The 162430-nt window shown below is 41.5% G+C and carries 144 protein-coding genes, 1 tRNA gene, 1 pseudogene, 2 riboswitches and 2 other annotated features; of the genes and pseudogenes, 115 read left to right on the plus strand and 31 right to left on the minus strand.

Going from position 1 to position 162430, the window contains the following annotated elements:
* Positions 1-66 precede the first annotated feature (66 nt).
* Entirely contained in the window at positions 67-381 is a 315-nt protein-coding gene (locus H2672_RS05290; protein WP_186669959.1) for a hypothetical protein, read from the minus strand.
* Positions 382-557: 176 nt separating this feature from the next.
* Between H2672_RS05290 and H2672_RS05295 the strand changes: the two genes are divergently transcribed.
* The 9 genes from H2672_RS05295 (at position 558) to H2672_RS05335 (ending at position 9985) form a co-directional block, all read left to right on the plus strand.
* Entirely contained in the window at positions 558-1631 is a 1074-nt protein-coding gene (locus H2672_RS05295) for a M42 family metallopeptidase (protein ID WP_186669961.1), read from the plus strand.
* Between the two features lie 74 nt (positions 1632-1705).
* Positions 1706-2227, plus strand: a complete 522-nt coding sequence (locus H2672_RS05300; RefSeq protein WP_186669963.1) for a DUF84 family protein — start codon at positions 1706-1708, stop codon at positions 2225-2227.
* Positions 2228-2326: 99 nt separating this feature from the next.
* Positions 2327-2842: a hypothetical protein gene (locus tag H2672_RS05305; protein WP_186669965.1), complete on the plus strand. Its 516-nt coding sequence runs from the start codon at positions 2327-2329 to the stop codon at positions 2840-2842.
* 148 nt (positions 2843-2990) lie between these two features.
* Positions 2991-3809: a DUF1444 domain-containing protein gene (locus tag H2672_RS05310; protein ID WP_186669967.1), complete on the plus strand. Its 819-nt coding sequence runs from the start codon at positions 2991-2993 to the stop codon at positions 3807-3809.
* Positions 3806-4411 (plus strand): YtpR family tRNA-binding protein, encoded by a 606-nt coding sequence (gene ytpR / locus H2672_RS05315; RefSeq protein ID WP_186669969.1) that lies wholly within the window; start codon positions 3806-3808, stop codon positions 4409-4411. Before H2672_RS05310 ends, ytpR begins: the two co-directional genes overlap by 4 nt.
* Positions 4412-4506: 95 nt before the next feature.
* Entirely contained in the window at positions 4507-7122 is a 2616-nt protein-coding gene (locus tag H2672_RS19815) for a DNA translocase FtsK (RefSeq protein WP_186669971.1), read from the plus strand.
* 110 nt (positions 7123-7232) lie between these two features.
* Positions 7233-8546 carry a UDP-N-acetylmuramate--L-alanine ligase gene (murC, locus tag H2672_RS05325; protein ID WP_186669973.1) on the plus strand — a complete coding sequence of 438 codons (1314 nt, stop codon included), beginning with the start codon at positions 7233-7235 and terminating at the stop codon, positions 8544-8546.
* A 245-nt stretch (positions 8547-8791) separates the two neighbouring features.
* Positions 8792-9286, plus strand: a complete 495-nt coding sequence (locus H2672_RS05330; RefSeq protein ID WP_186669975.1) for a DUF948 domain-containing protein — start codon at positions 8792-8794, stop codon at positions 9284-9286.
* 54 nt (positions 9287-9340) lie between these two features.
* Entirely contained in the window at positions 9341-9985 is a 645-nt protein-coding gene (locus H2672_RS05335) for a YtxH domain-containing protein (RefSeq protein ID WP_186669977.1), read from the plus strand.
* A 125-nt stretch (positions 9986-10110) separates the two neighbouring features.
* On the opposite strand, the gene H2672_RS05340 is transcribed toward H2672_RS05335, so the two are convergent.
* Positions 10111-12123 (minus strand): cell division protein FtsA, encoded by a 2013-nt coding sequence (locus H2672_RS05340; RefSeq protein WP_255485373.1) that lies wholly within the window; start codon positions 12121-12123, stop codon positions 10111-10113.
* Between the two features lie 288 nt (positions 12124-12411).
* On the opposite strand from H2672_RS05340, the gene H2672_RS05345 reads away from it, so the two are divergent.
* Together H2672_RS05345 and ccpA are read left to right on the plus strand one after the other, a co-directional pair.
* Positions 12412-13497, plus strand: coding sequence for a bifunctional 3-deoxy-7-phosphoheptulonate synthase/chorismate mutase (locus H2672_RS05345; RefSeq protein WP_186669986.1), 1086 nt, complete (start codon positions 12412-12414; stop codon positions 13495-13497).
* Between the two features lie 82 nt (positions 13498-13579).
* The gene (gene ccpA, locus H2672_RS05350; RefSeq protein ID WP_186669993.1) at positions 13580-14578 is read left to right on the plus strand and encodes a catabolite control protein A; all 999 of its coding nucleotides are present in this window, start codon (positions 13580-13582) and stop codon (positions 14576-14578) included.
* Between the two features lie 1090 nt (positions 14579-15668).
* Here ccpA and H2672_RS05355 read toward each other — a convergent pair.
* The 3 genes from H2672_RS05355 to H2672_RS05365 are packed head-to-tail and all read right to left on the minus strand — an operon-like array spanning position 15669 to position 18128.
* Positions 15669-16835, minus strand: coding sequence for an acetoin utilization protein AcuC (locus tag H2672_RS05355; RefSeq protein WP_186669995.1), 1167 nt, complete (start codon positions 16833-16835; stop codon positions 15669-15671).
* Positions 16832-17479, minus strand: a complete 648-nt coding sequence (locus H2672_RS05360) for an acetoin utilization AcuB family protein (RefSeq protein ID WP_186670002.1) — start codon at positions 17477-17479, stop codon at positions 16832-16834. The genes H2672_RS05355 and H2672_RS05360 overlap by 4 nt, the downstream gene beginning before the upstream one ends.
* A 16-nt stretch (positions 17480-17495) precedes the next feature.
* Positions 17496-18128 carry a GNAT family N-acetyltransferase gene (locus H2672_RS05365; protein ID WP_186670004.1) on the minus strand — a complete coding sequence of 211 codons (633 nt, stop codon included), beginning with the start codon at positions 18126-18128 and terminating at the stop codon, positions 17496-17498.
* Positions 18129-18312: 184 nt separating this feature from the next.
* On the opposite strand from H2672_RS05365, the gene acsA reads away from it, so the two are divergent.
* On the plus strand, positions 18313-20025 hold the full coding sequence (acsA, locus tag H2672_RS05370; protein WP_186670263.1) for an acetate--CoA ligase: 1713 nt from the start codon (positions 18313-18315) through the stop codon (positions 20023-20025).
* Between the two features lie 127 nt (positions 20026-20152).
* Here the strand turns inward: acsA and H2672_RS05375 are convergent, their stop codons facing one another.
* On the minus strand, positions 20153-23053 hold the full coding sequence (locus H2672_RS05375; protein WP_370569609.1) for a transglycosylase domain-containing protein: 2901 nt from the start codon (positions 23051-23053) through the stop codon (positions 20153-20155).
* Between the two features lie 107 nt (positions 23054-23160).
* Positions 23161-23357 (plus strand) — a binding site (T-box leader).
* 104 nt (positions 23358-23461) lie between these two features.
* Here H2672_RS05375 and tyrS point away from each other — a divergent pair.
* Positions 23462-24727 carry a tyrosine--tRNA ligase gene (tyrS, locus tag H2672_RS05380; RefSeq protein WP_186670006.1) on the plus strand — a complete coding sequence of 422 codons (1266 nt, stop codon included), beginning with the start codon at positions 23462-23464 and terminating at the stop codon, positions 24725-24727.
* Between the two features lie 281 nt (positions 24728-25008).
* Here tyrS and H2672_RS05385 read toward each other — a convergent pair whose 3' ends face one another.
* Together H2672_RS05385 and rpsD are read right to left on the minus strand one after the other, a co-directional pair.
* Complete coding sequence (locus tag H2672_RS05385) at positions 25009-25821, minus strand: cobalamin-binding protein (RefSeq protein ID WP_186670008.1); 813 nt, start codon at positions 25819-25821, stop codon at positions 25009-25011.
* Between the two features lie 82 nt (positions 25822-25903).
* Positions 25904-26506, minus strand: coding sequence for a 30S ribosomal protein S4 (gene rpsD, locus H2672_RS05390; protein ID WP_186670016.1), 603 nt, complete (start codon positions 26504-26506; stop codon positions 25904-25906).
* Between the two features lie 348 nt (positions 26507-26854).
* Between rpsD and H2672_RS19900 the strand changes: the two genes are divergently transcribed.
* Both H2672_RS19900 and megL read left to right on the plus strand, forming a co-directional pair.
* Positions 26855-28723: a sensor domain-containing diguanylate cyclase gene (locus tag H2672_RS19900; RefSeq protein WP_186670018.1), complete on the plus strand. Its 1869-nt coding sequence runs from the start codon at positions 26855-26857 to the stop codon at positions 28721-28723.
* Between the two features lie 69 nt (positions 28724-28792).
* Positions 28793-30004: a methionine gamma-lyase gene (megL, locus tag H2672_RS05400; RefSeq protein WP_186670020.1), complete on the plus strand. Its 1212-nt coding sequence runs from the start codon at positions 28793-28795 to the stop codon at positions 30002-30004.
* A gap of 56 nt (positions 30005-30060) precedes the next feature.
* Here megL and H2672_RS05405 read toward each other — a convergent pair whose 3' ends face one another.
* Positions 30061-30540, minus strand: a complete 480-nt coding sequence (locus H2672_RS05405) for a GAF domain-containing protein (RefSeq protein ID WP_304626071.1) — start codon at positions 30538-30540, stop codon at positions 30061-30063.
* Between the two features lie 195 nt (positions 30541-30735).
* Here H2672_RS05405 and ezrA point away from each other — a divergent pair, with 195 nt between their 5' ends.
* The 9 genes from ezrA (at position 30736) to H2672_RS05450 (ending at position 39418) form a co-directional block, all read left to right on the plus strand.
* Positions 30736-32427 carry a septation ring formation regulator EzrA gene (ezrA, locus tag H2672_RS05410; RefSeq protein ID WP_186670022.1) on the plus strand — a complete coding sequence of 564 codons (1692 nt, stop codon included), beginning with the start codon at positions 30736-30738 and terminating at the stop codon, positions 32425-32427.
* A 155-nt stretch (positions 32428-32582) separates the two neighbouring features.
* Complete coding sequence (locus H2672_RS05415; protein ID WP_186670024.1) at positions 32583-33716, plus strand: cysteine desulfurase family protein; 1134 nt, start codon at positions 32583-32585, stop codon at positions 33714-33716.
* Entirely contained in the window at positions 33716-34918 is a 1203-nt protein-coding gene (gene thiI, locus H2672_RS05420; RefSeq protein WP_186670026.1) for a tRNA uracil 4-sulfurtransferase ThiI, read from the plus strand. The genes H2672_RS05415 and thiI overlap by 1 nt, the downstream gene beginning before the upstream one ends.
* Positions 34919-35215: 297 nt before the next feature.
* Positions 35216-35422, plus strand: a complete 207-nt coding sequence (locus H2672_RS05425; RefSeq protein ID WP_067207561.1) for an alpha/beta-type small acid-soluble spore protein — start codon at positions 35216-35218, stop codon at positions 35420-35422.
* 169 nt (positions 35423-35591) lie between these two features.
* Entirely contained in the window at positions 35592-35801 is a 210-nt protein-coding gene (locus H2672_RS05430) for an alpha/beta-type small acid-soluble spore protein (protein ID WP_186670028.1), read from the plus strand.
* A gap of 176 nt (positions 35802-35977) precedes the next feature.
* Positions 35978-36181: an alpha/beta-type small acid-soluble spore protein gene (locus H2672_RS05435; protein WP_186670030.1), complete on the plus strand. Its 204-nt coding sequence runs from the start codon at positions 35978-35980 to the stop codon at positions 36179-36181.
* Positions 36182-36360: 179 nt separating this feature from the next.
* Complete coding sequence (mbcS, locus tag H2672_RS05440) at positions 36361-37932, plus strand: acyl-CoA synthetase MbcS (protein ID WP_186670032.1); 1572 nt, start codon at positions 36361-36363, stop codon at positions 37930-37932.
* 176 nt (positions 37933-38108) lie between these two features.
* Positions 38109-39020: an EamA family transporter RarD gene (rarD, locus tag H2672_RS05445; RefSeq protein ID WP_186670034.1), complete on the plus strand. Its 912-nt coding sequence runs from the start codon at positions 38109-38111 to the stop codon at positions 39018-39020.
* Between the two features lie 95 nt (positions 39021-39115).
* A complete protein-coding gene (locus H2672_RS05450) occupies positions 39116-39418 on the plus strand; it encodes a hypothetical protein (RefSeq protein WP_186670036.1) in 303 nt (100 codons plus the stop codon).
* On the opposite strand, the gene H2672_RS05455 is transcribed toward H2672_RS05450, so the two are convergent.
* Positions 39413-40213 carry an NAD kinase gene (locus H2672_RS05455; protein WP_186670038.1) on the minus strand — a complete coding sequence of 267 codons (801 nt, stop codon included), beginning with the start codon at positions 40211-40213 and terminating at the stop codon, positions 39413-39415. The genes H2672_RS05450 and H2672_RS05455 overlap by 6 nt on opposite strands.
* A 107-nt stretch (positions 40214-40320) precedes the next feature.
* Here H2672_RS05455 and sppA point away from each other — a divergent pair, with 107 nt between their 5' ends.
* The 5 genes from sppA to H2672_RS05480 all read left to right on the plus strand — a co-directional run bounded on the left by sppA (position 40321) and on the right by H2672_RS05480 (position 44837).
* Complete coding sequence (gene sppA, locus H2672_RS05460; RefSeq protein WP_186670040.1) at positions 40321-41334, plus strand: signal peptide peptidase SppA; 1014 nt, start codon at positions 40321-40323, stop codon at positions 41332-41334.
* Positions 41335-41347: 13 nt separating this feature from the next.
* Positions 41348-41938 (plus strand): RDD family protein, encoded by a 591-nt coding sequence (locus H2672_RS05465; protein ID WP_186670042.1) that lies wholly within the window; start codon positions 41348-41350, stop codon positions 41936-41938.
* Positions 41939-41968: 30 nt separating this feature from the next.
* A complete protein-coding gene (gene tpx, locus H2672_RS05470; protein ID WP_186670044.1) occupies positions 41969-42475 on the plus strand; it encodes a thiol peroxidase in 507 nt (168 codons plus the stop codon).
* Positions 42476-42539: 64 nt separating this feature from the next.
* The gene (locus H2672_RS05475; protein WP_186670046.1) at positions 42540-43451 is read left to right on the plus strand and encodes a class I SAM-dependent methyltransferase; all 912 of its coding nucleotides are present in this window, start codon (positions 42540-42542) and stop codon (positions 43449-43451) included.
* A 195-nt stretch (positions 43452-43646) separates the two neighbouring features.
* A complete protein-coding gene (locus H2672_RS05480; RefSeq protein WP_186670048.1) occupies positions 43647-44837 on the plus strand; it encodes an acetate kinase in 1191 nt (396 codons plus the stop codon).
* 221 nt (positions 44838-45058) lie between these two features.
* Here H2672_RS05480 and H2672_RS05485 read toward each other — a convergent pair whose 3' ends face one another.
* On the minus strand, positions 45059-45508 hold the full coding sequence (locus H2672_RS05485; RefSeq protein WP_186670050.1) for a universal stress protein: 450 nt from the start codon (positions 45506-45508) through the stop codon (positions 45059-45061).
* Positions 45509-45805: 297 nt separating this feature from the next.
* Between H2672_RS05485 and ald the strand changes: the two genes are divergently transcribed.
* A complete protein-coding gene (gene ald / locus H2672_RS05490; protein WP_186670052.1) occupies positions 45806-46924 on the plus strand; it encodes an alanine dehydrogenase in 1119 nt (372 codons plus the stop codon).
* Positions 46925-47028: 104 nt separating this feature from the next.
* Here the strand turns inward: ald and H2672_RS05495 are convergent, their stop codons facing one another.
* Positions 47029-48126 (minus strand): M24 family metallopeptidase, encoded by a 1098-nt coding sequence (locus H2672_RS05495; protein WP_255485382.1) that lies wholly within the window; start codon positions 48124-48126, stop codon positions 47029-47031.
* 107 nt (positions 48127-48233) lie between these two features.
* On the opposite strand from H2672_RS05495, the gene H2672_RS05500 reads away from it, so the two are divergent.
* Together H2672_RS05500 and H2672_RS05505 are read left to right on the plus strand one after the other, a co-directional pair.
* Positions 48234-48914, plus strand: a complete 681-nt coding sequence (locus tag H2672_RS05500; RefSeq protein ID WP_186670056.1) for a metal-dependent hydrolase — start codon at positions 48234-48236, stop codon at positions 48912-48914.
* A gap of 123 nt (positions 48915-49037) precedes the next feature.
* Complete coding sequence (locus H2672_RS05505; protein ID WP_186670064.1) at positions 49038-50345, plus strand: DRTGG domain-containing protein; 1308 nt, start codon at positions 49038-49040, stop codon at positions 50343-50345.
* A gap of 74 nt (positions 50346-50419) precedes the next feature.
* On the opposite strand, the gene H2672_RS05510 is transcribed toward H2672_RS05505, so the two are convergent.
* Entirely contained in the window at positions 50420-50740 is a 321-nt protein-coding gene (locus H2672_RS05510) for a YtpI family protein (protein WP_186670066.1), read from the minus strand.
* Between the two features lie 92 nt (positions 50741-50832).
* Between H2672_RS05510 and H2672_RS05515 the strand changes: the two genes are divergently transcribed.
* The gene (locus tag H2672_RS05515) at positions 50833-51768 is read left to right on the plus strand and encodes a DHH family phosphoesterase (RefSeq protein ID WP_186670068.1); all 936 of its coding nucleotides are present in this window, start codon (positions 50833-50835) and stop codon (positions 51766-51768) included.
* A 21-nt stretch (positions 51769-51789) separates the two neighbouring features.
* On the plus strand, positions 51790-54873 hold the full coding sequence (gene dnaE, locus H2672_RS05520) for a DNA polymerase III subunit alpha (protein WP_186670070.1): 3084 nt from the start codon (positions 51790-51792) through the stop codon (positions 54871-54873).
* Here dnaE and H2672_RS05525 read toward each other — a convergent pair.
* The gene (locus tag H2672_RS05525; protein WP_186670072.1) at positions 54852-55142 is read right to left on the minus strand and encodes a hypothetical protein; all 291 of its coding nucleotides are present in this window, start codon (positions 55140-55142) and stop codon (positions 54852-54854) included. The two genes, dnaE and H2672_RS05525, sit on opposite strands and share 22 nt — an antisense overlap.
* Before the next feature lie 465 nt (positions 55143-55607).
* Between H2672_RS05525 and H2672_RS05530 the strand changes: the two genes are divergently transcribed.
* From H2672_RS05530 to H2672_RS05555, 6 genes are all read left to right on the plus strand, one after another.
* Positions 55608-56267, plus strand: a complete 660-nt coding sequence (locus tag H2672_RS05530) for a FadR/GntR family transcriptional regulator (protein WP_186670074.1) — start codon at positions 55608-55610, stop codon at positions 56265-56267.
* Positions 56264-57124: an acetyl-CoA carboxylase, carboxyltransferase subunit beta gene (gene accD, locus H2672_RS05535; protein WP_186670076.1), complete on the plus strand. Its 861-nt coding sequence runs from the start codon at positions 56264-56266 to the stop codon at positions 57122-57124. Before H2672_RS05530 ends, accD begins: the two co-directional genes overlap by 4 nt.
* 1 nt (position 57125) lies before the next feature.
* On the plus strand, positions 57126-58079 hold the full coding sequence (locus H2672_RS05540) for an acetyl-CoA carboxylase carboxyltransferase subunit alpha (RefSeq protein WP_186670078.1): 954 nt from the start codon (positions 57126-57128) through the stop codon (positions 58077-58079).
* Positions 58080-58148: 69 nt separating this feature from the next.
* Positions 58149-59108 (plus strand): 6-phosphofructokinase, encoded by a 960-nt coding sequence (pfkA, locus tag H2672_RS05545; RefSeq protein WP_186670080.1) that lies wholly within the window; start codon positions 58149-58151, stop codon positions 59106-59108.
* 162 nt (positions 59109-59270) lie between these two features.
* Positions 59271-61031 (plus strand): pyruvate kinase, encoded by a 1761-nt coding sequence (pyk, locus tag H2672_RS05550; RefSeq protein WP_186670082.1) that lies wholly within the window; start codon positions 59271-59273, stop codon positions 61029-61031.
* Positions 61032-61196: 165 nt separating this feature from the next.
* Complete coding sequence (locus H2672_RS05555) at positions 61197-61580, plus strand: FxsA family protein (protein WP_186670084.1); 384 nt, start codon at positions 61197-61199, stop codon at positions 61578-61580.
* On the opposite strand, the gene H2672_RS05560 is transcribed toward H2672_RS05555, so the two are convergent.
* Entirely contained in the window at positions 61570-62544 is a 975-nt protein-coding gene (locus H2672_RS05560; protein ID WP_186670086.1) for an AI-2E family transporter, read from the minus strand. The genes H2672_RS05555 and H2672_RS05560 overlap by 11 nt on opposite strands.
* 182 nt (positions 62545-62726) lie before the next feature.
* Between H2672_RS05560 and citZ the strand changes: the two genes are divergently transcribed.
* The 13 genes from citZ (at position 62727) to dnaI (ending at position 78042) form a co-directional block, all read left to right on the plus strand.
* Positions 62727-63842: a citrate synthase gene (gene citZ, locus H2672_RS05565; protein WP_186670088.1), complete on the plus strand. Its 1116-nt coding sequence runs from the start codon at positions 62727-62729 to the stop codon at positions 63840-63842.
* 70 nt (positions 63843-63912) lie between these two features.
* Positions 63913-65181: an NADP-dependent isocitrate dehydrogenase gene (gene icd, locus H2672_RS05570; protein ID WP_186670090.1), complete on the plus strand. Its 1269-nt coding sequence runs from the start codon at positions 63913-63915 to the stop codon at positions 65179-65181.
* A 163-nt stretch (positions 65182-65344) separates the two neighbouring features.
* The gene (gene mdh / locus H2672_RS05575) at positions 65345-66283 is read left to right on the plus strand and encodes a malate dehydrogenase (RefSeq protein ID WP_186670092.1); all 939 of its coding nucleotides are present in this window, start codon (positions 65345-65347) and stop codon (positions 66281-66283) included.
* A gap of 92 nt (positions 66284-66375) precedes the next feature.
* Positions 66376-66852 carry a MaoC/PaaZ C-terminal domain-containing protein gene (locus H2672_RS05580; protein WP_186670094.1) on the plus strand — a complete coding sequence of 159 codons (477 nt, stop codon included), beginning with the start codon at positions 66376-66378 and terminating at the stop codon, positions 66850-66852.
* A 17-nt stretch (positions 66853-66869) separates the two neighbouring features.
* Positions 66870-67580 (plus strand): response regulator transcription factor, encoded by a 711-nt coding sequence (locus H2672_RS05585; RefSeq protein ID WP_186670096.1) that lies wholly within the window; start codon positions 66870-66872, stop codon positions 67578-67580.
* Positions 67580-68995, plus strand: coding sequence for a two-component system histidine kinase PnpS (pnpS, locus tag H2672_RS05590; RefSeq protein WP_186670269.1), 1416 nt, complete (start codon positions 67580-67582; stop codon positions 68993-68995). The genes H2672_RS05585 and pnpS overlap by 1 nt, the downstream gene beginning before the upstream one ends.
* Positions 68996-69797: 802 nt before the next feature.
* A complete protein-coding gene (gene polA, locus H2672_RS05595; RefSeq protein WP_186670098.1) occupies positions 69798-72422 on the plus strand; it encodes a DNA polymerase I in 2625 nt (874 codons plus the stop codon).
* 9 nt (positions 72423-72431) lie between these two features.
* The gene (gene mutM / locus H2672_RS05600; RefSeq protein ID WP_186670099.1) at positions 72432-73304 is read left to right on the plus strand and encodes a bifunctional DNA-formamidopyrimidine glycosylase/DNA-(apurinic or apyrimidinic site) lyase; all 873 of its coding nucleotides are present in this window, start codon (positions 72432-72434) and stop codon (positions 73302-73304) included.
* Between the two features lie 22 nt (positions 73305-73326).
* Entirely contained in the window at positions 73327-73923 is a 597-nt protein-coding gene (gene coaE, locus H2672_RS05605; protein WP_186670101.1) for a dephospho-CoA kinase, read from the plus strand.
* Positions 73924-74046: 123 nt separating this feature from the next.
* Positions 74047-75069, plus strand: coding sequence for a glyceraldehyde-3-phosphate dehydrogenase (locus H2672_RS05610; protein WP_186670103.1), 1023 nt, complete (start codon positions 74047-74049; stop codon positions 75067-75069).
* Positions 75070-75223: 154 nt separating this feature from the next.
* On the plus strand, positions 75224-75685 hold the full coding sequence (gene nrdR, locus H2672_RS05615) for a transcriptional regulator NrdR (protein WP_186670105.1): 462 nt from the start codon (positions 75224-75226) through the stop codon (positions 75683-75685).
* A 31-nt stretch (positions 75686-75716) separates the two neighbouring features.
* A complete protein-coding gene (locus H2672_RS05620) occupies positions 75717-77096 on the plus strand; it encodes a replication initiation and membrane attachment family protein (protein WP_186670107.1) in 1380 nt (459 codons plus the stop codon).
* A gap of 1 nt (position 77097) precedes the next feature.
* Complete coding sequence (dnaI, locus tag H2672_RS05625; RefSeq protein WP_186670109.1) at positions 77098-78042, plus strand: primosomal protein DnaI; 945 nt, start codon at positions 77098-77100, stop codon at positions 78040-78042.
* Positions 78043-78103: 61 nt separating this feature from the next.
* Here dnaI and H2672_RS05630 read toward each other — a convergent pair whose 3' ends face one another.
* Positions 78104-78292: a hypothetical protein gene (locus H2672_RS05630; protein WP_186670111.1), complete on the minus strand. Its 189-nt coding sequence runs from the start codon at positions 78290-78292 to the stop codon at positions 78104-78106.
* 320 nt (positions 78293-78612) lie between these two features.
* On the opposite strand from H2672_RS05630, the gene H2672_RS05635 reads away from it, so the two are divergent.
* Positions 78613-79215, plus strand: coding sequence for a dienelactone hydrolase family protein (locus H2672_RS05635; protein WP_186670113.1), 603 nt, complete (start codon positions 78613-78615; stop codon positions 79213-79215).
* Here the strand turns inward: H2672_RS05635 and H2672_RS05640 are convergent.
* Both H2672_RS05640 and H2672_RS05645 read right to left on the minus strand, forming a co-directional pair.
* Positions 79184-79897, minus strand: a complete 714-nt coding sequence (locus H2672_RS05640; protein ID WP_186670115.1) for an endonuclease V — start codon at positions 79895-79897, stop codon at positions 79184-79186. The genes H2672_RS05635 and H2672_RS05640 overlap by 32 nt on opposite strands.
* A 51-nt stretch (positions 79898-79948) precedes the next feature.
* Positions 79949-80911: a polysaccharide deacetylase family protein gene (locus H2672_RS05645; RefSeq protein WP_186670117.1), complete on the minus strand. Its 963-nt coding sequence runs from the start codon at positions 80909-80911 to the stop codon at positions 79949-79951.
* Positions 80912-81175: 264 nt separating this feature from the next.
* Between H2672_RS05645 and H2672_RS05650 the strand changes: the two genes are divergently transcribed.
* The 9 genes from H2672_RS05650 to H2672_RS05690 all read left to right on the plus strand — a co-directional run bounded on the left by H2672_RS05650 (position 81176) and on the right by H2672_RS05690 (position 90269).
* Entirely contained in the window at positions 81176-81949 is a 774-nt protein-coding gene (locus tag H2672_RS05650; protein WP_186670119.1) for a DUF2935 domain-containing protein, read from the plus strand.
* 243 nt (positions 81950-82192) lie between these two features.
* On the plus strand, positions 82193-83263 hold the full coding sequence (locus tag H2672_RS05655) for a Fe(3+) ABC transporter substrate-binding protein (RefSeq protein WP_186670121.1): 1071 nt from the start codon (positions 82193-82195) through the stop codon (positions 83261-83263).
* 68 nt (positions 83264-83331) lie between these two features.
* Positions 83332-84963, plus strand: coding sequence for an ABC transporter permease (locus H2672_RS05660; RefSeq protein WP_186670123.1), 1632 nt, complete (start codon positions 83332-83334; stop codon positions 84961-84963).
* A 1-nt stretch (position 84964) separates the two neighbouring features.
* Complete coding sequence (locus tag H2672_RS05665; protein ID WP_186670125.1) at positions 84965-85705, plus strand: ABC transporter ATP-binding protein; 741 nt, start codon at positions 84965-84967, stop codon at positions 85703-85705.
* A gap of 541 nt (positions 85706-86246) precedes the next feature.
* Complete coding sequence (thrS, locus tag H2672_RS05670) at positions 86247-88181, plus strand: threonine--tRNA ligase (protein WP_186670127.1); 1935 nt, start codon at positions 86247-86249, stop codon at positions 88179-88181.
* A gap of 355 nt (positions 88182-88536) precedes the next feature.
* The gene (gene infC, locus H2672_RS05675) at positions 88537-89043 is read left to right on the plus strand and encodes a translation initiation factor IF-3 (RefSeq protein ID WP_067207698.1); all 507 of its coding nucleotides are present in this window, start codon (positions 88537-88539) and stop codon (positions 89041-89043) included.
* Positions 89044-89070: 27 nt separating this feature from the next.
* Positions 89071-89271 (plus strand): 50S ribosomal protein L35, encoded by a 201-nt coding sequence (gene rpmI / locus H2672_RS05680; protein ID WP_067207701.1) that lies wholly within the window; start codon positions 89071-89073, stop codon positions 89269-89271.
* Positions 89272-89312: 41 nt separating this feature from the next.
* Positions 89313-89672: a 50S ribosomal protein L20 gene (rplT, locus tag H2672_RS05685; protein WP_067207704.1), complete on the plus strand. Its 360-nt coding sequence runs from the start codon at positions 89313-89315 to the stop codon at positions 89670-89672.
* 306 nt (positions 89673-89978) lie between these two features.
* Complete coding sequence (locus H2672_RS05690; RefSeq protein WP_255485397.1) at positions 89979-90269, plus strand: DUF1294 domain-containing protein; 291 nt, start codon at positions 89979-89981, stop codon at positions 90267-90269.
* 26 nt (positions 90270-90295) lie between these two features.
* Here the strand turns inward: H2672_RS05690 and H2672_RS05695 are convergent, their stop codons facing one another.
* Entirely contained in the window at positions 90296-90676 is a 381-nt protein-coding gene (locus tag H2672_RS05695) for a sigma-w pathway protein ysdB (RefSeq protein WP_186670129.1), read from the minus strand.
* Between the two features lie 92 nt (positions 90677-90768).
* Between H2672_RS05695 and H2672_RS05700 the strand changes: the two genes are divergently transcribed.
* From H2672_RS05700 to H2672_RS05725, 7 genes are all read left to right on the plus strand, one after another.
* On the plus strand, positions 90769-91254 hold the full coding sequence (locus tag H2672_RS05700) for a dUTP diphosphatase (protein ID WP_186670131.1): 486 nt from the start codon (positions 90769-90771) through the stop codon (positions 91252-91254).
* A gap of 91 nt (positions 91255-91345) precedes the next feature.
* Positions 91346-91846, plus strand: coding sequence for a helix-turn-helix domain-containing protein (locus H2672_RS05705; RefSeq protein WP_186670133.1), 501 nt, complete (start codon positions 91346-91348; stop codon positions 91844-91846).
* Positions 91846-92724 (plus strand): metallophosphoesterase, encoded by an 879-nt coding sequence (locus tag H2672_RS05710; RefSeq protein WP_255485403.1) that lies wholly within the window; start codon positions 91846-91848, stop codon positions 92722-92724. The genes H2672_RS05705 and H2672_RS05710 overlap by 1 nt, the downstream gene beginning before the upstream one ends.
* 195 nt (positions 92725-92919) lie before the next feature.
* The gene (locus H2672_RS19560; RefSeq protein ID WP_255485406.1) at positions 92920-93048 is read left to right on the plus strand and encodes a hypothetical protein; all 129 of its coding nucleotides are present in this window, start codon (positions 92920-92922) and stop codon (positions 93046-93048) included.
* Positions 93049-93659: 611 nt separating this feature from the next.
* The gene (locus H2672_RS05715; protein WP_255485475.1) at positions 93660-95096 is read left to right on the plus strand and encodes an alanine/glycine:cation symporter family protein; all 1437 of its coding nucleotides are present in this window, start codon (positions 93660-93662) and stop codon (positions 95094-95096) included.
* Positions 95097-95251: 155 nt separating this feature from the next.
* Positions 95252-96235, plus strand: a complete 984-nt coding sequence (locus H2672_RS05720) for a zinc-binding dehydrogenase (protein ID WP_186670134.1) — start codon at positions 95252-95254, stop codon at positions 96233-96235.
* Positions 96236-96337: 102 nt separating this feature from the next.
* Positions 96338-98017 (plus strand): formate--tetrahydrofolate ligase, encoded by a 1680-nt coding sequence (locus H2672_RS05725; protein ID WP_186670135.1) that lies wholly within the window; start codon positions 96338-96340, stop codon positions 98015-98017.
* Between the two features lie 72 nt (positions 98018-98089).
* On the opposite strand, the gene H2672_RS05730 is transcribed toward H2672_RS05725, so the two are convergent.
* Complete coding sequence (locus H2672_RS05730; protein ID WP_186670136.1) at positions 98090-99787, minus strand: M3 family oligoendopeptidase; 1698 nt, start codon at positions 99785-99787, stop codon at positions 98090-98092.
* A 223-nt stretch (positions 99788-100010) separates the two neighbouring features.
* On the opposite strand from H2672_RS05730, the gene H2672_RS05735 reads away from it, so the two are divergent.
* The 3 genes from H2672_RS05735 (at position 100011) to H2672_RS05745 (ending at position 104213) form a co-directional block, all read left to right on the plus strand.
* Positions 100011-102647 (plus strand): cation-translocating P-type ATPase, encoded by a 2637-nt coding sequence (locus H2672_RS05735; protein WP_186670137.1) that lies wholly within the window; start codon positions 100011-100013, stop codon positions 102645-102647.
* 105 nt (positions 102648-102752) lie between these two features.
* On the plus strand, positions 102753-103034 hold the full coding sequence (locus H2672_RS05740; RefSeq protein ID WP_186670138.1) for a DUF6509 family protein: 282 nt from the start codon (positions 102753-102755) through the stop codon (positions 103032-103034).
* 195 nt (positions 103035-103229) lie between these two features.
* Positions 103230-104213 (plus strand): NAD(P)/FAD-dependent oxidoreductase, encoded by a 984-nt coding sequence (locus tag H2672_RS05745; RefSeq protein ID WP_186670139.1) that lies wholly within the window; start codon positions 103230-103232, stop codon positions 104211-104213.
* Between the two features lie 57 nt (positions 104214-104270).
* Here H2672_RS05745 and H2672_RS05750 read toward each other — a convergent pair whose 3' ends face one another.
* The 3 genes from H2672_RS05750 to H2672_RS05760 form a co-directional block, all read right to left on the minus strand.
* A complete protein-coding gene (locus H2672_RS05750; RefSeq protein ID WP_186670140.1) occupies positions 104271-105377 on the minus strand; it encodes a DUF1648 domain-containing protein in 1107 nt (368 codons plus the stop codon).
* Positions 105378-105380: 3 nt separating this feature from the next.
* Positions 105381-105764, minus strand: a complete 384-nt coding sequence (locus H2672_RS05755; protein ID WP_186670142.1) for a GntR family transcriptional regulator — start codon at positions 105762-105764, stop codon at positions 105381-105383.
* A gap of 929 nt (positions 105765-106693) precedes the next feature.
* Positions 106694-108199, minus strand: a complete 1506-nt coding sequence (locus H2672_RS05760; RefSeq protein WP_186670144.1) for a polysaccharide deacetylase family protein — start codon at positions 108197-108199, stop codon at positions 106694-106696.
* A 524-nt stretch (positions 108200-108723) separates the two neighbouring features.
* Between H2672_RS05760 and trhO the strand changes: the two genes are divergently transcribed.
* Positions 108724-109698, plus strand: coding sequence for an oxygen-dependent tRNA uridine(34) hydroxylase TrhO (trhO, locus tag H2672_RS05765; protein WP_186670146.1), 975 nt, complete (start codon positions 108724-108726; stop codon positions 109696-109698).
* Between the two features lie 75 nt (positions 109699-109773).
* Here the strand turns inward: trhO and H2672_RS05770 are convergent, their stop codons facing one another.
* Positions 109774-110022: a hypothetical protein gene (locus tag H2672_RS05770; RefSeq protein WP_186670148.1), complete on the minus strand. Its 249-nt coding sequence runs from the start codon at positions 110020-110022 to the stop codon at positions 109774-109776.
* 712 nt (positions 110023-110734) lie between these two features.
* Positions 110735-110941 (minus strand): helix-turn-helix transcriptional regulator, encoded by a 207-nt coding sequence (locus H2672_RS05775; RefSeq protein WP_370569610.1) that lies wholly within the window; start codon positions 110939-110941, stop codon positions 110735-110737.
* Positions 110942-111129: 188 nt separating this feature from the next.
* Between H2672_RS05775 and H2672_RS05780 the strand changes: the two genes are divergently transcribed.
* The 6 genes from H2672_RS05780 to recQ all read left to right on the plus strand — a co-directional run bounded on the left by H2672_RS05780 (position 111130) and on the right by recQ (position 120725).
* Entirely contained in the window at positions 111130-111957 is an 828-nt protein-coding gene (locus H2672_RS05780) for a DUF368 domain-containing protein (protein WP_186670151.1), read from the plus strand.
* 125 nt (positions 111958-112082) lie between these two features.
* Complete coding sequence (locus H2672_RS05785) at positions 112083-113978, plus strand: PrkA family serine protein kinase (RefSeq protein ID WP_186670153.1); 1896 nt, start codon at positions 112083-112085, stop codon at positions 113976-113978.
* Positions 113979-114075: 97 nt separating this feature from the next.
* The gene (gene yhbH / locus H2672_RS05790; protein WP_186670277.1) at positions 114076-115242 is read left to right on the plus strand and encodes a sporulation protein YhbH; all 1167 of its coding nucleotides are present in this window, start codon (positions 114076-114078) and stop codon (positions 115240-115242) included.
* Complete coding sequence (locus tag H2672_RS05795) at positions 115239-116648, plus strand: SpoVR family protein (RefSeq protein WP_222439311.1); 1410 nt, start codon at positions 115239-115241, stop codon at positions 116646-116648. Before yhbH ends, H2672_RS05795 begins: the two co-directional genes overlap by 4 nt.
* Positions 116649-116939: 291 nt before the next feature.
* The gene (locus H2672_RS05800; RefSeq protein WP_186670155.1) at positions 116940-118766 is read left to right on the plus strand and encodes an ATP-binding protein; all 1827 of its coding nucleotides are present in this window, start codon (positions 116940-116942) and stop codon (positions 118764-118766) included.
* 180 nt (positions 118767-118946) lie between these two features.
* Positions 118947-120725: a DNA helicase RecQ gene (gene recQ / locus H2672_RS05805; protein WP_186670157.1), complete on the plus strand. Its 1779-nt coding sequence runs from the start codon at positions 118947-118949 to the stop codon at positions 120723-120725.
* 85 nt (positions 120726-120810) lie between these two features.
* Here the strand turns inward: recQ and H2672_RS05810 are convergent, their stop codons facing one another.
* From H2672_RS05810 to H2672_RS05820, 3 genes are all read right to left on the minus strand, one after another.
* Complete coding sequence (locus tag H2672_RS05810; RefSeq protein WP_186670159.1) at positions 120811-121452, minus strand: queuosine precursor transporter; 642 nt, start codon at positions 121450-121452, stop codon at positions 120811-120813.
* A gap of 17 nt (positions 121453-121469) precedes the next feature.
* Positions 121470-121967, minus strand: coding sequence for a preQ(1) synthase (queF, locus tag H2672_RS05815; protein WP_186670161.1), 498 nt, complete (start codon positions 121965-121967; stop codon positions 121470-121472).
* A gap of 86 nt (positions 121968-122053) precedes the next feature.
* Positions 122054-122097: riboswitch (PreQ1 riboswitch) on the minus strand.
* A gap of 26 nt (positions 122098-122123) precedes the next feature.
* Positions 122124-123290, minus strand: coding sequence for an MFS transporter (locus H2672_RS05820; RefSeq protein ID WP_186670163.1), 1167 nt, complete (start codon positions 123288-123290; stop codon positions 122124-122126).
* A 169-nt stretch (positions 123291-123459) separates the two neighbouring features.
* On the opposite strand from H2672_RS05820, the gene H2672_RS05825 reads away from it, so the two are divergent.
* From H2672_RS05825 to H2672_RS05845, 5 genes are all read left to right on the plus strand, one after another.
* Entirely contained in the window at positions 123460-124569 is a 1110-nt protein-coding gene (locus H2672_RS05825) for a hypothetical protein (RefSeq protein ID WP_186670165.1), read from the plus strand.
* 16 nt (positions 124570-124585) lie between these two features.
* Positions 124586-125566 (plus strand): diaminopimelate dehydrogenase, encoded by a 981-nt coding sequence (locus H2672_RS05830; RefSeq protein WP_186670166.1) that lies wholly within the window; start codon positions 124586-124588, stop codon positions 125564-125566.
* Positions 125567-125763: 197 nt separating this feature from the next.
* Positions 125764-126852 (plus strand): M42 family metallopeptidase, encoded by a 1089-nt coding sequence (locus H2672_RS05835; RefSeq protein WP_186670168.1) that lies wholly within the window; start codon positions 125764-125766, stop codon positions 126850-126852.
* 144 nt (positions 126853-126996) lie between these two features.
* On the plus strand, positions 126997-127959 hold the full coding sequence (gene argF / locus H2672_RS05840; protein WP_186670170.1) for an ornithine carbamoyltransferase: 963 nt from the start codon (positions 126997-126999) through the stop codon (positions 127957-127959).
* Between the two features lie 130 nt (positions 127960-128089).
* Positions 128090-128536, plus strand: coding sequence for a small multi-drug export protein (locus H2672_RS05845; protein ID WP_186670172.1), 447 nt, complete (start codon positions 128090-128092; stop codon positions 128534-128536).
* A 109-nt stretch (positions 128537-128645) separates the two neighbouring features.
* Here the strand turns inward: H2672_RS05845 and sspI are convergent, their stop codons facing one another.
* Positions 128646-128858: a small acid-soluble spore protein SspI gene (gene sspI, locus H2672_RS05850; RefSeq protein WP_186670174.1), complete on the minus strand. Its 213-nt coding sequence runs from the start codon at positions 128856-128858 to the stop codon at positions 128646-128648.
* 91 nt (positions 128859-128949) lie between these two features.
* On the opposite strand from sspI, the gene H2672_RS05855 reads away from it, so the two are divergent.
* From H2672_RS05855 to pheT, 3 genes are all read left to right on the plus strand, one after another.
* The gene (locus H2672_RS05855; RefSeq protein WP_186670176.1) at positions 128950-129714 is read left to right on the plus strand and encodes a TrmH family RNA methyltransferase; all 765 of its coding nucleotides are present in this window, start codon (positions 128950-128952) and stop codon (positions 129712-129714) included.
* A gap of 61 nt (positions 129715-129775) precedes the next feature.
* Positions 129776-130006, plus strand: a binding site (T-box leader).
* Positions 130007-130084: 78 nt separating this feature from the next.
* Positions 130085-131122 carry a phenylalanine--tRNA ligase subunit alpha gene (gene pheS, locus H2672_RS05860; RefSeq protein WP_186670177.1) on the plus strand — a complete coding sequence of 346 codons (1038 nt, stop codon included), beginning with the start codon at positions 130085-130087 and terminating at the stop codon, positions 131120-131122.
* A gap of 12 nt (positions 131123-131134) precedes the next feature.
* Positions 131135-133546, plus strand: coding sequence for a phenylalanine--tRNA ligase subunit beta (gene pheT, locus H2672_RS05865; protein ID WP_186670179.1), 2412 nt, complete (start codon positions 131135-131137; stop codon positions 133544-133546).
* 569 nt (positions 133547-134115) lie between these two features.
* Here pheT and rnhC read toward each other — a convergent pair.
* The gene (rnhC, locus tag H2672_RS05870) at positions 134116-135051 is read right to left on the minus strand and encodes a ribonuclease HIII (RefSeq protein ID WP_186670181.1); all 936 of its coding nucleotides are present in this window, start codon (positions 135049-135051) and stop codon (positions 134116-134118) included.
* Between the two features lie 73 nt (positions 135052-135124).
* On the opposite strand from rnhC, the gene zapA reads away from it, so the two are divergent.
* The 13 genes from zapA (at position 135125) to H2672_RS05935 (ending at position 150024) form a co-directional block, all read left to right on the plus strand.
* The gene (gene zapA / locus H2672_RS05875) at positions 135125-135403 is read left to right on the plus strand and encodes a cell division protein ZapA (RefSeq protein ID WP_370569611.1); all 279 of its coding nucleotides are present in this window, start codon (positions 135125-135127) and stop codon (positions 135401-135403) included.
* A 9-nt stretch (positions 135404-135412) separates the two neighbouring features.
* Entirely contained in the window at positions 135413-135952 is a 540-nt protein-coding gene (locus H2672_RS05880) for a CvpA family protein (protein WP_186670185.1), read from the plus strand.
* Between the two features lie 102 nt (positions 135953-136054).
* The gene (gene polX / locus H2672_RS05885) at positions 136055-137761 is read left to right on the plus strand and encodes a DNA polymerase/3'-5' exonuclease PolX (protein ID WP_186670187.1); all 1707 of its coding nucleotides are present in this window, start codon (positions 136055-136057) and stop codon (positions 137759-137761) included.
* Positions 137762-137825: 64 nt separating this feature from the next.
* Complete coding sequence (locus tag H2672_RS05890; protein ID WP_370569612.1) at positions 137826-140135, plus strand: endonuclease MutS2; 2310 nt, start codon at positions 137826-137828, stop codon at positions 140133-140135.
* Between the two features lie 288 nt (positions 140136-140423).
* Positions 140424-140837, plus strand: coding sequence for a DUF350 domain-containing protein (locus tag H2672_RS05895; RefSeq protein ID WP_186670191.1), 414 nt, complete (start codon positions 140424-140426; stop codon positions 140835-140837).
* A gap of 226 nt (positions 140838-141063) precedes the next feature.
* Entirely contained in the window at positions 141064-142761 is a 1698-nt protein-coding gene (locus H2672_RS05900; protein WP_186670193.1) for an AMP-binding protein, read from the plus strand.
* A gap of 92 nt (positions 142762-142853) precedes the next feature.
* A complete protein-coding gene (locus H2672_RS05905) occupies positions 142854-143435 on the plus strand; it encodes a fatty acid metabolism transcriptional regulator FadR (protein ID WP_186670195.1) in 582 nt (193 codons plus the stop codon).
* A gap of 180 nt (positions 143436-143615) precedes the next feature.
* The gene (locus H2672_RS05910; protein ID WP_186670197.1) at positions 143616-144389 is read left to right on the plus strand and encodes an enoyl-CoA hydratase; all 774 of its coding nucleotides are present in this window, start codon (positions 143616-143618) and stop codon (positions 144387-144389) included.
* Between the two features lie 25 nt (positions 144390-144414).
* Positions 144415-145188: an electron transfer flavoprotein subunit beta/FixA family protein gene (locus tag H2672_RS05915; RefSeq protein ID WP_186670199.1), complete on the plus strand. Its 774-nt coding sequence runs from the start codon at positions 144415-144417 to the stop codon at positions 145186-145188.
* A 32-nt stretch (positions 145189-145220) separates the two neighbouring features.
* Complete coding sequence (locus H2672_RS05920) at positions 145221-146195, plus strand: electron transfer flavoprotein subunit alpha/FixB family protein (protein WP_186670201.1); 975 nt, start codon at positions 145221-145223, stop codon at positions 146193-146195.
* Positions 146196-146320: 125 nt separating this feature from the next.
* Positions 146321-146635, plus strand: coding sequence for a thioredoxin (gene trxA / locus H2672_RS05925; protein ID WP_186670203.1), 315 nt, complete (start codon positions 146321-146323; stop codon positions 146633-146635).
* Positions 146636-146695: 60 nt separating this feature from the next.
* Positions 146696-148489 carry an excinuclease ABC subunit UvrC gene (uvrC, locus tag H2672_RS05930; protein ID WP_186670205.1) on the plus strand — a complete coding sequence of 598 codons (1794 nt, stop codon included), beginning with the start codon at positions 146696-146698 and terminating at the stop codon, positions 148487-148489.
* Positions 148490-148537: 48 nt separating this feature from the next.
* Positions 148538-148717, plus strand: a riboswitch (Lysine riboswitch).
* Positions 148718-148806: 89 nt separating this feature from the next.
* Positions 148807-150024 carry an aspartate kinase gene (locus H2672_RS05935; RefSeq protein WP_186670207.1) on the plus strand — a complete coding sequence of 406 codons (1218 nt, stop codon included), beginning with the start codon at positions 148807-148809 and terminating at the stop codon, positions 150022-150024.
* 384 nt (positions 150025-150408) lie between these two features.
* On the opposite strand, the gene H2672_RS05940 is transcribed toward H2672_RS05935, so the two are convergent.
* A complete protein-coding gene (locus tag H2672_RS05940; RefSeq protein ID WP_186670209.1) occupies positions 150409-150825 on the minus strand; it encodes a DUF2507 domain-containing protein in 417 nt (138 codons plus the stop codon).
* A 237-nt stretch (positions 150826-151062) separates the two neighbouring features.
* On the opposite strand from H2672_RS05940, the gene H2672_RS05945 reads away from it, so the two are divergent.
* From H2672_RS05945 to H2672_RS19565, 14 genes and pseudogenes are all read left to right on the plus strand, one after another.
* Entirely contained in the window at positions 151063-151674 is a 612-nt protein-coding gene (locus H2672_RS05945; RefSeq protein WP_186670211.1) for a succinate dehydrogenase cytochrome b558 subunit, read from the plus strand.
* A 45-nt stretch (positions 151675-151719) separates the two neighbouring features.
* Positions 151720-153474, plus strand: a complete 1755-nt coding sequence (gene sdhA / locus H2672_RS05950) for a succinate dehydrogenase flavoprotein subunit (RefSeq protein ID WP_186670213.1) — start codon at positions 151720-151722, stop codon at positions 153472-153474.
* Positions 153475-153479: 5 nt separating this feature from the next.
* Positions 153480-154286 carry a succinate dehydrogenase iron-sulfur subunit gene (gene sdhB, locus H2672_RS05955; RefSeq protein WP_186670215.1) on the plus strand — a complete coding sequence of 269 codons (807 nt, stop codon included), beginning with the start codon at positions 153480-153482 and terminating at the stop codon, positions 154284-154286.
* Positions 154287-154413: 127 nt separating this feature from the next.
* On the plus strand, positions 154414-154857 hold the full coding sequence (locus H2672_RS05960) for an acyl-CoA thioesterase (protein WP_186670217.1): 444 nt from the start codon (positions 154414-154416) through the stop codon (positions 154855-154857).
* Positions 154858-154929: 72 nt separating this feature from the next.
* Positions 154930-155154 (plus strand): helix-turn-helix domain-containing protein, encoded by a 225-nt coding sequence (locus H2672_RS05965; RefSeq protein ID WP_067207867.1) that lies wholly within the window; start codon positions 154930-154932, stop codon positions 155152-155154.
* 209 nt (positions 155155-155363) lie between these two features.
* Positions 155364-155819 carry a MarR family winged helix-turn-helix transcriptional regulator gene (locus H2672_RS05970; RefSeq protein ID WP_067207869.1) on the plus strand — a complete coding sequence of 152 codons (456 nt, stop codon included), beginning with the start codon at positions 155364-155366 and terminating at the stop codon, positions 155817-155819.
* A 9-nt stretch (positions 155820-155828) separates the two neighbouring features.
* Complete coding sequence (gene racE, locus H2672_RS05975; RefSeq protein WP_186670219.1) at positions 155829-156623, plus strand: glutamate racemase; 795 nt, start codon at positions 155829-155831, stop codon at positions 156621-156623.
* Positions 156624-156722: 99 nt separating this feature from the next.
* A complete protein-coding gene (gene rph, locus H2672_RS05980) occupies positions 156723-157481 on the plus strand; it encodes a ribonuclease PH (protein ID WP_186670221.1) in 759 nt (252 codons plus the stop codon).
* Complete coding sequence (locus H2672_RS05985; protein ID WP_186670223.1) at positions 157478-158092, plus strand: XTP/dITP diphosphatase; 615 nt, start codon at positions 157478-157480, stop codon at positions 158090-158092. The genes rph and H2672_RS05985 overlap by 4 nt, the downstream gene beginning before the upstream one ends.
* Positions 158089-158583, plus strand: coding sequence for a metallophosphoesterase (locus H2672_RS05990; RefSeq protein WP_186670225.1), 495 nt, complete (start codon positions 158089-158091; stop codon positions 158581-158583). The genes H2672_RS05985 and H2672_RS05990 overlap by 4 nt, the downstream gene beginning before the upstream one ends.
* 77 nt (positions 158584-158660) lie before the next feature.
* Positions 158661-158734: transfer RNA gene (locus H2672_RS05995), tRNA-Arg, on the plus strand.
* Positions 158735-158902: 168 nt separating this feature from the next.
* On the plus strand, positions 158903-159883 hold the full coding sequence (locus H2672_RS06000) for a tyrosine-type recombinase/integrase (protein ID WP_186670226.1): 981 nt from the start codon (positions 158903-158905) through the stop codon (positions 159881-159883).
* A gap of 942 nt (positions 159884-160825) precedes the next feature.
* On the plus strand, positions 160826-161803 hold the full coding sequence (locus H2672_RS06005) for a hypothetical protein (protein WP_186670227.1): 978 nt from the start codon (positions 160826-160828) through the stop codon (positions 161801-161803).
* Positions 161804-162056: 253 nt separating this feature from the next.
* Positions 162057-162173, plus strand: a pseudogene (locus H2672_RS19565) (hypothetical protein); the annotation flags it as partial.
* Positions 162174-162430: the final 257 nt, after the last annotated feature.

Genomic DNA, 162430 nt, shown 5'->3' on the forward strand with positions numbered 1-162430 from the left:
AGAGCGCCACGTCGCTGGATCGACATATGCCTGTCGCGTCTAGAGGGCGCCTTGCGCTTTTCTTAGTTATGCTTTTATCAGTTCAACGACTGTACCCGTTTTTGCATCTGCTGCAAATTCGAATTGTTCCAGTTCGCCTTCTTTAATACGTGATATGCCACCGCGGTAAACATCCATAGTAATGACGTTGTTCTTGAATGGTTCAGTTTTCATGACGATCCATGAACCATCTATCGGACCTTCATTTTTAAAAGCATCTTTAATTGTGTTTAGAACAGAGTCTGCCGAAACGTTTTGATTTACTCGGTCGATAGTTTCACTGACTACAATACCAGCCGCAACACCAGTTACTACACCTGCTAGGAAATCTGTTAATTTCATTCTCATTACCCCCTATATCGGTATTTCAAACAGTGTACCACAATTTTAGTTAGCTTTGCGAAGCTAGTCTATTGAAATGATAATTCGTAATCCGAATTAAATGATGGAAAGTTTCTGAATAATCGACTACACTAATTACAGTAGGTACATACATAAAAAGTGGGAGGAACTATTCAATGCAAAAAGATACGCTTGAAATGTTTAGGACGTTGACAGAACTTCCGGGTGCTCCGGGTAATGAACACGCGGTACGTAGATATATGCGTGGAGAACTTGGAAAGTACTCTGATGAATTGATCCAAGATAACCTAGGTGGTATTTTTGGCGTTAGAAAAGGGCCTGAAGATGGCCCACGTATAATGGTTGCGGGTCATATGGATGAAGTTGGATTTATGGTTAGTCAAATTACGGATAACGGAATGATTCGTTTCCAACCACTTGGCGGATGGTGGAGCCAAGTACTACTAGCGCAGCGCGTTGAAATTATTACGGATAGCGGTCCAATTATCGGTGTCATTGGTTCGATTCCACCACATCTACTAAGCGATGGAGTGCGCAATAAACCAATGGATATAAAAAACATGCTTATCGATATTGGTGCAGACGATAAAGAAGATGCTAAGAAAATCGGCATTCGTCCGGGTCAGCAAATTGTTCCAGTTAGCCCGTTCACTCCAATGGCGAATGACAAAAAAATACTTGCTAAAGCTTGGGATAATCGCTACGGCTGCGGACTTGCAATCGAATTATTAAAAGAAGTGCATGGCGAAAAATTGCCGAATAACTTGTACTCCGGGGCAAATGTTCTCGAGGAAGTCGGACTTCGTGGTGCTGCGGCAGCTGCAACGATGATCAATCCGGATTTATTCTTTGCGCTTGATGCAAGTCCAGCAAATGATGCCACAGGTGACAAAAATGAATTCGGTCAACTTGGAAAAGGGACATTACTCCGGATTTTTGACCGTTCGATGATAACTCACCGCGGTATGCGCGAATTTATCCTTGATATGGCAGAAACACATAATATTCCTTATCAGTACTTCATCTCACAGGGGGGGACAGATGCAGGACGGGTCCATACGTCGAATGAAGGCGTTCCTAGTGCGGTCATTGGTATTTGTTCACGATACATTCATACATCGGGATCTATCATCCACACGGACGACTACGCAGCAGCGAAAGAGCTTCTTGTGAAGCTTGTTAAGGCATGTGATAAGACAACAGTAGAAACGATTAAAAGTAACGTATAATCTGAAATCCGTCCTTACGCTGTTAAATGGCGTAAAGGACGGTTTTCTATTTGGAGGAATGGAGGAGAATACGAATGGAATTTATGATAGGATCTACGAACCGCGCAAAAGTGAAAGCAGTCAAAGAAGTTTTGGCAATTCATTTTCCGCAGGCACTTCTTGTTGAGACCGAAGTAGGGTCAGGTGTTTCAGACCAACCTTTTGGTGATGATGAAACTAGGCTTGGTGCTATTAATCGTGCATTACGCGCAGCGGAATCGAAAGCGGGTGCAATCGGAATCGGACTAGAAGGCGGCGTCCGAATTCTTGAGGGACAAATGTTTCTATGTAACTGGGGTGCGTTGACACTGCCTGACGGGACAAGGTTCACGGCGGGGGGCGCACAGATTCCATTACCGAAAGAAATTGCAGATGAGTTGATGGCGGGGAAAGAACTGGGACCAGTTGTTGATACTTATTTCAAATCGAGTGGTATCCGGATGAAAGAAGGGGCTATCGGTATGCTGACTGCGAACGCGGTGAAACGTGATGAGTTATTCGTACATATTTTACAGCTCTTGATAGGACAATATAAATACTATCTGCAATCTCAGTAAATCTCGACGTGCTTGGTTACAACGTGTTTTGGTTGCAACTAATCCGTAACAACATTAAAATGATAAACAGTGTTTAAATTAATGATTGGGGGAAATCGAATGTTCCGAAAATGGAAATTCATATTCCTGATGACGATATCTGTATTAGCGCTTGTAGCATGTGGAAAATCGCTAGACGAAAAAGCAACTTCGGGAGTCGAAGCGGCTAGAGAAGCATTTCATTCGAACGATAAAAATCGAACAGAAGAAATTGACGGCATTAAACTATATCTACCTGCTGGATTTAAGGTGAATGATAAGTCAGATGCACAAAATATCGTCTTTACAAAAAACGGAGAAACATTCATCCTCTTTGTCAATCCCAATGAAACAAGTGACAGTAAACTGTTTTATGATTTGCTTCTTACTGATAAAAGTAAAGAAATTGTCGAGCAAGCAACATTTACGGATGAAGGCACATTCGGTTTTGTGGCGGTAGTCAAAAGCGGCAATGATGATGTTGAGCTAATTACGAGTGTTGGTGGATCAAAAATGACGACTATGACGAAAAAAGGAAACATCGAAGAAAACCTAGCAAGAATGATGGAAATCGTGCGTTCTATTAATCAAGAGTAGAAGCGCTTTTCTGGAAAACGATAAAAAGGTATAAGTTTTTCGACACGCAATGGTGTCTAGGCTCAAGGCGCCAGCCCCTCAAGTCTGAAGCGCTTTTTAGGGCTAAACGGCGCCTTAAGTAATTCATATGAATGGAGGAAATAAGTAGATGAATTCTGCACAGCTTGTTGAACTATTAAAAGAGCATCTTCCATCTGAACATTTCACTTGGCGGTTTGACCGGAAAACGGATAAGGTTCGTCTAGAGCATTCGGTTCTAAAAAAAGGGATGGATATTTCGCTTCCTGAAATTCTTGTGAAATACGAGCAGAAAAAAGAGGCAGCCATAAAAGAAATAGTTTATACAATCGGTGAGACGTTTAAAGCAATGGAAAAAGAACAATTGATAGGTTTCTCTGATAGTACGATTATATATCCTGTAATCAGGTCTTCATCATTTCCGAAAGAATCTGCAGTAGGACATCGTTTTCTTATGAAAGAACATACGGCTGAAACGTGTATCTATTATGCACTTGACCTTGGAACGACCTATCGGTTAATTGATGAAAGTATGCTGGAGTCCCTCCGCATGACTGAAGCGGAGATAACAGAGTCTGCATTATTCCGTTTAAGGGCATTACCGACTGCGATGAAGAAGGATGAAGTCTCGGGTAATATCTATTACTTTATCAATAATAATGACGGTTATGATGCTAGCAGAATATTGAACAGTGCTTTTCTAAAAGAGATGGAAGCGAAAGTTGAAGGTCATATGACTGTTTCTGTTCCACACCAAGATGTACTAATTATTGGTGATATCCGGAACGATACAGGGTACGATGTGCTTGCGCAAATGGCTATGCACTTCTTTACTACTGGCACTGTACCGGTTACATCTTTGTCATTCATCTACGAAGATGGAAATCTTGAACCAATCTTCATCATGGCTAAAAATCGTTTGGCAAGAAGGGAAGGAAAGAAAAAATGAATATATTTTATAACTTAAATGGTGTTGGAGATGTGTTGCTTGTGCAGCTTGCACTTACACGTCCGGAAGCTATTGCAACGAAGTCGCAAGGGGATGTTACGTTAATCCATGACGAGGCTACTGGAGAATTAGCTGCATTTAATCTATTTAACGCATCATCTTACGTGGAAAATGAAGCGGTCGGGGAAGTTGAGTTGACTGAGGCTGTGGCGAGTCAATTGCAAGATGCACTTCTGAAGAATGGCGTAGAGATTAAACTTGATGTAGATTTCACACCGAAGTTTGTTGTAGGACATATTTTGACAAAAGAAAAACACCCGAACGCTGATAAGTTAAGTGTTTGTACAGTAGATGTCGGCAGTGAAACAGTCCAAATTGTCTGTGGTGCACCGAACGTGGATGCGGGACAAAAGGTTGTTGTTGCAAAAGTTGGAGCTGTTATGCCATCTGGAATGATCATTCGCGATGCAGAACTACGTGGGGTTCCATCGGCTGGAATGATTTGCTCAGCTAAAGAACTAGGTTTGCCTGACGCGCCTGAAGAAAAAGGGATTTTAGTACTAGATAACAATGCCGTAACTGGTGAAATTTTCACTAAGTAAGAGCGTAAAAAAACGTACCGATAAGGTACGTTTTTTTGATTTCATAAATTGATTTGATTTTGTCGTGTCAGTACTGTTAAAATAGAGTGATTGACATGGAAAGAGTGATAGTCTTGAGTTGGTTTAAAACAATAGTAGACCGGTTATTTGGACCGGATGAAGACAATAATAAAGTGGAACCGAAATATGTAGAAACAGAAATTGATGAATCATTAAATAAAATTGAAACAAAGAACAGTACATCATTTCGCTTTCCGATTATCTCAGATGCAGAAATATATGGTTGGGATGATGAATCTGTTATTGAAGTTGATTATCCAAAAGTCCCGTCCAAAAATGACGATATGGACGATAATTATGAAACGAAACCGCTTTCTGAAAATGCTAAATGGCCTAGTGATAAGAGAACTGTCAATATCTTCAGGGCTGAATCTTTACTGAAATATGGCGTGGAAGAGAAAGAGAAAGAGAAAGAGAAAAGAAGTTCTTTATCCTCCACAAAAAAGGCTCTTCGGGAGGAACTTCCACCGAAAGTGAATGTAACGATACAAAAGCGTTCTAGTAAACCATTTACACCGACCGCAGTACCTTCGCCGGTTCATGGATTTATTAATCCGAAGAGAGAAGCAGCGACACCTTTGAAAGTGGAAGAAGTGAAGTTGCAACCATTGGAAGAAAAGGAAGTTGTCACAAAAAGACAGCTTACACAGCCAGGTGATTCTTCTCCTGAAAACGAGAAGGCGATTAGTATACCAATTTTAAACGCGGAATTTGTGGTTGGAAATGACAGCAGTAAAGTCACTTCTAGTGAGATAGAGCCGCTAAACATTGAAGATTACGAAATCGAATCGACAGTAATTGAGGACGCAGAGACAGTAGTCGTGCCTCATCCTTTAGAGCCTTCTAAGGATGAAGTTTTTGCAATTGAATCGGTAGTGGTTGAAGAGGATTTCAAGGGAATTATTTTGGATGAAATGGAACATACTAAGGATGCGTTACCTGATGCTGAGAAAGGTGTAGAGCCTTCTCCTGCGATACCTGAATTGGTAGAAGAACAAATTTCAGAAACAAGAAAAGAACGGACTGTACCATTTAATGTATTGATGTTAAAGTCCGATAAAGAGAAACTTAAAGCAGTAGTGTCTTCAATCCCCCAAGTACCAATTGAAAACACAAAAGTTAGTATATCTAAGCCGATAAGTACGAAACCTTTGGTCGACGTTTTAGAAGAAGTTTTCGTAGAGTCGAAAGAAATAGTTGATGAAATCTTAGAAGAAGATGAAGAACCCTATTATGCTTTCCCGTCACTGGATTATCTAATTCCACCTGAATCGCAAATCGAAGATACAGAGTGGCTGGAATCGCAATCTGAAAAACTTGAAGAAGCATTGTCGCACTTCGCGGTTAAAGCGACCGTTATCGAAGCGATGCAAGGTCCGACAGTCACTCGTTTTGAACTGACTGTCGGAGTAGGAACTAAAGTGAGTAAAGTACGAAATTTAACAGATGACTTGAAATTGGCACTGGCAGCCGAAGATATTCGTATCCAAGCACCCATTCCTGGAAAAAGTTCCATTGGAATTGAAATTCCCAATCGGAAGACGAGACCTGTTCGGATATCCGAAGTTATTGCAACGGAGCAGTTCAGGGCTTCTACGTCCCCGCTTGAAGCTGTGCTTGGATTAAGCCTGACTGGAACACCAGTAACCTTAGATCTTCGCAAGATGCCACATGGTATGATTGCTGGGGCTACGGGTTCGGGTAAATCCGTCTGCATTAACTCGATTTTGGTCAGCTTGCTTTACAAAGCTGCACCAACCGATTTGAAAATGATGCTGATTGACCCTAAAATGGTTGAACTTGCACCATTCAACGGCATACCACATCTAATCAGTCCTGTGATTACGGACGTCAAAGCTGCAACTGCTGCATTAAAATGGGCAGTGGCGGAAATGGAGAGACGTTACGAGCTGCTTGCTCATGCAGGTGTGAGGGATATCGAGCGTTACAATAAAGCGGTTGTAGAAAGTCGTCGCTTCTCTTTGAAGATGCCTTATCTTCTAATAGTCATTGACGAACTTGCTGATTTAATGATGATGGCGCCTGCGGATGTCGAAGTGTCAATTAGTCGAATTGCACAAAAAGCACGTGCTTGCGGTATTCACTTGATCATCGCGACACAGCGTCCTTCTGTCGATGTTATTACAGGTACAATCAAAGCGAATATCCCAACACGAATCGCATTTTCAGTTTCATCACAAATCGATTCTAGAACAATAATCGATTCCCCTGGAGCAGAAAGGCTACTTGGGAAAGGTGACATGCTTTACATTGGAAATGGACAATCTTCTGGCGTCAGACTACAAGGTACATTTGTCACGGATGAGGAAATAGAGCGTATAATAGAACACGTTCGGAATGAGGCAACACCAAATTATTTATTTGGCCAAGAAGACCTTCTTGCAAGTAGTATTGAAGAAGAAGGAGCCGATCCACTTTATGAAGAAGCTTGTCTCTTTATCCATGAAACAGGCAGTGCATCAACGTCTCTGTTACAACGTAATTTTAGTATCGGATACAATCGAGCCGCCAAACTAATGGACCGAATGGAGAAAAGTGGATTCATCTCAGGGCCGCGGGGGAGTAAGGCACGTGATGTCTTTTTAACGGAAAGTGATCTCGATCGACTTGCAGATCGTATGGAATACTAACTAGCCTAGCAATGCAAAGTGTAAATCAAAATGCTTAAATAACAAATGTAGTGAGAAAAAATTAATGATATTTATTAAGGGGAACAGAAATGATCCCGGGAGGTTGCATTATGACGTTGTTCCATTTTACTGGCATTAAGGGCGCTGGAATGAGTTCGCTCGCCCAAATACTTCACGATTCTGAGAATGAAGTACAAGGTTCAGATGTGGAGAAATGGTTCTTCACTGAAGATCCGCTCCATGAAAGAAAAATAACTGTTTTGAAATTTGATGAAAACAATATTAAATCAGATATGACAGTTATCGCAGGAAATGCTTTTCCTGACAGTCATCCAGAACTTATAAGGGCTAAGGAACTTGGCCTCGAAATTATTCGATACCATGACTTTTTAGGAAAGTATATGGAGAAATTCATATCTGTCGGAGTGACGGGCTCACATGGTAAAACGTCGACTACTGGCTTGCTTGCTCATGTGTTATCTGGACATTCACCAACTTCATATTTAATTGGAGATGGTACGGGTAGTGGTCCTGCAGATAGCGAGTACTTCGTATTCGAAGCTTGCGAATATAAACGACATTTCCTGGCATACGAACCCGACTATGCGATTATGACGAATATCGATTTTGATCATCCTGATTATTTTAAGGATCTAGCGGATGTGATGGACGCATTTGGTGAAATGGCACTCCGAGTGAAGAAAGCCTTAATTGCCTGCGGTGATGATAGACACTTGCAAAAGATTCAGGCTAACGTTCCAGTACTCTATTATGGATTTGAAGAATCGAATGATTTTGCTGCGAAAAACATCATCAAAACTGTGGAAGGTTCGACCTTCGATGTTTTTGTAAGGAACGAATTTTATCATAAATTTACAATACCGCTGGCTGGGGATCATGCAATCTTGAATTCCTTAGGTGTGATTGTACTCTGTCATTATGAAGGAGTAATAGCATCCACTATCCAAGAAAGACTGTCCACTTTTCATGGTGTTAAAAGAAGGTTCACAGTACTAGAAATCGCGGATCGAATTATTGTGGATGATTATGCCCATCACCCTACTGAAATTCAGGCGACATTGCAATCAGCGCAACAGAAATATCCTGAACGTGAAATTGTTGCGATATTTCAACCGCATACATTTACGCGGACCGCTGCTCTTCTAGATGAATTTGCAGAAAGTCTTTCAACTGCCGACCATGTCTATTTATGCGATATATTCGGGTCGGCACGCGAAAAGGTAGGTAATTTAACCATTAATGACCTGGTTGATAAAATTCCGGGTGCAAAACATCTGGATCTTGATGATAATAAATCACTTGAATCTCATGGAAACGCAGTCTACCTCTTCATGGGTGCAGGCGATGTTCAGAAATACATGAGCGCATTCAAGTCTTATCTTGATAGAGAAGAAACAGTTTAACAGTACACAGTTTTTTCCCTATTGCAATTAAAAAACAGCTTGACCCTGGATCGGGTAAAAGTAACATGATCCAGAGTTAGCTGTTTTTGTTTTGGGAATGAAAAAATCACGAAAAAATAAAATGTTTTCTAATTTTGTGAAGGGAATTGAGGATTGATGTCGAAGAGGTAATAAGAGGAATAACGTTTATTTTACTCTTGAAAAGGGTAGACAATATTATATGAGTATTTGAAGGAGGCAGTACCGTGGTAAATTTACTGTACATAGCGGCAATTGTCGCTGCAATCGCATTTTTGATTTTATGCATTAGTTTGGCGAAGACCCTATCTTCATTGAAGAAGACATTACAAAGTGTATCTGGAACAATGGAGGGGCTGACGACTCAACTTGAAGGGGTAACAACGGAAACAACAGAACTTCTTCATAAAACAAATCAACTTGCCGAAGACATTCAGCAGAAAGCCGAAAAATTGAACACTGTTGTCGATGCAGTTAAAGGCGTCGGGGAGTCTGTCACAGTACTCAATTCCTCTGTTCGAAGGGTTTCCAGCAATATCGCTACAGAAGCAGAACGAAATAGTGACAAGATTGCGCAAATCATTCAATGGAGCAATGTGGTTATCGACATTATGAGCAAAGTAAAGGAACGGAAGACGGGTAAGACGAGCACGAAAGGGTGGACTGCTTACAAGCCAGTACCAGGCCAAAAGAGATTGCCTAGCCCGAATAAAGGCTTATAAATAGGACCCAAATTTCAATATATATATAGTTTGAAAAAATAGGAGGAATCGGATATGAGTGAAGAAAAAAAAGTGAAATCAACTAATAATGACCCACAATACAATCAAGGTGGCCAAGGTTATGAAAATGCGTATGGTCAACCATCATACCTACCGGCAAATTATGATTATAACAAGGACTATACAGATTCTTTCTATGATGAAAATGAAGGTTCAGGAGCGGGAAGCTTCTTAATGGGTGCACTTGTCGGAGGAGTTATCGGAGCAGCTGCAGCACTATTCTTGGCACCAAAAACGGGTAGTGAAATGCGAGGGAATCTTACGACTCAAGCAACTCAACTGAAAGATAAGAGTATTGAAATCAGTTCTGTTGCGAAGGGAAAAGCAACAGAGTTAACTTCGGTCGCAAAAGAAAAAACGGGTGAATTATCGAAAACAATCCAAGAACAATCTGGACAATTTGTCGATAAAGTGAAATCGATGAAATCGAAAACATCTATGCCGATGGATGATGGAACAGCATCTTCAGAAGGTGAAGAGTCTATTGATTTCGTTGATACAGCAAATTCCAAAATTGAAAATGCTATCGAAGCTGGAGAAGAAAGTATGACAGCTACTGCTGAAGCATTAAAATCGGCAGTTGTGGGAAAGACTAATAATGCTGGGGAAGCTACAACTGGCAATAGTGATGTGTCTTAAGGTGACGGTGAGAACCTTGGTAAAGATAAAATAACGATTCAAAACTACGTGTCAGACATTCTTGAGAAGTGAGAAAATGATATGTTAAAAGTCCATCTACTCAAATTCGAGTAGATGGACTTTTTTTAAGTAAAACTGATTTCAAGTCTATCGCCGCCAAAAATAGCATCGTTGAATCCGATTGCTGTCCCGTTTCGAAGTAATTTATAATTACTAGATGGGTTTTCGGGCAAACTATAATCTGTAAATGCGAAGATGTCGCCAAAAATAATAGGGCTTTCACTTAGTGTTACAAAATTGAGGCGGTCACCAGGTTTAACAATGGCAGACACTTCCGTATCATGACCGTTCAGCGTAAAAGTAAGTCGTGGTTTTCGAATTGTGACGGCTTCATTGTTAAATAGTACCGATAGTATATCGAACGCCTTTTTACCCATCTCAGCTATAACTTCATCTATGGTAGGGCTGGGCGGTTTTTTAGTTGTAATCCGGTCTCCATCTTTGATTACGTGCGTAGGCTGCACCGCAGTACCCATAATGAAGAACTCGATGTTCTTTTTTTTCAAGGTGACCTTTTTTTGATTGATGGATACTGTGTAAGTATTGTCAATTAACTGGCCATTTTGATGTGTTTTTTCAAACGCTGCTGCGACTGTTCTGGTATGTGTAACTGTAATTTTATCACGGTCTTGGATGGATGTATGGATGCTTTTGAGAACTCCATTAATGTGAATAAGGGGTTCCAATAGCACTGCAACTCCGTCCATGGTGGCACTGATGGCCATCATATCCTCGACAAGGTCATGTACAGTTGCGATTGCGTTAGTTCCATCACTGCCTGGAAGTAAGTCGATAGTATCCCCGTTTTTAATGTAGTCTTTCGTGCTCGCTTTTACCCCATTCAATAGGATTGTTGAGGGTGTACCATGTTCGCCGGGTATAATGATATCCTTGTCATTTACTGTTATTGTCATTCCAAGTCCAGGCATGCCGTATAGTTGGCGGGCTTTAATATTTGCGGCAAGAAGTGCATCGCTAACGGTCATTTCTTTTAATTCGAATAGGCGTAGCACCTTGTCATTTACAGATACGGACATATAGTGAATCGGTGCTCTTCTTGCTGCGATAGCGATACCGATTGGTGTGACGAGTTCTGGTGATGAAATAATTCCAGGTTCTAATGTAACTCCCGTGAGAGCATCCAATCCCCGAATACCTACCCTGTTTTCAGGAAGTCCTAAGCATACACTAATTTCTTTTGTCAGCCCGGGAGTTAAACTTCCACCACCAACAACCATGACCGCTTTAGGGGGAACTCCATTGTTCAAGCGCTTGATTTCATCTGAAATTGACTTTGCCAGTCGGTCTACAGCAGGTTTAATAATAACGGTTACATCCCTTGATGCAACATTTTCTTCAAAGCCTAGAATGTCCGTCATGACAATTGTATCTTCTGTTGTAATACTTCTTTTGGCAGTTTCAGCAAGCGGGAAATCAAGGAGATAATGGTTGCTGAGTGCTTCTGTAATTTCATCACCTGCAAGTGGTACCATGCCGTAAGCCACAACGGTGTTGTTATCGGTAATAGCTATATCCGATGTCCCTGCACCTATATCGACAAGCGCGACGTTTAGGCGTCTCATGGATGGTGGGATTAGGACATTGATAGCTGCAATCGGTTCCAGTGTCAGGGCTTCCATTTCGAGTCCTGCACGTTTGAGCGCCGAAAGAAGTGATTCGACAACGACTCGAGGAAGGAATGTCGCGATGACGTCAACAGAAGCAGATCGTCCTGCCTGTTCTATTAAGCTGCCTATTTCATCACCTTCAAGTTTGTAGTAAAGAACGGAATAACCAACACAATAATAATAATCGTCTTTTGTAACCGTATCGGAGGACAGCAGTTTTTGCTGGGCTTGTTGGACTGCTGCAAGTTCTAAATGATTGACGTCTTCAACAGAAATGAGGGACCTTTCTGAAATGTCGATAGCCATTGAACCTTCTGATGTTTTTAGGGCACGGCCCGCGGCAGCAACGCTGACTCGTTTCAAGGGACCATGCTTTTCCTCAAGTATTTCTTTGATTTCTGAAATAACGCTTGCAACACTTAAAATATTATGTATTTGTCCGTCAATCATTGAACGTTCTTTATGTTCAATCGAAACAAGATCTGCAACGTGAAAAATACCGTTGTCTTCAATCAGGATGATTCCGACGACCGAACGCGTCCCGATGTCGAGTGCAAATAGTGTAGTAGGCAGAATTATTCATCCTTTCTGTCGATAAATGTCCAGTATTAAAAAGAATAAGTAGAAATAACGTGACTTTTCAAATAGTCTTCTTTATACTTAGGTCTATTATCAAAAATGTAACATATATTCTTCTCTACTGAAAGAGAATTATATATACGGGGAGGAGACGGACAGATGAGACAAAATGATTTAGATGAATTGCGCGGCCGTGTAAACGAGCTGAATGTTAAAGTTTTGGATCTTATTAACGAAAGAACAACTGTAGTCCAAGAAATTGGTAAAGTAAAAGAGAAGCAGGGTGTTAATCGGTATGATCCGATTCGCGAACGTGAAATGCTTAATTTCCTAAAAGAATCTAACAATGGTCCGTTACCTAACGGCGTTCTTGAACAGATTTTTAAAGGAATATTCATGTCTGCACTTGAAATACAAGAAGACGATCAACGCAATGCTTTGCTTGTATCCCGTAAGAGAAAAGCCGAAGATACAATTGTGGACATTAATGGCCATAAAATTGGGGACGGAACTCCGTCATTCATTTATGGTCCATGTGCAGTCGAATCGTATGAGCAGGTTTTAGCTGTTGCATTGTCCATCAAAGCAAAAGGGTTAACGATGATAAGAGGCGGAGCTTACAAACCACGTACATCACCGTATGATTTCCAAGGTCTTGGCCTTGAAGGGTTGAAAATTCTTAAACGTGTTGCTGATGAAACGGGTCTTTCAGTTGTTACGGAGATCATTACGCCGTCACATCTTGAAGAAGCGCTTGAGTATATCGACGTTGTTCAAATCGGTGCACGTAACATGCAAAACTTTGAATTGCTGAAAGAGGCTGGAATGATTAATAAACCAGTTCTTCTAAAACGTGGACTTGCAGCGACAATCGATGAATTCATTCATGCAGCTGAATATATACTTTCTAAAGGTAATAGCCAGATCATCCTTTGTGAACGTGGTATCCGTACATATGAACGGGCAACTCGCAACACATTAGATATCTCTGCCGTTCCAATCTTGAAGCAGGAGACGCATCTTCCGGTCTTCGTTGACGTAACTCACTCTACAGGTAGAAAAGATTTGTTACTGCCTACAGCGAAAGCTGCGATAGCAGTTGGTGCAGATGGCGTAATGGCTGAAGTGCACCCAGATCCAGCTGTTGCATTATCCGATTCTGCACAACAGATGGATCTGCAACAATTTGATGAATTTTATGAAGCCATTAACCAATTCATGAACACACATACAACAATCTCATGAGTAGACGCCGGGCCTATAATGGTTCCGGCGTTTTGATTACATAGGGTATAATGAGTATATATATATAGAAGGAGGGATTTTAATGGCTATAACGATTTATGACGTAGCCAGGGAGGCCAATGTTTCAATGGCAACGGTCTCCCGTGTCGTTAACGGCAATCAAAATGTAAAACCTGCAACGAGAAAGAAAGTTCTCGACTGCATTGAACGACTTGGCTATAGACCAAATGCTGTTGCAAGGGGTCTCGCTAGTAAGAAGACGACAACAATCGGAGTCATCGTTCCTGATATCTCGAAAAGTTTCTACTCTGAGCTTTCCCGTGGAATAGCGGACGTTGCAACGATGTACGAATACAATATGATTCTGTCGAACTCCGATGAGAGCACGGATCGAGAAGTAGAATTGATAGAAGACCATCTTGGTAAACAAGTGGACGGGCTTATTTTTATGAGTGATTCAATTTCTGATGAAGTGCGTGCCGAAATGTCGACAGCGAATGTACCAATCGTTTTGGCTGGAACGTTGGATGTGGAAAAACAGTTAGCAACGGTGAATATTGATTATGAAGAAGCTGCTTATGTAGCGGTCAATAAATTAATTCAAAATGGTCATACGAAAATCGTTTTTGTTTCGGGGCCATTTACAAGAGATATCAACCGTATCGGTAAAAAAGCGGGTTATATGAGAGCCCTCCAGGATGCGGATATTCCAGTTGATGAGCAGTTCGTCATTGAAATGGAAGATACGTACGATGGTGCATATGAAGGTTGGAAACAAATTCGTGGATTGCAGGGGCAACCAACTGCCGTTATTGCAGGAAGCGATGCGATTGCTGTCGGTCTGTTAAATGCAATTCGGGATGGCGGATTATCTGTACCTGAAGATTACGAACTCATCTGTTTTGAACATTCCATATTGGCAAGGGTAGTAAGACCGCAACTTACTTCGATTGTCGTTCCGCTTTATGATTTAGGCGCAGTGTCAATGCGTTTGTTGACGAAGTTGATGAACGGGGAAGAGGTTGAAGAACAACAAGTCATTTTACCTTTCCGACTTGAAGACCGTAATTCTATGAAATAAGAAAAGAGAAAGGCGCCGTTTAGACGCGGCAGGCATAAGTCGATCCAGCGACGTGGTGCCCTTTGCCACATAGCTGGATTGCTTATGACCCGAGCGGCTGGCGCCTGTAGCTAGACAATAAGAAAAGCGGAAGGCGCCGTTTAGACGCGGTAGGCATAAGTCGATCCAGCGACGTGGTGCCCTTTGCCACATAGCTGGATTGCTTATGACCCGAGCGGCTGGCGCCTGTAGCTAGACACTATTATAAGTTAAAAAACGTATACTTTCTGATCATTTGAAAAAAGAGCAATCCTATCAAGCGGTTATCCGGCTGAAGGGGATTGCTCTTTTTGAGGAATAATATTGCTATTTGTCACGTCTGTTGAATAATCAAAAGTAACCAGCAAATAACTTGATCACACACTGGGGGTTACGTGTCTAGTTGCATTTGAATTGCTTTGGATTGAATGACCTCTATTACGATTTCCGAGATGTATGGATGCGTAGTGATGCGACAAAGTCGCATCACTATGCATTCTTTTCGGTAATCGTATGGTAGTCCTTCATCCGTCGTTCTCCAAATGCATAAGTACACGTAGTCCATTTGGAGCTTTTTTGGACGAAAGAATAGCTGGCTTCTTAACTAGAGAAAAGCCGCCAAAGATGCAATTTTGGCGGCTGAAACTTTCTCTATGGTTTTCTCTTTTTTTATTAAAGAAGTGTCACTTTCTAGTACGCATCACATGATTACATGCCTACTCTTTGCTAGGAGTAAGCAAGGAACGCATTATACAATGTGCAAGGGTGCCCGAAATTGTATCTTCGGGCGCTTACTCTCACTAAAGAATGTCATCTATTCTTTTCTTTCAAAGCAACTGCATTATTCACTTGAATAGTGTAGGTACGCGACAGGCAACTATTCGCAACAGGATTACTGAAAAAAGTTTGGCTAGAAGTGACGGAGTCACTTCTAGCCAAACTAGGCCCCCTCAGTAAATCTGTCATGAATAGTTAGCCGTAAGCGGGCCGAAAATAGTCCAGTGAAAATGAAGGATATCAAGCCCTTCTCACCGGTATTTTATTCAAACAAATGGTTAATCAGCAGACGTGGTTATTTGTCGATTTTTTCGTTGCGGATCATATGTAAGGCCCGACTAAGCATTTGCGCATTTTTCTCGGTAATTTCATCTTTTCGTGGAATAGGTTCATAGAGTGGTACAGGATCTTCCCAAGTAGGAATGAGTGTAACGGGAGACTGCTCCTGCCACGTCGATAGCCAGTCCGCGGGTAGAGGACCGGTAGGTGGAGGGACATTTTTCATCGCAAGCCAAATGTGAGCCCAAGCCCTTGGGACAACGCGCCAGATATCATATCCGCCACCACCGACGGCTATCCAGCGGCCTTCGCAATATTCTTCTGCAATTTCGCGTGCAACACGAGGAATTTCTTTATAAATATCCATTGTTCCATAAAGATGGGTCAAGGGATCGAAATAATGTGCATCTGCCCCATTTTGTGTCAAGATGACATCTGGTTTGAAAAATTCAGTCACTTCTTTCATGGCTGTTTTATAAATTGAAAGGAATGACTCATCCTCTGTGAAAGCATCTATAGGGAAATTGAAGGAAGTCCCATAGCCGGCACCATTGCCGCGTTCGGTTATACCTCCGGTTCCAGGAAACAGGTAGCGCCCAGTTTCATGGATGGATAGTGTACAGACTGTTGGATCATCATAGAAGCTCCATTGAACGCCATCTCCGTGATGGGCGTCTGTATCGATATAAAGAACGCGTGCTCCGTATTTTTCTTGTAAGTATTTTATGGCAACTGAGCTGTCATTATAGACGCAAAAACCGGAAGCACGTCCATGGAATCCGTGATGCAGACCCCCACCCAGGTTTAATGCATACTTAGAGCGTCCTTGCATCACTTCATCTACTGCAGTCAATGTACCGCCGACTAGCATGGCACTAGCTTCATGCATATTTGGAAAAATTGGCGTATCCTCTGTGCCGATACCGTAAATACTGCCAACATCCTCAGTTAGTTCACCTTTACCAGCCTTTTTTACGATATCAATAAACTTTTTGTCGTGGGCGAGAAGTAATTCCTCGTCTGTCGCCATACGAGGTGCGATGATATCGCTGTCTTGAATGGCTCCAGATTTCTTTAAAAGGTCGAGAGTTAAGAGAATTCTTTTTTGGTTGAATGGATGCGAATCTGAAAAAGAGTAGCCAAGTTGCTCTTCTGAAAAGATGAAAACGGCATCTTTTTTCATACGTCAATTCCTGGAACATTTGGCCATAGGACCTCAAATCCGCTACCCTTCAGTCCCTCAATAATTTTGAGAGGATTCATTGAATTAATCCGGATAACAAGAATCTTGTTTGCTTTGTTCTCTTTATCAGGATAGACGAGCACACTCAAAACGTTTAATTTCTGCTCGTGAAATACTTTGGATACTTCGAAAAGGATCCCGGGTGTATTCGGAACCCGTACTTCTATTTGTGAACCAGGTTGATGTGCGCCAGTCAATTCAATATATTTGTAAAGCAAATCTGTTTCGGTGATAATACCAACTAGTTTTTTGTTGGATACAATTGGCAGTGAACCTATTTTATTATCATAAAATAGTACCGCCGCTTCTTCAACAAAGTCCATTGGATGTCCGAGAATCGGATTTTTCGTCATCACGTCGGAAAGTAAAGTATCATACGGACTGTTGTCTTTTATTTCGGAAACGGAAGAGGGAACAACTTCTTTCAAGTCTCGATCCGTCACGATGCCGACTACCGTGCCATCCGCAGAAAGAATTGGCAAGTGGCGAACTTTTTTATCCCGCATGGCGTCAAGTGCATCTTTTACAGTGTTTTCTGGTGAAAGAGTTAGAACATCTTTTATCATTATTTCTTCAATTAGCATTTGATTTATCCTCCCTTCAATACATGAATCGGTTCATGAACCGTAGATTGTCAAATTGCTGGATGGTTTCTTGATTAATCCTTTTGCCAATCCGTGCCATTAGGCAATTGGCTGGATGAGAACTTATTTCAGGATCGTCAGTTGCGTAGTATTCCAAACCACCGGCATTCATCATCTTCTCCATTACTTTTCTGTACTCCCAGACGTTAAGCTTTGTACCCTTCAAATCCCAGTGCCAGTAATATTCAGTCGTAAGAATAATATAATCTTCCATTGCATCATCCATCATGGAAACGCGTAAAAGTGATTTACCAACTCCGCCGGCCCTGAACTTTGGAATAACTTCAATTGCCCCGAGTTCGATTAATTTTTCTATATTCCCTTGCGACCATCGCTCCAGAGGATCGGGATACAAATAAGTTACGTAGCCCACAATTTCATTCGAATCGCGAACGATTAAAATACGACCTTCTGGGAGTCCTGCAATTTCAATGAGTGCCTTGTGTTGTTGTGCAGGAGGTCTGAATGCAATAAGATCCTCGTGGAAGTCAAGGCTAGCAAGGTAATCTGCAGTAATGGGCCCCTCGATAACAATGTCTCCATTCTTATGTTTTATCTCCATCGCGTTATATGTTTTTATATGTTCCAATATGATCACCTCCGTATTTGATATAAACCTACTATCTAGTATACAACAATATCAATAAATAAAAGCTAGTTGATTTCTACAAATTTAAAACTGTTGGAAAAATAAAATTAATTAGACAACTAGGTTTGGATTGAGGTAGAATGATATTTATATTGTAATAATGAAAGGGTGAAGTAAATTGGTAATGAAAACGTTGCCCGCAGTTAAGGGGGATTATCAGTTAGCAGATTATGATCGTATGGCCGCAGAATTCAAATGGGCAGATGCAGAGAAAGAATTCAGCTGGTTTGAAAGTGGACTCATAAATATTGCCCATGAAGCGGTAGACCGCCATGCGGATTCCTATCGAAAAAACAAGGTTGCACTTTATTATAAAGATGCGAATCGCAAAGAAACCTATACGTATAACGAAATGAAAAAGATGTCTAATAAAGCTGCAAACGTATTGCGCAATCAGTCGCCGCTAGAAAAAGGTGACCGGATTTTCATCTTTATGCCACGCTCACCGGAATTGTATTTTGCACTCCTCGGCGCGTTGAAGCTGGGTGCTATCGTCGGACCGTTGTTCGAAGCATTTATGGAAGGTGCTGTCTATGACAGACTGTCTGATAGTGAAGCGACTTCAATCATCACGACACCTGAACTTCTTGAACGGGTACCTGTCGATAAATTACCACACCTGAAGACAATCTTTATTGTAGGAGAAAATGTAGTAGAAGAAGGTCTTATCGTCGACTTTAACAAGCATATGAAAGATGCTTCGCAGTACTTTCAAGTTGAATGGATGGACAGAGAAGACCCAACTCTTCTGCATTACACTTCAGGTTCAACTGGAAAACCTAAAGGCGTCGTCCATGTACAGGAAGCGATGGTGCAGCAACTGCAGACAACGCGGTGGGTACTGGATCTAAAAGACGAGGACATCTTCTGGTGTACCGCGGATCCAGGTTGGGTGACAGGCACGGCTTATGGTATTTTCGGACCGATGCTTGCCGGGGCGACTAGCCTGATTCTTGGCGGCAGATTTTCGGCAGATGCCTGGTATGGGGCGATTGAGGAATATGGTGTCACGGTTTGGTATAGTGCGCCAACTGCATTCCGAATGCTTATGGGAGTTGGAGAAGGACCATTAAGCAATTTTGATCTTTCATCACTGCGTCATATTCTTTCCGTGGGTGAACCACTAAATCCAGAAGTAATCCGGTGGGGATCTGAAGCGTTTAAATTGCGTATCCATGACACATGGTGGATGACCGAAACAGGTGCGCAAACAATTTGTAATTTCGGATGTCTGCCAATTAAACCGGGATCGATGGGCAAACCAGTTCCGGGAATTGAAGCGGCCATAGTTGATGATCAAGGGAATGTATTGCCTCCAAATCATATGGGTAACTTGGCTATTAAAAAAGGCTGCCCTGCGATGATGCGACAAATTTGGAATAATCCAGAAAAATATGCATCTACCTTTATCAATGATGAGTGGTATGTTTCGGGTGACTCAGCATACATCGACGAGGACGGATATTTCTTTTTCCAAGGCCGTGTCGATGATGTGATTATGACAAGTGGAGAACGGGTAGGACCATTCGAAGTGGAAAGTAAACTTCTTGAGCATCCCGCGGTTGTTGAAGCTGGGGTTATCGGTAAACCCGATCCGGTTCGCGGCGAGATAATTAAAGCATTTGTGGCACTTCATGAAGGAATTGAGCCAACGGATGAATTAAAAGAAGATATTCGACAATTTGTTAAAAAAGGGCTGGCGGCACATGCTGCTCCGCGTGAAATTGAATTCAAAGATAAATTACCGAAAACACGAAGCGGAAAAATTATGCGTCGTGTGTTAAAGGCTTGGGAACTGAATTTGCCGACAGGTGATCTGTCTACAATGGATGACTAACGTCAAGCAACCAAGAAAAGCGGCTGGCACCTGTAGCTAGACACTATTCTAAGTCGAAAAACCTTATGCTATCTTATCTTTCAAAAAAAGAGCTTGTCCGCTATTAACAGCGGACAAGCTCTTTTTCCTATTCATCACCAGTTCCGTTATCTCCACTTGCAGGAGGGGTGGTACCACTGTTATTCCCGTCCTCGCTTGCAGGAGGTGGAGTAACAGGCGGTACGTTTTCCGTAGGAGGCGTTTCAATAACTTCCTTTTCTGGTTCCGGCGCCGCAATGGTGACTGCATTGGAGCCGTTTGAAAGTCTTCCGGTAATGTCGACAGCCTTGACTGTGTATGAGCCGGCCCCGACTGTAAAGGCGTTTGAAGAACCGTCTTTTATTGTTCCAATTTTAACATCGTTTGCATAAATGTAGTACCCAATAACATCATTGGAAGGTGAATTTCCCCAGGTAATTGTCGTTCCATTCAAAATAATAGTTATTGGTGCAGGAGCGACATCATCAGCATTAAATATAGCTCCAGACACGACATGAGATGCGAAAGCCGAGTTTGCTGGGAACAGTTTTGAAGGATCGCCTCTCCAAGGTCCGAGCATTCGGTCGATGAACACTTGGTTAACGCCTGTGCCGCCTGATGACACGAATTCGCTAGGTGTAGATGGAAGTGCAAGATACCTCGACCCTTTAACAGACACATAAGAAGAAGAGGTAATGCTATCATCCGGTTTTGTAGGTAACATCACTTTTGCGTTGAATAAATCTGTTTTAACGAGCCCTGCAGATGAACATGCAGCAGAGGGAGCGAGCCCAGAAATACCGCAGAATGATTTTTCAACGACACCGTCAGGACGACTGAATTTTGCAGAGGCTCCGACTATTTCTGGTGTTACTTCGTTCGCGGCATTCATGATACGGGCGAAAAGCATGCTTGTCCTTGTGGTAGGATGCAATGTTTGCTTTTCCAGTCCGTAATAGAGACTCCGTGTTCGGTCTTTGTATCCGAGCCAAACTCCAAGAGAAACATTTGGGTTGTATCCAACAAGCCATGCGTCACCGTAACCTTGTGTTGTTCCCGTTTTGGCAGCAAGATCTGTAGTGAATTTCATGTTTTGTGTTACTTGCGAGCCTGTACCGCCAGGTTTCAGAACATCACGTAACATATCGGTAACGATATAACTTGTTTCGGGGCTAAAGACATCAACGGGTTCAATTTCATGCTGATAGACGACATTACCATCCATATCTTCGATTTTTTCGACGATGTATGAGTCAATGAACTGCCCACCGTTTGCAAATGTTGCAAATGCATTCGTATTTTCCTCGACACTCATCCCGACCGTCATGCCTCCGTATGAAGTAGAGGGATTTACATAGTCCCCAGGAAGAAGTTTCGAGATGCCCATCTTATCGAGGAATTCGGCAGGGCGTCGATCAAGGATGTCGCGATATAATCTTGCCGTTGCCAAGTTCAATGACTTGGAGAGTGCTTCCCTTGCAGGAATGATTCCATACTCCATCGATTTAGTATAGTTGCTCGGTGACCACATAGAACCATCCGATTGTTTAATATTAAACTTAACATCAACGACGGGACTACCAGCCCCGATGACACCATACTCAATAGCTGGTGCATAAACGAGAAGTGGTTTCATAGCAGATCCGTTCTGTCTGTATGCTTGTGTAGCATGGTTAAGCGCTTCGTGTTCATGTCCACGGCCGCCGATGAAGGATAAGATTTTACCGGTGCTATTTTCAATCATAATTGCACCGACCTGGACCGGATCCTCCGCCAATTGGACCTCGCCGGAATCAGAATCTTTTACTTCGCGCGTATAGGTGAATCCGTAGTTTTTGAAATCATTACCGACTTCATTCATCTTGTCGTATAGATCTTTATTAACGGTAGAGTAAATTCTAAAGCCATCATTTTTCATTGAACGCGTCGCAAGTATCGAATACTTTTCTTTTAATTTCTCCTCTTGCTTAAGGCGTTCAGCATCGATTCCATCTTTTTCTGCGATAATTTTAGCCAGTATTTCTATCGTACGATTCTGAATTTCTTGCGTCAAATAAGGATATCTTTCATTCGCGCGCATGACGGGATCACGGAAATCTTTTGTAATATCATAGACGATTGCTTCATTGTATTGCTGTTCTGTTATATAGCCAGTTTCCTTCATCCTGAAAAGAACTGTTTTCATCCGATTAATTCCCGGCTGTAAGAATTCTTTTTCCTTCAATCCGCCACCGCTTTTAAAAGGGGTATAAGCGAAAGGGGCCTGAGGAAGTCCTGCGATAAAGGCGGCCTGCGGTAAATTCAATTTCGCCGCTTTTAAAGCGAAAATACCACCAGCTGCAGTTTCAATACCTGCGATATTTTGCCCATTTGAATTACGGCCGTATGGAATAATGTTCAAGTAGGCTTCAAGAATTTCATCTTTTGTCATGAAATGCTCGATTCTCATTGCCAGTAGCATTTCTTTCGCTTTTCGTTCATATGACACTTCGTTGGTTAAAATTTGGTTTTTAATGAGCTGTTGTGTCAGAGTCGAACCGCCAGTTTGGTTATCAGAGTTCGTTACATCCTGTAATAGTCCGCGGAAAATTGCTTTAGGAACAATGCCCTCATGTTGTTCGAAATACTCATCCTCTGTGGCGAATACCGCATCAATAACGAATGGGGATACACTTTCCAGTTTCGTCTCCTTACGTTCTAAATCAGAGTTAACTTTACCGATATAGACATTGCCAGCGAGATAAAGTTCGGACGTTTCTTCGTAGGTGAAGATTGCTTCCCGCATTTCTTGCTTAGAGCGAAGTGGTTCTTTGGCTACCAATGAAGCGAAATAGCCTGCTCCGACTGAACCGGCAAATACTACTAGTGTCAAACCTACTACGAAGAATAGAAGTAAAAGGTTCCAGGTGACGCCTGATGTGATACGCATCCCTTTAGCCCATTTCGTTTTAGTCATCGTTTCAAGTTTCTCTTCTATTAGATCAATACGATTCTTTTGATGTTTACTCACTTAAATCAACCTCCTGAAATCTTACCTATTATAGCACATTTCCATAAAATCCAATCGATAATGTTTGACAACTTTTGAATTTCGGTTAGAATTATTGATACATATACTTTCACATGTTGAATGAGTCGAAGTAGTGGTTGTGGAACCGTTTAGAGAGACAGCGGCTGGTGAAAGCTGTCCGGTAAGCCAATCATGAATTACAGCTCTGGAGTGTGACGCGTGCGCAGTGTTATTGCGTTTTGAGTGGAGAATTTTTTCTCAAGCCGGGTGGTACCGCGTTAATACGATAATTAGCGTCCTTGCATGATTTTTTTAAATCGTGTAAGGGCTTTTTTGTTGTCTAGTTATAGGCGCTATATGGCCCACTTGACGCGGTGCGTTAGTACTTAAATTACAGGAGGGGTTAGGATGAAAGAGAAATTAATGGAAGACTTAAAGTGGAGAGGGTTACTTTACCAACAGACGGATGAGGCAGGTCTTGAAGATTTGCTGAGTAAGGAGAAAATTTCTCTGTACTGCGGCGTCGATCCTACTGCTGATAGCATGCATATTGGACATATCGTTCCACTGCTTACGCTTCGCCGTTTCCAAATGCATGGACATCGTCCGATTCTACTTGTTGGCGGAGCTACGGGTATGATTGGGGATCCATCAGGTCGCGCGGAGGAAAGACAGCTACAAACGACTGAACAGATTGATAAAAACGTGGCTGGGATTAAGAAGCAGATGGAGCGGATTTTCGATTTTAGTTCTGAAAATGGCGCGCAAATGGTGAATAATAATGACTGGGTCGGTTCGATGAGTGTCATCCAGTTTTTACGTGATTACGGTAAATTGTTAGGTGTGAACTACATGCTTGCAAAAGACAATGTTGCATCACGTCTAGATAGCGGAATTTCCTTCACGGAGTTTTCGTATATGCTTATTCAAGGAATTGATTTCAACCATTTATTCAATAATTATGGTTGTAGAGTCCAAATTGGCGGATCGGATCAGTGGGGCAATATTACGACGGGACTAGAAGTGATTCGTAAAACGCATGAAGAAGAAGTAAAAGCATTCGGCATCACAATTCCACTTGTCACAAAGGCAGATGGTACGAAATTCGGTAAAAGTGCAGGCGGCTCAGTGTGGCTCGATGCAGAAAAAACATCTCCATATGAATTTTACCAATTCTGGATTAATACAGCGGATTCAGATGCCGTTAAATATATGAAAATATTCACGTTCATAGAGCGTGAAGAAATCGAAGCGTTTGAAATTACGATACAAGAAGAACCACATTTACGGAAAGCGCAACTCAGACTGGCAGAAGAAATGACACGCCTGATTCACGGCCAGGAAGCGCTTGACCAAGCAATACGTATTTCTAAAGCATTATTCAGTGGTGATTTGAAAACACTTACTGCGAATGAAATGAAAGACGCATTCAAAGACGTCCCTTCGTTTGAAATGGCGAAAGAAGTTAAAAATATCGTTGACTTTATCGTCGATTCTGGCGTGTCACCGTCAAGACGACAAGCTCGTGAAGATGTGACGAATGGTGCGATTTCATTGAACGGTGAACGGGTGACAGATACAGCATACGAGGTCAGCGCAGCAGATCGTCTGGATGATGCGTTTGCGATTGTTCGTCGCGGTAAGAAAAATTACAAAATGGTGAAATTCGTTTAATTATGGACATGAATGAAAAAGGATTCGTAGTCTGATCATCTGGCGAGAGAAAGAGATAATTGGGGAGAAAAAACAGTAGGCTGGAAAATGACATTCCATCAAGGGACCCTTGTTCCGCTGGATTGAAGAAGATTTAAAGCTAATCTGCCAGACTGTCATGGCAATACACGAAACTGTCGCGTCAAATGGCAAAACCTTCATCGAAAATTCTCGGTATAACAATAACTTCTAATAGAAAAGGCTGTTTTCCCAATCAAAAAGGGGAAAACAGCCTTTTCATTTTATACGTTTATAACCCATTCAGGTAACTGCAAATCTGCATATTCTTCTGGATGAATCATTTTTGCTAATTTTAAAGCCCCTTCAAGGAGTCTTGGGGAAGGGCGGCAATACAGTTCTTCTTCCATTACTGATAAGCGGTCACTTTTCACTGCGGCAAGGTCTCTCCAACCTGGACGTTTCAGAACGACTTCTTTTTTCACTTTATTGATTCGCACGCCGACCCATGCAAGAAGAATATAATCAGGTTCTCTATTTAGCACGTCTTCCCAGTCAGTCTGCACACTCGCGAGTTCAACATCCCGAAATTCATTCAACCCGCCGGCAATCGAGCTGATTTCTGTCAACCAGTTGATGCTACCCGGTGTGAATACCGGTTTCGGCCACCATTCCCAATATAGCCGGGGAGTTTCTTCAACGGTGGTAGCGCGTTTTTTCATCTCATTAATAAATGATAGATACTCCAATCTGATTTGCAGGGCTCGCTCTTCAATGCCACATGCTCGCCCAACGGTGAGTAAATCATCGGCGATATCATTTAAACTTTGTGGGTCCAGTATTATATGAGGAATCATACGCTTCTCAAGTTCTTCGATATTTTTTTCCATTCCGGGCACGCTCAGCGATGCAAGCACTAAGTCAGGCTCATACAATTCCAATTTATCCATATCAATCGACAAATCGGGACCGAGGCGGGGAAGGGTGTTAATGCTTTTTGGCCAATCGGAAAAATCATCAACTGCAACGAGTTGATGGATGAGTCCTAGATAGGCAAGCAGTTCCGTATTACTCGGGCAAATCGATACAAGTTTCATATAATCACCTCATAAGTCGTAGTATGTATAGTATATCACGAAAAAAAAGAGCCCTGTGAAGGACTCTTTTCCAAAGAAGCTATTAACGTGAGTAGAATTCAACGATAAGTGATTCGTTAATTTCTGCTGCAAGTTCGCTGCGCTCAGGCATGCGGACGAATTGACCGACTTTAGTATCTTTGTTGAATGTAACGTATTCAGGAACATAGTTGCTCACTTCAAGCGCTTCATTTACAGTATCAAGGTTTTGAGATTTCTCACGGAAAGAAATTTCTTGACCAGGTTTAACACTGAAAGAAGGGATGTCAACGCGTTTACCATCAACCAAGATATGGCCGTGGTTTACAAGTTGGCGTGATGCACGACGTGTGCGTGCAAGACCCATGCGGTATACAATGTTATCTAGACGAGTCTCAAGAAGAATCATGAAGTTAACACCGTGTTTACCAGGCATCTTACCAGCTTTGTTGAAAATCGTTTTGAATTGACGTTCGTTAACGCCAAACATGAAACGAAGTTTTTGTTTTTCTTGTAATTGCTTTCCGTATTCAGAAAGTTTTATGCGTTGGTTAGGACCGTGTTGTCCCGGGCCGTAAGGGCGTTTTTCGATTTCTTTTCCTGTGCCTGTAAGTGAAATCCCAAGACGACGGGAAAGTTTCCAAGATGGACCTGTATAACGAGCCATGAAAGACTCCTCCTCTATTGTTGGTTTTATTTTGTTGTAAAATAAGAACCAGATGTGTTCAATCCAAATGCCATTCTATCATCTTGCATCCTCGCCTCCGCAGCCAGGAAGTTACTCGATGCACCTTGTAAAAGGAATAGACTGGACAACCTGAAACACACAACTGCTGCAACTATTTTACACAAGTTCCATCATAACAACTATAGAAGTAAGAGTCAAGCTTCATACTTGTAAACTAAAATAAGTCAAATGGGCTATGTAAAGTAATGGTATCTATAGTACCATTGTATTATAATGGTAGTAAGACTTATTTGAATTCTATATACAGATTAGGATTGGGGTGATTGTGTGACGGATCATCAATTGACGATGCTTAAAATTAAAAGTGATTTGATGGATTTATGGACCAAAGATACTGCTTTGCAGTCGTATGAACAATGGTTTAAGGCATTGAAACTAAAACTAAATAACCATTTTTATATTGCAGAAGCGGACTATTTCATATATGCCAACAATAGTTTCGTGCCTCTTAAAGGACATAAATCTGTTTCTAAGAGGAAAGAAGCTTTAGTGTTCGATGCACTGGAAATGGGAAAAGCGTTCAGCCATGATTCTTTAATTTCGCGAGTTAAAGAGAACGGTTTTAACTATGCCGACGACTTTCTTCTATTTCAAAACTTGAAATCTGAACCGCTCGGATTGCTGGTTCTTAAATCTACTGATGAATGGAAAGCCTTTGCTGCATCGCCATTTCTACATGAGCTCGAAAAGGTAGTGAGCGACATCATTGAGATAGTAAGGGAAATGGTGTTTCTTGTAAAAGAGAAAAAAAGCTCCAGGCGTTTGTTCGGAGTCACCGAATTATTCAATTCAACGATGCAAAGTAATGTGATTTTAGATGGCGTAGTCTCTGCGATATCTAAAAACTTTCCATCATCTGAAGTGGGGCTTCTTTTATCTCATGATCAAAAAGGGATGACGCATAACTATAAGTTAATTGATTACATGAACGAAAGACAGTCTGCAATGAATGCGTTCGTATCGGGTGAATTTACAAAGGAAGTTATGCCTGAACTTTCTTGCACGCTAATCAATGCACCAATCAGAGGAAGACAAGGTATCTATGGTGTGTTGCAAATTAAAGCACCAGTTGACCTCGTTTTTTCATCGACACAGAAAAATTTTGTCAGTATGGTAGTAAATACTGCAGGAAGTGCGCTAGAAAAAGCAATTCTACATGATCAATCCCACCGTGTTATCGAAGATTTACAACTTGTCAATGAAACGTCAAAAAAATTGAATAGCAATATGCATTTTGGAGAAATGACAGCATTTTTGAAACAGCAATTGCTGAAAGCGTTTCGACCAACAGAAATTGCATTCGTTTTTAACGATGAACAAGATGGTTATGACATCTCTCAATTAAGTACGGATTTTTTTCGGACAGAATCCGGCAAGAATTATATTGAATTCGCGTCTAACCACTTGAGGAGTGGTAAAGAAGCATTATTTGATGCGAATTTCAGTGGCACAATGAACGAACCAATTGGTTACGAGTCAATCATTGCGATACCAATTATGAATCAAGAGCTACTTACGGGCTTCGTCGTATTACTGCATATGGATCAGTACTTTTTTTCATTTGACAGTTTCAAACTGATACAATCTCTTATTGGACATTCTTCGCTTGCACTTGCGAACTCGGTATTACGCGACCAGTTACAGGAACTTGTTGATAAAGATCACTTAACCAAGCTCTTTACAAGAAGCTACGTAGATAAGATTATTGAAAAGTCGATTGTTGAAGATGAAATGGGTGTTTTTGTTCTCGTAGATGTCGATGACTTCAAGAAGGTAAACGACACATATGGACATGTTACTGGTGATGATGTGCTGAAGCAGATTGCTTCCACCATAATTTCAGAAGTATCCGGTAGAGGTGTTGCTGGAAGGTGGGGGGGAGAGGAAATCGCTATCTTTTTGCCGTTGACAGGATTTCAAGAGGGAGCATTATTTGCGGAACGACTGGTCAAACTTATCCCTGCTACCACTGAACCCTCGATAACAGTATCGATAGGGATGCATAACTGGACTTCGAAACGACAGTCAACTTATAAAGAGCTGTTTCAGCGTACTGACAAAGCACTATATATGGCGAAAAATAACGGTAAAAATCAAGTGGTAATCCATGAAAAAACCAGTTGTATCTTTTCCTAACTGTGATTAAAGAGTAAACTAATAGAGAGGGAGTTAGAATATTTGAAAAACGTAAAGGGGGCAATGGAAATGGACAAAAAAAACCTGCACAAAGATACGATTGTCATCCATGAGGGATATGAGGACAGAGAACATCAGGGGAGTTTAGCGGTTCCACTTTACCAAACATCGACCTTTTCGTTTGAAACAGCATTACAAGGGGAGAATCGTTTTTCGGGTGTTGAGGAAGGGAATATTTATTCCAGACTTGGTAATCCAACTGTCCGCGTGTTAGAGGAGCGTATGACAGCCCTTGAGAACGGAAAAGGTGCACTTGCATTTGGTTCAGGGATGGCGGCAGTCAGTACGATTCTCGTCCACTTGACGAAGTCAGGTGATCATATTCTGTGTTCACGTGGAATTTATGGCTGCACATTCGGACTTCTTGGTATGCTGAATGAGAAATATAATATCACGCATGATCTTATTCAGATGAAGACAGAAGAGGAGATTGAACGGGCTATTAAACCGGAAACGGTCTGTATATATATTGAAACGCCTATCAATCCAACAATGGAACTTGTTGATCTTCACGCAGTCGTGAATGTAGCGAAACGTCACGGACTTCGTGTTGTAGTCGATAATACTTTTTCGTCGCCCTATTTGCAAAATCCGCTCGATATCGGAGCGGACTTCGTTTTGCATAGCGCAACAAAATATATTAACGGCCACGGAGATGTCATAGCTGGGCTTCTTGTCGGAGCCGATAAAGAAGAGATGGAGTCAATCCGCATGTCCGTGCAGAAAGATTTCGGAGGCATCATATCACCATTCGATGCTTGGCTTTTAATCCGCGGATTGAAAACGCTATCGGTTCGCATGGAGCGCCATACCTCAAATGCGGAAAAAGTGATTGCTTATCTAAAAGGTCAGAAGCTTGTGGAAGAGATCTACTATCCATTTGATAGAGACAATCCACAATATGAAATAGCGAAACGCCAAATGAGAGCAGGAGGCGGCCTGATTTCATTTACAATTAAAGGTGGTAAAGAAGGGGCTCAGCTATTAATGGATAGCCTATCCCTCATTAAGATTGCAGTTAGTCTGGGAGACGCCGAAACGCTTATCCAGCATCCCGCGACGATGACACATTCAGTTATTCCGGAGGCAGAGCGTCTGCAGATGGGTATCACTGATTCTTTGTTAAGGCTTTCAGTCGGTCTAGAACATGCTGAGGATCTTATAGCTGATTTCAAGGCGGCATTCGTGATCATGGAGACGGCAATTACTGAGCGGGCTTAACCAATGAAAAAACTGCCCTGGCCACCGATTGTCCGGTGGCCAGGGCAGCTTGTTGTTCAAAGATGTTTGACTAGAACCTCGACGAGATATTCCAGTCCAGCTCTATCTTCTTCAGTGAAGCGGTTCAGCTCAGGACTGTCGATGTCAAGGACGCCTAGCAAGACACCGTCTTTTATTAAAGGTACAACGATTTCAGATTGTGAAGCTGCATCGCAGGCAATATGTCCGGGAAACGCATTGACGTTTGGCACGACAATTGATTTTTTTGTTTCAGCCGCTGTTCCGCAGACACCTTTTCCAAGAGGAATACGGATGCACGCGGGTAGTCCTTGGAAAGGGCCGAGTACCAGTTCTGCGTCATCCATTAAGTAAAAACCGACCCAATTGATGCGGTCGAAAAATTGATTGAGTAAAGCAGAAGCGTTGCTCAAGTTTGCGTACATATTTTTCTCGCCTGTCAACAATGCGTCCAATTGACTTGAAAGTTGTTCATATTTCACTTTTAAATCAGTGGCATAGTCAATTCCTTGAAACAAATAGAACACCCCTTATAAGTATATTTAATTTTAATAAGTATACATTTTAAGACGTTTATAAACAAATTTTGTCGATTATTAGGATGGAAAGCAGATTTTTCCCTATAAATCATTCATATTCGCAACTAAAAGAGTTTAAACGTGGTACTATATAGAATAATATCATGGTACAGTGACTTGGACAGGGGGACCACGATGAAAATCATCATCATCGCCATACTAATAATTATTTTATTAACGACAATCGCCTTCTTATTCAGGCGCAAACATATCCAGGAAATTAGTCGATTGGAGCAGGAGAAGCTACAAATCCAACATAAACCCATCTTAGAAGAGATGACGAAAGTGAAACAATTGAACATGACTGGCGAAACCGAAGAGAAATTTGAACGGTGGCGCAGTGAATGGACAGAATTGATGGACGTACATATGCCAGAAATCGATACATTATTATTTGATGTAGAGGATGTAGTAGATCGTTTCCGTTTTAGAAAAGCAACAGGGTTAGAGAAAGAAATTCAAGAAAAAGTTCGATTTTGCGATAAAAAAATGAACAACATTTTGCATGAGTTAAACGAACTCGTTGGCAGTGAAGAGAAAAACCGCATCGAGATGGAAAAATTAAAAGAACAGCATCGTGCCGCTCGCAAGGCAGTACTCGCTCATCAACATTCGTTCGGCATGACAGCGAATCCCCTTGAAAAGGAACTTGAATCATTTAACCCGAAATTCGTAGAATACGACGAGTTGACAGCGAACGGCAATTATTTGCTGGCACGGGAAATTGTTATGGCATTATCAGCAAAGGGTGATCATGTTTTTACGTTGATTCACGAAATTCCATCGTTGCTTTCTGAAATACAAAGCAAAATTCCAGCATCAGTTCGTGAAATTCGAAATGGAACGAGAGAGATGGAAGAACAGTCCTATTATTTGCAACACCTAGAACTGACTGAACAACTTAGAATAATTGAGTTTGAACTTGAAGAGCTGTTGTTAAAAATGGCTGACCTTCAAATTGAATCTGTTCAACAGTGTACAAGCGACATAAATGATCGCATCGATTCGTTTTACGATGCGCTTGAGAATGAAGTGAATGCAAAGCATTATGTAGATGGGCACTATAATCAAATTGCCGATAAGCTTCACGTAATAACAATTTTGACAAGAGAAACTTCAGACGAGGCGGCTTTTGTTCAGCAAAGTTATCGACTGGATGAAAAAGAGGCACAAATTCCACAACTGGCTCTCAAAAAATTAGGTTCTCTCGACAAACGGTTTGGTGTGCTTATTTATAGACTTGAGGAACAAGTATCTGCTTATTCGGGATTACAAGAAGAGTTGCAATCCATTTCTGAAGAACTAGAGCAAATAGCTGATGAACAGGAAAGTTTAAAAAATCGTATGAAAAACTTACGAATTGATGAAAATAATGTTCGGACTAAACTGGAAGAGTTATCGCGTAAATTACAAAATTCGGAACGTATGCTACATAAAGGGAATATTCCTGGTGTACCAGATGATATGGAAGCTCGCCTTGAAGAAGCCGATGAACAAATTTATATCGTGACACAAAGTTTACAGGAAGTACCGCTTAATATGAGTCTCGTCGATTCTTATTTAGAGAACGCAGCGAAAGCTGTAGATGATGTAACCATGAAAGTTGAAGAGATGCTTGAGAATGTATTGCTGATTGAGTGGATCATCCAATATGGAAACAGATACCGTGGGTCCAATCCCGAAGTTCACGCCCGCCTGTTAGATGCTGAAGAGTCATTCAGACAATTCCGTTATGCAAAAGCATTAGAAGAAGCAGCAACGGCGGTTGAAGAAATGGAACCGGGTGCAATGAAACGAATTGAAGAACTTGTGAAAGAACACGTCTGAGTTAAAAAGTAGACTACAAATAGCCACCGGCATATAATGCAGGTGGCTTTGTCACGCATTTAACTTGAATTAGCAGGGTGCAAACTCCCTGCTAATTCAAGTTATGCCTTCTGCGTATGTCACTAATTTTTTTGTAAAATGAAAGGAAGATTCACATGATTTATTTTGATAATAGCGCTACAACGGCTCCTGATGAGAGTGTGCTTACATCTTTCATAGAAGTAAACAAGCGCTTTTTTGCGAATCCCGCTTCAATACATCTTGCTGGGAAGGAAGCCGAGACGCTTCTTGAACGATCAAGAGAACAGATCCTATCGATTCTTGGTGCACCTAACGGAGAGCTTTTATTCACATCGGGTGGTACGGAGGCCAATAATTTGGCGGTTATCGGTTTTGCGCGTGCTTTGCATGCCAGGGGCAACCATCTAATCACAACAAAAATAGAACATCCATCAGTTCTTCATTCAATGAGACATTTAGAGACGCAAGGGTTTGAAGTTGATTATTTGTCAGTGGATGAACAAGGAACGATCTCTGTTGAAGAGTTGAAAAGTAAACTTCGTAAAGATACAATACTTGTCAGTATCATGCATGTCAATAATGAAATCGGTACAATACAGCCAATTGCTGAATGTGCACGTATCATTAAAGAAAACTCAAGGGCGCTATTTCATTCGGACACCGTTCAAAGTTTTGGTAAACTACCCGTTTCGTTATCAGGTGACGGTCCGGACGCAATAACGATTTCAGCCCATAAAATTAATGGCTTGAAAGGTTCGGGCATACTAGCATTAAGAAAAGGAATGACACCAGAACCAATTAGTTATGGCGGTGGCCAGGAAAAAGGAATGCGCAGCGGTACCGTTTCTGTAGCAGACGCAGTCGCGTTGGCAAAAGCAATCCGGATAAGTGCGACAGATGTTGAGCAGAAAGACTTTAGGCAATGGAGAAATCGCCTAATTAAGTTTATCGAGCAATTTGAAAATGTTCGTGTACTTGCCCCTGATAAGGCAGCGCCGCATATCTTAGCTGTCGCTTTTTATAAAGTGAAAGGGGAAGTCGCCGTTAACTTCTTTCAAGAAAACGGCATAACTATTTCAACGTCTAGTGCTTGTTCATCGAAAAATGGCACTATGGGACATGTTATAGAAGCAATAGGTGTTAATGGGAAATTTAATAACGGTGTAATTCGTATCAGCTTTGGAAAAAATAATATTGAACAGCATGTGGTGGAATTCGAGCAAGTATTTGCACGGTTCATGGAACTGCTTGGAAGGGGAAATAAGTAATGGAATGGAACGAACTATTGATACGCTATGGAGAGATATCATTAAAGGGGCGAAACAGGAATGTCTTCGTCAAGAAATTAAGAAACAATGTTAAAGATGCTTTGAGTGATTTGAAAACGGTGATTATTAAATCAGAACGTGACCGCATGTTTCTTTTTGCGGAAGACAAAAATGAGATGGAAGAAGCGATAGCTCGTTTGCCGCATGTTTTTGGCATCCAATCATTCAGTCCTGTTGCAAAATGTGAAGCGACGCTTGAAGCCATAAAAGAAAAAGCATTAGAAGTCATTGGTGCAGATGAGACTGCTGGTAAAACGTTCAAAGTTGAAGTGAGACGTACAGATAAAAGATTCCCTCTTGTAACAAATGAGTTGCAGTTGGAAATTGGGTCGCATGTGTTACGTAGCTTCCCAGACCTTATTGTGCAAATGAAAAAACCTGATATTGTATTACACATTGATATTAGAATAGAAGGAGCTTTCTTAACTGCTAAAGTGTATGAAGGTGCAGGCGGTATGCCGGTAGGTTCGAATGGTCATTCAATTCTTATGTTGTCAGGCGGTATTGACAGTCCGGTTGCAGGTTATCTTATGATGAAGCGCGGTGTGTCGATTGATGCAATACACTTTGCTAGTCCACCGTTCACAAGTGATTTGGCTAAACAGAAAGTGATGGACCTCGCAGAGAAGTTAAGTTCATTTGGAGCAGCAGTTAGGCTTCATATAATACCATTCACCGAAATCCAGCAAGCAATTGTCAGTCAAGTACCGGATAATGTTTCAATGACAACAACGCGAAGATTAATGCTTCAAATTGCTGATAAAGTGCGCGAAGAAGAAGGTGCGCTCGCGATTGTAACAGGGGAAAGTCTCGGACAAGTCGCAAGTCAAACGCTTGAAAGCTTAACGGCTATCAATGCTGTGACTTCTTCACCTATTTTGCGTCCTCTCATTGCAACGGACAAACTGGATATTATAGATATTGCTCAAACGATTGGCACATACGAAATTTCAATCAGACCTTATGAGGATTGCTGCACAATCTTTTCACCTTCAAATCCGAAAACAAAACCGAAGCTTGAAAAAGTCGCTTATTATGAAAGCTTCACTGATTTCGAGCCAATGATTGAAGAAGCGATTGTAAATCGACTAATAGTTGAATTACCACTTCAACAAAAGGACGACTTTGCAGACCTACTTTAATGGTTCAATGAATTACTGTTTGCATCCCTTGTATGAAATTCCGTTTGCGATGCATTCTATACGCACATAGAAGTTGGCGCTAAAGTTAAATGGGTTCGGGATAACTCGCACTCAATCAAATAGAAGAACTAAAAAGCTGCATCGGACATTGTCTGATGCAGCTTTTTAGCTTATATAGTGTAAGCAAAAGTATGGTTGCTTAAACTAACCCCAAGTGTTTGGCGGTATTTACCATTTGTTTTTCACGCATGAATTTTATTAACAGGCGCATTCTATGTGCACAAGGAGGTGATAAATATGGCGAACAACAACAGCGGCAACTCGAATCAACTAGTAGTTCCAGGCGTAAGACAAGCACTTGATCAAATGAAAAATGAAATTGCAGCAGAATTCGGCGTACAAATGGGGCCAGATGCATCATCGCGTGCCAACGGATCCGTCGGTGGAGAAATTACAAAGCGATTAGTGCGTCAGGCGCAACAACAAATGAATGGCAACAAATAAAAAATTTCATGCAATGAAAAGATGTTTTTTAACAACTTTTCGCCAATATAGTGTAAGCAAAAATGCAGGTATTTAAACTGTTTTAAGTAAATGGTGAACATTACCAGGACAAACAAATGCATAAAGTTTTGTAAACGGCACATTCTATGTGCACAAGGAGGTGACAAACATGCCAAACAACAACAGTGGTAATTCAAATCAGTTAGAAGTTCCAGGCGCAAGACAAGCACTGGACCAAATGAAAAATGAAATTGCAGCAGAATTCGGTGTACAAATGGGACCAGATGCATCATCACGTGCGAACGGTTCGGTCGGTGGAGAAATTACAAAACGACTAGTGCGTCAAGCGCAACAACAAATGAACGGATACCAAAAATAACTTTTTAAATGAAAAGCTGATCTAGGTATTATCAAAATCAGTTTTTCGCTTCTACAGTGTAAGCAAAAGCAAAGTAAATTAAACAGATCCAAAGTGATTAACAAAATTTACCACCCATTATTATTGCATGAATTTCTGCATCTAGCACATTCTAATTGTACAAGGAGGTGACAATCATGGCGAACAACAACAGCGGCAACTCGAATCAGTTAGTAGTTCCAGGCGTAAGACAAGCATTGGATCAAATGAAAAATGAAATCGCAGCAGAATTTGGCGTACAAATGGGACCAGATGCTTCAGCGCGTGCCAACGGATCCGTCGGCGGGGAAATTACAAAGCGCTTAGTGCAACAGGCTCAATCACAAATGAAGGGTTACTAAGAATAATTGTTTAATGAAAAGCTGTTCCGGAATTATTCCGGGACAGCTTTTCGCATTTTTAACAAGTATTAGCTAGTAAAGCACGAAATATCCTTAAATTAATCCGAAAGAGTAAAATAGTTTTGAATTATCTGCCGTTTATTTGTATACTTGGATAATACATCTAAGGGGGAGTTTACATGAACCGTGAACAACTGATTGCACCAGAACAGTATAACCTTGTCAGTGAATTTGAAAAGTATGCAACAGGTACAGGAAAAAAAGCGCTTATTTATGTCAATGCAGAAGGGAACAAGAAGGAAATTACATATGATGAATTAATCACTTTAGCGAATAAGGCAGCAAATGTCTTTAAATCGAATGGACTTGACAAGGGTGACGTCGTTCTTGTTATGGTTCCGAGGTTAATCGAAGCATATGTGACATATATCGGTGCACTTAAAGCGGGACTTGTCGTAATTCCAAGTTCAGAAATGCTACGGTCTTCCGATATCGAATATCGATTGGCACATAGTGATGCTAAAGCAATCGTTGCGTTCGATGCATTTACTGATCAATTTAGCGAAGTGAAAAACATGAGGGATGTCAAATTATTCGTTGTCGGAGAGGCAAAGAAAGATCAACTTTCACTAACCAATCTAATGGAAACGGCATCAGCGGAGTTCACAGCACCACAAACGAAAAGTTCTGACATGGCATTTCTATCCTACACATCAGGTACAACGGGGAAACCAAAAGGTGTCGTACATACACACGCTTGGGGGTATGCGCATTTACGGACGACAGGAGCGAGCTGGTTGGGTATCAATGAAGGTGACGTTGTTTGGGCTACGGCTGCGCCAGGGTGGCAAAAGTGGATTTGGACACCTTTCTTATCTGTAATTGGTAGCGGAGCAACGGGACTGGTGTATGATGGGAAGTTTGACGTGAAGACTTATTTAGAGTTAATAGGCCAGTATCGAGTAAATGTATTATGTTGTACACCAACGGAATACCGGTTCATGGCGAAAGCGGAAAATCTGGGGGATTATGATCTTTCATCTATCCATAGTGCAGTCTCAGCTGGAGAACCGCTTAATCGTGAAGTTATTGATATCTTTGACAAGACTTTTTCGCTTTCTGTAAGGGACGGCTACGGCCAGACGGAAAATACATTACTTGTAGGAACGATGCTTGGCATGGAGGCTCGTCCAGGTTCAATGGGTAAACCAACGCCTGGCAATAAGGTCGACATCATTGATGATGAAGGGAACCCGGCTGTACCAGGAGAAGTTGGTGACATTGCTGTACACGTATCGACACCCGCATTGTTTAAGGAATATTTAAAAGATCCAGAACGGACAACAATGCAGTTCCGAGGCGATTATTACGTAACAGGTGATCGTGCAAAAATGGATGAGGACGGTTATTTCTGGTTTGAAGGTCGCGGGGATGACATTATTATCAGTTCCGGTTACACAATCGGACCATTTGAAGTAGAAGATGCATTGACGAAGCATCCCGCAGTCCGTGAATGTGCAGTCGTTGCGAGCCCGGATGAAGTTCGGGGGAATATTGTCAAAGCATTCGTTGTGCTACGTGATCCTGAACGGAAAAATGAAGATGGTCTCGTTAAAGAATTACAGGATCATGTGAAAAGTTTGGCAGCGCCTTATAAATATCCACGTAATATTGAATTCCTGGATACTTTGCCGAAAACGGCCTCAGGAAAAATCATGCGAATTGAATTAAGAAAGCAAGAACAACAGTAAATTATACCAGAAAACAAGCCGCTTTTTAAGAACGGGTTATTCCGGACTTTTTAAGTGGTTTTTGGTATTTGCGGCTAGGTTGTTGTGTTACAACATAATCTCATCTTTACGCAGCGTATTAATGGGTCTATACTTAAGTTATTATTTCGGAAATCAAAATATATGGGGGCGTCGTGATGCAAACAGAAAAAACCGGTGTCCTCTGGGCAATCGGTTCGTATCTTATTTGGGGAGTTATGCCAATTTACTGGAAAAGTCTTGAACATGTCGCGAGTGCTGAAATATTAGTGAGTCGTATCGTGTGGGCATTTGTTCTGACGCTAGTAGTGGTTCTACTTATGAAGAATGGACGTCATCTTAAGGATGACATAAAAACCCTGTGGGCATCGCAAAGAGACTTTTGGGCTTTGTTCGCGGCTTCAGCACTTGTTTCGACGAACTGGTTTGTCTACATATGGGCTGTGAATCATAATTATATCGTTCAATCAAGCCTTGGTTATTACATCAACCCGCTAATATCGGTACTACTTGGAATATTTTTCTTGAAAGAAAAGCTATCAAGAGCACAGCAGGTCGCTTTTTTAATGGCGGCAACTGGAGTCATAATCTTGACGGTTTCATACGGTAAGTTTCCGTGGCTTGCATTTACACTGGCCATAACGTTTGCTGTCTACGGTCTTATCAAGAAGCAAATTAAGCTAGATGCACTGCGTGGGTTGACGATCGAAACGTTCTTTATTGTGCCGTTTGCTGCCATCTATTATGTGTGGCTATTCATGGAAGGCAATGCAGTATTCTTACATTCAGATATCAAGACGGATATTTTACTTATCCTAACAGGCGTAGCAACAGCTCTGCCTCTTATTATGTACGCAAAAGGCGTACAAAGAATTCCATTGTATATGGCAGGCTTTCTTCAATACATAGCACCAACTATGATGCTGTTTCTCGGAGTTGTCGTTTATAAAGAAACGTTCGGGGGAATTGAATTATTGTCATTTGCGTTCATTTGGTCAGCATTGTTACTCTTTACGGTATCTAAAGTAATGGAAGTGATGAAAATGAAGAAGAACCAACTAAAAATATAACGACTTCCTTTTGGGAGGGAAAATAGAAAGTATCGGTTAGCACCGATGCTTTCTATTTTTGAATCTATTTAGAAGGTTAAGCAATCGATCTGCCAATGAATATAATGAAAATTAATGCCACTGAAAAAACTGTAGTGAAAGTTATAGTAAATATACTTCTAGCCATTGCTTTCCATTCCCTTACATCCTTTAACCCAATAACTCCTAGAAAAAAAGCTATCACCGTTATACCTAAGACAATTTCTATTGGGGAAAGCCCTATGATTTTGGTGGGGAAATTAAAAAAGGTAGCAGACGATGTTGCGATGAAAAATAAAGGGATACAAAGTAATGAAAGTATAAAGGACCATAAATTAATACTGATTTTCATTCTACCCCTTTCTAAAAGTACTTTATAAATAAATTCGCTGTACTTTCTCCCAGAAGGAGTTGTTTTTAAGTTTTACCGTTTTCACCGTTTTATCGCTCAATCTGATTTCCACGCTTTCAACCTGACGAATCCCAAGCGCTTCATTGTCAGCGGCAACTAAAGGGAAAACGTTCCCATCCTGATGAACTTTTAGTTGGAATTTACGTTCGCCACTCATTATGAAGGACGAGCCAAGTGTTCTATATTTATTATTGTTTACGGAAGCAAGTTCAGTCACTTGGAAACACCGAAGTAATGGATCAACGACCGCTCCATTGACTGATTTATTGTAAGCAGTACTGCCAGTCGGTGTCGAAATTATAAGACCATCCCCGAGGAATGTTTCGAACAATTTATCGTCAATAATGACATCCAGTACGAATGTCCGAATAATATTCGAACGAATACTGAATTCATTTAGGCAATAGAATGGTTGGTGATTATCAATCTTTACTTCGATAAGTGGATACTTTCTCACTTCAAGGCCCGCTTTACGAATGGTCTGCGTCATTTCGAAAAGATTATTATAATGGAAATCACAGTAAAGTCCGGGTTTACCTGTTAAAGAAATGCCCGCATATAAACAATCCTGCCGGAAACCGGTTTTGCGCACCGCTTGTAAAAATGAACCATCGCTACCAATGCTGATAATAATATTCGCATCTTTATCGTTGTCGGTCATTGTAAAACCCTCATGAATCAATGCGTCTGCCACTTTGGACTTTTTATCAAGTGAATCTTCATCATGTTTGCTGTAAATAAAAATATTCATTCGATCTGTCATTACACAAAGCCCCCTCTGAATAAGTTATACTGATTTTACCATGGAGTGAAACATTTTGGTGTATCAAAACGTATAAGTTAGTGGAATGAAAAAAGGAGGAAATTGAAATGACAATGAAACGATGGATTGCAATCATCGTCGCTGCAGTACTTGTTTTTGTTTCTGTAGGCATCAATTCGCTATCGTACATATTTACGAGAGACTTCAACGGCTTCTTCGATGAAATGATGGCAACGTCATCTTCAGGGTATGAGGAGACGGTTATTGAGGAAGGAAACGGTAAGGAGAAAATCGCCGTTCTCTCGCTAAATGGCGTTATACAGGATTTGGGGAATACATCATCCCTCTTCCAATCTGGGGGCTATAATCATCAATATTTCATGAATCAGCTGTCAGATATTCTTGAGGACACTACTGTGAAAGGCGTTGTTCTTGAGGTGAATTCACCTGGTGGTGGAGTTGTTGAATCAGCAGATATTTATGATGCCATTCGCATGATTCAGGTAGAAAGAGAAATTCCACTGTATGTTTCGATGGGCGGAATGGCTGCTTCGGGCGGTTATTATGTGTCAGCACCAGCTGAGAAGATATTTGTTAATCGTGAAACGATTACAGGTTCAATTGGTGTCATAATGGAAAGTGTTAACTACGCGAAACTTGCCGAGAAATACGGCATTGATTTCAACACGATCAAGACAGGTCCTTACAAAGATATTATGAGTGGATCGCGTGAGATGAAAGACGAAGAACGCGTTATGCTTCAAGAAATGATAAATGATTCCTACGAGCGTTTTGTTGATATTATCGAAGAGGGTCGCGGCATGACAGAGGCTGAAGTGAAAAAAGTGGCTGATGGCCGTATCATGAATGGGCGTCAGGCAATCGAAGCCGGCCTTGCGGATGAGACCGGTAAGGTTGGTGATGCCATTACTGCTATGAAAGAGGATTATAATCTTCAAAATGCAACAGTATTCGAGTATACGTCCCTTGATAGCTGGACTTCAATCTTAGGTGTGAAGGCAGGAAATATGTTTGGCAGTACTATTGAGTCTGAACTGATAGGCAAGTTATTAAATGATTACAATGCACCACGGATGATGTATTTGTATGGTGAAAAATAAGGAGGGCTAGCGTATGTCGGAACATATTGAACAACAACCGAATCTGACGGGGAATTCCACTACTGCGACGCCTGTTCCAGATTACGAGACTATTCAAGCGGAGCATTATCGGGCGAAGTATGCGGGTTTCTGGACGCGACTATGGGCATATGCAATCGATCTACTTGTTTTATCAGCAATAAGCGGGATTATCATTAAGCCGATATTTCGAGTTGCAGGTTGGGAGATTACTAATCCACCATTCTTCTTGTTCAGCAGCTATAAAGTCACACTCCTTATTTTGCTATTGCTTTACTTCACGCTAATGACGAAATATTTACAGCAGACAGTAGGGAAGATGATTATGGGTATAAGAGTAGCGGCTAAAGGCGGGGGCAAGCTAACGTGGGGGTCTGTCATATTCCGTGAAGTTTTCGGGAGATTCATATCGAAAATGTTGGTCATCCCTTATCTGCTGGTCCTATTCATGCCTAGAAAAGAAGCATTGCATGACTTATTCGCTGATACAGTTGTCGAACATGAGCATTCTTATGAAAAAGAGATGCGTGTAGATTACCGTAAACGGATTGAGGGACAACAGTTGCAAGAGGGTACTATCATTTAGTAAGATAGATTTAGAAGAGGAGGCGTCTTAATGGCTAACGTTACATTCAAGAACAATCCCGTTACATTGCTTGGAAAAGAAGTTGCAGTAGGTGATACTGCGCAAGATTTTACAGTGCTTGCGAACGATTTGAGTCCGGTGACACTTGCCGATTCGAAAGGGAAAATCAGGTTAATCAGTGTTATCCCTTCAATTGATACAGGTGTTTGTTCAACGCAGACGCGTAAATTTAACGAGGAAGCTTCTTCCCTTGGAGATGACGTTCAAGTGTTGACGATTTCTGCCGATCTTCCTTTTGCACAAGCAAGATGGTGTGCTGCTGAAGGTATTGCAAATCTACAGACATTATCCGATCATCGCGATTTATCATTTGGAGAAGCGTATGGCGTTGTTATCAAAGAACTTCGTTTGCTTGCTCGCTCCATCTTTGTTATAGATAAAGATGATAAAGTGACTTATGTTGAGTATGTCGGTGAAGGCACAGACCATCCTGACTATGAAAAAGCAATTTTAGCCGTAAAAGAATTAACGAAATAACTAAAAAATACTAATGAAAACCCACTCGGAGACGGGTGGGTTTTGTGAGTTGAGGGATAACTAAATGACAACAAATACAGAAAAGATATTTACATTTATCGACACATATGCGGAATCGAAAGAGACGCTTTACTTGGAAGCAATCATTGACATTTGTCAAAAGTGGCTTTCTGGAGAATCGCAACCTATGGTATCAGAAACAGTAACTAAAGAGGATATTCGCAGAGGTATCCAGCTTGCAATCCTGAAGGGGATGAAGCAAAATGTACAGCCTAACCACCAGATGACTCCAGACTCAATCGGAATGCTCATTGGACATATTGCTGGCAAATTGGCGACAGGTGAACAAGGCATTACACTTCTAGACCCTGCAGCTGGTACAGGAAATCTCCTCTATACGGTCATGAACTCAATTGAAAACGATGTCACTGCAACAGCAATTGAAATTGATGATTTATTAGTCAGATTGTCTGCTGTCACTGCGGAATTGCTTGAACATCCTGTCACATTTTATGTTCAGGATGCATTGCGGCCATTATTTGTAGATCCGGTAGACATCACTATAAGCGATTTGCCTGTCGGATTTTATCCTGATGATGAAAATGCGCTCAATTATGAATTGATGCCTGCAGAAGGACATGCTTATGCACATCATCTGTTCATTGAACAATCAATGAAGCATACGAAACCGGGTGGGCACGGCGTATTCATCATACCCGCCAATTTGTTTGAGTCCGATCAATCGCCTACATTGCATCCCTATTTGAAAAAACAAACGAATATCCGTGCAATTATTCAGTTGCCTGATTCGCTATTTAAAAATGTGGCACATGCAAAAAGTATACTAATCTTACAAAAACCTTTACCCGAAGCAAAAGTGTCACATGATGTCCTCCTTGCTAAAGTTCCGAATATGACTGATAAACATGCCATGGCACTGTTTCTTCAGAAAATTGATATTTGGGCTACTGAATAAAAAGTTCCGTTGAATTCGCTGCGGCGCTAGGGGATGCCTCCCGCCCTAAGCCTGACCACTACACTATCAGTCTTAGGGCTTCGGCTACACCTTTTAAGGCGTCTTCACTTAGTTAATATAGATATTTATTTGTTCAATATATAGGTAAAAGCTAAAGTAACTAGTTAAGAAATAAGTTTAAAAGGGGAGCTTTATATGCGGAACATTTTAGCGATAAACGCTGGAAGTTCGTCCTTGAAGTTTCAGCTTCTCCAGATGCCAGAAGAGCACGTAACAGCAAAAGGGCAAATTGATCGAATTGGTCTGTCAGAATCGGTTTTCATTATGAAGTTCGAACAAGGCAGAGTGGAAAAGAGTCAAGATATCCAGAATCATACCGAGGCTGTATCTATGGTTCTTAAAATGCTGATCAGTGAAGGGGTCGTTCGTTCATTCGATGAAATTGATGGGATCGGTCACCGTGTTGTTCATGGCGGCGAAGTTTTCAGTGATGCCGTACTCATTAATGATGATATAATCGCAACCCTTAAGGGACTATCAAACCTTGCGCCGCTCCATAATCCGCCAAACATCGTTGGCATTATGGAATTTAGTAAAGCGTTGCCGAATGTGCCTTCTATTGCGGTGTTTGATACGGCATTCCATCAGACGATGCCGGAAAGTTCTTTTCTATATCCGTTACCTTACGAGTATTATGAAAAATATGGCATCCGAAAATACGGTTTTCACGGCACAAGCCATAAGTATGTAACAGAACGTGCTGCGGAATTATTAAATCGTCCACTTGAAGGTACGCGTCTTATATCCTGTCATTTGGGAAATGGTGCAAGTATAGCTGCTGTTGAAGGTGGGAAATCGCTCGATACGTCGATGGGTTTTACGCCTCTTGCAGGAGTAACGATGGGAACGCGTTCAGGAAATATTGATCCGGCACTCATCCCGTATATTATGGAGCAGACGGGAAAGACAGTCGAAGAAGTCCTGGATGTTTTGAATAAACAATCAGGAATGCTTGCTATTTCAGGGTTTTCAAGCGATTTACGTGATATTGAAATCGAAGCTTCAAAAGGGAATGCGCGTGCACAATTGGCTCTAGATGTCTTTGCAGATCGAATACATAAATACATTGGTTCGTATGCGGCGAGGATGGGTGGAGTGGATGCGATTATCTTTACAGCTGGAATCGGTGAAAATAGTGATGTCATTCGTAAGAAAGTGTTGGAAGGACTTGAATTTATGGGGGTTTACATTGACCCAGATTTGAATACTATTAGAGGTAAGGAATTGCATATCAGTTTCCCGTACTCTCCAGTTAAGGTGTTAGTGATTCCAACCAATGAAGAAGTTATGATTGCGCGTGATACGATGCGTGTTGCGAAGTTGTAAATCATCCAATAGGTGTTAGATAATAAAAGAGTTGCCCGGGAAATAATGGGCAACTCTTTTATTGTTACCAGGGTACTATAAACCTCGTACTGTGGATAAGTTGTAACATAGGGATTTCACGTCTAGACTCCAGCGGATGGCCCCTCGAGTTGCTTCGGTCCTGTAGGTAATGGCAAGGAGCGCCTTTTCCTACAGGTCTTTCAATGCTTGTGCTTTTGTTCTTATAATGCTTCTGGTGTACGTATGACAAGTACGTCACATTTTGCAGAACGGACGATGTTTTCAGATACACTACCGATTAGGAAACGTTCGACCGCATTCAATCCAGTTGCCCCACAAATGATAAGGTCTGCTTGTAGTTTTTTTGAAATGTCTTTAGAGATCATTGTTTTTGGTGACCCGTATTCTACCATGACATTGACATGCTGCAAGCCAGCTTTTTCGGCTTCCAATTTATAGTTGTTCAACAACTCTTCTGCGAACTTCTGTGCTCTCTCCGCAATCGATCGATCATAAGCTTCGACCGCAGCATATGAGCGTGTATCAATGATATTAATCAAATTTAATGTAGCTTCGTTTCTATCGGCAATTGCCACCGCTTTTTTGAAAGCCCACTCTGATTCTTTTGATCCATCGACAGCAACAAGAATTTGTTTGTATACTAATGTCATTTAACTCACTCCATCCTTAGATTGGTATACTTACTTACTTCTATAGAAAGAGAGAAAAACCTTTTAAAATGAAAAAGAAAACGATGAACAATTCAGGTTCCGACAAAATTGTTACAGTTTGGAGTTTGAGCTTCCTGAAATCATCAAATAATAAGACTTATAATGGGCAGAATATTCCACGAATTGATAAAGTACAGCATTAATCCTTACTATCTGATAATATTAAAAATAGATTGGTCCGGATGAAAGCTTATGAAATGGCCAACTAACTAAACGTTATCTTTAGGAGGAATTGCAATGATTATTGGTGTCCCAAAAGAAGTGAAAAACAACGAAAACCGTGTCGCTATGACACCTGCAGGCGTTTTCAACTTAAAGTCGGCAGGTCATGAGGTTATCATTGAAAAAGGTGCGGGTCTAGGTTCAAGTTTTACGGACGAGGATTACACTGAAGCTGGCGCTAAAATCGTTGAAACTGCAGTAGAAGCATGGAATGTGAATATGGTTATGAAAGTAAAAGAACCAGTTGCTTCTGAATACGGCTATTTCAGTGAAGGGCTAATCTTGTTCACTTATTTGCACCTTGCACCTGAAGTAGAATTAACAAAAGCACTTCTTGACAAAAAAGTTGTAGGGATTGCTTACGAAACAGTACAACTTCCAAATAACTCATTGCCTCTTCTTGCTCCTATGAGTGAAGTTGCGGGACGTATGGCTACACAAATTGGTGCACAATATTTACAACAAACAAATGGTGGTAAAGGTATTCTATTGAGCGGCGTACCGGGCGTTTCACGCGGTCACGTTACTGTTATCGGCGGTGGGCAAGCTGGAACAAATGCTGCACGCATAGCAGTTGGAATGGGTGCGAAAGTAACTGTTCTTGACTTGTCAGTCGATCGTCTGCGTCAATTAGACGAAATTTTCGGCAATGATATTCAAACACTTGTTTCAAATCCATTCAATATTGCTGAATCTGTTAAAGAAGCGGATCTTGTTATCGGGGCTGTTTTGATCCCTGGAGCGAGAGCACCGAAACTTGTTTCAGAAGATATGGTTAAATCGATGAAACCAGGATCTGTTCTTGTAGACATCGCAATCGATCAAGGTGGTATTTTTGCAACATCGGATCGTGTAACGACTCACGATGAGCCAACTTATGTGAAACATGGTGTAGTTCACTACGCGGTAGCGAATATGCCAGGTGCAGTTCCGCAAACTTCAACAACTGCATTAACGAATGTAACAGTTCCATATGCACTTCAAATTGCGAACAAAGGCTACAAAAAAGCTTGTCTGGACAACGTTCCTCTTCAAAAAGGTATCAACACAATGGAAGGGCATGTTACATATAAAGCTGTAGCAGATGCTCAAGGTATTGAGTATGTATCTGCGGAGACGCTATTGAATCAATAATTTAACTTGAATCGGCAGAAGTTCCTGCTGATTCAAATTAAGCCGAGGCGTAATTGATCTGAAAAGGCTGCCCACACTTGTGAAAGTGTGGGCAGCCTTTTCGATTACGGTTGAATAATCTGCAATTCTTTAGGGAATTTCGTTAATACTTCGACGCCATTAGCTGTAACGACAACATCATCTTCAATCCGTACACCCGTGACTGCAGGATTATAAATACCTGGCTCGATTGTGAAGACCATACCTTCCACAAGAGCAAATTCATTTGTACCAGTCATGGATGGGAACTCGTGAACTGAAATTCCAAGTCCGTGACCGATACGGTGCGTGAAGTATTCACCGTAACCCGCTTGATCAATCACATCACGCGCAGCTTTATCAATTTCCATAGCCTTGACGCCGGGACGGACCAAATCAACAGCAGCCTGTTCCGCTTTTCTAACCGTTTCATAAATTTCGCGCATTGCATCCGTAGGTTCACCGAACGCGACTGTGCGTGTAATATCTGAACAGTAGCCGTTATAAACGACGCCTAGGTCAAAGAGGATAAAGTCGCCTTTTTGGATTTTACGATCTCCAGGTGTACCGTGTGGAGATGCTGTTTTCGGACCAGAAAGAACCATCGTATCGAACGCCATTTTCTGAACGCCCTTTTTCTTCATTTCAAACTCAATTGCCATAAGAATCTCAAGTTCAGTTTTTCCTTCAGCGATTTCCCTGCAACCAACTTCAATAGCGTAGTCAGCCAATTCAGCGGCTTTACGTAAATTAGTAAGTTCATCTTCGCTTTTGATGTTACGCATGCCGTTTAGCTGTTCGTCGAGGCGAACGAATGTAGCACCTGCGAACAGTTGGTCCATCCGTTCTAGACGCTCCACTGTCAAATGAGATTTCTCAATTGCGATTGAAGTAGGAAGCCCTCCACGTTTACGGACAGCCTCCATTACGATATCCCAAGCATCATCCGTATCTTCGTGTCCAACTGCATCAAAAGACCAACCAGCTGCTTTTACGTCAGGTACTTCCATCAAGGGACAAATCACAAATGGTTCTGCATCTTTAAATACCATTACGCCAAGAAGCCGTTCATGCGGGTCGCTGTGGAATCCCGAAACGTAAAATACGTTATCTGGTGTAGTTATAAATGCTGCGTCAAGATTTTCTTTCTGTAAAAACTGTTGTATTTCTTTAACTTTACTCAATTTAATAACCTCCTTTGTAACTGCAACCATTATAACAAAAAAGAGGGTTTTTGGGTTGTATATCGAAATTTGTCTTTATGAAGATAAAAAATGGAGGAGATTTTTAAATGCAAATTTCATACCACGGTCATTCGATTGTGAAAATAAAAACAGGTGACTACACAATTCTCATTGACCCGTTCATTACGGGAAATAAGCTGACGGATCTTGAAGTTGAAAATGAAAAACCGGATATTATTTTATTGACGCATGGACATAATGATCATGTCGGGGATACGGTGGAAATTGCAAAGGCGAGCGATGCACTAGTCATAGCCCCAAATGAGCTTGCCGTTTATTTGGGATGGCAGGGGATCCGAACACATGGCATGAATATTGGAGGTGCCTGCGAATTTGAATTCGGTACAGTGAAATATACGCAAGCGTTTCATAGCTCCTCATACACGACGGAGACCAATGAAATCATTTATACGGGTATGCCCGCGGGTATTTTAGTAATGGCGGAAGACAAAACAATTTATCATGCTGGCGACACAGCTATTTTCGGTGATATGGAGATGATTGGTAAACGTCACCCAATCGATGTCGCATTTGTTCCAATCGGTGATAATTTTACGATGGGCCCTGTAGATGCTGCATGCGCAGTCGGGTTGCTCAATCCGAAACTTGCTGTCCCAATCCATTTCAATACATTCCCACCAATTGAGCAGGACCCCGAAACATTCAAAGCGCTCGTGGAAGGACATGAAGTGAAAATAATGGAGGCGGGGGAAGCTTTCAAATTATAAAAGTGCTATACGAAAGTTCTTTTGAAGGATCTTATCTATTGCGTTCAGGCGCTCGGTTAGCCCTTTTCTTAAGCTTTTTGTGGTAGAATGTCCTTAAGGTCATGATAGAGAAAAGGTGAAGACATGGCGACAAAACATGAATTGATACTCCGTTATATCGAGGGTCTAGCGGTCGGTGAGAAAATTTCGGTCCGCCAAGTAGCAAAGGCGCTGTCTGTCAGCGAAGGGACTGCTTATCGTGCCATCAAAGAGGCGGAAAATCAGAAACTCGTCAATACGATTGAACGTGTAGGCACTATCCGAATCGAAAAGAAAAAGAAAGAGAATATTGAACGTCTCACATTTGCAGAAGTGCTTAACATTGTCGACGGGCTGGTGATTGGCGGCCGTGGGGGATTACATAAGACGTTGACGAAATTCGTTATAGGTGCAATGCAATTAGATGACATGATGCGCTATATTGACGCGGGAAGTCTTTTGATTGTCGGAAATAGATTGAAAGCGCATGAAACGGCGCTTCTTGCAGGTGCTGCAGTGCTAGTCACTGGAGGATTTGACGCATCCGATGAAGTGAAAAAGTTAGCGGATGAATTGGAACTACCAGTTATTTCGACGAGTTATGACACATTTACCGTTGCAACGATGTTGAATAGGGCAATCTATGATCAGTTGATTGAAAAAGAAATTTTGCTGGTGGAAGACATTTTGACCCCACTTGCTGACACAATTACACTTTCAGCAAAGGATCTGGTCACTCATTTTCATGAGGTAAATGATAGGACATCTCATACTGGTTATCCAGTTGTTGAGGAAAAGGGGAAACTTGTTGGTGTAATTACTTCACGAGATGCAATTGGTAAAAAGGATGATGAGTTGATTGAAAAAGTAATGACACGTCATCCGATAACAGTTACGGGAAAAACATCTGTTGCTTCGGCTGGGCATAGTATGATTTGGGAAGGAATTGATTTGTTACCGGTTGTTTCGGATGCGGGATTGCTTGCTGGAATTATTAGTCGTCAAGATGTCTTGAAGGCGCTTCAAATGACCCAGCGTCAACCTCAGCAGGGTGAAACAATTGATGACATTGTTAAAAATCAGATGAAAACCATTCCTGAACAACCGCATACTGTTGAATTTACAGTCATTCCGCAGATGACGAATCAGTTTGGTTCTTTGTCATACGGAGCATTGACCACCCTTTTGACTGAAGCGGGCAATAGAGCCATCAAAATGCGGAAACGCGGGGAAAGTGTCCCGGAAAATATGTCGCTGTATTTTATTAAGAATGTTGAACTCGGAAGCGTAGTTGTCGTTATTCCAAAGATATTACATATGAGTAGAAGGTTTGTAAAAGTCGATTTCGATATACTAACTGAAGGAGACCTAGTTGCAAAGGCCATGATTATGTATCAACTGTTTGAACGATAATTTAATAACGCAGTCGTAACCGCAACAACCTGACGCATGTAGCCTAGACGAAAAAACTGATGCACATTTGCGCATCAGTTGTCGTTCAACTTTGTTTCTTCATCTACAAAGCTTCTGTAATGTTTGTAGGCCTTGAAATTAAAAATGCCTACATAAGCTCCGAATAGGATAAATAAGGCAGCAATAATATATGTTGCGATACCGTCAAAAAGCATCAGCTGATTGATACCGAAAAACAACAGCAAACCGCCGAGAGAGGAACCAGACATACTGGCATACATTTTCTTGCGAATAGGAAATAGTGATCTTGTGCGGAACTGCCGAGTCTTAAAGTAAAAATAGAAGACCGCAGAAGCAATGATGAAAAATACGAAAATGAAATTTATCGTTAACATGAAAGCCCTCCATTACATACAAACTTCTTACATTGTAGCGGCTTTTGGAGCAGAATGCGAACTGAATATATCGAAGCTTGGGGGAATCGGATATGAAAAGACAAATCATCGACACAATTGAAAAGTACGATAAAATCATTATTCATCGTCATGTGAGACCAGATCCTGATGCGTACGGATCACAATCAGGATTGAAAGAATTGATAAAAGCAAACTATCCTAATAAGCAAGTGTTTGCAGTGGGCCAACATGAAGAATCACTTACCTATCTAGCGCAACAAGATCACGTTGAGCGGTCGTTTTATGAAGGCGCTCTTGTGATTGTTACTGATACAGGAAACACGGGGCGGATTGACAGTGAGTTTTATACAGAAGGTGCTGTACTTATGAAGATTGATCATCATCCCGATGCTGATCCTTACGGTGATATCAAATGGGTTAACACCTCCGCAAGCTCGACATCTGAAATGATTTACTCGTTGTATGAAGAAGGCAAACAGTCTTATGGATGGAAAATGACTACTGATGCGGCTAGGCTGCTATTTGCGGGAATTGTCGGAGATACAGGACGTTTTCTGTTTCCAAGTACAACAACTACTACTTTTGAAGCGGTAAGTGAACTTATTAAATTTGATTTTGATCGACCGGAACTATTTGCGGGAATGTACGAGGTTAAACGGGAATTGCTACATCTAAAAGGTTATATGTACCAAAACTTCACTATGGACGAAAATGGAGCAGCATTTGTTAAAATAGACAAAGCGACACTTGAACAATTTGGGGTAACCGCATCTGATACATCTCAGCTTGTCGGGGCCTTAGGTGACGTGCAAGGGATTGTCGCATGGATCATATTCATAGAGGAAGAGGATCAAATTCGCGTTCGACTGCGTTCGAAAGGTCCCGTCATCAATACTTTGGCTGCTGAGTACGGCGGCGGTGGACACCCTCTTGCTTCTGGTGCTTCTGTCCACTCGTGGGAAGAAGTAGACGAAGTCATCGCGAAGTTAAAAAAATTGTGTGTATAAAAAACAGGCGGAGGGATTGCATTGACACTTGTCTATCCGCAAGTAGTAACTGGCGCTGATCTTTTGCGTGGCATTAATAAACTTGATTACTTAGCCCCGCTTCTGAAAAGGAGAGGGGCTAAAGCCGTTGCAATTGTTAACTCGAAATTATATGGCATTCGGTCATTCTATAAAGTGATGGAAAAATACGAAATTCGACCAGTTATCGGGTTATCCATCTTTTTAGAAATTGGAGAAGGGGAAGTTGTTCTTCTTTATGTCTATGCAAAAGATGATGAAGGCTATCGAAACTTGCTGAAAATGAGTAGCGCTGTTTCTGTAAGAGATTCTGAAACGCTGCCGCTGCAGTGGTTGAAAGCATATAGTAAAGGTTGTATCGTCGTTTGCCCATTGACGGATGTATCCTGGGGAGCAGCCTTATCAGGCAATAAGGATGTGTTCCAGCATGTAATAAAGGATTGTGACAAGTCATCCATAATCGTTGGTGTCGCTAGGGCAGGAGGTGTCAGACATCCCGACGAAGAATTAATTGAAAAAATTGCTGAGAGTACTAGTACGCCTATCGCTGCGGTCTATGAAAGCCGCTACACCGACAAAGAAGATGCATTCGCTTATGAAGTTGCAGAGGCGATTCGGACAGGATTCAAGCTGAATGACCCGGCTAAGCCTGAAAATCAACAAAAGGCGGCATATCTACCTGAAGAAAATGAACTTGCTGAATGGTTTTCAGACAGGCCTAAGTGGCTTACGAACACGTCAGATATGCTCTTGTCTTGTGATGCAGCATTGCCCCCAAGTCAATCGCTTATGCCTGTGTTTTCAGTTCCGGAGGGTGAAACGTCAACGACTTTGTTGGAGAAAAATGGCATGAAGGGTTTGCAGAAACGACTAGGCAGAGTGGACGAGGCATATGAAGAACGTCTCCGATATGAAATTAGTATAATTAGTGAGATGGGCTTTGCTGATTACTTCCTGATTGTCGAAGATTTTATGCGTTACGCCAAAGAAAAGGCTATCTTGACAGGTCCAGGGCGTGGGTCTTCGGCCGGATCGCTTGTCGCTTATGCGCTTGGCATCACAGATGTTGATCCGATTAAATATGGGCTTATTTTTGAACGATTTCTTAATCCGGGCCGTGTAACAATGCCGGACATTGATATCGATTTTGCAGATAATCGTCGTGCGGAAGTAATTGACTATGTCGCACAGAAATACGGGAAGACAAATGTCGCACAAATCATTACGTTTGGTACGCTTTCCGCCAGATCAGTCGCCCGAAATGTGGCACGTGTGTTTGATTTTTCAAATGAAGAAATGGCTTATTTATCGAAGGAAATACCAAATAGAAATAGAATTACGCTTGAAGCGGCGGTTGCAGAATCGAAGGCACTGCAAGATTGGATCGCAATTGATCCGATACGAAGTGATTGGTTGAAAGCAGCGATTCGAATTGAAGGATTACCCCGTAACGCATCAACGCATGCTGCTGGTGTGATTTTATCGCCTGTCCCGCTTGTTGAGGTGGTACCGCTTCAAAGTGGCGCGGATGGAATTTACCTTACCCAATGGCCGATGGGGGATGTTGAAGAACAAGGCTTATTAAAGATGGACTTCTTAGGTCTGCGCAATCTAACTTTACTAGACCGTATCAGGTCAATGATAGCCTACGATAGGGGAATTCGTTTGGATTTCGAAAAGATTCCCCTAAACGACGAAAAAACATTTGAGCTTTTTAGAGCGGGAGATATGACAGGGATCTTTCAGTTTGAATCCGATGGAATGAGAGAAGCTCTTCGTTTGATACAACCGAATAAGTTCGAAGATATTTTTGCCATTAATGCACTATATCGACCGGGACCAATGGACAATATCCCACTATATAGCCGGCGAAAAAATGATAATGAAAAAATAACGTATATTCATCCGCAACTTGAACCTGTTTTGAAAGAAACTTATGGGGTAATCGTCTACCAAGAACAAATTATGGAAATCGCAGTCCGCGTTGCGGGATTTACGATGGGTGAAGCGGATCTGTTAAGGCGTGCCGTCAGTAAGAAAAATCGGGAGAATCTAGAAAAGGAACGAATTCGTTTCACGCAAAAAGCCTTCGAAAATGATTTTCCGGAAAATGCAGCTATTGCAATTTACGATCTCATTGTAAAGTTTGCAGACTATGGATTTCCGAAAAGTCATGCTGTGGCCTACTCTCTTATCTCGTACAGACTTGCTTATTTGAAAGCGAATGAACCCGCTTATTTTTACGCTGCACTCCTGTCGTCAATGACTGGGAATAATGACAAGGCGATGGAGTTGATGCGCGAATCTGAGGCGGTGGGTGTTAAGATTTTACCGCCATCTATTAAGCATAGTAAATATATGTATACGGTTGAAAAGGGTTCAATCCGGATTGGACTTGGTGCTATTAAAGGTGTGACACCTACATTTTACGATGCTATAAAGCGTGCAAGGAAGTCTGGAGGCAACTGGAAAACATTATTTGATATGGCAGCATCAGTCGGTGGCGATGTGTTCACTGAGAAGGCTATTCGACCGCTTGTAAAAGCAGGGGCGTTAGATGAATTCGGAGAATCAAGGGCTATTTTACTCGCTTCAATTGACGCAGCAATATCCCATGCATTATTCATCCGCCCTGATGATGGCGATGATTTATTGAGTGAAATACTTCGTTCGGTGGCCAGCCCGAAATATTCACCGGGTGGTACACTGCCGCGCATGACGCTTCTTGAATATGAAAGAGAGGTGCTTGGTTTCTATCTTTCAGAACACCCTGCGGCAGAAGTGAAAAAAGAAGCAGGCGGAGGATTCCATACCATTACTTCAATTGACACAATTCCAGACCGAGCGTATGTGAAAATAGCGGGTCTTATTACCGAGATTAAACGAATAAGAACGAAAAAAGGGGAGTCAATGGCATTTGTTACGCTTCAGGATGAGACGGGACAAATTTCTTGTACATTATTCCCAAAACAATATTTAATTTCAGAAAGTCAGCTTACAGAAATGGCGATAATTCAAGTCGAAGGAACTGTTGAACGTCGTAGAGGGAAGCCGCAAATACTTGTTCAACAAACGAAAAATAGTTGAGTGGCATGCCAATATAACTGGCATGCCTTTTTATTAATGCAAAACATGTGTTGATTAACCAAAGTTAACCAGTAAGTGACTGCTTGCTTTCGGATGACTTTGGACTGAACGATTACTACACTATTATCGGGATTTCTTGCAGCGTATGGATGCGACTTTGTCGTTAATCGTATGGTGTCCGTTCGTCCGTCGCTTTCCAAAGATACAGGTGCACTAAGTGCAAAAGATAAAGCTTTTTTGAACGAGTGAATATCCACTTTCCTATCCATAAAGGAGCATCCAAAGATTCAATTTTGGCTGCTTACTCCTTCTTTATAGCATTTCCTTTTCGAATTTAAGGCAAAGTCATATTCCCTATAACGGCACACTGTTACTTGTATGATCTTAGCTGAAATAAGCAAAGAATACTTTATTAAAAGCGGTGAAGTGCCTGAAATTGCATCTTCGGGCACTTGCAACCACATTTAATCCACGGTAAAGGTGTTGTGATCATCTCGTCCAAAGCGGGCTGGAAATGTACAAGTGCAAATGCAGACTTATATGCTTGTCTACAGGTGCAACATGTAAGAAGGTGGATAATCAACAGACGTGCCGTTGCATAAATGTAGGTGTAGTGTGTTGCAGTTCGGTTCAATTTCCACCTTTCACTTTACGTTCAGCATCGTTTTCTGTATGCTAAAGACAGGAGTGGTCAGACCACTTTTCATCATGTATATTTCCAAAGGGGTCCACGCATGCAAAATCCAAAACCATCGTCGAAAATGTTTCTAGATATTGTCGGTGAACTTAGATCGATAATTACAGAAGAAGGCATTGAAACCGGTGGAAAGCTGCCTTCCGAACGTGAATTGGCAGAGCGTCTGCAGGCAGGGAGATCCACGATTCGTGAAGCGTTACGAAGTTTGGAACTGCTCGGACTTATCGAAACGCGGCGTGGTGAAGGGACGTTCCTTGTCGATTTCAGGAAGCATCAACTTGTTGAAGTACTTGCAGCTTTCATCATGCAACAGCCAGATTCCGTCACCGATGTACAGGAAACAAGAAGAATTCATGAAACTGCGGCAATCCTTGCAATATGTAAGGACAGTGCATTACGGGCGTTACCAGTATGGGATAGCTTGTTTAAAAAAATTGATCAGGATGGGGAAATTTTACGAGAGGACCTTGTCCGTGAAATGATTGTTGCGGCTGGAAATCGATTATCGCTTAAAATTTGGTTTTTATTAAAACAATATAGTAAAGTACCATTCAGTGAAATGACAAAGATTGATGAAAATGAAAGTGTGAAAATGTTGCTTCTAAACTTGGGCAATGGCAATGTGATTGCCACGTTGGAAGCCTATTCTGAATGGATTAAACTAGTTGAAAGTGAAAGAGGGGACAATAATAAATGATTCGCGATTTATTTATGAAAAATAGAAAAAAGCATATGACGACAATACCTTCCGTTGACGCTAAAAATGACGTACCTGAAGGAATCATGACGAAATGTTCGGAATGTAAAAATATTATTTTAACAAAAGATTTAATCAAACTAATGAAAGTCTGCCCTAAATGTGATCATCATTTTAAGATGACAGCAGCTGAACGTGTAGCTTGCTTGTTTGATGAAGAGACGTTCAAATCAATTGACGATCATTTGAAAACGGAAAATCCGCTTAATTTCCCTGCTTATACTGAAAAAGTTGAGTCAGATGCGAGAAAAACGGGATTGAATGAGGCAGTTCTAACTGGTACAGGTAAAATCGATGGAGTGGAAATTGCTGTAGCCATTATGGATGCCCATTTCCGAATGGGTTCGATGGGATCAGTTGTGGGTGAAAAGATTACCCGTGCAATAGAAAAAGCGACTGCACTAGGTATTCCAATGATTATCTTTTCTGCGAGCGGCGGAGCACGTATGCAGGAAGGCGTGTTATCGCTCATGCAAATGGCGAAAACGAGTGTCGCACTTACACGTCATGGCAGTGAAGGTTTGTTATATATATCTGTCATGACGTACCCAACTACAGGCGGCGTGTCCGCAAGTTTCGCTTCGGTCGGTGATATTAATATCGCAGAGCCGAAAGCACTTATCGGATTTGCAGGTAGACGCGTTATCGAACAGACTGTTAGGGAAAAATTACCGGAAGACTTCCAAACTGCGGAATTCCTGCTGGATCACGGCCAATTGGATGCAGTCGTTCACCGTGCTGATATGAAAGAAACCTTATCTAAGATCGTTCGACTTCACGTGAAGGGAGCTAATTGACATGAGTAAGACGTTGAAATTCGAGGAGCCAATCGTCAAGCTGCGCGAGAAAATCGTGGAACTTGAAGAGTTCACGGCAAACAACTCAGTTGACCTTTCAGATGAAATCGGAACGTTGAAAGTACGTTTGAAGAACTTGGAAGAAGAGATTTACGAGAATATGGAACCATGGGACCGTGTTCAAGTGGCGAGGCATCCACAACGCCCGACTACAATTGATTATATCAATATGTTGTTTGAAGATTTTATGCAACTACACGGCGATCGGGCTTATGGCGATGACGCAGCAATTGTTGGTGGTATCGCTTCATTTGAATCGGTTCCAATAACAGTTATCGGCCATCAGCGTGGGAAAGACACAAAAGAGAACGTCAAACGGAATTTCGGAATGCCGCATCCTGAGGGGTATAGGAAAGCATTGCGCCTTATGAAACAGGCTGAAAAATTCGGCAGACCAATCATTTGTTTCATCGATACGAAAGGTGCTTTTCCTGGCAAGGCAGCTGAAGAGCGGGGACAAAGCGAAGCGATTGCACGAAATCTTGTTGAAATGGCTGGCCTAACAGTTCCAGTTATCTCTATCGTCATCGGAGAAGGCGGAAGTGGCGGGGCGCTGGCACTTGGGGTGGCAAATCACATTCATATGCTTGAGCATTCAACCTACTCTGTCATTTCACCTGAAGGAGCCGCGACCATTCTTTGGAAAGATTCAAGTCTTGCCAAACAAGCTGCCGAAGCTATGAAAATTACTGCTCCACACTTGAAAGAAATGGGTATTATAGATGCTATTATTCCTGAAGTTCGGGGTGGTGCGCATCGTGACTCGAAAGCGCAGGCGATTAGTATCGGGAATGCAATTCGAACTTCGTTAGATGAATTAGGAACTCTGGATGGCAAAGGTCTTGTTGACCATCGTTATGATAAATTTCGTTGTATTGGCGTTTTTTCTGAATAAAAGAAAGATGCGGGTGACCGCATTTTTTCGTGTTCACAAAAAAACTAAATCTACATAGGAGTGATTCCAATGAAGAAAATTGCTGTGTTGACAAGTGGGGGAGACGCACCAGGGATGAATGCTGCAGTTCGGGCAGTTGTTCGGAAAGCAATTTACGAAGGTCTTGAAGTTGCAGGTGTTTTTAATGGTTACCAAGGATTAATCGAAGGGAAAATCGAACTCCTCCAATTGGGTTCCGTGGGGGATATCATTCAACGGGGTGGGACGATATTACGGTCAGCCCGCAGTGCCGAATTCCGAACGCTGGAAGGTCGTGAAAAAGCCTTAAAGCAATTGAAGTTAAACGGAATTGAAGCGCTAGTCGTCATTGGCGGTGATGGTTCATTCAGGGGTGCACTTGAATTAACAGCTCTTGGCCTACCATGTGTCGGCGTTCCAGCAACAATAGATAATGACATCAATGGCACTGAACTCACAATCGGTTTTGATACGGCATTGAATACAGTCATTGACGCCATCGATAAGATACGCGATACTGCTACATCTCATGAACGTACATTCATCGTTGAGGTTATGGGACGCGATGCAGGAGACCTTGCTTTATGGGCGGGACTGGCCGGCGGTGCTGAAACAATTCTTGTACCAGAAGAAAAATATGAATTGCCCAATATTATCGAACGGCTTAAAAGTGGGACGGGACGAGGTAAAAAGCATAGTATCATTATTGTAGCTGAAGGGGTTATGTCGGCTGCAGAGCTTGCTGAAATATTGAAGCGTGAAGCTGGTATTGAAACACGTATATCAGTGCTGGGGCATATTCAGCGAGGGGGTTCCCCTTCTGCACGTGATCGTGTCATTGCTAGTCAGTACGGAGCAAAAGCTGTAGAAGTATTGATAGAAGGACGCGGCAGCATTGCGATTGGCATGCGAAATCATGTGGTGGTAGAATATGAGTTGGCAGACGTTTTCGAACAATCAGACGGTTTGGATATGGACATGTACAAGCTGTCCAAGGAATTGTCTATTTAACTTTATTCGGCAGAAGCTTCCCACCTTTATACGGGGTAAGACAAAGCGAACAAAAACAGTAATTCAGAGTGCATTCAAACGTCGACTGAATCAAGCAATCATTATTCAAAATCTAGGCACAATTGATTGGGTTTTTAAAAAAAACAAAAGAGGCGATAGTTGATGAGAAAAACGAAAATAGTATGTACGATTGGCCCTGCAAGTGAATCACCGGAATTATTGGAACAGCTTATTGAGGCTGGTATGAATGTAGCGAGGCTGAATTTCTCCCATGGTAATCATGCAGAACATAAAGCCCGTATCGATGCCATTAGAAAAGTCGCACGTGAAAAAGGTAAAGTTGTTGGGATCCTGCTAGATACGAAAGGTCCTGAAATACGGACGCATTCCATGGAGAATGGAAAGTTGGAACTTGTCACGGGACAAAAAATTGATATTTCTATGACGCAAGTTGAAGGAAATAATGATGTGTTTTCAATAAGTTACGATAAACTGATTGAAGATGTATTCGAGGGTTCTGTCATTCTTTTAGATGATGGTCTAATCCAATTAGAAGTTATTGGTAAAGATGAAGAACGAGGATTAATCCATACACTGATTATTAATTCAGGGCCATTAAGCAATAATAAGGGCGTTAACGTACCGGGGATTTCGGTTCAACTTCCTGGAATGACGGAAAAAGATGCAGAAGATATCCTATTCGGTATTAGAGAAGGTGTCGACTTCATAGCTGCCTCATTCGTAAGACGGGCTTCCGATGTTATGGAAATAAGAGCCCTTCTTGAGAACAACAACGGCTCGAACTTACAAATCATTCCGAAAATAGAGAATCAAGAAGGCGTCGACAACATCGATGAAATCCTGAATGTTTCGGACGGTCTTATGGTTGCTCGTGGTGATCTTGGAGTAGAAATTCCACCGGAAGAAGTACCACTTGTCCAGAAAAAATTGATTGAGAAGTGTAACCAGGCGGGTAAGCCAGTTATTACAGCAACACAAATGCTTGATTCGATGCAGCGAAACCCGCGTCCTACACGTGCTGAAGCGAGCGATGTAGCAAATGCTATTTTTGACGGTAGTGATGCAATCATGCTGTCAGGAGAGACGGCAGCAGGAATTTATCCAATCGAATCAGTTCAGACGATGGATCGTATTGCGCGGACTACAGAAGCAGCAATTGATTATCGTTCTGTCGTTTCAACACGCCGCCGCGAAAAACACGGCAATATGACTGAAGCGATTGGACAAGCTGCGGCATACACCGCTATCAACTTGAAAGTGAAGGCCGTCATTGCTCCAACAGAAAGTGGCCATACAGCTAAAATGATTGCCAAATACCGCCCAGGTTGTCCGGTTATTGCGGTAACATCATCTGAAGCTTGTTCAAGAAGACTATCACTCATTTGGGGCGTCTACCCGATTGTTGGAAAAAAAGTTTCTTCGATTGATGAAATCTTGCAAGAGTCTGTCGAAGAGAGTGTTAAACATCAGTATGTAGGACATGGTGATGTGGTTATCATTACGGCAGGTGTTCCAGTTGGTAAGGCGGGAACGACGAACTTGATGAAAATTCATGTTATCGGTGATTTGCTTGCACGAGGACAAGGGATAGGCAAAGATGTAGCTTATGGCCGAACTGTTGTAGCTAAAAATGCTGCTGAAGCATTGGCGTATGATACAGAAGGAGCAATTCTTGTAACGAATGCATCTGATCGTGATATGATGCCTGCCATCGAGAAATGTGCAGGACTCATTACGGAAGAAGGCGGATTGACAAGTCATGGTGCAATTGTTGGACTCAGTTTAGGTATACCGATTATTGTCGGTGTTGAAGATGCAACCAAGCTGATTCAGCATGGCGAGGAAATTACGATGGATGCTGAATCTGGCGTTATCTATAATGGGCGCGCGAGCGTTCTATAAAGTTAATCTTCAATCAGAGCGGGTTTTCTTCATCCCCCACTTATTCTTCCCGTGTCCTTGAAGACTTGAAGTGGGGGTCTTACTGCCCGTTAATGCGGGATAAATAAGATAAGGCTGCTTCCGATATGCTCGGTAAGCAGCCTTTTTTAGGAGATGAATTTTAGCATGAAATGGATTGTACTCACATTTATTGTTGTTCCAACAGCTGAACTTGCTCTACTACTATATTCAGGGAAGACGCTGGGGCTTCTGCCTACGATAGCTATCATTCTTATTACGGGGATAGGAGGGGCGTACCTCGCTAAGCGCCAAGGGATGAAGGCTTGGACTGAATTGAAAATGCGTATGACAGTTATGGAGACACCTGGAGATGCACTTATTGATGGTGTTTGTATTCTATTTGGGGGGATTCTGCTCATCATGCCCGGTTTCATTACCGACCTATTCGGCTTTTTACTACTCTTCAAAGGACCTAGGAATAGTATCAGACCATTCATTCGGAATTGGATCTATAATAAAATGAAAAAAGGACAAATTGTTATCCGGTAAATAAAGGGTGTTGTCTTACTTTCAGTGCGGCAAAAAGTAAGAATGGCGTTAGTAGAATACCGGGTAATCCAAATAGATAGAAGGAAGAAGCTGTTATGAAGAAAGCATGAATTGGCTTTAGGTGAAAAGTGGATGCCCACATATAGGATTCGGCCATTTGTCTGGTTATCATGGTGAATAGATAGAGTAAAATGAGTGAGATTCCTATATATAGATTATTTGTATATAGGAAGAAGGCAGCCATTGGCAGAAGGAACAGACCGATCCCGAGGAATGGCAGGCTATCTGCTAGTGAGATAAGAAAAGCGTTGCCAATGGGTGACTCGAATCGTAGAAGCAAGAACCCTATTGTGATAATACAAAATGTCAGGAAGAATAAGCGCGCTTCTACTGACACAAACGTTCCAATAAGTTTACCGGATGTTGTAAACATTCTTTTAGCAGGCTGGCGTATGACACTTGGGAAATAGACTAAAAACCAATAGCGGTTTTTACCGGATTCCCGTAAGGCAAAAAAGTAAGCTACGAGGAAAATGAACAAACTGAAGAGCTGTTGAAAAACGGTACTAATGATTGTTAAGGTGTATTCTAGAAGCGCATGGCCATATTCCACAACTTTATCTTCGAGGAAAGTGAATAGTTTGCTTAGGATGTCGGTATTTTGTGTGAATGGGGCTATATGGCGTTCAACAGTTGGAACGGTGTCAATAAGTCCGTGAATTGCAATGAAAGTGAACGCGCTCATTAAAAAAAGCATAAGTGTCATGACGAATAACGTTGCAATTGTAAGTGGAAGCTTGGTCATTGTGCGGACGGATGATAAGATAGGAGCAGTGAAGTAGGCAATGATGACAGCGATTGCCGCCGGGGGAACAGTAAACAGGATAATGCCCGCGAAAACAGCAGGCAACCATTTCATGAAAATTGATTGAAATGCTTGTTGCTTGTTCCGGTTTTCTGGCATTTTCCGACCCCCTTTTTATAAATCAAAAAACAAAAACAAGCGTATCCATTCACAAAGATGACAAAATTGATTATAATGGTCGTTGTAAGCGTTTTAAGTAGCGAATTAATATTAGCAGACTAGCTGTTCTTCTTTCTTTTTTTATAGATTGGACAGCTGTACTGAAAGAGGGAGCGATTTATATGACGTCAACCAAAGGGTTGGAAGGAGTCGTAGCGACACAGTCAGCAATCAGTTCTATTATTGATGACACACTTACATATGTCGGCTATGATATTGATGATCTTGCAGATAACGCCAGCTTTGAAGAAGTTATTTATCTTCTCTGGCACCAGCGTCTGCCGAAAGAGGATGAGCTTGCAGAGCTGAAAAAACAGCTTGCAGAGAATATGTCTGTTCCTCAAGAAGTACTTAATCATTTCAAAACGTATCCGATTGCAGACGTACACCCAATGGCGGCACTGCGTACTGCAGTATCTCTACTTGGACTATACGATGAAAAAGCAGAAGATATGTCTGATGAAGCAAATTACGAAAAAGCGATTAAGCTTCAAGCAAAAATCGCTACGCTCGTTACTTCATTCTCACGTATCCGTAAAGGCCTTGAGCCAGTTGCTCCAAAAGCTGAACTAGGCTATGCTGAAAACTTCCTATATATGCTTTCAGGTAAACAGCCTGAAGCAATTGCAATTGAAGCATTCGACAAAGCACTTGTCCTTCATGCAGACCATGAGCTAAATGCATCTACATTCACAGCGCGCGTTTGCGTAGCAACGCTTTCTGATATGTACTCAGGTGTTACAGCAGCGATTGGCGCACTTAAAGGACCACTTCACGGTGGTGCAAACGAACAAGTAATGAAAATGCTGATGGAAATCGGTTCTGAAGACAAAGTAGAAGCGTATATCCGTGCAAAATTGGATAACAAAGAAAAAATCATGGGCTTCGGCCACCGTGTCTACCGCCAAGGTGACCCACGTGCGAAACATCTTCGTGCAATGTCTAAGCGTTTGACTGAACTTCGCGGCGAAGAGAAATGGTACAATATGTCCAATAAAATTGAAGAAATTGTTACTGGCGAAAAGAATTTGCCGCCAAACGTCGATTTCTATTCGGCTTCTGTCTATCATTCACTCGACATCGATCATGATTTATTCACGCCGATTTTTGCAGTATCTCGTATTTCGGGATGGATTGCACATATCCGTGAGCAATATGCGAACAATAGATTGATTCGTCCTCGTGCAGATTATACAGGACCGGGCATGCAGAAATACGTTCCAATTAAAGAACGATAAGAACGATAAAACATGGGGCAGCATAGATATATGCCGGCCCTCTGATTTTGAATTTGGGAGGAAATTAATTATGACTAACGGTGGAAAAATTACAGTAACTAATGGTGTTTTAAACGTTCCTGATCACGCAACAATTCCTTTTATTATCGGTGACGGTACTGGTCCGGATATTTGGCATTCAGCATCACGCGTACTTGAAGCAGCTGTCGATAAAGCTTACGATGGTAAGAAAAAGCTTGTGTGGAAAGAAGTTCTTGCAGGAGAAAAAGCATTCAACGAAACTGGCGAATGGCTTCCACAAGCAACACTTGACACAATTGATGAGTATTTGATCGCTATTAAAGGACCACTTACTACGCCAATCGGTGGCGGTTTCCGTTCATTGAACGTTGCACTTCGCCAAGAATTGGATCTTTACACTTGCCTACGTCCAGTACGTTACTTTGAAGGTGTTCCTTCACCGGTTAAACGTCCTGAAGATTGTGATATGGTTATTTTCCGCGAAAATACGGAAGATATCTATGCAGGTATTGAATACAAAGAAGGTACACCTGAAGCGAAAAAAGTAATCGAATTCCTACAAAACGAAATGGGCGTTAAAAATATCCGCTTCCCAGAAACTTCTGGAATCGGTATCAAACCTATTTCTGAAGAAGGTACAAAACGTCTAGTACGTGCTGCTCTTACTTATATTATTAAAGAAGGCCGCAAGTCATTGACGCTTGTCCATAAAGGAAATATCATGAAGTTCACAGAAGGCGCATTCAAAAACTGGGGCTATGAAGTTGCTGAACAAGAATTCGGCGATAAAGTCTTCACATGGAACCAGTATGATCAAATCAAAGACGCTGATGGAACTGACGCTGCGAACAAAGCACAAGCTGAAGCTGAAGCAGCAGGCAAAATCATCGTGAAAGATTCGATTGCTGATATCTTCTTGCAACAAATCTTGACACGTCCAAAAGAGTTCGATGTTGTTGCAACAATGAACTTGAACGGCGACTATATATCTGATGCACTTGCTGCGCAAGTTGGCGGAATTGGTATCGCTCCTGGAGCAAACATCAACTACATTACTGGGCATGCAATCTTTGAAGCAACTCACGGTACTGCACCGAAATATGCAGGACTTGACAAAGTTAATCCTTCTTCACTCCTTCTTTCAGGCGTCTTGATGCTTGAGCATCTTGGATGGAACGAAGCGGCAGCTATGATCACTGCTTCAATCGAAAAAACAATTGTTTCTAAAGTTGTGACGTACGACTTTGCTCGTCTTATGGACGGTGCAACAGAAGTGAAAGCATCTGAATTCGCAAATGAATTGATTAAAAACCTTTAATTTGAATTAGCAGAAGTGCCTGCTGATTCAAATTACGCCGAGGCGTAATTGATTTACTAATACTCCAACGGCGGAAAACCCTAGTTTTCCGCCGTTGGAGATTTTTATTAGATTGAATGAGGGGGATGCCCTTCATACATATGAATAAAAGGAGAGTAAACCCATGACAATGCAACGTAAAAAAGTCTCAGTTATCGGTTCTGGTTTCACTGGTGCAACTACGGCATTTCTTTTAGCTCAAAAAGAGCTTTGCGATGTAGTGATTGTTGATATTCCACAAATGGAAAACCCAACAAAAGGGAAAGCACTTGATATGATGGAAGCTGGACCTGTTCAAGGTTTTGACGCGAATATTATAGGGACTTCAGATTACGCGGATACAAAAGACTCGGATATCGTCATTATCACAGCTGGTATTGCACGCAAACCAGGTATGAGCCGTGATGACCTTGTTCAAACGAACCAAAAAGTCATGAAAATCGTAACAGCTGAAATTGTAAAACATTCTCCGAACACAACAATCATCGTATTGACGAACCCTGTCGATGCTATGACATACACAGTATACAAAGAATCAGGATTGCCGAAAGAACGCGTAATCGGACAATCTGGTGTACTTGATACTGCTCGTTTCCGCACGTTTGTAGCGCAAGAATTGAACTTGTCTGTTAAAGACGTCACTGGTTTCGTACTTGGCGGTCATGGCGATGATATGGTTCCACTTGTCCGCTACTCATATGCTGGCGGTATTCCACTTGAAACGTTAATCTCTCCTGAGCGTCTTGAAGAAATCGTAGAGCGTACACGCAAAGGTGGAGCGGAAATCGTTAACCTTCTTGGGAATGGTTCTGCTTACTATGCACCAGCTGCATCACTAGTTGAAATGGCTGAAGCGATTCTAAAAGATCAGAAACGTGTTCTTCCTTCGATTGCATACCTTGAAGGCGAGTACGGTCTTGATGGTATTTACATCGGTGTTCCAACGGTGCTTGGTGCAGGCGGTATCGAAAAAATCATAGAACTTGAATTGACTGAAGACGAAAAAGTTGCATTAGCTAATTCTGCTGAATCAGTTAAAGCTGTTATGAAAGTTCTTGTCTAATATCTTTTAAAAAAATCGAGTAGCATATGCTACTCGATTTTTTTTCTAATTATTGATAAACTTGTATTACCACATTAAAAGGGGGAAGCAAGTTGATACTAGGGAAAAAAAGACGTCTAGGTAGAAAAATAGAAGAGATTACTGTTGGAGAAAAATTGAAATTGACAAAGAGAATTGAAGATAAAGATCTACTGCTCTATCTTGGACTAACAAATGATAGTAACCCACTCTATATCCAGCATGATTACGCTTCGCAGACGGCTTATGGATTGCCTATCGTACCAACTATTATGCTAACAGGGATTGTGACATCCGCCGTTTCAAAGTATTTACCTGGACCTGGTTCACATATCGTGAAACAACAGTTGTCATTCCAAAAAGCTGTGTATCACTATACAACTATCAATTTTTTGCTCGAAATTATTCATGTTGATAAAGAAAAAAATTCAATAGATATTTCAATAGAAGCACGTGACGAAAAGGAGGACATCGTCATTTCTGGAGTAGTGACAGTCACTCCGCCAAAAGTGGAAGAACGACTTACATCACAAGCAATGGATAACTTTTGATAGGGGATTGATGCAAGTTGAGTTCAAGTATAAAGAAAATATTGATTGTCGATGACGAACAGCCGATTCGAACACTACTAGAATACAACTTGAAGCAGGCACAATACGAAACAATTACTGCTGCTGACGGGGAAGAAGCGGTATTGAAAGCAGAAATGGAAAGACCTGATTTAATCTTACTTGACTTAATGCTTCCAAAAATGGATGGAATTGATGTATGCAAAACATTAAGACAGCGTGGACTTGATATCCCAATTATCATGCTTACGGCAAAAGGGGACGAGCTAGACAAAGTGCTCGGTCTTGAGATTGGCGCGGATGATTATATGACGAAGCCGTTCAGTCCACGTGAAGTTGTTGCACGCGTTAAGGCTGTATTAAGACGCAGCGGGGAACGGACAGACAAAGTCGAAGAAACGGGAATTTTAACTACTGGATTATTAACGGTGCACGCTGAACAATACGAAGCTTATCTTGACAAAGTAGAACTTGAGTTCACTCCAAAGGAATTCGAACTGCTTGTTTATTTCATGCAGAACAAGAACCGGGTGCTATCACGGGACCAGCTTTTGAGCGCGGTTTGGAATTATGACTTCGCTGGTGATACACGCATCGTCGATGTTCATGTCAGCCATTTACGTGAGAAAATTGAAGAAAACACGAAGAAACCTGTTTTCATCAAGACGGTAAGGGGAATTGGCTATAAATTTGAGGAGCCAAAAGTTTGATGAAAGATCTATATTCTAGATTAACCATCGCATGTGCAATTCTTCTTTCAGTTCTTTTAACTGGCCTCGGTATTGTCCTGGGCCAGTTTTTCCCTTTATTCGCACGGGATATCTCACTTGATCTGCAACACCAATATTGGGTTTATTTAATCATCACGCTGATAATTGCGTTTATTATCTCACTTTTAATAGCAATGCGGATGATGGTGCAATACGCTCGTCCTGTCGACGAAGTGACAAAAGTTGCTGTTCAAATTGCGCAAGGTGATTACCTTGTAAGGACAAAGACGGATGAACCAGAATATAATAATGAACTTGCGATTTCCATTAACAAAATAGCGAGCAATCTGCAAGAGATGTCGACACTACGCATGATGGAAAAAGAGCGCTTGAAAACACTTATAGAAAGTATGGGTAGCGGGCTTCTGATGTTTGGTCGTGAAGGATCAGTCAATCTTGTAAATGGAGTATTTGAAAAGACGTTTGGATTTTCAAAAGAGGAGCCAATAGGTAAGACGTTCAAAACAATTGGTTTACCTATTGAAATTGAAGATTTGATTGAAGATGTATTTATGACAGAACAAGTACGTGAAAAACAGGTTAGGATTGATTCAGGGGGTATTTATTCCTACATGGGCGTTTATGGTGCGCCTGTTATCGGCCATCACGGGAATTGGCTCGGTATTGTTGTTGTCATGCATGATATTACAAAGCTTGTCAGACTCGAAGAAATAAGAAAAGATTTCGTTGCAAATGTATCCCACGAACTCCGTACTCCTATTACTTCAATTAAAGGGTTTACTGAAACGTTATTAGATGGTGCGATGAATGAACCTGTCATAATGAAAGAATTTCTTGAAATCATTCAAAAAGAAAGTAACCGTCTACATTTACTAATTGATGATTTGCTTGAATTATCGGCAATGGAAAGAGAAAACTTTTCACTTCAGTTTGGACATGTTGAGCTGTTAGAACTGATGAATGATGCATTGGAAATCGTTTCCGGGAGTTTGGAGCGTAAGAAGATGGCTATCAATTTGGATATTGCGGATGAAATTGTTATCGAAGGCGATGCGAGTCGATTAATTCAAGTAATGGTGAATCTTTTATCGAATGCGATTAACTATTCAAAAGAACAGACAACAATCACTGTTTCAGTTAAAATAATGGCGAAAAATGCCATTATCCAAGTACAAGATGAAGGAATCGGTATCGAACAAGTTGAACTGGCACGGCTGTTTGAACGCTTCTACCGTGTTGACCGTGCTAGGAGTCGTGACTCGGGTGGCACTGGGCTAGGACTAGCCATTGTCAAACACCTCGTGGAAGCCCATAGTGGTACAGTCGAAGTGGAAAGCACAATCGGTGTAGGTACGTTAATTCGCATCTGTCTACCTTTGCGACAAGCTAATTAAGCAATTCAAAAGTCACATCTGTCGATTAACCAAAATTAACTAGGGGATAAATTAATTACACACTGGGCGCTACGTGTATTGTTGCTTCCGGATTGCTTTAGATTGAACGACTACTATACCATTATCGAGATGTCTGGATATGTAGGAATGCGCCTTTGTCGCATCCCTACATATTTTTTCGTTAATCGTATGGGGGTCCTTCATCCGTCGCGCTCCAAATGCACAAGTACACGAAGTGCTAAGACTTTGTGGGACGAAAGATAAAGGGACATATAACTGGATAAAAGCCGCCAAAGATGCAATTTTGGCGGCTGCTGCTTTCTCTATGGTTTTTCCTATCTTTATTAAAGAAGTGTCACATTCTAGTAGACATCACATAATTAGATGCATAAACTTTACTAAAAGTAAGCAAGAAGCACATTATACAACGTGCAAAAGTGCCCGAAATTGTATCTTCGGGCACTTACTCTCTCTATAGAATGTCGTCTACTCTTTTCTTCCAAACAACTGCATTTTTCACTTGAATAGTGTAGGAACGCGACAGGCAACTAGCCACACTAGGACCCCTCAGTAAATCTGTCATGAATAGTTAGCCGAAAGCGGGCCAAAAATAGTCCAACTAAAACGGATTTTCTCAAGCCCTTCTCACCAGTGTTTTATGCGAATAAATGGTTAATCAACAGACGTGTTCATAAGTAAAGAATTACGGAAGCAGACTAAACAACGCGTCATTTTCATTTATATCTGCCCCCGTGGTAAGATGAATGAAGATGACGTTTTTTTGAATGGGAGTGGAATGTACATGACGACAAAGAAAATTGTATTACTTGATGGAAACAGTCTTGCGTACCGGGCATTTTTTGCATTGCCTTTACTAACAAATGATAACGGGATCCATACCAATGCGGTATATGGCTTCACAATGATGCTGCAAAACATACTTGAGGTTGAAAAACCTACGCATATTCTCGTGGCATGGGATGCTGGAAAAACAACATTCAGGCATAAAACATACGGAGAATATAAAGGTGGGCGTCAGAAAACGCCACCTGAATTATCGGAGCAATTCCCATATTTGCGAAAGTTGCTTGAAGCATACAAGATCCCCCAGTACGAACTTGAACAGTACGAAGCAGATGATATCATCGGTACGCTTAGTAAAGCAGGAGATGCTGACGGTTCCGAAATCGTTGTCATTTCAGGGGATAAGGATTTAACGCAACTTGCTAGTAAACATACGACGGTGTTCATCACTCGAAAAGGGATGACGGATATTGAGAAATACACGCCTGAACACATTATGGAGAAATACGGCATTGAGCCCCATCAGATCATTGATATGAAAGGGTTAATGGGTGATGCATCCGATAATATTCCGGGCGTTCCTGGAGTCGGTGAGAAGACTGCACTCAAATTGCTAATCGAATACGGTTCGATTGAAAATGTTTATAAATCTCTTGCTAACATTACTGCTAAAAAACTGAATCAGAATTTGACGGAAAATGAAGCGCAAGCGTTCATGAGCAAAGACCTTGCGACAATTGAAGTGAATGCACCAATCACGGTTTCCATCAATGATTTAACATATGACGGACCTGATATAGATGAAGTGTCGAGTATTTACCGAGAGTTGAAATTCAAGACCCTCCTCGAAAAAATTACACCTCAAGCAGCAGAGGAACCAAAAGAAGCAATTGAAGTCACGATTGTTTCTGAACTCTTGGACAAGGATTTGTCAAACGAAATGGCAATCCATGTTGAAATGATGGATGAAAACTATTTGACTGCAGAGATTTTGGGCATTAGTTTGGTGGATGGAAAAAATATCCTATTTATCCCGCTTGAAGTCGCAAAAACATCGCTGTCATTTAAAAACTGGCTACAAAATACGGACAAGCTAAAATACTCGTCTGATTCGAAAGCGGCTAGTGCATCACTTGCGCGTCAAGGTCTAGATGCAGAAGGATTCCAGTTTGATCTATTACTTGCGACATACATCGTCAACCCGTCGACGACATATACCGATGTAGCTTCTATTACACGAGAGTTCGGTTACACAGAAGTTGAGCAGGATGAAGTGATTTATGGAAAAGGTGCTAAGAAAGCGATACCGACTGAAGAAATAATTGCAGAGCACGCAGGGCGGAAAGCGCAGGCAATATGGAAACTACATGCGGTGATTGAAGAGAAATTACAAGATAATGATCAATATGATCTATACCATGATCTTGAGTTACCGCTAGCGGCGATTCTTGCGAAAATGGAAACGACTGGTGTGATGACTAACCGGGATACGCTTCTGACAATTGGAACGGAACTGTCTGCTAAACTGACCATACTTGAGACAACTATTTATGAAATTGCAGGAGAAAAATTCAACATTAATTCACCTAAACAGCTTGGCGTCATCCTTTTTGAAAAAATCGGACTTACTCCGATAAAAAAGACGAAGACTGGTTATTCAACTGCAGCAGATGTACTTGAGAAGCTTGAAAGTGAACATGAAATTATCAGCCATATATTGAACTATCGCCAACTCGGTAAATTGAATTCGACGTATATCGAAGGATTATTGAAAGAAATTCACGAGGATGGCAAGATTCATACTCGTTTCCAGCAAGCACTCACGACAACAGGCCGACTTAGTTCGATCAATCCCAATTTGCAGAACATCCCTGTACGACTTGAAGAGGGAAGAAAAATTCGTGCGGCGTTCGTTCCATCTGAACCGGGCTGGTATCTATTTGCAGCGGACTATTCTCAAATTGAACTGCGTGTGCTCGCACATATGTCGCAAGATGAAAAACTAATTGAAGCTTTCCGTGCAGGTGCAGATATTCACACGAAGACAGCAATGGACGTTTTCGGTGTTGATGAAGATTCAGTGACGTCAGACATGCGCCGAGCAGCAAAAGCGGTCAACTTTGGAATTGTCTACGGAATAAGCGATTACGGACTTTCACAAAGCTTGGATATTACGCGGAAAGACGCAGCGCAATTCATTGACACTTATCTCAGTAGTTTCCCAGGAGTCAAACAGTATATGAGTGATATCGTCGCGGATGCGAAAAGGAAAGGCTATGTGACGACGCTTATGAACCGCAGACGGTATTTGCCGGAAATTACAAGTTCGAATTTTAACTTGAGAAGTTTTGCGGAACGGACTGCCATGAATACACCGATTCAAGGAAGTGCGGCTGATATTATAAAAAAAGCAATGATTGAAATGGCTAAAAGGCTTGAGGTTGAAGGCATGCAGACACGTATGCTTCTGCAAGTGCATGATGAATTGATCTTTGAAGCACCAGAAAGTGAAATTGAGAAACTAAAAGAAATTGTACCTGAAGTGATGGAATCAGCTCTGGCGCTTGACGTGCCTTTGAAAGTTGACTGGGCATTCGGATTATCTTGGTATGATACGAAGTGAGGGGATAAAATGCCTGAATTACCGGAAGTGGAAGGGGTCGTCCGTGCACTCGCACCTATTGCGATAGGAAGGACGATTCAGCATGTGACCGTTTCAGATACAGTTATCAAATCAAAACAGCTTGGTAAAGAAGCTGTGATAAAAGGAATTACAACCGAAGACTTTATAGTGGATATGGCTGGAATGACGATTAAAGACGTCACACGGCGCAGTAAATACATCTACTTTCATCTAATGAAAGATAGTAATACCTGCCTTCTTGTCAGTCATCTTGGTATGACAGGAGCGTGGTTCACTGTTGACAACGTTGAAGACATTACGGAAATGAAGTTCCGTAACCATGTTCATGTTGTTTTTACGCTAGAAGGTGGGGGACTACTGGTTTATTCGGATATTCGTCGTTTTGGTGAGTTACGGCTTCTCGGCTGTGAAGCGGATCATCCGCCTTTATTGAAAATGGCTCCTGAACCGTTCGCTGCTGAAGCACGCAATCATTTCCTTGAGTTGTCGATAACGCCGAAATATGCCCGAAAGCCAATCAAGGAAGTCATTATGGATGGGCATGTACTGTCTGGATGCGGGAATATTTATGCGACGGAAGCAATCTATAAGATGAAGATTCATCCAGGAAGGACTACGGAGCGGATTAGCCTAAAAAGAAAAAAAGAATTATTTGAAGTGATTGTGGCTATTTTACAAGAAAGTATTGATGCGGGTGGTAGCTCCATTTCTGATTACCGGAATATTAATGGGGAAGCAGGCACTATGCAGGATCGTCTTAACATGTATGGCAGGAAGGTTTGCCCTGCTTGCGGCTCTGCCACGGAAAGTATGAAAATTGCAGGCAGGACATCCGTTTATTGTCCGGCATGCCAGAAATGATTGCTGAAGGGCTGTGAGAGCTATGATTATCGGTTTAACAGGCAGTATTGCGAGTGGGAAAAGCACTGTGTCCAAAATGTTGGAGAAAAAGGGCTTTCCAATTGTAGATGCGGATGAAATTGCGCGTCTTGTTGTTGAACCTGGCAGTCCAGTTCTACTGGAAATCAGCAGCGCATTTGGACAGGGGATTTTGCGCGCGGATGGATCGCTTAACCGAGAAAAACTTGGGGAGCGTATATTCGGTAATGTAGAAGAGCGCAAAAAGTTGAATGGTATCATTCATCCTGCCATACGAAAAGAGATGCTAAGGCAAAAAGAGCAATGGATTTCAAAGGGGGCAAATACGGTCATCCTAGACATTCCATTGTTGTTTGAAAGTAAGCTGCAATCCTTCGTCGATAAAATCATTGTCGTGTCTGTCACACCTGAAATACAAAAAGAACGGCTAATTGCGAGGAATGTGTTATCGGAAGAAGAAGCGGACGCACGAATTCGTTCCCAGCTACCAATAAAAGAGAAGGAACTGAGTGCAGACGCGGTTTTACGTAATAACGGTCCAGTTGAGGAGACAGAAATTCAGCTGGCTGAGGTACTATCAAAATGGAATGCAGAGCCCTAAAGTGATTCTGAAAAGTAAAACATTTTAATTATTCATAGTTAATCTTTGTTTTAGCATAATATGTGTTATACTAATGACGGGTATTAGATAAAAAGTATAACATACATACAGGAGGATCTTTATATGACTACTTCTATTGCGATAAACGGGTTTGGACGAATTGGACGAATGGTATTCCGTCAAATGATAAAAGAAGAAGATGTAACAATCGTTGCGATCAACGCAATGTATTCATCAGAAACGCTCGCTCATCTTATTAAGTACGATACGAATCACGGTACATTTGATGGCGAAGTCATTGCAAAAGAAAATGCGATTTACGTTAACGGGAAACGAGTGCAAATCGTCTCTGACCGTGATCCGCTGAACCTTCCTTGGAGAAAGCTGGGAGTCGATATTGTCATTGAAGCGACTGGTAAGTTTAATTCACGTGACAAAGCGGCACTTCACCTTGAAGCTGGCGCAAAAAAAGTCATTATATCGGCACCTGGTAAAAATGAAGATATCACCATTGTTTTAGGTGTAAACGATGATAAACTAGATATCGAAAAACATGACATTATTTCGAATGCAAGCTGTACAACGAACTGCCTTGCTCCTGTAGCTAAAGTATTGAATGATACATTTGGTATCGATAACGGATTAATGACAACGATCCATGCGTATACAAATGACCAAAAGAACTTGGATAATCCTCATAAGGACCTTAGACGTGCACGTGCATGCGGACAATCTATCATCCCGACATCTACTGGGGCTGCAAAAGCGTTGGCACTTGTACTTCCAGAATTGGAAGGAAAGATTCACGGAATGTCGCTTCGTATACCGACGCCAAATGTTTCACTTGTTGACCTAGTTGTAGATTTGAAGCAAGACGTTACAGTGGAGATGGTAAACGATGCATTCAAGCAGGCTTCTGAAGGTGCGATGGCAGGCATTCTCCGTTTCTCGACAGAACCGCTTGTATCCATCGATTACAATACGACAACTGACTCTGCAATCATTGACGGTCTTTCAACCATCGTTATGGCAGATCGCAAGGTGAAAGTACTTGCATGGTACGATAACGAGTGGGGTTATTCTGCACGCGTTGTCGATTTAACGAAGAAAGTCGCCGCGGCTCTGAAAACACTAGAACTTGCGTAATTGTGAATAGAAAGCGTCCCTAAAGTTGCTGTACTATGACTTTAGGGACGTTTTTTATTGATGTACAATGTTTCTTTCCCCTCTATTTCGATTTTTTTCGGCATGTTCTGTTATAATTAAGTTATTATCTAAGAAAAAGCGGAGGATACACATTATGAAATGTCCAGCTTGCCAGTTCAATGGCACTCGAGTTGTCGATTCTAGACCGGCCGAGGAGAATAGATCCATCCGGCGTCGCAGAGAATGTGAACAATGCGCATTCCGTTTTACGACATTTGAAAAAGTTGAGGAAATGCCTTTGGTTGTCGTGAAAAAAGATGATTCACGAGAAGAATTTAGCGGTGAAAAAGTCCTTAGAGGCCTTATTCGTGCATGTGAAAAACGTCCTGTATCACTTGAGGACCTAAAAAAAATCGTCTACTCGATTGAAAAAGAATTGAGAAGCGCAGGTGTCGTGGAGATTAATTCTGACGATGTTGGAGAAATGGTTATGGAACAGTTATCGGAAGTTGATGAAGTCGCTTATGTCAGATTCGCTTCGGTCTATCGCCAATATAAGGACATCACAGTTTTCATAAAAGAATTGCAAGATCTACAAAAACGAACGAAAAAGTAACGTATCCCATTTAGATAGGATGTAGAGTTCGATGGCACCCCTTTATAAAGAACTACAGCCAGTTGACGCATACAAAATACGGTTATCGCAGCCCTTTACAGATTATGACCGTCAACTCCTCACTTTATTTTATCAACCGCTGATTGGCCCGGGTGCTATGAGTTTGTTTATGACATTATGGGCGGACGCAGAGCGTGAAGATGGCCGTGAATACAACCATTATCACCTTATGAACATTTTGACGATGCCGCTGGGACCTGTTTTCGAAGCAAGGATTTCTCTGGAAGCGATTGGTTTATTGCGTACGTACAAGAAAAAAGATGGCGATGCGAGATTATTTGTTTATGAACTGCTTCCTCCACTTGATGCCAAAGCCTTTTTTCTAGATCCATTGTTGTCGACATTCTTGTTTAGTAAAATCGGGGAACAGGCATACCGAAATCTACGTAGCCGTTTTGCGCTAGACAGTATTAATGAAGTCGGATTTGAAGATGTATCACGAACATTTCTGGATGTGTATACGCCTGTTCAACAGGGCTATAGCATGGATATGGGCGAGGACCAGCAGTTCATCGGACGGAATGAAGCAGAAGGTGTACCATTTTTGCATTCCGACTTTGATTTCGATCTGCTAAGTTCGGGGTTATCTGAACAAATGGTTCCTAAAGCTTCATTATCCTCTGTTTCAAAGGAATTAATTGCGAAACTCGCATTCCTTTATTCGCTTACGCCGCTCGATATGCAAAAAGTCATCATGATGGCGCTCGATGAAGACCTCAAGTTGCCGGAAGACAGATTACGAAAGTCAGCAGCAGAATTTTATAAAATGAATGTTTCAAAAGAGGCTCCAGTCTTGCATAAAGTGTTCGCGAAAGAATTACCTAAGTCCGAAACAGGGATATTGACGCGGGATGAAGAATTGGTGCATTACCTTGAAAATACGGCGCCACTTGAAATGTTGCGCGAGATTAACGGGAAAGAGCCTCTTTCAGTAGACGTGAAGCTTGCCGAAAAGCTGGTCAATACACATGGATTGTCCGTCGGTGTCGTCAATGTCTTGCTGCAATACGTTCATTTACGCAATGATGGGAAAATAACGAACAGTTATGTTGAGCGGATTGCTTCGCATTGGATGAACAAAAATGTGGATACGGTGAAAACTGCACTTGAAATGTCGCGCAACGAGCATGACCAGTATGTTAAATGGAAAAACGAAGGGCAGAGTACAGGATCAAAAACAGGGCCTAGACGAAAATCTGCACGGGAAGAGAAAGTACCAGAATGGTTTTATAAAAAAGATGAAAAGAAAGCAAAAACAGATAAACCTGTTAAATCTTCTTCCGCAATTGATGAAGAGCGTCGTAAATTACTTTTGGAATTAGGCGTAACAGGGGACGGGACGGTGAAGTGAAATGGAACATATTGGCGATACTTTGAAACGGGTTGTGAAATCACCGGCATTTGCCGCAAGGTTCGATGAATTACGAAAAGAAGTGATGGAGAGTTCTGGGGTGCAACAATTTCTGACGGATCATTCCACTGAAGTTGATGGCGAAGTTGTCGAACGGAGTCTTGGGAAATTATATGAGTATGCCACTGCTTCCCATAGTTGCGGAAAATGTCCTGACCTTGCAGGATGTGTGAATTTCCTGAAGGGCTTCGAGCCGAAATTGCTATTATCACGCGGCCTCATCGATGTGGAATATACAAAATGTCCAAACAAACTTATGGACGACGATCAACGTACTATTAAGAAGATGATCGACAGTATGTATATGCCGAAAGATGTCATGGAAGCGAAATTACAAAATATTGATATGTTTTTTGACGATAGCAGAGTTCCAGCTGTACGTGCTGCGAAAGACTTTCTGAACATTTTCGATAAAACAGGAAAACTCCCAGAACGTGGTATGTACATTTATGGTCCATTTGGAATTGGTAAATCGTTCGTGCTTGGAGCCTTGGCGAACGAATTAGCTAATCGTCGGATACGTACAGTTGCTGTATATGTCCCAGAATTCCTAAGGGAAATGAAACAATCTATTCAAGATCAGACATTAAATGAGAAAATTGATTTTGTGAAAAATGCACAAGTACTTATGCTTGATGATATTGGTGCAGAAACAATGTCGGCTTGGACGCGTGATGAAGTGCTTGGTACCATTTTACAATACAGGATGGCAGAAAAACTACCTACTTTTTTCACATCTAATCTTAGTTACGCTGAACTTGAGGATCATTTGACATACACGCAGCGCGGTGAAAAAGAAGTAGTAAAAGCGGCTAGAATTATGGAGAGGGTGCAAATGATTAGCACTCCTATACGACTCGATGGTGAAAATAGACGCGATAAATAAAAGAAAGACGTAAAAATGACAGAAGCATTATGCTTCTGTCATTTTTCATAATTCTTATTAGTTATCTTTTTTCAAAACGGTTTGTGCGTTGCTCTTTTTGCTTTTGATTATCATTTTTTTGTTCGTTCAACTTATCAATATCAAATGTAGTCCCAAACTCTTCACGCATATCATTTGGATTTTGATTTTTGTTGCGGTCTTGATTTTGTTTTTGGTCACGGTTCGGATTTCTATTATCATTATTCGGCAAGATCAATCACCTCCACAACCGTATCATGTGCCTAATATTGCTTTTCAATACTTGGGAATTAATTCTGCTAAGTAAATGCGATGTCTGATTCTCTACTTTATGGAGGATGTAGCAATTTTTTGTGTGATTAAATTTCAATTACTTTAATTGTCGAAAATAGTTCTTCTTCAGGGTAAAGACTATTCCACTCAGCTGGAAAGTACCCGAGCGGGTTGCATATCATTTCAATTCCTTTATAAGTTTCATGATGTCGAGTGTGAATATGGCTGAATATGTAATTCTTTACACCACATGATACAAGGAAATCCAGGAGGTAAATAATGTTTATAAAAAATCACCAAACTAAAACGGCGGTTATTGTCGTTCATGAAATCTATGGCATTAATCTTCATATGAAGGGCTTTTGTCAGTCTTTGCAGGGCTATGGATTTGATGTCTTTTGCCCAAATTTATTTGGGCAGGAAACATCATTTGACTATTCACAAGAAAAAAACGCTTATAACTATTTTATGGAAAAGGTTGGTTTTACTGCTGCCGTATTGCAAATTAAAAAGATGATTTCCGACATAAAGGACAATTACCAAAAAATATTTGTAGTTGGGTTTAGTGTCGGGGCGACTGTTTCTTGGTTATGCAGTGAAGAAAAGGCGGTTCACGGAATTGTAGGTTTTTACGGTTCGCGTATTAGGGAGTATATGGAGATTACACCCCAATGTCCTGCGCTCTTATTCTTTCCACAGGAAGAAAGATCCTTTAATGTGGATGAATTAATGGCTGCTTTCGATAAAGAGAATACTGAAGTCCATAAATTTAATGGACAACATGGGTTTAGTGATCCGTTTTCACCGGTATATTATGAGGAATCAGCTAAAGATTCTTTAAATATTATGATTAGCTTCTTGTTGAATCAAACATCTTCCTAAGTCTCTTTGTTTCCAAATCCGCCAATCTTACTGGAATCGGTAATCGACTTTCATTGTTTATTAATTTCAAGGTGATTTCAGTCGTCATAGGTAGATCAATTAAATTTCCACAGGAGATGAAGATAGGTTTTACATCTGTATGGGTACGCAAAGCTCTTCCATATATTTCGTTCTTCACAATTATATCTTTATATGAACCTGCTACGTTTTTTGGCATCTTGAAATTGACGCCATCTATTTTAAAGTAACTTTTAGCAATGCCGATTGTGGGTTTATTCAAAAAGAAAGAGGCGTGTGTGGCAATTCCCATACGCCTCGGATGCAGAATTCCATTTCCGTCAAATATAAATAAATCTGGTGTTATCGTGAGTTTCTTGGCGGCTTCAATTACAAGTGGCAGTTCCCTGTAAGCGAGGTACCCAGGTCTATATGGCACATGGATTTCAGCCTTGCTTACTGCTTTTTCGACAATCGTTCGCGTTTCATAATCGATAACGATAATACTACAGACTCCCCATTCAACCCCTGTTTCTTCCCAGTATGCAACATCCACACCTGCACAGAATTTAATGTCTTGGTCTTTCGCGCTAGTTTCCAGCTTAACTTTTTTGCGCAGATTGGCCTGAATAATTTCAAAACTATCTATTTCAATTTTGAGCGGATGAATGTCCTCGATTTTCATTTGATCTCCCTTATACTTCGCTATAGGATTTCATTGCTAATGGGACTGATTTTAGTCAGCAATCCGTTTTTCGCTCATTAAATCACTTACAGTACCCAGCCGGTAACCTTTCCCTTTAATTTCAATTATCATAGTCTCCAGTCCTTCAAAAACGGCTTTTGTGGGGTGCATAAGAACCATTGAACCCTTACCAACTCCAGCAACAACACGCGCAACCATTTCGGAAGTTTCTGGCTTTCTCCAGTCAACTGTATCGACCGTCCATAGAATGGTTTTCATGCCAAGCTCATTTGCGACAAGAATTGTCTCCTGATTAAAACTTCCGCTTGGCGGTGCAAACCATATCGGTTTTATACCTAGCGTTTCCTCAATTACATCATTTGTTTTTTTCAATTCAGTCACTGTTTCAGCCCGAGAGCGCAGCTTAAGATCGGGATGACTATAAGCGTGATTGCCAATTTCGTGACCCTCAAGACTAATCATAGTAGCTAGGTCGGGATTATTCTTAACCCAACTGCCATCAAAAAAGAATGTTGCCTTTACTTGGTGGTCTTTTAATGTTTTAAGAATACCTGGAATGTACTCGTTGCCCCAAGCGACATTTATTAGTAGAGCTACCATAGGTTTTTCCGAGTTGCCCCTATAAATTGGTGAGGGTTCTAAATCGTTCAGATGGACTTTTGGAGAAGTTTCAATGAATATGATTTTATTTGTATCAATATCGGTGCTAGTTTTCATATTTTTATAACTGGCTTCAATATCAACTTTCAAACCATTATATCCGGGTATTGCTTTCCAAACTCTGTCTATTTTTGCATCAATTGGCTCAATTTCATGTTGGTCATTGTAGGCTGAAATCTTTTTAATCAGGTCATCTTTATCTGTTTCTGAGAAAGTAGTGATGGCGTTTTCAGCGTCAGACTTTGAAGATATAGCTATAAATGACTTTGTGTAAATGCTTGGCATTGAGATTAGTGCAATAAAAATCATAGTCGCGTAAATGATCTTTTTCATGCTCTTTTCCCTCTTGTAATACAGTTAACTAAATGGTGATAGTCAAGCAAATTTACGGCTGCTATATCACTTTGTATCATGGGAATCCCTCCATTCGATAGCTTGATACTGGTAGGCTTCCCGTTCAACGTTGGACTATACTTGTCGTTATCTGACAAGTATTACAAACTAATAAAATAGAAAGTTAGCCTGAGGATATGGGCACTTAAATCAAACGCCCAACATAGCATAGTGAGCAGTTACTAAACAGGAAGAGGTGGAGGATTGCCTTATACAGACAATTATCAAAGGGATACCTACGGCGTCATCGATTTTTGGGTGCGCAATAACTTTGAGCATGGGGAATTTTTTGACAGGGAAATAAGTCACCATGAAATGGAGCTGGCACGTGCAAATCAGGCTATGACTCAACGAATGGGTAAAATTTTCGAAAGAACGGAATCGAAGACGGGTGATATCGGCCTGATACTTGCTGAGGCAAAAAGCTCCACACACGAATTTCACGAATTGCTCGTCCATACGATGGATAAAGCGTTACATTGCGAAGTGATTATATCTACGCCAACCTCACTCCTTGATCACATGATTCGGGAAGCGGAAGAGGCCCAAAAAGTTTTTAAATTAATAGAAACGAATGCATACGTAAAACCAGCGGATGCAACGATACATGAAAGTAATTTTTGGCTGAGGCAAATGGTGGATCATCTCATCTTTATAAGCCATTATGTAGATGCATCCAACTACGAACTTCACGATCAGGTTAGGGCGATGACCAGGAAATTTGAAAACCTGTTACTTCAAGCAATTTCACTAAAGACAATGATACGCCGACCGCGTAATGAGGTGTCACCAATTTTAAACAACTTCAACCAGATGGTTATTAAGGAAACAAAGGCACTTGAAGCATTTAAATTGGAATTAAGTGAGCTTATCAAAAACTGTGCAGCTGTAACAACCGCTCCACCGGACTTATTAGAGCATATCGCTAGGGAAGCGCATCACTTATGGAGGAACCTGGAAGACCAGGTTGTATTATAACTGTAAATTGCACCAATAAATGAATCATATCGTAAGAGTAGAAGTAGTTTGGGCCATTGATAAACCTATGTATCGATTGTTTTTTCTTCGGTGCAAGTCAACTCGGTTTATCTATGGCTTTTTACTATTCAGGCAGTTGCGCTTCATTTACTTTTTGTTGACTTCCAGCCAATCTCATTATATATTGTTAATGAAATTGAGAATCATTTTCAATAAAAAACGGATGTTTGGAGATGGAAGTATATGAAGAAGAGTTTGATCTTACTCGTTGTTGCCTTGATGCTTGTACTTGCTGCATGTGGAAGTACAACTAAAAAGGAAAGTGGCGCTGATAAAGATGCAGTAGCTAAGAAACCCGAGAAATCGGAAGTGAATTTGTATACAAGCCGTCATTATGACGTCGATAATGAATTATATAAGAAGTTTGAACAAGAAACAGGCATTAAAGTTAATGTCATCAAAGACGAAGCAGACGTACTAATCGAACGCATTAAACGGGAGGGAACTGCAACAAAAGCAGATTTATTACTGACAGCTGACGTTGGCAGACTGTATCGTGCGAAAGAAGAAGGACTTCTTCAAACAGTGTCAAGTGACATCTTATCGAAACAAATACCAGAAAAATTACGTGATGTTGACGACATGTGGGTCGGTTTGACGAAACGTGCGAGAATTCTAGTGTATAATAAAGATAAGGTCAAACCTGAAGAGCTTTCTACATACGAAGCACTCACAGAAGACCAGTGGAAAAACCGAGTACTTGTCCGTTCATCTGAGAGTGTTTATAATCAGTCACTTCTTGCTTCATTCATCGAGATAAATGGTGAAGAAAAAGCAAAAGAGTGGGCACAAGGCATTGTCAATAACTTTGCCCAAAACCCTGAAGGCGGGGATCGAGACCAAGCGAAAGCAATCGCTGCGGGTATCGGTGACATCGCAATTATGAATTCATACTATTTCGGTCAAATGCTTAATTCACAAGAACCTGAAGAAGTGAAAGTAGCGGAAAACCTTGGTGTCTTCTTCCCGAACCAAGAAACGACGGGTACACATGTAAATATTAGTGGAGCTGGAGTTATCAAAGGTTCGAAAAATGCGGATAATGCACTTAAATTACTTGAATTCCTTACAGGGGAAGAAGCGCAAGGCGAGTTTGCCTCAGCGAATTATGAATTCCCTGTGAATCATAATGTAGCACCTTCAGAGCTCCTTAAATCTTGGGGAGAATTTAAAGAACAAGATATACCATTATCGACTTTAGGAGAAAATAACGCGAAAGCGATTATGATTTTTAACGAAGTCGGCTGGAAATAAAAGTCGAGCCCCCTACCGTATTTTCGGCTAGGGGGTTATTGCTTAAAAGGTAGAGGATGGGTTATGTCATGAACAAGCATTTAGCTAATGTAAACGGGTGGACGATAGGGGCAGTACTTATCATCATCTTGCTGTTTTTACCGAATGTGTCGATTGTAACCGGTGTTTTTTCACCAGCAAGTGAAAATTGGACGCATATAAAAGAATTCATGTTACTTAACTATATAAAGTCGTCGCTCACACTCGTTTTCTTTACTGCGCTGTTCACGATTGCAATCGGGCTAAGTCTCGCTTGGCTCATTGCCCAATATGATTTTCCGCTTAGGAACTTTATGAAATGGGCACTGATTCTTCCTTTATCGATTCCGCCTTTCATTGGTGCCTATACGTATCATGGCATCATTAATTACACGGGTGTCATACAAAAAACACTTCGTAACCATTTCGATGTGACACCGAATCCCGCCTATTTTGATATTATGAATGTCCCAGGCGCGATTTTCATTTATACTCTGTTTCTTTATCCATACGTTTATATGATTACGAGAATTTTTCTTTCTCACCAATCTGCTTCTTTAATTGAAAGTGCGCGCACTTTAGGGAAAGGCCCTTTAGAAATATTCTTTAGAGTTGTGATCCCGATTTCCCGTGTATCCATAATTGGTGGTGCAAGTCTAGTAGTGTTGGAAGTTTTAAACGACTACGGGGTAGTTAAATATTTCGGAATCCAAACGTTTAGTACGGCTATTTTTCAAACGTGGTTTGGGCTTGGTGATTTGGATGCAGCTATCAAGCTAGCTGCATCTTTAATGGGAATCGTTATTTTCATCTTAGTCATCGAACGTTTACTGCGGGGAGGCAAACAGTTTAGTTATTCCACGACAAAAGTTAGACCACTTCCACTTGTAAGATTAAAAGGGAGAAAAGCGGTATTTGCGACGTTGTACACATTAGTTATTTTTAGTGTTGCGTTTCTTATCCCGATTCTTCAGTTGATTGACTGGGTTATTCTTACATTCGGTAAAGTGCCGATGCATGATGTATTATTTTACACCAAAAACTCCGTTATTGTAGCTGGCCTTGGTGCCTTCCTTATTATTGTATTTTCATTGGTTGTCGGTAACTTTAGTCGAGTGGTCAATCATAAGTTTGCGAAAATATTGCCGAAATTGACGGTTCTGGGTTATTCAATACCCGGGGTAGTTGTTGCTGTGGCTGTCATAACAACCTTCATTGCGCTTGACCGATTTCTTGCGCCTGTTTACCAATATTTTGGCATGGATTCAGAACTCGTCTTAAGTGTTAGTCTATTCATGCTAATCAGCGCCTATGTCATCCGTTTTTTTGCAATCGGTTATAATTCGATTGAATCAGGTTTCGATAAAATCGGAACGGATTTCCGCGATGCATCGCGTATGCTAGGAGCAAATAGCCTACGAACGTTTTTTAAGATAGATGTTCCGATGATGAAGGGTGCTATTATTAGTGGATTTATCCTTGTGTTTGTGGATATACTGAAAGAAATTCCGTTAACACTTATCTTACGACCATTTAATTACGATACACTCGCCACGAAGGCGTTCCAATATGCAAGTGATGAAAAGATTATGGAGGCATCCCAAGCTTCATTATTAATTGTCGGAGTGAGCACAATTGCGATCTTTGTTTTCCATAAGTTACTCAGAGAGGAGCCGAAATAATATGTTTATGGATATTAAAAATTTACAGTTTACTTATCCCAAATCAACTTTGAATACGGTAGATAACTTTTCATTCACAGTGGAAAAAGGAGAAGTTATTTCAATACTTGGACGAAGTGGGAGTGGGAAAAGTACACTTTTACGCTTAATTGCAGGACTAGAAATGCCAGCAGGAGGTGCGTTTTCTCTAAATGGCAAGAAGATGTTTTGCGACAAAACTTTCCTGCAACCGGAAAAACGCGGAATCGGTATGGTTTTTCAGGACTACGCACTGTTTCCACATATGAGTGTTGAAGAAAATATACTATTCGGGCTCCCGAAAATGAGTAGGAAAGACAAGAAGAAACGAGCGCAAGAAGTGCTTGAACTTGTTGAGTTAATAGGATTTGAGAAACGCTACCCACATCAATTAAGTGGAGGCCAACAGCAACGTGTTGCACTCGCAAGGGCACTGGCTCCGGAACCAGAGCTCCTTCTCCTTGATGAGCCGTTCAGTAATTTGGATACAGATTTACAAGTGAAAATCCGCGGTGATCTTCGACGGATTTTGAAAAAGGCAAAAACGACTGCTATTTTTGTTACGCATAATCAAAATGACGCTCATGCACTTGCAGATCGCATTGTGAAGATTAAAGACGGCAAGATTGAAAAAATCGGTCGACCTTGCGATTTATTGGGCGTTTCACCTACGGAAATTCCTGGCATGGTTGAAATTACTTACGAAGAACTTATCGGTGTTTGATAAAGTGAAACTTTTATCAATGGAGGCTTCATCCCCACTGATTGTTAGTTGAACCAATCGGGCTTTTACGGGCAGTTGATCCCCAACCTATGCCTCCCGATTCAACTTAATCTTTTGCTGAGGATTGTACTGCGCGGTAATGCGGGATAAAGTGAACTTGCAATTAATTCGTAATCGACGTATACTCAGTTTTAATTAATAATTTGAAATGCATGGAAGAGGACAACAATCATTTTGTCTACCTAAAGAGAACGGGGCCATTGGCTGAAAGCCCTGCAGGATAGAAGGATGATTTACCACCTTGGAGCAGCATCGGTGAACTTACTAAAGTAACCGATGACGGAACCCGGTCCGTTACCCGACGTCAAGCTTCATCTTTTTGCTACGTTTGTCTAGCTTTAGTGGTCGTAACAGTCCACTTACGCTTTTCAGAGTACTGAATTGAAGGAAGAAGGGTGGAACCGCGAGCTAAAGCTTCGTCCCTTTCCAGGGATGGGGCTTTTTTTGTTTTTCAATTATAATAAAAGAGGAGTGCTTAACAATGACAACTATGATTAATTTGAAATTTCCAGATGGTGCTGTGAAAGAATTTCCACAAGGCACAACTACAGAAGATATTGCAGGTTCAATTAGCCCAGGACTTCGAAAAAGTGCGTTGGCGGGTAAAGTTGGAGACAAGTTAATAGACTTAAAATCATCGATTTCTGAGGACGGCGATATCGCGATTATCACACCTCAATCACCGGAAGCACTTGAAATATTACGCCACAGTACAGCACATCTACTTGCGCAAGCTGTAAAACGTAAGTTCCCTAATGCGAAGCTAGGTATCGGACCAGTTATTCAAAGCGGATTTTATTATGATATTGATTCGCCTGAACCGATTACAGCAGAAGACTTACCTGAACTTGAAAAAGAGATGAGAAGAATTATTGCTGAAAACGTGGAAGTAATTCGTCATGATGTATCTCGTGAAGAGGCGAAAAGACGTTTCGAAGAAATAGATGATAACTATAAATTAGAACTTCTAGAAGCGATTCCTGAGGGCGAGCAAGTGTCTATCTACGAGCAAGGCGACTTCATCGACTTGTGTCGCGGTGTTCACGTTCCATCTACAGGGAAGTTAAAGGAATTCAAACTTCTTAGCATCGCAGGCGCTTATTGGCGCGGCGATTCGAATAACAAAATGTTACAACGGATTTACGGTACAGCTTTCTTCAAAAAAGAAGAACTGAAAGAACATCTTCGTCTCTTGGAAGAAGCTAAGGAGCGAGATCACCGTAAAATCGGGAAAGAACTTAATCTGTTCATGAACTCTCAAAAAGTGGGTCAAGGCTTGCCGATGTGGTTACCTAAGGGAGCAACAATTCGCCGAATCATTGAGAGATACATCGTTGATAAGGAACAAAAGCTTGGTTATGACCACGTTTATACTCCAGTTCTCGGCAGCGTGGAATTGTATAAAACATCAGGTCACTGGGATCACTATCAAGATGGCATGTTCCCTGTAATGAGCATGGACAATGAAGATCTTGTCCTGCGTCCAATGAACTGTCCACATCATATGATGATTTATAAAAATGGAATTCATTCATACAGAAACCTTCCACTGCGTATTGCAGAACTTGGTACAATGCACCGTTATGAAATGTCAGGAGCACTATCAGGCTTGCAGCGCGTTCGTGGAATGACTTTGAATGATGCGCATATCTTTGTTCGTCCCGATCAGATTAAAGATGAATTCAAACGCGTTGTACAACTAGTTATTGATGTTTATAAAGATTTCAATATTGAAGATTATTCTTTCCGTGTTTCTTACCGGGATCCGGCGGATAAAGAAAAATACTTTGACGACGATGCAATGTGGAATCGTGCACAAACAATGCTGAAAGAAGCGATGGATGAAATGGGTCTTGACTATGTTGAAGCAGAAGGAGAAGCTGCATTTTACGGACCTAAACTCGATGTTCAAGTGAAAACAGCAATTGGTATGGAAGAAACGTTGTCAACAGTACAACTCGATTTCTTACTTCCTGAACGTTTCGATCTAACATATGTTGGTGAAGATGGAAAACAACATCGCCCAGTTGTCATTCACCGTGGTGTTGTTTCAACTATGGAACGTTTTGTTGCATTCCTAATTGAAGAATACAAAGGCGCATTCCCAACTTGGTTAGCACCTGTCCAAGTAGAAGTAATTCCAGTTTCACCAGATGCGCATTTTGACTATGCAGATAGCGTCCGTGAAAAATTGGTTGCTGCTGGATTCCGTGTTAATATTGACAGCCGTGATGAGAAAATTGGTTACAAGATTCGGGAAGCGCAAATGCAAAAAGTACCTTATATGCTCGTTCTTGGCGACAAGGAAGTTGAATCAGGAGAAGTGAACGTCCGTAAATATGGCGAACAGCAATCAGAAAGCTTGCCATTCGACGAATTCCTTGCTAGACTAAAGGAAGAAGTTACGAGTATTTAAATTAATATAGCAGTGGTCAAAACACAGCTATATAAATCTAGTCGTAATTGCTTTTTAAAACCTGTTGACAAGTTTATTGTCACATGGTAAAGTAATTAAGGTTAGTAATGACTGAATACAGTTTGTGGTATAAGAAGAGGCTACCCGCTTCTCACCTGTTCGACGCTAAAACGTTGTTGACGGGTTAAAACATGAGTGAAGTGCCGTGCATTTGCACGTACACATACGCGGGTAGACAAATCCAATTTGTCTACCTTTTTTTATTGGATGGACCTGTGGGACCGCTCGAACCGGACGGTATACCCAAACCATGTATTCGAGAAATATCCGGAGGTGGATTACTATTAGCAAAGACATGTACGTAAATGAGGGCATCCGTGCCCGCGAGCTGCGCATTATTGATCACAACGGCGATCAGCTCGGAATCAAAACACGCACTGAGGCACTAGAAATTGCCGCTCTTGCGAATTTGGATCTTGTCCTTGTAGCTCCAACAGCGAAACCCCCAGTGGCTCGTATCATGGACCACGGAAAGTTCAAATTTGAACAGCAGAAAAAGGATCGCGAAGTCCGTAAGAATCAGAAAATCATTCTGCTTAAAGAAGTTCGGTTAAGCCCAACAATCGATGAGCATGATTTCCAGACAAAACTACGGAACGCTGTCAAGTTCCTTGAAAAAGGCGACAAAGTTAAAGCTTCAATCCGTTTTCGTGGACGTGCGATTACGCACAAGGAAATTGGACAGCGTGTCCTTGACCGTTTCGCAGAAGCGTGCAAAGATGTATCTACGGTTGAACAACGACCGAAGATGGAAGGCCGCAGCATGTTCCTAGTGCTTGCACCAACTGCTGAAAAAGAGTAACAATGAATGATTTAGGAGGAACAGAACATGCCAAAAATGAAAACTCACCGCGGCTCAGCGAAACGTTTCAAAAAAACCGGTTCTGGTAAATTGAAACGCGGCCGTGCTTACACAAGTCACTTGTTTGCAAACAAACCGACAAAAGCGAAACGTCACCTGCGTAAAGCTTCACTAGTTTCTTCAGGCGATTTCAAACGCATTCGTCAAATGATCACTTACATGAAATAATTTAAAACACAATCGGACAGAAAAGCAGGAGGTAATGAACTATGCCACGCGTAAAAGGTGGAACAGTGACGCGCAAGCGTCGTAATCGAGTATTGAAATTAGCAAAAGGTTACTTTGGTTCAAAACATAGACTTTACAAGGTAGCAAACCAACAGGTAATGAAATCATTCAACTATGCATACCGTGACCGTCGTCAGAAGAAACGTGAATTCCGTAAACTTTGGATTACACGTATCAATGCGGCTGCACGTATCAACGGTCTTTCTTACAGCACTCTAATGCACGGCTTGAAAGTAGCTGGCATTGATGTTAACCGTAAAATGCTTGCTGATCTTGCAGTGACTGACGCGCAAGCGTTCACACAACTTGCAGATGCAGCGAAAAAATCAATCGCAAAATAAGAACGTCATATAGAAGCCGCCAAACGGCCCAGAGTTAATCTGGGTACGAGGTGGCTTTTTTATATAATTTAGGAAACTGTAAAATCACATACAGTGGATAAGCTGCAACATAAAGATTGCACGTTCAGACTTCTGCGCTTTTGTTCTTGATCTACTGCGAATGTATAGTTTTTTTGTCGAAAGTTCCGCGAAAGCTGTCGTCTAGTTCACCAAGACCCTCTAACCGGATTATCGTATTATATTATTCCTTTGTGACGGCTAAACAGTGTAAAATGGTAGTAGATAAAGAAAAGAGGGGAATTTTACTTGCAAACGACAATTTTAGGTTGGATTGCGATTATGTCCGTTTGGGCATTTATTACGATGGGGTATGATAAGCGGCAGGCAAAAAGAAAAGGACAACGTATACCTGAAAAGAATTTATGGACGCTTGCACTGCTTGGTGGAGGTATTGGTGCATACATCGGGATGCAAACATTCCGTCATAAAACGAGGCGGACATCTTTCCGGATTGGCTTTCTTTTATTAGCAATTGCCTATGGAATTGGCATTCTCTATCTTCTTGGTATCACGCTGCCGGGAATGATCGAGGCGTAAAAAGCCCGCTTTTCAACGGGCTTGTACTATTGTTTCATTAGTCGTTCAATTGGGTTTTTCCAACTGATAGCAGCTTTGGGGTAGTTGGTTAAGATTTTGGATGAGAGAAAATCAAAATCAGCTTTTGTGAAATCTTGAAGTTTTGTTTCATCTTTCACCCAAACGAAAATGGAGATGACGTCAATGGAATCATCTGCTGTATCTAAATATTTTTCACCTTCAAACATAGCACCTTTATACGATAGGAAGAAATTTTTCCGCACATTTTTCACTTCATCATAGAAATAATACTTGTCCTCCGCATATGCACCATCAAGTTTTCGTTTTGGGTCCGTCAAATAACGAATCCCGCGGTAGAATAAATAAACGATAAAGGCAATAATGATAAAGCGGATAAGCAACCCCATAACGGATCCCCCTTACGAATTTATAGATACTATCTTATACGGATGGAAATCTAAAAAGTTTCAATATAGTTAAAAAACTGGAGGTTATTTATATGCAATTGTCAAAACTATTTACCATGCAACGTGAACTCGATTTATTTATCCAAAATAACAGGGAGAAACAAACAGATGTTTTTCAAGAAAAAGGACTTGCACTTCTAATTGAACTCGCGGAACTTGCGAATGAAACGCGTTGTTTCAAATTTTGGAGTACAAAAGGTCCTTCAGATGATGCTGTGATTCTTGAAGAATATGTGGACTCAATTCATTTCCTTCTTTCCCTGGGTATTGAAAAGGACTTACATACGCTTACAAACTGGCCGGAAGGTGAAGTTAAAGGAGAGCTAACACAATTATTCCTAGAAACCACGGCTGCGATACACTGCTTCTTGAATGAACTTGACATGATCGCCTATGAGAAAGTCTGGATTCATTATGGAGCCATTGCCAAAAAACTTGGTTTCACAAATGAAGATATTATTAGTGCGTATTTAGCAAAGAATGAAGAAAATTATAACCGTCAAAAAACAGGTTATTAATTGTTTTATAGAAAAATCAAAAAATAGATTGACAGAAGCCTCTAGATAAAAAATAATAGAGTTGTATATAAACTTTTTAGGGGGCGTAAATGTGAACGATTGGAACAAAGAGGATTTTGGTATAAGGTTAAAAAAATTGCGTGAAGAACGCGGATTATCAATGATGGCATTCGGAGCAGCTATTGGAACATCAGCAAGTCGTATTAAAGACTGGGAAAAAGGGAAAAATGCTCCATCGGCGGCTTGGGTGGCAAAAATATCTGAACGGTTTAATGTTTCAACTGATGAGCTGATTCTTGGGAATTCGAAGACATCAAAGCCATTTAAAAGCACAGGATCTGCAAATGTCGATATGCTTTATGATAAATTAAGGGAAAACGTTATCAGCGATATAGAAATGCATGAACAAGAACAAATTCTGCACTCAGACGAACTGTATGCAGAACTTGATGCTATACACAAAGAAACGTATAGAAGCGGAAAGGGCAGAAAACGTGCAGAAATCGAAATGCTTGCGATAATGACAGAACTGCCGAAAAAAGAGGTCCTTGAACTTTTAGAACTTGCAAGGTTGAAAAAACGCTGGTTGTAATGAAAACAACTGCGAATACAATGGGGAAAAAGATACCGTTGCGACGTAAATGGTTTTTCATCTTAATCATAATTGTCCTTCTAAGTTTTTTCCTATATAAAGGAAATATGACAGTCGGGGTAACGCGTTATGAAATTGTGTCGGACAAAATCCCTGATAGTTTCGACAAATATACGATCGTCCAGATTTCAGATTTACATGATGCTGAATTCGGTGAAAACCACTCGAAGGTTGTTAATAAGGTGAAGATGATTACGCCCCAAGCGATATTCATTACAGGTGATTTTATCGACAGTAACCGCTACGATCTAGAGAAAAGCGTGATTCTTATTGAAGAGCTACAATTTGTCGCACCAATCTATTACGTGACAGGAAATCATGAAATTGCTACGCAGGATATGGACCGTATTCGGGGAGCTCTCGAAGACCTGGGGGTTCGAGTCTTATCGAATGAAGCGGATGTAATTACATTGTTTCCTGATAGCTCAATAGCGATTGGTGGAATTGAAGATCCGCTGGCAAGTGGGCTTGAAGATGATGAAGCCATTAAGGTATCGATTGAACAAGCATTTGAAAATATCCCTGATGAGATGTTTAAAGTGCTATTATCACATAGACCGGAACAATTCGATGTATACGCTGAAGCAGGGATAGATGTGACGTTCAGTGGCCATGCTCATGGCGGACAGTTTCGAATACCTGGGATAGGCGGCCTCGTTTCACCTGGGCAAGGCTGGTTTCCTAACTATACATCGGGCGTCCATGAGAAGGATGGCAGCCACTTGGTAGTCAGTCGGGGCCTAGGTAATAGCATTATTCCCGTGCGGCTGTTCAATCAACCGGAAATAGTTGTTGTCACATTACGCAAAATAGAATAGTCATAGCCTCCTTTCATTTATTGAAGGAGGTTTTTTGAGTTAAGAATAGTAACAGAATCTATCACGTTTGTTGATTAACCATTTGTTTGCATAAAATACTGGTGAGAAGGGCTTGGAATACACCGTTTTCGCTTGACTCATTTCGGTCCGCGTTCGGCGAAATAATCACGACAGATTTACCGTGGGGGCCCCGGTGTGTCTAGGAATGACTTCGTCATTCCTAGACACACCCTTCTCGGTCATCCTGTTGCGAATAGCTGCCTGTCGCGTACCTACAATGTTCAAGTGAAAAATGCAGCTGCTTTGAAAGAAAAGAATAGGTGACATTCTTTAGAGAGTGTAAGTGCCCGAAGATACAATTTCGAGCACTCTTACACGTTGTACAATGCGTTCCGTGCTTACTTTTAGGAAAGTGTATACATCTAATCATGTGATGCCTTTTAGAAAGTGACACTTCTTTTAAATAAAAAGAAAAAACCATAAAGAAAGCATAAGCCGCCAAAATTGCATCTTTGGCGGCTCTTCTCCAGTTAAGAAGCCCGCTATTCTTTCGTCCCAAAAAGCTTCAGCACTACGTGTATTCATGCATTTGGAGCGCGACGGATGAATGACCCCCATACGATTAACGAAAAAATATGTGGGGATGCGACGAAGTCGCATCCCCATAGATCAAGATATCCCGGTAATGGTATAGAAGTCGTTCAATCTAAAGCAATCCAAATGCAACTATACACATAGCTGTGTGATCATGTTTTTTTGGTTAATCTTAGTTAATTAACAGACGTGAGAATCTATTGTGAAACTCCATTAAATAACTGCTATTCTCATTTGTCGAAATAGGTTATAATATGAACTTAATGTGAAAATATCCGTGGGTAAGGATAAAGGTATTTTTTTTTGCATGTATATAGGGAGTTACACTGCGAATGTTAATAATGGAATCGGGGGAACTAGAAATGATTGAAAGCGCTTTAAATTGGATTGTAACGACGGGAAATAACCTTTTATGGTCGTATATCCTGATTGGTTTGCTAATTGGTTTAGGTATTTATTTTACGATTCGAACGAAATTTGTACAGTTCCGCCTATTTGGTGAAATGTTTAAACTTATAGTTGAAAAGCCGGAAGTGAAGGGGGGTATATCATCCTTTCAAGCGTTTACAATTAGTGCAGCATCACGAGTTGGAACGGGGAATATTACTGGGGTCGCCCTTGCGATTGGCATCGGGGGCCCTGGCGCTATTTTTTGGATGTGGGTCATTGCGATAATTGGAATGGCGACTGCGTTTATCGAAAGTACGCTCGCACAAGTGTATAAAGTGAAGGACGGTGATACGTTCCGCGGAGGGCCTGCTTATTATATGCAAAGTGCCCTTGGCAATCGAAAGCTTGGTATCATATTCGCCGTTTTGCTGACTCTTTGTTTCGGTTTCATTTTTAATGCTGTACAGTCAAATACAATTAGTTTATCTTTCAATAGTGTGTTTCATATTGAAAAATGGGTGATTGGGTTAGTTCTAATTTTTATAACGGCTCTTGTAATTTTCGGCGGCGTTAAACGGATTGCTCATGTTACACAAATCTTTGTTCCGATTATGGCCATTCTTTATATTGCTGTTGCCTTTTATGTCGTTATTATGAATATAAGTGAGGTTCCTGCAGTATTTAAACTGATCTTCACGAGCGCATTTGGCATGAACGAAGCGGTCGGTGGAGCTGTAGGTGCGGCAATTATGCAAGGAGTGCGACGTGGACTATTCTCCAACGAGGCGGGGATGGGGAGTGTGCCGAACGCTGCGGCAGTAGCAAGTACATCTCATCCAGCAAAACAGGGCCTTGTGCAAAGTCTTGGTGTGTTTTTTGATACAATCATCATCTGTTCAGCAACGGCGTTCATTATTATTCTTGCCGATCTTTATAATACAGGTGAAGTGGATGGGATTCTTTTGACGCAGACATCCCTTGGCGTCCATGTAGGGGAATGGGCACCTTATTTCTTAGCGATTGCCATTCTGTTTTTTGCTTTCAGTTCGATTATAGGAAACTATTATTATGGTGAGACGAATATTGAATTTATCAACGCGAATAAAATATGGCTAACTCTTTACCGTTTTGGCGTGCTCGCGATGGTCATGTTTGGAACGCTTGCAAAAGTAGATCTTGTTTGGAACATGGCGGACCTCTTCATGGGGATGATGGCAGTCATTAACCTTATAGTTATCTTCCTTCTAGGGAAAGTGGCATTCAAAACTCTAGATGATTATACAAATCAACGAAAAAGAGGACTCAATCCTGTATTCAAGGCTAGTACGATTCCAGGTCTGAAAGGCACGGAATGTTGGGAAGATGAAAAGGTAAACGACCGCAACTAAAAGATTACTTGAATTGATAAGAAGGCAAGAAACCTATTTGAGTAATAATTGGTTTCTTGCCTTCTCTTACTTTGTATACTATTTCAAAGAGTGTGAAAATTATTTTCTATTAAGGTATGATAGAGGTAGTATGCACTCAAGAAAGGATGATCAAGATGAAAGCATTTATCCATGAATTCGGGCAGTTGAAAATAGGTGACATGAAAGAACCAGTTGCAGCAAGTGGTGAAGTCGTTGTCGCCATAAGGACGGCTGGTTTGAACCGTCGGGACTTATATATACCTGGACGTAGGGGGAATGAGGCACAAGCATTGACGCTAGGATCTGACGGCGCGGGAGTTATCGAGTCAATAGGTGCAGGGGTAACAGCGTTTGCGGTAGGGGATGAAGTAATGATTAACCCTTCGCTACGTTGGTTTGAAAATAGTGATGCACCACCGGTGGAGTTTGATATTTTAGGAATGCCTGATAATGGGACGTTTGCAGAGAAAATTGCTATTTCGGATGAACAGATTGAACGGAAACCCGCCCACTTATCGTGGGAAGAGGCAGCGGTACTTTCGTTAGCAGGGTTAACAGGCTATCGTGCACTATTCACTAAAGGGGGATTGAAATCGGGTGATACAGTTTTCATCCCAGGTGCCGGCAGTGGAGTAGCTACGTATCTTATTTCATTCGCCAAAAACGTTGGGGCACGTGTAATTGTCACTTCGCGCAGTGAAGCTAAGCGCAAACAGGCCCTTGAACTTGGTGCGGACATCGCTCTTGATACGAATGGGGATTGGAACAAGGAGCTAGAAGGGGAGACAATCGACCTCGTTATCGAAAGTGTAGGCCGTGCGACGTTTAATCGTTCACTTAGTTTATTGAAAAAAGGCGGGCGCATTGTCGTGTTTGGTGCAACGACTGACGATACAGTTGACTTGGACTTACGCGCGTTTTTCTATGGACAGTACCAACTTTTCGGATCTACGTTAGGGAGCCGGGAAGAGTTACGTGACATGATTGCACACGTCGAAAAATATGGGACACATCCAATTGTTGATAAAGTGTTCAATTTGGACGAAGCGGCAGAGGCATTTGATTATATTGAAGAGGGTAAGCAGTTTGGAAAAGTAGTACTGCGAGTAACGAAATGACGTAGCACTTCGATTATTTAATAATGCCATACAAAAGTCACTGAGATATCCCTGCCTTTGGATAAAGTCAGGGTATACAAAAATGAAAAAGGTGGGGCAGACATGACAAAAAAAGTATCGCCACTAACTGATTTAGAAATAGCATCACAGGCCACGATGAAATCGATTTGGACGATAGCTAAACAAGCTGGCATACCCGAAGAGGCGGTCGAACCATACGGCAGATTCAAAGCAAAGATTGATATAACAAAGTTATCTGAGACTAGCAAGGATGGAAAAGTTGTTCTTGTCACGGCAATCAGTCCAACACCGGCGGGGGAAGGAAAGTCGACCGTCACCGTAGGGCTTGCTGACGCCCTTTCAAAGCTTGGAGAAAAAACGATGATTGCATTACGCGAGCCATCCCTTGGACCTGTTATGGGGATGAAGGGCGGGGCTACAGGAGGTGGTTATGCTCAGGTGTTGCCGATGGAGGAAATTAATCTGCATTTTAATGGTGATATTCATGCAATCACGACTGCGAATAATGCACTTAGTGCACTGATAGATAATCATCTTCACCACGGAAATCTGCTCCGGATTGACCCGCGGAGAATTACTTGGAAACGTGTCTTGGATATGAATGATCGCGCATTACGCAATATAACAATTGGGCTCGGTGGTCCTGCACAAGGAGTTCCAAGAGAAGATGGTTTCGATATTACCGTAGCATCTGAAATTATGGCGGTTTTCTGTTTAGCGACAAGCCTGCAAGACTTGAAAGAAAGACTTGCACGTATCGTTATCGGTTATACGTATGACAAAGAGGCAGTTACGGTACGAGACCTTGGAGTTCAGGGGGCATTGGTACTTCTACTGAAAGAGGCATTCAAACCAAACCTTGTGCAGACAATTGAAGGGACACCGGCACTAATTCATGGTGGACCTTTTGCGAACATTGCGCACGGCTGTAACTCATTAATTGCAACAAACACGGCACGTAAACTTGCTGATATTGTCGTTACAGAAGCTGGATTCGGGGCAGATTTAGGTGCGGAGAAATTCATGAATATAAAAGCACGTCAAGGTGGATTCTCACCTGATGCGGTTGTCATTGTCGCGACGGTACGTGCGTTTAAAATGCATGGCGGGGTTCCGAAAAGTCAGCTTGCAAGGGAAAATGTTCAGGCGGTTACGGATGGAATGGTCAACTTAGCTAAGCATATTGATACCATCCGTGCATTTGGTGTTCAGCCGGTGGTTGCGTTGAACAAGTTCATCGCGGATACTGCCGCCGAACTGGAAGTTATTTTTGAGTGGTGTGAGGAAAATGACATAAGGGTAGCGCTCACTGACGTCTGGGAACGCGGTGGAGAAGGTGGCATTGCGTTGGCACAAGAAGTTTTAAAGCTTCTGGACGAACCGAATAACTTCGCTCCACTCTATGATGTAGAACAGCCTGTAAGCGATAAAATCACAGCTATTGTTCAAAAGGTATACGGGGGATTGGGGGTTGTGTTTACAGATCAAGCCTTAAAAGATCTTAAAGACATCGAGAACAACGGCTGGGGTATTTTACCGATTTGCATGGCCAAAACACAGTATTCATTTTCAGATGATCCGAAATTACTTGGGCGCCCTGAAGAGTTCACCATTACTGTTAGAAAAATCATTCCGAAACTTGGAGCTGGATTCCTTGTCTGCTTGACTGGGGATATTATGACGATGCCCGGGTTGCCGAAAACGCCTGCAGCCCTTCACATGGATATTGATACACAAGGCAATGCTGTAGGGTTAATGTGATTTTTGAAATTGTGAATAGGTAAGAAAAAGATTGAGGCTGTCCTGGTATTTTGGACAGCCTCAATCTTCGTTTTATAGAGCTTTATCGTCAATCGAATCGAGCCATGACTCAATTGTTCCGATGACAGATTCAACGCAGCCGTCTTCGAAAGGTGAGATTAAGTTCGCTTCGGCGACTAGTTTTGTAAATGATTTTGAACCACCGAGTGTGCAAAGATGTAAATAATCTTTCCATGCCGCATCACGGTCTTCGAATGAGCGTTTCCAAAATTGGAACGCGCATATTTGTGCCAGCGTATAATCGATATAATAGAATGGGCTTTCATAAATGTGACCCTGACGCTGCCAAATAGCACCCGATTCCAAGTAGTCAATGCCATCGTAATCCCGCATAGGTAGATAGATATTCTCGATTTTTTTCCATGCTGCTTTTCGTTCTGCAGCTGTCATTTCAGGGTTTTCATAGATGACATGTTGGAATTCATCGACAGCGACGCCGTATGGTAAAAAGAGCAATGCACTGCTAAGGTGTGCGAATTTATATTTATCCGTTTGTTCTTTGAAGAATAGTTCCATCCAAGGCCATGTGAAGAATTCCATACTCATTGAGTGGATTTCTGCACCTTCAGATGTGGGCCACAAATATTCAGGTATACCAATATTTTGGCTAGAGAACACTTGGAATGCGTGCCCAGCTTCGTGTGTTAACACATCGATATCACCAGATGTTCCGTTAAAGTTAGAAAAGATGAAAGGCGAATCGTAATTATCGATGAATGTACAATAACCGCCCGCTTCTTTACCCGTCTTCGCCTCAACGTCCAGTAAGTTCTTGTCCGTCATGAAATTGAAAAATGCATCTGTTTCGGGTGAAAGTTCAGCATACATCTTTTTACCGTTTTCAATGATCCAGTCAGGAGGTCCCTGTGGTGTTGCGTTGCCCGTAAGGAAGTCTAAGGACTGATCGTAAAACTTCAACTCGTCAACACCTATACGTTCAGCCTGACGCGTATAAAGGCGGCTTGCAAGCGGAACGATATGATCGCGCACTTGATCACGGAATTTCTTAACCATATTTGCATCATAGTCAATACGGTCCATTCGTAGGTAACCAAGTTCGATAAAGTTTTTATAACCAAGTGTCGTCGCGATTTTATGGCGCAGTTTAACGAGTTCATCATAGATTTCATCGAACTTTACACCGTTATCAGCGTAGAATTTATATGAAGCTTCCATAGCTGACTTACGAACGGAACGGTCCGTTGATTCTGCATAGGGGCCCATTTGAGCAAGAGTTAGTGTTTTTCCGTCAAATTCGATTTGTGAAGATGCGACGAGTTTCGAGTAATCGGAAGTTAGTTTGTTTTCTTTTTGTAACATGCCAACAATTTCTGGAGAAAACGATTTTATGGCATTATCTGCTAAAGCAAATAGTTGAGTACCCCATTTCTCTTCGAGCTGTGCTCTGAAAGGAGTGGAGACAAGTTCTTTGTAGTAAGCGGTTTCAAGTTCTTGGTACTCAGGTCCGATTTCATCAAAATAATCGCGTTCTTTCTGATAAAACTCATCGTTTGTATCAATGGAGGCACGGATATAGACAAGGTTGGCCATTGTTGAGTAGTCTTTGCCAATTGTATTGATCTTCTCAATGACTTCATTTTGCTGGTCATAAGAACTTGCGGAACGGAATTCTTGCAGCAACGCATCAAAGTCTTGTTTTACTTCTGCCATATTGAGCTTTGTATATTGATAGTCTTCAAATTTAATCATAAAAATTCCTCCTGCTAGTTTACTAGTGAATGACTTCACTTTATATATTGTTCACGAAGTTCCGGAATATTGCAAAAGAAATGTGCGAATTACCTGCATTTTTTCGAAAAATCTTGTTAAAGAGGTTTTATGCAATGACATATAGAAATTTCAAAATGTATGGAAGTAGTTGTCAACGTACGGACAGATAGAGTATTTAAGAGGTATATGGAGGGAACTGAAAATGCGAAATGGAACGGAGCAATTGATGGATACGGATGTGTTAATTGGATTAAGTGAAGAGGAAGCGGATAAAAGGCTGCATGAATACGGGATGAATAAACTTAGGGGTTGGAAAAGCCGTTCGCTGATACAGCGGATTTTTGCGCAAATCAATAATGTGTTAATTTATGTACTAATCGTTGCTGCTGTTATTTCCGGAATACTTGGGGAAGTGGCAGACTCAATTATTATTGGATTGGTCGTTATCATCAATGCCATTGTGGGGGTCGTCCAGGAATCGAAAGCAGAGGAAGCGCTTCAAGCGTTGAAAAATATGGCAGTACCTAAAGCACTTGTAAGAAGGAACGGCGTCCAGAAAGAGGTACCATCGGAAGAAGTTGTTCCAGGTGATGTAATTCTTCTTGATGCAGGGAGGTATGTTCCGTGTGATATAAGACTGATTGAATCGGTGAATTTGAAAATTGAAGAGGCGGCATTGACAGGCGAATCCGTTCCGGTTGAAAAGGACGCACATTTTACTGGAGAGCACACAATGCCAATCGGAGATCGAAAAGACATGGCATTCATGTCGACATTGACTACATATGGGCGTGCAACAGGAATTGCCATTGCAACAGGCATGAAAACTGAAATAGGGAAAGTGGCTGCTATGCTTGACCAAGAAGTGGACGACGAGACGCCTCTTCAGAAAAATCTTGCCCAATTAGGTAAATATCTTGGTATTGCAGCTGTTGCCATCTGCGTCGTCATATTTGCGATTGGCGTACTTCAAGGGCGTGGATATTTGGAAATGTTTATGTTAGCGATTAGTCTTGCTGTCGCAGCAATACCTGAGGGGATGCCTGCAATCGTTTCAATCGTCCTCGCAATCGGCGTTCAACGGATGATCAAGCAAAACGTCATCATTCGCAAACTTCCTGCTGTGGAAGCGCTAGGCTCTGTGGATGTTATCTGTTCTGATAAAACCGGGACGTTGACACAAAATAGGATGACGGTTACAACGTTTTTTGCAGATGGGACTTTAAACGAGTTAAGTAAAGTCAATCTGAAAAATCCTGTACAAAAACTGTTGTTTGAGAATATCGCATTGTGTAATGATGCGACGTATTTTAAAGCAGAAGAAACAGGAGATCCAACAGAAATTGCCCTCGTCGTAGCAGCAACGGAATCCGGACTGGAAAAAGAACGGTTGGATAAAAACTATCCTAGAATCACGGAGTTACCATTCGATTCAAACCGGAAACGAATGACTACGGTACATCGATCTACAAATGCAATTTATTCACATACGAAAGGTGCTATTGACGGCATCCTACAGAAGTGTACACATATTGAAGTGGCTAAGGGGTCAAGAATACTTGATGAAAGTGACCGTCAATCAATCTTGGAAGCGGCAATGACGATGTCTTCTGTAGCGTTACGTGTATTAGGCTCCGCCTATAAGATTGTAGAAGAAGCCAAAGCCATGGAACTAGAGCTAGCTGAAGAAGGATTGACATTCCTAGGACTTATCGGAATGATTGACCCGCCGCGGGAAGAAGTGAAAGACGCGATTAAAGTTACGAAAGAAGCTGGGATTAGAACAGTGATGATCACTGGCGACCATCAGGATACGGCATTTGCAATAGCGAAAGAACTAGGAATTGCGACTCACAAATCCGAAGTAATTGAGGGGAAAACAATTGATTCGATGACAAGGGATCAATTGATAGAAAAAACCGGAGATATTAATGTCTATGCCCGGGTTTCACCAGAACATAAGGTGAAGATTGTACAAGCACTTAAAGCGAAAGATCATACAGTGTCGATGACAGGAGATGGAGTCAACGATGCACCATCATTAAAAGCGGCAGATATTGGCGTGGCGATGGGGATTACGGGAACGGATGTTGCAAAAGGTGCGGCAGACATGATTTTGGCAGATGATAATTTTTCGTCAATCGTGAAAGCTGTCGAAGAGGGACGCACGATTTACCGCAATATTAAGAAGTCCGTCATATTTCTATTGTCATGTAATCTTGGTGAAATTATCGCGCTTTTTGCCGCTATTTTACTCGGATGGCCGCTACTGTTGCGTCCGATTCATATTCTGTGGATAAATCTTGTGACTGATACATTCCCAGCGCTATCACTCGGTGTGGATCCTGAAGAACCTGGAGTAATGAAAGAAAAACCACGACACCGGCATGAGAGTATATTCAGAGGATCCATTCCATTTTTGATTTTTAATGGAATTTTGATTGGTGCAATTACGCTCGTCGCTTTCATGGTTGGAGTATACATGTCAGGTGAGTATGCAGGTAGTTTCCTAGCTCTTTTTTCGTCTGGAATTCCAGAAAGTGCACTCGTTCATGGACAGACAATGGCTTTCATAGCACTGAGTTTCGCCCAACTTATTCACTCCCTTAACTTTAGATCGATGGACAAGTCTGTATTTACAGCAGGAATTTTCAAAAACAAATTCTTGATTTACTCGATTTTACTTGGAATCATTTTGCAAATGGTGATTGTGTCAGTTGGTCCAATCGCAAAAGTCTTCAGTGTGCAGTCACTAGGACCTAAAGAATGGTTAGTTATTAGCGTTTTAAGTCTGTTGCCTCTCCTGATGAACGAAATAATTAAATTCATCAAAAAGTAAGACGTGGTTCAAAGTTAACCCTTTTGGTGTTGAATGATGTATTATGGAGTGTAGTGGCTTTGTAGCCGGGGAATCTAAAATTGTAAGTGAGAGGTTGGTACTACTATGAAAATTACTGAGCACATTATTAAAAAAATTAACGATCCTACGGGGATTATTGCTGGAGAACGCTATGAATACCGATTGTATATTGATCTTGACGAAGAAGATGAGCTTTATTCTGAGGGTGGAACTGGTCTTCGTGTAATATTTGCAATTGACGAGGATGAAGGGCGTATTGCATCTTATCACTTCTTTGAGCGTTCAAGTGAGAAAGTTCTCGATTTCGAATTAGAAGATGACGAGAAAGCAATTGCTCTTGAGTATTGCAGAACGCATCGTGAATAGTAAGAAGTAAAAAGCCTGTACACATATTCGATATGTGTACAGGCTTTTTGTTGCTTACCTTTAATTCGGAAAACCAGTAGAACTACTCTGTATAAATCAGATTATGTGTATTTTATTGTATTTTGTTAGATAATGTGTAGAGTGGGTAGAGAAGAAAACTTTTATCCGAGACTAATCTAATTGGAGTGTTTAAATATGAATAACGAAATCGTTGATATTACAATTATTGGGGGAGGACCGACAGGACTCTTCGCTTCTTTCTATGCTGGAATGCGTGAAATGTCGGTAAAAATCATCGATAGCTTGCCACAACTTGGCGGTCAGCTAATTGAACTGTATCCTGATAAAGATATATATGATGTGGGCGGATTCCCAAAAATTCTTGCGAAAGATTTCGTAGCGAATCTAGTAACGCAGGCTCATTATGCGAAACCGGAAATTCTTCTCGGCGAAACCGCTATGTCGGCAACGCGTGACGGAGATCACTTCATTCTTAAAACGGATAAAGGGGTTCATTTGACACGTACAATTCTTTTGACAGCTGGAATCGGGGCATTCCAACCACGTAAGATTGGACTTCCTGAAGAAGTAAACTTTGAAGGGAACACGCTTCATTACAGCATTAAGGATCTAACGATTTTTAAAGATAAAAATGTTCTCGTTTGTGGCGGTGGGGACTCGGCGGTTGACTGGTCACTTATGTTGGAGGATATTGCTTCAACTGTGACGTTGGTTCACCGTCGTGAACGCTTTACTGCACATGAGACGAGCGTTAATCAACTTATGGAATCGAAAGTGGAAGTGAAAACTTCCCGTGCTGTGAAAGTGATTGAAGGAGAAGATGGCAAGGTCAGTGGAATTGTCTTGGCAGAAAAAGACGGAACTGAAGAACGTCTTGACGTCGATCATTTAATTGTAAACTACGGTAATATTTCGTCACTTGGGCCATTGAAGGATTGGGGTCTTGAAATGGACCGCAACTCGATTATGGTTAACACGCGAATGGAGACAAACATCGAAGGTATCTACGCAGCTGGAGACGTTACAAATTATGATGGCAAGGTGAAACTAATTGCTGTTGGACTTGGTGAAGCGCCGATTGCAGTGAATCACGCGAAGGCTTACGTCGATCCAAAAGCAAGATTGCAGCCACTTCATAGTACTAGTATCTTTAGCTGATTATATGTAGTCAACAAAAAAAGCCGCGATGTGCGGCTTTTTTTTGTTGTACATAATTCATAAAAGGAAAGAGATGATTAAAATGAGTAGCAATGGACCGAACAGAATGATGTACCCAATCGGATTAGCAAAGTTAATGGTCCAGCCGACACCGAATCTTTTCTCAACAAAAATGGAAGAGTCGTCTTTATTCACATAGAAAATCCCGGCTTTCCAATACTTATCGTCATCAACGTCAGTGATACCAGAAATAGAATCATCTTCAATCTCGACATTGATCCGTGAGCCACTCTGACCGACTTTGAAGGCATATACTGCTGTCGCGATTAGGATAATTAGTAAAAAACCTAGAGGTAACGCAAGCATTAGTGCCGCATTGCCAAGACCTTCATGGATTGTAGTAAGTTGTAGGAATCCGAAGAGTATGGTCATTAGTACACTTGTCAGAAATAAAAACCAACTCGTATATTTACGAAACGATAGTTGTTGAACTTGTGATGTTTTTCGTTTTGCGGCATTCAATTTGATGCCGGATTCTTTTATGAATACATTGATTCCTAGCATCATTCCTTGCATAACCAACAGAATGAGCAGGAGGGCAATTACGGAGAAAGGTGTTTTCGCGCTAAAAGCATCTGCTTGGCCACTTGGCCCCCAATGCGTTGGGATCATAGCAGGCATACCACTGTATTGAGTTGCGGTATAGCCAATAAGGCTAACAGTAATAATCATTGGTAATACATAGATAAACGAGGGAAGCATTTCGTCTTTTGCGCGGATTGCTAAATCAGCAATTCGGACTTGTTTCAAATGTAAGCCCCATTCATTGATTTGTTTCAGACGTGTTGTTTTTGCGTGAAAGTAAAAATAGAGTCCCATACTCAAAAAGAGGATACCGAACTGAATCGCTAATCCAGTTAAGATAATCGTTTCTTCCGTCAAGTTACTGTTTTGCGCCCACATAAAATAAGCAATAAGTGAGATAAGGCCGGTAATGAAAATAGTTGTAGCAAATACTTTCTTGTATGAAGCAATTGTAGGGTCGTCTGTATGACCTTCTGGAATCGTTACACCGAACGCAATTGTCCGTCTCAATAAAAATGGGGTGGCGGCTAGCAGTACAAAGATAAAACCAATCATTACTAAAAAAAGTGTAAGTCCCATTCTTTACTCCTCCTTAATAGATAAAATGATAGATGAAATAAGTTTATTAATAGCCTCAGGTTTCATCCCGAGGACGATCGCTTCTGCGATGATTGGTTTGATTTCCACGGAAATCCTTTCAAGGTGATCCCCGCGAATCTCATCTTGTGAAAGTGAGTTGACGATGGCCCCCGACTTTGGAACAATTCGAATGATTTCTTTTCTCTCAAGCTCATGGTAAGCCTTATTGACGGTATGCATATTCATGCCAAGATCAGCTGCTAGTGATCGAACGGATGGTAGCGCATCTCCGCCTACCAGTTCTCCGCGGGCAATCGCTTCGATTAGTTGCGAGGCTAATTGCGCGTAAATGGGTATATCCGATTCAGGTTCAATTTGGATGAACATTTGAGTGCCTCCTAACTGTTCTACTCCTATACTAACAAAAGTGTTCTAGTATGTATAGAGCAAACGTTGATTATATATGTTGAAATAAAGAATTCCGTTGAATCCGCTACCCCTTTGGTAGGCGCCTTCGCTTAGTTTATATAGGTATTCATTTGCCTAACATATATAGATAATTAAACACGTCTGTTAATTAACCAAAAATAACCATCAAATAACTTGATCATAGACCGGGTGCCACGTGTATAGTTGCTTTGGACGCTTTGAATTGAACGACTTCTATATCATTACCGAGATATCTTGATCTATAGGGATGCGACTTCGTCGCATCCCTATAGACTTTCTTCGGTAATCGTATGGTGGTCGTTCATCCGTCGCATCCCAAAGGCACAAGTACACGAAGTGCTAAAGCTATTTGGGACGAAAGAATAGTTGGCATTTTATCTGGCTAAAAGCCGCCAAAGATAAAATTTTGGCGGCCAAAGACTTTTCTATGGTTTTTTCTTTTTAATTGTAAGGAAGTGTTAATTCCTACAGGCTATCACATAATGACAAGCGTGGTTTTGCTAAAAGTAAGTAAGGAACGCATTGTAGAAAATGCAGGTGTGCCCGAAATTGTATCTTCGGGCACTTATAACTTCTGTGAAAAGTCATCTATTCTTATTTTCCAAGAAACTGCAATTTTCACTTGAACGTTGTAGGTACGCGACAGGGAACTAGCCACCCCTGTCCCACGAGGAGGAATGAACTACAATTCCTCCCAAAACCTGTCGTGATTAATTTAGCGAAAGCGAGCAGGAAACGTACTAGTCCAAATAAAGACTTTTGCGACTACCTTCCCAGTATCTTATGCAAGAAAATGGTTAATCTACACACGTGATAATTAAATTTAAAAACCCCTGAACATAAGTTCAGGGGTGTAAAGTGACGACTTATTCTAACTCTGAAACGGTGACGAATGTATAGCCTTCACTTTGCAAGTAAGCTAGAACTGCATCGAGACCATCTGCTGTTGATTGGTGAATATCGTGCATAAGAATAATGCTACCATCTTTTGTCGCGCCTTTCACATGTGCAAGAAGTTGGTTTGGATCACGGTATTTCCAATCGAGCGTATCAACGTCCCATAGTACGACTGGTAAGTTTGTTTGGCTACGAACAGTCTTGTTTACTGCACCATAGGGGGGCCTGAATGCAGTTACTTTCTGCCCCGTGACATTTTCAATAATGGAAGATGTCTCGTTGATTTCATTGCGAACCTTTGCAATGCCTGCCTTCGTTAAATCGGGGTGGTTCCAGGTATGATTCCCAAGCTCGTGACCTGCTTCTTGCACTTTTTTTGCGATTTCCGGATAGTATTCAACCCTGCTACCGAGCATGAAAAACGTTGCTTTTGCATCGTATTTATTCAACGTCTCAAGTATTTGAATGGTCACTTTAGGATCAGGTCCATCATCGAATGTAAGAGCAATTTGTTTAATGCCATTATCGACTTCTTCTGTGGATCCTTCCGTTCCATCTTCAGTAGTGTCACTGTTGCCTTGATTGCTAGAGGACTCTTTATCCTTAGAGGGGGTAGCTGTATTTTCCTCCTTTATCGGATCTTTGGTAATCGCAAACTCATCAGTATCTTCAGTTAGCAATTGGAATCTATCGGAAAGTAAGCTGTTTATATCAATTAATGGAATTGCGATAATCGGTGGACCGACTGCTCCGGCTGCAAGTTCATATTCATCAAAATAAAGAATAAGAGATTCATCCGTGATTGCGAAATTATCGAAGTTTGCCCAGATTGGTTCCGTCTGGATATGTACTTCTTCTGGGAAAAGGTAGTCTGCCAGTAAAGGATCATTGTATATTGCTTCGCGAACTAAAGTTGAAAGAGTTTCAAGGTTTTTTGGATCACGTCCGAGGACATCCGCAATTGTAAAACTTTCTCCTGTTTCAGGATTCAGATGGAATGATCGAATCTCAGTTGTACCGTTTTCTGCTCCGGTTGAACTGCTGTTGACAAGAACGAACGAATAGCTTCCTGAATGATGGGAAAGGGTTTCGAACGAAATGTTGAGTTCACCTGTAAACTTACTGCTAGTTTTTTTGTTTTCTTCCATTGTGGTCAAGTAATTCTGTTTTGCTATTGTTATGTATTTGGAAATAGCTTCATTGAATGGACTATGTAAACTTTGTGGATATTGGATGGCAAATGGTATATAGGCATCATTCGAAGTTGCCGTAATGATTTTAATGCCTGGATAGTTGGAGTCGATCGTATCTATTACGACGGAAGCCGCAGCTTGTTTCTTTTTAGGAAGCGAAGAAGCCTCGTTTTTAGTAGTTTGTGATATTAAATAGATGGCTGATACGGTTAATGCGATGATAGCTATTGAAAATGTAACGTCAATCCAGGCTGAACGACGTTTTCGATGCGTATTTTTCATGCTGAAGGCCCCTTTACTGTTTATAAAAAGTTAGACGGATGAGTCTCGTTAATAGTTTCAAAAAGTTATATATATATGTCGAAATCTATCATTATACATACTTTTATAGTATACATGAAAAGAAATGATTTACCAAGGATTGACATAAGTTTCTAAAAAACTGAGTACCCTTAGTTAATAAAGGTGTAATTTGTGTTTATTAAAACCGTGAATAATTTTGACCAGCATTGCTAAAAGACGTTTTCTACGTCCAGACTCCAGCGCCTGGAGGCTCGGGTCATAAGTCGGTCCTGCTAGGAAGGATTGAACTGCATCCTTCCTGGGTAAAAAACACCGCTTCGCCAGCCTGTCTTATGCCTGCCGCCTCTGAACAGGCGCTTGCGCTTTTGTCTATTTATGCTATAATATCAGCGTCCCGGATCTTGCAAATACGGGTTTGCTTTTGTATATTTACAATTATTTGTGAATAATCCGAGCCGGTTGTTGCTATAACATGCAATTATAAAAACAAGGTGGTTGGAAAAATGGGAAAAAACGCATACCAGGTACTTCTCTATTACAAATATGTAACGATTGAAGATCCTGAAACGTTAGCTGTCGAACATTTGGCGGCATGTAATGAAATTGGTTTAAAAGGTCGTATTATTGTAGGTACTGAAGGAATCAATGGTACATGTTCGGGAACTGTTGAACAAACGGAAGCGTACATGAACATGATGAGAAACGATGATCGATTCAAAGATATCGTTTACAAAATCGACGAAGCAGATGGACATACATTCAAAAAAATGCATGTGCGCGCTCGTGAAGAAATCGTTAACTTGAGCTTGCCTGATGATATTAACCCAAATGAATTGACGGGCAATTACTTAAGCCCTGAAGAGTTCTACAAGCAGATGCAAGATGAAGATACAGTTGTCATCGATGCGCGTAATGACTATGAGTTCGATCTGGGACACTTCCGTGGTGCGGTTCGTCCAAAGATTGAAAACTTCCGCGATTTGCCTGAATGGATTCGCGACAATAAAGAACAGTTCGAAGGGAAGAAAATCCTGACGTATTGCACTGGTGGAATTCGTTGTGAAAAATTCTCAGGTTGGCTTGTACGTGAAGGTTTCGAAGACGTTGGTCAATTGCACGGAGGAATCGTTACGTACGGCAAAGATCCAGTAGCCAAAGGCCAGCTTTGGGACGGACAATGTTATGTATTTGACGAACGAATTGCAGTTCCAATCAACCAAGTGGAGCATGTAATTGTTGGCCGCGATCATTTCGATGGCACGCCGTGTGAGCGCTATGTGAACTGTGCGAATCCAATATGTAACGCAAAAATCATTTGTTCTGAAGAAAACGAGCATTTGTATATGCGTAGCTGTACGGACGAATGTCGTACACACCCACGTAACCGTTACTTTGTTGAGCATAACTTAACGGTAGAGCAATATGATGAGCGTCTCGTAGCAATTGAACGTCGTAAAAACGAAACACACGCGATTTAAACAATAAAAATGCCTAAACAGATTTATCTGTTTAGGCATTTTTATTGATTGGACAGAAAGTTCATTTTTAGCTATTCATTGCAAATAATGATGGCGATAGGAAAAGTAATAAGTGATTAAACCGGCAATCGGGATGGATGAAGCAATCAACAAAGTCAATAAAATCGGGTGTTTCCCTTCGAAGGTTAGGATTAAAGCCATTGTCGCTAGGGCAATAGGCGTGAGAATAAGTATGGCTAAAAGGGCATTTTTTGCCGCTTTTCCAGTTATTACTGCTTCCCGCTCATCATTCGAATTAAATTCAGGCAAAATCATTTCCTTCATAATAAATCGGCCGTCTGGACTGTTCTTTATATATTTATACTGTTGTAAATGAATGAGTCCTAGGACAATCCAAAAGGAAAGCATGATATAAAGTCTTGAGCTACTGCTTGAGCTACTGAGTGAAGTAGGTGAATCATAATTAAAGATGCTGAACGCATAAAGACTAAATGTGATAGTTACCAAAACTCTTAGAGATATTGCTATCGTTAAGCTTCTAATCTGAAATCCCCGCCCTATCATTATTTATGTAGTGGTACTTTAAATAAAAACTAATCAGCAATCCAGCTATAGGAATGGAGGTCGTTGTAAAGAGTGGATACCAAATGTAGTCAACAAAATAATTTGGGATGAACGTGTAAGAACCAATTATGAAAAATGAGTAAACTAAAATAAAGACGAATGCATTACTGACTGCCTTATGTGTAATTTAACAGCCCTTTCATCTGAAACATCATATTCTGCTGCTAGGAATGCATTCAAGATAGAATATTTGTTTCTACGGACGAGAATAAATTGTACGATATTTATGATGACAAAAAATGGCGATAATTATAAAAACAAACCCTGGCCGCCTTGTAATAAGGACCTCAAACCCATCAACATAGCCCCTAATCCATTTGAATAAATAGCTGCTCAACCCTTAAATAATCAAAAACCAATCCCAAGAAAGATAGCAGTAGCATTATGCTTAGAAACACTGTAATGTACATACTTATTTCTTCTTCTCCTCCTTCGAAAAAATCCTTTCAATCGGCATTTCAAACACTTCCGCGATATTCATAGCTAGCAGGAGGGAAGGGGTATAACTGCCTTTTTCTAGTGAGACGATTGTCTGTCTTGTAACCCCAACCTTGTCGGCGAGATCTCCTTGTGTCAAATTGAAACGTGCTCTTAACTCCTTTACGCGGTTTGTAAGCAAATAGATCCCTCCATGCTGCATGTTATGTAGATTGTATAGTATGACACTCTAAATGTAAAGTTAACTATACATTTAGAATGCTTAACTTTACATGATGACGACAAAAATTGTCACTTCTGCCCCTTACCCATGGACCCGTTAAAGTGTTATACTTAGAGCATTCAATTGAAATTGGAGGAACTATAGTTATGCAATGGAGAAATTTATATCGCGGATTCTTTATGGGGATTAGCGATCTTATTCCTGGTGTGAGCGGAGGAACAATTGCGTTCATTTTGGGAATTTATGATGAATTATTAGCTGCGATTAGCGGATTTTTCAGCCGTAATTGGAAGAAACATATCGGTTTTTTACTGCCACTAGGGATTGGAATGGGTGCTACACTCCTACTGTTCAGTAGGGTAATCGAATACTTACTTGAAAATCATCCTGCACCTACTCAGTTTTTCTTTATGGGGCTTGTTATTGGTGTACTACCTTTCATTACAAAGCAAGCGGGTGTGAAAAGAAATTTCACATGGAAACATTTCATTGTCATTCTGTTAGTTGGAGCGGCACTTGCTTCACTAGCATTCATTAAACCACAAGATACGGTGGTCATTACATCCTTGACGGCTTCCAATGCGATTGGGCTCTTTTTCGCTGGATGGGCGGGAAGCATGGCAATGTTATTGCCGGGCATTAGCGGTTCATTCGTTTTGCTGATTTTGGGCGTCTACTCGACGGCAATTGGTGCATTATCGAACTTTAATTTACCGATTATAGCCGTTATCGGTGCCGGGGTGATTGTCGGGTTCATCGTTAGCAGCAAAGCAATCAGTTATTTGCTGAAGCATTTAATGTACATCACGTTTGCTGTGATTATTGGACTTATTGTCGGTTCGTTATTCGTTATCTATCCCGGGATTCCCGAAAGTGGAACACCATTTGTTATGAGTGTCATTGCTTTCTTTACAGGTATCGTCGTCGCGAATATGTTCAGTTCACCGAACAAAGCATCAATCGTCAATAAGTAGTGAATAGTGCCGCATCTGAAACGGATTGAACCGTTTCTAGATGTGGCACTTTTCATATTTACCGTCATTATAACTTCTCTCCTCGCATACTATGGATAAAACATGCCCTGACTGGAGGGAAATTGATGGATATTTTAAACAAAGTAAGAAACTTCCGAGAAGAAGAAAACAGACTTAAGTGGGAAGGCACGTTTGCTGATTACCTAGCCATAGTGAAGGACAGAAAAGAAGTCGCACAAACAGCACATTCACGTGTTTATAATATGATTAAAAGTTCTGGGTTAGTGGAGAAAGATGGTAACAGGCTTTATCAATTTTTTGGAGAAGAGATTTTTGGGCTTGAAGAGTCAATCGAAAGACTTGTGGAAGAATACTTTCATCCCGCAGCTAAAAGACTAGAGGTTCGTAAAAGGATTCTGTTATTGATGGGTCCCGTAAGTGGTGGTAAATCTACAATCGTGACTTTATTGAAACGTGGGCTTGAGAACTATTCCAAAACAGACGAGGGTGCGGTTTATGCCATTAAAGGCTGTCCAATGCATGAAGATCCGCTGCATTTAATCCCACAGAATTTGCGCAAAGATTTTTTAGAGGCGTATGGTATTCGTATTGAAGGCAGCTTGTCGCCGTTAAATTCAATGCGGCTTGAACAAGAATATGATGGGGAAATTGAAAATGTATTGGTAGAACGAATCTTTTTCTCAGAAGACAAACGTGTAGGCATTGGAACATTTACACCTTCCGATCCAAAATCACAGGATATTGCAGATTTAACCGGAAGTATCGACTTTTCCACAATTGCCGAATTTGGTTCCGAATCGGATCCGCGTGCTTATCGCTTTGACGGTGAATTGAATAAAGCAAACAGAGGTATGATGGAATTTCAGGAAATGCTGAAGCTGGATGAGAAGTTTCTATGGCACTTATTATCGCTGACCCAGGAAGGAAACTTTAAGGCAGGCAGGTTCGCGTTGATTAGCGCAGATGAACTAATTGTCGCGCATACCAACGAAACAGAGTACCGATCTTTTATTTCCAATAAAAAGAATGAGGCCCTTCACTCAAGAATTATTGTGATGCCGATTCCTTATAATCTAAAAGTTAGCCAGGAAGAATGTATTTACGAAAAAATGATTAAAGAAAGTGATATGGCACATGTTCATATTGCTCCACATGCTTTAAAGGTAGCTGCGATATTTTCAGTGTTGACACGATTGGAAGACTCCAAGAAACAAGGAATTGATACCGTAAAGAAAATGCGTCTCTATGACGGGGAAAATGTAGAAGGATTTAATCAAATGGATGTGGACGAATTGAAGAAGGAATTTCCGAACGAAGGGATGAACGGAATTGATCCACGTTATGTGATCAACCGTATTTCCTCAGCTATCATTCGGAAAGAAGTTTCTTCTATTAATGCACTTGATGTCTTACGATCCTTGAAAGATGGACTCGACCAGCATGCCTCTATTTCGCAGGCAGACCGTGATAAATATATGAACTATATTGCAATCGCAAGAAAAGAATTTGATGAAATTGCCAAGAAAGAAGTGCAAAAAGCATTTGTTTATTCATATGAAGAATCTGCTATTTCGCTGATGGATAACTACCTTGATAACGTAGAGGCCTATTGCAATAAAAATAAGTTGAGGGATTTCTTAACAGGGGAAGAAATGAATCCGGATGAAAAACTCATGCGCTCCATTGAGGAACAAATCGGCATTTCTGAAAATGCGAAAAAAGCGTTTCGAGAGGAAATCCTCATTCGGCTTTCTGCCTATGCGAGAAGCGGAAAACGTTTTGACTACAATTCTCATGAACGTTTGCGGGAGGCCATTCAAAAGAAACTGTTTTCTGATCTCAAAGATGTCGTCAAAATCACCACTTCATCAAAAACACCGGATGAATCGCATCTTAAAAAAGTGAACGAAGTGATTGCAAGGCTCATTGATGAGCATGGTTATAATTCTATTTCTGCAAATGAATTACTACGCTATGTCGGTAGTCTGCTTAATCGATAATACCAGGAAGTGATGAGAACAAGACTGATGCAGCATTAGTCTTGTTCTTTTCTAAAATCAGCAGCAAACATTGGATAAAAGATGGGTGTGGATGATGATGAATGAAAAAGACAATGAACATTTTGCTGTCTCGCAGGAAAACTGGTCCCTTCACCGAAAAGGACATCAAGATCAGCAACGTCATCTAGATAAAGTGAAAGAAGCAATTCAAAATAATTTACCGGATTTAATCAGTGAGGAAAGTATTATCTTGTCAAAAGGTAAGGATGTTATTAAAATCCCGATACGGTCGCTTGATGAATATAAAATACGGTACAATCACGACAAATCTAAGCATGTTGGGCAAGGAAATGGCGATAGCCAGGTAGGTGATGTAGTTGCGAAAGATGGGTCACAGGGGAAAAGTGGGTCTGGTACAGGAAAACAAGCCGGGGACCAAGCGGGGCAAGATTATTATGAGGCGGAAGTTTCGATTGCTGAGTTAGAGGATGCCTTGTTTAAAGAAATGGAATTACCAGACTTGGAACAAAAAGAGCAGGCTGAAAACACAGCAGAAAAAATTGAGTTTAATGATATCCGAAAAAAAGGGCTTATCGGAAATATTGATAAAAAACGAACAATTTTAACGGCTATTAAAAGGAATGCAATAAAAGGGAAAGCTGAAATTGCCCCATTCAACAATGACGATCTACGTTTTAAAACATGGGATGATGTAAAAAAACCAGAATCTAAAGCAGTAGTTCTTGCCATGATGGATACGAGTGCATCAATGGGGAATTTTGAAAAAATGATGGCTAGAAGTTTTTTCTTTTGGATGGCCAATTTTTTACGAACGAAATACGAAACAGTTGAGTTTGAATTTATTGCGCACCATACAGAAGCAAAAGTGGTGACAGAAGAAGACTTTTTCTCGAAAGGAGAAAGTGGAGGTACAATTTGTTCATCTGCCTATTTAAAAGCACTAGAACTGATTGAGAAAAAATACAATCCCACACGTTATAATATTTATCCTTTCCATTTTTCTGACGGTGAGAATATGTCTTCCGACAACGACAAATGTATAAAGCTTGTTCAAGAAATTATGGCTGTATCCAATATGTTTGGGTACGGCGAGGTAAATGCCTATAACCGTTTTTCAACAATGATGTCCTCATTTAAGAAAATCGATGACCCAAAATTCCGTCATTATATATTGAAAGAAAAACGAGATGTCTACTTTGCACTTAAAAGCTTTTTTCATAAAAACTCGGAGGGATTCGATTGACGGAAATAAAAGCGCTTCATCGTGCGATTGCTGAAATTACAGAAATCGCAACTGGATTTGGCCTCGACTATTATCCCATGCGGTATGAAATTTGCCCAGCCGATATTATTTATACATTCGGGGCATATGGGATGCCAACGCGTTTTACTCATTGGAGTTTTGGAAAACAATTTCATAAAATGAAGCTGCAATATGATCTTGGTTTGAGTCAAATCTATGAGTTAGTCATAAATTCGAATCCTTGTTATGCATTTTTACTGGATACGAACAGCCTTATTCAAAATAAACTTATTGTTGCCCATGTTCTTGCACACTGTGACTTTTTCAAAAATAATGTTCGGTTCTCTAATACGAGAAAGGACATGGTAGAGAGTATGACGGCAACGGCCGAGCGCATTGCGAATTATGAAATGATTCATGGTAAAGACGAGGTCGAGCACTTTTTAGATGCTGTATTGGCCATTCAAGAACATATAGATCCTTCTATACTAAGGTATCAACGGCCAGCTGATGACTTGGATGAGGAAAGTGTTAAGGAAGAAATTATTCGAAAAACGCCTTATGATGATTTATGGAATTTGGATAGAAAAGCGGCAGAGAAGAAAGTAACAATACCAAAGGGAAAGAAAGTACCCCAAAATCAGGAAAAAGATATTTTGCTATTTATTTTAGAGCATAGCCGTGAATTGGAAGAGTGGCAACGTGATATATTAACGATGATGCGCGAGGAGATGCTTTACTTTTGGCCGCAGCTTGAAACAAAAATCATGAATGAGGGCTGGGCATCTTTTTGGCATCAACGCATATTGAGGGAAATGGATTTAACGTCAGATGAAACAATTGAATTTGCTACATTGAATGCGAATGTTATCCAGCCTTCGAAAACCTCCATCAATCCCTATTATCTAGGATTGAAAATTTACGAGGATATTGAAAAGAGATACAATAATCCGACGGAGAAAATGAGAAGGTTAGGGGTTCAGCCTAATACAGGTATAGACAAAATATTTGAAGTAAGAGAAATTGAATCGGATATATCCTTTATCCGCAATTATGTCACCAAAGAGTTGGTTCAGCAGGAAGATTTATATCTCTTTGAAAAAAAAGGCGGCAACTATCAAATTACCACTAAAGATTATGAAGACGTAAGAAATCAATTAGTCTCCATGCGTGTAAACGGTGGTTTTCCATATATCGTAGTTGAAAATGGGGATTACTTGCGTAACGGAGAACTGTATTTGGTGCATAAATACGAAGGTACCGAACTGGACCTTAAGTATTTAGAAAGTGTGCTACCTTATATTTATCAATTATGGGGACGTATTGTACATTTGGAAACGTATGTAGAGAATTTACAAGTCGTCTATTCGTATGATCGGAACAAGGTATATCGGCGGTATGTATAGGTGACTGTGCGCTAACCAATAGCCAAACAACATGACATTTTAGGTAATTTAATTGTCCCAATAGGCAGTGTACTATCCCACAATCGGATTTTCGATTGTGGGATGTTTTGTTATAATATAGAAAGAGGTTACTGCGCAAATCTTAGAGAATTTGTATGAAGGAATTAATAACGTAATTTTCCGTCTCTTTAAACGTGAAAACACGGGTTTCTGATAATTGCGACACTCGAAGAAAAATATGTTAGAATAGCAGTTAGAATATAATAAACTTCGAAAAAGGGAGGGATATAGATGCCGAATTCTTATGTATTGCATGAAGATAAGGGTCCGAATACTGGAAATGCATATGTTGAAAAAATTATTTTCAGTTTGACTGAAAGTGGAGAGATTCTGAATGCGAATAAAGATTTTTGTACTATTTCGGTGAAAAAAATCCCTTCTATAATCGGTACATCTATGTATGATTTTATTTATGAAGATGATCGACCATTATTCATCGAACGAATCAATAAATCCCAAGGTGGAAAATTGATTCCGTTTACTTTCAGATTTACTGGAAATACAGGCAGTGACTTTCCATTTTATGTGAATATGTGCAACTGGATTTCTCAGAATGAAGTACTTATACAAGCAATTCCGATTGTAGATACATTCGTTTATACGTCTGTTGAACGCTCATTAATTGATAAAGAAGTTACGGTATTTGATATTACGGATAGCGCTGCAATCAATTATGATTTTGACGGGAAAATTATTGGCGTTAATGACGCTTATATTGAACTCTTTGGATGGACACGTGAACAGCTAGAAGAGCAGAAAGCCTTAATGGTGCCAGATTTTCTTGTGTACGAACTAATAGAAATTAAGGATCGACTTATTAATGGTGAAAAATTAGTCCGTTTGAACACTGTACGAATAACGAAAAACGGACTTATGCTCCCTGTTAATATCATATACTTGCCGTATTATGACAACGCAGGAGTAGTTCAAGGCATTTTTGCGCTTTCGAGAAAGCTTGAGGAAACGCTAGAAATGAAAGCTTTCGTTGAAAAACAGTTGGGAAATATTTTGCAACAGGAAGTATTAATAAAGGATATTACGAGAAATTTGGAATTTGGCGTATGTCAGTATGATGTTATCAAGGGAATTTACCTGTACGTAAGCCCAGGAATAGAAACACTTATCGGCATCCCTGCCTTAAACTTAATGAAAGATCCTGGACTGTTTGTCTCGACATGTCATCCAGATGATAAAATCGCGCTGTTACGGTTTTTTGAGGAATTATCTACAGACATGGCTGAAATTGAGTATCGTGTGTTAAATAAGTATGAAAAAGTGTGCTGGATTCGAACAAAGATTACCCCTGTCATGGATAGAGTGGGAGAAGTTGTGAGATATGTTTCAATTACGGAAGATATTTCTAAACTAAAAATGCAAGATGAACTTCTTAGAAAGTGGGACATGCTTAACATTGTTGGACAATTATCTGCAAGCTTTGCTCACCAAGTTAGAAATCCATTAACAACTATAAAAGGGTTCGTTCAATTACTTTCAATGGGGCAGGAAAACACGTTTGGTGCCATTATGACAGAAGAGCTTACTAAAATTGAAATGATTATAGAAGAATTTCTTCAACTTGCAAAACCGAGTAATGGAACGGAATTCACAACTACATCCATTTTTAACGAAATAAACCGAACCATCTCATTAATGGAGAAAGAAGCAATGCTACATAATATATCATTCAATATGAAACTTAATGATAAAGATCAATTCATTCATTGTGAATCGAAGCAAATCCAACAAGTATTCATTAATTTAATAAAAAATTCGATAGATGCAATGCCGAACGGCGGAGAAATAACAATAAGTACGGTGGCTGAGGAAGGTCGTTTTGTAAAGATTACTTTTTCTGATACGGGTATCGGAATTCCACCGCAACGTCTCAATAAACTCGGCGAGCCGTTCTATTCACTGAAGGAGAAAGGAACGGGCCTAGGCCTTATGGTTAGCTATAAAATTATTGAAAACCATCATGGATCTATTCAATTCAAGAGTAAAGAAGGCTATGGAACGACTGTGGAGATTAGTCTTCCGATAATTACCCCTACCAGTTGAAAGTACTTTTTTCGGTTACTACGGATCTAACTGGACTGACGGACTTTCATTCCATTATGTCGCTTAATCTGATATTCTTATATAAGACGCCCAAGGCGATGGGAAATGCATGTTTTTGAAAACTAATACTACTTTAAGCACCATAATCCGGTGCTTTTTTCTTTGATATATAGTTAGGAGATGGTCCAAATCGAAAAAGCTTTAGCGATATTGACAACATATTTTGGATATCCTTCATTCAGAACGGGGCAGGAGCAAGTTATCCGAGGCGTTATGAGCTATCAGGATACGCTTTGTGTCATGCCAACTGGAGGCGGGAAATCTGTATGTTATCAGGTACCTGCACTTGTAATGGAGGGTACTGTTCTTGTTATTTCACCCCTTATTTCCTTGATGAAAGATCAGGTTGATGCACTCCATCAGGCAGGAATTCCGGCGGCATACATTAACAGTTCGATGTCATCTGAGGAATACTTTGAAACAATGGAAAGGGCTGTACTGGGCGAATACCAGCTTCTTTATGTGGCGCCGGAGCGACTGGATTCACCGTCTTTCAAAAACCAGTTGCGCCGGATGACAATTCCAATGGTTGCAATCGACGAGGCGCATTGTATTTCGCAATGGGGTCATGATTTCCGTCCAAGTTACCGTAATATAAGCAGTATCGTTTCTCTGTTCGATAAAAAACCAGTCCTACTGGCACTTACAGCTACCGCTACTCCTGCTGTTCGGGAGGATATTTGCCGACAGCTTGGGATTAGTGAAAACAATACGGTCATGACTGGCTTCGAACGGGCGAATCTTACTTTTTCGGTCGTTAAAGGTCAAGACCGTGAGAAATTCGTCAAAGAATATGTCCGGAAAAATGAAGGGGAAGCGGGCATCATTTACGCTGCGACACGAAAAGCGGTTGATCATGTGCATGACATCCTTCAGAAAAGTGGCGTGTCAGTTGCGAAATACCATGCAGGACTTGGAGATATTGAACGCCAGTCTGGGCAAGACCGCTTTTTGAATGATGAGGCTTCCGTGATGGTTGCGACGAATGCATTTGGTATGGGGATTGATAAATCCAATATCCGTTATGTGATTCATTACCAGATGCCGAAAAACATGGAGAGCTATTATCAGGAGGCAGGGCGTGCAGGAAGGGACGGGCTTAACAGTGCTTGTACTGTGCTTTTTTCATCACAGGATGTCCAGACCCAGCGATTCCTAATTGATCAATCACAAGACCCGAGCAGAATCCCAGCGGAGCTTGAAAAATTGCAGTCAATGATTGACTACTGTCATACGGAAACCTGCCTCCAGAAATTCATTATTTTGTATTTCGGCGAGACAGATGTGAAGAACTGCGGTCGCTGTGCAAATTGTACGGACACACGGGAAAGTACGGATGTGACTGAAGATGTTCAAAAAGTATTGTCATGTGTTATTCGAATGGGACAACGGTTCGGTAAGGCAATGATTGCACAAGTATTAACAGGGTCTAGGAATAAGAAAGTGATTGAATTCGGTTTCGATAAATTAACGACATATGGTTTGATGAAAGGGCGTAGCGCAAAAGATATTTCCGACTTCATTGAGTTCATCATTTCGGAAAGTTATCTTGGCGTAGAGAATGGGCAATTTCCAACCATTTACGTGAGTGAACAAGGGAAAGATGTGCTGACTGGCAAAGTAACTGTCAATCGAAAAGTGACTGTTATTACAACGCAAGTTGCGAATGATGATCCGCTATTCGACCAGCTTCGGGCACTTCGTATGAAACTGGCTCAAGAAGCCGGTGTACCTCCGTTCGTCGTTTTTTCAGATAAAACATTACGTGATATGTCGGCCAGAATGCCAATTACAAATGATGATTTCCTTGAGGTTAACGGTGTCGGTCTTGCGAAACTGGAGAGATACGGGGAAGCTTTCATGGAAGAGATCAAGACTTTTCAAATGCAAAACGTTTAACACTAGTGTGATTGAAAGAGGCAGGTACTATCTCAAATCGAGATGGTGCCTGCCTCTTATTTATTCGGAATAATGGATTGTCACTTTAATTGTGTACGGTTATCGTATTCGTTTTATCTGTTTTATCCGTCCTTCTGCATAACGCAACAAGTGCGTAAACAATAGGCGTGTCTAGGATTGCGACAATAAACTTGAAGATATATTGGCTGAAGATCATTCCAATTAAAACGCCTAGTGGCATTGTGCCGTAAAAAGCGATCGAAATAAAAATAGCCGTATCGACAAGCTGGCTTACCATTGTGGATGCGTTATTGCGGATCCACAATTTCTTTGTGCCATGTCGTTTTTTTAGTTTGTCAAAAATCGCTACGTCGAGGTTCTGGCTTATAAGGTAAGCAACCAAACTCGCGATTGTCACACGGAAGCCCGCGCTGAAGATCGTTTCGAACGATTCCTGGTGTTCATAAAAAGGTGCTGCAGGTAACTTAATGGCAATCCAAATGAAAAAAATCGCGAAAAGTTGTGCCATAAAACCTGTTAGAACGGTTCTTCTAGCAGCTTCTTTGCCATACGCTTCTGTTATGACATCCAGGAGCGGATAGGTGCAGACATAAATGAGTGCAGCTGCAGGTAATACAATCCACTCGCCGATACTGAATAATTTCACAGCTAAGATATTTGATAAAATCAATAATCCGACGAAAAGTCCATTCAAATAATAAAGCATTGTTGTTACACCTCTTCTTATCGGTTATCGATTTTTTCGGGATACATATCATGATTCATCAGTCGGTGTTCTGCCATTTGTTCATATTTCGTTTCGGGTTTACCGTAGTTGCAGTAAGGATCGATTGACAAGCCGCCTCGCGGAGTAAATTTTCCCCACACTTCGATATAACGCGGTTCAATCAGTTTGATTAAATCATTCATAATAATATTGACGCAGTCTTCATGGAAATCTCCATGATTTCGGAAACTGAATAGATATAACTTGAGTGCTTTGCTCTCCACAAGTTTTTTATCCGGCACAAAACTGATATACATCGTCGCGAAATCGGGTTGCCCTGTCATCGGACAAAGTGATGTAAACTCGGGACAGTTGAATTTCACGAAGTAATCGCGACCCACATGCATGTTGTCGACCGACTCTAAAATGTCGGGGTTGTACTCGTACACGTATTTTGTATTTTGATTGCCGAGCAAAGTTAAGTCGGTCAGTGTTGCTTCATCTCTTCCAGCCAATTAAAAAAACCTCCCGTATAATTTGTCAGGGAGGTCCATAGGTGCCGAAAAAGGGGCCATATTTAATGCACATGGCGTAAATTTCGTCATCCATAGTTTTTTATAGAGGGTCGCTATGAACCTCTCCCGAACAGGGTATTCATTTCGTATCTGACATTATAGGACGTGCGATGATTTGTCAATAGAACTTTTGTTCTTCAATCCGATCAAGGCATATAAAGCAACTGCAAGCAGGATGAATCCTGTCAGCATGAAAGCGGCTCGGTATTCCAAGTCCAAGAATCCAATCACGCTTGAACCTGCAACGACACCAATCGAGAAGAACGCGTAAAAATAACCATATGCTTTCCCACGAAATTCAGGAGATGATGAATCAATTAGCAGTGAGTTAATGGATGGGAAGAGGAAAGCGAATCCAGCCCCGTAAATACACATCGCGATATATAAGTTGTTCAATTCCTCAACTTGGCTCAAGAACAACATGCTTAATCCCATAAGTGTTATTCCAAATGCAAGTGTCACAACTGGCCGAACACGGTCAAAGATCCGGTTGATTGGCAATAAAAAGATGAGAATTGCGACGACACCGAATGTGCTTAGTAACAAACCAGTTGTTTTCGTATCAAATCCAAGTGATTCAACTTTTAAAGGCAACACAAGAGCGAGTACACCTTGTGAGAACATTAAAAAGAATGCCCCGGCAAATGCTCTGACCATCCCCGGATGTTGGAAAAGGTATTTGACACGGAAATTGTCAGCTCCTTTTGAAGGCAGTTTTCGTACATATGTAAACGATCGTAGAACAAAAAACGCAAGTATTGCTAGTACCATCATTATGCCGCCGTTAACCGCCATAATGAAAGGTGTGCTTGTTTTAGCAGCGACAATACCACCATACGCTGGACCAATAATGGCTGCCAATCCAACGAATGCGCCCGAAATGGCAACACTTTTACCGCGTTTAGATACTTCTGCACGGTTTGCCAAGAAAGTAAATGCAGCTGGGACAATTAGTCCTTCCATGAATCCATGGACAAAGCGGACACCGAGCAATGACGCCGGTCCATCAACAAATGCGTAGAGGAAGAGAGAGAGTGCCGAAGCGAAAAGTCCAAGTACGAGTATAAGGAAGGGTCCTCTTTTGTCAGTCATGAAACCAGAAATAATATTCCCGATTGTATTTGAAAATGAATACATACCAACCGCAAGTCCAACCAAAAATGGCGTAGCACCAAGAGATAATGCAAATGGACTCATAACGGGCAGTTGCGAAAATAAATCAAAAAACGAGAAGAAAACGATTAGGTAAACAAAACCACGCATAATGAAGCCTCTTTTCAATTAATAGATATCATCCTACCCTATACTTTAGCATCATTTAGACCTAAGGGGAAAAGGAGAGATTGTGAACAATCCTTTTAGTTTGCCATTTAACGAACTGTAACGATAAGATTACTACATAATTAAAAGAAACCAATGAGGTGATAGATTAGTGGGATTCTTTAAAAGAATTTTCGGTAGGCAGGATGATACGGCGATTGTAGAACAAATCGAGAAACGGTATATTTTTGTTCAACTGGACTTGGAGCATTACTACGAGCCATTTTATGAAAGGGATTTATTATTCAGACCAGCCACAGATTTGGATAAACCTGAATATATGGTCGTTCACAAATCATTCACTAAAGGAGCGTCGCTAATTCCGCATATAAAAGAAGATACTTCCATTGAGTTTTTCGTTAAAACGGATCAATTTGTTGCCGAGGAAGTCGTCAAGGCGGGTGTTGTTGTGAAGCATGCGCAATCATCCGTTGATAGGATAGTCATGGAAGTGATTATTTGGAAGAGTGACAGCCAGGTGGACACAATTCCATTTGTATTGAATATCAGTACTAATGACGAACAATCCAGATTGGCTACAGCATTAATCAGTGTTCAGAAAGAGATTCCATTCTATTTTGGGCGGGTTGTGAATGAAGTGTTCAAAGTAGAAAGGCAACTGATTGTGAATATGCCGGTGGCGATACAAGAAGATATGCAAATCACTTTCGCGGAGTTGTATAGTGATGAATCCAGTAAATCAGGACCATTCATAGAGCTGGAAAGCGTAACAGATCGTGAAATGACGACTGCGGGATGGGTCATGCATTTTGATAATGAGAAGCTGAAGGAAGAGGAATCAGATTTGTCTTTGATGAAAATTAAAATTTTAAGGACGGTTTTTGATAAGATTAGTCGTCTTGGTGTCAAAGGTAGATTTACTGGATGGATTGCAGAAAATGTGGCAGATTCAAGCGGAACTGGTTCATACGGTGAGACGACGACGTTTATCTTTACATCATCGGAACCAATGCATGGTAATGAAAAATTGCATAGTGAAATTATGAAATATATGAACTCGTTAAAAGGGTTTATTTGCGAGGACGGCGGCTATCCCTTAAAGTACGAGGGCCTTCCTGTGCTGAGACAAAATGGGAATGACTATGGGTTCGTTGCGATTGATGAAGTTTTTTTGATGAAAGCGGACGAGTTATATAGAAAACTGACCAACAAAGAGATAAACTTATACTATAAATTGCTGAAATTGAATGCAACAGATTGAAAGGGGAAATACAACGATGACAATTAGAGTTGGAATTGCAGGTTACGGAAATTTGGGACGCGGTGTTGAATCTGCAATTAGTCAAAACAAAGATATGGAACTAGTCGGTGTATTTACAAGAAGGAATCCAGAAGACGTGACGTTGCTGAATGACAATGTACCCGTTCATATAATGGATGACATTCATAAATTTACAGACGCAATTGATGTCCTAATTCTTTGTGGCGGCTCGAAAAACGATTTGCCAGAACAAGGGCCGGCACTAGCAGCTCTATTCAACACGGTAGATAGCTTCGATACACATGCGAAAATCCCAGGTTACTTTGAATCAGTCGATGCTTCTGCAAAACCGAATGGTAAGACAGCCATTATATCTGTCGGCTGGGATCCAGGTTTATTCTCCATAAATCGTTTGTACGGCGAAGCGGTTTTATCTGAAGGTGCTACATACACGTTTTGGGGGAAAGGGTTGAGTCAGGGCCATTCCGATGCGCTTAGAAGAATAGAAGGCGTAAAAGGTGCTGTCCAATATACGATTCCCGTACCTGATGCAGTTGATAAAGTACGCAGTGGTTCGTTACCTGAACTAACTACGCGTGAAAAACATACCCGTGAATGTTATGTAGTGTTAGCAGAAGGCGTTGACGCTGACAAAGTGAAAGAAACGATTGTCACGATGCCTGACTACTTCACTGACTACGATACGACAGTGACTTTCATTACAGAAGAAGAATTGAAACAGGATCACTCAGCGATGCCACACGGCGGTTTCGTGATTCGTAGCGGCAAGACAGGCGAAGGCAATGCACAAGTGATGGAGTATTCCCTGAAACTCGACAGCAACCCTGAATTTACATCGAGCGTTCTCGTTGCATACGCACGCGCAGCTTATAGGTTGCATCAAGATGGTGAGACGGGTGCTAAAACAGTGTTTGACATTGCACCTGGATTGCTTTCTCCGAAAAGTGCTGCTGATTTGCGGAAAGAGTTACTGTAAGGTGTCAAACATCAAGTAAATTCAAAAACAAACAAGGTAATTGTGTTTGTTTGTACAATAAATACAACTTCCCTCAATCGTATAACTGGTTGGGGGGATATTTTTGTATTCATGAATGTAGAAACCTAAATGTTTTGATAATGCTACACATATCGCATATACTACTCATGTACGATTTATTTAGGAGGTCGAAGGAATTGACGAAATTAGACGAAACGTTAGTGATGCTGAAAGAACTTACAGATGCAAAAGGGATTCCTGGTAACGAACGTGAACCCCGTGAAGTTATGAGAAAGTACATAGAGCCATTTGCAGATGAAATCGAACAGGATGGTCTTGGTTCATTAATCGCCAAGAAAACTGGCGATGAGAATGGGCCCAAAATCATGTTAGCAGGTCATCTTGATGAAGTCGGATTCATGATTTCTAGAATTGACGATAAAGGTTTCCTATCATTTCAAACCGTGGGCGGCTGGTGGTCACAAGTAATGCTTGCACAGCGCGTGACAATCGTTACACGCAAAGGGGATACAGTGACAGGGGTTATTGGATCAAAACCACCACATATTTTATCACCGGAAGCGCGTAAAAAACCGGTCGATATTAAAGATATGTTCATTGACGTTGGGGCAACTTCGAAAGAAGAAGCAATGAAGTGGGGCATTCTACCTGGGGATATGGTTGTGCCGTATTTCGAATTCACAGTGATGAATAATGAAAAATACCTTCTTGCAAAAGCGTGGGACAACCGTATTGGCTGTGCAATAGCAATAGATGTAATGAAAGCGCTTAAAGATGAAAAACACCCTAATATTGTTTTTGGTGTTGGCGCTGCACAAGAAGAAATCGGTCTCCGTGGTGCACGTACAGCGGCAACAAAAATTCAGCCGGACATCGGATTTGCAGTTGATGTAGGAATCGCTGGCGACACGCCGGGCGTTACATCTAAAGAAGCTACTGGTAAAATGGGCGATGGTCCACAAATTCTATTATTCGACGCATCAATGGTATCGCATAAAGGGTTGCGTGAACTTGTTGTTGATACTGCTGAAGAAAATGGCATACCTTATCAATTCGAAACAATTCCAGGTGGCGGCACGGACGCAGGTTCGATTCATCTTTCTGGAAAGGGTGTACCATCACTTGCGATTTGTATTCCTACACGCTATATTCACTCGCACGCAGGTATCCTACATCGCGATGATTATGAAAATACAGTGAAACTAATTGTCGCAGTCATTAAGAAATTAGATTGTGACACAGTAAATAAGATTACATTTGAATAACTGAACGATTAAACTGCTTAAGCCAGCAAAATGGCTTGGGCAGTTTTTTTATTCAATAGAATCTATAATAATACACTTGACTTTATAATTATGCATACATATAATCAGAGTTACCAATTGAAATAAACGATAGGGGATGAGGGAATGGTGATGGTAGAGATGGATAATACGAAAATGGTAGAAGGATTGAAAGGGAGAGACTTACTAACATTGCTTGATTATACACATGAAGAGGTCTCGTATTTATTGCATAAAGCAGATGCCATGAAAAAAGATATGGCCGCTGGGAAGATGCCGAATTTATTGGCTGGAAAAACACTGGGGATGATTTTTGAGAAGCATTCAACGCGCACACGTATTTCATTCGAAGTGGGTATGATCCAACTTGGTGGGCATGCAATGTTCATGAATGCACGTGACTTGCAAATCGGCCGTGGGGAATCCGTTTATGACACTGGTCATGTATTGTCTGAGTACTTAGATGGCGTTATGATTCGTGCGAACTCACATGAAATGGTGAAGGAACTGGCACAACATACTTCGGTTCCAATCATCAATGGCTTGACGGATATCTTCCATCCGTGTCAGGCACTAGCGGACTTGCTGACGGTTTTGGAAGTGAAAGGCTCTTTAGCGGGAATGAAGTTAGCGTATGTAGGTGACGGCAATAATGTAGCGCATTCACTTGTCATTGCCGCAGCACATATGGGGATGCACGTGGCTGTCGCAACGCCAAAAGGGTTTGAATACAATCCCAACCTCTTAGTGAAAGCGAAAGCCATAGCTGTTAAAAATGGCGGCAGTGTATTTGAAACAACGGACCCAGTGGAGGCTGTTGCTGGGGCTGATGTCGTTTATACAGATGTCTGGACGAGTATGGGCCAGGAAGAAGAAGCGGAGGCACGTCTAGAGGCATTTAAAGCGTTCCAAATTAACGATGGATTGGTTGCTCATGCGAAAAAAGATTATATGTTCTTACACTGCTTGCCTGCACACCGTGAAGAAGAAGTTGCGACGTCTGTTATAGATGGCCCGAATTCGTATGTTTTCCAGCAAGCAGGGAATCGACTGCATGCGCAAAAAGCAGTACTTGCTTCGTTGTTGTAATAAAATAGGTTAACGAGTCCAGGTTTTAATACCTGGGCTTTTTTTGTACATTAAACTTAACCGAATGGTAATACCGTATTCTATGTTAAGTTTAGTATACAGTTAAAAACTATGTATCGGAGGATGAATAATGTTTGAATACTTCTTAGTGTTTCTAGGTGCAGCTATTCCGTGGTTAGAAATCGCACTTGTCATCCCGCTGGGCATCATTAGCGGGCTGTCCCCAGTTTGGGTCATGATCCTTGCATTTGTTGGAAACATGCTTACGGTACTTTTCCTCATTTTTGCCTTCCAAAAAGTGAAGGCATGGATGGAGTCGCGGAAAAAGAAGGACGGCAAAGGGGATTCGAAGCGGACAGAACGGGGCAAACGAATTTGGAATAAATACGGTATGCCAGGACTTGCATTACTCGGTCCAATAGTGATAGGGACTCATATCGCGGCATTCATCGGGTTGCTTTTCGGGGCTAGTAAAGTGAATACAACAATTTGGATGACGATTAGCATTGCAATATGGACACTCGTATTTGGTATCGCAACAGCAATGGGCTTTGATTTCTTTGTGAAAAATGCATAATCTTAAAAATACAAAAGCCGCTCAACTGATGAGCGGCTTTACGTTTATCCAAAAACTGTTGTCGTTGCATGAACAAACGGGAAAGATCAAACATTTGCGTTTGTTCGATTTAGCTGGCTGCAAATACTGTTGCCAGTTCGCCTGCCATTTTAGACTTTTCCTGTTCGCCTGCATGGTTCCACAGCTTTTCGAAAAACACCCCTAGTCCAGGTAACAGGTGCTCTTCACCTCGCTTAATGGCATCTTCCACAACGTTACGGATATCTTCCGCTGTATTATTCGTCATGTTTGCCGAAATGGCATCTCTAATTTGAAAATCCATTTTATCAACCTCCCACTTTCATTTTGGACACAAATATCGCCAACTATACCGACATTTGATACACTGAAAAGAAAAAGGCGGTAACCTACATATGAAACGGATTGAATCATCACAAAACGCACTCGTGAAACATTGGAAAAAGCTTGTCACAACACGAAAAGAACGCGATCAGTCGAAAGAATTCCTTGTCGAAGGTTTTCATCTCGTTGAAGAAGCATTAAAAAGTAACGGGACAATTCTTGCGTTGATCACCCGTGACGGTGTAGAAATACCTCAAGGATGGTCTATAGAAGGGGTAAAACTTGTTGAGATAACAGAGGCCATTGCGAAAGAAATTTCGGAGACGGAGCAGTCGCAAGGTATTTATGCACATTGCCGTCAGCCGGAGCACGCCGAAGAAGATTATTCTTCGTGGAAAAAACTTTTATTAATTGACGCGGTCCAAGATCCCGGTAATGTCGGAACGATGATTCGAACGGCAGATGCCGCTGGAATGGATGCAGTTATTCTCGGCGTGGGCACGGCTGATTCATATAACCCGAAAACAGTACGTTCTGCGCAAGGCTCTCACTTCAATATCCCAATCGTCAAAGGTGATCTTATTGAATGGACGGCTAAGGCGAAAGAAGTGGGAATTCAAGTTTTGGGCACCGGATTGAAAAATGCAGTGAATCACTCGGATATCTGGCCACAAGCCGAATTTGCATTGATTGTCGGAAATGAAGGAAGCGGCGTCAATCCGGAATTGCTTGAGATGGCGGACAATACAGTCAAGATTCCAATGTACGGCAAAGCGGAATCATTAAACGTTGCAGTGGCAACGGGAATCCTGCTATATACGTATTCCAAAATGTGAAAATTAGCATGTTGTTGATGAACAAATCATAATCGGGTATACTAGTCATTATGAACAGAAATGAAAAGCAATGATCGGGAAAAGTAAACAATACATGAGCCGAAAGGGATTCCGCGCCTTGACTGAAAGCGCAGAAGGGTAAATGGTTGTCGAAGTTCACCCCGTGAGCTGCCGCCAGGACCAGCGTAAGCTGTAAAGGCGTGCCGGTGCCGGACCGTTATTCCGATTTGAGTGATCATATCTTCGGGTATGATAATCAGGGTGGTACCGCGAAATCGTCCTCGTCCCTTTTATAAGGGGCGGGGTTTTTATTGTCTAGGCGTCTAATCAGGCGTCCAGCACTTTTGTTTATTTTGAAAGGAGAATTGACATGGAAGCACAATTAGAACTGTTGAAAGTAGAGGCGCTTGCAAAAATTGAAGCAGCTTCAGATGTAAAATCATTGAATGACGTCCGTGTTGCCTATTTAGGAAAAAAGGGCCCAATTACGGATCTTTTGAAAGGTATGGGGAAACTTCCTGCTGAAGAACGACCTAAGATAGGGGCACTCGTTAACGTCATCCGTGAATCTGTAACAGAAATTTTGGAAGACCGTATGGCAAAACTTGAGGAATTGGCCATCAACGAGCAGCTTGAAAAAGAATCGATTGACGTGACACTGCCTGGACGTCCAGCACGTACAGGGAATCACCATCCACTCACACGTGTTGTAGAGGAAATCGAAGACTTCTTCATCAGCATGGGGTATGAAATCGCTGAAGGGCCTGAAGTTGAGAAAGACTATTACAACTTTGAGGCGTTGAACTTGCCTAAAGGTCATCCAGCACGTGATATGCAAGACTCGTTCTACATATCCGAAGATATTCTTCTTCGTACACATACATCGCCAGTTCAAGCACGGACGATGGAAGCGAAAGGCGGCGCGCCGATTAAGATTATTTGCCCAGGTAAAGTGTACCGCCGTGATAGTGATGATGCGACGCATTCTCATCAGTTCACGCAAATTGAAGGTCTTGTTATTGGTGAAGATATCCGAATGAGCGACTTGAAAGGGACACTTTCTTTATTCGCGAAAAAAATGTTTGGCGATGAGCGTGAAATTCGTCTGCGTCCGAGTTTCTTCCCATTCACGGAACCATCTGTTGAAATGGATATTTCATGCTTCAAATGTGGCGGAGATGGCTGTAACGTTTGTAAAAAAACGGGTTGGATTGAAATTTTGGGTGCCGGAATGGTACACCCGAATGTGCTGAAAATGGCTGGTTATGACCCCGCTGTCGTATCAGGTTTCGCTTTCGGTATGGGACCTGAACGAATTGCAATGTTGAAATATGGTGTGGAAGATATTCGTCATTTCTATACGAATGACGTGCGGTTTGTATCGCAATTCCACCGGACGGAAGCCTAAGGAGGAATTGATATGTTAGTATCTACAAAATGGTTGAGTGAGTATGTAAATATAGAGGGTATTGCTGTTGCAGATCTTGCGGAGAAAATTACACGTTCTGGGATTGAAGTTGATTCCATAATTGACCGTTCACATGACATGACAAATGTAGTTGTGGGCTATGTGGTGGAATGTGTCAAACATCCGGAAGCGGATAAGTTGAACATTTGCCAAGTGGACGTTGGAGAAGAAACCACACAAATTATTTGTGGTGCATCAAACGTTGCAGCAGGGCAGAAAGTCATCGTTGCACGTCCGGGCGCAGTGCTACCAGGCGGCATGAAAATTAAAAAAGCAAAACTACGCGGTGAAGAATCGAACGGAATGATTTGTTCACTTCAAGAACTTGCGATTGAAGGAAAGCTCGTACCGAAAGCCTATGCAGAAGGAATCTACGTTCTTCCTGAATCTGCTGTACCTGGTTCAGACGCACTTCCATTGCTTGGTCTTGATGATCAAGTGCTTGAATTCGATTTAACGCCAAACCGTTCAGACGCACTTAGTATGATAGGGGTTGCGTATGAAGTTGGTGCGATTTTATCACAAGGCATTCAGCTCCCTGAAATTACCTACACGGCTTCAAATGAAAAAGCAGAAGATATGCTGAAACTGCGCATCGATGCGAAAGAAGACAATCCGATGTACGTAGCGAAAGTCGTGAAAAACGTTAAAGTTGAAGCTTCGCCGTTATGGCTTCAAAACCGTTTGATGGCTGCTGGCGTACGTCCACACAACAACGTTGTCGATATCACAAACTTTGTGTTGATGGAATACGGCCAGCCACTTCATGCATTTGACTATGACCGTCTTGAAACAGGTGAAATCGCTGTCCGACTTGCAGAACAAGGTGAAAAAATCACGACATTGGATGATGCTGAACGGACGCTTGAAGCGCATCAACTTGTCATTACAAACGGTAAAGAACCTGTAGCGATTGCTGGCGTAATGGGTGGATTAAATACGGAAGTACATGATGGAACGACTACAGTTGTCATCGAATCAGCTTACTTCGCACCAGGATCTGTCCGCCGCACATCCAGAGAGCTTGGACTGCGTAGTGATGCGAGTACACGCTTTGAAAAAGGAGTCGATCCTAATCGGGTCGAAGCAGCAGCAGAACGTGCCGCGCAACTTATGGCTGAAATCGCGGGTGGCGAAGTGCTTGCTGGTTCAGTCATTGTTGATGAACTCGATAAAACACCTGTACGCATTACTGTTTCACCGGATTATATCAACAACCGCCTGGGTATGAAGATCCCTCTTGAAGAAATGCTAGCTATTTTAGATGGATTGCAAATCCCTACAGAAGCGGTGAACGGAAAACTTATCATTGACGCACCGACACGCAGGCAGGATCTTCGAATCCAAGAAGATATTATCGAAGAGATTGCACGGATGTACGGCTACGACTTGATTCCAATGACACTTCCAGTAACTGAATCAACACCGGGTGGATTGTCACCGTACCAGTCGAAACGTCGTACAGTTAGAGCGTTCCTTGAAGGCGCAGGACTCTACCAGGCACTGACGTATTCATTGACATCTAAGGAACAAGCTCAAAGCTACGCGCTTGAAACAGCACCTGTTACTGAACTTTTGATGCCTATGAGTGAAGATCGCAGTATCCTTCGTCAAAGCCTTATTCCGCATCTTCTTGAAGCAGCGACATATAACGTTGCACGCCGTATGGAATCTGTGGCGCTTTATGAAACGGGATCGGTCTTCCTTGGTGAACAGGAAGATGGTCTGCCACAGGAAGTTGAACATGTTGCAGCTGTTATTACTGGCAAATGGGTCGACCATGCATGGCAAGCCGAAACAAAATCGGTTGACTTTTTCGTACTAAAAGGGATTGTCGAAGGCATGATGGACAGTCTTGGACTTGTTGAAGGTCTGTCATTCGAACAAACTGTTCTGGATGGGATGCATCCTGGGCGGACAGCAAACATTTTCCAAAACGGCAAACGGATTGGTTTGATTGGACAAATTCACCCGACAGAACAGAAAAAACGTGATTTGAAAAACACGTATGTAATGGAAATGAACCTTGCTAAAATCTTGGCGATTGAAACGGATGAATTGCTATACGTTCCGGTTCCACGATTCCCGTCGAGTTCTAGGGATATCGCGCTTGTCGTATCGAGCGGGACATCAGCAGGAATGCTTAGGGATGTCATCCGAAGTGCTGGCGGCAAGTTGTTGAAAGATGTTAGATTGTTTGATCTGTACGAAGGGGATAACGTTGAGGAAGGCAAGAAATCACTTGCATTCTCTCTGACATATGCAGACCCTGAGCGCACATTGACAGACGAAGAAGTCGTCAAAGCGCATGGAAAAGTATTGAATGCATTAACGACTGAAGCAGGAGCATTGCTTCGCGGATAAATTCAAAAAGCCGCACACGGAGTTTCGATTCCGTGTGCGGCTTTTTGAATTAAATAGGGTGATTCGTTATATAATTTCCGCGAAGAGTTGCAGTTAGAATCTCGAAGTTGCAATTAGAAACAAAAAGTTACAATTAAAAATGTAAATTTGCAATTAGAACTCCAGAGTTTCAATTACAGTGATCCCTTGGCATTCTTTGCTTAGATTTTCGCAGAGTACGCGAAAATCACGCAGAAACCGGACTCTTCGTTGTCCGGTTTTGCAATTAGAGATGTGAAGTTACAATTAGAACTCTAGAGTTTCAATTACTGTGATCCCCCGGCATTCTTTGCTTAGATTTTCGCAGAGTACGCGAAAATCACGCAGAAACCGGACTCTTCGTTGTCCGGTTTTGCAATTAGAAATGTGAAGTTACAATTAGAACTCTAGAGTTTCAATTACTGTGATCCCCCGGTACTCTTTGCTTAGACTTTCGCACAGATGCAAAGTTGAGATTGAGATACGAAAGTAGCTATTACATTTTAAAAGTTGGTATTAGAATTCGGATGTTGTGATTACACTTCGAAAAATCAACTTCTTTTCCTTATCGCAATAGCCTTTGCTTTCCCCGCATTCGCAAAATGCCATTTCGTCAAAGACTTCAACTTTTCTTCACCGCTTTTCAACAAAATCCTGGCAGCTACTTCATCCACTTTGGGTCCCGCGCCTTTCGGCAGTGTCATACCTGCTATCTCACTCAACTTATCCATTTCTTCTAAAAACGCAACACGTGCAATAATTGACGCAGCTGCAACAGACATATGAAGTCCTTCCGCTTTCGTCGAAAACAGCACATTCTCACGCACAATTTCAGACTCCGCTTTGATGTGATTATAATAAATGCCGCGTTCTGCAAATTGGTCAATCAAAATATAATCGGGTTTCTCTCCGTCCATTTTCCGGAGTACATGCTTAAGTGCTTGATTATGAAGGAGAGCCTTAATCTTTCCTTGAGACCAGCCGCTAGCTTGTACTTCATTGTATTTCTCGTTTTCAAGCGTCAGCACACTATAAATGAGTGCCTCCTGTAAATCAGGTGCGATTTTTCGCATGAGGTCATCTGTTAGCATTTTTGAATCTTTTACACCAAGTTCGCGAACGAGTTCTACTTGATCGGCACGGACGAAACAAGCTGCTACAGTGACAGGTCCGAAGAAATCACCCGTTCCAGTTTCATCTGACCCAAGAACGGATAGTTGTGCTAACCCTACAGGTAGCACATCACCTTTTGTTTTCACCGAAACAGACCCAGCTTTAACTTCCGCAGTACCCCAACGCGCGGCTTCCCGTTCAGATCCTGCGCCCTGGAACAGCACTTTTCCGGACTTGTAGGCTGTAATTGAGGTATCGGGTAGTTTCGCCGCAAAGACGACACCAGGTGCGTTGCGTACGACTTTTGAAGACGTGTAATGATTTATCACTTTTTTCATATCTTGACTGTTTACAATAATAACTTGATTACTCAATTTATAACTTCCTTTCGTCGACTTAATTCACAACTAAAACCATTTCGTGGTATGATTAATCACAGAGTTTTTTATGTGGGAGGTCGTATCATTGGCAGACGAACAGAAGACACGCATAGCAGTTGACATATACGGACAGACCTATAAAATGGTCGGTACCGAAACAAGCACTCATATGCGGCTGGTCGCCTCGATGGTCGATGAAAGGATGAGGGAAATCAGTGCCCATAACCCTTATCTCGACAGTACAAAAATCGCTGTGCTTACCGCTGTTAATAGTGTACATGATTATCTTAAATTAAAAAAACAAGTTGAACAAATGGAAGAAGAATTGAATAAGCTGAAGGGTTGACGGTATTACATGCTTGATTTATTAATTATTTTCCTCCTATTCGGGGGACTCGTAACAGGATTTAGACGGGGACTTATTGTCCAAATTATACATATGACAGGATTCATCATCGCACTTGTTGTCGCTTACTCGTACTATAAACAACTTGCGGAAACGTTTGTTCTATGGGTTCCTTATCCGGGTGTTACAGCAGGTTCGAAATTATCCATGACAGTCGAACAACTTGATCTAGATGGGACATTCTATCAATTACTGGCGTTTGTTTTGATATTTCTTGTCGTCAAATTTGGATTGCAGCTCATTGCATCTATGTTTGATTTCCTAAAGTATTTGCCTGTCCTCGGTTTCATAGCACGTATTACGGGGGCTTTGTTCGGATTTGTCGAATTCTATATACTTATGTTCCTTGTGTTCTATTTGCTGGCTATGCTACCGATAGAGTTTATTCAAGACCAGATAAGTCATTCATTGCTGGCTAAGTCGATGTTTGAACATACACCGCTGTTGTCAGAAGCGGTGAAAAAATGGTGGTTCATCTATACAAACTGACGGCTTCCCCCTTTTTGGAGGGAGGCTTTTTTCTAGAATTGTCTATCTACGGCGGCCGAAAGTAAAATGCCGCTTCCGCATTTCAGAACAGGAGGGCTTTTAGTGAATAAAAAAACAATCATTCGCACGTTTGAAAAAATCGCTTTATACATGGAGTTACTGGGGGAAAACCATTTCAAAGTAGCTGCATTTAGAAAAGCTGCCAACGTGCTTGAACTAGATCCACGCAGTTTAGCAGAAATGGATGATATTTTGAAGTTGAAAGGGATTGGCAAAGGCACAGGTGCTGTTATTACCGACTTGCTAGAAAAAGGAGAGTCGGATCTTCTGAAAGAAATGGAAGAGGCTGTGCCAAAAGGGCTTGTTCCTTTGTTGAAAATCCCGGGTCTTGGCGGCAAAAAAATCGCCAAACTGCGTGAGGCGCTCGGCATCGATTCAGTCGAATCACTCCATGCGGCATGCCTTGCAGGGGACGTGAGTAAAGTCGCCGGTTTTGGCAAGAAAACGGAAGACAATATTTTGAGTGAAATTGAAATTTTAGGAACTCGGCAAGGGAAATTCCCGCATTGGCAAATGGAGAAAGTCGTTACATTTGTTGAACAGGAACTTCGTTTGATAGCAGAGATTAACCATTTTTCTGTTGCGGGAAGTTATCGGCGAACGGAAGAGGAAAGCAGTGACGTTGATTTCATAATTGTGACGAACGAGCCCGCAAAAGTTCGCGAAAAACTACTTGCAACATTGCCGCTTATCGCAACGATTGCGGCAGGGGATGCGAAATTGTCTGTAACACTCGACTTGGAAGAAGCAATTGACGCCGATTTCCGGTTTGTGAAAGCAGAACAATTCGCAAGTGCCATTCATCACTTCACAGGCTCGAAAGATCATAACGTCAAGATGCGTCAGCTTGCGAAATCTAGGGGAATGAAAATAAGTGAATACGGTGTGGAGAATGAAGATGGTTCCGTCGAGACCTTCGATTCGGAAGAACAATTCTTCGCTCACTTCGGTTTGCCGTTCATCCCGCCTGCGGTGCGAAGAAATGGCAGTGAAATCGATCGTGTCGATGAACTCGCCGGCTTAGTGGCGCTTGAAGACATCCGTTCAGATCTGCATATGCATACAACGTGGTCAGACGGAGCGTACTCAATCCGTGAAATGGTTGAGGCCTGCCGTGCTAAAGGCTATTCCTATATGGTTATCACAGACCATACGCAGTACCTCAAAGTTGCGAACGGACTAACGCCTGAACGTTTACGCGAACAAATCGCGGAAATCCGTTCGTTGAATAAAGAATACGACGACATCGAAATATTTTGCGGAACGGAAATGGACATACTTCCTGACGCTACGCTCGATTTCGATGATGAACTACTCAGTGAGCTAGATTTTGTCATCGCGTCTATTCACTCTAATTTCAGTCAATCACAAGAACTGATTATGGAACGCCTTCTTACGGCTATGAAAAATCCGCATGTCGATATGATTGCGCACCCGACTGGCCGTATCGTAGGTCAAAGGGAAGGCTATAATCCCGATGTACCTCAACTCATCCAATGGGCGAAGGAATATGGTAAAATACTTGAGTTGAATGCGAATCCATACCGGCTTGACCTTGCGACTGATCACCTTATCATGGCGCAGGAAGCTGGAGTTACTATTGCCATCAATACAGATGCACATGCGATCGAACAACTAAATTATATGACTACTGGTGTAAACTACGGTAAAAAAGCTTGGCTGAAAAAAGATACGGTCGTAAATACGTGGCCGCTTGATAAATTTATCCGCGACATTGTGCGGAAGTGAAAGGAAGTGTAAGACATTGGAAAACCGTGTCTTAAAAACACTTGAGTTCGATAAAATCCGGGATATGGCAGCAACTCATTGCACATCATTCGCCGGTCGATCTTATATGGAGAAGTTAGTACCTGTCAGCGATTTTGACGAAGTTGTAAAACTGCTTGAAGAAACGGACGAAGGCTTATCGATACTTCGTGTCCGTGGCAATGTGCCAATGGGCGGCATCAGTGATATTAGACCCCATGCTAAACGTGCACAAATGGGTGGCATGCTAAGTGCATATGAGCTGATGGAAACGGCCAACACAATTCGTGCGAGCCGGAATCTGCGTCAATTCATCGAGGCAATTGTGGCCGATGAAGATATTGAAATCCCTCATTTCATCGTGAAAAAAGATGCCATTCCGATTTTGACAGGCCTGGAACATGAAATCAATGCATGCATTGACGACAATGCGCATGTTGTTGACAGCGCATCAGGGTCGCTGCGTACAATTCGACAAGGGTTGCGAATGCAGGAAGGCCGTGTACGTGAGAAACTGGAAAGTTATACACGTGGGAAGAACGCTGCAACAATGTTATCTGATGCGATTGTCACTATCCGGAATGACCGTTATGTGATTCCTGTAAAGTCAGAGTATCGTTCGCATTACCGTGGTGTTATTCACGATATGTCGTCGTCTGGTCAAACGCTTTTCATCGAGCCGGATGCAGTGGTACAAGCAAATAATGAGATTAGAAGATTAAAATTGCAGGAACAGGAAGAGATTGAGAAAATCCTTATCGATCTATCCGCGAAAGTGCAGGAAGTAGCACATGATCTATTCACACTTGTTGCGATATTATCTGAAATCGACGTTATCCTTGCGAAAGCAAAGTTTGGAAAAGCGCATAAATGTACGAAACCTGAAGTGAATAATAAAGGATATATTCGTCTAACGAAAGCACGACATCCCTTGTTGTCGATGGAAGAGGCAGTTGCGAATACAATTGAATTCGGTAAAGACATCACAACAATCGTTATTACTGGACCTAATACGGGCGGGAAGACGGTCACGTTGAAAACGGTAGGATTATGCACGTTGATGGCGCAAGCTGGTCTGCCAATTCCAGCACTTGATGGCTCTGAAGTTGCAGTGTTCGATTCGGTCTATGCGGATATCGGGGACGAGCAGTCAATTGAGCAAAGTCTTAGTACATTCTCCTCGCATATGGTGAATATCGTCGATATTTTAGAGAAATATGATGACCGTTCCCTTATTATATTCGATGAGCTCGGTTCAGGTACGGATCCGCAGGAAGGTGCGGCACTTGCCATCTCAATTCTAGATGAAGTACATGGACGTGGTGCAAGGGTAATGGCGACAACCCATTATCCAGAGCTAAAAGCATATGGCTATAACCGTCCGGGCGTTGCCAATGCCAGCGTAGAATTTGATGTAGACACGCTAAGTCCGACATACCGCTTGTTAATAGGTGTTCCAGGGCGTAGTAATGCGTTTGAAATTTCAAAGCGTCTAGGATTGCAGGACCGGGTCATTAATCGAGCGAAGAAATTCACGGGCACAGATCGCAGTGAAGTCGATTCAATGATCCTGTCGCTCGAGACAAGCCGTGTTCAATCAGAAAAAGATGCAGAAGAAACGCATGACATCTTACTGGAAACAAATCGCTTGAAACGTGAACTGGAAGTAAAACTTGCCGAGTTCGAGAACAAAAAAGAACGTATGGAAGAAAAAGCGAAAGAAAAAGCGAGAAAAATCATTGAAGACGCGAAGCGTGAATCGGAGGCAGTTATTTCAGATTTACGTGCAATGCGACTAAATGTTGGCGCAAACGTAAAAGAGCACGAATTGATTGAAGCTCGTAAACGTCTAGAAGGTGCTGCCCCTGCTGAAGCGAAGAAGAAAGCAATTAAAGCGAAGGCAGCGCCAAGGGACCTCCAAACAGGTGACGAAGTGAAAGTACTCAGTTACGGTCAAAAAGGGACGCTCATTGATAAAGTCTCGGATAATGAATGGATTGTCCAAATCGGCATTTTGAAAATGAAGCTTGACGAATCAGGACTGGAATATGTTAAGCCTGAAAAAGAGAAAAAACAGTATATATCGACTTCAGTAATAGGACGGGAAACACATGTCAAAATGGAACTCGATCTGCGGGGAGAGCGCTATGAAGATGCAATTTTCCGCACAGAGAAATATTTGGACGATGCCCTTCTATCGAATTATCACCAAGTGTCAATTATTCATGGCAAAGGGACCGGGGCATTAAGGCAGGGTATCCAGCAATTTTTGAAAAATCACAGCCGTGTGAAAACGTACCGGTTCGGTGAAGCAAGTGAAGGCGGACACGGCGTTACTGTTGTAGAATTGAAATAGTTCAACTGTATACGTTGAACTATTGAATACGATAGTAATACCCAGCGTAGGCGCCTAACAGGGGTAGCCGAAGCCATAAGACTGATAGCGCAGCGGTCAGGCTTATGGCGGGAGGCATCCCCTAGCGCCGAAGCGGTATTCAATGGAATCATTAACTCAACCAATATAGTGGGGAAAACTCTTTTGAAACTCCATGCAATGATAAATAAGTATATCCCCATTTTTGAAACCTTTTACGTACTTATCCGTATAGGAAGGAATGACCAAACGTAAAAGGAGTCGAATGCTATGAATCAAACCGGATTTTGGAATCATCCATTAGTAGAATCAGCTGGCTACTTCAGTGTAGTTGTCCTTTGTCTGATTGTGTCGATGGTGATTTTTGAGCTCGTAACAAAATATAAGAACTGGGAAGAAATCCGAAAAGGAAATGTTGCAGTCGCACTTGCAACAGGTGGGAAAATATTTGGGGTAGCAAATATTTTTCGATACTCAATCGAACAGCATAATTCATTGCCTCAAATGATTGGCTGGGGGTTGTTTGGATTTACCCTGCTTATTTTCGCCTATCTGTTGTTTGAATTCCTTACACCTAAATTCAATATTGATAAGGAAATTGAAGCAGATAATCGCGCTGTCGGTTTCATATCCTTGACAATATCAGTGGGACTTTCATTCGTTATAGGAGCAAGTATTTCATAAGGGTTGTGAAGTTATGGAGAAATTAGCCAAAATATTACTCGTTGTCTGCGTAGTATTTATTGCGGTAGGTATTTATTGGATGATAGCAAACACACCTTAACCAGTTTATTCTGTTTAAGGTTTTTTTATGTAAATAATAAATTCTATTTGAAACCTGCATTACTTACCCCTATAATTAGAATTAGGAATATTCAAAGAATTAAAGAGTGGAAAAAGGGGGCTTTTTATGACAATGAAACCTTGGCTGGATTTGTATCCCGCTGAAATCTCAAAGACACTGGACTATGAACACATTCCTATTCAGGAATTCCTGACAAGATCCAGTGAAAAATATCCTGACAAGACGGCTATGCATTTCCTGGGGAAAAACATTTCGTTTAAAGAGTTTCATGAATCATCTTTGAAGTTTGCAAACTATTTGACATCTATCGGAATAGTCAAAGGGGACCGGGTTGCAATTATGCTTCCAAACTGTCCACAAGGGGCAATTGCCTACTATGGAACTTTGTATATAGGTGCAATCGTCGTTCAAACGAATCCTCTTTATACGGAGCGTGAAGTGGCTTATCAAATGGTCGATTCTGGGGCGAAAGCAATCATTTCACTCGATATTCTATTTCCGCGAATTTCGAAAATCGTTAAAGACACGAAACTCGAGCATGTAATAATAACAGGAATAAAAGACTACCTGCCGTTTCCTAAGAACCTTATCTATCCATTCATTCAGAAAAAAGAACACGGGATTACAGTAAAAGTTGAGCACCGTGGGATGAACCATCTATTTACTGAAATTATGAAAATCGCAAAATCAGATCCGGTTAGTTATGATTTTGATTACGAAGCAGATATTGCGTTGCTACAATATACGGGTGGCACAACGGGTTCTCCAAAAGGGGTCATGTTGACGCACGCCAATTTAATTTCTAACGTTAAAATGTGTGGTGAATGGTTGTATAAGTGTAAAGAAGGCGAAGAAACAGTCATGGGTATTTTGCCATTCTTCCACGTATATGGAATGACAACCGTATTAATTCTTTCTGTCATGCAAGGGAATAGAATGGTACTTATCCCTAAGTTTGATTTTGAAACGGCTTTGAAAGCAATCGATAAACAAAAGCCAACCTTATTCCCTGGAGCACCTACTATCTATATTGGACTATTAAATCATCCTGATTTGAAGAAATATGATTTGTCATCCATTAAAGCATGTATTAGTGGTTCTGCCGCATTACCGGTCGAAGTGCAGCAAAAATTCGAGAGAGTCACTGGCGGGAAACTCGTCGAAGGGTACGGCCTTACGGAAACGTCTCCTGTAACCCATTCAAATTTCGTGTGGGCAGACAAACGAGCTAAAGGATCAATTGGTGTTCCATGGCCAGATACTGATTCTTGCATACTGGGTCCTGAGTCATCGGAACCGCTGGCGAATGGAGAAATCGGTGAAATTGCGGTGAAAGGCCCTCAAGTAATGAAAGGCTATTGGAATAGACCTGAAGATACAGAACAGACTTTCCGCGATGGCTGGTTTTTGACCGGGGATCTCGGATATATGGACGACGAGGGTTATTTCTATGTCGTGGATCGCAAAAAAGATATAATTATAGCAAGCGGTTTCAATATTTATCCGCGGGAAATCGAAGAGGTTCTTTATGAACACGAAGCGATACAGGAATGTATCATTGCGGGTATCCCAGATCCGTACAGAGGAGAAACAGTTAAAGCCTATATTGTCTTAAAACAAGGAGCTACTTTAACTGAAGAAGAGCTTGATAAATATTGTCGAGAGAACTTAGCGTCGTTTAAAGTTCCACGACTTTATGAATTCCGTACAGAGTTGCCGAAAACAGCTGTCGGGAAAATTTTACGCCGTGCTTTGATTGATGAAGAAAAAAAGAAAGCCGAAAAGGAATTACTTCTACTGTGATGTAATGCTTGACATAGCGGCCGTTAACAACTAATATGAAAATATGAATGAATCATCATTCATATTTTCATTATTGGTGGTGATATATAGATATGAAACGGGATAGACCAAAATATAAGCAAATAGTCGATGCGGCAGTCATAGTCATTGCTGAAAACGGATACCACCAAGCCCAAGTTTCGAAGATAGCAAAAGAAGCGGGCGTTGCTGACGGGACAATCTATCTTTACTTCAAAAATAAAGAAGATATCCTGATATCTGTTTTTAGAGAAAAAATGGCGATTTTCGTCAATAACGTCGAAGTTATATTGGAACAGGATATTGATACATCCGAAAAACTATTCAGGATGATAGACAGTCATTTCCGCATTTTGCATGAAGATCGTCACTTGGCAATCGTTACGCAACTTGAACTTCGTCAATCGAATAAAGAATTACGTCTCCGAATTAACGAAGTACTAAAAGAATATTTAATGCTTCTCGATGCAATTCTGAAAGAGGGAATCGTAAATGGGGCGCTTGACGAAGGCCTAGATATCCGACTTGCTAGACAAATGGTATTTGGCACAATTGACGAAACAATCACTTCATGGGTGATGAATGATCAAAAATATGATTTAATGAAACTATCACCCGAAGTACATAGGCTGATTATGAATGGAATGAAAGGGTAACTTGATTCAAGTTAAGCAGCCTCCGGCGGATGTCACAAATTTTGAAGGGAGTTCGGGAAGGCAACCAAAGTTCGCCGCGTCCTGCGGCAAAGGTTGCATACCTGCATCCTGCAGGCACAATTCAAAATTTGGACGCAAATACGCCGAGGCGTATTTGATAGAAAGTGGGGATGGGGAGAAATGGAGTTTCTTACTGTAGCAATTGACGATGGGGTAGCTGTTGCGACAATTAACAGGCCACCCGCGAATGCGCTTTCACGTGCACTCATACTGGAAGTGGATGCATTACTTGATCAAGTGGAGAACGACGATTCTGTACGGGTCATCGTCTTTCACGGACAAGGCAAATTTTTCTCGGCTGGAGCAGATATTAAAGAATTTACATCTGTCACTTCTGGCGAGGAGTTTTCAAAACTTTCCGCAAGCGGACAAGAAGTTTTTGAACGGCTTGAACGTTTCTCTAAACCAGTTATTGCCGCCATTCATGGCGCAGCGCTAGGTGGTGGGCTTGAATTAGCGATGGCCTGTCATATGCGGATCGTAACTGAAAACGCGAAACTTGGATTGCCGGAATTGCAATTGGGTCTAATCCCTGGGTTTGCTGGGTCACAGCGTCTTCCACGCTACGTAGGCATGCCGAAAGCAGCGGAGATGTTATTAACCAGTGATCCAATCAGTGGGGTAGAAGCAGCTCGTCTAGGACTTGCCAATCATGCTTACACAGACGAAGAACTTCTGCCTAAAACAATGGAGCTCGCTCAGAAAATTGCTAAGAAGGGTCCTGTCGCAGTGAAAGCTGCACTAGAGATGCTGCAATTTACCAAGCACCCTTCTTATTATGAAGGCGTGAAAGCTGAAGCTGATTCATTTGGTGAGGTTTTTGTCTCAGAGGATGCAAAAGAAGGAATCCAAGCATTCCTTGAAAAGCGTGTACCTGTATTTAAAGGGAAATAATTAAAAAGTTGGGGAGGTCTGTAATATGAATATTTATGTACTAGTTAAACGGACATTTGATACAGAGGAAAAGATCACGGTTTCTAACGGTAAAATTTCTGAGGATGGTGCGGAGTTCATCATCAATCCTTATGACGAATATGCAATTGAAGAAGCTATCCAGGTACGCGACGCAAATGACGGAGAAGTGACTGTCATTACAATCGGTGGAGAAGACGCAGAAAAACAACTTCGCACAGCGCTTGCAATGGGTGCGGACAAAGCGGTTCTTATCGATACTGAAGATGACCTTGATGAAATGGATGAATTCACATCCGCTAAAATTATCGCTGAGTATTTGAAAGATAAAGAAGTAGATTTGATTCTTGCAGGAAACGTTGCAATTGATGGCGGTTCTGGACAAGTTGGTCCGCGTGTGGCTGAACTTCTAGGCATTAACTACGTAACGACAATTACGAACCTTGAAATCAACGGTACATCCGTCAAAATCATTCGTGATGTTGAAGGGGATTCTGAAACAATCGAAACGTCACTGCCACTATTAGTGACTGCTCAGCAAGGTCTTAACGAACCACGCTACCCATCACTTCCAGGCATCATGAAAGCGAAGAAAAAGCCGCTTGAAAAGCTTGAACTGGATGATCTTGACCTGGAAGAAGATGACGTAGAAGCGAAAACACAAACAATCGAAATTTACCTTCCGCCGCAAAAAGCCGCTGGACGTATTCTAGAAGGCGAAGTTGCAAATCAAGTGATAGAACTTGTAAATCTGCTTAAAAATGAAGCTAAAGTAATCTAATCAGACTTTTAATTGTAATGGAGGGACTATAGATGTCTAAAAAAGTAGTAGTACTAGGGGAAGCGCGAGAAGGGGCATTGCGTAACGTTTCATTCGAAGCGATTGCAGCTGCTAAAAAGATTTCTGGAGGCGGAGAGGTTGTCGGGGTATTGCTCGGCGATGCTGTTCAGTCACTTGCAGAAGAAATGATTCATTACGGAGCAGACCGTGTCGTTACTGTGGAACATCCACATTTGAAACTTTATACTTCTGATGCATTCAGCCAAGCGTTCATGGCAGTTTACGAACAGGAAAAACCGGAAGCTATTGTGTTCGGTCACACAGCTTTAGGGAAAGATTTGTCACCTAAGATTGCTAGTAAACTAGCATCAGGTTTAATCTCTGATGTAACTGCTATTGAAGGCGAAGGTGATGCTGCGGTATTCATCCGTCCAATCTTCTCTGGTAAAGCCTTCGAAAAAGTGAAGAACAAAGACGGACTTCTATTCATTACAGTACGTCCGAATAACATTGCACCTCTAGAGCACGACGCAGGCCGAACAGGCGGCGTAGCTGCACTAGCTGTTGATGTTACAAATCTTCGTACAATCATCTCAGAAGTTATTCGGAAATCGACAGAGGGTGTCGATCTTTCAGAAGCGAAAGTTGTTGTTGCAGGGGGCCGCGGCGTGAAAAGTGCGGAAGGCTTCGAACCATTGCAAGAACTTGCGACGCTTTTGGGTGGAGCAATCGGTGCATCTCGCGGAGCGTGTGACGCGGATTACTGTGACTATTCTCTACAAATCGGACAAACTGGTAAAGTCGTTACACCGGACTTGTACATTGCCGCAGGTATTTCGGGTGCAATCCAGCATATGGCAGGAATGTCCAACTCAAAAGTAATCGTGGCAATCAATAAAGATTCAGAAGCGAATATTTTCAAAGTAGCAGATTACGGAATCGTCGGTGACCTATTCGAGGTTATTCCGATGATGATTGAAGAAATTAAAAAAATCAAGACGAACTGATTCAAATCGGAGCTCCCTCAACAGTGGGGAGCTTCTTTTAATAACTAAGCATATATTTAGCCCGTAATATAGCTGCATGCTATAATACAGACATAGGTTATCTATTAAGAGGAGGAAAAATTACTATGGCTATTATTCACGCGACTGATCAGAACTTTGACGAAAATATTAAAGAAGGACTTGTCCTTGTTGACTTTTGGGCACCTTGGTGTGGACCTTGTAAAATGATCGCTCCAGTTCTTGAAGAACTAGACGGCGAAATCGAAGGTAAAGCAAACATTGTTAAAGTTGACGTTGATGACAACCAGGAAACAGCTGGTAAATACGGTATCATGTCAATTCCTACTTTGGTTCTTTTCAAAGATGGAGAAATTGTTGATAAAGTTGTCGGTTTCAAACCGAAAGAAGCACTTGCTGAATTAATCGCAAAACACGCTTAATTATTTGAAAGAATAACCGGGTCCCTTCATTGGTACCCGGTTTTTTGGTAGGTGAATTATGTGAATGAGTTAATCGTAGAGAAGTTGGCTATATTACCGGAGTTGCCGGGTTGTTACTTGATGAAAGACAGGCAAGGGACAATCATTTATGTGGGAAAAGCGAAAGTGTTGAAAAATCGGGTTCGTAGTTATTTTACGGGTAGCCATGATGCTAAAACGCAGCGGCTTGTTGGAGAAATCGTAGACTTTGAATACATTGTCACGTCATCCAATCTTGAAGCGCTTGTCCTCGAGTTAAATCTTATCAAACAGTATGATCCGAAATATAATATCATGCTAAAAGATGATAAGACCTACCCTTATTTAAAATTAACAGCAGAGCGTCATCCGAAACTGATCATTACGAGACAGGTGAAAAAAGACAAAGGGAAGTACTTTGGTCCATATCCACATGCTTTTGCCGCCAGTGAAACGAAAAAATTGCTTGACCGACTCTATCCTTATCGAAAATGTCATACAATGCCGGATCGGGTCTGCTTGTATTACCATCTTGGCCAGTGCCTCGCCCCTTGTGTCAATGAAGTGGAGTTGGAAACGTACAAGGAAATGGTTGATGATATTACCCGTTTTTTGAATGGCGGCTATAAAAGTGTCAAAAAGGAATTGACGGGAAAAATGTCTGCGGCCGCGGAGAACTTGGAGTTTGAGCGAGCGAAAGAATACCGTGATCAAATTGTTAATATTGAAGCGGTTATGGAAAAACAGGCGATGACGATGAATGATTTCACTGATCGAGATGTCTTCGGATTTTCTGTAGACAATGGCTGGATGTGTGTTCAAGTCTTTTTCGTCCGTCAAGGAAAATTAATTGAACGGGATGTATCGCTATTCCCCGTTTATCAAGAACCGGAAGAAGAACTGCTAACGTTCATCGGACAGTTTTACGGCAAGTCTCAACATCTAATCCCTAAAGAAATCCTGTTACCTCAAGGGATTGACAGTGAAATCGTCCGTCAGCTTCTGGATGTACCTGTATTCATTCCACAGCGCGGTAAAAAGAAAGATCTTGTCCATCTTGCCATCAAGAATGCCGAGATTTCATTGAAAGAAAAGTTTCAACTAATTGAACGACAAGAACTCCGTACAATTGGTGCGTGTGAAGAACTTGGTAAGGCGATGAATATCACCATACCGTTCCTTATTGAAGCATTTGATAATTCCCATATGTATGGTTCAGATGCCGTCTCTGCGATGGTGTCGTTCCTTGACGGGAAACCGAACCGTAAAGATTACCGAAAGTATAAAACGATGACAGCGGCAGCACATGACGACTATGCCGCAATGCGTGAAGTTGTAAGACGGCGTTATATCCGTGTGCTCAGGGATGATTTGCCACTACCTGATCTTATCGTTATAGACGGTGGCAAAGGACATATGGAAGCAGCTAGGGAAATCATTGAAGATGAGCTAAACTTGTCGATTCCAATTGCCGGACTTGCAAAAGACGATAAACACCAGACGGCGCAGCTCCTTTATGGCAATCCGATTGAAATGATTCCGTTAAAGAGAACAAGTGAAGCGTTTTACTTGTTACAGAGAATTCAAGACGAAGTGCACAGGTTTGCAATCACATTCCATAGGCAACGGCGCGAAACGAATTCATTGACATCAGCACTTGATGGATTACCGGGCGTCGGACCGAAGCGGAAAACGATGTTGCTTAGACATTTTGAGTCTATGAAAAAGATTCGTGAAGCATCCGTTGAAGAGTTGCAACAAGCGGGCTTATCGTTAGCGGTTGCGAAATCAGTGGAAACGTATTTCCGTGAAGAGGCATTGCGAGAAGAGAAGTAATGTGATAGAGTGAACGCACTGCGTTTTTTCACTTATAATTTCATATGTAGTGAAGATAGAGGTGCGGGTACCAATAGTAGATCTCCGGAAGGCGGCAGCCTGATGAACGAGATTGAAAGGAGTATTCGCCGAAGCGGACCAATCGGCTGTCACGATTGTCCTGCTGGATTTCCATTGAATAAATGGAAGTCTGTCAGGTATAAAAATACCTGGAGAGCTATCTGAACGGAGCGTCTCTTAGGCGATAGCTCCAATCGGACCGGCTCTCATACTTATGAGGGCCGTTTTGCGTTCAGGGGGAAATTGGAGGGAAAATCATGGTACGAATTGTAATGAAATTCGGCGGCACATCAGTTGCGAACCCCGAAAGGATTGCACGCGCAGCAAAGCTTGTTCAAGGTGAAGTAAATCGGGGGAATCAAGTGGCGGTTATCGTTTCTGCAATGGGGAAAACAACGGACGATCTTCTAAAGCTCGCCGTAGAAGTTAATCCGAAAGCGGGCCGCCGTGAACTTGATATGCTACTTGCGACAGGTGAGCAAGTAACGGCATCCCTTCTAGCGATGGCAATTGCAGCACAAGGTTTGGAAGCTCGCTCATACACAGGGTGGCAAGCGGGCGTTACGACAGAATCAGTTCACGGCAATGCGCGAATCGAGCAAGTCCATGCGGATAAAATAGTGACAACGCTTGAATCGGGTGCTGTTGCAGTGATTACCGGTTTTCAAGGTGCTGACAGCTCGGGTGAGTTGACGACACTTGGTCGTGGGGGATCTGATACAAGTGCTGTCGCAATTGCAATTGCGATTGATGCAGCAATCTGTGATATTTACACAGATGTTGAAGGGGTATTTACGACGGATCCAAGATTAATTCGACAAGCCAAAAAGCTTGAGGAAATATCATATGATGAAATGCTTGAAATCGCGAATCTAGGCGCGGGGGTACTTCACCCAAGAGCGGTTGAGTTTGCCAAGAACCATCAAATGCCGCTTCGGGTCAGACCTGCGCATATGGAAGGTGAAGGAACAATTATCAAGGAGGAAATTGATTTGGAAAACAATTTAATTGTTCGGGGCATCGCCTTTGAAAGAGATATCATTCGGATTACAGTTATGTATGACGTTCCATACAATGGCTCGCTTGCGAATATATTCACTGCACTTGCGAATCACCATGTTAACGTCGATATTATTGTCCAGACAATTATGGAAGGCGTACAGCCGTCTGTTTCATTTTCTATCAAAAAAGAAGATTTCGCAGAAGCGATTAATGTTTTGGAAACAGAAAAAGAGGCCCTTGGTTACAGTAGAGCTGATTTTGAAGTGGGTCTTTCGAAAGTTTCAATCGTCGGAAGTGGAATGGTATCCAACCCAGGAGTTGCTGCGCAAATGTTTGAGATACTTCGTGGCGCATCGGTTCCTGTGAAAATGGTCAGTACGTCTGAAATCAAGGTATCCGTTGTTATTCCTGAATCGGATGTGGAAATAGCGGTAGCGGCGCTTCATAATCAATTCGGATTGGATGCAAATTGAAATGATTTATAGAAAAAGAAGATGCACCCGATTAGGGATGCATCTTCTTTTTCTAAAGATAAGATAGTATAAGTTATTCACATTGGGCGGTGTCTAGACTCCAGCGCTTTTCGGGTCTACCAAAGCGCTTACGCTTTTCTCATTGTCTAGCTCCAGCGCCTAGCCCCTAGACCCACACGAAGTGGGTCATGCAGCTGTTGCGACAGGACGTCGCGATCTTAGGCTGCCTTCCTCTGTCGCTTCAGTCCTTAAGTTAAAGGCAAAGTGCGCCTTTATCTTAAGGCCGTCCGACGTACAGGACGTACTAGTGCTGACGTTGCCACAGGACGTGGCGAATTTAGTTGGCCAGCGCTTTTCGGGCCTACTAAGGCGCTTACGCTTTTCTTATACCTCGACTTTCGTTTTCAAGTCCCATTTCACTTGGAAGTGGATGAGACCATCCTTAGCGTTGAATTCTCCGTAGCATTCAGTGAGCAATCCGCTAAATTTTTGGTACTGTTGTGCGATGAAACCGGCTTCAAGTTGGCAAGATCTGTTGTGGGCATTTGTATCGAAATCATTTTTTAACGAATAAAAAGCCTCGTCTTTCGACGTCTTTTCGAGATGAAGTGGGCCCCACCCGGCTTCTTGGAAGAATTTGGGTAGTTCATCAACACCGAAAATCGGAAATTTCCGAGCCGCTTCTTTTCCGGCCCAATAGAGGACTTCATCTTCGTGTTTCCCAAGGATACTTGGCAACACGTGATCTCGTAAAATTTCATAGCCAAAACGGGTCGGTGAATCATATGTAGTATTTTTCAATCGAATAAGCAACCCTTTCGGTTAAATGATAGCGTTAGTAAATCCTAAAGAATAATAATATGTTAAATTCGGGCGTGTCGAAAAGCCCACATCGTCTTGACCTCTTCAAAACGGAGGAGTACAATGGTTATGTCATAATATTGTACCACGAAGAGGTACGTCGTCAACGGTCGCTTCATGTCTAAATGATGACAGGGGCGAACTGAAGGACTCAGTTAATAAAGGAGGGTAAAAGACTTGTCGAGAGAATCAGATTTTTATTTGCGTCGTCTACATTCACTACTCGGAATCATTCCAGTGGGGCTTTTTGTTGCCCAGCACTTAGTGATTAACCACTTTGCCACACGCGGCCCAGAGGCATTCAATGCTGCATCCGATTTCATGGGGAACTTACCATTCGTACTGTTTTTAGAATGGTTCATCATCTACATCCCACTTATGTTCCACGGGTTCTACGGTGTGTACATAGCTTTCACAGCGAAAAATAACGTACAGCGTTACGGGACTTTCCGCAACTGGATGTTCATGCTACAAAGAATAACGGGTGTATTCCTTGTAATCTTCATTGCATGGCACATCTACGATACAAGAATTCAAAAAGCATTGGGCGTTGAAGTGAATTTTGACATGATGGCTAAAGTCTTATCGAATCCATTCATGCTTGCGTTCTACATTGCGGGTGTCCTTGCAGCTACATTCCACTTGGCGAATGGGGTTTGGTCATTCCTAGTAAGTTGGGGGATTACACAATCTCCACGTTCACAAACTATCGTTACGTATATCTCGATGGCAATATTCCTAATTCTTTCTGTCATCGGTGTACAAGCGTTACTTGCTTTCGTCGTTTAATTAATAAAAAATGAGATCACCTATAATTTGAGGAGTGAAACAATAATGGCAAAAAGCAGATTGATTGTCGTCGGCGGTGGACTAGCCGGCCTGATGGCAACTATCAAAGCGGCTGAAGAAGGTACGCCGGTTGACTTGTTCTCAATTGTCCCGGTTAAACGTTCCCACTCTGTATGTGCACAAGGTGGCATCAACGGTGCAGTAAATACGAAAGGGGAGGGCGACTCGCCTTCAATCCATTTCGATGACTCTGTATACGGCGGTGACTTCCTTGCAAACCAGCCACCCGTACAAGCAATGACGGATGCAGCACCAGGAATTATCAGTCTATTGGACCGGATGGGTGTTATGTTCAACCGTACGCCAGAAGGACTTCTGGATTTCCGACGTTTCGGAGGTACAATGCATCACCGTACGGCTTTCGCAGGTGCGACTACAGGTCAGCAGCTCTTATATGCACTAGACGAACAAGTTCGAAGTCATGAAGTTGCTGGACTTGTCACGAAATACGAACACTGGGAATTCCTTGGTGTCATTCTTGATGAAGAAGGCGTTTGTCGCGGTATTAAAGCGCAAAACATGAAAACAATGGAGATCCAAGCATTTAAAGGCGACTCAGTTATTATGGCAACAGGTGGACCCGGAATCATTTTCGGGAAAACGACAAACTCTGTCATCAATACAGGTTCTGCAGCTTCGATCGTCTATCAGCAAGGAGCACACTACGCAAATGGTGAGTTCATCCAAATTCACCCAACAGCAATTCCAGGAGACGATAAACTGCGTCTTATGAGTGAATCTGCTCGTGGTGAAGGTGGACGTGTTTGGACTTATAAAGACGGCAAACCTTGGTATTTCCTTGAAGAGAAATATCCGGATTACGGTAATCTTGTACCGCGTGATATCGCAACACGTGAAATCTTTGACGTTTGCGTTAACCAAAAACTGGGTATTAACGGTGAAAACATGGTGTATCTGGACCTTTCGCATAAGGATCCAAAAGAGCTTGACATTAAGCTTGGTGGTATCATCGAAATCTATGAGAAATTCACAGGCGATGATCCACGTAAATTACCGATGAAAATCTTCCCGGCTGTTCACTATTCAATGGGCGGACTATGGGTGGATTATGATCAGCAAACAAGTATCCCAGGTTTGTTCGCGGCAGGGGAATGTGATTATTCACAGCACGGTGCAAACCGTCTTGGCGCAAACTCACTTCTTTCAGCAATTTATGGCGGGATGGTCGCAGGACCAAATGCCATTAAATATATGAAGGGTTTAAAACGTTCTGTAGTGGACCTTCCTTCTACAATCTTCGACGCAGCAGTGAAAGAGGAGCAGCAGAAGTGGGACGATACGCTTAAAATGAACGGTACTGAAAACGCTTATGTTCTTCATAAAGAACTTGGCGAATGGATGACAGATAACGTAACAGTAGTTCGTTACAATGACAGACTACAAGCGACAGACGATAAAATCGTTGAGCTTCTTGAACGTTATGAAAACATCAATATTACCGATACGCAGCTATGGTCTAACCAAGGTGCAACATTTACGCGCCAGTTGAAAAACATGCTATACTTGGCACGTGTTATCACTCTTGGTGCACTGAACCGTAACGAAAGCCGTGGAGCCCATTACAAACCGGACTTCCCGAATCGTGATGATGAAAACTTCTTGAAAACGACGATGGCAAAATTCGATGGACATTCTGCTCCAATCTTCCATTATGAAGAAGTCGATGTTTCCTTGATTCCACCACGTACACGCGATTACTCCGCGAAGAAAGGAGATTGATTTAGTTGAGCGAGAACACTACAGCAGTAAAGGATCTCCAGCAGCAGACTGCACAGAAGACGGTCCTTTTTGAAATCCGACGTCAGGATACTGCTGAGTCACAACCTTATTGGGAAAGTTTTGAATTAGAATATAGACCGAATATGAACGTCATTTCTGCTTTAATGGAAATTCGTCGTAACCCGGTCAATGCAGAAGGTAAGCAAACAACACCAGTTAACTGGGAAATGAGTTGTTTGGAAGAGGTTTGTGGGGCATGTTCAATGGTTATCAACGGACGTCCGCGCCAATCTTGTACAGCACTTGTTGATCAGTTTACACAACCGATTAAACTTGAACCAATGAAGACATTCCCAGTCGTTCGCGACTTGATTGTTGACAGAGAATTCATGTTTGATTCATTGAAAAAAATCAAAGCATGGGTTCCGATTGACGGAACATATGACCTTGGTGAAGGGCCTCGTATGCCTGAGCGTAAACGCCAATGGGCATATGAACTTTCGAAATGTATGACGTGCGGCGTATGTCTTGAAGCATGCCCGAACGTTAACGACAATACGAACTTCATGGGACCTGCACTTCTATCACAAGTCCGCCTTTTTAACACGCATCCAACTGGTGCAATGAACAAGGACGAACGTCTAGCGACGCTTATGACAGATGGTGGAATTGGAGAATGCGGTAACTCACAAAACTGTGTTGTTGCATGTCCAAAAGGAATTCCTTTGACTACTTCGATTGCAGCGATGAACCGTGCAACGAACGTACAAATGTTCAAAAACTTCTTCGGAAGTGACCATATGGTAGACTGATTTCAGTCTATTGCCCCGCTTAGGCATTATGCCTTGGCGGGGCTTTTTTAGTTTAGTAGGCTTCATTTATCAGGAGATATTTGGTAGAATGAATGAGTGTTCATTCTAATAGGGGAGATGATTCTAGATGAAAGCAGTATACATAAATGATTTATCAACATGGGCATCAGAATTCGGTTTTTTTGTTCCTGTATCCGTTCGTTTTTCAGAGACGGACATGTATGGCCATTTAAACAACACGGTACCGTTTATTTATTTTGAACATGCGAGGATTGAGTTTTTAAAAGAAATCAGGCTTATGAATAACTGGCTTGATCCAGAGGGTGATACTTTTCCAGTCGTCGCTGATTTGCAATGTGATTTTGTGAAGCAAGTCTTTTTTGATGAGAAGCTGAAAATATTCGTTAAAGCTGCAACAGTTGGCAACAGCTCTGTTGATATTCACTACATGGCGAAGAACAGTAAAGATGATATTGTCTTCACTGGACGGGGTACTATGGTTCAGATTGGCAGACAGACGGGCAAAGGTGTTCCGTGGTCTGAAGAGGAGAAAATACTTTTTGTTAACTAAATCAGCATGTAGCCGGCACAGCTCGCCGCTCCTTCACATATTTTAAAGTGAAAGTGGATAGGAGGGCGCGTCTTGATAGAGGACTCTAAAAACCGTTCATTGCTTACGGCAAGAGAACGAGAAATTTTTAATCTGCTCGTTGAAGATCAAACGACAAAAGATATCGCGGGGCGGCTCGGAATCAGCGAAAAGACTGTTCGCAACCATATTTCGAACACAATTCAAAAGCTAGGTGTTTCTGGCAGAGCGCAAGCGGTTATCGAATTGTTACGGTTGGGAGAATTGCAATTGCGTTGAAGCAGGTGTAAATAATGAAAGGGCAATCATAGCTAAGTGTTAGTGATTGATTGATGCCTTGTAACAGTAGCTGTTTGACCTGCATCATGCAGTCCTCAAGCAGCTATTTTTTAACGTTTTATTCCAACGATTTATTAGGTATTGCCATAAGCAGAGAAAAGGGGGACAATAGGTAAACAGTATTTGTTTTCAGGGAGCTGGTTCAGTTGATGGAAAATAACCCACCAAAAATTCAGTATACAGATGAAGTTGCACATATGGAGAAAGAATTACGTTATGTTGCGGCAATCATTAAACAACAAGGTCGTAGAATTCTTAGCAATTATACAATCACGCCACCTCAATTCGTTGCTTTACAGTGGTTATTTGAACATGGAGATATGACGATTGGGGATTTGTCGAACAAGATGTTCCTTGCATTCAGTACTACGACTGATTTGGTCGATCGGATGGAAAAGAACTCGCTTGTGAAGCGTGTCCGCAATGATCAAGATCGCCGTGTTGTGCGAATTCATCTTCTCAGCGAAGGTGAGCGGGTAATCGAAGAAGTAATTGATAAACGCCGTCATTATTTGAATTCGGTGTTGGTAGATTTCGATGAACAACAAGTGAAGGATTTCTCAGATTTGCTGAGTAAACTACATCAAGAGATGAAAAAGGATTGAGGGATTTTAGTGGAAGCACCAATAGGAGTAATTGATTCGGGCGTCGGCGGACTAACCGTGGTTAAAGAGATGCTCAATCGACTACCACATGAACCCATCGTTTACATAGGGGATGATGCCCGTTGTCCATATGGGCCCCGGCCAATTGACGAAGTTCGGGAGTTTACAATGGAGATGGCATCAGCACTTTCCAAAATGGGGATAAAAATGCTTGTCATTGCTTGCAATACAGCTACAGCTGTTGCGCTCGATGATATCCGCGCACGATTTTCATTTCCTGTCATCGGCGTCATCGTGCCAGGTGCAAGGGCGGCAGTTAATGCGTCCGGGTCAGGGAAAATCGCTGTGCTTGGGACTGCTGGAACAATTAAAAGTGGCGCTTATGATGATGCAATCCATGTTCTTTCACCGAATGCGATGGTTTACTCACTTGCATGTCCTGAATTTGTTCCAATTGTCGAAAGTGGTCAGTATAAGTCGGAAAGTGCAGGTATTATTGTTGAACGTACGCTGCGTGAACTGGTGGGTAAAGATTTTGATGCAGCGATACTCGGATGTACACATTACCCGTTATTGCAGCAACATATTACTACTTCGCTACCGAATAATGTAAAAATCATTTCATCCGCGGTAGAAACAGTATGTGATGTTGAGCGTATTCTACTATCTAATGGCATTGAACGCATTGCTGACAGCGCAGTGGCGCCTGTTTTTTATACAACAGGAGAGTCGAAAACTTTCCAAGGAATTGTTGAAGACTGGTTGTCGATTGAAATGCCAAATGTAAGCTATATTGAATTGTGAGAAACTCGGAAGTCCAGATTTGGACATCCGGGTTTTTGCGTATATGAAATGAGTTATGATAAGATGAATGCGCAATCTGAATGATGGAGGGTACATGATATGAGACATGATGGAAGAATGGCCGATATGATTAGGCCGGTAACAATAGAAACGGATTATTTAATTCACCCAGAAGGTTCTGTTCTAATTACGGTCGGAAATACGAAGGTGATTTGTACAGCTTCTATAGAAGAGCGGGTTCCGCATTTTTTACGTAATAGCGGAAAAGGCTGGATAACGGCAGAATATTCCATGTTGCCACGCGCTACTGGACAAAGAACGCAACGTGAAGCTTCAAAAGGTAAGGTCAGCGGACGTACGATGGAAATCCAGCGCTTGATAGGCCGTGCTCTGCGCGCTGTCATCGATTTGGAGGCACTTGGCGAACGGACGGTTTGGGTTGACTGTGACGTTATCCAAGCAGATGGTGGAACACGTACAGCGTCGATTACGGGTGCATTCGTCGCAACAGCAATGGCTATTTCAAAACTGCACATTGAAAAAGGATTAGCAAAATTCCCGATAACTGATTTCCTTGCTGCAACGAGTGTTGGGAAGACAGTTGAAGGCGAACTCATCCTTGATCTTGACTACATTGAAGATTCCTCGGCTGCTGTTGATATGAATGTTGTTATGACGGGCGCTGGCGCTTTCGTCGAGCTCCAGGGGACAGGCGAAGAATCGACATTTACGCGCATTGAGATGAACGGTCTTGTGGAACTTGCAGAAGTAGGGATTAACCAATTAGTCGAAGTGCAAAAAGAGGCGCTTGGACTTGTTGCGCAGTTGATCAAACCGAAGGGGCAAGTTGAATCATGAAGGAAGTATTGATTGCCACAAATAATGCGGGCAAGGCAAAAGATTTTGAAACGTTGTTCAAACCATTGGGTGTAAAAGTTCTTACATTGAATGATATCGAAGGGGATATCGATGTAGAAGAGACGGGCGATACATTTGAGGCGAATGCGATTCTGAAAGCAGAAACGGTTGCACGCCTGCTCGGTAAAATTGTTATCGCAGACGACAGTGGACTTGAAATCGACGCGCTTGGCGGCGCACCAGGCGTCTACTCCGCGCGTTATGCGGGTGCTGTGAAGAATGATAGTGCAAATATCGACAAAGTACTAAACGAGCTAGAAACGACTTCTGAGGGCAATCGTGGCGCTAGATTCCGCTGTGTCTTGGCGGTAGCTGGACCCGGTTTGAAAACAGAAACGTTTTCAGGCAGCTGTGAAGGATTGATTCGTAAGGAACGACAAGGGTCGAACGGTTTCGGATATGATCCAATCTTTTTCGTGACGGCATTAAACCGGACAATGGCAGAGTTGTCAGCTGAAGAGAAAAATGAGATTTCGCACAGGGGAGCGGCATTAGCCCAGTTGAAACTTAAGTTACCACACATTATGACGGGTGTAGGTGATTCAGAATGAAGATTGTTGTTATGAGCGATTCCCATGGAGATAAAGAAACGGTGAAAGCCGTTTCTGCACTTTCTGCTGACGCGACTTTTCATTGCGGTGATAGTGAATTGTCATTCGATGATTTAGTTTTACAAACAATGCATAGAGTCCGTGGAAACTGTGATAGCGATGCTAGGTTCGCTGCGTCCGTTGTGGTTGAGGTAGAGGGGAAGACGGTATTAGCTGTACACGGTCATGAGCACGATGTAAAACAATCGTTGATGGGGCTTTATTATTATGCAAAAGAATGTGGGGCAGATATCGTTCTATTTGGCCATTCACATTTGTATGGTGCTGAGATGAAAGATGGAGTTTTGTTCTTGAATCCGGGGAGTACAATGCAGCCACGGGGCGGGAAAGAAGCGACTTATGCTGTCGTGGAGTGGGATGAAACGGTGCGCGTAACAATTAAGAATATGGCATCGGAAACAGTAGATTTCATGGAAATGAAAAAGATTTAAAAAAGCGTTGACTTTATTCCTTAAGCAATATATACTAAGTATTGTCCTTAGGGAATGAACGAAAGTTTGTAACGCACGTCTCAGTAGCTCAGCTGGATAGAGCAACGGCCTTCTAAGCCGTCGGTCGGGGGTTCGAATCCCTCCTGGGACATAATTTTTACGCAGTTCAAGCCTTGATGTGATAGGGTTTGAGACAGATTAGGGATTCGGTCAGGGCTTCGGTCACTGGTGCAGAATCCCTTTTTTGTACCCTAGTATTTTACGTATAATAAGACACGAAATTATCTTCCAATTCAACTGAATGGAGGATTTTTTTATTATGACGAAAAAGACAGGATTATTTGATGTGGATTTCACACTGACAACCAAAGAGCTTACCACTTCTATTAAAGGGGAGAAGGCAACCACCGCTCGCTACAAGCTCTTTTCGGAAGCTTTAGGAACTATTATCAACCAAATGCAGGTGAGTGGCTACCGCCCTCGTACTATCAAAGATTACGATACAGTACTGCTGAACTTTGCAAAGAGTACAGGGATTACCTATTTAGAAGAAGTTACAGTAGATACTATCTACTCGTGGTTAGATTCCATGCAGGTTGTAAATCAAACAAAGTTAACACGTTTAAAGGTTGTGAAGTCGTTCTTAGGTAAGTGCATTAACAATGGTTGGTTGAAAGTGAACTTTTGGCACTCTATCAACGTGAAAGTAGATAAAAAGGTGAAGAAGGGTGCTAAACCAAATGATATTGCTATCCTTATCTCATTGATTGATAAAAATACTTATATTGGTCTTAGGGATGTGGCGGCTATAATAACCATGTACAAAACGGGTATTCGTATTAATACTTTGGGGCAGCTTGAAGAAAAGCACATTGACTTTGACAATAAAATGCTTGTTCTAAATGGAGCGATATTGAAAAATCACCAACTACTAAAATTGCCGCTCAACGACCAACTTATACAACTTTATCGGGTGCTAATCAAACAGAATATAAAAGTAAGAGAATATTACGGAGAAAGCAATTCCAATATATTCATTTCAATAAAGGGAACATCGTTAAATACGAAATCAACAAATAATGCAATCTCAAAGCAGCTAACTAAATATGCGAAACGATTTGGACTAGAAAACATCAATGCGCACGCCATTAGAAGAGCCTACGCAAAGAATTTACATGATAATGGAGCAAGTATAGCCCTTATCAGTAAAGCACTAGGACATAGCGATTTAGCCGTTACAACACAGTATTTGGATTTAGAAGTAGAAGAGGTTGCATCTAGCTTGAGGGATTACCTATGAAGATTAACAATTTTACTATATATAGCTCCTGCTACAAAAGCTGAACTAATTAAAAGTAATATAAGCATCTCAGAAGCTGATGAACCCATTCATTCCTTAGAATGGGTTCATTTTCGTTTTTGTACATGTTGCATTCAAAATATGAAGATGATGAGGCATAAGAATATCAATGTGACAATACTCTAAGTAGCTATGTGGGGAAATGAACTTAAATAAACTAAAGGGTACATGCTCCTCGATACATTAATACAGGTGCAATGAATTATATTCCACATCACGCTTACTGGGGTGCGCAGTCAATTCTAATATGTTTAATGTGTCAGAGTTGAGAGAAAGCGTATGAAGGCTTTGCAATTGATTGTAAATGCTACTACTGATGCAGCAATTTGACTTGCTGGATTGAATCCTCGATATGCAACAATGTGCCGCCACTCAAATTATTTATGTCACAGCGACTATATTAAATTAAATGCTTATGAAGGGTATTTAGCTGAGAAGCATGCTTTAAAAGAACATGGTTATTGTGGATGTCCGGGGTACTTATGACCAATAGAAAACGTCCATTTCCACAGAAACCCTATAGCTATACAATCCCCGCACTCTTGTTAAATAATACACCGTGTGAAAGTGAAATGAATGCTCTTAAAACCGCTTATTTGACGTGTTTTTTACGTGCGTGGGATAGAGGTGACAATCCACAATCAAATAGTTCAAGCTTATAAGGACTTCTCTGCAACATGGGAAGTCTTTATTGCTATGTAAAATGGTTATCCTCCACTATTATTTGCTTTAAGTAACCCCATACAATTCATAACATAAAAGTTTGGTTGAATATAAACGAGCCGGGGGTTCTGCCATAAAATGTGGTACATAGAGAGAAAGATGATATATTAAGTGTTAAGCAATTAATGATTGTAATAAATAAAGAGGATGTGAATTTATATGGTATCTATAGAGTTGAAAGAGAGCGTATGGAAATCTTTAAGGGGAAGTTCAGTGCTTTTTTTGAAACGTGGAATTCAAGAATTAAGAAATCATACATCTTATGATAGAACTACCTTAACGAATGAAGGCGCAAAATTTTCATATATATTTTTTCAAACTTCCATAGAACTGGCTTGTAAAGCATATTTAGTGAAGAGAAATAGGTTGCAAGAAATCGTAAAAAAGAAAAAGAGTGATAATGATATTCTTGAAGAAACAATCATTTTGGAACGTTTAGAGAATAATACATTGGATTTTATTAGTTTTGAAAAGATAAAGCATATTCTAAAAGAAAAAATGACAGATGAACAGTATGAGATGATTGAGGATTTTCAGCATAAAAGAAACAAAATTATTCATTTCGATTTGAAATTTAGTGAAGCAGATTTAATAGATTTAAATTATGATTTTATTTATTTCATAGTACATGTTCTACTGCCAATATTAGCCGAGAAGGATGGTTTTGATGAATTTTATTATCCAAATACTCCTTCAGAGATATATGATGGGATATTAAGTAAAGAAGATTTCTTGAATTTAATTAGTCTACCACTATATATTGAAAGAATGTACATGGAGGCATTAAAAGAATCTAAGAATGTTTATCAGTGTCCTTTTTGTAGGAGAGAATGTTTTGGAATACAAGAACGTAAGTGTTATTGTTGTGGCTTTGATGATGAAATTCAACTTGAATTTACTGATTGTTATTGGTGTGAGTCTTCAAACTCTGTTGCATATGATGTTTTAAATCTTGAAAGCAACGACAATTTTATTTGGAAGACAAAATGCCTAAATTGCAATGAAGATTGTAGTGTGTATGTTTGTCACAATTGTGAAAATGCATATTCATTTATTGATACTTTTCCGAAGTGTACGCCTGAATATTGTTCGACATATAATGAGGAGTTACAAAAGGTCTTCGAACCAAGTTCATAAATATGTCATAGTCCCTAGGGGGGGGAATTGTTGGCATAATGACACGTTCCCGGCTACGGCGTCGATTCTTCAAATGACTTACATCATTCAAAGCTTAAACCCGAGAATCCTATATACGCCCGTATTCAAATCACGATAACTTTTATATGTCAGGATTAGGGGCTTTACATTTGCATTAGAATTCATTCATGAATTTCAATGTAATATTTGAGTAGTATTCAATAGGATAAAACCACAGTGATAACGCACGTTCGCGGCATGTATTGTAGCAATGTTCTTGACTACTGAAGCTGTAGTTGCAGACCTTCCTGAACCAGCTGGTGCAATGGGCGGAATGCCTAATATGGGTGGCATGGGCGGCATGATGTAAGGTCTTCACAAGCTATTTTGTGAAGCTGTCTAGTTCATAATTAATTAGTATAGGAATAACCACTTCTCAGAAAATTGGAGAGGTGGTTATTTTTTATGCTTTTAAAATTTGCATATCAAGACTTTTTAGCAGACAGAAAATTTAAGAACACAACGCAAGTGAACATTGGAAACTATGAGAGGACGCTAGGACTGTTTATCGACTATTGCCTTGAACTTGGTGTCATTAATATTGAAGAGGTAGCACAAAGTCATGTA

The organism is Sporosarcina sp. BP05 (assembly GCF_014282005.1).
In the GTDB taxonomy this organism is placed as follows: Bacteria; Bacillota; Bacilli; order Bacillales_A; family Planococcaceae; genus Sporosarcina.

Coding starts and splice junctions, on each gene's coding strand:
- H2672_RS05475 (WP_186670046.1), top strand. CDS start 42,540: ATGACAACAAATACAGAAAAGATATTTACATTTATCGACACATATGCG.
- H2672_RS05895 (WP_186670191.1), top strand. CDS start 140,424: ATGAATCAAACCGGATTTTGGAATCATCCATTAGTAGAATCAGCTGGC.
- infC (WP_067207698.1), top strand. CDS start 88,537: ATGTACGTAAATGAGGGCATCCGTGCCCGCGAGCTGCGCATTATTGAT.
- H2672_RS05660 (WP_186670123.1), top strand. CDS start 83,332: ATGAACAAGCATTTAGCTAATGTAAACGGGTGGACGATAGGGGCAGTA.
- sppA (WP_186670040.1), top strand. CDS start 40,321: ATGACAATGAAACGATGGATTGCAATCATCGTCGCTGCAGTACTTGTT.
- H2672_RS05890 (WP_370569612.1), top strand. CDS start 137,826: ATGGCAGCAACTCATTGCACATCATTCGCCGGTCGATCTTATATGGAG.
- H2672_RS05340 (WP_255485373.1), bottom strand. CDS start 12,123: ATGATTGACGGACAAATACATAATATTTTAAGTGTTGCAAGCGTTATT.
- H2672_RS05430 (WP_186670028.1), top strand. CDS start 35,592: ATGCCAAACAACAACAGTGGTAATTCAAATCAGTTAGAAGTTCCAGGC.
- H2672_RS05700 (WP_186670131.1), top strand. CDS start 90,769: ATGCAATTGTCAAAACTATTTACCATGCAACGTGAACTCGATTTATTT.
- H2672_RS05485 (WP_186670050.1), bottom strand. CDS start 45,508: ATGACATTAGTATACAAACAAATTCTTGTTGCTGTCGATGGATCAAAA.
- icd (WP_186670090.1), top strand. CDS start 63,913: ATGACTAACGGTGGAAAAATTACAGTAACTAATGGTGTTTTAAACGTT.
- H2672_RS05730 (WP_186670136.1), bottom strand. CDS start 99,787: ATGATTAAATTTGAAGACTATCAATATACAAAGCTCAATATGGCAGAA.
- H2672_RS05845 (WP_186670172.1), top strand. CDS start 128,090: ATGTTTGAATACTTCTTAGTGTTTCTAGGTGCAGCTATTCCGTGGTTA.
- H2672_RS05780 (WP_186670151.1), top strand. CDS start 111,130: ATGCAATGGAGAAATTTATATCGCGGATTCTTTATGGGGATTAGCGAT.
- H2672_RS05295 (WP_186669961.1), top strand. CDS start 558: ATGCAAAAAGATACGCTTGAAATGTTTAGGACGTTGACAGAACTTCCG.
- H2672_RS05755 (WP_186670142.1), bottom strand. CDS start 105,764: ATGTTCATCCAAATTGAACCTGAATCGGATATACCCATTTACGCGCAA.
- H2672_RS05305 (WP_186669965.1), top strand. CDS start 2,327: ATGTTCCGAAAATGGAAATTCATATTCCTGATGACGATATCTGTATTA.
- H2672_RS05970 (WP_067207869.1), top strand. CDS start 155,364: ATGGAAAATAACCCACCAAAAATTCAGTATACAGATGAAGTTGCACAT.
- H2672_RS05880 (WP_186670185.1), top strand. CDS start 135,413: ATGCTTGATTTATTAATTATTTTCCTCCTATTCGGGGGACTCGTAACA.
- H2672_RS05960 (WP_186670217.1), top strand. CDS start 154,414: ATGAAAGCAGTATACATAAATGATTTATCAACATGGGCATCAGAATTC.
- H2672_RS05510 (WP_186670066.1), bottom strand. CDS start 50,740: ATGTTAACGATAAATTTCATTTTCGTATTTTTCATCATTGCTTCTGCG.
- yhbH (WP_186670277.1), top strand. CDS start 114,076: ATGAATGAAAAAGACAATGAACATTTTGCTGTCTCGCAGGAAAACTGG.
- H2672_RS06005 (WP_186670227.1), top strand. CDS start 160,826: ATGGTATCTATAGAGTTGAAAGAGAGCGTATGGAAATCTTTAAGGGGA.
- polA (WP_186670098.1), top strand. CDS start 69,798: ATGACGACAAAGAAAATTGTATTACTTGATGGAAACAGTCTTGCGTAC.
- coaE (WP_186670101.1), top strand. CDS start 73,327: ATGATTATCGGTTTAACAGGCAGTATTGCGAGTGGGAAAAGCACTGTG.
- H2672_RS05505 (WP_186670064.1), top strand. CDS start 49,038: ATGGCGACAAAACATGAATTGATACTCCGTTATATCGAGGGTCTAGCG.
- H2672_RS05830 (WP_186670166.1), top strand. CDS start 124,586: ATGACAATTAGAGTTGGAATTGCAGGTTACGGAAATTTGGGACGCGGT.
- H2672_RS05820 (WP_186670163.1), bottom strand. CDS start 123,290: ATGCGTGGTTTTGTTTACCTAATCGTTTTCTTCTCGTTTTTTGATTTA.
- H2672_RS05760 (WP_186670144.1), bottom strand. CDS start 108,199: ATGAAAAATACGCATCGAAAACGTCGTTCAGCCTGGATTGACGTTACA.
- H2672_RS05355 (WP_186669995.1), bottom strand. CDS start 16,835: ATGAAAAAAGATGCCGTTTTCATCTTTTCAGAAGAGCAACTTGGCTAC.
- H2672_RS05525 (WP_186670072.1), bottom strand. CDS start 55,142: ATGGATAGGAAAGTGGATATTCACTCGTTCAAAAAAGCTTTATCTTTT.
- H2672_RS05335 (WP_186669977.1), top strand. CDS start 9,341: ATGAGTGAAGAAAAAAAAGTGAAATCAACTAATAATGACCCACAATAC.
- H2672_RS05855 (WP_186670176.1), top strand. CDS start 128,950: ATGAAACGGATTGAATCATCACAAAACGCACTCGTGAAACATTGGAAA.
- H2672_RS05480 (WP_186670048.1), top strand. CDS start 43,647: ATGCGGAACATTTTAGCGATAAACGCTGGAAGTTCGTCCTTGAAGTTT.
- H2672_RS05935 (WP_186670207.1), top strand. CDS start 148,807: ATGGTACGAATTGTAATGAAATTCGGCGGCACATCAGTTGCGAACCCC.
- H2672_RS05435 (WP_186670030.1), top strand. CDS start 35,978: ATGGCGAACAACAACAGCGGCAACTCGAATCAGTTAGTAGTTCCAGGC.
- H2672_RS05560 (WP_186670086.1), bottom strand. CDS start 62,544: ATGCCAGAAAACCGGAACAAGCAACAAGCATTTCAATCAATTTTCATG.
- acsA (WP_186670263.1), top strand. CDS start 18,313: ATGAAAACGTTGCCCGCAGTTAAGGGGGATTATCAGTTAGCAGATTAT.
- H2672_RS05910 (WP_186670197.1), top strand. CDS start 143,616: ATGGAGTTTCTTACTGTAGCAATTGACGATGGGGTAGCTGTTGCGACA.
- pheT (WP_186670179.1), top strand. CDS start 131,135: ATGTTAGTATCTACAAAATGGTTGAGTGAGTATGTAAATATAGAGGGT.
- pyk (WP_186670082.1), top strand. CDS start 59,271: ATGAGAAAAACGAAAATAGTATGTACGATTGGCCCTGCAAGTGAATCA.
- rph (WP_186670221.1), top strand. CDS start 156,723: ATGAGACATGATGGAAGAATGGCCGATATGATTAGGCCGGTAACAATA.
- H2672_RS05915 (WP_186670199.1), top strand. CDS start 144,415: ATGAATATTTATGTACTAGTTAAACGGACATTTGATACAGAGGAAAAG.
- nrdR (WP_186670105.1), top strand. CDS start 75,224: ATGAAATGTCCAGCTTGCCAGTTCAATGGCACTCGAGTTGTCGATTCT.
- ezrA (WP_186670022.1), top strand. CDS start 30,736: ATGAAAATCATCATCATCGCCATACTAATAATTATTTTATTAACGACA.
- recQ (WP_186670157.1), top strand. CDS start 118,947: ATGGTCCAAATCGAAAAAGCTTTAGCGATATTGACAACATATTTTGGA.
- murC (WP_186669973.1), top strand. CDS start 7,233: ATGACGTTGTTCCATTTTACTGGCATTAAGGGCGCTGGAATGAGTTCG.
- ccpA (WP_186669993.1), top strand. CDS start 13,580: ATGGCTATAACGATTTATGACGTAGCCAGGGAGGCCAATGTTTCAATG.
- H2672_RS05515 (WP_186670068.1), top strand. CDS start 50,833: ATGAAAAGACAAATCATCGACACAATTGAAAAGTACGATAAAATCATT.
- H2672_RS05735 (WP_186670137.1), top strand. CDS start 100,011: ATGCGAAATGGAACGGAGCAATTGATGGATACGGATGTGTTAATTGGA.
- H2672_RS05985 (WP_186670223.1), top strand. CDS start 157,478: ATGAAGGAAGTATTGATTGCCACAAATAATGCGGGCAAGGCAAAAGAT.
- H2672_RS05800 (WP_186670155.1), top strand. CDS start 116,940: ATGCCGAATTCTTATGTATTGCATGAAGATAAGGGTCCGAATACTGGA.
- H2672_RS05750 (WP_186670140.1), bottom strand. CDS start 105,377: ATGGGACTTACACTTTTTTTAGTAATGATTGGTTTTATCTTTGTACTG.
- H2672_RS05610 (WP_186670103.1), top strand. CDS start 74,047: ATGACTACTTCTATTGCGATAAACGGGTTTGGACGAATTGGACGAATG.
- H2672_RS05385 (WP_186670008.1), bottom strand. CDS start 25,821: ATGAAACTTGTATCGATTTGCCCGAGTAATACGGAACTGCTTGCCTAT.
- citZ (WP_186670088.1), top strand. CDS start 62,727: ATGACGTCAACCAAAGGGTTGGAAGGAGTCGTAGCGACACAGTCAGCA.
- rarD (WP_186670034.1), top strand. CDS start 38,109: ATGCAAACAGAAAAAACCGGTGTCCTCTGGGCAATCGGTTCGTATCTT.
- H2672_RS05530 (WP_186670074.1), top strand. CDS start 55,608: ATGCAAAATCCAAAACCATCGTCGAAAATGTTTCTAGATATTGTCGGT.
- H2672_RS05740 (WP_186670138.1), top strand. CDS start 102,753: ATGAAAATTACTGAGCACATTATTAAAAAAATTAACGATCCTACGGGG.
- H2672_RS05715 (WP_255485475.1), top strand. CDS start 93,660: ATGGAATCGGGGGAACTAGAAATGATTGAAAGCGCTTTAAATTGGATT.
- H2672_RS05360 (WP_186670002.1), bottom strand. CDS start 17,479: ATGCTAATTGAAGAAATAATGATAAAAGATGTTCTAACTCTTTCACCA.
- H2672_RS05425 (WP_067207561.1), top strand. CDS start 35,216: ATGGCGAACAACAACAGCGGCAACTCGAATCAACTAGTAGTTCCAGGC.
- trxA (WP_186670203.1), top strand. CDS start 146,321: ATGGCTATTATTCACGCGACTGATCAGAACTTTGACGAAAATATTAAA.
- H2672_RS05920 (WP_186670201.1), top strand. CDS start 145,221: ATGTCTAAAAAAGTAGTAGTACTAGGGGAAGCGCGAGAAGGGGCATTG.
- H2672_RS05640 (WP_186670115.1), bottom strand. CDS start 79,897: ATGAAAATCGAGGACATTCATCCGCTCAAAATTGAAATAGATAGTTTT.
- rplT (WP_067207704.1), top strand. CDS start 89,313: ATGCCACGCGTAAAAGGTGGAACAGTGACGCGCAAGCGTCGTAATCGA.
- H2672_RS05655 (WP_186670121.1), top strand. CDS start 82,193: ATGAAGAAGAGTTTGATCTTACTCGTTGTTGCCTTGATGCTTGTACTT.
- mbcS (WP_186670032.1), top strand. CDS start 36,361: ATGAACCGTGAACAACTGATTGCACCAGAACAGTATAACCTTGTCAGT.
- thrS (WP_186670127.1), top strand. CDS start 86,247: ATGACAACTATGATTAATTTGAAATTTCCAGATGGTGCTGTGAAAGAA.
- H2672_RS05635 (WP_186670113.1), top strand. CDS start 78,613: ATGTTTATAAAAAATCACCAAACTAAAACGGCGGTTATTGTCGTTCAT.
- H2672_RS05500 (WP_186670056.1), top strand. CDS start 48,234: ATGCAAATTTCATACCACGGTCATTCGATTGTGAAAATAAAAACAGGT.
- trhO (WP_186670146.1), top strand. CDS start 108,724: ATGGGAAAAAACGCATACCAGGTACTTCTCTATTACAAATATGTAACG.
- mdh (WP_186670092.1), top strand. CDS start 65,345: ATGACAATGCAACGTAAAAAAGTCTCAGTTATCGGTTCTGGTTTCACT.
- tpx (WP_186670044.1), top strand. CDS start 41,969: ATGGCTAACGTTACATTCAAGAACAATCCCGTTACATTGCTTGGAAAA.
- H2672_RS05905 (WP_186670195.1), top strand. CDS start 142,854: ATGAAACGGGATAGACCAAAATATAAGCAAATAGTCGATGCGGCAGTC.
- H2672_RS06000 (WP_186670226.1), top strand. CDS start 158,903: ATGACGAAAAAGACAGGATTATTTGATGTGGATTTCACACTGACAACC.
- argF (WP_186670170.1), top strand. CDS start 126,997: ATGGTGATGGTAGAGATGGATAATACGAAAATGGTAGAAGGATTGAAA.
- H2672_RS05450 (WP_186670036.1), top strand. CDS start 39,116: ATGAATATAATGAAAATTAATGCCACTGAAAAAACTGTAGTGAAAGTT.
- H2672_RS05290 (WP_186669959.1), bottom strand. CDS start 381: ATGAAATTAACAGATTTCCTAGCAGGTGTAGTAACTGGTGTTGCGGCT.
- sspI (WP_186670174.1), bottom strand. CDS start 128,858: ATGGATTTTCAAATTAGAGATGCCATTTCGGCAAACATGACGAATAAT.
- rpmI (WP_067207701.1), top strand. CDS start 89,071: ATGCCAAAAATGAAAACTCACCGCGGCTCAGCGAAACGTTTCAAAAAA.
- mutM (WP_186670099.1), top strand. CDS start 72,432: ATGCCTGAATTACCGGAAGTGGAAGGGGTCGTCCGTGCACTCGCACCT.
- H2672_RS05415 (WP_186670024.1), top strand. CDS start 32,583: ATGATTTATTTTGATAATAGCGCTACAACGGCTCCTGATGAGAGTGTG.
- H2672_RS05540 (WP_186670078.1), top strand. CDS start 57,126: ATGAGTAAGACGTTGAAATTCGAGGAGCCAATCGTCAAGCTGCGCGAG.
- H2672_RS05345 (WP_186669986.1), top strand. CDS start 12,412: ATGAGACAAAATGATTTAGATGAATTGCGCGGCCGTGTAAACGAGCTG.
- H2672_RS05455 (WP_186670038.1), bottom strand. CDS start 40,213: ATGACAGATCGAATGAATATTTTTATTTACAGCAAACATGATGAAGAT.
- H2672_RS05770 (WP_186670148.1), bottom strand. CDS start 110,022: ATGAAGGAAATGATTTTGCCTGAATTTAATTCGAATGATGAGCGGGAA.
- H2672_RS05620 (WP_186670107.1), top strand. CDS start 75,717: ATGGCACCCCTTTATAAAGAACTACAGCCAGTTGACGCATACAAAATA.
- H2672_RS05695 (WP_186670129.1), bottom strand. CDS start 90,676: ATGGGGTTGCTTATCCGCTTTATCATTATTGCCTTTATCGTTTATTTA.
- pfkA (WP_186670080.1), top strand. CDS start 58,149: ATGAAGAAAATTGCTGTGTTGACAAGTGGGGGAGACGCACCAGGGATG.
- rpsD (WP_186670016.1), bottom strand. CDS start 26,506: ATGGCTCGTTATACAGGTCCATCTTGGAAACTTTCCCGTCGTCTTGGG.
- H2672_RS05465 (WP_186670042.1), top strand. CDS start 41,348: ATGTCGGAACATATTGAACAACAACCGAATCTGACGGGGAATTCCACT.
- ald (WP_186670052.1), top strand. CDS start 45,806: ATGATTATTGGTGTCCCAAAAGAAGTGAAAAACAACGAAAACCGTGTC.
- H2672_RS05810 (WP_186670159.1), bottom strand. CDS start 121,452: ATGCTTTATTATTTGAATGGACTTTTCGTCGGATTATTGATTTTATCA.
- pheS (WP_186670177.1), top strand. CDS start 130,085: ATGGAAGCACAATTAGAACTGTTGAAAGTAGAGGCGCTTGCAAAAATT.
- H2672_RS05990 (WP_186670225.1), top strand. CDS start 158,089: ATGAAGATTGTTGTTATGAGCGATTCCCATGGAGATAAAGAAACGGTG.
- H2672_RS05725 (WP_186670135.1), top strand. CDS start 96,338: ATGACAAAAAAAGTATCGCCACTAACTGATTTAGAAATAGCATCACAG.
- pnpS (WP_186670269.1), top strand. CDS start 67,580: ATGAAAGATCTATATTCTAGATTAACCATCGCATGTGCAATTCTTCTT.
- sdhA (WP_186670213.1), top strand. CDS start 151,720: ATGGCAAAAAGCAGATTGATTGTCGTCGGCGGTGGACTAGCCGGCCTG.
- H2672_RS05720 (WP_186670134.1), top strand. CDS start 95,252: ATGAAAGCATTTATCCATGAATTCGGGCAGTTGAAAATAGGTGACATG.
- H2672_RS05745 (WP_186670139.1), top strand. CDS start 103,230: ATGAATAACGAAATCGTTGATATTACAATTATTGGGGGAGGACCGACA.
- H2672_RS05785 (WP_186670153.1), top strand. CDS start 112,083: ATGGATATTTTAAACAAAGTAAGAAACTTCCGAGAAGAAGAAAACAGA.
- accD (WP_186670076.1), top strand. CDS start 56,264: ATGATTCGCGATTTATTTATGAAAAATAGAAAAAAGCATATGACGACA.
- ytpR (WP_186669969.1), top strand. CDS start 3,806: ATGAATATATTTTATAACTTAAATGGTGTTGGAGATGTGTTGCTTGTG.
- megL (WP_186670020.1), top strand. CDS start 28,793: ATGGACAAAAAAAACCTGCACAAAGATACGATTGTCATCCATGAGGGA.
- tyrS (WP_186670006.1), top strand. CDS start 23,462: ATGAAAGAGAAATTAATGGAAGACTTAAAGTGGAGAGGGTTACTTTAC.
- H2672_RS05665 (WP_186670125.1), top strand. CDS start 84,965: ATGTTTATGGATATTAAAAATTTACAGTTTACTTATCCCAAATCAACT.
- H2672_RS05555 (WP_186670084.1), top strand. CDS start 61,197: ATGAAATGGATTGTACTCACATTTATTGTTGTTCCAACAGCTGAACTT.
- H2672_RS05300 (WP_186669963.1), top strand. CDS start 1,706: ATGGAATTTATGATAGGATCTACGAACCGCGCAAAAGTGAAAGCAGTC.
- H2672_RS19815 (WP_186669971.1), top strand. CDS start 4,507: ATGGAAAGAGTGATAGTCTTGAGTTGGTTTAAAACAATAGTAGACCGG.
- H2672_RS05310 (WP_186669967.1), top strand. CDS start 2,991: ATGAATTCTGCACAGCTTGTTGAACTATTAAAAGAGCATCTTCCATCT.
- thiI (WP_186670026.1), top strand. CDS start 33,716: ATGGAATGGAACGAACTATTGATACGCTATGGAGAGATATCATTAAAG.
- dnaI (WP_186670109.1), top strand. CDS start 77,098: ATGGAACATATTGGCGATACTTTGAAACGGGTTGTGAAATCACCGGCA.
- H2672_RS05900 (WP_186670193.1), top strand. CDS start 141,064: ATGACAATGAAACCTTGGCTGGATTTGTATCCCGCTGAAATCTCAAAG.
- H2672_RS05645 (WP_186670117.1), bottom strand. CDS start 80,911: ATGAAAAAGATCATTTACGCGACTATGATTTTTATTGCACTAATCTCA.
- H2672_RS05710 (WP_255485403.1), top strand. CDS start 91,846: ATGAAAACAACTGCGAATACAATGGGGAAAAAGATACCGTTGCGACGT.
- zapA (WP_370569611.1), top strand. CDS start 135,125: ATGTGGGAGGTCGTATCATTGGCAGACGAACAGAAGACACGCATAGCA.